General features: G+C 51.7%; 198 protein-coding genes, 1 tRNA gene, 3 rRNA genes and 4 pseudogenes (1 of these 206 only partly in view). 113 read left to right on the plus strand and 93 right to left on the minus strand.

Annotated features, from left to right (window positions below; translation table 11 throughout):
• The 5 genes from AC07P6_RS29680 to nagE form a co-directional block, all read left to right on the plus strand.
• Positions 1-1,297 carry the 3' portion of a glycyl radical protein gene (locus AC07P6_RS29680; RefSeq protein WP_478315299.1) on the plus strand. Its footprint begins 1,127 nt before the window's first position, so only the last 1,297 of its 2,424 coding nucleotides appear in the window; the start codon falls outside the window, past its left edge; its stop codon occupies positions 1,295-1,297.
• A gap of 12 nt (positions 1,298-1,309) precedes the next feature.
• Positions 1,310-2,224, plus strand: coding sequence for a glycyl-radical enzyme activating protein (locus AC07P6_RS29685; protein ID WP_478315300.1), 915 nt, complete (start codon positions 1,310-1,312; stop codon positions 2,222-2,224).
• A gap of 9 nt (positions 2,225-2,233) precedes the next feature.
• Positions 2,234-2,971 carry a glucosamine-6-phosphate deaminase gene (gene nagB, locus AC07P6_RS29690; protein ID WP_478315301.1) on the plus strand — a complete coding sequence of 246 codons (738 nt, stop codon included), beginning with the start codon at positions 2,234-2,236 and terminating at the stop codon, positions 2,969-2,971.
• Positions 2,972-2,980: 9 nt separating this feature from the next.
• Positions 2,981-4,123 carry an N-acetylglucosamine-6-phosphate deacetylase gene (gene nagA, locus AC07P6_RS29695; protein WP_478315302.1) on the plus strand — a complete coding sequence of 381 codons (1,143 nt, stop codon included), beginning with the start codon at positions 2,981-2,983 and terminating at the stop codon, positions 4,121-4,123.
• A 272-nt stretch (positions 4,124-4,395) separates the two neighbouring features.
• Positions 4,396-6,411 carry an N-acetylglucosamine-specific PTS transporter subunit IIBC gene (nagE, locus tag AC07P6_RS29700; RefSeq protein WP_478315303.1) on the plus strand — a complete coding sequence of 672 codons (2,016 nt, stop codon included), beginning with the start codon at positions 4,396-4,398 and terminating at the stop codon, positions 6,409-6,411.
• A 163-nt stretch (positions 6,412-6,574) separates the two neighbouring features.
• Here the strand turns inward: nagE and AC07P6_RS29705 are convergent, their stop codons facing one another.
• Complete coding sequence (locus tag AC07P6_RS29705) at positions 6,575-7,480, minus strand: DMT family transporter (protein WP_478315305.1); 906 nt, start codon at positions 7,478-7,480, stop codon at positions 6,575-6,577.
• Between the two features lie 190 nt (positions 7,481-7,670).
• On the opposite strand from AC07P6_RS29705, the gene AC07P6_RS29710 reads away from it, so the two are divergent.
• Entirely contained in the window at positions 7,671-7,937 is a 267-nt protein-coding gene (locus AC07P6_RS29710) for a type II toxin-antitoxin system ParD family antitoxin (RefSeq protein ID WP_478315306.1), read from the plus strand.
• Complete coding sequence (locus AC07P6_RS29715) at positions 7,924-8,220, plus strand: type II toxin-antitoxin system RelE/ParE family toxin (protein WP_478315307.1); 297 nt, start codon at positions 7,924-7,926, stop codon at positions 8,218-8,220. The genes AC07P6_RS29710 and AC07P6_RS29715 overlap by 14 nt, the downstream gene beginning before the upstream one ends.
• 26 nt (positions 8,221-8,246) lie before the next feature.
• On the opposite strand, the gene metF is transcribed toward AC07P6_RS29715, so the two are convergent.
• Positions 8,247-9,134 carry a methylenetetrahydrofolate reductase gene (gene metF, locus AC07P6_RS29720; RefSeq protein ID WP_181484205.1) on the minus strand — a complete coding sequence of 296 codons (888 nt, stop codon included), beginning with the start codon at positions 9,132-9,134 and terminating at the stop codon, positions 8,247-8,249.
• Positions 9,135-9,530: 396 nt separating this feature from the next.
• On the opposite strand from metF, the gene AC07P6_RS29725 reads away from it, so the two are divergent.
• Together AC07P6_RS29725 and malI are read left to right on the plus strand one after the other, a co-directional pair.
• Positions 9,531-11,030, plus strand: coding sequence for a PTS transporter subunit EIIC (locus tag AC07P6_RS29725; RefSeq protein ID WP_112216352.1), 1,500 nt, complete (start codon positions 9,531-9,533; stop codon positions 11,028-11,030).
• Positions 11,031-11,121: 91 nt separating this feature from the next.
• The gene (gene malI / locus AC07P6_RS29730) at positions 11,122-12,132 is read left to right on the plus strand and encodes a Mal regulon transcriptional regulator MalI (protein WP_110276161.1); all 1,011 of its coding nucleotides are present in this window, start codon (positions 11,122-11,124) and stop codon (positions 12,130-12,132) included.
• 4 nt (positions 12,133-12,136) lie between these two features.
• Here the strand turns inward: malI and AC07P6_RS29735 are convergent, their stop codons facing one another.
• The gene (locus tag AC07P6_RS29735; RefSeq protein ID WP_478315308.1) at positions 12,137-13,045 is read right to left on the minus strand and encodes a LysR family transcriptional regulator; all 909 of its coding nucleotides are present in this window, start codon (positions 13,043-13,045) and stop codon (positions 12,137-12,139) included.
• Positions 13,046-13,136: 91 nt separating this feature from the next.
• On the opposite strand from AC07P6_RS29735, the gene AC07P6_RS29740 reads away from it, so the two are divergent.
• Positions 13,137-13,508, plus strand: a complete 372-nt coding sequence (locus AC07P6_RS29740; protein ID WP_434660888.1) for a carboxymuconolactone decarboxylase family protein — start codon at positions 13,137-13,139, stop codon at positions 13,506-13,508.
• Between the two features lie 37 nt (positions 13,509-13,545).
• On the opposite strand, the gene AC07P6_RS29745 is transcribed toward AC07P6_RS29740, so the two are convergent.
• Positions 13,546-15,102 (minus strand): bifunctional metallophosphatase/5'-nucleotidase, encoded by a 1,557-nt coding sequence (locus AC07P6_RS29745; RefSeq protein WP_478315309.1) that lies wholly within the window; start codon positions 15,100-15,102, stop codon positions 13,546-13,548.
• A gap of 136 nt (positions 15,103-15,238) precedes the next feature.
• Between AC07P6_RS29745 and AC07P6_RS29750 the strand changes: the two genes are divergently transcribed.
• Entirely contained in the window at positions 15,239-16,375 is a 1,137-nt protein-coding gene (locus AC07P6_RS29750) for a cytoplasmic protein (protein WP_478315310.1), read from the plus strand.
• On the opposite strand, the gene AC07P6_RS29755 is transcribed toward AC07P6_RS29750, so the two are convergent.
• Both AC07P6_RS29755 and metB read right to left on the minus strand, forming a co-directional pair.
• Positions 16,350-18,782: a bifunctional aspartate kinase/homoserine dehydrogenase II gene (locus tag AC07P6_RS29755; protein ID WP_182235504.1), complete on the minus strand. Its 2,433-nt coding sequence runs from the start codon at positions 18,780-18,782 to the stop codon at positions 16,350-16,352. The two genes, AC07P6_RS29750 and AC07P6_RS29755, sit on opposite strands and share 26 nt — an antisense overlap.
• Before the next feature lie 2 nt (positions 18,783-18,784).
• Positions 18,785-19,945 (minus strand): cystathionine gamma-synthase, encoded by a 1,161-nt coding sequence (gene metB / locus AC07P6_RS29760; protein WP_110276157.1) that lies wholly within the window; start codon positions 19,943-19,945, stop codon positions 18,785-18,787.
• 266 nt (positions 19,946-20,211) lie between these two features.
• Here metB and metJ point away from each other — a divergent pair, with 266 nt between their 5' ends.
• The 3 genes from metJ to AC07P6_RS29775 all read left to right on the plus strand — a co-directional run bounded on the left by metJ (position 20,212) and on the right by AC07P6_RS29775 (position 21,998).
• A complete protein-coding gene (gene metJ, locus AC07P6_RS29765) occupies positions 20,212-20,529 on the plus strand; it encodes a met regulon transcriptional regulator MetJ (protein WP_004869405.1) in 318 nt (105 codons plus the stop codon).
• 188 nt (positions 20,530-20,717) lie between these two features.
• Entirely contained in the window at positions 20,718-21,326 is a 609-nt protein-coding gene (locus AC07P6_RS29770; RefSeq protein WP_434660893.1) for a YiiX family permuted papain-like enzyme, read from the plus strand.
• Between the two features lie 6 nt (positions 21,327-21,332).
• On the plus strand, positions 21,333-21,998 hold the full coding sequence (locus AC07P6_RS29775; protein WP_434660894.1) for a TIGR02117 family protein: 666 nt from the start codon (positions 21,333-21,335) through the stop codon (positions 21,996-21,998).
• Positions 21,999-22,044: 46 nt separating this feature from the next.
• On the opposite strand, the gene rpmE is transcribed toward AC07P6_RS29775, so the two are convergent.
• Entirely contained in the window at positions 22,045-22,260 is a 216-nt protein-coding gene (gene rpmE / locus AC07P6_RS29780; RefSeq protein ID WP_110276155.1) for a 50S ribosomal protein L31, read from the minus strand.
• A 241-nt stretch (positions 22,261-22,501) separates the two neighbouring features.
• Between rpmE and priA the strand changes: the two genes are divergently transcribed.
• From priA to rraA, 7 genes are all read left to right on the plus strand, one after another.
• Complete coding sequence (gene priA, locus AC07P6_RS29785) at positions 22,502-24,697, plus strand: primosomal protein N' (RefSeq protein WP_181484212.1); 2,196 nt, start codon at positions 22,502-22,504, stop codon at positions 24,695-24,697.
• 150 nt (positions 24,698-24,847) lie between these two features.
• Positions 24,848-25,876 (plus strand): DNA-binding transcriptional regulator CytR, encoded by a 1,029-nt coding sequence (cytR, locus tag AC07P6_RS29790; RefSeq protein WP_110276153.1) that lies wholly within the window; start codon positions 24,848-24,850, stop codon positions 25,874-25,876.
• Between the two features lie 91 nt (positions 25,877-25,967).
• On the plus strand, positions 25,968-26,939 hold the full coding sequence (ftsN, locus tag AC07P6_RS29795; RefSeq protein ID WP_182235501.1) for a cell division protein FtsN: 972 nt from the start codon (positions 25,968-25,970) through the stop codon (positions 26,937-26,939).
• 90 nt (positions 26,940-27,029) lie between these two features.
• The gene (hslV, locus tag AC07P6_RS29800) at positions 27,030-27,560 is read left to right on the plus strand and encodes an ATP-dependent protease subunit HslV (RefSeq protein WP_110276151.1); all 531 of its coding nucleotides are present in this window, start codon (positions 27,030-27,032) and stop codon (positions 27,558-27,560) included.
• Positions 27,561-27,569: 9 nt separating this feature from the next.
• Positions 27,570-28,904, plus strand: coding sequence for an HslU--HslV peptidase ATPase subunit (hslU, locus tag AC07P6_RS29805; protein WP_110276150.1), 1,335 nt, complete (start codon positions 27,570-27,572; stop codon positions 28,902-28,904).
• 192 nt (positions 28,905-29,096) lie between these two features.
• Positions 29,097-30,023 (plus strand): 1,4-dihydroxy-2-naphthoate polyprenyltransferase, encoded by a 927-nt coding sequence (gene menA / locus AC07P6_RS29810; RefSeq protein WP_182235500.1) that lies wholly within the window; start codon positions 29,097-29,099, stop codon positions 30,021-30,023.
• 92 nt (positions 30,024-30,115) lie between these two features.
• Positions 30,116-30,601, plus strand: a complete 486-nt coding sequence (gene rraA / locus AC07P6_RS29815) for a ribonuclease E activity regulator RraA (protein ID WP_181484216.1) — start codon at positions 30,116-30,118, stop codon at positions 30,599-30,601.
• 60 nt (positions 30,602-30,661) lie between these two features.
• On the opposite strand, the gene pfkA is transcribed toward rraA, so the two are convergent.
• The 3 genes from pfkA to cpxP form a co-directional block, all read right to left on the minus strand.
• Positions 30,662-31,624: a 6-phosphofructokinase gene (pfkA, locus tag AC07P6_RS29820; RefSeq protein WP_182235499.1), complete on the minus strand. Its 963-nt coding sequence runs from the start codon at positions 31,622-31,624 to the stop codon at positions 30,662-30,664.
• Positions 31,625-31,827: 203 nt separating this feature from the next.
• A complete protein-coding gene (gene fieF, locus AC07P6_RS29825) occupies positions 31,828-32,724 on the minus strand; it encodes a CDF family cation-efflux transporter FieF (protein ID WP_112216337.1) in 897 nt (298 codons plus the stop codon).
• 158 nt (positions 32,725-32,882) lie between these two features.
• A complete protein-coding gene (cpxP, locus tag AC07P6_RS29830; RefSeq protein WP_181484219.1) occupies positions 32,883-33,386 on the minus strand; it encodes a cell-envelope stress modulator CpxP in 504 nt (167 codons plus the stop codon).
• A 149-nt stretch (positions 33,387-33,535) separates the two neighbouring features.
• Here cpxP and cpxR point away from each other — a divergent pair, with 149 nt between their 5' ends.
• Together cpxR and cpxA are read left to right on the plus strand one after the other, a co-directional pair.
• The gene (gene cpxR / locus AC07P6_RS29835; RefSeq protein ID WP_110276144.1) at positions 33,536-34,234 is read left to right on the plus strand and encodes an envelope stress response regulator transcription factor CpxR; all 699 of its coding nucleotides are present in this window, start codon (positions 33,536-33,538) and stop codon (positions 34,232-34,234) included.
• Positions 34,231-35,604: an envelope stress sensor histidine kinase CpxA gene (cpxA, locus tag AC07P6_RS29840; protein WP_110276143.1), complete on the plus strand. Its 1,374-nt coding sequence runs from the start codon at positions 34,231-34,233 to the stop codon at positions 35,602-35,604. The genes cpxR and cpxA overlap by 4 nt, the downstream gene beginning before the upstream one ends.
• Positions 35,605-35,644: 40 nt before the next feature.
• On the opposite strand, the gene AC07P6_RS29845 is transcribed toward cpxA, so the two are convergent.
• The 5 genes from AC07P6_RS29845 to sodA all read right to left on the minus strand — a co-directional run bounded on the left by AC07P6_RS29845 (position 35,645) and on the right by sodA (position 40,285).
• A complete protein-coding gene (locus AC07P6_RS29845; protein ID WP_434664309.1) occupies positions 35,645-36,895 on the minus strand; it encodes an MFS transporter in 1,251 nt (416 codons plus the stop codon).
• A 125-nt stretch (positions 36,896-37,020) separates the two neighbouring features.
• Positions 37,021-37,977, minus strand: coding sequence for a sugar phosphate isomerase/epimerase family protein (locus tag AC07P6_RS29850; protein WP_478315311.1), 957 nt, complete (start codon positions 37,975-37,977; stop codon positions 37,021-37,023).
• An 8-nt stretch (positions 37,978-37,985) separates the two neighbouring features.
• Positions 37,986-38,690 (minus strand): UTRA domain-containing protein, encoded by a 705-nt coding sequence (locus tag AC07P6_RS29855; RefSeq protein WP_434660900.1) that lies wholly within the window; start codon positions 38,688-38,690, stop codon positions 37,986-37,988.
• A 228-nt stretch (positions 38,691-38,918) separates the two neighbouring features.
• Positions 38,919-39,593 carry a 6-hydroxyaminopurine reductase gene (gene yiiM, locus AC07P6_RS29860; RefSeq protein ID WP_478317112.1) on the minus strand — a complete coding sequence of 225 codons (675 nt, stop codon included), beginning with the start codon at positions 39,591-39,593 and terminating at the stop codon, positions 38,919-38,921.
• 71 nt (positions 39,594-39,664) lie between these two features.
• Positions 39,665-40,285, minus strand: a complete 621-nt coding sequence (gene sodA, locus AC07P6_RS29865; RefSeq protein ID WP_110276139.1) for a superoxide dismutase [Mn] — start codon at positions 40,283-40,285, stop codon at positions 39,665-39,667.
• A gap of 292 nt (positions 40,286-40,577) precedes the next feature.
• Here sodA and rhaT point away from each other — a divergent pair, with 292 nt between their 5' ends.
• Positions 40,578-41,612 (plus strand): L-rhamnose/proton symporter RhaT, encoded by a 1,035-nt coding sequence (gene rhaT, locus AC07P6_RS29870; protein WP_478315312.1) that lies wholly within the window; start codon positions 40,578-40,580, stop codon positions 41,610-41,612.
• Positions 41,613-41,646: 34 nt separating this feature from the next.
• Here rhaT and AC07P6_RS29875 read toward each other — a convergent pair whose 3' ends face one another.
• The 6 genes from AC07P6_RS29875 to AC07P6_RS29900 all read right to left on the minus strand — a co-directional run bounded on the left by AC07P6_RS29875 (position 41,647) and on the right by AC07P6_RS29900 (position 51,262).
• Complete coding sequence (locus AC07P6_RS29875) at positions 41,647-43,734, minus strand: metallophosphoesterase (protein WP_478315313.1); 2,088 nt, start codon at positions 43,732-43,734, stop codon at positions 41,647-41,649.
• Positions 43,735-43,763: 29 nt separating this feature from the next.
• Positions 43,764-44,471 carry an oligogalacturonate-specific porin KdgM family protein gene (locus AC07P6_RS29880; RefSeq protein WP_434660903.1) on the minus strand — a complete coding sequence of 236 codons (708 nt, stop codon included), beginning with the start codon at positions 44,469-44,471 and terminating at the stop codon, positions 43,764-43,766.
• Positions 44,472-44,643: 172 nt separating this feature from the next.
• The gene (gene ptsP / locus AC07P6_RS29885) at positions 44,644-47,130 is read right to left on the minus strand and encodes a phosphoenolpyruvate--protein phosphotransferase (protein ID WP_478315315.1); all 2,487 of its coding nucleotides are present in this window, start codon (positions 47,128-47,130) and stop codon (positions 44,644-44,646) included.
• Between the two features lie 4 nt (positions 47,131-47,134).
• Positions 47,135-49,732: a glycoside hydrolase family 38 N-terminal domain-containing protein gene (locus tag AC07P6_RS29890; protein WP_478315316.1), complete on the minus strand. Its 2,598-nt coding sequence runs from the start codon at positions 49,730-49,732 to the stop codon at positions 47,135-47,137.
• Between the two features lie 95 nt (positions 49,733-49,827).
• Complete coding sequence (locus AC07P6_RS29895) at positions 49,828-50,955, minus strand: PTS fructose transporter subunit IIC (RefSeq protein ID WP_110276133.1); 1,128 nt, start codon at positions 50,953-50,955, stop codon at positions 49,828-49,830.
• Positions 50,948-51,262: a PTS fructose transporter subunit IIB gene (locus tag AC07P6_RS29900; RefSeq protein ID WP_110276132.1), complete on the minus strand. Its 315-nt coding sequence runs from the start codon at positions 51,260-51,262 to the stop codon at positions 50,948-50,950. The genes AC07P6_RS29895 and AC07P6_RS29900 overlap by 8 nt, the downstream gene beginning before the upstream one ends.
• Positions 51,263-51,326: 64 nt before the next feature.
• Between AC07P6_RS29900 and AC07P6_RS29905 the strand changes: the two genes are divergently transcribed.
• Complete coding sequence (locus AC07P6_RS29905) at positions 51,327-51,461, plus strand: hypothetical protein (protein WP_478315317.1); 135 nt, start codon at positions 51,327-51,329, stop codon at positions 51,459-51,461.
• A gap of 418 nt (positions 51,462-51,879) precedes the next feature.
• Here AC07P6_RS29905 and rhaR read toward each other — a convergent pair whose 3' ends face one another.
• Together rhaR and rhaS (AC07P6_RS29915) are read right to left on the minus strand one after the other, a co-directional pair.
• On the minus strand, positions 51,880-52,728 hold the full coding sequence (gene rhaR / locus AC07P6_RS29910) for an HTH-type transcriptional activator RhaR (protein WP_110276130.1): 849 nt from the start codon (positions 52,726-52,728) through the stop codon (positions 51,880-51,882).
• A gap of 73 nt (positions 52,729-52,801) precedes the next feature.
• Positions 52,802-53,638: an HTH-type transcriptional activator RhaS gene (gene rhaS, locus AC07P6_RS29915; RefSeq protein ID WP_478315318.1), complete on the minus strand. Its 837-nt coding sequence runs from the start codon at positions 53,636-53,638 to the stop codon at positions 52,802-52,804.
• Positions 53,639-53,949: 311 nt separating this feature from the next.
• On the opposite strand from rhaS (AC07P6_RS29915), the gene rhaB reads away from it, so the two are divergent.
• From rhaB to rhaM, 9 genes are all read left to right on the plus strand, one after another.
• Entirely contained in the window at positions 53,950-55,416 is a 1,467-nt protein-coding gene (gene rhaB, locus AC07P6_RS29920) for a rhamnulokinase (protein ID WP_478315319.1), read from the plus strand.
• Positions 55,413-56,672, plus strand: coding sequence for an L-rhamnose isomerase (gene rhaA, locus AC07P6_RS29925; protein ID WP_478315320.1), 1,260 nt, complete (start codon positions 55,413-55,415; stop codon positions 56,670-56,672). The genes rhaB and rhaA overlap by 4 nt, the downstream gene beginning before the upstream one ends.
• A 227-nt stretch (positions 56,673-56,899) precedes the next feature.
• Positions 56,900-57,730, plus strand: a complete 831-nt coding sequence (gene rhaD / locus AC07P6_RS29930; RefSeq protein ID WP_181484227.1) for a rhamnulose-1-phosphate aldolase — start codon at positions 56,900-56,902, stop codon at positions 57,728-57,730.
• 81 nt (positions 57,731-57,811) lie between these two features.
• Entirely contained in the window at positions 57,812-58,798 is a 987-nt protein-coding gene (gene rhaS / locus AC07P6_RS29935) for a rhamnose ABC transporter substrate-binding protein (protein ID WP_110276125.1), read from the plus strand.
• 145 nt (positions 58,799-58,943) lie between these two features.
• Entirely contained in the window at positions 58,944-60,455 is a 1,512-nt protein-coding gene (locus AC07P6_RS29940; RefSeq protein WP_478315322.1) for a sugar ABC transporter ATP-binding protein, read from the plus strand.
• Positions 60,455-61,459: an ABC transporter permease gene (locus tag AC07P6_RS29945; protein ID WP_478315323.1), complete on the plus strand. Its 1,005-nt coding sequence runs from the start codon at positions 60,455-60,457 to the stop codon at positions 61,457-61,459. Before AC07P6_RS29940 ends, AC07P6_RS29945 begins: the two co-directional genes overlap by 1 nt.
• Positions 61,456-62,460: an ABC transporter permease gene (locus AC07P6_RS29950; RefSeq protein WP_478315324.1), complete on the plus strand. Its 1,005-nt coding sequence runs from the start codon at positions 61,456-61,458 to the stop codon at positions 62,458-62,460. The genes AC07P6_RS29945 and AC07P6_RS29950 overlap by 4 nt, the downstream gene beginning before the upstream one ends.
• A 184-nt stretch (positions 62,461-62,644) precedes the next feature.
• Complete coding sequence (gene fucO / locus AC07P6_RS29955) at positions 62,645-63,793, plus strand: lactaldehyde reductase (protein ID WP_478315325.1); 1,149 nt, start codon at positions 62,645-62,647, stop codon at positions 63,791-63,793.
• Positions 63,790-64,104 carry an L-rhamnose mutarotase gene (rhaM, locus tag AC07P6_RS29960; RefSeq protein ID WP_304254682.1) on the plus strand — a complete coding sequence of 105 codons (315 nt, stop codon included), beginning with the start codon at positions 63,790-63,792 and terminating at the stop codon, positions 64,102-64,104. Before fucO ends, rhaM begins: the two co-directional genes overlap by 4 nt.
• A 46-nt stretch (positions 64,105-64,150) precedes the next feature.
• Here the strand turns inward: rhaM and AC07P6_RS29965 are convergent, their stop codons facing one another.
• From AC07P6_RS29965 to AC07P6_RS29990, 6 genes are all read right to left on the minus strand, one after another.
• The gene (locus tag AC07P6_RS29965; protein ID WP_478315326.1) at positions 64,151-65,530 is read right to left on the minus strand and encodes a carbohydrate porin; all 1,380 of its coding nucleotides are present in this window, start codon (positions 65,528-65,530) and stop codon (positions 64,151-64,153) included.
• A 106-nt stretch (positions 65,531-65,636) separates the two neighbouring features.
• Positions 65,637-66,227 (minus strand): maltose acetyltransferase domain-containing protein, encoded by a 591-nt coding sequence (locus AC07P6_RS29970; protein ID WP_478315327.1) that lies wholly within the window; start codon positions 66,225-66,227, stop codon positions 65,637-65,639.
• Positions 66,228-66,287: 60 nt separating this feature from the next.
• Positions 66,288-67,553, minus strand: a complete 1,266-nt coding sequence (locus AC07P6_RS29975; protein ID WP_478315328.1) for an oligosaccharide MFS transporter — start codon at positions 67,551-67,553, stop codon at positions 66,288-66,290.
• Positions 67,554-67,594: 41 nt separating this feature from the next.
• Positions 67,595-69,718, minus strand: a complete 2,124-nt coding sequence (locus AC07P6_RS29980) for an alpha-galactosidase (protein WP_478315329.1) — start codon at positions 69,716-69,718, stop codon at positions 67,595-67,597.
• A 114-nt stretch (positions 69,719-69,832) separates the two neighbouring features.
• The gene (locus AC07P6_RS29985; protein ID WP_478315330.1) at positions 69,833-70,828 is read right to left on the minus strand and encodes a substrate-binding domain-containing protein; all 996 of its coding nucleotides are present in this window, start codon (positions 70,826-70,828) and stop codon (positions 69,833-69,835) included.
• 75 nt (positions 70,829-70,903) lie between these two features.
• A complete protein-coding gene (locus AC07P6_RS29990) occupies positions 70,904-71,452 on the minus strand; it encodes a helix-turn-helix domain-containing protein (RefSeq protein ID WP_478315331.1) in 549 nt (182 codons plus the stop codon).
• A gap of 100 nt (positions 71,453-71,552) precedes the next feature.
• Between AC07P6_RS29990 and AC07P6_RS29995 the strand changes: the two genes are divergently transcribed.
• Together AC07P6_RS29995 and AC07P6_RS30000 are read left to right on the plus strand one after the other, a co-directional pair.
• Positions 71,553-72,212, plus strand: coding sequence for an AzlC family ABC transporter permease (locus AC07P6_RS29995; protein ID WP_304254667.1), 660 nt, complete (start codon positions 71,553-71,555; stop codon positions 72,210-72,212).
• Positions 72,212-72,535 (plus strand): AzlD domain-containing protein, encoded by a 324-nt coding sequence (locus tag AC07P6_RS30000; RefSeq protein ID WP_304254665.1) that lies wholly within the window; start codon positions 72,212-72,214, stop codon positions 72,533-72,535. The genes AC07P6_RS29995 and AC07P6_RS30000 overlap by 1 nt, the downstream gene beginning before the upstream one ends.
• Before the next feature lie 101 nt (positions 72,536-72,636).
• On the opposite strand, the gene AC07P6_RS30005 is transcribed toward AC07P6_RS30000, so the two are convergent.
• From AC07P6_RS30005 to AC07P6_RS30035, 7 genes are all read right to left on the minus strand, one after another.
• Positions 72,637-73,191: a P-loop nucleotide/nucleoside kinase family protein gene (locus AC07P6_RS30005; RefSeq protein ID WP_478315332.1), complete on the minus strand. Its 555-nt coding sequence runs from the start codon at positions 73,189-73,191 to the stop codon at positions 72,637-72,639.
• Positions 73,188-73,625 carry a PTS sugar transporter subunit IIA gene (locus AC07P6_RS30010; RefSeq protein ID WP_304254662.1) on the minus strand — a complete coding sequence of 146 codons (438 nt, stop codon included), beginning with the start codon at positions 73,623-73,625 and terminating at the stop codon, positions 73,188-73,190. The genes AC07P6_RS30005 and AC07P6_RS30010 overlap by 4 nt, the downstream gene beginning before the upstream one ends.
• 155 nt (positions 73,626-73,780) lie before the next feature.
• The gene (locus tag AC07P6_RS30015; protein ID WP_304254660.1) at positions 73,781-74,050 is read right to left on the minus strand and encodes a hypothetical protein; all 270 of its coding nucleotides are present in this window, start codon (positions 74,048-74,050) and stop codon (positions 73,781-73,783) included.
• 58 nt (positions 74,051-74,108) lie between these two features.
• The gene (locus tag AC07P6_RS30020) at positions 74,109-74,951 is read right to left on the minus strand and encodes a class II fructose-bisphosphate aldolase (protein WP_304254659.1); all 843 of its coding nucleotides are present in this window, start codon (positions 74,949-74,951) and stop codon (positions 74,109-74,111) included.
• Complete coding sequence (locus AC07P6_RS30025; RefSeq protein ID WP_478315333.1) at positions 74,938-76,305, minus strand: PTS sugar transporter subunit IIC; 1,368 nt, start codon at positions 76,303-76,305, stop codon at positions 74,938-74,940. The genes AC07P6_RS30020 and AC07P6_RS30025 overlap by 14 nt, the downstream gene beginning before the upstream one ends.
• Entirely contained in the window at positions 76,298-76,612 is a 315-nt protein-coding gene (locus AC07P6_RS30030) for a PTS sugar transporter subunit IIB (protein ID WP_110276106.1), read from the minus strand. Before AC07P6_RS30030 ends, AC07P6_RS30025 begins: the two co-directional genes overlap by 8 nt.
• A gap of 11 nt (positions 76,613-76,623) precedes the next feature.
• The gene (locus AC07P6_RS30035) at positions 76,624-77,604 is read right to left on the minus strand and encodes a 6-phosphofructokinase (protein WP_142512746.1); all 981 of its coding nucleotides are present in this window, start codon (positions 77,602-77,604) and stop codon (positions 76,624-76,626) included.
• A 484-nt stretch (positions 77,605-78,088) separates the two neighbouring features.
• On the opposite strand from AC07P6_RS30035, the gene AC07P6_RS30040 reads away from it, so the two are divergent.
• The 11 genes from AC07P6_RS30040 to AC07P6_RS30090 all read left to right on the plus strand — a co-directional run bounded on the left by AC07P6_RS30040 (position 78,089) and on the right by AC07P6_RS30090 (position 90,713).
• Positions 78,089-78,535, plus strand: coding sequence for a PTS fructose transporter subunit IIA (locus AC07P6_RS30040; RefSeq protein ID WP_142512745.1), 447 nt, complete (start codon positions 78,089-78,091; stop codon positions 78,533-78,535).
• Positions 78,536-78,545: 10 nt separating this feature from the next.
• Positions 78,546-79,991, plus strand: coding sequence for a PTS fructose-like transporter subunit IIBC (locus AC07P6_RS30045; RefSeq protein WP_478315334.1), 1,446 nt, complete (start codon positions 78,546-78,548; stop codon positions 79,989-79,991).
• A complete protein-coding gene (locus AC07P6_RS30050) occupies positions 79,981-81,051 on the plus strand; it encodes an aminopeptidase (RefSeq protein WP_478315335.1) in 1,071 nt (356 codons plus the stop codon). Before AC07P6_RS30045 ends, AC07P6_RS30050 begins: the two co-directional genes overlap by 11 nt.
• A complete protein-coding gene (locus AC07P6_RS30055; RefSeq protein ID WP_478315336.1) occupies positions 81,051-82,796 on the plus strand; it encodes a putative frv operon regulatory protein in 1,746 nt (581 codons plus the stop codon). Before AC07P6_RS30050 ends, AC07P6_RS30055 begins: the two co-directional genes overlap by 1 nt.
• Positions 82,797-83,158: 362 nt before the next feature.
• Positions 83,159-85,759 carry a sigma 54-interacting transcriptional regulator gene (locus tag AC07P6_RS30060; RefSeq protein ID WP_478315337.1) on the plus strand — a complete coding sequence of 867 codons (2,601 nt, stop codon included), beginning with the start codon at positions 83,159-83,161 and terminating at the stop codon, positions 85,757-85,759.
• A gap of 171 nt (positions 85,760-85,930) precedes the next feature.
• On the plus strand, positions 85,931-86,413 hold the full coding sequence (locus tag AC07P6_RS30065) for a PTS sugar transporter subunit IIA (RefSeq protein ID WP_304254640.1): 483 nt from the start codon (positions 85,931-85,933) through the stop codon (positions 86,411-86,413).
• Positions 86,410-87,588 carry a glycoside hydrolase family 88 protein gene (locus tag AC07P6_RS30070; protein WP_478315338.1) on the plus strand — a complete coding sequence of 393 codons (1,179 nt, stop codon included), beginning with the start codon at positions 86,410-86,412 and terminating at the stop codon, positions 87,586-87,588. The genes AC07P6_RS30065 and AC07P6_RS30070 overlap by 4 nt, the downstream gene beginning before the upstream one ends.
• A gap of 12 nt (positions 87,589-87,600) precedes the next feature.
• Positions 87,601-88,098: a PTS sugar transporter subunit IIB gene (locus tag AC07P6_RS30075; RefSeq protein WP_142514950.1), complete on the plus strand. Its 498-nt coding sequence runs from the start codon at positions 87,601-87,603 to the stop codon at positions 88,096-88,098.
• A gap of 11 nt (positions 88,099-88,109) precedes the next feature.
• The gene (locus tag AC07P6_RS30080) at positions 88,110-88,910 is read left to right on the plus strand and encodes a PTS mannose/fructose/sorbose/N-acetylgalactosamine transporter subunit IIC (protein ID WP_142512737.1); all 801 of its coding nucleotides are present in this window, start codon (positions 88,110-88,112) and stop codon (positions 88,908-88,910) included.
• Entirely contained in the window at positions 88,903-89,745 is an 843-nt protein-coding gene (locus AC07P6_RS30085) for a PTS system mannose/fructose/sorbose family transporter subunit IID (protein WP_478315339.1), read from the plus strand. Before AC07P6_RS30080 ends, AC07P6_RS30085 begins: the two co-directional genes overlap by 8 nt.
• A 269-nt stretch (positions 89,746-90,014) precedes the next feature.
• Positions 90,015-90,713 (plus strand): oligogalacturonate-specific porin KdgM family protein, encoded by a 699-nt coding sequence (locus AC07P6_RS30090; RefSeq protein ID WP_478315340.1) that lies wholly within the window; start codon positions 90,015-90,017, stop codon positions 90,711-90,713.
• Positions 90,714-90,867: 154 nt separating this feature from the next.
• On the opposite strand, the gene AC07P6_RS30095 is transcribed toward AC07P6_RS30090, so the two are convergent.
• Complete coding sequence (locus AC07P6_RS30095) at positions 90,868-91,080, minus strand: YdgH/BhsA/McbA-like domain containing protein (protein WP_112216880.1); 213 nt, start codon at positions 91,078-91,080, stop codon at positions 90,868-90,870.
• 128 nt (positions 91,081-91,208) lie between these two features.
• On the minus strand, positions 91,209-92,045 hold the full coding sequence (fdhD, locus tag AC07P6_RS30100; protein ID WP_478315341.1) for a formate dehydrogenase accessory sulfurtransferase FdhD: 837 nt from the start codon (positions 92,043-92,045) through the stop codon (positions 91,209-91,211).
• Positions 92,046-92,200: 155 nt separating this feature from the next.
• On the opposite strand from fdhD, the gene fdnG reads away from it, so the two are divergent.
• The 3 genes from fdnG to fdoI are packed head-to-tail and all read left to right on the plus strand — an operon-like array spanning position 92,201 to position 96,798.
• The gene (fdnG, locus tag AC07P6_RS30105; RefSeq protein WP_478315342.1) at positions 92,201-95,251 is read left to right on the plus strand and encodes a formate dehydrogenase-N subunit alpha; all 3,051 of its coding nucleotides are present in this window, start codon (positions 92,201-92,203) and stop codon (positions 95,249-95,251) included.
• A gap of 12 nt (positions 95,252-95,263) precedes the next feature.
• Complete coding sequence (fdxH, locus tag AC07P6_RS30110; protein ID WP_478315343.1) at positions 95,264-96,166, plus strand: formate dehydrogenase subunit beta; 903 nt, start codon at positions 95,264-95,266, stop codon at positions 96,164-96,166.
• Positions 96,163-96,798, plus strand: a complete 636-nt coding sequence (gene fdoI / locus AC07P6_RS30115) for a formate dehydrogenase cytochrome b556 subunit (protein WP_110276095.1) — start codon at positions 96,163-96,165, stop codon at positions 96,796-96,798. The genes fdxH and fdoI overlap by 4 nt, the downstream gene beginning before the upstream one ends.
• 364 nt (positions 96,799-97,162) lie before the next feature.
• On the opposite strand, the gene AC07P6_RS30120 is transcribed toward fdoI, so the two are convergent.
• On the minus strand, positions 97,163-98,311 hold the full coding sequence (locus AC07P6_RS30120) for an RNA-guided endonuclease TnpB family protein (protein WP_478315344.1): 1,149 nt from the start codon (positions 98,309-98,311) through the stop codon (positions 97,163-97,165).
• A gap of 123 nt (positions 98,312-98,434) precedes the next feature.
• Here AC07P6_RS30120 and AC07P6_RS30125 point away from each other — a divergent pair.
• Together AC07P6_RS30125 and fdhE are read left to right on the plus strand one after the other, a co-directional pair.
• A pseudogene (locus tag AC07P6_RS30125) lies at positions 98,435-98,884 on the plus strand (response regulator transcription factor); the annotation flags it as partial.
• A gap of 146 nt (positions 98,885-99,030) precedes the next feature.
• Positions 99,031-99,960: a formate dehydrogenase accessory protein FdhE gene (gene fdhE / locus AC07P6_RS30130; protein ID WP_478315345.1), complete on the plus strand. Its 930-nt coding sequence runs from the start codon at positions 99,031-99,033 to the stop codon at positions 99,958-99,960.
• A gap of 36 nt (positions 99,961-99,996) precedes the next feature.
• On the opposite strand, the gene AC07P6_RS30135 is transcribed toward fdhE, so the two are convergent.
• The 5 genes from AC07P6_RS30135 to AC07P6_RS30155 all read right to left on the minus strand — a co-directional run bounded on the left by AC07P6_RS30135 (position 99,997) and on the right by AC07P6_RS30155 (position 102,065).
• Positions 99,997-100,371: a type II toxin-antitoxin system VapC family toxin gene (locus AC07P6_RS30135; RefSeq protein WP_434660954.1), complete on the minus strand. Its 375-nt coding sequence runs from the start codon at positions 100,369-100,371 to the stop codon at positions 99,997-99,999.
• Complete coding sequence (locus AC07P6_RS30140; protein WP_434664313.1) at positions 100,368-100,613, minus strand: ribbon-helix-helix domain-containing protein; 246 nt, start codon at positions 100,611-100,613, stop codon at positions 100,368-100,370. Before AC07P6_RS30140 ends, AC07P6_RS30135 begins: the two co-directional genes overlap by 4 nt.
• Before the next feature lie 201 nt (positions 100,614-100,814).
• Positions 100,815-101,102: a hypothetical protein gene (locus AC07P6_RS30145; protein ID WP_434660955.1), complete on the minus strand. Its 288-nt coding sequence runs from the start codon at positions 101,100-101,102 to the stop codon at positions 100,815-100,817.
• A 363-nt stretch (positions 101,103-101,465) separates the two neighbouring features.
• Positions 101,466-101,753 (minus strand): NadS family protein, encoded by a 288-nt coding sequence (gene nadS, locus AC07P6_RS30150; RefSeq protein WP_139537238.1) that lies wholly within the window; start codon positions 101,751-101,753, stop codon positions 101,466-101,468.
• Positions 101,754-102,065, minus strand: a complete 312-nt coding sequence (locus AC07P6_RS30155; protein WP_434660956.1) for a type II toxin-antitoxin system RelE/ParE family toxin — start codon at positions 102,063-102,065, stop codon at positions 101,754-101,756.
• 230 nt (positions 102,066-102,295) lie between these two features.
• Here AC07P6_RS30155 and AC07P6_RS30160 point away from each other — a divergent pair, with 230 nt between their 5' ends.
• On the plus strand, positions 102,296-103,213 hold the full coding sequence (locus AC07P6_RS30160) for an alpha/beta hydrolase (RefSeq protein ID WP_434660958.1): 918 nt from the start codon (positions 102,296-102,298) through the stop codon (positions 103,211-103,213).
• Between the two features lie 17 nt (positions 103,214-103,230).
• Here the strand turns inward: AC07P6_RS30160 and fabY are convergent, their stop codons facing one another.
• The 6 genes from fabY to AC07P6_RS30190 all read right to left on the minus strand — a co-directional run bounded on the left by fabY (position 103,231) and on the right by AC07P6_RS30190 (position 107,933).
• Positions 103,231-104,172 (minus strand): fatty acid biosynthesis protein FabY, encoded by a 942-nt coding sequence (gene fabY, locus AC07P6_RS30165; RefSeq protein WP_181484270.1) that lies wholly within the window; start codon positions 104,170-104,172, stop codon positions 103,231-103,233.
• A gap of 44 nt (positions 104,173-104,216) precedes the next feature.
• A complete protein-coding gene (dtd, locus tag AC07P6_RS30170) occupies positions 104,217-104,654 on the minus strand; it encodes a D-aminoacyl-tRNA deacylase (RefSeq protein ID WP_110276088.1) in 438 nt (145 codons plus the stop codon).
• On the minus strand, positions 104,651-105,511 hold the full coding sequence (locus AC07P6_RS30175) for a virulence factor BrkB family protein (protein WP_112216894.1): 861 nt from the start codon (positions 105,509-105,511) through the stop codon (positions 104,651-104,653). Before AC07P6_RS30175 ends, dtd begins: the two co-directional genes overlap by 4 nt.
• Complete coding sequence (yihX, locus tag AC07P6_RS30180) at positions 105,505-106,104, minus strand: glucose-1-phosphatase (RefSeq protein WP_478315346.1); 600 nt, start codon at positions 106,102-106,104, stop codon at positions 105,505-105,507. The genes AC07P6_RS30175 and yihX overlap by 7 nt, the downstream gene beginning before the upstream one ends.
• Positions 106,105-106,217: 113 nt before the next feature.
• Complete coding sequence (locus AC07P6_RS30185; RefSeq protein WP_110276085.1) at positions 106,218-107,003, minus strand: DeoR/GlpR family DNA-binding transcription regulator; 786 nt, start codon at positions 107,001-107,003, stop codon at positions 106,218-106,220.
• A 33-nt stretch (positions 107,004-107,036) separates the two neighbouring features.
• Complete coding sequence (locus AC07P6_RS30190; RefSeq protein ID WP_478315347.1) at positions 107,037-107,933, minus strand: sugar kinase; 897 nt, start codon at positions 107,931-107,933, stop codon at positions 107,037-107,039.
• A 165-nt stretch (positions 107,934-108,098) separates the two neighbouring features.
• On the opposite strand from AC07P6_RS30190, the gene yihU reads away from it, so the two are divergent.
• The 8 genes from yihU (at position 108,099) to ompL (ending at position 117,770) form a co-directional block, all read left to right on the plus strand.
• Positions 108,099-108,989: a sulfolactaldehyde 3-reductase gene (yihU, locus tag AC07P6_RS30195; protein WP_478315348.1), complete on the plus strand. Its 891-nt coding sequence runs from the start codon at positions 108,099-108,101 to the stop codon at positions 108,987-108,989.
• A gap of 26 nt (positions 108,990-109,015) precedes the next feature.
• Complete coding sequence (yihT, locus tag AC07P6_RS30200; RefSeq protein WP_478315349.1) at positions 109,016-109,894, plus strand: sulfofructosephosphate aldolase; 879 nt, start codon at positions 109,016-109,018, stop codon at positions 109,892-109,894.
• 15 nt (positions 109,895-109,909) lie between these two features.
• The gene (yihS, locus tag AC07P6_RS30205) at positions 109,910-111,151 is read left to right on the plus strand and encodes a sulfoquinovose isomerase (protein WP_478315350.1); all 1,242 of its coding nucleotides are present in this window, start codon (positions 109,910-109,912) and stop codon (positions 111,149-111,151) included.
• A gap of 3 nt (positions 111,152-111,154) precedes the next feature.
• On the plus strand, positions 111,155-112,045 hold the full coding sequence (locus AC07P6_RS30210; protein ID WP_478317114.1) for an aldose-1-epimerase: 891 nt from the start codon (positions 111,155-111,157) through the stop codon (positions 112,043-112,045).
• Positions 112,046-112,097: 52 nt separating this feature from the next.
• Entirely contained in the window at positions 112,098-114,134 is a 2,037-nt protein-coding gene (locus tag AC07P6_RS30215; protein ID WP_434660969.1) for an alpha-glucosidase, read from the plus strand.
• Positions 114,135-114,179: 45 nt separating this feature from the next.
• Complete coding sequence (locus tag AC07P6_RS30220; protein ID WP_139537227.1) at positions 114,180-115,562, plus strand: MFS transporter; 1,383 nt, start codon at positions 114,180-114,182, stop codon at positions 115,560-115,562.
• A gap of 46 nt (positions 115,563-115,608) precedes the next feature.
• On the plus strand, positions 115,609-116,991 hold the full coding sequence (locus AC07P6_RS30225; RefSeq protein WP_139537226.1) for an MFS transporter: 1,383 nt from the start codon (positions 115,609-115,611) through the stop codon (positions 116,989-116,991).
• An 86-nt stretch (positions 116,992-117,077) separates the two neighbouring features.
• Entirely contained in the window at positions 117,078-117,770 is a 693-nt protein-coding gene (ompL, locus tag AC07P6_RS30230) for a porin OmpL (RefSeq protein ID WP_110276076.1), read from the plus strand.
• Positions 117,771-117,831: 61 nt separating this feature from the next.
• Here the strand turns inward: ompL and typA are convergent, their stop codons facing one another.
• Positions 117,832-119,655, minus strand: a complete 1,824-nt coding sequence (gene typA / locus AC07P6_RS30235) for a ribosome-dependent GTPase TypA (RefSeq protein ID WP_110276075.1) — start codon at positions 119,653-119,655, stop codon at positions 117,832-117,834.
• A 379-nt stretch (positions 119,656-120,034) separates the two neighbouring features.
• Between typA and glnA the strand changes: the two genes are divergently transcribed.
• The 4 genes from glnA (at position 120,035) to AC07P6_RS30255 (ending at position 124,321) form a co-directional block, all read left to right on the plus strand.
• Positions 120,035-121,444 carry a glutamate--ammonia ligase gene (gene glnA / locus AC07P6_RS30240; protein WP_112216906.1) on the plus strand — a complete coding sequence of 470 codons (1,410 nt, stop codon included), beginning with the start codon at positions 120,035-120,037 and terminating at the stop codon, positions 121,442-121,444.
• Positions 121,445-121,632: 188 nt separating this feature from the next.
• On the plus strand, positions 121,633-122,682 hold the full coding sequence (gene glnL / locus AC07P6_RS30245) for a nitrogen regulation protein NR(II) (RefSeq protein WP_181484283.1): 1,050 nt from the start codon (positions 121,633-121,635) through the stop codon (positions 122,680-122,682).
• A gap of 8 nt (positions 122,683-122,690) precedes the next feature.
• Entirely contained in the window at positions 122,691-124,100 is a 1,410-nt protein-coding gene (glnG, locus tag AC07P6_RS30250) for a nitrogen regulation protein NR(I) (protein WP_110276072.1), read from the plus strand.
• A gap of 110 nt (positions 124,101-124,210) precedes the next feature.
• The gene (locus AC07P6_RS30255) at positions 124,211-124,321 is read left to right on the plus strand and encodes a YshB family small membrane protein (protein WP_110276071.1); all 111 of its coding nucleotides are present in this window, start codon (positions 124,211-124,213) and stop codon (positions 124,319-124,321) included.
• A gap of 37 nt (positions 124,322-124,358) precedes the next feature.
• On the opposite strand, the gene hemN is transcribed toward AC07P6_RS30255, so the two are convergent.
• Together hemN and yihI are read right to left on the minus strand one after the other, a co-directional pair.
• On the minus strand, positions 124,359-125,732 hold the full coding sequence (hemN, locus tag AC07P6_RS30260; protein WP_434660973.1) for an oxygen-independent coproporphyrinogen III oxidase: 1,374 nt from the start codon (positions 125,730-125,732) through the stop codon (positions 124,359-124,361).
• A 188-nt stretch (positions 125,733-125,920) separates the two neighbouring features.
• Positions 125,921-126,427: a Der GTPase-activating protein YihI gene (yihI, locus tag AC07P6_RS30265; RefSeq protein ID WP_110276068.1), complete on the minus strand. Its 507-nt coding sequence runs from the start codon at positions 126,425-126,427 to the stop codon at positions 125,921-125,923.
• Between the two features lie 583 nt (positions 126,428-127,010).
• On the opposite strand from yihI, the gene yihA reads away from it, so the two are divergent.
• Positions 127,011-127,643, plus strand: coding sequence for a ribosome biogenesis GTP-binding protein YihA/YsxC (gene yihA / locus AC07P6_RS30270; RefSeq protein ID WP_110276067.1), 633 nt, complete (start codon positions 127,011-127,013; stop codon positions 127,641-127,643).
• A 137-nt stretch (positions 127,644-127,780) separates the two neighbouring features.
• Here yihA and spfP read toward each other — a convergent pair whose 3' ends face one another.
• Together spfP and polA are read right to left on the minus strand one after the other, a co-directional pair.
• Positions 127,781-127,828 carry a small protein SpfP gene (gene spfP, locus AC07P6_RS30275; protein WP_071892919.1) on the minus strand — a complete coding sequence of 16 codons (48 nt, stop codon included), beginning with the start codon at positions 127,826-127,828 and terminating at the stop codon, positions 127,781-127,783.
• Positions 127,829-127,992: 164 nt separating this feature from the next.
• On the minus strand, positions 127,993-130,782 hold the full coding sequence (gene polA, locus AC07P6_RS30280) for a DNA polymerase I (protein WP_478315351.1): 2,790 nt from the start codon (positions 130,780-130,782) through the stop codon (positions 127,993-127,995).
• A gap of 396 nt (positions 130,783-131,178) precedes the next feature.
• Between polA and AC07P6_RS30285 the strand changes: the two genes are divergently transcribed.
• Entirely contained in the window at positions 131,179-132,075 is an 897-nt protein-coding gene (locus AC07P6_RS30285) for an acyltransferase (RefSeq protein WP_478315352.1), read from the plus strand.
• A 50-nt stretch (positions 132,076-132,125) separates the two neighbouring features.
• On the opposite strand, the gene dsbA is transcribed toward AC07P6_RS30285, so the two are convergent.
• The 3 genes from dsbA to AC07P6_RS30300 form a co-directional block, all read right to left on the minus strand.
• Entirely contained in the window at positions 132,126-132,749 is a 624-nt protein-coding gene (gene dsbA / locus AC07P6_RS30290) for a thiol:disulfide interchange protein DsbA (RefSeq protein WP_110276064.1), read from the minus strand.
• Between the two features lie 27 nt (positions 132,750-132,776).
• Positions 132,777-133,763, minus strand: a complete 987-nt coding sequence (locus AC07P6_RS30295) for a serine/threonine protein kinase (protein ID WP_434660978.1) — start codon at positions 133,761-133,763, stop codon at positions 132,777-132,779.
• 75 nt (positions 133,764-133,838) lie between these two features.
• Positions 133,839-134,108, minus strand: a complete 270-nt coding sequence (locus AC07P6_RS30300) for a YihD family protein (RefSeq protein ID WP_110276062.1) — start codon at positions 134,106-134,108, stop codon at positions 133,839-133,841.
• 71 nt (positions 134,109-134,179) lie between these two features.
• On the opposite strand from AC07P6_RS30300, the gene mobA reads away from it, so the two are divergent.
• Together mobA and mobB are read left to right on the plus strand one after the other, a co-directional pair.
• A complete protein-coding gene (gene mobA / locus AC07P6_RS30305) occupies positions 134,180-134,761 on the plus strand; it encodes a molybdenum cofactor guanylyltransferase MobA (RefSeq protein ID WP_434660979.1) in 582 nt (193 codons plus the stop codon).
• Positions 134,758-135,264, plus strand: coding sequence for a molybdopterin-guanine dinucleotide biosynthesis protein MobB (gene mobB, locus AC07P6_RS30310; RefSeq protein ID WP_478315353.1), 507 nt, complete (start codon positions 134,758-134,760; stop codon positions 135,262-135,264). The genes mobA and mobB overlap by 4 nt, the downstream gene beginning before the upstream one ends.
• 142 nt (positions 135,265-135,406) lie before the next feature.
• On the opposite strand, the gene rrf is transcribed toward mobB, so the two are convergent.
• The 4 genes from rrf to AC07P6_RS30330 all read right to left on the minus strand — a co-directional run bounded on the left by rrf (position 135,407) and on the right by AC07P6_RS30330 (position 140,416).
• Positions 135,407-135,522, minus strand: a 5S ribosomal RNA gene (rrf, locus tag AC07P6_RS30315).
• Between the two features lie 66 nt (positions 135,523-135,588).
• A 23S ribosomal RNA gene (locus AC07P6_RS30320) occupies positions 135,589-138,496 on the minus strand.
• Between the two features lie 218 nt (positions 138,497-138,714).
• A tRNA-Glu gene (locus AC07P6_RS30325) sits at positions 138,715-138,789 on the minus strand.
• A gap of 87 nt (positions 138,790-138,876) precedes the next feature.
• Positions 138,877-140,416 (minus strand): 16S ribosomal RNA (locus AC07P6_RS30330).
• Together the 16S, 23S and 5S rRNA genes with 1 tRNA gene alongside form the textbook arrangement of a ribosomal RNA operon.
• A gap of 480 nt (positions 140,417-140,896) precedes the next feature.
• On the opposite strand from AC07P6_RS30330, the gene AC07P6_RS30335 reads away from it, so the two are divergent.
• Both AC07P6_RS30335 and mdtD read left to right on the plus strand, forming a co-directional pair.
• On the plus strand, positions 140,897-141,604 hold the full coding sequence (locus tag AC07P6_RS30335; RefSeq protein WP_434660983.1) for a FadR/GntR family transcriptional regulator: 708 nt from the start codon (positions 140,897-140,899) through the stop codon (positions 141,602-141,604).
• Positions 141,601-142,998 carry a multidrug transporter subunit MdtD gene (gene mdtD, locus AC07P6_RS30340; RefSeq protein WP_304254548.1) on the plus strand — a complete coding sequence of 466 codons (1,398 nt, stop codon included), beginning with the start codon at positions 141,601-141,603 and terminating at the stop codon, positions 142,996-142,998. The genes AC07P6_RS30335 and mdtD overlap by 4 nt, the downstream gene beginning before the upstream one ends.
• Here mdtD and rbsR read toward each other — a convergent pair.
• From rbsR to kup, 7 genes are all read right to left on the minus strand, one after another.
• Entirely contained in the window at positions 142,995-143,987 is a 993-nt protein-coding gene (gene rbsR / locus AC07P6_RS30345; protein WP_110276052.1) for a ribose operon transcriptional repressor RbsR, read from the minus strand. The two genes, mdtD and rbsR, sit on opposite strands and share 4 nt — an antisense overlap.
• A 3-nt stretch (positions 143,988-143,990) precedes the next feature.
• Positions 143,991-144,923 (minus strand): ribokinase, encoded by a 933-nt coding sequence (gene rbsK, locus AC07P6_RS30350; RefSeq protein ID WP_182240582.1) that lies wholly within the window; start codon positions 144,921-144,923, stop codon positions 143,991-143,993.
• 98 nt (positions 144,924-145,021) lie between these two features.
• Positions 145,022-145,912, minus strand: a complete 891-nt coding sequence (rbsB, locus tag AC07P6_RS30355; protein ID WP_110276051.1) for a ribose ABC transporter substrate-binding protein RbsB — start codon at positions 145,910-145,912, stop codon at positions 145,022-145,024.
• A 27-nt stretch (positions 145,913-145,939) separates the two neighbouring features.
• The gene (rbsC, locus tag AC07P6_RS30360; RefSeq protein WP_112215583.1) at positions 145,940-146,905 is read right to left on the minus strand and encodes a ribose ABC transporter permease; all 966 of its coding nucleotides are present in this window, start codon (positions 146,903-146,905) and stop codon (positions 145,940-145,942) included.
• 5 nt (positions 146,906-146,910) lie between these two features.
• A complete protein-coding gene (rbsA, locus tag AC07P6_RS30365; RefSeq protein WP_182235436.1) occupies positions 146,911-148,416 on the minus strand; it encodes a ribose ABC transporter ATP-binding protein RbsA in 1,506 nt (501 codons plus the stop codon).
• A gap of 7 nt (positions 148,417-148,423) precedes the next feature.
• Complete coding sequence (rbsD, locus tag AC07P6_RS30370) at positions 148,424-148,843, minus strand: D-ribose pyranase (RefSeq protein WP_304254543.1); 420 nt, start codon at positions 148,841-148,843, stop codon at positions 148,424-148,426.
• 184 nt (positions 148,844-149,027) lie between these two features.
• Entirely contained in the window at positions 149,028-150,896 is a 1,869-nt protein-coding gene (gene kup, locus AC07P6_RS30375) for a low affinity potassium transporter Kup (protein WP_181484293.1), read from the minus strand.
• Between the two features lie 217 nt (positions 150,897-151,113).
• On the opposite strand from kup, the gene ravA reads away from it, so the two are divergent.
• Positions 151,114-152,613, plus strand: a complete 1,500-nt coding sequence (gene ravA / locus AC07P6_RS30380; protein WP_182235435.1) for an ATPase RavA — start codon at positions 151,114-151,116, stop codon at positions 152,611-152,613.
• On the plus strand, positions 152,610-154,058 hold the full coding sequence (viaA, locus tag AC07P6_RS30385; protein WP_304254538.1) for an ATPase RavA stimulator ViaA: 1,449 nt from the start codon (positions 152,610-152,612) through the stop codon (positions 154,056-154,058). Before ravA ends, viaA begins: the two co-directional genes overlap by 4 nt.
• A gap of 8 nt (positions 154,059-154,066) precedes the next feature.
• Here the strand turns inward: viaA and asnA are convergent, their stop codons facing one another.
• On the minus strand, positions 154,067-155,059 hold the full coding sequence (gene asnA, locus AC07P6_RS30390; protein ID WP_181484296.1) for an aspartate--ammonia ligase: 993 nt from the start codon (positions 155,057-155,059) through the stop codon (positions 154,067-154,069).
• Positions 155,060-155,210: 151 nt separating this feature from the next.
• Between asnA and asnC the strand changes: the two genes are divergently transcribed.
• The 13 genes from asnC (at position 155,211) to AC07P6_RS30455 (ending at position 166,710) form a co-directional block, all read left to right on the plus strand.
• Complete coding sequence (asnC, locus tag AC07P6_RS30395; protein ID WP_004107306.1) at positions 155,211-155,669, plus strand: transcriptional regulator AsnC; 459 nt, start codon at positions 155,211-155,213, stop codon at positions 155,667-155,669.
• 91 nt (positions 155,670-155,760) lie between these two features.
• Positions 155,761-156,201 carry an FMN-binding protein MioC gene (gene mioC / locus AC07P6_RS30400; RefSeq protein WP_478315354.1) on the plus strand — a complete coding sequence of 147 codons (441 nt, stop codon included), beginning with the start codon at positions 155,761-155,763 and terminating at the stop codon, positions 156,199-156,201.
• A 381-nt stretch (positions 156,202-156,582) separates the two neighbouring features.
• Positions 156,583-158,472, plus strand: a complete 1,890-nt coding sequence (gene mnmG, locus AC07P6_RS30405) for a tRNA uridine-5-carboxymethylaminomethyl(34) synthesis enzyme MnmG (protein WP_478315355.1) — start codon at positions 156,583-156,585, stop codon at positions 158,470-158,472.
• Between the two features lie 114 nt (positions 158,473-158,586).
• A complete protein-coding gene (rsmG, locus tag AC07P6_RS30410) occupies positions 158,587-159,210 on the plus strand; it encodes a 16S rRNA (guanine(527)-N(7))-methyltransferase RsmG (RefSeq protein ID WP_478315356.1) in 624 nt (207 codons plus the stop codon).
• Between the two features lie 616 nt (positions 159,211-159,826).
• Positions 159,827-160,207, plus strand: a complete 381-nt coding sequence (gene atpI / locus AC07P6_RS30415) for a F0F1 ATP synthase subunit I (protein WP_182235431.1) — start codon at positions 159,827-159,829, stop codon at positions 160,205-160,207.
• An 8-nt stretch (positions 160,208-160,215) separates the two neighbouring features.
• Entirely contained in the window at positions 160,216-161,031 is an 816-nt protein-coding gene (gene atpB / locus AC07P6_RS30420; RefSeq protein WP_110276039.1) for a F0F1 ATP synthase subunit A, read from the plus strand.
• 47 nt (positions 161,032-161,078) lie between these two features.
• Positions 161,079-161,318: a F0F1 ATP synthase subunit C gene (gene atpE, locus AC07P6_RS30425; RefSeq protein WP_000429386.1), complete on the plus strand. Its 240-nt coding sequence runs from the start codon at positions 161,079-161,081 to the stop codon at positions 161,316-161,318.
• A 56-nt stretch (positions 161,319-161,374) separates the two neighbouring features.
• Entirely contained in the window at positions 161,375-161,845 is a 471-nt protein-coding gene (gene atpF, locus AC07P6_RS30430; RefSeq protein WP_110276038.1) for a F0F1 ATP synthase subunit B, read from the plus strand.
• A gap of 14 nt (positions 161,846-161,859) precedes the next feature.
• Positions 161,860-162,393: a F0F1 ATP synthase subunit delta gene (gene atpH / locus AC07P6_RS30435; protein ID WP_110276037.1), complete on the plus strand. Its 534-nt coding sequence runs from the start codon at positions 161,860-161,862 to the stop codon at positions 162,391-162,393.
• Positions 162,394-162,405: 12 nt separating this feature from the next.
• On the plus strand, positions 162,406-163,947 hold the full coding sequence (atpA, locus tag AC07P6_RS30440) for a F0F1 ATP synthase subunit alpha (protein ID WP_110276036.1): 1,542 nt from the start codon (positions 162,406-162,408) through the stop codon (positions 163,945-163,947).
• A gap of 50 nt (positions 163,948-163,997) precedes the next feature.
• Positions 163,998-164,861 carry a F0F1 ATP synthase subunit gamma gene (gene atpG / locus AC07P6_RS30445; protein WP_110276035.1) on the plus strand — a complete coding sequence of 288 codons (864 nt, stop codon included), beginning with the start codon at positions 163,998-164,000 and terminating at the stop codon, positions 164,859-164,861.
• A 26-nt stretch (positions 164,862-164,887) separates the two neighbouring features.
• On the plus strand, positions 164,888-166,270 hold the full coding sequence (atpD, locus tag AC07P6_RS30450) for a F0F1 ATP synthase subunit beta (RefSeq protein ID WP_181484301.1): 1,383 nt from the start codon (positions 164,888-164,890) through the stop codon (positions 166,268-166,270).
• Between the two features lie 20 nt (positions 166,271-166,290).
• Positions 166,291-166,710 carry a F0F1 ATP synthase subunit epsilon gene (locus AC07P6_RS30455; RefSeq protein ID WP_110276033.1) on the plus strand — a complete coding sequence of 140 codons (420 nt, stop codon included), beginning with the start codon at positions 166,291-166,293 and terminating at the stop codon, positions 166,708-166,710.
• A gap of 409 nt (positions 166,711-167,119) precedes the next feature.
• Here the strand turns inward: AC07P6_RS30455 and AC07P6_RS30460 are convergent, their stop codons facing one another.
• On the minus strand, positions 167,120-169,291 hold the full coding sequence (locus tag AC07P6_RS30460) for a right-handed parallel beta-helix repeat-containing protein (RefSeq protein ID WP_478315358.1): 2,172 nt from the start codon (positions 169,289-169,291) through the stop codon (positions 167,120-167,122).
• A 345-nt stretch (positions 169,292-169,636) separates the two neighbouring features.
• On the opposite strand from AC07P6_RS30460, the gene glmU reads away from it, so the two are divergent.
• From glmU to AC07P6_RS30500, 8 genes are all read left to right on the plus strand, one after another.
• Positions 169,637-171,007, plus strand: coding sequence for a bifunctional UDP-N-acetylglucosamine diphosphorylase/glucosamine-1-phosphate N-acetyltransferase GlmU (gene glmU / locus AC07P6_RS30465; RefSeq protein ID WP_478315359.1), 1,371 nt, complete (start codon positions 169,637-169,639; stop codon positions 171,005-171,007).
• Positions 171,008-171,190: 183 nt separating this feature from the next.
• Complete coding sequence (gene glmS / locus AC07P6_RS30470) at positions 171,191-173,020, plus strand: glutamine--fructose-6-phosphate transaminase (isomerizing) (protein ID WP_478315360.1); 1,830 nt, start codon at positions 171,191-171,193, stop codon at positions 173,018-173,020.
• Between the two features lie 160 nt (positions 173,021-173,180).
• Positions 173,181-174,002 (plus strand): TnsA endonuclease N-terminal domain-containing protein, encoded by an 822-nt coding sequence (locus tag AC07P6_RS30475; RefSeq protein WP_001029679.1) that lies wholly within the window; start codon positions 173,181-173,183, stop codon positions 174,000-174,002.
• Positions 173,989-176,097, plus strand: a complete 2,109-nt coding sequence (locus AC07P6_RS30480; RefSeq protein ID WP_000267723.1) for a DDE-type integrase/transposase/recombinase — start codon at positions 173,989-173,991, stop codon at positions 176,095-176,097. The genes AC07P6_RS30475 and AC07P6_RS30480 overlap by 14 nt, the downstream gene beginning before the upstream one ends.
• Positions 176,094-177,761 carry an AAA family ATPase gene (locus tag AC07P6_RS30485; protein WP_001276994.1) on the plus strand — a complete coding sequence of 556 codons (1,668 nt, stop codon included), beginning with the start codon at positions 176,094-176,096 and terminating at the stop codon, positions 177,759-177,761. Before AC07P6_RS30480 ends, AC07P6_RS30485 begins: the two co-directional genes overlap by 4 nt.
• A 2-nt stretch (positions 177,762-177,763) precedes the next feature.
• Positions 177,764-179,290: a TnsD family Tn7-like transposition protein gene (locus tag AC07P6_RS30490; RefSeq protein ID WP_001243518.1), complete on the plus strand. Its 1,527-nt coding sequence runs from the start codon at positions 177,764-177,766 to the stop codon at positions 179,288-179,290.
• On the plus strand, positions 179,291-180,907 hold the full coding sequence (locus tag AC07P6_RS30495; protein ID WP_000251879.1) for a Tn7-like element transposition protein TnsE: 1,617 nt from the start codon (positions 179,291-179,293) through the stop codon (positions 180,905-180,907).
• An 84-nt stretch (positions 180,908-180,991) separates the two neighbouring features.
• A complete protein-coding gene (locus tag AC07P6_RS30500; RefSeq protein WP_169392014.1) occupies positions 180,992-182,206 on the plus strand; it encodes an IS256 family transposase in 1,215 nt (404 codons plus the stop codon).
• A gap of 50 nt (positions 182,207-182,256) precedes the next feature.
• Here AC07P6_RS30500 and tetR(H) read toward each other — a convergent pair whose 3' ends face one another.
• Entirely contained in the window at positions 182,257-182,880 is a 624-nt protein-coding gene (gene tetR(H) / locus AC07P6_RS30505; RefSeq protein ID WP_006248868.1) for a tetracycline resistance transcriptional repressor TetR(H), read from the minus strand.
• Positions 182,881-182,971: 91 nt separating this feature from the next.
• Between tetR(H) and tet(H) the strand changes: the two genes are divergently transcribed.
• From tet(H) to AC07P6_RS30520, 3 genes and pseudogenes are all read left to right on the plus strand, one after another.
• A complete protein-coding gene (gene tet(H) / locus AC07P6_RS30510) occupies positions 182,972-184,174 on the plus strand; it encodes a tetracycline efflux MFS transporter Tet(H) (RefSeq protein WP_006248867.1) in 1,203 nt (400 codons plus the stop codon).
• A gap of 1,030 nt (positions 184,175-185,204) precedes the next feature.
• Positions 185,205-185,606, plus strand: a pseudogene (locus AC07P6_RS30515) (common pilus major fimbrillin subunit EcpA); the annotation flags it as partial.
• Positions 185,607-185,655: 49 nt separating this feature from the next.
• Positions 185,656-186,870, plus strand: coding sequence for an IS256 family transposase (locus AC07P6_RS30520; RefSeq protein ID WP_169392014.1), 1,215 nt, complete (start codon positions 185,656-185,658; stop codon positions 186,868-186,870).
• A gap of 66 nt (positions 186,871-186,936) precedes the next feature.
• Here AC07P6_RS30520 and AC07P6_RS30525 read toward each other — a convergent pair.
• From AC07P6_RS30525 to dfrA1, 7 genes and pseudogenes are all read right to left on the minus strand, one after another.
• Positions 186,937-187,089, minus strand: a pseudogene (locus tag AC07P6_RS30525) (IS256 family transposase); the annotation flags it as partial.
• 22 nt (positions 187,090-187,111) lie between these two features.
• A complete protein-coding gene (locus AC07P6_RS30530) occupies positions 187,112-187,489 on the minus strand; it encodes a hypothetical protein (protein ID WP_001271300.1) in 378 nt (125 codons plus the stop codon).
• An 841-nt stretch (positions 187,490-188,330) separates the two neighbouring features.
• The gene (locus AC07P6_RS30535) at positions 188,331-188,828 is read right to left on the minus strand and encodes a hypothetical protein (RefSeq protein WP_001444089.1); all 498 of its coding nucleotides are present in this window, start codon (positions 188,826-188,828) and stop codon (positions 188,331-188,333) included.
• A gap of 75 nt (positions 188,829-188,903) precedes the next feature.
• Positions 188,904-189,692 carry an ANT(3'')-Ia family aminoglycoside nucleotidyltransferase AadA1 gene (gene aadA1, locus AC07P6_RS30540; protein WP_001206315.1) on the minus strand — a complete coding sequence of 263 codons (789 nt, stop codon included), beginning with the start codon at positions 189,690-189,692 and terminating at the stop codon, positions 188,904-188,906.
• 57 nt (positions 189,693-189,749) lie between these two features.
• Positions 189,750-190,274: a streptothricin N-acetyltransferase Sat2 gene (gene sat2, locus AC07P6_RS30545; protein ID WP_000704156.1), complete on the minus strand. Its 525-nt coding sequence runs from the start codon at positions 190,272-190,274 to the stop codon at positions 189,750-189,752.
• Between the two features lie 272 nt (positions 190,275-190,546).
• Positions 190,547-191,662: an IS91 family transposase gene (locus AC07P6_RS30550; protein ID WP_478315361.1), complete on the minus strand. Its 1,116-nt coding sequence runs from the start codon at positions 191,660-191,662 to the stop codon at positions 190,547-190,549.
• 168 nt (positions 191,663-191,830) lie between these two features.
• On the minus strand, positions 191,831-192,304 hold the full coding sequence (gene dfrA1 / locus AC07P6_RS30555) for a trimethoprim-resistant dihydrofolate reductase DfrA1 (RefSeq protein ID WP_000777554.1): 474 nt from the start codon (positions 192,302-192,304) through the stop codon (positions 191,831-191,833).
• 331 nt (positions 192,305-192,635) lie between these two features.
• On the opposite strand from dfrA1, the pseudogene intI2 reads away from it, so the two are divergent.
• A pseudogene (intI2, locus tag AC07P6_RS30560) lies at positions 192,636-193,613 on the plus strand (class 2 integron integrase IntI2).
• 187 nt (positions 193,614-193,800) lie between these two features.
• Here the strand turns inward: intI2 and AC07P6_RS30565 are convergent.
• On the minus strand, positions 193,801-194,040 hold the full coding sequence (locus tag AC07P6_RS30565) for a BrxA family protein (protein ID WP_001353740.1): 240 nt from the start codon (positions 194,038-194,040) through the stop codon (positions 193,801-193,803).
• Between the two features lie 981 nt (positions 194,041-195,021).
• Between AC07P6_RS30565 and AC07P6_RS30570 the strand changes: the two genes are divergently transcribed.
• The 13 genes from AC07P6_RS30570 (at position 195,022) to AC07P6_RS30630 (ending at position 210,859) form a co-directional block, all read left to right on the plus strand.
• Positions 195,022-195,597 (plus strand): chaperone-usher fimbrial major subunit, encoded by a 576-nt coding sequence (locus AC07P6_RS30570; RefSeq protein ID WP_478315362.1) that lies wholly within the window; start codon positions 195,022-195,024, stop codon positions 195,595-195,597.
• 109 nt (positions 195,598-195,706) lie between these two features.
• Positions 195,707-196,393: a fimbrial chaperone gene (locus tag AC07P6_RS30575; RefSeq protein ID WP_478315363.1), complete on the plus strand. Its 687-nt coding sequence runs from the start codon at positions 195,707-195,709 to the stop codon at positions 196,391-196,393.
• A gap of 21 nt (positions 196,394-196,414) precedes the next feature.
• Positions 196,415-198,943, plus strand: coding sequence for a fimbria/pilus outer membrane usher protein (locus tag AC07P6_RS30580; RefSeq protein ID WP_478315364.1), 2,529 nt, complete (start codon positions 196,415-196,417; stop codon positions 198,941-198,943).
• 15 nt (positions 198,944-198,958) lie between these two features.
• Entirely contained in the window at positions 198,959-199,996 is a 1,038-nt protein-coding gene (locus tag AC07P6_RS30585) for a fimbrial protein (protein ID WP_478315365.1), read from the plus strand.
• Between the two features lie 165 nt (positions 199,997-200,161).
• On the plus strand, positions 200,162-201,202 hold the full coding sequence (pstS, locus tag AC07P6_RS30590; RefSeq protein ID WP_434661005.1) for a phosphate ABC transporter substrate-binding protein PstS: 1,041 nt from the start codon (positions 200,162-200,164) through the stop codon (positions 201,200-201,202).
• A gap of 125 nt (positions 201,203-201,327) precedes the next feature.
• Entirely contained in the window at positions 201,328-202,287 is a 960-nt protein-coding gene (gene pstC / locus AC07P6_RS30595) for a phosphate ABC transporter permease PstC (RefSeq protein ID WP_110276028.1), read from the plus strand.
• Positions 202,287-203,177, plus strand: coding sequence for a phosphate ABC transporter permease PstA (gene pstA / locus AC07P6_RS30600; RefSeq protein WP_110276027.1), 891 nt, complete (start codon positions 202,287-202,289; stop codon positions 203,175-203,177). Before pstC ends, pstA begins: the two co-directional genes overlap by 1 nt.
• 47 nt (positions 203,178-203,224) lie before the next feature.
• Entirely contained in the window at positions 203,225-203,998 is a 774-nt protein-coding gene (pstB, locus tag AC07P6_RS30605; RefSeq protein ID WP_110276026.1) for a phosphate ABC transporter ATP-binding protein PstB, read from the plus strand.
• A 49-nt stretch (positions 203,999-204,047) separates the two neighbouring features.
• Positions 204,048-204,773 carry a phosphate signaling complex protein PhoU gene (gene phoU, locus AC07P6_RS30610; protein WP_110276025.1) on the plus strand — a complete coding sequence of 242 codons (726 nt, stop codon included), beginning with the start codon at positions 204,048-204,050 and terminating at the stop codon, positions 204,771-204,773.
• 408 nt (positions 204,774-205,181) lie between these two features.
• Complete coding sequence (bglF, locus tag AC07P6_RS30615; RefSeq protein ID WP_478315366.1) at positions 205,182-207,059, plus strand: PTS beta-glucoside transporter subunit IIABC; 1,878 nt, start codon at positions 205,182-205,184, stop codon at positions 207,057-207,059.
• Between the two features lie 171 nt (positions 207,060-207,230).
• Positions 207,231-208,877, plus strand: a complete 1,647-nt coding sequence (locus tag AC07P6_RS30620; RefSeq protein WP_478315368.1) for a carbohydrate porin — start codon at positions 207,231-207,233, stop codon at positions 208,875-208,877.
• Between the two features lie 41 nt (positions 208,878-208,918).
• Entirely contained in the window at positions 208,919-210,085 is a 1,167-nt protein-coding gene (locus tag AC07P6_RS30625; RefSeq protein ID WP_478315369.1) for an alpha/beta hydrolase-fold protein, read from the plus strand.
• A gap of 54 nt (positions 210,086-210,139) precedes the next feature.
• Entirely contained in the window at positions 210,140-210,859 is a 720-nt protein-coding gene (locus tag AC07P6_RS30630) for a glucosamine-6-phosphate deaminase (protein ID WP_478315371.1), read from the plus strand.
• 272 nt (positions 210,860-211,131) lie between these two features.
• Here the strand turns inward: AC07P6_RS30630 and cbrC are convergent, their stop codons facing one another.
• Together cbrC and yieH are read right to left on the minus strand one after the other, a co-directional pair.
• The gene (cbrC, locus tag AC07P6_RS30635) at positions 211,132-211,719 is read right to left on the minus strand and encodes a PF03691 family colicin E2 tolerance protein CbrC (RefSeq protein ID WP_182235422.1); all 588 of its coding nucleotides are present in this window, start codon (positions 211,717-211,719) and stop codon (positions 211,132-211,134) included.
• 11 nt (positions 211,720-211,730) lie between these two features.
• Positions 211,731-212,396 carry a 6-phosphogluconate phosphatase gene (gene yieH / locus AC07P6_RS30640; RefSeq protein WP_478315372.1) on the minus strand — a complete coding sequence of 222 codons (666 nt, stop codon included), beginning with the start codon at positions 212,394-212,396 and terminating at the stop codon, positions 211,731-211,733.
• Between the two features lie 167 nt (positions 212,397-212,563).
• Here yieH and adeP point away from each other — a divergent pair, with 167 nt between their 5' ends.
• Positions 212,564-213,901, plus strand: a complete 1,338-nt coding sequence (gene adeP / locus AC07P6_RS30645) for an adenine permease AdeP (RefSeq protein WP_110276019.1) — start codon at positions 212,564-212,566, stop codon at positions 213,899-213,901.
• Positions 213,902-213,950: 49 nt separating this feature from the next.
• Here the strand turns inward: adeP and AC07P6_RS30650 are convergent, their stop codons facing one another.
• The 5 genes from AC07P6_RS30650 to AC07P6_RS30670 all read right to left on the minus strand — a co-directional run bounded on the left by AC07P6_RS30650 (position 213,951) and on the right by AC07P6_RS30670 (position 218,559).
• On the minus strand, positions 213,951-214,517 hold the full coding sequence (locus tag AC07P6_RS30650; RefSeq protein ID WP_182235420.1) for an NADPH-dependent FMN reductase: 567 nt from the start codon (positions 214,515-214,517) through the stop codon (positions 213,951-213,953).
• A gap of 37 nt (positions 214,518-214,554) precedes the next feature.
• Complete coding sequence (locus AC07P6_RS30655) at positions 214,555-215,292, minus strand: 4'-phosphopantetheinyl transferase family protein (RefSeq protein WP_478315373.1); 738 nt, start codon at positions 215,290-215,292, stop codon at positions 214,555-214,557.
• Positions 215,293-215,438: 146 nt separating this feature from the next.
• Positions 215,439-216,398, minus strand: coding sequence for an HTH-type transcriptional regulator YidZ (yidZ, locus tag AC07P6_RS30660; protein ID WP_434661016.1), 960 nt, complete (start codon positions 216,396-216,398; stop codon positions 215,439-215,441).
• Entirely contained in the window at positions 216,367-217,551 is a 1,185-nt protein-coding gene (locus AC07P6_RS30665) for an MdtL family multidrug efflux MFS transporter (protein ID WP_478315374.1), read from the minus strand. Before AC07P6_RS30665 ends, yidZ begins: the two co-directional genes overlap by 32 nt.
• A 120-nt stretch (positions 217,552-217,671) precedes the next feature.
• Entirely contained in the window at positions 217,672-218,559 is an 888-nt protein-coding gene (locus tag AC07P6_RS30670; RefSeq protein ID WP_478315375.1) for a LysR family transcriptional regulator, read from the minus strand.
• Positions 218,560-218,652: 93 nt separating this feature from the next.
• On the opposite strand from AC07P6_RS30670, the gene AC07P6_RS30675 reads away from it, so the two are divergent.
• Positions 218,653-219,372, plus strand: coding sequence for an HAD family hydrolase (locus AC07P6_RS30675; RefSeq protein ID WP_478315376.1), 720 nt, complete (start codon positions 218,653-218,655; stop codon positions 219,370-219,372).
• A gap of 58 nt (positions 219,373-219,430) precedes the next feature.
• Here AC07P6_RS30675 and mnmE read toward each other — a convergent pair whose 3' ends face one another.
• The 6 genes from mnmE to AC07P6_RS30705 all read right to left on the minus strand — a co-directional run bounded on the left by mnmE (position 219,431) and on the right by AC07P6_RS30705 (position 223,556).
• Positions 219,431-220,795 carry a tRNA uridine-5-carboxymethylaminomethyl(34) synthesis GTPase MnmE gene (gene mnmE, locus AC07P6_RS30680; RefSeq protein WP_182235414.1) on the minus strand — a complete coding sequence of 455 codons (1,365 nt, stop codon included), beginning with the start codon at positions 220,793-220,795 and terminating at the stop codon, positions 219,431-219,433.
• A gap of 76 nt (positions 220,796-220,871) precedes the next feature.
• Positions 220,872-222,518, minus strand: a complete 1,647-nt coding sequence (gene yidC / locus AC07P6_RS30685; RefSeq protein WP_110276013.1) for a membrane protein insertase YidC — start codon at positions 222,516-222,518, stop codon at positions 220,872-220,874.
• A 2-nt stretch (positions 222,519-222,520) separates the two neighbouring features.
• Positions 222,521-222,778, minus strand: coding sequence for a membrane protein insertion efficiency factor YidD (yidD, locus tag AC07P6_RS30690; RefSeq protein ID WP_004871831.1), 258 nt, complete (start codon positions 222,776-222,778; stop codon positions 222,521-222,523).
• The gene (gene rnpA / locus AC07P6_RS30695) at positions 222,742-223,101 is read right to left on the minus strand and encodes a ribonuclease P protein component (protein WP_004871829.1); all 360 of its coding nucleotides are present in this window, start codon (positions 223,099-223,101) and stop codon (positions 222,742-222,744) included. The genes yidD and rnpA overlap by 37 nt, the downstream gene beginning before the upstream one ends.
• 15 nt (positions 223,102-223,116) lie before the next feature.
• On the minus strand, positions 223,117-223,257 hold the full coding sequence (gene rpmH, locus AC07P6_RS30700; protein WP_002220736.1) for a 50S ribosomal protein L34: 141 nt from the start codon (positions 223,255-223,257) through the stop codon (positions 223,117-223,119).
• Between the two features lie 218 nt (positions 223,258-223,475).
• Positions 223,476-223,556 carry a hypothetical protein gene (locus AC07P6_RS30705; RefSeq protein ID WP_420915787.1) on the minus strand — a complete coding sequence of 27 codons (81 nt, stop codon included), beginning with the start codon at positions 223,554-223,556 and terminating at the stop codon, positions 223,476-223,478.
• Positions 223,557-223,878 lie beyond the last annotated feature (322 nt).

The raw sequence follows: 223,878 nt of genomic DNA on the forward strand, positions 1-223,878 counted from the left end.
CCTGCCGGAGCCAAACCTGAGCGTACGCTTCTCCAAAGATACTCCGCACTCACTGATGCAGGATTCAGCAAAACTGATCCGTAAAGGCTTCGGTATGCCATCCATCTTCTGTGACGAAGTAGTTATCCCGGCGATGATGACCCTCGGTCTGAGCGAAGAGGTCGCGCGTGAATATGCCTCAATGGGCTGCGTAGAAACCGCCATTCCGGGCCGCTGGGGCCACCGCGCCACCGGTATGACCTACGTCAACTTCGGCAAAATCCTTGAGCTGGTGATGAACAACGGCTGCGATCCAGCAACCGGCGTACAACTGGTTAAAGTAAACGGCAAAGAAGGTCGCGAGATTAACTATGAGTCATACGACGAAGTGTGGGCCGCGTGGAACCAACTGCTGGAGTTCTACTCCGACCTGGCAGTGGACTGTGACCTGGTCTGCGACCGCGCGCTGAAATATCACGATGCCGACGCCTTTGCCTCTGCGACTATCAACTGTTCGCTGGAGCGCGGTAAAACGTTGAAAAACGGCGGCGCAGAGTATGACTTCGTCAGCTCCTCCAACATCGGTCCTTCCGTGGTAGGCGACAGCCTGGCCGCCGTGAGAAAACTGGTCTTTGATGACAAAGTTCTGACGCTCAAACAACTGCGCGACGCCATGGACTGCAACTTTGAAGGCATCGAAGGAGCCCGCGTGCGTAAGCTGTGCCGCAACGCGCCGAAGTTTGGTAACGATATCGACTACGTTGACTACATCGTCGCTGACGTATTCGAGTCCTATCTGAAGCTGCTGCCAAAATACAAAACCGACCGTTATGGCAAAGGTCCGAAGGGCTGTGGATACACCATGTCCACCTCCAACATCACCTCTTACGTACCGAATGGTTTTGACGTTGGCGCGACCCCGGATGGCCGTCTGGCGACCCTGCCGCTAAACGAGGGCGCATCACCGTGCCTTGGTGCAGATAAAGAAGGCCCGACGGCGGTGATCAACTCCGTGGCGAAGCTGCCAAACCAGAAAATCGCTGGCGGCCAGTTGCTGAACATGAAATTCACGCCGAGCGCGCTGGAAGGTGACGACAACCTGGAGAAATTCACCCACTTCATGGAAGCCAGCCGCGAGAAGAATATCTTCCACAACCAGTTCAACATCATCGACTCGAATATTCTGCGCGCCGCCAAAGAGCACCCGGGAGATTATCCGAACCTGATGGTCCGCGTGGCTGGTTACTGCGCCCTGTTCTCGACGCTGATGCCGGAAGCGCAGGACGCGATTATTGCCCGTACAGAACTGGCATGGTAAGTGTGAGGTAACATGAAGACTGGCCTGATTTCCCGTATTCAACGCTACTCGACCAAGGATGGTCCGGGGATACGAACGACCGTGTTTATGCAGCAATGTAATTTACGCTGCCAGTGGTGTGCGAATCCGGAAACCATCAGGCCAGGTTTGAACGTTTTCTGGTTTAAAGAGCGATGCCGCCAGTGCGGCACCTGCACTCAGGCCGCAGTCAATAACACCATCACCATGGCGAAGCCGGGTAATGGCGTGAATATCGACCGGAAAAACTGCACCAACCTGCTGGATATGGTCGATATGTGCCCCTATGACGGTTACGAAAAGGTGGGAAAAGAGATGACTTCCCGCGAGCTGGCCGATCTGCTGCTGCGCGATAAGTCGTTTTACGATTCCAGCCACGGCGGCGTGACCTTTTCCGGCGGCGAACCGGCGCTACAAGCTGAGTTCGTCAGGGAAACCGCCCTGCTGTTAAAAGAAGCTGGCGTACATGTTTGCCTTGATACCGCAGGGCATATCCGTTGGGAGAAATTACGCCCGCTGATTGAAACGGTCGATTTGGTCTCTTACGACTTTAAAGCCTTTAATCCCGAAACCCATCTTGCCTGCACCGGCGTAGATAATCGCCTGATCCTTGAAAATGCCAAAGCAATCGCGGCAATGGGCACACCGATGCTTGCCCGTATGGTCATTGTTCCAACGCGCAATGATGACCCGGAAGATATTCGTAAACGCCTCGATTTTATCCGCAAGCTTGGCAGTGCCGTGCTGCAGGTCGATATTCTGGAATATCACATCTACGGAGTCGGAAAGTATCAAAAACTTGGCATGCCTTATCTTCTTAACAATATTCCGGCCTGCCAGCGAGAAATGACGGAACAAATAAAACATTACGCCGAAGAGATTGGCCTGAAAGCCACCATAGGCGGATAAAGGATGAACATGTTGAAATTTATTATTACCGAAACCTACAAAGAAATGAGTGAACTGACGGCTGAACGGATTGCGAATGCGCTAACCAAAAAGCCGGATTTAGTTATGGCGCTGCCTACCGGAGGAACCCCCGTTGGTCTTCTGGAAGAGATGAGTCGAATGGCAAAAAGCGGCGAGGCTGATTTTTCCAGCGCCAAATCATTTAATATTGATGAATATATTCCGCTGAAAAAAGATGACCCGCAGAGCTATTATTGGTTTCTCAATCACTATTTTTATCAGCATGCGAATATTTCCATTGAAAACACCTTTGTCCCGGATATTCTGGCCGATGATTTAACCGCCGAATGCGCGCGTTACGAACAAACCATCCAGGCGCACGGCGATTTTGATATCACCATCCTCGGTATTGGTCATGACGGGCATATTGGTTTTAACGAACCACACGCCACCCACAGTCCTGTCTGCCACATTATTGATCTTAATGAAGAAACTATCGAAGCCAACGCGCGTTTTTTCTCACGTAAAGAAGATGTTCCACAACAGGCGATCACCCTCGGGATGGGGACTATCCTGAGAAGTAAAGAGATTGTCCTGATTGCTAACGGAAAATCAAAAGCAGCGGTGATGAAACAGCTTCACGACTGCACTCGTATTGACCCATTATTCCCTGCATCATTCTTACTGATGCATCCTGACGTCACCATTATTTGCGACCGCGAGGCGGCGTCGCTTATCAACGCGTAAGGTGGGCATATGAAAATCCAGAGTAAACGCGTCTGGCTGGCCGGCGGATTCTATCCGGCGCAGTTAACGCTGGAAAATGGCCTGATCAGCGACATTACGCTGGGGCTGAGCGCAAATGCCGATCGCGACTACGGTTCCCTACGCATCATACCGGGCCTTATCGATACCCACGCCCACGGAGCCTGGAACTACGATACTAACGAAAACGACCCCGAAGGGCTGCGCCGCTGGACATCGCGTCTGCCGGAAGAGGGCGTTACCGCATTTTGCCCCACTACGGTCACCGATGAAGACACAACCTTACTGGCCGCGCTGGAAAATATCGCCCGCGTGATGGATGAAGGTTACCAGGGCGCGGAAATTCTTGGCATCCACCTGGAAGGGCCGTTTCTTAGCCAGCTATATCGCGGCGCGCAGCCGGAAAAACAGATTCGCCCGGCCAGCGTCAGCGAGTTTCAGGCTTTTGAACGTGCCGCCCACGGGCGCATTATCGCCATCAGCCTCGCGCCGGAAGAAGATGCCGGATTTGCCCTAACGCGCTACTGCGCGCAAAAAGGGATCGTGGTCAATATGGGCCATTCGGATGCCTCCTTCGAGCAGGCGGTGGAAGCCGTTGCCAATGGTGCAAAAAATGTGACCCACGTGTTTAACGGAATGGCGAAATATGTCAACCGCGAGCCCGGTCTGTTAGGCGCCGCGTTACGCCTTGACGGCCTGTACGGAGAAGTGATTGCTGACGGCATTTTCGTCAATCTGGTCTCCGCGTCCCATCTGTATCGCATAAAAAATGATGATGACGTCATTATGATCAGCGATTCAATGAAAGCAAAAGGTTGTCCACCCGGTCGCTATATGTTCGGCGGAGAGCCGATGATTTTATGTGAAGATGGTGCAACGCGACGTGAAAACGGCGTGCTGGTCGGCAGCACGTTAAAACTTAATCACGGCCTTTATAATATGGTCGAAGGCGCAATGGTACCTTTTGGCGCGGCATTAAAATCCTGCACGCTTAATCCAGCCCGACTTTTAGGGTTAGATAATCATAAAGGTAAATTACAGCGCGGTTTTGATGCCGACATCGTCGTATTAGAAGATGATTACCAGGTCAATGCAACTTATTGCAAAGGAGTCATCGCCTATTCCGTAAATTAAGAATAGTTTTATCGACCTGGCATCACATAATTAAGCGGTTATTGAAAAATAACCGCCGATTTCTTATTGCCAAAATTAAATTCAAAATGAGTCTTTTAAAGTATTTAATAAAATGCGACAGAGCTAACATTAAGCCTTGATAAATTCCCTTAAAAATAAAACCACAATAATAATGCGGTTATTAATACCGTAATACCCATCGCCGGGTCAGTCAGTATACATGTCCTATTGGTCATACTGGCTTCAGGATTTTTATTTCTAAGGGAACGACTATGAATATATTGGGTTATCTCCAGAAGGTTGGCCGCGCGCTAATGGTGCCGGTCGCTACATTGCCCGCCGCAGCGATTTTAATGGGTATCGGGTATTGGATTGATCCCAATGGTTGGGGAAGTTCTAACGCCCTTGCGGCGTTATGCATTCAATCCGGGGCCGCCATTATCGATAATATGGGCGTACTTTTTGCGGTAGGTGTCGCTTATGGTATGTCAAAAGATAAAGACGGTGCGGCTGCGCTGGCGGGTTTCGTTGGTTTTCTCGTCTTAACCACGCTGTGTTCACCGGCCGCCGTCGCCATGATCCAGAAGATTCCAGCAGATCAGGTCCCTGCGGCCTTCGGTAAGATTAAAAACCAGTTTATCGGCATTATGGTTGGTATCATCGCCGCCGAACTTTATAACCGCTTCAGCAGCGTCGAACTGCCCAAAGCGCTCTCCTTCTTCAGCGGTCGCCGTCTGGTGCCCATCGTCACCTCCTTCGCCATGATCGTCGTAGCCTTTGCTCTGATGTTTATCTGGCCGGTGGTATTTAGCGGTCTGGTGAGCTTTGGCGAGCATATCCAGAAACTTGGATCGGTCGGTGCCGGGCTCTATGCCTTCTTCAACCGCCTGCTGATTCCGGTCGGTTTACACCACGCGCTCAACTCGGTGTTTTGGTTTGATGTCGCTGGAATTAACGATATTCCCAACTTCCTCGGCGGCGCGCAGTCGCTTGCATCAGGCAAAGCGGTACTCGGTATCACTGGCCGATACCAGGCAGGTTTCTTCCCCATTATGATGTTCGGCCTGCCGGGCGCGGCGCTGGCGATTTATCAGTGCGCACGGGCGGAAAACAAAGCCAAAGTGCTGGGTATTATGATGGCAGGTGCCTTTGCCGCCTTCTTTACCGGCATCACCGAACCGCTGGAATTTTCCTTCATGTTCGTTGCGCCGGTGCTGTACCTTATCCACGCGGTCCTGACCGGACTCTCAGTGTTTATCGCTGCCAGCATGCACTGGATTGCCGGTTTTGGCTTTAGCGCTGGTTTGGTCGATATGGTGCTCGCCTCCCGCAACCCGCTGGCCACGCAATGGTATCTGCTGATCCCAATGGGCCTGGTGTTCTTTGTTATCTACTACCTGGTCTTCCGCTTCACCATCATCAAATTTAACCTGATGACGCCGGGCCGCGAACTGGCTGTAGACGGGAGTTGCGCCGATGGCGAAGACCTGAATATTAGCGCAAATAAAGAGCAAAGCGCCGCAGCGCTAGCCCGCCAGTATATTGCGGCTATCGGCGGGTCCGATAACCTGACCAACATTGATGCCTGCATCACACGCCTGCGTTTAGGCGTTAAAGATGCTGCTCTGGTGAACGACGCGCTGGCAAGACGTTTAGGTGCTAGCGGCGTAATTCGTCTGAACAACACCAATGTGCAGATTATCGTCGGATTTGTGGCAGAGAAAATCGCCAATGAGATGAAAACCACCGGTCACGTCGACGCAGCAGAAGCTCTGCCGGTCGCCGCGGCACCTACCGCGTCCAAACCACGTACGACAACCGCCACCACGGTTATCGCCGAACTGCTCTCCCCGGTCAGCGGCGAAGTTGTCGCCTTAGAACAGGTGCCAGACGAAGCTTTTGCCAGCAAAGCGGTCGGTGACGGTATCGCCATCAGACCGACCAGCCCTATCGTCGTCTCTCCTGCAGCGGGTACGATCGTCAAAATCTTCAATACCAATCACGCGTTCTGCCTTGAAACCGAAAAGGGTGCGGAGATTGTGGTTCACATGGGACTGGATACCGTCGCGCTGGATGGTCAGGGGTTTAAGCGGTTAATTGAAGAAGGCGCAGAAGTCGTCGCAGGACAGCCCATCCTTGAGATGGTTCTCGAGTTTCTCAATGCGAATGTGCGTTCGATGATAAGCCCGGTGGTGTGTAGCAACGTTGAAGACTTCGCCTGTCTGGAAATCAAGGCGCAAGGCCAGGTTATTGCCGGGCAAACGTTGCTCTATGAGATTAAGGGATAAACTTACAGACAAACTTGGTTTAGATAGGGTGTCGTATTCTTGCTGGGTGGCGGCTGACGCCTTGCCAGACCTACAAAGCCATTAATATCATAAGGTTATGCACACCCCGTAGGCCCGGTAAGGCGTCAGCCGCCACCGGGCAATTTCTGAGACGCACACTTTGTTAGCAATCTGAGACACTCTGTACCTGAGCTTCGCGTTTTTTCAGGCTAATAATGGTCAGCGCCAGCACGATAAGCACGATACCTGCGCCCTCCACCAGACCCGGGTTTTCCCCTAACAGCCACCAGGAAAAAAGTACACCGCAGACCGGCACCGCCAGGGTGCTCAACCCTGCGACGCTGGCGGGCAAATTACGCAATACAAACAGCCATAGACACCAGGCCAGCGCTGTCGCCAGAACGGCGCTATATCCCAACGCCCAAAACACGCCGGGTTGCCAGTCAATGCTGCGCTGCGGCACCAGCCACGCCACCGCGCTCATCACCAGCGCGCCATACAACATCTGCCAGGTCGTCAACGCCAGCAAATCAACATGCGGATAGCGGACATACATCCGCTTTACCACAATCGCACTGGCTCCCCAGCTCATCCCGGAGAGGATCGCCAGCAGCGCGCTTTTCATCGATGAAAAATCAAGTTGCCACGGTTGCAGCACCAGCAATAAACCGCATGCCGCCACCCCAATCGCAGCATACTGCAACCGCCGCATGCGCTCGCCTAAAAACAGCGCCGCCATAATCACCACCCAAAACGGCATGGTATAGCTCAGAATTGCGACCTTCCCGGCCCCACCGCTGACCAGCGCCCACTGCGCCAGCCCCACCATACCGCAGGTCTGCAACAGGGCAATCGCCAGCGTATAGCCAAACGGTGTTGGCCGCATCCCACGCCCGCGCAGGAACAAAACGATAAGCAGCAAAGCGGCACCCAAAATACAGCGTAGCGCGGTGAAATCGAACGCGCCGATATAGAGCGTCACCTGCTTCATCGCAATCCAGCTGTAGCTCCAGATAAGCGTCAGAATAATCAGGCCGCCGAAGGCCCGCAGGCTGCTGTTCCCTGCCATAGTTATCATCTATCCGTTATGAAGATTTTGCGGGCACTATACTCGCTTTACTGACGGGGCGATAAACCAAAAGCGGCGACGAAGGGTGTTTTCGTCGCCGCAGAGCAGACCATGTTAGCGGTACAGTAGAAACCAGAGCACATCATACGTATACTGAATGTAAGATTTTATCTTACATCCAGGAGGCGCTATGGCTCGGACAATGACGGTTGATGTGGGTGATGAACTTCGCGAATTTATTGATTCGCTGGTCCAATCGGGAGATTACCGCACCCAAAGTGAAGTCCTGCGCGACGCACTGCGATTGCTACGTGAGAAACAAGCAGAATCTCGTCTTCAGACACTCCGGGATCTTCTGGCTGAAGGAATAAGCAGCGGAGAACCTGAGCGGTGGGATAAAGATGCCTTCTTGCAACGAATGAGGACCCGCGTTCGGAGAACTCATGAAAGCGATTGAGCTAACGCCAAAAGCAACCGAAGACCTTGAGGAGATCTGGCTTTACAGTTACGAACAGTTCGGAGTGGTGAAAGCTGATGAATACGTTGGTCAATTTTCTGATATTTTTGAGATGCTGGCCACACATCAAATTGGGACATCACGCCCGGACTTAGGTGACCAGATTTATTCGCTACCAGCAGAGCAGCATGTCATTTATTTTGTGCCCGCAGAAGCTACGGTAACAGTAATACGCATTCTTAATCACTCTCGCGATGCTGCCCGACACGTGATGTGGGGATAGCAGGCCGGTTTCCCGGCCACCGTTACTTACGCCGGGCGCACGCCCAGGGTGTGGCAAATCGCGTAGCTCATTTCCGCGCGGTTCAGCGTATAGAAGTGGAAATCCTTGACCCCTTCGCGGCTTAAAATCTTCACCATGTCCATGGCGATGTTCGCGCCCACCAGCTGACGGGTTTCGGCGTCATTGTCCAGACCTTCGAACATTTTCGACATCCACGTCGGGATCCGCACGTTGGTCATATCGGCAAACTTTTTCGCCTGTTTAAAGTTCGAGACCGGCAGAATGCCCGGGATAATTTCCACGTCAATTCCCGCAGAGACGCAGCGGTCGCGAAAACGCAGATAGCTTTCGACATCAAAGAAGAACTGGGTGATCGCGCGGTTTGCACCCGCATCCACTTTACGTTTCAGGTTGAGCAGGTCAGCCTGGGCGCTTTTGGCTTCCGGGTGGACTTCCGGATAGGCCGCAACGGAAATATCAAAGTCACCCACCTCTTTTAGCAAAGTGACCAGATCGGCTGCGTACATATCCGGCTTACCGCTGCCCGGCGGCAGGTCGCCACGCAGAGCAACGATATGGCGGATTCCGCTATCCCAGTAATCCTGGGCAATGGCGCGCAGCTCATCGCGGCTGGCATCAATACAGGTCAGATGCGGCGCGGCTTCCAGACCGGTACGATCCTTAATGCCTTTGATAATACTATGGGTACGGTCACGTTCACCGGAATTGGCGCCGTAGGTAACGGAGACAAACTTCGGCTTCAGGCTGCTCAGGCGATCGATGGATTTCCACAGGGTTTGCTCCATTTCACTGGTGCGCGGCGGAAAGAATTCAAAGGACACATTAATCTGACCCTGCACTTCCGCCAGGCTCTGATTCAGGGCTTCCCGCTGATTGGCGTGAAAAAAGCTCATACCTTACCTCATCAATCGCATTTTATTGTTTGTTGTGTTCGCGAACTTCTATACGTTTAGACGTCCAGATGTAAAAATGACGGAAAAGAGCGCAGGCGTCAATAGAAAAATCTGCGTAAAGAGTGAGGAATATTCAGGCAAGTTGAAAAAAGCTCATCTGTTTTCGAGCCGCTTTACCTACTCCTGTCAACCGGCAGCAGCAAACTCTCAGCAAATTAGGATTTTTTTATCCGCACAATTTTGAAGCACTTCAAATAATCACAATTTCCCCCGATCCGATGATGAAAATGAGGTTGCGATGTAATCTGCCTTGTCCCACGATAGGTAGAACGTTCTACTACAACGTTCTACTTAATAAAAATAACGCAACATTGCGTCTTCATCGGGGGAATCAGCATGGGTCTGATATCAGGGTTCATAAAGTCATTATCAAAATTGTCGATGATTGGCCGGGCATTAATGCTGCCAATTTCACTTCTGCCCGCGGCGGGCTTACTGCTGGCTTTCGGCGATAAATTCCATTTACCGCTGATGATGAACGCAGGCGGGGTCATCTTTGATAACCTGCCGATGCTGTTCGCTATCGGTTCTGCGGTTGGTCTGGCATCGGAATCCGGTATCGCCGCGCTTTCCGCCGCCGTTTCCGTTTTCGTCACCAATATCACCATCGGCACCGTGCTGAGCATTACGCCGGAGATGGCGTCCCAGGGCGGAAAATATGCCATGGTCGTCGGCATCCCCACGCTGCAAATGGGGGTCTTTGGCGGGTTAATTTGCGGCATCCTTGCCGCCTGGTGCTACAACCGCTTCCACTCATTGCAGCTGCCTGAGTTCCTGGGTTTCTTTTCCGGCAAACGTTTTGTGGCAATCGCCACCGCCTTCCTGTCATTTATCCTCGGCCTGCTGCTGCCGTATATCTGGGAGCATATCCAGTCGGGCATCGATGCATTATCGGTAGTCATCAACGGCGATAACCAGGCGGCGTCGACCTTTATTTTTGGTCTTGTTGAACGTGCGCTCATCCCGCTCGGCCTGCACCATATCTGGTATCCCTCTTTCTGGTACTCTTTCGGCGACTTTACGACCCAGAGCGGCCAAATGATCCACGGCGACCAGACCATCTGGTTCAAAATGCTGGAAGAAGGCGTGAAATCGTTCAGTTCCGATAGCTATCAAAACGCGGGTAAATTCATGCAGGGCGAATTCCCGCTGATGCTGTTCGCGCTGCCGGCAGCCTGCCTGGCGATGTACCATGAAGCGCATACCAAAAATAAGAAAATCGCGGCCGGTATTCTCTTTTCCGCCGCCCTGACCTGCTTCCTGACAGGTATTACCGAACCGGTCGAATTCACCTTTATTTTCGTCGCACCGATTTTGTATGTGTTCAACGCCATCATGGCGGGTCTGTCCTATATGGCCATGTACCTGCTGCACGCACATATCGCCAAATCTTTTTCTGCCGGGCTTATCGACTACATCTCCTTTGGCATCCTGCCATCGTTGAATGGCTACCAGACCAACTTCCTGAGCGCAGTGTTTGTTGGCGTGCCGATGGCGCTGATTTATTATTTCACCTTCCGTTTCGTCATCCGTCGTTTTGATGTTAAAACACCGGGCAGAACTGAAGTGACCGTGACCGCTGATGACAAAACCGATGCCGAACTTGCAACAGAGATCATCAACCTGCTCGGCGGCGCGAAAAATATTGATTCTGTCGGTTCCTGTATCACCCGACTTCGCCTGGAAGTTGCCCAGCGAGACGCTGTCGATAAAGATGGCTTGAATGGAATTGGCGCACGCGGGGTGGTATTTGTCGGCGATAATGGCATCCAGGTTATTTTTGGTGCCAGAGCGCAATTTATCGCACAAACCATGTCGGGGATGATTGGCAAATAATCAGAAGGTGTTATGGTGTGGAAGATCGCCCGTCCCTGGCAGGCGATCTTCTTCTATCTGACTGTCATAAAAGAGTTTTCAGGGAGAGATTTTGAAGAAAGTCAGCATCATTGATGTCGCTAAAATGGCGGGGGTTTCCGTTTCGACGGTATCGTTAGTACTGCGTCAGAAAGGGAAAATCTCCGAAGCCACCATTGAAAAAGTCAATGCTGTTATCAACGAACTGGGCTACGTCCATAACGTTGCCGCTGCGAACCTGCGCTCGAATACCTCCAACCTTATCGGCCTGATATTGCGCGATTTCAGCGACAGCTTTTCTATCAAAGTCATGGCCAGCATCGTGCAGGAGCTGGAAACTCAGGGTTATATGGTTTTCCTCGGCCAGCCGCGCGACGATAGTGAATATCTCGAACGTTGCTTACTCTCTTTCAAACAGCAGGGCGTCGCAGGGGTGATTTATCTGGCCTCCGACTCCGCCACCTTGCCCACCCCGCTGCTTCAGTACCCGCTTCCCCTGGTTATCGTGTCACAGACGCCGCTGGCAGAAAGTTGCAATCAGGTTGTTCGCGATAACCGCCAGGCGGCGAGCCTTGCCACGCGCTATTTGATCGAACGCGGGCACCGTTACATTGCCTATATTGGCGGTCAGGAAAACGATCTCATCCGCCAGCAGCGCCTGTTGGGTTTTCGCTCCGTGCTGGACAAGTACGACATGACGATGCGCGACGAATTCATGCCGGCATGCAGTAACGATACCCAGGCCGCCAGCGTGGCCACGCGCCAACTGCTCGAGAAAAACAACGCCATCACCGCGTTGCTCTGCCACTCCCCGGACGCCATGATCGGCTGCCTCAGCGGGATTAACCAGGTGGGGCGAACCGTCGGTAAAGATGTATTCCTTACCCAACAGGTTGCGCTGGTCGGCTTTGAAGACATGATGCACGTGAATTTGACCTCACCCTCCTTTACTTACGTCTCTTCGGCTAGCGAAGAAACCGGGCGTCAGGCGGCAACCCTGATAACGCGGAAGATCAAAGAGCCAACGCTGCAAACGCAGAGCATCACGCTTTCCGGGCAACTGGTGGCGAGAGAATCCGCCTGACGCGCTAGCGAGCCGCCAGGCAGTTATCCAGCAGAGGAAGCCATTTTTGAACGGATTCATGATTGTGCGGGGCGTAAATGACGCCGAGACCCAGCGGCATCCGCTCTCCTTCATGCAGTTGGCAAAAAACCACGCCCTGACGCTGAATAGCAGAAAATGACGCCGGCAGCAGGATCATCCCCTCCCCACGCGCAATACGCGCCAGCAGGACATCATGCTCTGCCGGTTCCTCCACGTAGCCCGGCGTATAGCCTGCGCGGTCAAAAATGCGCCGCGTATAGTCAAAAAAGTCAGGATTACGCTCACGCTTAAACCAAAACAGCGGTCGATGATTAAGCATGCTTAACATGAGATTTGCTCGTTCGGACTCTGGCCAGGATGCAGGCAACGCCGCAATGAGCGGTTCGCGATACGGAAAAGGATGCAGACTCAGCCCCTCGGTATTCAGCGGCAGCGCCACCAGCGCCGCATCAAGCTTACCTTTTCGCACCAGTTGGGCCAGGGCCGGTGATGGTTGCCGGGTGATATGCAAAGCGCTCGAATAATCACTCAGTGCGGACTCTACTGCGGCAAAAATACCTTGCTCAAAGGCCGTCGTTAGCCCCAGACGCAGGGGCTGATGCGAATATTCAGAGAGCTGGCCCAGCGCGGCCAGAGTGCGATCCTGAAGATCCAGCAGCGGCTGAATAATGTCCAGCACCCGCCGCCCCTCATCGGTAAGAATCAGGCCTTTGGTGTGACGCAAAAACAACGCCACCCCCAGCTGCGTTTCCAGATGGCGGATATGACGGCTTAGCGGCGGCTGCGAAATAAATAGCCGCTGCGCCGCCCGACTGATGTTGTTCTCCTGTGCGACGACGGCAAAGTAGCGCAGCAGGCGAATATCCAGAGTGTATAAACGTGAATTTGTCATACTGAAAAGGTATCACGAAAAGGGTATTACTCAAGCCCGGCAAACTCCCCTAACCTTCCTCACAACGCATAATCACCATGAGGAAAAAGTTATGACCAGCGTTCGTTTTACCACCGGACTTGAGATGCTGCAGCGCGTGGATGGCAAAGGCGGCGATGCCGTCGTCAACAGCCTGAAAGATATCGCCCCCGATTTTGCCCGCTATCTGATCGAGTTTCCCTTCGGCGACATTTACGCCAGGCCGGGGCTTGATTTACGTAGCCGGGAAATCGCCACCATCGCCGCACTAACGGCCCTAGGCAATGCCGCACCGCAGCTAAAAGTGCATATCGCTGCCGGATTAAATGTCGGCCTGACGCAAGAAGAAATCACGGAAGTCATTATGCAGATGGCAGTCTATGCCGGGTTCCCGGCAGCCCTGAATGGCCTGTTTGCCGCCAAAGAGGTTTTCGCGACGCACTGATCGTTTCAGGCCGGGCTAACCGCCCGGCCTGAGGTTCTTATTTCTTCACATCGACGATGCGCATACCGTTAAGCTGTTCATCTGTTATCTTATTTCCGGCGTTGAAGTAATCCACGACCGCATTCGAAACGTAGTAGCCGCCGAAAGTGTTACGCACCTGCCCTTGGGTAAACGCAGCAAACCCATCTCCACCATCGGCAAGGAAGCTATTGGTAGCAATATGATAAACCGCCGCATCCTCAACCGGTTTGCCGTTTAACATGAATGATACAACGCGCTGACCCACTGGTTTGCTGCTGTCGTAGTGCATTTCCAGACCTTTAGAGACCTGCAGTACGCCGTTGCTCAGCCCTGCACCGTGCTCCATCAGGCTACGCAGTTGCTTCCCGGTCAGATTCATTGTCACCAGTTCATTAGGGAATGGGAAGGTGCTGATAACGGCCCCCATACTTACCGCTCCGGCAGGAATTTCATTACGAATACCGCCCGAGTTAGTTAACGCCAACTGCGTCTCCTTACCTGCCGCCTGCATCAATGCATCTGCGGCAAGATTGCCCAGCGGCGAAGAGACGCCATAAGCACGGGTCAGTTCGACGGGCGACTGAGTAATAACTTGCTGCACCACCTGATCCAGTTTCTTATTCCAGCCATCAATGACTTGCTTCGTCTGCGGGTCGGGCTGCCACTCATCGGCATAAATGGTTTTCAGCTCGAAGCTCTTCACCGCAAACTGATGCGGCTTTTCCTGATAATCCAGCACCAGCTTACCGACGTCGATGCCGCCGCTATCGGTGGAGAGGATCAGCGTATTGCCAACCTTGATCGGCTCTGGCGTCCCCACATGAGCGTGGCCGGTAATCAAAACGTCCAGCCCTTTTACCTGACCTGCGGTCTGAATATCTTTATCCAGCGCACGACGCACATCGGTGCCACCCTGGCTCGACTGACGCGCCGGAACGCCTTCATGAATCAGCGCAACGGTCAGATCCACTTTTCCCTTAAGTTCATCGATATAGTGTTGCAACCATTTAATCTCATCGCGCGCTTCAATACCGACCCGCGTCGCGGCGGACACCGTATCATCAAAGGCAAAAACGCCGTGCAGGCCAATCACACCGATTTTCACGCCATCTTTTTCGATAATGGTATACGGTTTATCCCAGAACGATTTTTGACTGTTTTGATAAAAAATATTGCCCTGCACAATCGGGAATTTGGCCTGGCTAAGTTGTAAAAGCGTATTGTCCCAGCCGTGATCGAATTCATGATTACCGATGGTTGCCGCATCATAGGGCATGGTATTCATAATATCGATAATCGCTTTGCCTTTGGTCAGGCTGCTGATATAGGGGCCGGTAAAATAATCTCCAGCATCAAAAAACCAGGTCGCGCTATTTTTTGCTTTTTCTTGTTTCACCATCGTCGTGATATTCGCCCAACCGCCAATATCCCGTTTACCGTCTGCAATCCACGGCACTTTATAGGGTTCAACATGGGCATGAAGGTCGTTGGTATAAATAATGGTGACATCTTTGGCGCATGCCCAGAAAGGCAAAGTCAGCAGGATGGCGGCGCTAATTGTTTTTAATTTCATCGGAGTTCCTTTCAGAAGTAAAGAACCGCTAAGTTACGTTCTGAAAGACTTTTTTATGTGAGTGCTCTCACATCTCAATACCCCACGAGCACGGCAGAATTAACGACCTGTAAAAATCGTTGGTATTCGCCTGCAAATGGATCATCTTTTTACCATTAACGCCTGCAAAACGTTCGGCTGCCGCAACTTGGGTCTGGCGAATTCCGCCGACTACCATTATCCGGACTATCGGCTGGGCTATCCGGCACTCTGCTGCGAAGCCTGCGGCAGCTACCCGCCTTTATTTAATGATGCGGAATTCGGATTCTGGTTATCGGCTTATTTGACGGCGTATGCCCATGATCGCGGCCTTTTCTGTCCGGTTTGTTACCAGCGGGATATTATTCGCTACGGCTATAACCCGCGCGGGACGCAGCGCCTCCAATGTCGTTGCTGCGAAAAAGTCTGGACGCCGAAGCATCAAGCGTTGAGCCCAATAAAACCGCCAGAACAAATTTGCAGCACTCCTTTAGTGGTCCCTTTTCAGGGAAATCACGCTGGGGAAAATCTCTATATTCTTTTAAGTTTCGATGCGCGTCGCGGCAACGTTTTACATCTTTCCAGCAATTTCACCCCTCACCCGGTAGGCACATCGTTGCATTATCGGTGGCGGGGCATAAAAGAGCCTCATGATGTCGGCGGAGATATCGCTAACCGTATCACCATGAAAGAGAATATCTTTTTACGCCGCAGTCAGTTCGATGAAATACAGTATGGCAGCGCGTTATCCAAACGTAATTGCCGCGGCGCGATGCTACGCCCGGTCATCGCCGCGCACGGCCACTTTAAGCTGCTCAGCCGCCTGTTCCCCGAAGTCAAAACGCACATAATCGCGCATGAGTGTTTTCTTCGCGGTGCGGTCATTACCGCCTGGGCGCGGCAGTTTCGTCAGCAGCAAAGTGAGCTCTGGTATGTGGAGGAGGAGATAACAAGTGACGATGGCGTTGAGCCATGGCAGCTACAAGGAAAAACCTGGCATGGTTGGTGGCAAAATCAGTGGCAGCTTTGGCAGCAAGGGGAAAATCGAAAGATGGTTTGCTCTCTGGCTCATTCCCGGGGAGAAAAGCAAACGATACCCGCGCTGACAGCCAGCCGACGTTTCACGAAATGGCTGGAAAAGAGACCAGAATTCACGCAAAGCGCCCTGTTTTCCGCAGGGCGGGTGACGCAAATACTGGCCTCACTGGCTCAGGAGTATAACGCGGCGCTTACAGCAGCTGCGCCAGACGATTAATATCGGACTGAATCGCCCCAGCGGTCACATCACGACCGGCGCCTGGCCCACGGATCACCAGCGGGTTATCGCGATACCAGCGGCTCTCGATAGCAAAGACGTTATCGCACGGCAGCAGCGCCGCCAGCGGATGCTCTTCGCGCACCGCTTCAACGCCGACACGGGCTTTACCATTAGCGTCGAAACGCGCGACATAACGCAGCACCAGGCCCATTTCACGAGCCGCTTCCAGACGCTGTAGCATCTGCTCGTTCAGCTCTTCGCCATTCTCAAAGAAGTGATCGACGGAGCCCTCTTCGCAGTGGGCTGGTACCAGCGACTCCACGCGCACCTGATCCGGCTCGATGTTGTAACCGGCTTCACGCGCCAGGATCACCAGCTTACGCATCACGTCTTTCCCTGAAAGGTCCACGCGCGGATCGGGCTCGGTCAGCCCCTGCTGCCAGGCCTGATCGACAAGATCGGTGAACGGCACGGTGCCGTCAAATTGCAGGAACAACCACGAAAGCGTGCCGGAGAAAATGCCGCTCAGCGCCAGGATATTATCGCCGCTATCAATCAGATCGCGCACCGTGTGGTTGACCGGCAGCCCGGCACCGACGGTGGCGTTGTACAACCAATGACGCCCGGTTTTCTCGAACGCGTCATGAATCTGCCGATATTTACTGCTGCTACTGGCACCCGCCAGCTTATTGGCGCTAATAACGTGGAAGCCATGGCTGGCGAAATCGAGGTACTGATCGGCCAGTTGCTCGCTGGCGGTCACGTCCAGCACCACTAAATCATCGTACGGATGCGCACGCATCCACAGGAACAGCGACTCTTCATCCTGTTCAACGGCCTCATCATTAAAGAAAGCCAGCGCGCGACTGGCGTCCAGACCTTCATAATTGAGCAAGCTGCGGCGGCTATCCACTACCCCAGCGAGAATAAACTCGAAACCGGTGCGAGCGGAGAGCGTAGTTTGCTCGCGCGCGAACAGCTCCAGCCAGCGGGAACCGATATTACCTTTACCAAACAGCACCAGACCAATGCGTTTTTCCGCGCGGAACAGCGACTGATGTAAGCCCTGAATCAGGCTTTCGGTTGGTCCGGCACGCAGCACCGCGACCAGGCTGATGCCCTCTTCAGATTGCCAGGTAAACTCCACTGGCTGGCCTTTGAGCTGCTGCCAGAAACGGTGGCAGTGCAGCGGATTACGAGTCACGCCAGCACCAACCATCGCTACCAGCGCCAGCTTCTGGCGCAGGCGCAGTTCGCCCGGCAGCCCCGCTTCATCGAGCAGTTTCAGCGCGCTGTCGGCCACTTCAGAGGTGTAGCAGAACTGCAGCAGCTTACGGTCGGCGTGTACACCCACCGCCAGCGGGCGCAGCTGGGCGCGTTTTAAAATCGCATCCAGATCTTTATGCGCCAATTTGAAATCCTGGCCGCCGGGTACCTGGAATTCAATCAGGCAGACATCATCATGACTGGTGACAATCCGCGCCCCGGTGCCGGAAGCCAGCACGCGTTCGATACGCGTAGAGCCTTGATCCGGCGTATAGCTACAGCGTAATTGCAAATCGATATCGCTGCCGGATACCGGCTGTAATGTACGGGCATGCAGTACCGGGGCCGCCAGACGGGCCAGTTCGCTGGCCTCATCAAGGCGCAGCAGCGGCAGCAGGCAGGCATCTTTCACCTTACGCGGGTCAGCGCTGTAGACCCCGGCCACGTCGCTCCAGATAGTGACGCGAGTCGCCCCGGCCAGCGCGCCGATTTGGGTAGCGGAGTAGTCGGATCCGTTACGCCCCAGCAGCACGGTTTCCCCGGCGTTGTTACGCGAGATAAAGCCGGTCACCACCAGACGTTTGTTCGGATGCTGCGCCATCAGCTGCTGTAAAAGCGGATAAGATAAACCTTCATCCACCTGCGGCTGCGCGGAGCGTTCGGCGCGTAAGAAACTGCGCGCGTCCAGCCATGCGGCTTCCACGCCGAGATGATTCAGCACCGCCGCCATCAGGCGAGCCGACCAGACTTCGCCATGGCCGACGACTTCGGCATATACCGCGTCCGTCACGCCGCTATCAAGCAGCCCGGCCAGGCGCTCAAGATCGTGAATAAACGTGGCGATCAGCGCGTCGGCAGCGTCTGCCGACAGCAGCCCGGAAATCAGCTCCGTCTGGTAACGACGAAGCGACTGTTGCACTTGATGCGCAGAGAGACGATCGGTTTGGCTGAGCTTCAGCCAGCTGATCAACTGGTTGGTGGTACTGCCGGCGGCGGACACGACCATCATATCGCCCGCCTGCGAATACTCCGTCATGATCCCCGCGACGCGCAGGTAACATTTCGCATCCGCTAAACTACTCCCACCAAATTTGTGCAGTTGACGACCCTTCGCCCCTGCCTGCGCAATCACACTCATGTTTATTCCTCGTTTGCTGCCCGGAAGCCATTTTCCAGGTCGGCAATTAAATCTTCACCATCTTCAATACCGGTCGAAATACGCAGAAGCGTTTCTGAGATCCCCGCCGCCGCACGCGCCTCAGGCGCCATGCCCGCGTGGGTCATCGTCGCCGCATGGGAAATCAGACTTTCTACGCCACCCAGCGATTCCGCCAGTGTAAACAGCGATAATCCGCTCAGGAAACGACGCAGCGTCTGCTCATCGCCATCCAGCTCGAAGCTTAGCATCGCGCCAAAACCTTTTTGCTGACGCGCCGCAATCTCATGCCCCTGGTTTTCCGGCAAGGACGGATGGTACAGTTTTTTCACCAGCGGTTGGGTTTGCAGATAATCGACAATCGCCTGCGCATTGCGCTGCGCCACTTCCATACGCGGAGAGAGCGTACGTAAACCGCGCAGCAGCAGGTAGCTATCAAATGCGCCGCCGGTGACGCCGATATTATTCGCCCACCATGCCAGTTCGGTGACAATCGCCGGATCTTTAGCGATAACCACCCCGGCCACCACATCAGAGTGGCCGTTCAAATATTTGGTGCATGAATGCAACACCAGATCGGCACCCAGCGCCAGCGGATTCTGCAATGCCGGGCTCAGGAAGGTGTTATCCACTACGCTTACCGCGCCAGCCTCACGCGCCAGCCCGCAGATTTTCGCAATATCCACAACTCTCAGCAATGGATTACTTGGGCTTTCGACCAGAACCAGCTTGGGTTTTTCCGCCAGCGCGGCGCTCAACGCCTGCTCGTCATTCTGATCGACAAACAGCACGCGGTAACAACCCCGTTTCGCCAGGCTATCAAACAGACGATAGCTGCCGCCGTAGCAGTCGTGCGGCGCCACCAGCACATCGCCTGGTTTCAGGAATACCGTGGTGACCAGCAGAATCGCCGACATCCCGGTATTGGTGAGAACCGCCCCCGCGCCGCCCTCTAGTTCTGCCAGCGCACGCTGCACCACATCACGGGTCGGGTTACCGCGACGAGAATAGTCGTGAGCGCGAGGTTCGTTAAATCCGGTGAAGTTATAGGTGCTGGAGAGGTGAATCGGCGGGACAACGCAACCGTACTGCTCGTCGTCATTTAAACCGCTACGCACTGCGATGGTGGCCTGTTTACGCGTCATGTTGGGGAGTTCCTGGCTGAATCGGTGAAAAGTCAGGCTTCAGAGTAAACATAGTTATAATAGACGTCAATACATCTGGACATCTAAACTTCTTTGCGTATAGATTGAGCAAATAGGAAATAGCCGTTAAAATTATATGCATTAGCGCACATCCGTAGCGGCTTGTTTGGTGCCAGACGCGCCCCTCTACGGTAAACTACGCGCAATTATGGCCTGAACTCGCGTTCCTGGCCCTTAACTAATGAATAGAGGATTAAAGGTAACTCATGGCTGAATGGAGCGGCGAATATATCAGCCCATACGCTGAGCACGGTAAGAAGAGTGAACAAGTAAAGAAAATTACGGTTTCCATTCCTCTGAAGGTGTTAAAAATCCTCACCGATGAACGCACGCGTCGTCAGGTGAATAACCTGCGTCACGCCACCAACAGCGAACTGCTGTGTGAAGCGTTCCTGCATGCCTTTACCGGTCAGCCGCTGCCTAACGATGAAGACCTGCGTAAAGAGCGCAGCGATGAAATCCCGGAAGCGGCGAAACAGATTATGCGTGAAATGGGTATCGACCCGGATACGTGGGAATACTAAATCACTGAGAGCGGCCAGGGAAACCAGCCGCTCTTTTTAGTTGTATTTACCCTAAATAATTCGAGTTGCAAGAAGGCGGCGACGCAGGGAATCCCCTGGAGCTTACTGAAGTAAGTGACTGGGGTGAGCGAGGAAAGCCAACGCACATGCAACTTGAAGTATGACGGGTATAACAAGGATGTTATGCCATGAAGTATTGTGTTCTGGCGCTTAGCCTGGCGTTGACCTTCTCCGCGCATGCCTGGGAACCGCAGACTGGCGATATCGTTTTTCAAATCTCCCGGTCATCACAAAGCAAAGCTATCCAGCTGGCGACTCATTCCGATTACAGCCACACCGGCATGGTCGTGATTCGCAATAAAAAACCCTATGTCTTTGAAGCCGTTGGGCCGGTGGTTTACACGCCGCTGCAAAAGTGGGTCGCGCAGGGTGAGGACGGCAAATACGTCGTCCGACGCGTGCGCGGTGGGCTTACCGCTACGCAGCAAAAACAGCTGGCGCAAACGGCAAAGCACTACCTCGGTCAACCTTACGATCTCTTCTTCTCATGGAGCGACGAGCGTCAGTACTGCTCCGAGGTCGTGTGGAAGGTGTATCACCGCGCCCTGGCGCTACAGGTGGGTAAACTGCAAAAGCTGAGTGAGTTCGATCTCAGCTCCCCGGCCGTTCGCGCCAAACTCAAAGAGCGTTATGGTCAGCATATCCCGCTGAACGAAACCGTGATCTCGCCGCAGGCGGTATTTGACGCCCCGCAGCTGGAAACCGTAGAAAAAAACTGGCCGCTGTTCTCCTGGTAACCGATCATGAAAAACCTGTTCATCGCATGGATGTGCTTTCTACTGTATGGCTGCACCACCTACCCGCAGGCCATCAAACCCACGGCAGAAAAACCGTCGCTCGGGCCAGAAATCTATATCGTCAATCACGGCTGGCATACAGGGATTATCCTGTCTGCTGACGATGTAAACACGATTCTGCCGCAGCTTAAAACGCGTTTCCCCCAAGAGGTACAATGGTATGAAATCGGCTGGGGCGATAAGGGCTTTTACCAGTCTCAGGAGATAACCAGCCGGCTTACGCTCCAGGCGATGTTCTGGTCATCCGGTGCGGTGATGCACGTTGTCGCCTTTACCGGGACGCCCGGACGCTATTTTTCCGGCAGCACGGTGGCTGAATTAAGCCTGAGCACAAGCCAGAACAGCAGTCTACTGCGCTACATTGGCCGCAGCTTTGCCCGCGATGAAACAGGCAAGCTGATACCGTTAAAAAAAGGGATCTACGGCGACAGCCAGTTTTACGCGGCAAATGGCCGTTATGGGATACTCAATACCTGTAATAAATGGACGGCAAAGGGGCTGGAAAGCGCGGGGATGACGATTAATCCCTCGCTAAAACTGACGGCGGGAAGCGTGATGAAGGCAGTGGAGAAGAATAAGGCTTGTCTGAATTTATACTGCTATCCTCTGTAAAACAGAGACAAAAAAGCCGCCCTGAGGCGGCTTCTTCTTCAGCAAATTACTTGCTGGTACCCGGCACGCTGAAGCGCTTGTTGAAGCGGTCAACACGGCCACCGGTAGCAACATCACGCTGTTTGCCGGTGTAGAACGGGTGGCATTTACCGCACACGTCGAGGTTCAGGTCGTGACCAACGGTAGAGCGGATTTTAATGACGTTACCGCAAGAGCAGTTTGCAGTAACTTCGTCGTATTTCGGATGAATATCTTTTTTCATGGGAGAACCTCAGTTAAGGCCGCGTCGCTCTTCCAGCCCTAACGCCAGACACCACGCGATGTTAATAATTTCCCGTCGCTATTCCGCTATGCGAAATCCCCGGGTAATAGATTTTGATGCTGCACAAAGCACATCAAAGGCGGCGAATCATACAGAATTTGACCAGCATATGCAAACTGATCCGCGAGCCCTTATCACAATGTGTATACTAACCCGCCAGATTTCAAGTCAGGAAGATTAAATGCCCGTCGCTCACGTTGCCCTGCCCGTTCCGCTGCCCCGCACTTTTGACTATTTGCTGCCTGACGGTATGCCGGTCAAAGCGGGCTGTCGCGTGCGCGTTCCGTTCGGCAAGCAGGAGCGCATCGGCATCGTAACGGCGATCAGCGAGCGGAGCGAATTACCGCTCAATGAGCTCAAACCGGTTGCTGAAGTCCTCGACGCCGAGCCCGTCTTCTCCTCTTCCGTCTGGCGACTACTGCTGTGGGCAGTGGATTACTATCATCATCCGATTGGCGATGTGTTATTCCACGCGCTACCGATCATGTTGCGCCAGGGGAAACCCGCCAGCGCGACGCCGATGTGGTACTGGTTTGCCACCGAGCAAGGGCAAGCGGTTGATATCAATAGTCTTAAACGCTCACCAAAACAACAGCAGGCGCTGGCGGCACTGCGTCAGGGGAAAATCTGGCGTCATCAGGTTGCCGAGCTGGAATTTAACGACGCCGCGCTACAGGCGCTGCGGGGTAAAGGTCTTACTGAGCTGGCCAGCGAAGCGCCTGGTATCACCGACTGGCGAACAAGCTTCTCGGTACCCGGAGAACGCCTGCGTCTCAATACTGAACAAGCGACCGCCGTTGGCGCGATTCACAGCGCCTCAGACAGCTTTTCCGCCTGGCTGCTGGCCGGGATCACCGGGTCCGGGAAAACGGAAGTTTATCTGAGCGTTCTGGAAAACGTGCTGGCGCAGGGTCGCCAGGCGCTGGTGATGGTACCGGAAATCGGCCTGACGCCGCAGACTATCGCCCGTTTCCGCCACCGTTTTAACGCTCCGGTAGAAGTGCTGCACTCAGGTCTTAACGACAGCGAGCGTCTTTCGGCGTGGCTAAAAGCCAAAAACGGCGAAGCGGCGATTGTGATCGGCACCCGTTCGTCGCTGTTCACCCCATTCAAAGACCTTGGGGTGATCGTTATCGACGAAGAGCACGACAGTTCTTACAAACAACAGGAAGGCTGGCGCTACCACGCTCGCGATCTGGCGGTCTGGCGCGCACATAGCGAGCAGATTCCGATTATTCTTGGTTCGGCGACCCCAGCGCTGGAAACGCTTTATAACGTTCGTCAGGGCAAGTATCACCAGTTGAAGCTAACCAAACGTGCGGGCAATGCGCGCCCGGCCCAACAACATGTTCTGGATTTAAAAGGGCAGCAGCTCCAGGCCGGGCTTTCTCCGGCGCTGATCGGCCGCATGCGTCAGCATCTGCAGGCCGATAACCAGGTGATTCTATTTTTAAATCGCCGCGGCTTCGCGCCTGCGCTACTGTGTCACGACTGCGGCTGGATTGCGGAATGCCCACGCTGCGACAGCTACTACACGCTGCATCAGGCCCAGCATCATCTGCGCTGTCACCACTGCGACAGCCAAAGGCCGATTCCACGCCAGTGCCCCTCCTGCGGCTCAACGCACCTGGTACCGGTGGGGCTTGGAACCGAGCAGCTTGAGCAAGCGCTGGCACCGATGTTTCCCGATGTGCCGATTTCCCGTATCGACAGGGATACCACCAGCCGTAAAGGCGCGCTTGAACAATACCTTGCCGACGTTAATCGCGGCGGCGCGCGCATTCTTATCGGTACCCAAATGCTGGCGAAGGGCCATCATTTCCCGGATGTCACCCTGGTCTCTCTATTGGACGTTGACGGGGCGCTGTTTTCCGCTGATTTCCGCTCAGCGGAGCGTTTTGCTCAGCTCTATACGCAGGTTTCGGGACGCGCAGGCCGCGCTGGTAAGCAGGGTGAAGTGATCCTTCAAACTCATCACCCGGAGCACCCGCTGCTGCAAACGCTGCTCTATAAAGGATACGACGCGTTTGCCGAGCAGGCGCTAGCGGAGCGGCAGAGTATGCAACTGCCGCCGTGGACCAGCCACGTTCTGATTCGCGCGGAAGATCATAATAATCAGCAAGCTCCGCTATTTTTACAGCAGTTGCGTAACCTACTACAGGCCAGCCCGCTGGCTGACGATAAGCTCTGGGTGCTCGGCCCGGTACCGGCGCTGGCACCGAAGCGTGGAGGCCGCTGGCGCTGGCAGATTCTGCTCCAGCATCCGTCACGCATTCGTCTGCAGCACATCGTCAGCGGGACCTTGGCGTTGATTAATACCTTACCGGAAGCGCGCAAAGTGAAGTGGGTCCTGGATGTCGATCCTATTGAAGGTTAAAGCTTCTCTTGCGAGGCGGATCGAAAAATTCAACCGCCATCACGTTTTTCATGAAAATTCTGTAACTCTCTGGATGTACTATCTGTTAAAAATGTTGCTGATGTCAGAACGCAAGGGATGTGTCTGCGCCAGTCAGCGAGGAGAAAACAGGTGAAGCCCAAAAAACAGGTGGTTGCCGCCACGATGAAAGACGTTGCCGAGAAGGCAAACGTCTCTACGGCAACTGTATCCCGAGCGTTAATGAACCCCGATAAGGTTTCGCAGAGCACCCGTAACCGGGTAGAACAGGCGGCGCTTGAAGTCGGCTATTTACCACAATCGCTCGGGCGCAACATGAAGCGCAATGAGTCGCGCACTATCCTGGTGATTGTGCCGGATATTTGCGATCCCTTCTTTAGCGAGATTATTCGCGGCATCGAAGTCACCGCTGCGGAACAAGAGTATCTGGTGCTGATTGGCGATTGTGCTCATCAGAACCGTCAGGAAAAAACCTTTATCGATCTGATTATTACCAAGCAGATCGACGGTATGCTGCTGCTGGGTTCGCGCCTGCCCTTCGATGCGGGCGTAGAAGAACAGCGTAATCTGCCGCCGATGGTGATGGCTAATGAGTTCGCGCCCGAGCTGGAGCTGCCGACGGTGCATATCGATAACCTCACCGCCGCATTCAACGCCGTTAACTATCTGCAAGAGCTAGGTCATCGCCGCATTGGCTGTATCGCTGGTCCGGAAGAGATGCCGCTTTGCCATTATCGCCTGCAAGGCTACGTTCAGGCGCTGCGCCGCAGTGGAATGACCGTCGATCCACACTATATCGCTCGCGGTAATTTCACCTACGAAGCCGGAGCCAATGCGCTGGAACAGCTTCTGTCATTACCTGTACCGCCAACGGCTGTTTTCTGTCATAGCGACATTATGGCGCTGGGCGCACTCTCGCTGGCGAAACGTCGCGGGCTGAAAGTTCCTGAAGATCTGTCTATTATTGGCTTTGATAACATCTCTTTGTCTGAATTTTGCGATCCGCCATTGACGACCGTCGCGCAACCGCGTTTTGATATTGGCCGCGAAGCGATGCTGCTTTTGCTGGATCAGTTGCACGGGCACAACGTCAGCAGCGGCTCTCGATTACTCGACTGCGAGCTCATCGTTCGCGGCAGTACGCGCAAAATCCGAACATAACCATCAGGCTTTCGGGCCTGCTCTTCTGGTCAAAGGCCCGCCGCTTAAGTAACATGGCGGGCTGAAAAACGAATAAGACAGCGAAACGATAGTGGCACAACGAGATTATGTACGCCGCAGCCAACCGGCTTCTTCGCGGCGCAAAAAGAGCAATACCCGAAGCTCAAGGAACAAGCAAAGCGGCCTTTCAGCGGTTTCGCCCACTATGGTTGCGATCGCGGCGGCAGTGCTGGTGGCTTTTATCGGTGGACTGTACTTCATCACGCACCACAAAAAAGAAGAAGCTGAAGCGCTGCAAAACCGCCAGGCGGCAGGTAACGGCTTACCGCCGAAGCCGGAAGAACGCTGGCGCTATATTAAAGAGCTGGAAAGTCGCCAGCCTGGCGTTCGTGCGCCTACTGAGCCGACAGCCGGTGGTGAAGTCATGAAGCCGGAACAGCTGACTAACGAACAGCGCCAGCTGCTAGCGCAAATGCAGGCCGATATGCGTCAGCAGCCCACGCAGCTGACCGAAGTGCCGTGGAATGAACAAACCCCGGCGCAGCGCCAGCAAACCCTACAGCGCCAGCGTTTAGCTCAGCAGCAGGTGCAGCAACAGCAGTTAGCACAGACCCAACAGCAAACTCAGGTTCAGCAGCCGCGAACTCAACCACGAGTTGTGGAGCAGCCCAAACAGGTACAGCAGCCGAAGCAAACCGCTTCAACCCAGCAGCCGTATCAGGATCTGCTGCAAACGCCAGCGCATACCAGTACTGCGCAGCCTAAAACGCAGGCCGCCGCACCGGTGACCCGCGTCGAGGAAGCACCGAAAACCGCCGCGACGGAGAAAAAAGACGATCGCAGCTGGATGATTCAGTGCGGGTCCTTTAAAGGCGCCGAGCAGGCGGAAACCGTTCGCGCACAGCTGGCATTTGAAGGCTTTTCCTCGCACATCACCACCAACAACGGCTGGAACCGGGTAGTGATCGGGCCACTGAAAGGCAAAGACAACGCCAGCAACATGATTGAACGCCTGAAGATGGCCGGACACGCAAACTGCATTCGTCTCGCCGCCAGGGGTTGAAACCCTCAAAATCCCCCCCATTTATAATTGCATTCTGCCCCGCGTAAACGCGGGGCCTCTATTCCGCTTTTGCAACCAAGGGGTCTGCTCGTGACTACAATTGTAAGTGTTCGCCGTAACGGCCATGTCGTTATTGCCGGTGATGGCCAGGCTACACTGGGCAACACCGTAATGAAGGGCAACGTGAAGAAAGTTCGCCGTCTGTACAACGACAAAGTGATTGCAGGCTTTGCTGGCGGTACCGCTGACGCCTTCACCCTGTTCGAACTGTTTGAACGTAAGCTCGAAATGCATCAAGGCCACCTGGTGAAAGCCGCCGTTGAACTGGCGAAAGACTGGCGTACCGATCGCATGCTGCGCAAGCTGGAGGCGCTTCTGGCCGTGGCTGACGAAAACTCATCGCTTATCATCACCGGTAACGGTGACGTGGTGCAGCCAGAAAACGACCTGATTGCTATCGGCTCCGGCGGTCCTTACGCCCAAGCCGCAGCCCGCGCCCTGCTGGAAAATACCGAACTGGGCGCACGCGATATCGCAGAGAAAGCGTTGAATATTGCAGGTGATATCTGCATATATACCAACCACTTCCATACCATCGAAGAATTGACCTCCAAAGCGTAAGGATCTCCCATGTCTGAAATGACCCCACGCGAAATTGTCAGCGAACTGGACAAACACATTATCGGCCAGGACGCAGCCAAGCGCTCCGTCGCCATCGCTCTGCGTAACCGCTGGCGTCGTATGCAGCTTAACGAAGAGCTGCGCCACGAAGTCACGCCGAAAAACATTCTGATGATCGGCCCAACCGGCGTCGGTAAAACCGAAATCGCCCGTCGTCTGGCAAAATTGGCCAACGCGCCGTTTATCAAGGTTGAAGCAACTAAATTCACCGAAGTAGGCTATGTTGGTAAAGAAGTGGATTCGATTATCCGCGATCTGACCGATGCAGCGATCAAAATGGTCCGCATGCAGTCCATCGACAAAAACCGCTACCGTGCAGAAGAGCTGGCGGAAGAGCGCATCCTTGATGTGCTGATCCCTCCGGCAAAAAATAACTGGGGCCAGGCTGAACAGCCTCAGGAACCTTCTGCCGCGCGCCAGTCTTTCCGCAAAAAACTGCGCGAGGGGCAGCTCGACGACAAAGAGATTGAAATCGATCTCGCGGCTGCGCCGATGGGCGTTGAAATCATGTCCCCTCCGGGCATGGAAGAGATGACCAGCCAGCTGCAATCAATGTTCCAGAATCTGGGCGGCCAGAAGCAAAAACCGCGTAAGCTGAAAATCAAAGATGCGATGAAGCTGTTGATTGAAGAAGAAGCGGCGAAGCTGGTCAACCCGGAAGAGCTGAAGCAGGATGCTATCGATGCGGTTGAGCAGCACGGTATCGTGTTTATCGACGAAATCGACAAAATCTGTAAACGTGGCGGCAACTCTTCAGGCCCTGACGTTTCACGCGAAGGCGTACAGCGCGACCTGCTGCCGCTGGTTGAAGGCTGCACCGTCTCCACCAAGCACGGGATGGTGAAAACTGACCACATTCTGTTTATCGCCTCCGGCGCGTTCCAGGTGGCCAGTCCGTCTGACCTGATCCCAGAGTTGCAGGGGCGTCTGCCGATTCGCGTTGAGCTGAAAGCACTGACCACCCATGACTTCGAGCGCATCCTGACTGAGCCGAACGCCTCTATCACCGTGCAGTATAAAGCGCTGATGGCGACTGAAGGCGTTAATATCGAGTTCACGGAAGATGGCATCAAACGCATTGCTCAGGCCGCCTGGCAGGTCAACGAAACCACTGAGAACATCGGTGCGCGTCGCCTGCATACCGTACTGGAGCGTCTGATCGAAGATATCTCCTACGACGCCAGCGAAATGAACGGTCAAAGCGTGACTATCGATGCAGAATATGTCGGTAAACATCTGGATGTTCTGGTGGCAGATGAAGATCTGAGTCGTTTTATCCTATAATCCGGTTCAATATATTTTCATCACTATAGATGGGGCTATAGATACCCAAAATAATTCGAGTTGCAGGCAGGCGGCAAAGGAATGAATCCCCAGGAGCGTACATAAGTACGTGACTGGGGTGAATGATTATAGCCAACGTACCTGCAGCTTGAAGTATGAAGGGTAGAGCCCCATTTTTATTGGCCGGAACCTATGACTGAACAACCGATAAACAAAACCCAGGCCTGGCTGGAAAGCCTGCGCCCCAAAACGTTACCTCTGGCCTTTGCCGCCATCATTGTCGGCTCCGCTCTTGCCTGGCATCAGGGCAGTTTCGATCCCTGGGTTGCCCTGCTGGCAATCATTACCGCCGGTTTACTGCAAATACTCTCCAACCTCGCCAATGACTATGGCGATGCGGTCAAAGGCAGCGACAAACCCGATCGCATCGGCCCCCTGCGCGGTATGCAGAAAGGGGCAATTACTCAGGCACAAATGAAACGCGCGTTAATTCTGACCGTGGTGCTGATTTGCCTCTCTGGCCTGGCGCTGCTGTTCTCAGCCTGGCAAACCATGGCCGACTTTATCGGCTTTATGGTGCTTGGCGTGCTGGCAATTATCGCAGCCATTACCTACACCGTCGGCACCCGACCTTACGGATACATTGGTCTCGGCGATATTTCCGTGCTGGTTTTCTTCGGCTGGCTTAGCGTTGTCGGAAGCTGGTACCTTCAGGCGCACAGCATTGAAGCGGTCATTTTCTTACCCGCGACCGCCTGCGGCCTGCTGGCTGCTGCGGTATTAAATATTAATAACCTGCGTGATATCGACAGCGATCGTGATAACGGCAAAAACACCCTCGCCGTACGTCTGGGGCCCGTTAACGCTCGTCGTTACCATGCCTGTCTCCTCATTGGCGCTCCGCTGTGCCTGGCGCTGTTTAATCTCATCTCGCTGCATAATCCCTGGGGCTGGCTGTTCCTGCTGGCTACGCCGCTGCTGGTTAAGCAGGCGCGTTTTGTGATGCGCGAGCGCGAGCCTGTGGCCATGCGCCCGATGCTGGAAAGAACGGTAAAAGGCGCGCTGCTGACCAACCTGCTGTTTGTTATCGGAATTATTCTCAGCAAGCTGGCAGGTTAACTGACAAATATCAATTAACAATTGATGATTTTGCCAACAACACGATTCCCGAGATATACTGAAAATTCTCGCAGCAACTGAACGTTAAGCCTATGAAATACGATACTTCCGAGCTTTGTGACATCTACCAGGAGGATGTCAACGTCGTGGAACCTCTGTTCTCCAACTTTGGGGGACGGTCGTCGTTTGGTGGACAAATCATCACGGTGAAATGTTTCGAGGATAACGGGTTGCTCTACGATATGCTTGAGCAGAACGGCCGTGGTCATATCCTGTTAATCGATGGCGGTGGTTCCGTTCGACGCGCATTAATCGACGCCGACCTGGCGCGTCTGGCCGTACAAAACGAATGGGAAGGGTTAGTGGTCTATGGCGCAGTGCGCCAGGTTGACGATCTGGAGGAGATGGATATCGGCATCCAGGCGCTGGCCGCCATTCCCGTGGGAGCCGCAGGTGAAGGTATCGGCGAAAGCGACGTTCGCGTCAACTTCGGCGGCGTCACCTTCTTCTCTGGTGACCATCTGTACGCTGATAATACCGGGATAATTCTCTCAGAGGATGCTCTGGATATTGAGTAACGCCCTCGTTCATAAAAAAGGCCTTCTCTCTGAGAAGGCCTTTTTATTTCACACAAGAGCTTAGTACAGCTTCTTAGCGCAATCCAGCCAGTCACTTTTGAACGGACGCTTCATGCTTTCGATGGCGTCGATGATATCGTGATGAACCAGCTTCTCATTCTGAATACCAACACAGCGGCCGCCAAAGCCCTGCAGCAGCAGGTCGATAGCATATGCGCCCATACGGGATGCCAGAATACGGTCATAAGGAACCGGGGAGCCACCGCGCTGGATGTGGCCCAGTACGGTTGCACGGGTTTCACGACCAGTCTCTTTCTCAATGTACTCAGCCAGTTCGTGGATATCGCACATATGTTCAGTAATGGCCACGATAGCGTGTTTTTTCCCTTTGGCGATACCGGCTTTAATTTCTGTCACCAGATCATCACGGGTGTAGTCAACTTCAGGAACCATGACGAATTCACAGCCGCCGGAGATTGCTGCTGCCAGGGTCAGGTCGCCGCAGTAACGGCCCATCACTTCAACAACGGAAATACGTTGGTGAGAGGAAGAAGTATCACGCAGGCGGTCAATCGCCTCAACAACGGTGCTCAGCGCAGTAAAGAAACCGATAGTGTAGTCAGTACCTTTAATATCGTTGTCGATAGTGCCCGGCAAACCGATGCACGGGAAGCCCATTTCAGTCAGGCGCACAGCCCCCATATAAGAACCGTCACCACCGATAACGACCAGCGCATCCAGGCCGCGTTTTTTCATATTCTCAAGAGCAACTGCGCGAATGTGTTCTTCGCGGAATTCCGGGAAGCGCGCCGATCCCAGGAAGGTGCCGCCACGGTTGATCATGTCGGAAACGCTATAGCGGTCGAGCTGAACCATACGATCTTCATACAGGCCGAGGTAACCGTCATAGATTCCAAAAACTTCCAGACCTTCCGTTAATGCCGCGCGCACAACGCCACGAATTGCTGCGTTCATGCCCGGCGCATCACCGCCACTTGTCAACACACCGATTTTCTTAATCATGACTACCTCTGAACTTAGGAAGCAAAAAATAATCCTGTTGCCTGAAGCGCCCCCTCACCAGGAGTGCCCATCGATAATTGCAATAGTATATCAAACGCTTCTGGCTGAATTGATTCAGGTCAGACCAAATGGCGGTAATTTATACAAATAATGCCGATCCGCCCCACATTTTTACATCGAGTTTACAGACTATAACCGAAAGCTCATAAAACACCCTGCTGTGCTAACGGCACTACAGAGCACGGATCCTGATGAATAATCACATCAGAACCCGGAAAACGGTGCAGAATCGCCTGCTCCACCTGGTCGGCAATCACATGAGCCTGAACCAGCGGGAGATTATCTTCCATTTCCAAATGTATCTGAATAAAGCGAGTCGGCCCTGACTGCCGTGTTCGTAGATCGTGCGCCCCGCTGACTCCGGGCCATGCGGTCACGATATTGATAATATCCTGGCGTTCCTCATCAGGAAGCGCGCGGTCTAATAACGACTGGACGGCGTCATAAGCCATGCGCAGCGCGCTATATAAAATATAGACGCCAATGCCCAATGCAAACAGCGCATCGGCACGGTGCCAGCCATACCAGGAGAGGCCGAGCGCCACCAGAATTGCGCCGTTCATCATAACATCAGACTGATAATGAAGCATATCCGCCCGTACTGCCTGACTTTGGGTTTTTCTCACCACCCAGCGCTGGAACGTCACCAAGACCAGAGTGCTTATCAGCGCAATGAGCGTCACAATCATCCCGACCCCCGCCGCCTGCATCGGTTCAGGGCGCACCAGGTGCTGAATACCGGTCAGGAACAGAAATAATGCCGAGCCGGAAATAAACATACTTTGTGCCAGCGCGGCCAGCGACTCCGCCTTACCATGGCCAAAAGTATGTTCTTCATCGGCAGGTTGTAGCGAATAACGCACGACTAACAGATTGGTTAACGAGGCTGCAATATCGACTAACGAATCAACCAACGCCGCCAGAATACTCACTGAGCCGGTATACCACCACGCAAAAATTTTGATCAAAAGTAACGCAGAGGCCATCACCGTTGCCGCAATAGCCGCACGGCTCACCAGCTGCCCATAGGATTGATTCATAAACGCTCCTTACTTCGCGATGCGCTTAGTATAACCCGATCTTTTGCCGGGACGGGGAGCAAGGGAGAGGCCATTTGGCCGAATGACAGGCAAAAAAAACCCCCACATCATGTGGGGGAAGACAGGGATGGTGTCTATGGCAAGGAAAACAGGGTTTGTTACTGGGGTTGCAGGGTATTGCTACTACTGGAAAGCATCATCGCTGAGCCTTTTTGCATCCTTGCAACCTCACGCAACTGATCCATTCGTTGCTGGTGCTTAGCATTTAAAACCGCTTGCTGCTCTGGCGTTAACAGGTGGTACATCTGGTTGCGAACTTTTGCCATTTCAACCTGGCGGGCAACCTGTTCCTGCGCCATCTTATCTGCCTGAGCGCGTACAGCGTTTTCATCAAAATTTTCTGCGGTGACAAGGCTATGCATTGTCTCCATTTCGCTAACATTAACGGGTAACCTGTCGTGGCGTGCCCGGTGCATAAGATCACGTAACTGCTGTCGTTGGTGTTCGGTTAAACTTATGCCGTCAAACATATGGCTCTGGCCGCTGCGCTGTGCCCCGACATCTCCGGGTAGCCAGTTAACGCTGGTGACGACTTCAGCAGCCTGGCTATATGCACTTAGCACCAGCGTTGAGGCCATGACGGCAGCGATAACATTGCGCATCACATACTCCCAAAACGTTTGTGTCGCGATTCAACGAGAGACAGTTTACGATGCAGGCTGCAAACATGCGTCAGGGGGTGTAAAACAACGTAAAGTCATGGATTAGCGGGCCTTGATGACGTAATTTCTGCCTCGGAGGTATTTAAACAATGAATAAAATCCTGTTAGTAGATGATGACCGGGAGCTCACCTCCCTGTTAAAAGAGCTGCTCGATATGGAAGGTTTTAATGTGCTTGTCGCCCATGACGGGGAACAGGCGCTGGCCCTTCTTGACGACAGCGTCGATTTACTTTTGCTTGATGTGATGATGCCGAAGAAAAACGGTATCGATACGCTCAAAGAGTTGCGTCAGACACACCAGACCCCGGTTATCATGCTAACGGCCCGCGGCAGCGAGCTGGATCGCGTTCTTGGCCTTGAGCTGGGCGCGGACGATTATTTGCCTAAGCCGTTCAACGATCGCGAGCTGGTGGCGCGTATACGCGCTATTCTGCGCCGTTCCCACTGGAGCGAGCAGCAGCAAGTGACCGAAGCTGGTTCGCCGACGCTGGAAGTGGATGCCCTAAGCCTTAACCCGGGTCGCCAGGAAGCCAGCTTCGATGGACAGACTCTGGAGCTGACCGGCACCGAGTTCACCCTGCTCTACCTGCTGGCGCAGCATCTCGGCCAGGTCGTGTCGCGTGAACACTTGAGCCAGGAAGTGCTGGGCAAACGTCTAACGCCGTTTGACCGCGCTATCGATATGCACATCTCCAACTTGCGGCGTAAGCTGCCAGAGCGCAAAGACGGCCATCCGTGGTTTAAAACTCTGCGCGGACGCGGCTATCTGATGGTATCGGCTTCATGATTGGAAGTTTAACCGCACGCATCTTCGCTATTTTCTGGCTCACGCTGGCATTGGTGTTGATGCTGGTTCTGATGCTGCCCAAGCTGGACTCGCGCCAGATGACCGAGCTGCTGGAGAGCGAGCAACGTCAGGGCATCATGATTGAACAGCACGTCGAGGCCGAACTGGCGACCGATCCGCCAAACGACCTGATGTGGTGGCGTCGTCTGTTTCGTGCCATCGATAAGTGGGCTCCGCCGGGCCAGCGCTTGCTGCTGGTGACCAGCGAAGGACGCGTTATCGGTGCTGAACGCAACGAGATGCAGATTATCCGCAACTTTATCGGCCAGGCGGATAACGCCGACCATCCGCAGAAAAAGCGCTATGGTCGTCTGGAAATGGTCGGGCCCTTTTCCGTGCGGGATGGCGAAGATAACTACCAGCTCTATCTGATCCGCCCTGCCAACACGTCGCAATCAGACTTTATCAATCTGCTCTTTGACCGGCCGTTATTGCTGCTGATCGTCACGATGTTAGTCAGCGCCCCGCTGCTGCTATGGCTCGCATGGAGTCTGGCTAAGCCCGCGCGTAAGCTGAAAAACGCCGCCGATGAAGTCGCTCAGGGCAACCTGCGTCAACATCCGGAACTGGAAGCCGGCCCGCAGGAGTTTTTAGCCGCCGGGACCAGCTTTAACCAAATGGTGACCGCGCTGGAACGCATGATGACCAGCCAGCATCGTCTGCTGTCCGACATCTCCCACGAGCTGCGCACGCCGTTGACGCGCCTGCAGTTAGGCACCGCATTGCTGCGCCGCCGCAGTGGGGAGAGCAAAGAACTGGAGCGCATCGAAATGGAAGCGCACCGGCTGGACAGCATGATCAACGATTTGCTGGTGATGTCGCGTAATCAGGCTAACAACGCGTTGGTCAGCGAGACGGTAAAAGCTAATCAGCTTTGGGGTGAAGTGCTGGATAACGCCGCATTTGAAGCCGAGCAGGTAGGGAAATCGTTCACTGTGGAGTATCCGCCAGGGCCATGGCCGCTGTACGGTAACCCCAACGCGCTGGAAAGCGCGCTGGAGAATATCGTGCGTAACGCGCTGCGCTACTCGCATACGAAGATTTCAGTGAGCTTCTCGGTGGATAAAGACGGAATTACGGTGAACGTCGATGACGACGGTCCGGGCGTCAGTCCGGAAGATCGCGAGCAAATTTTCCGTCCGTTCTACCGGACCGACGAGGCGCGCGATCGCGAGTCTGGCGGTACCGGCCTGGGGCTGGCGATTGTTGAAGCCGCCATTCAGCAGCACCGCGGTTGGGTGAAAGCCGACGACAGCCCGCTGGGCGGTTTGCGCTTAACCATCTGGCTGCCGCTGTACAAACGTTCATAACGGACTTCCCCGGAATACCATTTCCGGGGAAGCTCAGATCTTATGCTGCCGCAGTTGTTGCCGTGAGTTTTTGCTTCTTAATCCGCTTAACCAGCAGCGTCGAGCAGACAAACCCCATTAAGCTGAACGCAACCATCACGCTAAAAACGTAGTTGTAGCCGGTGATGCCGCTGTGGGTGTCCAGCAGCCAGCCATACAGCGTATAGGCAAACATCGCTGGCATATAACCAATAATGCAGCCAAAGGCCATGGCAGAACCAGCATACTCACGCGGTGTACCAATCTCATCCATTGGTGCGAAGAAAATGGCGCGCTGCGAGAAAATAATCGCCCCAAATCCTAACGTTGCCGCCATTCCCACGTACACATTCATAGACTGATGGGGCAGCTGCATAAAGATAATCATGGCGATAGCAGAGATCAGGAACGTCCACTTCAGATAAACCGTGGGTGATTTGGCAACCTTATCAGCCAGCAATCCCCCAATCGGTCCACCGACCATTTTCAACGCATACTGGTTAATAATGCCGTACGCCCCAACCAACGCGACCGGCAGCATATAGATATCTTTCAGGAACGGGATAAAGTACGTCAGCCCGCAATAAGCGGCGTACACGAAGAAGATACCAAAAGCAGCCAGCCAGACATTCGGGCAGGATAAAATATGTTTAATGCCTTTTAACACTTCGATGTTGGCGCTGGCTTTTTCGCCGCCTTTTACTTTGTCATCATCGACAATAAAGTAAGTAATAACGCCCGCCGCCAGCGTGATTATCGTATAGAACAGCAGACCAGCCTGCATGCCCGCTTTTCCTTCGCCGAAATGGACAAAAACAAATAGCGCACCGGAGGCAACAATAACATCCACCACACCGCGTCCGGCCTCTAAAAAGCCAAACATACGTCCCTGCTCTTCTTGCGTACCGAGCAAGCGAACCGCTTTCAGCAAGACCGGCCAATAAACTACATCAGCAAAAAAGGCCATGGCGGCAAAACAGACCAGATACCCGGTGAAGGATGGCAAAGTCGATAAATACAGACCGCATAAACCAACACCGATTAAACCAAAGGGTAATAGTATCTTTTTAGAGTAACGATCTGCGATATATAGCGAGAGAAAAAGCCCTGCGGTCTGAACGATTGTATATACCGTAAAGCTTAGACCAATTTGCGTATTTGTTAATCCCCAGTCATTTTGCATTGGTACATAAAATACATCCTTCATGCTGGAGAGCTTGAATATTGTGCCTCCCCCCAAAATCAAAAAGCACAGCCGTGCCCATTTATTCATGAACATAATTCACACCCTCATTGCTGGTTGAGAGAAAAGCTCGATTAATCAAATGAATAACAAACCATACAGCTAACCATAAATAATGGCGCAGCCTGCATAATTCTTCACTACTTAATTACAAATTATTGGATATTTATAAATTCACCGCATAGATCACGAATGTATTTAATTTGCGCAAGGGCATGTTCTTTTTCCTGTGCCAGGCGAGCATCAACCAAATGAGTATCAGGCAAAGGGGTATAGCTCGCTTCTCGCCACGGGATCCAGGGATTATCACCTTCATCATCGAAACGAAATGCGGGCGCATAATATTCCACTTCTTCTTCAAGACCAAAGGAGAGGACTTGCGGTTTATCCTCGCCTAAAAGCAACAATGCCCTGAGCATCTCTTTCATTGGTAAATCGCCATACCCGGAACGACAAGCTTCATGCCCCCAGCCCTTTCCTTCTTTAATAATTCGGGCATCCTTGATATGTACCTGAGTAATTAATGGTGACATCACCTCTAATGCCGCAAGGGGTTGCTCATTGGCATTAATCATATTGCCAAAATCGAACAAAATGGAGAGGTTCTGCATACCGCTATTTCTCACCAGCGCCACCAGTTCATGGCCCTGCAAATCTTCATGCTGTTCAATCGTAAAGCTCAACCCACAATCATCAAACTGTGACAACCAGGCGATATCACTGGCAATTTTCTCCAGTACATCCTTTAGATAGCCTTCGTATCGAGGGTAGAAGCGCACCGAGGTTGCGCCGGTTGCCTGCGCGATGCGGATGGCGTCAGCCAATGTCTCCCGATCCGATGCGCTCGTTTCTATATGAACATCCAGACCATAGTTTGCCGCTTTTTCCTTAAAGCACTGCAATTGCTGGCTATTCATATTCTGTAGTGCTTGAGATTCACCATCTTCGACATGGACTTTTACCCCTTTTAATTCTTGTTGATGAGCAATATCCAACAAATCGCCAGGGAGAATACGTTCATAACGCATATTTAAATGAAAAGCATAAGCATGGAGATAGAGCCGTATATTTTTTGCTCGTTCAACAAGACATTCTCTATTCATATTTTCCATAATCTTTCTCATTCATCACGAATAACAAGTTCCACGGACTCAAGGCGCCAGTATTCAAAGTCAATCTGAACCACCTTTTTATCATGAGTCGCACGATGTTTTTCTACCAAAATACCGTAGGTATTAGGCGCAACCCCCAATTCCTTACAAGCCATTTCCGGCATATTGACCGGTTTAAAGACCATTTCTTTAATATTTAACACGTAACCAAACTCCTCCTCCCAGACTCTGGCAAAAGATTTATCTTCCAGTTTCTGGATAAAACCCGGAGCAATTTCAGCGTTAATATAAGACTCATGATAAAATACTTTGTGCTCGTCAAGGCCACACCACCCAGTAATAAGGTATTGTTTACCCGAAGCCTGAAAAACCTGATCAACATGGTGCGGAACGGTCTCAACGGCCTCTTTTGATAAATACCCCCAAAATGGATTGCGTCCCTGAGCTCGTGCTTCAGCATTAAAGCTTGAAAGTGATTTAGGGTTATAAATGAATCGCTTCGACGAAATAAACCAACCACTACGGTTTTTTCTAAAAATACGTGAGTCAACTTCAAGTTCAATAAGAACCTGACGTAAGGTCATACGCTTCGCATCCAACAACTCACAAAGTTCCCTCTCAGAAGGTAACTTTGCGCCAGCCGGTAAATTTTTCTCATTCAGCCAGCTTTCGAAGCGCTCTCTGAGGACATCAACATAGTTTTTCTCTTTCATATCGCCCAATCTGGTTTAAACCAATTTCCACATAAGATATTTGAGTGCAGGGAATACTCAAGTTTTTTTTCGTAACCGAGGCTTTTTTTGTGGACCAGGTAACAAGAATGGCTCTGAAGTACGTGGCCACAAACCTGTTGCCACGCTAAATAGATGAGGCAAAGCGTAGAGGAAAAGCAGGGGCGATCGGCCCCTATATGAGAAGAGAGAAACTAACGAGCGGGCGAGCTATTTCCCCCACAATCTCCGGGAATTGTCTTCGATCTGCCCGCTTAAACGCCGTTTCTGCATGGTACGGCTCCAGCTCACTGACAGCCCCGCAGCCGATAGCAGGCGATGGTACTGTTCATCATCAAACGGCATAGACCAGGCGATCGCGCCAGCCTCGTGCACGCTAACATCGCTTAGCCGGGAGACCAGCACCAGCGGCGTATCGCTGGATACCTTCCCGCCCGCCACCACCCGATACAACCAGCCGGTTTTGCCGCTGTTCTGCATCAGCTGCGCCATATCGCTGACGGCAAAGTGATAGTTGAGCTTAAAGCACGGCGAACGTGGCTGCGTCACCTGAATCAGCGCCTCTCCCCAGCGGAAGATATCGCCAATAAAGACGTTTTGCTCCGTCAGTCCCTCGGTCGAGAGATTCTCGCCAAACGCCGGGGCGCAGAACAGGTCCGCCTGCTGAGGCAGCTCGCGAGCCCAGTGGGCATAATGTTCACGCGGATAGTGGCACAGCGCGCGGTCCGGCCCGCCGTGAATTTTCTTCTCCGCCTGCTCATCGCCCTCAAGGCCGAGATCGCCGAGGGTTAATTCACCATCGACCTGAATTTTGCTTATTGCGCTCGGGCGGCTGCCGGGATAGTCGCGAATGCGCCCAATGTAGACATTTAGCGGATAGTGCATCTGCTGCTCCTTGCTGCGGACATAAAAAAAGCGAGTCATCAGACTCGCTTCTCACTCAGCACAATGCAACCTTATTTTTTGGCGGCAAAACGCGCTGCAGCTTCGTCCCAGTTAACCACGTCCCAGAACGCTTTGATGTAGTCCGGGCGACGGTTCTGGAATTTCAGGTAGTAAGCGTGTTCCCACACGTCCAGACCCACAATTGGGAAACCGGAAGCGCCGGAGATAGCTTCGCCCATCAGCGGGGAATCCTGGTTCGCTGTAGAAACTACAGCCAGCTTATCGCCTTTCAGCACCAGCCACGCCCAGCCGGAGCCGAAACGGGTAGCAGCCGCTTTTTCAAATTCCGCTTTGAAGTTATCAACGGAACCGAAATCGCGCTCGATAGCCGCTTTCAGGTCGCCCTGCAGCGTGGTACCGGTTTTCAGGCCTTTCCAGAACAGGCTGTGGTTAGCATGGCCGCCAGCGTTGTTACGCAGAACGGTTTTTTTGTCAGCCGGCAGCTGATCCAGTTTGGTGATCAGTTCTTCAGCAGACAGGCTAGCGAATTCCGGCAGGCTTTCCAGCGCAGCGTTGGCATTGTTAACGTAGGCCTGGTGGTGTTTAGTGTGATGGATTTCCATCGTCTGCTTGTCAAAGTGCGGTTCCAGGGCGTCATAAGCGTACGGCAGGGCTGGCAGTGTATAACTCATAATCATCTCCATTATTGTCGAGCGGCGGAAGGTGTTAATGCCGCGTAAGCAGTTGGTTCATTATAGTTAATTAAATGATATTGAAAACGCTTATCAATGCCGTATTTTTAATAAGGTTATAACAGACGGTTATACACGTGGTTTTGTGATGTAGAACAACGAATTAAGCTTCTGGTTGCCAAAGAAGGATGTTACGTGGCAACAGGCTGAAGGCAGTAAAACTGACCGATTTTTACACTCATCGGGTCGGAAAATGATTTATCCGATAAAAAAATAGATGAGGATAGAATCAATGAATCACGCGATTACGATGGGTATTTTTTGGCATTTGATAGGTGCGGCCAGTGCAGCCTGTTTCTATGCCCCGTTCAAAAAAGTTAAACATTGGTCCTGGGAAACCATGTGGTCTATCGGCGGGATTGTCTCCTGGCTGATACTCCCCTGGGCCATCAGCGCCATGCTGCTCCCTGATTTTTGGGCCTACTACGGCTCCTTTAATGCCTCCACGCACCTGCCGGTATTCCTGTTCGGCGCAATGTGGGGTATCGGCAATATCAACTATGGCCTGACCATGCGCTATCTCGGCATGTCGATGGGGATCGGTATCGCCATTGGCATTACGTTGATTGTCGGCACGCTAATGACCCCAATCCTCAACGGTCAATTCGATGTCTTAATTAACACCAAAGGCGGCCAAATGACGCTGCTCGGCGTGCTGGTTGCGGTGATTGGCGTGGGGATAGTCACTCGCGCAGGCCAGCTCAAAGAGCGCAAAATGGGCATCAAAGCCGAAGACTTCAACCTGAAAAAGGGGCTGGTACTGGCGGTAATGTGCGGCATTTTCTCGGCCGGTATGTCCTTTGCGATGAACGCCGCAAAACCGATGCATGAAGCCGCCGCCGCGCTCGGCGTTGACCCGCTCTACACCGCGCTGCCAAGCTACGTGGTGATTATGGGCGGCGGTGCGCTGGTCAACCTCGGTTTCTGCTTTATCCGCCTGGCAAAAGTGAAGAATCTGTCGATAAAAGCCGACTTCTCTCTGGCAAAACCACTGATCATCAGCAATATCCTGCTTTCCGCATTGGGCGGCCTGATGTGGTACCTCCAGTTCTTCTTCTACGCCTGGGGCCACGCCAGCATTCCGGCACAGTACGACTACATGAGCTGGATGCTGCATATGAGCTTCTATGTCTTGTGCGGCGGGCTGGTTGGCCTGGTGCTGAAAGAGTGGAAAAACGCAGGACGCCGTCCGGTTGGCGTACTGAGCCTCGGCTGCGTGGTGATTATCATCGCTGCAAACATCGTCGGCCTGGGAATGGCGAACTAATTCTTGCCCCTGCCGCATCGGCAGGGGCAAGGTTTTAACGCGCGGAGATTTCCCCCGTTTCGCTATTCAGGTGGAAATTTCGTGAAGGGTTTCCCCGCAGGTATTTATCGATAACGCTAAAAATACTGCCAAAACGCAGGCGGAAAATGGACTCGAAATCGCTATCCGCCATCACCGCTGAAGCCTCAGCAGGTAAGGACTGCGCCAGCGTGCGGGTTAGCAACTGATATTCGCGTAAGCGTTGCGCGGAAATATCGCGTAGCGCCAGCTCATCGGCATTGCGCAGGCGATAAAAATCCACCGCCAAATCAAAGCCGTTCCAGGATGCAAACTGATCCAGCGTCATGCCAGCATCCCGAGCCAAAGCTTGCGCTTTTTGCTGCGCCAACTGCCATGCTCCAGCATTTTTTTGCAGATAGATTTGCCCGATAGCCCTGACAGGAGGCTCATCTCCTTTAGCGCACACGGCACGATCGCTGCTCATCGGTACGGTCAGAACATCTTGCCAGGAGGTATGACTGCTCAACTGACTCAGCGTCAGCATTTCCGCGCCGTTCAGGCTAAAAAGCATCTGCCGAATTTCACACGGCCACTCTTCAGGAATAAAGCGCAGCCGGGTAAGCTCGGTGATGTGCCAGTTAGTAAAGTCATAATAATCCTTCGCCCCCAGCACCGCTTTGTTCCATAAATGCGCAGATCCTGTCGCTTTCAGATGCTCCCACTCTTGCTGATAATGTTCAAAAAGCTCATTAAAGCGCGGTACGCTGTCCAGGATAACGGTCTGAACATCAATTTCGCTACGGTTAGCGAAATTGAGGATTTTATACGCTGGAACATAGGCCGCCATGGAAGGTGCCTGAATGTTAAATAGCAGGCTGCCGTCAGGATATTTACGCACGCCGGTATCGTTAAAGTGCATATGTCCGCCAACGTGAACGCCAATACCCGTTTTCGCTAACGCATGGCTGGTATCCTCCTTCGGGGCTCGCTTCAACTGAAATTTGCCTTCGCCAAAGATGGACTCCAGATCGCTGGCAGCGCCGTTATCAAACTCCACCATCGGGAAATGGCTAAAGGTGATCAGCGTCTTGTTCTGCTCCTTTGCTCGCCTGGCAACGGACGTCATCCACGCCACGACCTGCTGCTTGTGAGTGAGCATTTTGTTGTAACCAGCATCACCTGAACCCGCGAAGTTTTTAGCGGACTGCGGATTCGCCATATCCGCATCCTCGCGCGGCACATAGACATTCGCATCAACGGCCAACAGCCATAGACCCGGTATCGGCTCAACAAGATAGCTGCTGTCAGCGACGGTAAAACAAGGGCCATAACCTGGTTGTCGATATGAACCTCCGGTTCCCTGGGCGCAAATCTCATATTGCCGCTGGCGGAAGTCGCTGGCCTGTTTTGCTTTGTCAAACGTGTAATCCTGCTGCCCGTAGGATGAATAAGGCGTTTCCCAGTAAATATCTTCAGGCAGCGGATCGATACCAAACGGAGCCATCATGTTCATGATGTACTCATAACCGCGGCTCACCATCTCCTCGCTGCAGATGGTTGGCAGTTCCGCACCTGTCGGGATAAGCGCGGTTTTCCCTTGATAGCCCGTACACTCTTTGGCGCCAAAACTAAAAATACGCTGCGTTTTTCCTCCCTGCCCTAAGAAATCCTCTTCTCCATCGGGTAAATCAAAGGGCCGGTTAGGATCATGATTGCCCGGTGTTGCAAAGAATCGCATGGCATATTTTTGCTCATACTCCTTCAGCAAGGTCACCAATCCACGGATATGCACAGACTGCCCGTCATCGCTAAAATCACCAGGAAGCGCGATCAGTTTGATCCCCTTTTTCCCGGCATCGTCCAGCGCCGCGCGCAGGGCAAAGTAGTTTTCATTGAATAATCGCGTTGACGTAAGCTGCGCATACATGGTGCGAATCATCGCATTCTGCCCACTTTTGCTATTCTTCAGCCCGCTAAATGCACCATCCTGAAATTCGCCGTACACATCATGAAAATGGATATCCGGCATAAATGCGACACGGTATTGATAATTTTCTGTAGCCGAAGCGACATGGCTACAGAGCATAAATGCCGCTATTCCGGCAATGGAAATTACTCTCATTACATCTCCTTATTTTTATCAAAAAATAATTAGAAGTTGTAGGTAATACCTACGCGATAACGCATCTCCCAGGCATCACGATAAGTTTTGCCATCTTTTTCATAGGAGCCATCATCATATGAAACATACCCTAATTCGACATACGGCACCCAGGTTTTGTTTCCTCTCCAGGCTACCGTCACATTATGCACATAGTCTTTTTCTTTACCGCGCAATGCCGGGTAGTCGGTATCGAATTTATATTCAAAATCGTAATCAAAAGAGACATCATAAATCCGATAACCAAGATATAAGTTTGCCTGCCAGTAGTGCTGGCTGGCTCTATCCGGGTCATACTCACGCTCATAGTCGCGGACAGCGTAGCGCAGCCGAAGCCCGCTGGAGAATGCGTCAGTCCAGTTATAGACGCTCTTCACACTAAACTTATAAGCCGTATCACGCTCCCCTGAATCCAGCGCGAAGGAGGGAGTGATGGAGAGATTGCCCAGAAGCTTATATTTGTAGCCAAGCTCAAATTCATTGCCTTTAGAAGAGAGATTATCCAGAAAACCGCCTTGTTTACTTTCCCACTTCCCCTCAACGCTAAAGTAAATACCGTTATTTAAAGAATGGCCCATTTTAATACGATCTTCTTGTTTATGCTGATCGCCCAACCACTCATGCCGATAATCAATATAGGTTGCGTGCGAGGAAAAACTTGCTGCTAAAAATAGTCCACAGAGGTATTGTTTTTTCATAAGAATTATCCATTTTATTAATTTATTAAAATAAGAAAACCAACTAAAAATGATCCTCCTCTTGGCTGCGAAAAAATATTATTAACAAATAAAGGCAGCACGATGCCGCTGCCCTGAGAGCAGATAAAAACCAGTACATAAATAAATTATCGTTCAGCAACGGACAAAATAATTACATCGCAATCTCCCGTTGCAGTAATTCAGCAACCGCCTGCGGGTTATTACCCTCCAGCAATTGCTGGCGAAAATCAGCATGCATTAGTTTTCTTGCCAGCCGCGAAAATATCTTCATGTGATCGCCTTTCTCCTGTTCGCTCACCGTCAGCATGATCACCAACGAGACGGAAACCTCCTCATTCCACGCTAGCGGCGAAGCGAGATGCATAACCGACACGCTGCTGCTGGTAACGGCGGGCGATTTGCAGTGGGGGAGCGCGATAGCAAAACCCAACGCGGTAGAAAAAATAGCCTCACGCTGCCAGATGGCCGCTTCTACTTCCGCCCCGCAGCAGGCGCGCTGCTCAATTTCAAGGTTATCGGTCAGGCGCTTAATCACTTCGGCCTTGGAGTCCACGGCCCGATCGAGCAAGATCAGACGGGGATCGAACACCGGGAAGGTGGTTGTCGACTGTTTTTTCACAAGGGCCGCCACCTCTTGCGCACTCTCGCCCGTCACGGCCAGCTGCAGCCTCTGCTGGCATTCAACGGCGGAAAGCGTAGCCAGCTGCGCTTTCGCGCTACCGATACGACTGGCGGACATACTGACATGGCGCAGCCCGGCTCCTAGCAGCAGCGGCAGCGCCTGCGGATCGCCACCCATTTCACCGCACAGGCTAATCTCCAGGCCCGCACGATGCGCCCGCGCCACCATCTCTTGCAGCAGTTGCAAAAATGCCGGATCGAAATAGTTGTAAAGATGCCGCACGCTGGCATTACCCCGGTCGCAGGCCAGAAAGTACTGCGCCAGGTCATTGCTGCCAATAGAGATAAAATCAATCCAGGCGGCCGCTTTATCCAGTAAGTAAAGCACTGAGGGGACTTCAGCCATAATGCCCAGCGACCAGGTTCCGGTCGCCACGCCCTGGGTCGTCAGCTCAGCCTGAGTCTGCTGGAACTGCGTATGTAACCACTTAACTTCCTCCAGCGTCGCCACCATCGGGGCCATAATATGCAACGGCCCGGCGGCGCTGACGCGCAATAGCGCCCGCATCTGGGAGGTGAAAAGCGCCATAAACGCGGGATAAAGACGAATGCCGCGCCAGCCGAGGAACGGGTTCTCTTCCTCGGGTAAATTCAGGTAGTCGCAGGGTTTATCGCCGCCAATATCCAGCGTACGGATCACCACTTTGCGGCCCTGAGCTTGCTCCAGGACATGGCGATAAGCCTGATACTGCTCTTCTTCGTCAGGCGGTGAGCTACGCTCGCAGAACAGCATTTCCGTGCGGAACAACCCAATCCCCTGCGCTCCGGCAGCAAACGCCGCATCGGCTTCCGCGGCCAGCGCAATATTCGCCATCAGCGCTACGCGCTCGCCATCCTGCGTGACTCCTGGCTGGTCGATAAACGGCTGCAGCCGGTTAGCAATACGCTGATGTTTTTCCGTTTCCAGCTGATACCAGCGCTGCGCCAGCGCGTCCGGGGAGAGAATGGCTACGCCATGGCGAGCATCAAGCAGCAGCGCTTCACCCCTGGGGATCTGCCCTGAATCCGCCGTTACCACGCTGAGCAGCGGGATACCAAACGAACGCGCCAGAATCACCGTATGCGACGTTTCGCCGCCATCGCCCATAACAATCCCCTTCAGCCTCGGGCCGCGCAGCGCCAGAAGCTGGCCGGGGGTCATCGGCGTCGGGCTTATCACAATCGTATCCTGCTGCAGAGGCGCAAGCGTGATGAGCGGTTGCGCTGTCAGATGAGCCGCCAGGCGCAGCCCGAGGTCCTGCAGATCCAGCACCCGCTGGCGTAAATAGGCGCTTCGGCTTTCACGCAGCGGAGCGCAGAGTTCATCCAACGCCTGAGCCAACGCCGCCACGGCATTTCTCTGCTGGCGCGGCGCAAGTAATGTGCTTTCCAATAGTGCGTCATCAAGCAGTTTACTGTGCGCCAGCAATACCGCCGCCGCGTCGCCTTGCGCATGATGATGCTCCTGGCGCAGCTGCTGGCGAACCTGAGCCAACGCATGTTGCATTGCTTTATGCTGAATTGCGGGTTCTTCAGACTCTTGCTGCTGCGCCAACGCCTGCAGATCAACCGCCCCCAGCAGCAGCGTCCTGCCCTGAGCCAGCCCCGGACTCACGCCGTTGCCGCGCACAAACGGCGATGTCGTCTGTGCAAGGAACACCGGTAAAGGCTGCTCAGAGCGATCGGCGACCGCCGCAACGGGCGTATCGCATCCGGCAAATTCATCATGAATAAACCGGCTCAGCGCCTGGTACGCCGCGTCTTCGTCATGACCGTTAATCAACAGTTCACACGGGTCCTGATAGACCACATCCGCGCCAATCATCGCCAGTACGCTGCGCGCGTCTGCCCGTCGTTGGTTACGCAAATTACACAGCTCAATTCGGGCATCAAATGCGCTGACGCGTTGCTCCAGTTCACTGGCCGGCCGGGCATGGAGCCCGTTTTCCAGCGGGCAGATAAAAGGAATTTTCAACACAACGTTATCCTCTGGAATTCGACGCAATGCGCCAGGTTACAGGTGCACAGGCAGACGCCAGCGTACGAGGGAGGGCGCCAGGCTGCTCGGCAAGCGTGACCTCACGTAGCTCATCAACCGTTTCAGGCATCGGGCTGCTAACCGGTTGAGAACCGGGGTTCCAGCCGCGCAAAATTAGCGCCTCTTCGTACTGTGCCTTTTTCAGGGTGCTGAAATGCAGCGGCGTATCCCAGCTCAGCAGGCTGTACGTCGACGGGAAGGTCAGGTCGACCGGATTGGTTTTGAATCGCGCCCAGCCGGAATCCAGCCAGCCGATGGCGGGCGTACGCCAGGCCTCCACTGCGCGCCAGAAGTCCGGGCTTTCGCCATCATGCAGAGGAATCAGTGAAAATCGCGCGGTAAATTCCCCCGGAATTTGCGAATCCGGCGAGGGGAGAGCCATGCCAGAAGCCCGGCCCGGCCGCCAGGGCATGCCGGCTTTACCCAGCCATCCCACGCTGCGCAGCAAGGTGATTGCCAGTACAGAAGGGCGCTGTTCGGGGATCTCATATTCGCGTAGTCCCTCCGTCACCACGCTCATGCCCTGCTGACCATCGTGCATCATGACCAGACTTTGCATTGGCCAGAGCGAGGTCGGCGCTTCGCTCCAGTTTTCCTGCTGCCAGACATCCAGCGTTGAAGGCCGATTATCGCGGCGAATCAGACCGAACGGCTGATCGGCGAAATGGACGCTTTGCGCGACATCGGTGGGAATTTCAACCTGCAGGCGATGATCGCGCAGGGTATTGTTGACGTTGACCTGCACATCGAGCGCGGGCCGCTGATGCTCCAGCGTAATCAACATGCTCACGTCGAGCCGCGCATTACGCTGACGACGCTGGCGATCCTCCAGCGTTAGCGGCGCGGCAATAGACCACGTCAGCTCCAGCGTATCGGCCAGCGCGCCCTGCTGCCAGTCGACGGACACCAGCGCCCCTTCAGCACTTATTCGCCAGTCAGTTTCCGGCGGTGAATAGTTATAGGTATCGCCCGCGTCGCCGCCATCAACTAGCTGAATTAAGTCCGCCCAGCGCTTGCCGCTGCGTTTATCCAGCAAAACAACGCGCCCCTGCTCAAGCGTCAGGCGCAGCCAGGAATTCTCCAGCGCGCTGTCTGCCGATGACGGAGCGGCAAAACCGCACGCCAGCCCTTCCTGCAGATAAAACGTCGTATAGCCGCAGGCAGGCAGAGCGGAAGCCTCCAGTAAGATCTCGCATTTACGATAAAAAACCGCTTCGCTACCGTTCGACAGCTCCTGGACAATTACCGACATATCCTGCGAGGTTTCGCGCATGATTTGCCAGCGGCAGGGCTGCCCGTCGCCATCCACGATGCGGAAATCAGCGCCGGGAAGGTACAACGTCAGCGCCACCAGGCCATCACGTGTATAGGGCAATGCGTTAAAAATCAGGATTTTCTTGCCCTGCTGCTGAGCGCTAATGCCCTTCGCCAACATCTGCATATTCAGCTCATAGAGCTGGTTTGCTTTCTCCTGGCCGGACAGCAGACGGGCTTTTACCATCGCATTAACCCGGTCAGAGTTGCAGCCGCCGATGCTATCGTGAGCATGGGATTTCATCATCTCGCGCCAGATGGTTTCCACCGCCTGCTGCGGATACGGTAGCCCCAAACGCCAGGCGACGCTGAGCAGCGGCTCAAGTTGGCGACTGAGGAAGTCCTCCAGCCGGGCATTCGCCTGCTTGATATCCATCCGCGTAGAGAAGATCCCCCGATGGATACGCATATATTTCGGGCTGAGCAGCTCGCCTTCGAAGGTGTCCAGCGGCGTATCAGACTGCGCAAGCGCGGCAAAATAGCGCTTAAAATCACTACGGATAAACCGATAATGCGTTTGCTGCGCGTTCAGCGCCTCCAGCATCGCGGGTACGCCATATTCAAAAGGCGACTGATCGTTGCCGTTGGGCAGCAATAGTTGCGAGCTCCGGCTAAAGAGGCCCTGCTTTTCCAGGATCGCGGACAACCGCGGCCAGGCCTGCTCCGGCTCAGTTGGCAGCCATTTCGCACAGCCATATCCCTGAGGTAATACCGCCGTTGTGACGCTGCTGCCGTCCTGGCTACGCCAGCAAAACTCGCTGTTTGCGCTATCGTATTCACTCCAGCCTCGCCAGATCACGGCATGCTCGATGGCGAACTGATTGAGAAACATCGGCAACTGCGCGCTCTGGCCGAAGGAGTCCGGGACATAGCCCACGGCCATACGCGGCCCCATTTTTTCGCAGTCCAGCGCTCCCAGCAGCAGGTTGCGGGTGATGGACTCCGCTCCGACCACCAGAAAATCCGTCTGGGTATACCACGGGCCAATGAGCAACCGCCCTGCCGCCACCAGCGCCTGCACCCGCTCGCGATTTTCCGGCGCCAACTGAAAGTAATCTTCGAGGACCACCGTTTGCCCATCAAGCATAAATGGACCTAATGTTTCATCCGCTTCCAGACGAGCCAGCAGATCGGCCATAAAATAATAGAGCAGAACCTGAGAATCATTCTCCGTAAAATACCATTCGCGATCCCAGTGCGTATGCTGAATTAAATGAACGGTTTTCATTATTTATATTCCTGTGTTCAGACATGCGTATCCCGTGCAAATATTTATCCACACTGAATAGAGAAAATGTAAATTCAGATGCGCACAGCGCGCATCTATCGGCTGGCTTTAAATTTCGGCGCCGGTGAGTTTTTTTTCACGCTGTCTTTCTCTGCATTCTCTGCAACGCCGCGAAAAATAAGCAACGATCCGACCGCGATAATCGCTGAGCCGCAGGCGATAGACAGGACGTAAACGGGCCAGCTCTCGACGGCCAGCCAGCCGTAGAATCCAGAGATCGGCGCGTGGTTTACCGAACCCAACCCTACCGCCATCGCCGCCCCAACGGCGGAGCCAATAACGTTAACGATAATGATGCGCGGGTTAGCCAGCGCAAAAGGTATTGCCCCCTCTGACACGCCAATCAGTCCCATGAGCGTCGAGGCTTTCCCCGCTTCACGCAGCGATTCAGGAAAACGCGATGACCAGATCAGCGTCGCCACCCCCAGACCAATCGGCGGCACAATTATCGCGACCTGCGCAGCGGTATTGGGATCGTATATACCGGAAGCCAGCAGCGCCATCGCCGTCGTGACCGCCGCCTTGTTGACCGGCCCGCCGAGGTCGAACCCCACCATCCCGCCAATCACCGCCGCCAGCAGAACCTTATTCGTCCCCGACATCGACAGCAGCCAGCTTTCCATGCCGTGATTCAATGCCGCCAGCGGCGCACCGATCACGAAGGCCATAATGATGCAGGTCAGCAGCGTCCCGCCCACCGGCAGAATAAAAATCGGCCCGGCCGACGCCAGCGCCTTGGGTAGTTTTACGTAGCGATTTAGCGCCCGCACGATATAGCCCGCGACAAATCCCGCCGCCAGCGCCCCCAGGAAGCCGGTTCCCAGATTGCTGGCCAGCAGTCCACCGACCATACCCGGTGCCAGCCCCGGCTTGTTTGCCAGCGCAAAGCTGATGTATCCCGCCACCACCGGCAGCATCAGGGACAGCGCCAGACCACCAAAACCATCGAACTTATGCAAGGCCTGCACCACAATGCTGGCGGCCTGCTCATGGCTGGCGTCCCAGATATTATCGATACCCCAGGCAGAAGCGCCAATGCGGGCGATCCCCATTAACACCGCTCCGGCAATGACAAACGGCAGCATCCAGGAAACGCCGGTCATAATCGCATTTTTCACTTCCGCACCTGCCGAAGCCTTTCCTCCCCCCTGAAATTTAGCCATTCGCTACCTCCTGCTCCACCGCTTCAAACACGGCATCGCCAAATTTAATCGGATCGGAAACCGCGCACTCCAGCTTAATCATGCCGTCAAAACGCTCTTTACCATCGATAGCAACATCGGCGGCAATAATCACGGCGTCCGCCCGCTCCAAGTCGTCATCGGTAATGACATTCTCCGCACCGAGACTCCCCTGAGTCTCTACCTTCACTTCATGACCGCGGTTTTTACCCGTCATTTCAAGCGCTTCCGCAGCCATATAGGTATGGGCTACGCCCGTTGGGCAAGCGGCTACACAAACAATGTACATAACGCATCCTTCTGGTCGATTCAGGCAATAAAAAAAGCACAATGGCGAAAACGCGCATTGTGCTTTGAGGAAGATAAATCAGGTTATTCGCGACGCTGTCGCTATCGGCACCGCTGGCGTGGCGGCACACCACAAGCTGATGCAGGCTGGAAATACGGAAGCTGAACGCCAGCTCATCACGCTTACGCGAGCACAGTAAACCCTGCGGCAGCAAGCGGCGGGAATGGCCCTCTTTCTGGCCCGACTGGCTAAAGCCGGAACACAGCGCCTGACCCGCGCAATCCCAAAGCTGGGACCAATTTTGGGTTATTTGGCTTTCGGCACAAAGCACGGGAGCAATATCACTTTCAGCCAGGTCGTTGACGGAATTAAACCAGCATGAATCAGCAAGCATAACTTTAATTTTGCTATCGATTGATAGCAAAATTAAAGTTATGCTTTTTAATACTCGCGATATAACTGAGGTTAACATAAGGCCTCCATAAAATAGTACGGCAAGTGTAAGGTAAAAAAAGGGCAATAACTGTGATTTATTGCACAGAGCATTAAATATTTGTTCTATTTTTCATTAAATACAGAATAAAAATTTCAGATATTACATTAGAAAAACTAACCAATCATACCGCTATACGACTGCGCTGCCGCCACTGCCCCGGCGTCATGCCAATCTCACGGTTAAACACCACCGAAAAGTAGTTACTGTCCTCAAACCCGCACTGCATCGCCACTTCGCCAATCAGGCGTTCCGTATGCTGTAACAGATACTGAGCGTGGCAAATCCGCAGCTGGCGCAGATAGTGGTTGATGGTCATTCCCGTCTGCTGGCGAAACTGCTGGCGTAGCGCGCGTTCGCTGCATCCTTCCCGCTCACAAAATTTATCCAGAAAGAAAGGCCGGTTCAGGCTACCCGCCAGTTCGGTAAGCAGCTTATCGAGCAGCGCCTCGCTCTGGGTTGCCGCCAGATTATCGGTGGCATAGCGATAGCGCTGGAGGATAAGCACCAGTTGAGCAAACAGCAGCTCGGCCATGTCATTGGCCTGCGCATCGCTACGGCTACTCTCGTGTTCCAGCTGGGTTATCACCTGACGGACCTGAGCCATACCGCTGCTGCCAATCCGCCAGTGCGGGACCCACGGCGTACCGAACAGGCCGGGAATATGCGCCGCCCAGTCAAAATTAAGCCGTAACCGGTCCGGGCAATAAATCACGTTTTGCAGGACGAGATCGTTCACCGAGGCGTAGGAGTGTTTATCTTCGGCGCGGATATAGAACAAATCGCCGCGGGTTATGCGCCACGGGCGATCGTTGAGGACGTGCAGACCGTTTCCCCGCCACACCAGCACCAGTTCACAAAATTCATGAGTGTGTTCGGCAAAGACATTTTGCGGATAGCGATCCGCCACCGCCACCGCCTGGGCGGGGGAAGCAAAAAATTCATTTTTGCGAAGAATCAGCTGACCTGCCACTCATCAACTCCAGACACGAACAAACGCATCATTATTCGCGTTTATACCTGTTAATACGTTGACTGCTCTCGCGTTACTGAAGAATCGCGTCGCGCCCCTGGCGAATATCGCGCGGAGACCAGTCAAACTCCCTGCGAAAAAGCGTCGAAAAGTGGTTACTATCGCCAAAACCACAGCGATACGCGATATCGGTCACGCTGTCATCACTATGGCGCAGCAGATGGCGTGCCTTTATCAGCCGCACCCGGTTCAGATAGCGCTGCGGCGTCAGGCCAGTTTGCTGTTTTAACTGGCGATGCAGAGTGCGCAGCGATAGCGAAAACTGCGCCGCCACCTCTTCCCAGCAGACATCTTCGGCAAAATGATCTTCCAGCCAGGCCATCAGGTGATTCAATCGCGCATCGTTATCGGCGCTTCCTTCAGCAAGGCTGCTTTTACGCAGTAGCACCAGCAACTGCATAAAGAAAATCTCGCGGCTGGCGATGGAATGCATGTCCGAATCCGCACCAACATTTTCCATCTGGCCGACAATCTGGCGAACCTGCTGCAACGCGCTTTGGTTAACCCGCCAGTGTGAGAGGTAATTCCCCTCCTGCTCCTGCGGCAGCAGTTCATTCAGGCCGGACAAAAAGCGAAACGCGTCCGGCGCGCGATAAAGCACATTGGTCAGACATAAATTATCCGTGTGCTCGTAGAGATGGCGATCGTGATCGCGAATAAAACAGACCGACCCGCCGCTGATGGTATAGGGCTGACCGTTGAAAACATGAATTCCCGTACCGTGTTCGACGATAACAATTTCATGAAAATCATGATGATGCTCAGGAAAGGCCGATTGTGGGAGCCGCGGTTCAATGGCAAAAGCAGAAACGCCGGACTTAAAGAAATCCACACTGTGCAACATGGTCATAGCCGCTCCTCGAAATGAGAAAAATTATCAATCAGTGGTGCAAATAGTAATTAAGGGTCGGCAATCCGGCCTTCAATTTTTGACTACAAAGTTCGTAAAGCCTGCCGCTTTTTCAAGAAATGGCGGGAAAGATCGGGAACTGCGGACAACATCACATCCCTCAGTGAGCCACTGATCAAACGAAACTGTGACCTTCCTCACGGTCACCTTTGCTTTCTTGCCAGCGGCGAATTTTCCCTGTCAGTAACAAGAAGGTGAGTCAGGCGCGACTTTTTTAGACTGCTTGCAATGATTTTCACAAGGATCTTCCCATGAGTTTTCGTCATTGTGTCGCGGTTGATTTAGGCGCCTCCAGCGGGCGGGTGATGCTCGCCAGTTATGAACCCGGGCAGCAAACGCTGGCGCTGCGCGAAATTCACCGCTTTACCAATAGCTTAAAAAAGGTGGATGGCTTCGACTGCTGGGATATCGATAGCCTGGAAGCTGAAATTCGCTGCGGGCTGGTGAAAGTATGCGAACAGGGCATCCTGATCGATAGCATCGGTATTGATACCTGGGGCGTGGATTATGTCCTGCTGGATAAACAGGGTCAGCGCGTTGGTCCGCCGGTCTCTTATCGCGACGCTCGCACCCAGGGCTTGATGCGCCATGCTGAAGAGCAAATGGGTCGGGCGGAAATCTATCGCCGCAGCGGCATTCAGTTTCTGCCGTTTAACACCCTTTATCAGCTGCGCGCGCTGGTTGAACAGCAGCCGGAACTGGTCAGCCAGGCCGCGCACGCGCTGCTGATCCCGGACTACCTTAGCTTTCGCCTGACCGGCCAAATGAACTGGGAATACACCAACGCCACCACCACACAGCTGGTCAATATTAATAGCGATAACTGGGATGAAGAGCTGCTGAACTGGACCGGCGCGCCGCGCGAGTGGTTCGGTACGCCAACGCATCCGGGCAACGTTATCGGCCACTGGATTTGCCCGCAGGGAAATCATATTCCGGTCGTTGCCGTCGCCAGCCACGATACCGCCAGCGCGGTTATCGCCTCGCCGCTGGCCAGCAAAAATGCCGCCTACCTCTCTTCCGGCACCTGGTCGCTAATGGGCTTTGAAAGCAAAACCCCCTGCACCAGCGACGAAGCGTTGAAGGCCAATATCACCAACGAAGGCGGGGCTGAAGGCCGCTATCGGGTACTGAAAAATATCATGGGCCTGTGGCTGCTCCAGCGGGTGCTGAAAGAGCAAAACGTCGGAGATCTGTCGGCGCTGATCGCCCGCACGGCAGCGCTTCCAGCCTGCCGTTTCGTTATTGATTGCAACGACGACCGCTTTATCAACCCGGACAACATGAGCGCTGAAATTCAGGCCGCCTGCCGCGAATCCGGGCAGCCGGTTCCTGCCAGCGACGCCGAACTGGCGCGCTGCATTTTCGACAGCTTAGCGCTGCTCTACGCCCGGGTGCTCAACGAACTGTCGGCGCTTCGCGACCAGCCGTTCAGTCAGTTGCATGTCGTCGGCGGCGGCTGCCAGAACGAACTGCTTAACCAGCTGTGCGCCGACGCCTGCGGCATCACCGTGGTCGCGGGCCCCATTGAGGCCTCTACGCTGGGCAATATCGGCATCCAGTTAATGACCCTCGACGAAATGCATAACGTCGATGAATTCCGTCAAGTGGTGCGGCAAAACTACGCCCTCACCACCTTTACCCCTAATCCTGAAAGTGAAATTGCCCGCTTCGTCGCGCAGTTTCAGCCACAACAGACCAAGGAGCTTTGCGCATGACCACTCAACTTGAACAAGCCTGGGAAATTGCCAAACAGCGCTACGCCAGCATCGGCGTGGACGTCGAGGAGGCCTTGCGCCAGCTGGACCGCCTGCCTGTTTCCATGCACTGCTGGCAGGGCGATGACGTCGTCGGTTTTGAAAACCCGGAAGGGAACCTGACCGGCGGTATTCAGGCCACCGGTAACTATCCGGGCAAAGCGCGTAACGCCACCGAGCTGCGCGCTGACCTTGAGCAGGCGCTGAGCCTGATCCCTGGGCCAAAACGCCTGAACCTGCACGCGCTCTATCTGGAATCCGAAACGCCGGTACCGCGTAATGAAATCAAGCCGGAACACTTTAAAAACTGGGTTGAGTGGGCGAAAGCCAACAAGCTGGGGCTGGATTTTAACCCCTCCTGCTTCTCGCATCCGCTAAGCGCCGACGGCTTTACGCTATCGCACGCTAACGATGAGATCCGCCAGTTCTGGATCGACCACTGCAAGGCCAGCCGCCGCGTTTCCGCCTGGTTCGGCGAGCAGCTGGGCACGCCGTCGGTGATGAATATCTGGATCCCTGACGGCATGAAAGATATCACCGTTGACCGTTTCGCTCCGCGACAGCGTCTGCTGAATGCGCTTGATGAAGTGATCAGCGAAAAATTCAACCCGGCGCATCACATCGACGCCGTGGAGAGCAAGCTGTTCGGGATCGGCGCAGAGAGCTACACCGTCGGCTCCAATGAGTTCTATATGGGTTACGCCACCAGCCGCCAGACCGCCCTGTGCCTGGATGCCGGCCACTTCCACCCGACGGAAGTGATCTCCGACAAAATCTCCGCCGCGATGCTCTATATCCCACGCTTGCTGCTGCACGTAAGCCGCCCGGTACGCTGGGACAGCGACCACGTGGTGCTGCTGGATGACGAAACTCAGGCCATTGCCAGCGAAATTATCCGTCACGATCTGTTCGACCGCGTGCATATCGGCCTCGATTTCTTCGATGCCTCGATCAACCGCATCGCGGCATGGGTCATTGGTACCCGCAATATGAAGAAAGCGCTGCTGCGCGCCCTGCTGGAGCCGACCGAACAATTGCGTCAGCTGGAAATTGACGGCGATTACACCGCCCGCCTGGCGCTGTTGGAAGAACAGAAGTGTCTGCCGTGGCAGGCCATCTGGGAGATGTATTGCCAGCGTAACGATACTCCGGCGGGGAGCCAGTGGCTGGATAGCGTGCGGGCTTATGAGAATGCAGTTCTGAGCCAGCGCGGGTAAACCCTCACCCCGGCCCTCTCCCTGGAAGGGAGAGGGCGAAAATCTGGCCCTCTGCGCGATGTTGCCAGAGCGTACCGGACAGTTCCCTCGCCCCTTTGGGGAGGGGGAGAAAACCAGGCCTTCTGCGCGATGCTGCCAGAGCGCACCGAACAGTTCCCTCGCCCCTTTGGGGAGAGGGTTAGGGTGAGGGGACAACCCCGCACCGAATTAACAGGAAACACAAGACTATGCAGACCATTATCGACTCCTGGTTCGTCCAGGGCATGATTAAAGCCACTTCCGACGCCTGGCTGAAAGGCTGGGACGAGCGCAACGGCGGCAACCTGACGCTGCGCCTCGATGAGGCTGATATCGAACCTTATGCAGCGGATTTCCACGCGAAACCGCGCTATATCGCCCTGAGCCAGCCGATGCCGACGCTGGCCAACCAGCCGTTTATCGTGACCGGTTCCGGCAAATTCTTCCGCAATGTCCAGCTCGACCCGGCCGCTAACCTCGGCGTAGTAAAAGTCGACAGCGACGGCGCGGGATACCATATTCTGTGGGGCCTGACTCACGACGCGGTACCGACTTCCGAACTGCCAGCGCACTTCCTGTCGCACAGCGAGCGCATCAAGCTGACCAACGGCAAAGACCGTGTGATCATGCACTGCCACGCCACCAACCTGATCGCCCTGACCTACGTGCTGGAGAACAATAGCGAGTTGTTCACCCGCAAACTGTGGGAAGGCAGCACCGAATGCCTGGTGGTATTCCCGGACGGCGTCGGCATTTTGCCGTGGATGGTGCCGGGTACCGACGAAATCGGCCAGGCTACCGCTGAGGCCATGCAGAAACACTCGCTGGTGCTGTGGCCGTTCCACGGCGTCTTCGGCAGCGGCCCAAATCTGGACGAAACTTTCGGCCTGATCGATACCGCCGAGAAATCCGCTGAGGTACTGGTGAAAGTCTATTCAATGGGTGGCATGAAACAAACCATCACCCGTGAAGAGCTGGTCGCCCTTGGCAAACGCTTCAATGTTCAACCCATGCAGTCCGCGTTAGACCTTTATCAATAACAACATCGCGCCCCGCTCACTGAGACGGGGCGAAAAATCACCTGCAAACCCTACAAAACTGACTCATGTGGAGTAAAAGCAATGAAAATAAAGACAAGCTTGATCCTCACCGTTGCCGCCATGGCGTTGTCCGGTTCCGCTTTAGCTGAAGTTAAAATTGCCCTCGTGGCAAAATCATTGGGAAATGGATTCTTCGAAGCAGCGAACGTTGGCGCGCAGGAGGCGGCCAAAGAGTTAGGCGATGTAAAAGTTATCTATACCGGCCCGACCACCACCACAGCCGAAGCGCAGATCGAAGTGCTGAATGGATTGATCGCCCAGGGGGTGGATGCGATCGCGATTTCCGCTAACGATCCCGACGCCGTGGTGCCGGTGCTGAAAAAAGCAATGCAGCGCGGCATTAAGGTGGTCTCCTGGGACTCCGGCGTCGCGCCTGCGGGCCGCCAGATCCATCTGAATCCATCCAACAACGCGCTGATTGGCGAAACCAACGTCAAGCTCGCCGCCGATGCGCTGAAAGCGCTCAATGTGGAAAAAGGCGATGTGGCGATTTTAAGCGCCACGCCAACTTCCACTAACCAGAACATCTGGATTGAGGAGATGAAAAAGGTGCTGCCGCAGTACCCGTCCGTCAATCTGGTCACCGTCGCCTACGGTGACGATCTGTCCGATAAAAGCTACCGCGAAGCGGTGGGCCTGCTGAAATCATACCCTGACCTGAAAGTGATTGTTTCCCCGTCATCGGTGGGCATTGTTGCCGCCGCGCAGGCGGTGAAGGATCAGGGCAAAATCGGCAAGGTGTACGTGACCGGGCTGGGGCTGCCGTCGGAAATGGCCGGAGCGATTAAGTCCGGCGCCAGCAAAAGCTTTGCCATCTGGAACCCGATTGACCTCGGTTACGCCGCCACTTACCTGGCCGACGATTTAGTCAAAGGCACGGCGACCAAAACCGAAGCCAATATGGGCAAGCTGGGCAAAGTGAAGCTGGATGCCGACGGTAACGGCGCGATGGCCGAGCCGTTCGTCTACGATGCCAGCAACATCGATAAGTTCTCGAAGATTTTCTAATCCCTGTTCCCTCACCCCGGCCCTCTCCCAAAGGGAGAGGGGGAAAGTCCGGCCCTCTGCGCAATGCTGTCAGGGAGCGCCGAACAGTCCCCTCTCCCCTTTGGGGAGAGGGTTAGGGTGAGGGGCGATTTTACGGAGAACTATCATGTCAGCATCCACCCCACTGCTGTCGCTGAAGGGCATCACCAAGATTTTTCCCGGTGTGCGTGCCCTTGAGAACGTGCAGCTCGATCTCTGGCCCGGCAAAGTGACTGCCTTAATCGGCGAAAACGGCGCAGGAAAATCCACGCTGGTCAAAGTGATGACCGGTATTTATCAGCCCGAAGAGGGCGAGATTCTCTATAAAGCGATCCCTATCCAGCTGCCGAACCCGGAGTCGGCGCACAAGGTGGGGATCACCGCCATCCATCAGGAAACCGTGCTATTTGATGAGCTGTCGGTCACTGAAAATATTTTCGTCGGTCAGTATCTGCATACCGGCCTGCTGAAAAAACTCGATTGGCCCACGATGCACCGCAAAGCCAGCGAGATCCTCAACCGCCTTGAGGTGCAGATTGACCCGCGCGCGACGCTGAAAACCCTCAGCATCGCCCAGCGCCATATGGTGGCCATTGCCCGGGCGCTCTCCTTTGAGGCTCAGGTGGTGATCCTCGATGAACCGACAGCGGCACTCTCCCAGCATGAAATTCTGGAGTTTTATCAAATCGTTGAGCGCCTGAAACAGGACGGAAAAGCGATTCTGTTTATCTCGCATAAGTTCGATGAGATTTTCGAGCTGGCGGACTACTACACCATTCTGCGCGATGGCGTGTACGTCAGCTCCGGGGCGATTAACGACATCACCGAAGAACGGATGGTGGCGATGATGGTCGGTCGCGCCATTACGCAAACCTACCCGAAAGTCGACTGTACCCCAGGGGAAACGGTGCTGGAGGTGAAAGACCTCTGCCACCTTACCGAATTCGCCCATATCAACTTCAGCCTGCGCAAAGGGGAAATTCTCGGCTTTTACGGCCTGGTCGGTGCCGGACGTACCGAGCTGATGCAGGCACTTTCCGGTGTATCGCACCCCTCTTCCGGCGAGATCGTGCTGAAGGGCAAAACGATGCGTTTTCGCCAGCCTGCCGACGCCATCAACGCCGGTATCGTCTGCGTCCCGGAAGAGCGGCAGAAACAGGGGGCGATCATCGCCTTGCCAATCGCCCAGAACATCAGCCTGCCGCAGCTCAGCAAACTCAACACTAACGGCGTGCTGAACGACGCCCGCGAATGGCGGCTGGCGGATGAGTACGCCTCGCGCCTGCAGGTCAAAGCCTTTAGCTGGCGACAGCCGGTAGAGACCCTCTCCGGCGGCAATCAGCAAAAAGTGGTGATCGGCAAATGGCTGGCGACCCATCCGGAGGTGATTATCCTCGACGAGCCGACCAAAGGCATCGATATCGGCTCCAAAGCGGCGGTGCACCAGTTTATGTCTGAGCTGGTCAGCCAGGGGCTGGCAGTGATCATGGTCTCTTCGGAGCTGCCGGAAGTGATGGGTATGGCTGACCGGATTATCGTGATGCACGAAGGGCTGATGGTCGCCGAGTATCAGGCCGGTGAGGCCACGGCGGAAACCATAGTCAGCGCCGCCAGCGGCGTCAGTCAGGAGGCCGCGTAATGGGCAAACAACTGCTTAAACACCGCGAAGCGCTGCTGGCGGCGGTCATCATTTTGATGATCGGCGCGATAGGCAGTCGGGTGCCGTCGTTTATCGCCCCAGGCAATCTGGTGGAGATGTTTAACGACACCGCCATTCTGATCATTCTCGCCCTCGGTCAGATGATGGTGCTGCTCACCAAGGGCATCGATCTGTCGATGGCCGCCAACCTGGCGCTCACCGGGATGATCGTCGCCCTGCTCAACGCCCACTATCCGGAGATTCCCGTGGTGGCGCTGTTGGCGCTGGCAACCCTGCTTGGGTTGCTGATGGGGGTGATTAACGGCCTGCTGGTCTGGCGGCTCGGCATCCCGGCCATCGTGGTGACGCTCGGCACCATGAGCATTTACCGGGGGATTATTTTCCTGCTCTCCGACGGCGGTTGGGTTAACTCGCACCAGATGAGCGCTGACTTTCTCGGCCTGCCGCGCGCCTCGCTGTTGGGCCTGCCGCTGCTGAGCTGGTGCGCCATCGCCGCACTCTTGCTTGTCGGCTATTTCTTACGCTTCAGCCGCACCGGACGAGCGCTGTACACCGCAGGCGGCAACGCCACGGCGGCGTACTACACCGGGATTAATGCCGGGAAAATGCAGTTCATCAGCTTCTGTCTTTCCGGCGCGCTGGCCGGGTTCTGCGGCTACCTGTGGATCTCACGCTTTGCCGTCGCCTACGTCGATGTCGCCAACGGTTTCGAATTGCAGGTGGTCGCCGCCTGCGTGATCGGCGGTATCAGCACCATGGGCGGAACCGGTCGGGTGCTCGGCTGCCTGTGCGGTGCCTTGTTCCTCGGGGTTATCAATAACGCGCTGCCGGTGATCGGCATTTCGCCGTTCTGGCAAATGGCGATTTCCGGCGCGGTTATCGTGATTGCGGTGCTGCTTAACGAGCGCGGCAATAAAGGTCACGGGCGGTTAATCCTACGCAACGCGGCGCTAGCCCGACAGAAACAGGCGGTGAAATCATGAGTAAAATGATGATGTCTGAAGAGATGAAAAGTCCGCCGGTCGCGCCGTCACCGCTGCGCCGCCTGCTGTGCTGGGAGGGATTTCTGCTGGCGGTCACTCTGGCGGTATTCGTGGTTAACGACCTGGCGTCGCCCTATTTCCTTAATATCTGGAACCTGTCGGACGCCACGTTTAACTTCACCGAAAAAGCGATCATCGTGCTGCCAATGGCAATGCTGATTATCGCCCGCGAAATTGACCTTTCGGTGGCGTCAACGATGGCGCTGAGTTCAACGGTGATGGGCTTCTGCGCGGCGGCGGGCATGGACACGCCGCTGCTGGTGGTGGTCGGATTGGGCGTCGGGCTGCTGTGCGGTCTGTTCAACGGCATTCTGGTGACGCGCTTTAACCTGTCATCGATTGTGATCACCATCGGCACCATGAGCTTGTATCGCGGGATGACCTACATCCTGCTGGGCGACAAAGCGCTCAATCACTACCCGGACAGCTTCGCCTGGTTCGGTCAGGGTTACGTGTGGGGGGCGCTCTCTTTCGAGTTCGCGCTGTTTATCCTCCTCGCCGCCGCCTTTACCTTCCTGCTGCATAAAACCAACTTTGGCCGCCGAACCTACGCCATCGGTAATAATCCGACTGGGGCCTGGTTCTCCGGGATCAACGTTAAACGCCACAACCTGGTGCTGTTCGCGCTGGTCGGGCTAATGGCCGGGCTGGCGGCGGTCCTGCTGACCTCAAGGCTCGGCAGCACCCGCCCGACGCTGGCGATGGGCTGGGAGCTGGCGGTGGTCACCATGGCGGTGCTCGGCGGCGTCAATATTCTCGGCGGCTCCGGCAGCATGGTGGGGGTGATTATCGCCGCCTTCCTGATGGGGCTGGTGACCTTCGGGCTGAGCCTGCTCAACGTGCCGGGCATCGTGATGTCGATCATCATCGGCGCGATGCTGATTGTGGTTATCTCGCTGCCGATTATTACGCGACGGATGATGCAGCGAAGACGAATTTAATTTCCCCCTCACCCTAACCCTCTCCCCACAGGGGAGAGGGGACGGTGCAGTGCGCTTTGGCAGCCTGAACGCAACCCAGGGAATACCCCGGAGGCTACGGACCCGCCTTTCCCCCTCTCCCTTTGGGAGAGGGCCGGGGTGAGGGGAAACGGATTTCACAAAATAGATATCAAGGAGAATTATCATGAGTTTTATGTTGGCACTTCCTAAAATCAGCCTTCACGGCGCGGGCGCAATCGGCGATATGATCAAGCTGGTGGCGGGCAAACAGTGGGGTAAAGCGCTGATCGTCACCGACGGTCATCTGGTCAAAATGGGCCTGCTCGATAGCCTGTTTGCCGCGCTGGACGCTCAGCAGATGTCATATCATCTGTTTGACGAAGTATTCCCCAACCCGACCGAAGCACTGGTGCAAAAAGGCTACGCGGCGTATCAGGAAGCAAACTGCGACTTTATTATCGCCTTTGGCGGCGGCAGCCCAATTGATACCGCCAAAGCGGTGAAAATCCTCACTGCCAATCCGGGACCGTCCACCGCCTACTCCGGCGTCGGCAAGGTGAAAAACGCCGGCGTGCCGCTGGTGGCGATCAACACCACCGCCGGAACGGCAGCGGAGATGACCAGCAACGCGGTGATCATCGACTCCGAACGTCAGGTTAAAGAAGTGATTATCGACCCGAACATCATCCCGGATATCGCCGTTGATGACGCCAGCGTGATGCTGGACATTCCGGCCTCCATCACCGCCGCCACCGGCATGGATGCGCTGACTCACGCCATTGAAGCCTTCGTTTCCGTGGGCGCGCACCCGCTGACCGACGCCAACGCCCTGGAAGCGATTCGCCTGATCAACCTGTGGTTGCCGAAAGCCGTGGACGACGGACATAACCTCGAAGCCCGTGAGCAGATGGCCTTTGGTCAATATCTCGCGGGCATGGCGTTTAACAGCGCCGGTCTCGGCCTGGTTCACGCGCTGGCTCACCAGCCGGGGGCGACCCATAACCTGCCGCACGGCGTGTGCAACGCCATCCTGCTGCCGATCATCGAAAACTTTAACCGCCCGAACGCCGTCGCGCGCTTTGCTCGCGTGGCGCAGGCAATGGGCGTCGAGACCCGCGGCATGAGCGATGAAGCTGCCAGCATGGAAGCGATCAATGCCATCCGCGCCCTGAGCAAGCGCGTCGGTATTCCGCAGGGCTTCAGCCAGCTTGGCGTCAGCAAAGAGGACATTGAAGGCTGGCTGGACAAGGCGCTGGCCGACCCGTGCGCACCATGCAACCCGCGCACCGCCAGCCGTGACGAAGTTCGCGCGCTGTATCTGGAGGCATTATGATCCGCAAAGCTTTCGTTATGCAGGTAAACCCTGACGCCCATGAAGAGTATCAGCGCCGCCACACGCCGATCTGGCCGGAGCTGGAAGCGGTGCTGAAGGCCCACGGCGCGCACCACTACGCAATTTACCTCGATAAAGAGCGCAACCTGCTGTTCGCCACGGTAGAGATTGAATCGGAAGAACGTTGGAACGCCGTCGCCAGTACCGAAGTGTGCCAGCGCTGGTGGAAATATATGTGCGATGTGATGCCAGCGAACCCGGACAACAGCCCGGTGAGCGCAGAGCTGAAAGAAGTGTTTTATCTGGATTAAAGCCATGACTGCCCTGCTGCGTTTAGCGGGGCAATCTTTCAGGACGTTAGAAGAAATACTTAAAGCGCAACCGCGCGCCGTAGCGGTCGTCGTCGTCACCCTGACTCAGCTTATTGTCATTATCCAAGATAGAGTAATAAGCACCGAGATAAATATTAAAGTTCTGCATATTCATCACGTTCGGGATTTGATACGAGGCGTGGAAAGTATGAATATTGTAGGTGCCTTCGTCTTTAATCCAACAGTCGTTATCGCAAATCACTCCGGCATAATCGCTGATTTTGTTATGCGCGTAGATATATCCCAGCTCAAAGCGTTGCCACAGCGCATTCACCCCGGCGGTAAAATCTTTTTCGTTACTGGCGTCCATATAAGCGGTGTTCAGGTTTACCACCACGCCGTTGTCCGGGTCGCTCTTCAGACCGTTCCATGTCATGGTCAAGCCGTAGCCGGTACGATCGGACTGATCGACAAAGTTGCCCTGCGCATCGTGATAACCGTAGGCATTCTGCACTACGTTGGCCTCCATTGCCGCCGCAACGGAGAATTCATCCTTCGCCCATGACACGACAGGGCGCAGGTACGCAACGTTCTTTTTCTGCTCCATATCGCGGCCGTGGTAGCCGCCGTCGTTGTACAGCGAAGTACCGTCCTCCAGCAGAGTGTTAAGCTCAAAATACCAATTATCTATCTGCTTACTCAGCAGGAAGTTGCCGCCTGCGTCAGAGCGACCGCGCCCCTCTTTCATCATATAGATGTAGCCATGGCCGTCGCTGTACAGGTCGTTGGCGGTATTCCCCGAGTGCTCAACGAAGGTGTCCTGATTCAGCGGGAACATATCGTAAGCTTCAAAGCGCCCCACTTTGACCTTCCAGTCGTTCTCCTGACCAAAGAAGAAAACGGCATCATCAAGATTCATCGATCCTGTCATATCCGCCAGCGGCTGAATGGAGAACCCGGCAAAATAGCCTTTGTCCATTTTGCGAATACCGTCAAAACCCAGCAGAATGCGGCCATTTAAATCCCAGTTGTCGTAGGTTGGGTCGCTGCCGACATCAGCGTTGGTCATCGCCAGCAGGCCATGTTTACTTTCCGCATCCATATTAAATTCAACATCACCATAAATTTTCAGGTCGCCATAGCCGGATAATTTAAGCTCAGGGGCCGAAATATTCTTTTTACTCTCAGCGACAGGGGTCTGGCTTTTTACCGGTACCGTATTCTGTGCGACCTGCATAGAGGCATTCTGTTTATCCTGTAATTCTCGCACCTGGCTTTCCGCGATGGTCGCCCGGCTTTCGGCGGCGGCAAGCCGCGCTTCAAGCTGCTCCATTCGTTGTTCCAGCGTCAGTGAATTATTTTTCGCCACCGCCGAACCTGCTATCAGACATAAACCAATGGCTATCGATAATGCTTTTTTATTCATTTTTATTTTCCGGAGGTAAAAGAGGGCCAGGTGAGTAGAAAACTCACCTGTGTTTATTTCTATTTTTATATGATAAGGAAAGTTTAAATTTTTATTTTATATATTATCACTCCACAAATAGCTGATATTTATTTTTATCCTCATCGGTGATTTCTCTTAATACCCGGCAAGGTATCCCGGCGGCGACCACGTTTGCCGGTATTGAGCGATTAACCACGCTGCCGGCACCAATCACCGAGTTTTTGCCGATAGTGACACCGGGGTTGATAATCACCCCCGTGCCCAGCCAGACGCCATCTTCAATAACCACCGGCTGCGAGAAGAACTGTTGCGTGTGGCGCAGCGTCGGATGGACCGGGTGTCCGGCGGTGGAAATAGTCACGTTTGGCGCAAACATCACGTCATTGCCAATAGTAATATCAGCGTCATCGACCAGCGTCATATTGAAATTAGCGTAGAAGTTATCGCCAATAGTCGTGTGAATACCGTAGGCAATATACACCGGCGGTTCGATCCAGCATTTTTTACCCACGCTGGCAAACATCCGTTGGATAATATCGTTTCTTAATTCCTGGTCAAAAGGGTGCGAGTGATTATATTCATAGGCCCGAGCTTTTCCCATTAACCGCTGTTCGGGTAATCCATGACCCGCATCAGAATAGAGTTCTCCGCTATTCATGATTTTTCTCATATCCATCGTTTAACTATTCCCCATTTATTTAACACATCCCTGTGAAGCCATTAATTCATCGTTTTATCAAACCGTCATGGCGTTATCGCTAATCTTTTCCGACTTGGCCTTACCCGATAAGGTAAAGGCGGATATTAGCGTGACGGCCAGGGCAATTCCGCCGAGGATCATATAGGTGTCCTGGAAGCCGATGCGGTCATACATATTGCCAGCAAAAGCGGAGAGGAAAATCGCCGCCACCTGTTTGGAAAACTGGAAACCGACCAGGTAAATCGTCGCCGACAGCCGGACATCAAATACACCGGTAATATATTTAAACGCGCCCACCAGCAGGAACGGCACTTCCAGCGCGTGGAGCATTTTCAGGGCCACCACTTCCGCAGCAGTCGTGGCGAATGAGGAACCAATCATCCTTGCCGCCATCACCATCCCGGCAATCAGCAGCGTGTTCTTCGCCCCGATGCGGTTAATAATCCACGGCGAGCTGAACATAATTATCGCGTTACAAATTTCCCCGGCGGTGGTCGCAAAACCAAAGGCGCGGGTACCCGATTCCGGCGTGGAAAAGAAGGATTTAAAGAAGGTGGCAAACTGCTGATCGAAGACGTCATACACACAGGCTACGCCAATCACGTAGAGGATAAACATCCACATTTTGCGCTGGCGGAACATGCTCACGGCGGTTTTTAAATCCACCGCCGGGCGATTCGCGCCCAAAGAATCCATCACCTGGGCGCTCTGGCTGGCCTGCGGTTTAGCGATAGCCACCAGCACAACCAGCACCAGCGCGGCAGCCGATCCCATCCAGAACACCCACTCCGGGTTTACGCTGAACAGCATCCCCGCGGTGGTCGCGCACAGCGCCCAGCCGAGGCAGCCAAAGGTACGCGCCTTGCCGTACTCGAACCCGCTATTGCGGCTCACGCGTTCGATATAGGCTTCCATCGCCCCGGCACCGGCGGAGAAAACAAAGCCAATATAAGCACCGCCGCTTAGCGCGCCGAGCCAGATATTGGTTTTCAACAGCGGCGCAAAAACGTAGAGGAAAAAGGGCGCGATCAGCACCAGCAGCACGGTCACTATCCACATCAGATGCTTTTTCAGCCCGAGCTTGTCGGAAATCACGCCCAGGATGGGCTGGAAGCAGATAGCGAACAGCGACAAGCTTGAGAAAACGATACCGGTCTCGGTTTTATTCAGGCCAATGACATCCGATAGCCAGATCGGCAAAAACGGAAAGCAGGTGGCCATAATGAAGAAGTAGAGAAAAAAGAACAGCCCGAAAATCCAGAAATTGGGGTTGTTTTTATGGGTACAGACGGTCGGGTTCATTGTGTATTCCTCAAAAAGGGCCGACTCGCGGCCCGTCACCATCAAACGCGTTGCAGGCCAATCAAAATGGCGCTTTCCGGGTCAAGGATTGGCAGCGCCAGTCCCGCCTGTTGTAACCACTCGCCGCTTACGGTCTGCGGCGTCGTCATCCATTCCGGCAGCTTACGCATCGTATGGCCGCCCTCTCCGGTAATTTGAATGTCTGGATCATCGAGCAGCGTCACCTGATAGCGCGCGCCTGCGTCCAGTCCCGCCACGCGCAGCGGCGCCATCAGGGTGTAGTCCGGCATCGCCAGCTGGCTGACGAGGAAAATCGCCTGGCTCTTATCTTCACTGACCACGCCGTGCGCGAGCGTCGTGGCATCCGGCATATCAGCCCGCCACTGCACGCCGTGATGGATTAAATCGCGCCACTGCTTGTGCAACGCCGCATATTTGCGGTAGCCCGCGCGTTCTTGTTCATCGGCGCTCACCGGGTCCAGCTCAAGGCCCATATGACCGAACAGCGCCGTCAGGCCGCGAAAAGCGATACTGTGCTGGCGGAAGGTGGCGTGGCAATGGCGGTTGCCGATGTGCGCGCCCATCACTTCAGGCGGGAAGAAGTAGCTCATGCCGCGCTGGATGGTATTGCGCTCCAGGGCATCGTTATTGTCGGAAGCCCAGAAGCGATGGCTGCGCTTCAGCACTTCATAGTCAATACGTCCGCCGCCGGAGGAGCAGGATTCAAATTCGATATGCGGGAAACGAGCCACCAGCGTATCCAGCAGGCGGTAGAACTGGCGGGTCTGCGCATCGGCAGCGGCTTTGCCATTATGCCCGGGCTGCACCAGCTCGCGGTTCATATCCCACTTCACATAGTCCACGGCGTGCTCGCCCAGCAGCCAGCTCATCCGCTCCAGCAGATAGTCAAAGGCTTCAGGAATATTCAGGTTCAGCACAAACTGATGACGCCCAGGGATCAGCGTATAACCCGGCAGCGCCAGCACCCAATCCGGATGTGCGCGATACAAATCCGAATTCGGGTTAATCATTTCCGGCTCAACCCAGATACCAAACTCCATTCCCAGCGACTTAACGTGGTCGATAACCGGGGCCAGGCCGTTAGGGTATTTTTTCTCGTCGAGATACCAGTCGCCGAGCGCCGCCCAGTCGTCGTTGCGCCCTTTAAACCAGCCGTCATCGATGATAAAGCGCTCGACGCCCAGCTCCGCCGCCTCATCCGCCATGCGCATGATGTACTGCGGGTCGTGGTCGAAATAGATCCCTTCCCAGGTATTGAGGTGCACCGGGCGTGGTTTGTTATCCGGGAAGCGAATAATCTGTTCGCGCAGGTAGCGGTGGAACTGCTGGCTCATGCCATTCAGCCCTTGCGCGGAGTAGCTGGCGTAGAGGTTCGGGGTCCACAGCGTTTCGCCTTCCGCCAGCGCCATTTCGCCCGGCAGGTAGAGGGCTTCCGCCTGCAGATAGCGGCGACCATCGGTTTTGGCCTCTGCCCGCAGACGGTGGTTGCCGCTCCAGCCCAGATGCACGCCCCACACTTCGCCCTGCATCTCGCTAAAGGCTTTGCTACCGGTAATCAGCGCCGGAAAATGTTCATGAGAGGTGCGCCCACGGCGGTTTTCCAGCACGAAGCTGTCATGCTCCAGAATCAGACGATGGAGCTGGAATTCGCGGATCCAGCGGCCATGAAAGGCCATCACTTCGCGGGCACGCTCGGCGACTGGCAGCGTGACTGCCAGACGGTCCACCTGCCAGGGCTGCGCGCGCAGGTTGGTTAAACCATGACGAACGCTCAGTACGCCGCTGCTGTCGAGCTGGATTTCACTGCATAACCGCAGGCCTGCCTGCGAGTCTTCGCTGGTAATCGTTAAATTTTGCCCATCCTGCACCACATCGGTGGTGGTAAAAATCGGCGAGGCGTCCAGACCCTGGCGATGACCTTCAATACCCGGCGCGCCGAACAGACCGTGACCCAGCTCGGCCATTAAGGTCAGCGGTGAATCAACATCCACGCGGCTATTGGCGACCGGACGAGCCAGACTGACCGCATCCTGCGGCGAAAAGTGACTTAAATGCGGCCCCCAGTAGATAATTTCGGCGAACGGATGGGTTTTTATCACCACATCGGCGGCTGCGCTTTGCAGGCGTAAAATCGAATCAGACATCAGACATCTCCACAACAAGGAATGCCTTACTGTTGATCCGAAACGTTTCGGACGCCAACCAAAACGTTTCGGATCCGTGATCGAGTTCAGGAAATTAATCTGATGGGAAGGGAATCAGGCGGTTTCACCGGGGATAAATTCAGGCTGCCAGAGCACCTGGAGAGAGGCGAGATCGTCACCGGCAATCAGGCGACGAACCATGCTGGCTATCTGGCGCCCAACGCCCTGCCGGGTGGATTGAATCACCGCGCCAACCGGGGTTTCAATGATGCTGTCCTGCGGCAAGCCATCGTAAACGACTAACGCGACACGATTTTCGCCGATAAGACGTCCCAACTGAGCGAGGGCCATCGCCGCGCCATCGCCATGGCTATTACAATCGGTGACAATCGCCGTGGGCGGTTCAGGCAAACGCAACAACTCCATAGTTGCCTGAAACCCGCTACGCCGGGTTGGCGACACGCTGCGCAGCCAGTCCTCGGCTAATCCGGCTTCGCGTAGCGCTTGCAGGTAGCCGTTGCGACGCTGAGTGATAAACGCCTGATTATTATTTTCGCTCAATAACGCGATGCGCCGGTGCCCCTGGCTAATCAGGTGGCGAGTGGCGCGATAGGTTCCGGCCTGGTTGTCGAAATCAAACCAGGCGTAAGGCTGCGGCAGGCGGCTGCGGCCCAGGGCCAGAAAAGGAAAACCTGATGAGAGCAACTGCGCCAGACGCGGATCGTCATCGAGGGTATGCGCGACAATCAACGCATCGACGCGACGACTCTGCACCATACGCATATACCCGTGCTTGTCGGCTTGTTCATCATCGGCAATCAGCAGTAAATCAATCTCATAGCGCGCCAGCTCGTGGCTGATTTCACCGACCATATCGAGAAAAACGTTGTTATTCAGCGGCGCAGGACGCACGGGAAACACGAGGCCAACCGCGTCAATTTTGCCCATCTTCAGGCGACGGGCGAAGGTATTCGGGCGATATCCGCGACGCTGTGCTTCCGCTTCCACGCGAGCGCGCGTCTCCTGCGACACGTCGTCATAGCCGTTTAACGCACGACTGACGGTGGTCACCGAGATCCCAAGTTCTTTAGCAATGGCTTTCAACGACATAAGTATCCCTGTCCTCGCGGGAGAATGCAGCTAGTGTCCCGCAATACGGCCATGGCGTCCAGCCTGCCGCCGTGACTAGTTCTGCTCGGCTACCAGCAGCGCCTGGGTGTCCGGCTCCAGCGCCTGGAAAACGTGCTCCCGGTCTGCGGGATAGCAGATGTAATCCCCTTCGCCCAGTTCTTCCGGCGCTTCCGTCAGGCCAACCCGCGCGCGTCCCTGAGTGATAATAATATGCTCCACCGAACCCGGCGGATGCGGCTGTGAAATACGGTCCGCTCCCGGCTGGGTCAACAAGAGATAGATATCGCGCCGTGCGCCCGGCGGGCATGCAGCCAGGAGGATCGCCTGATAGTGTGCCTGCTCGGCGATAACTTTCGTCCCCTCGCCACGACGGATCACCTGGGTCGTATTGACCTGCGGCTCCAGCAGACGAGCGAAGGGAATATCGAGAGCCACGCAAAGCGCCCACAGGGTCTCCAGGCTCGGGTTGCCGTTGCCGGACTCCAACTGCGATAACGTCGATTTGGCAATTCCCGCCCGCCGCGCAACTTCGGCGAGGGAAAGCCCGGTGCGCGCACGTTCACGTACCAGACTTTTGGCAATCAGGCTGATTGGCTGGGTCATACACGGCTCCGTGTTTTTTATAACGAACGATTCGTTCGTCTTGAAATGCAATTCTGTTGCGTTCATTATAATGGAAATTCGTTCGATATGGCTAAAGAGTATGAAGCAGCACTTCGCCAGCCTCAAAGGCGACACCATCAAAGCAATTGTTTTAGTCTGCCTGGCGGTCGGCATCGTCGGCATGTCCTACGGCTCGCTGGCAATCGCCTATGGTTTTCCCATTTGGGTGCCTTTTGTCCTCTCGGTTTGCGTGCTGGCGGGTGCCTCTGAGTTTATGTTTATTGGGATTGTCGCCAGCGGCGGCAACCCGTTGGCAGCGGCAGCGGCCGGTTTACTGGTTAACGCCCGCCATATTCCTTTCGGCGTCACGGTACGCGATCTGGTCGGCCAGCGCGCCGCCAGCCTCCTCGGTTGCCACATCATGAACGACGAAAGCGTGGTGTTTGGTCTGTCGCAGAAAACACCCGAACAGCGCCGGGCTGCCTACTGGCTATGCGGTCTGGGCGTAGCGCTGATTTGGCCGCTGGGAGCACTCTTAGGTGCGGGCGTCGGCAAGCTGCTCCCGGCACCGGAGACCATCGGCCTCGATGCGGTATTCCCCGCGATTCTGCTGGCGCTGGTGGTTCCGGCATTTAAAAACCTCACTACGCTTATCCGCGCCTGCAGCGGAGCGGCGCTATCGCTGGCCGCGGTACCCTTTGCGCCGGTTGGCCTGCCGGTCCTGCTGTCGCTGTTTGGCCTGCTGACGAGGAAAAAATAATGGGCAATATGACGCTATTTATTGCCGGTATTGCCGTGCTATCTCTGGGAACCTATTTAATGCGTTTAGGTGGGGCAAAGCTCGGCAGCCGTTTAGCCTTTTCCGAACGTTCTCAGGCGCTGCTTTCCGATGCGGCGACGGTGCTGCTCTTTTCCGTCGCGCTGGCGACCACCTTTTATGAAGGCGAACATTTTGCCGGCATGGCGCGGGTGCTGGGCGTGGGCTTCGCGGTGTTTCTCGCCTGGCGCAAGATGCCGCTGATTGTGGTGATTATTGCCGCCGCCGTGGTAACGGCGCTGCTGCGGATGGCGGGGATACATTAAAAAGCGATTTTGCATTTAGATGATGCGCGTGCATTTCTGCCGGGTGGCGGCTAGCGCCTTACCCGGCCTAAAAAACCCGATATATCAACAAATTATACGTCTTACTGTATTTGCGCTTCGATCCAACAGGTAACGGATGTAATCTCCAGAGGCTGCTGCTGATCTATCGTGAACACCGGCCCCAGGCGCATCGGTTGCGCTCGTTCGGCAAGCGCGTGAAGCTCCGGGAGATACTCTTCACCCGGATGTCCCGGTTTGCGATCCTGCAACCGCGTGGCGTAGCGCGATACCGCAAGTTCTGGCGAGATGTGATTCCAGACCTCAAGGACCTTTTCAACACCAGCCTGCTGGAGCAGTTGCTGCAATGTTTCACGCGGCTGAAAACCAAACCAGGCGTCTACCAGCCAGACGCAGCCCGCCGGAGACTGACCGACAATCGACCAGATAACCTCATAGGCGGCGCAGCCCAGCTGCCGGTTGAAGGGTCGATCAATATCAGTAAAACGCGCCATAAAGGGCTCTTTAATACCGTCAATGGTCAGCAGCGGCAGATTAAATGTTGCCGAGAGCTGCCGGGTGACGGTGCTTTTACCCGATGCGGGAATGCCGTTAATTAAAATCACCGTTTTGCCGCCTGGAGTGAGATGTCTGTTCATAACAGCGCGACGACCTCCTCCCGGCTGCTGGCGGCCCGCAGCTTAGTCATCGTTTCGTTATTATCGAGCAACGCGATAATCGCGCGGATCCCCTCCTCGATATGAGCATTGCTGTCCTGGGCACCAAACATAATGACAATGTCAGCCTTCTCGCTGTCGGCAAACTGAATCGGTTTGTTCAGCACCACCAGACTAAAACAGTTACGCTTTACGCCGCATTCCGGTCTGGCGTGAGGGATTGCCACCCCTTCATCAAAAACGTAATACGCACCATGATGCAGAGTATTATCAATGACCGCCTGGCCGTAATCCGCCGAAATGTACCCTTTTGCTACCAGCGGACTGGCGGCCAGATGAATCACCTTCTGCCAGTCGGACTCCGTGACGCCGACCTGAATGGCATCGGCCTCAATAAGTAACTCTTTTATTGTCATTACGACTCCTTAAGAGCCTATATCAGTAGGCGTTATCGGTGCAGGCGGTTTGGACACGGACAGCGCGGAAAAACCGGAGCGTACACGTAGTACGTGAGGATTTTGAGCACTGCCCTGGTTCAAACTGGCAAACAAGATAGCCTAATGAACAGGTTCTAAATATTACGGCGAATAGTGTTACGCAACTCATCAATGCGAATAAAAAGCGCATCTATCTCTTGCCGATGTGTTTTGCTTTTGGCATACACCGACAGCGCACGGTTATAAATCAGCATTAATGCTTTCTGTACTTCGCCATTTCCGGGGTTGCCCTGTAATTCGCCTTCCAGCCGGGTTATTTCCTCCGCCAGCTGGCTGGCCTGTTGGTCATAATCCTGCGGCGGGTTATTTTCTTTTTTCCACAGCGTTTTTAAAGATTCAAACATAGCGAGCTCCTCCCTGACGGACTACAGGGCAACGGAATACCATTAAATAACGAAGGTTTTATTTAAACAGGGCGATTTTTTCCATTAATACATGCGTGACTGCATTATTCGCTGGAATTAAAAACTTGCGCACGCTGTCATTCACTTTGCCTTTTTCAAAGGTGGTTTTGCATTGATCGACCCACTGGACGTTCATTTCCGTGCCAACATTCACTTTATTGATGCCCTCAGTGACGGCCAGACGCATATCCTCATCGCTGACGCCGGTACCGCCATGGAGTACTAACGGCACGCCGGTAGCGGCGCTAATTTCTTGCAGCCGCTGATGCTGGATCTGCGCCTTGCCGGTATACAGGCCGTGTACCGTCCCCACGGAGACCGCCAGCATATCGACCTGCGTTTCATCCACAAAACGTTTCGCGTCTTCCACCGTGGTAAAGCAGATATCTTCCGCAGCAACGGCTTTACCATCTTCCGAGCCGCCGATAGCGCCAAGTTCGCCTTCAACGGTGATATTTCGCGGACGAGCCATCTCCACCACTATCCGCGTATTGCCGATGTTTTCTTCCAGCCCAAGGTGCGAGCCGTCATACATCACCGATGAAAAACCGGCGTCCATTGCCGTTTCAATCGCGCTAATATCGGAGCAGTGATCCAGATGCAGGCAGGTCGGCACATTTTCACTTTCCGCTAATGAACAAACGGCATCCACCAGTAAACGATAGCCAAGATATTCCGCCGTCCCGGTCGAGATTTGAATCATTAATGGGCTATTGCTTTTTTGCGCCGCTTTAAAAAAAGCGGGCAGCATTTCAATACAGTGCAAATTAAACGATCCAATCGCTTTAAATTTTCTTTCCTGCGCAATTTTCAGAATATCGTTGAAATTATACAGACTCATGAGCATTTTCCCCTTTCGGCTTCGCTGATTTACCGTTTACGAACCATGCCAGTGCGGCAACAAAAACAATGAATAAGGCGACAAACAACCAGTTATTCTGGAAAGCGTGGCCCAATACCAGACCGGAACTGATCACGTCAGAATCGCTGAAGGTGACGCCGGTAAAGCCGTAGCTTTCGAGCATCGGCACCAGAATCGCAGGCAGGAAGGTGATAAACAGGCCGTGAACCACGCCGCCAATCATCGCCCCACGGCGGCCGCCCAGCGCGTTACCAAACACGCCCGCCGTACCGCCAGCAAAGAAGTTGGTCAACAGACCGGGCAGAATCATCGCCAGGCCGAACATCGGGAACACCAGCATGCCGATGATGGAGCCGACGGTGGTCGCCAGGAACCCGACGATCACTGCGTTAGGCGCATAGGGAAACAGAACCGGGCAATCCAGCGCGGGCTTAGCGTCCGGGACAATGCGCATCGCGATACCGCGAAATGCCGGAACCAGTTCATTAAGCAGTAAGCGAACGCCGCTGTAGAGCACGAAGACACCCACCACAAACTGAATGGACTGCATAAAGGCGTACATCAGGTAATTAATACCGTTGGAGAACTGAGCAATATATTCCGGGCCCGCCGCGACCGCCGGGATGAGGTACATCGGCACCATCACCACCGCCATCGCGAGATAGGTATCCTGGAGGAACTTAAAGTTATCCGGCAGTTCAAGGTCTTCCGTGGAGCGAGAACCTTTACCCACCACTTTCGCCACGGCGGCTTGCACCAGGTAGCCGATGGTACAGAAGTGCCCCAGCGCTACGTCATCAGAACCGGTAATACGCCTGACTACCGGCTGCGCCAGCGCGGGCATCAGTACCGCCATAATGCCGCCAAAGATGCCGCCGGTCAGGATCAGCGGGAACCCGGTCAGTCCGGCTTTATAGCCAATCACCGCCCCGATGGTCGCCATCCACAGCAATGCCTGACCGGTCAGGAAGATATATTTCAGCGGCGTCAGGCGGGCGATAATAATATTGACGGCAAAGATCACCAGCAGCGTCAGCGCCACCTCAGAGCCTAATTCACGGTTGGCTAACCCGGCGATAGCAGCAACGTCGGTAATATAGCCTTTCATACCGAATCCCTGAGTGAAAATATCGTTCAGAAACGTGAGCGTGGCGACAATAATATTAATCCCGGCCATCATGATTAAAAAACCGAGCAGGGTTTTAAATGTCCCTTCCGCCGTTTTGCCCGGTGATTTTTTTTGCAGGATCAGGCCCAGCATCGCAATAAACGCGATTAATATCGATGCCTGACCGAGCAAATCTTTGACGATAAACTCTACAAAGCTATTCATAGTCCGCTACCTTCAGGTTACGTTCTTTTAAGAATGCGACGATCTTGGCCTCAACTTCGTCTTTATCCGTCAGTTTATGCAATACTACCACCCGTTTAATTTCCTCCTCACTGGCATCTGCCGTTAATATATCGGCAAAGGTTTTTTGCGTGAGTATCATATCGGATTTAAACGCGCCGGCTTCAGAAACGGTGGTATGTTCAATATGCGCCGGAATTTCCAGTTTCTTTAAAACTGCTTTCGCCGTCATTTCAATGGCAAAGCTTGAACCGAGGCCGCAGCCACATACGCAAAGAATTTTCAGCATGTAGGGTCTCCTCAAATTATATTGAGTTGTTTGGCAAGTTTATAATGGTGTCCTTCGGTATCTACCAGACGTTTTTTCATACTGACTAAGTCAATCGGAATAGGTTTGTTACTTGAATTAATAATAATGGCTTTATTTTTCATCCCTGACTGAATGCAGCGAACGACTTCACTGGCCATAATCGTACCCTGATAAATCTCTTCACAGGTCGGGTCACCGTTACGTAAACCGTAGCCCACAATGGTTTTACGAATACGCACGCCAATTTGCGGTTCAAGCTGCTTAATCATGGTATCAATAGCCCCCTGGAATCCGGGGGAATACTCCCTGGTGTAGCCTTCGGAGCACAGGATCACGACGCTGTTCTGCTTTGCCAGCTTCTGCTTCACGCGCTCGGCAAGCGCAGCCAGCGGCATCTGCGATTCCGGGATCAGGGCGATATCCGCGTTACATTTAATCGCCGATTGCAACGTTAACTCTCCACAATAACCTCCTAATATTTCGACCATAAATACCCGACCAGGCAATGCTCTGCCGGTATTTCTTAAGCGGGAAACTTCTTTAATAATCTGCTCACAGGCGGTAGAGAAACCAATGGTATAATCGCTGCCGTATACATCATTATCAATCGTCATCCCGACGCCAAAACAGTTAATATCAAACTCACTTAACGTATTGAGAAACTGCAGGCTACCGTCGCCGCCGGCCATAATCAGCACATCAACGCGCAGTGACTTAATTTTTTTAGCGATCGTTTCATATTCACTGCGCAGCAATTTACGACTGGTGCGTCCGGAGGTAATAATCGGAATAGCCGCAATCGAAAAATCAACCAGATCGCGCCAGGCAACTTCTTGATAATTTTTATCCAACAGCCCAGGTATTCCGCCATTAAAAATGGTGATCTCAGCATTCGCCATTTTGGCAATCTGGAATATAAAATTATTAATTCCAGAAACATCTCCACCACTGATAACAATGCCAATTTTCATTACCTGCCCCCGCTGTTTTCTCTGCCAACATTTTTCCCTGACTTCAAGGCTGCTATTTGCAATAGAGATCACAATATGCCGATAATTTTGCTCCAGCCTAATATTGACAACCGCTTTATCACGCTGTTTTTTGTGATCAATATCTCTTTTATAAAGTGAGATCGGCTTAACAGTTAACTTTTTATTTTGTTTAAGATCATTAAGTTACTTAGCCCGATAATTCCCTGCATGGGTTGCGTGTGTTTACCCGGTAATCCCACTTTTGCGGAAAGAGAGAAATGTGATAAATAGCGCATTTTTTTACGTCAGGAAGGTTCACAGCGCGTTTTTCCGCTAACACGCACGAACTAGAATTGTGTGCCTGCGCACAAAGCTCACTCGCGCTTACTGAGCAAAATGTCACTGCGCGCTGACATATTGCCGCTCATCTCTTCGCCGTCCCGACGTTAAAATCATATTAATTAGGTTTTAACGGAGTCTCATCATGGCAGCCCTTACAGCGAACTGTATTGACCTGAATATTCAGGGCAATAGCGTTTATTCCATCCTCAAGCAGCTGGCGGATATGGCCTTTCATAACGGCTACGTCAGCGACCGTAATCAGTTTTTGCAAACGCTGTTGCTGCGCGAAAAGCTGCACTCCACTGGTTTTGGTTCGGGCATCGCCGTTCCTCACGGCAAAAACGCCTGCGTGAAGCAGCCCTTCGTCCTGTTCGCGCGTAAATCCGCCAACGTCGACTGGAAAGCCAGCGACGGCGAAGACGTCAACTGCTGGATCTGCCTCGGCGTGCCGCAGGCCGGCGAGGACGACCAGGTCAAAATCATCGGCACCCTGTGCCGCAAAATTATCCATCAGGATTTTATCAACCAGCTGAAACAGGGCGACGCCGACCAGGTGCTGGCGCTGTTAAATCAGACCTTAACCTCATAAGGAAGCGGCTATGGAGTCATCCTTGCGTTTAGTGGCGGTCACCAACTGTCCCGCCGGTATCGCCCACACTTACATGGTGGCGGAAGCGCTGGAGCAAAAAGCGCGTTCGCTCGGCCATACGATAAAAGTTGAAACCCAGGGCTCAAGCGGCGTCGAAAACCGCCTGACCAATGAAGAGATTGCCGCTGCGGATTACGTGATTCTGGCGACAGGACGCGGCTTAAGCGCGGATGATCGCGCGCGCTTTGCCGGGAAAAAGGTTTATGAGATCGCCATTTCCCAGGCGTTGAAAAATATCGATCAGATCTTTACCCAGTTGCCCTCTCATTCGCAGCTTTTTGCCGCCGATAGCGGCGTCAAGCTGGGCAAACAGGATGTGCAGCAGGGTAGCGTGATGAGCCACCTGATGGCGGGGGTTTCTGCCGCGCTGCCGTTTGTTATCGGCGGTGGTATTCTGGTTGCCATTGCCAACATGCTGGTGCAGTTTGGTTTGCCCTATACCGACATGTCGAAAGGCGCGCCGTCGTTTACCTGGGTCGTCGAATCCATCGGCTATCTCGGCTTCACCTTTATGATCCCGATTATGGGCGCGTACATCGCCTGGTCGATTGGTGATAAACCCGCGTTCGCCCCGGCGTTTCTGGTGTGCTATCTGGCGAACGATAAAGGGCTGCTGGGTACGCAATCCGGCGCGGGATTTCTCGGCGCGGTAGTGCTGGGACTGGCAATCGGCTACTTCGTGTTATGGTTTCGCAAGGTACGTCTCGGCAAGGCGCTTCAGCCGCTGCTCGGCTCAATGCTGATCCCGTTCGTCACTCTGCTTGTATTTGGCGTGCTGACGTACTACGTCGTCGGCCCGGTGATGTCCGACATCATGGGTGGCCTGCTGCACTTCCTGAACACTATTCCGCCATCCATGAAAATGGGCGCAGCTTTCCTTGTTGGCGCGATGCTGGCGTTCGACATGGGCGGACCGATCAACAAAACCGCGTGGTTCTTCTGCTTCTCGCTGCTGGAAAAACATATCTATGACTGGTACGCCATCGTTGGCGTGGTGGCGCTGATGCCGCCCGTCGCCGCAGGTATCGCCACCTATATCGCACCGAAGCTGTTTACGCAGCAGGAGAAGGCCGCCGCCAGCAGCGCGATTGTGGTCGGTGCAACCGTCGCTACCGAACCGGCAATTCCTTACGCGCTGGCCGCGCCGCTGCCGATGATTACCGCCAATACGCTCTCCGGCGGCATTACCGGGATGCTGGTGATCGCCTTCGGAATCAAACGTCTGGCGCCGGGTTTAGGTATCTTTGACCCGCTGATCGGCCTGATGTCGCCTGTAGGGTCATTTTATCTGGTGCTGGCGATAGGCCTAGCACTAAACATTTCGCTAATCATCATTCTGAAAGGATTGTGGCTCAAACGTAAAGCCGCGCAGCAGGAGCTTGTCCATGAACATTGAGTTACTACAGCAGTTATGCGAAGCCAGCGCCGTCAGCGGTGATGAACAGGAAGTTCGCTCGATTTTGATCAATACGCTGGAACCGTGCGTGGATGAAATCACCTTTGACGGCCTCGGCAGCTTTGTCGCCCGCAAAGGAACGCGCGGGCCGAAAGTCGCCATCGTCGGGCATATGGATGAAGTGGGCTTTATGGTGACGCATATTGACGAGAGCGGTTTTATCCGTTTCACCACCATTGGCGGGTGGTGGAGTCAGTCGATGCTCAATCACCGGGTGACCGTGCGTAGCCGCGCGGGGGTAAAAATCCCCGGCGTGATTGGCTCCGTGGCACCGCACGCCCTGACGGAAAAGCAGAAACAGCAGCCGCTGTCGTTTGATGAGATGTTCATCGATATTGGCGCGAGCAGCCGCGAAGAGGTGGAAAAACGCGGCATTGCGATCGGCGATTTCATCAGTCCGGAAGCGAACTTTGCCCGCTGGGGCGACGATAAAGTCGTCGGCAAAGCGCTGGATAACCGCGTGGGTTGCGCCCTGATGGCAGAACTTTTACAGGCGGTAGATAACCCCGAAATCACCCTGTACGGCGTCGGCAGCGTTGAAGAAGAAGTGGGGCTGCGCGGGGCGCAAACCTCAGCGGAGCATATCAAACCCGACGTGGTTATCGTGCTGGATACTGCGGTGGCGGGCGACGTGCCCGGCATCGACAGCATCAAATATCCGTTGAAGCTCGGCGACGGGCCGGGGCTGATGCTGTTTGATAAGCGCTATTTCCCCAACCAGCAGCTGGTCGCCGCCTTAAAACAGAGCGCCGGAGACAGCGGAGCCCCATTGCAGTTCTGCACCATGAAAACCGGGGCAACGGACGGTGGACGCTACAATGTGATGGGCGGCGGTCGTCCGGTGGCGGCGCTGTGCCTGCCGACCCGCTATCTGCACGCCAACAGCGGCATGGTTTCGGCAAAAGATTATGACGCACTGTTTACCCTGGTGCGCGAGCTGCTGGCCTCGCTGACGGCGGATAAGGTCAAAGCCTTCACTGACTTTCGCCAGGTGAGATAATGCTATCGGAACGCCAGTTAAAGGTCGCGGAGATTCTCGAACAGCAGCCCTGCTTGCTGGGCGAACTGGCGCGACAAACTGGCGTGTCGAGCCGCACGATCCTGCGCGATATTGATTACCTCAACTTTACCTTCAGCGGTAAGGCCCGCATTCACCCCGGCGGCGGTGCGGGCTACCAGTTGGATATTGTCGACCGGCGCGGCTATTTCCAGCTTTTACAACGTCATGATAATGATGACCGGTTGCTGGCGATATTACTGCTTAACCCATTTACCACCCGCGTGCAGCTCGCCGCGACGCTGAATTTACCGGAGACCTGGGTCGCCGACAGGTTGCCGCGCCTGAAGCAGCGCTACGAACGCGCCTTCTGCATCGCAAGCCGTCCCGGCGTCGGGCACTTTATTGATGAGCCTGAAGATAAGCGCCTTATCCTGCTGGCGAATCTGCTAAAAAAAGATCCGCTGTTGATTCCCCTGCCGGGCATGACGCGCGAGAACATCGCTCAGCTTCAGCAGGCCTGTGAAAATCTGCATGCTTTTACGCTGGTTTCCGGAGAGTATCTCGCAAGCGTGGTGCTTGCCGTTTATGCCCTGCGCAACCAGCTCGCCACCGCCTGGCCTGAGTGTCAGCATAGTGCGCTTAATAATGCGGTGGAGCAGGCAGGAATTTATCTCGGCGACAAGGCGTTCAGCACGCTGGTTGGGCTGCTGGAAATGCAGCAACAGCATACCGCTGCGATTTCCGAAGAGGGCGTCGTGTCGCTGCTAAAATCGCTACCCGGCGTCACCCCGCTGAATATTATCGACGAACAGCTAGTCGAAAATATTACCGGTCACCTCCTGCGCTGCGTCGCCGCCCCGGTATGGATCCCGGAACATCGACAGGGCAGCATGAACAACCTGAAGGCCGCCTGGCCCGCCGCCTTCGACATGAGCCTGCGCTTTATCGCCCGGCTTCGCGAACAGTTGGATATTCCTCTGTTCGACAGCGACCTGATTGGGCTCTATTTTGCCTGTGCTCTGGAACGGCATCAGAACGAGCGCCAGCCGATTATTTTGCTCTCCGATCAGAACGCCATCGCCACTATTAATCAGCAGGCGATTGAGCGGGATGTGCTGAATTGCCGGGTGATTATTGCGCGCAGCGCGGGCGAATTAAGCGCCATCAGCGAAGAGGTCACTCCGCTATTAATCATCAACAATAGCCACTATCTGCTTGATGATGCTTTAAAAAATGTTCTTACCATCAAAAACATTATCACCGCAGCCGGTACCGAGCAGATTAAAAATTTCCTCGCCACGGCCTTTATCCGCCAGCAGCCTGAGCGTTTCTTTTCACAGCAGGGCAGCTTCCATTACGCCAATGCGGCGGGCGAAAGCTGGCAGGAGATTATCGGCCGAATTTGCGGACAGCTTGTCGCACAGGGTCATATCACCGAAGACGAGGCGCTGCGCATCTGCGCCAGGGAGCATGAGGGCGAAAACCTGATTGTGAATCGCCTGGCGATCCCCCACTGCTGGAGCGAGCAGGAGCGCCGCTTTCGCGGGTTCTTTATCACCCTCGCGCGCCCCATGCAGGTCAATAACGAGCCGGTCAGCCATGTGCTCATCGCCTGTGCCGCCGCCGACGCGCGCCACGAGTTAAAAATCTTTAGCTATTTATCCAGCGTGCTGTGCCGTCATCCGGCGGACACTATTGCGGGACTGGCGGGGTATGAAGCATTTATTGCGCTGCTCCGGGAGTAAAGCTCTTCAGAACTTTCAGATTGCTGACAAAGTGCGATTCTCTGGAATTGCCCGGCGGCGCTTCGCTTGCGCGGGCCTACGGAGTATGGGTTTGTAGGCCGGGTAAGGCGCTAGCCGCCACCCGGCAAAAAATGCGGGCACCCTATTGTCATCAATCTCAAAAGCTCTTCAAACCTTAACTATCGCCGCCCCCTGTTTTACCCCCCTGCAAAATGTGTGGCGATCTCCATCACATTCCAATCAAAACGTAGTTTCATTTTTAATTCGTGGCGTGGAAAGTATTCAGTGTCTAATGAAAACAGTAGTGTCTAGTGTCTAAATTAATTCGACGCTATTTTCTACTCTATGCGGAACACTGAAAAATGGCGCTGTCGGCGAAAGAAAAGTTATTTCACAAAATACTCACCCATTATGCGCAGAAACCCGCAGGTTTCACGGCTCAGGACTGCGCTGACTTTATGCAGGTTAACCGCAGCGTCATCAGTCATTACCTCAACAGGCTGTGCGATGACGGCCATCTGAGTAAAGAAAATACCCGCCCGGTTCGCTTCTTTGTGCAGCAAAATGGCGTAAAAAACGCGCAGGCGTCTCGCATAGTGTCGAAAAAGCACGACGCCTTTCAGCAGTTGATCGGCGTACAGGGGAGCCTGGCGGAAGCAATCGCGCTTTGCCGCTCGGCGGTGGATTATCCCGGCGACGGTCTGCCTGTCCTGCTCTCCGGGGAAAGCGGCGTCGGTAAGAGCCATCTGGCGGCGCTGATTTATCAATATGCCGTGGAGCGCAACGTCATTGCGGCGGATAAGCCGTTCGTTGAACTGAACTGTGCCGACTACGCCAATAACCCGGAGCTGCTTTCGGCAACGCTTTTCGGCTATACGCGCGGTGCGTTCACCGGGGCCGACCGCGAAAAGCGCGGAGCCTTTGATGATGCAGATGGCGGGTTTCTGTTTCTCGATGAGGTCCATCGGCTGTCGGCTGAGAACCAGGAGAAGCTGTTTCTGTTTATGGACAAAGGCTATTTCTATCGTCTCGGCGATAACCGCACGCGCCATCCGGCGTCGCTGCGCTTTATTTTCGCCACCACGGAGAATATCGACACCGTCCTGCTCAACACTTTTCGCCGCCGAATCCCGGTGCGCGTGACGCTGCCCAACTATATTTCGCGCCCGCTCACCGAGCGCGTCGCTCAGGTTAGCCATTTTTTGCATCAGGAAGCGCTCAGCCTGCGCCGGGATATTCATCTCGATAATCCGCTCATGCATCAACTGGTAACCTCGCCGGTGCGCGGCAATATCGGCGAGCTAAAAAATCAGATCAAAGTCATGTGCGCCAGCGCCTGGAGCGATAATCGCGAGGCCGCAGTGATTACGCTAGGCGGCCCCTCGTCCGGCGGCGAAATAATCAGAATTACCGCTAACCCTGATGATGCGCTTAATGTCAGCCAGCTGCTGCCAAAAGCGATGCACGATGCGGTTATTTTTCGCGACTTTTGCCATAGCGGTAACGTGCTGTTGCTGAATCGCAAAATGGAACAGCTGCTGACCACGGTCAGCGGCGCGGTTGCCGCCGAGTCGCTGTATAGCGGCTATATCTGGCAGAACACCGCTCATGCGTTGAACGAGCTGGAGAGCCTGACCGGCATCAGCTGTAGCCAGGAGATCCGCAAAGCCGTCTGGCTCTGCGTCAGCTATGCGCTGCATACTCCTCAGGAGGCGGTCAACGCGAGCGAGCTACAGACGATTTCCGACTATGTTTCCGCGAAGGCGCGCCTGCTGGCGGAAGAGTGCCTCGCCTTGCTGAACAAACACGTCACCCACCAGCCGCTGCCCCTCATGCTGCCGCTGTTAAGCTGCGCTTTTCATACCCTGGCCGGTGAAGACGACCCCATTCAGGGCATTATCGTTTCCCACGGTCGCGCCACCGCATCGAGCATTGCCGGTATCGCCAATCAGTTGACCGGCGGCTACTACTTTAAAGCCTTCGATATGGCCAACGCGACCTCCACCAGGGAAATCATCGACCTGCTGATTGCCCACGTCTCGCGCCTCAAACAAGGGGGCGGGCTGATTATCCTGGTGGATATGGGGTCGCTAAAAGAGATCTACGAAGAAATTAAGCTTCACCTGCATGGTGAACTGTTGGTTATCAACAACGTCAGCACCGCCATGGCGCTGGATATTGCCGCCAAAATTCAGGACAAACTGTCGATGGAGGCAATTATTGAGAGCGCCAAAGGGGCGTATGAGGTTGAAACTCGCTACTACGCCGGGATCTTGCCGGGGAATAAAATCATTATCTCCTGCATCTCCGGCGAAGGGATCTCCCGCAAGCTGAAAGATATCGTCCAGCGATTTCTGGCGCAGGAGGAGATCGACATCATTACGATGGAGTATGACGATCTGAAGTGGAAAATCGCCCACGCCGACCCGGCGCTAAACGGCACCCGGCTTATCATCACGACCACCGATCTGGAAGCGGGCTATATTCCGCTGCTAAGCGTAGAGCAGTTGATTAAAGAAAAGACGCTGGTGTTAAAGCGCGACTACTTCAACGGGCTGCTGATGGAAGGCGGTCTGGAGCCGATGATTGATGAAGTCGTGAAGCTGTTTACCGTCGAAGGCGTCGCCAGCCGTCTCAACTTCCTTAATCCGGTGGTGATTATTGATGAAGTCGAAGCGGTGATTAAACAGTATGAATCCTTCTACAAAATCCATTTTGAAAGCTACCTGCGCATCAATCTGTTTATGCATATCGCGCTGATGATTGAGCGGGTAATGGTCAATAACGGCGTGCGCCATCGAGAAGAGGCGGAGCTGACGCTGGATCAGCAGGCGTTTGTCGCCGTACACGACACCTTTTTCCAGGCGCTGAATCGTAAATACAATATCACCCTGCCGCTCACCGAAGTGCTGATGATCTATGAAATCATGGAGCCATGGATCGCCTTTGACCCCATCAATTAACCTCCCGCCGCCAGCTTCGGCTGGCCCCGTCGACACTGGTTACCCGCCCATTTCAACACTGAAATTAGCGTCCAAAAATTAATTTTTCACCTTTAAAAACAAACAAATATAAACATGGCACGCTGATTGCAAAATCCCTGGCAGATACCTGAAAAGATTAAGGAACGCGAAATGCGAGAGATGTACATCGCAACTCATGGCCGCTATGCCGAAGGGATTGTCTCAGCGTTAAATCTGCTGATTGGTGACGACCACGGCGTCACGCCCGTTTGCGCCTACTGCGGCGAAATTGGCTCAACGGCAGAGCTGGCAGCCCGCTTTGACGCCATCGCTCAACAGGCCGCCGGTCGTGGCAATGAACTGGTGCTGTTTACCGATATGCCCGGCGGCAGCGTCAACAATACCGCCGTGCAGATGATGGTCAAATACCCTCACGCCCACGTTATCAGCGGCGCCAACCTGATTATGTTGATGGAGTTTTGCATGTCGGAACACCCTGATACCGCGCAGCGGCTTCAGGAGGCAGTTGCCGCCGCCAGCGGGGCGATGCAGTACATGAACCGGTTGCCGGAAATCATCTCGGCGCGCCAGGCAACGCAGCAGCAGACCCAGGACGATATTGACGATTTTTTTGCCGGGGAGGAAAACCTGTGACTATCGCACTCGAAGCGCTTGATACCCGCTACTTCTCACCGCAGCCGGGGCTGGATAAGAGATGGCTCGACGAAGCCATCGCTGAAGTGCTGGGCCAACTCGATGCCATGCTGCCGCGCTTTACGGCAACGTTTCCCGCCGCCAGCGCTACCCATGGCTGTTACGCAAGCGTGGAGAAAGTCGACTGGACCGAGGGATTCTGGACCGGGATGCTATGGCTCGCCTGGGAGGTGACCGGCGATGAAAAATACCGCGCGGTGGCGGAAAGCCTGCTCGACAGCTTTGAAGAGCGGCTCGATAAGCAGATCAAAGTGGATACCCACGACCTCGGCTTTCTCTATCTGCTCTCCTGCGTTAATGCCTGGAAGCTCACCGGCAACCTGCGCGCCCGCGAACTCGCCCTGCGCGCCGCCGAGCAGCTGTATCGCCGCTTTAACGCCACGGCGGGCGTGATTCAGGCATGGGGGGATTTAAACGACCCGGCGCGTCAGGGGCGGATGATTATTGACTGCAACCTCAATGTCCCACTGCTGTTTTGGGCCGCCGACGAGACCGGTAACGCACAGTGGCGGGAAGCCGCCAGTCGCCATCTGGCGCAGGCTGCGCGCTATCTGGTGCGTGAAGACGCATCGACCTTTCATACGTTTTATATGGATGTGAATAGCGGCCAGCCGCTGCGCGGCGATACGCATCAGGGATTCAGCGACAGCTCCTGCTGGTCACGCGGTCAGGCGTGGGGAATTTACGGTTTCGCGCTGGGATATGCCCATACCGGCGATGCCTGGCAACCCGAGCTCTCTCGCCGCCTGGTGCACTATTTTCTTAACCGCTTACCGGACGATTTTGTCTGCTACTGGGATCTGATTTTTACCGCTGAAGATAACCAGTACCGGGACACGTCTGCGGCGGCGATCGCCGCCTGCGGTCTGGCGGAATTGCTGAAGCTGCTGCCGCTAACCGACCCGCTGCGTCCGGCCTACGCCAACGCTATCGACTTGATGATGCGCAATTTACGCGAGCATTACTTTGCCCACGCGCAGGACGGCCTGCTGCGCGAAGGCGTTTACAACTTTGGCCGCAATATGGGTATTAACGAACCAAACCTCTGGGGCGATTATTTTTATTTCGAAGCCCTGGTTCGCCTTTCCCGCGTCTGGACCCCCTACTTTTGCTAACTGGAGCTACACATGATTTCTTTAGTACGTATTGATGATCGTTTGATCCACGGACAGGTTGCCGTGGTCTGGACCAAGCATCTGGGCGTGAACCGCATTCTGGTCGCCAATGACCAGATCGTGAATAACGAAGTGCAAAAAATGTCGCTGCGCATGGCGGCTCCCGATACCGCCAAGTGCGCCATTATGGCGGTGAAAGACGCGGGCGATGTGCTTAACGACCCACGTTCGGAAGCGATGAAAATTATGGTGATCGTAAACAATGCTGCCGATGCCCGCCGTCTGGTCGAGCAGGTGTCGGGGATAAAAACTCTGAACGTCGCCAACTTCGGACGCATTACCGACAATCTGGCGGCGAAAAAGCGCATAAGTGACACCGTCTACGTGACGCCGGAAGATGTGGCGGATTTCCACGCCATCGCCGACCGCGGCGTGGCCGTTGAATATCAGGTCCTGCCTTCTCACCCGGTGAAAAACCTGATTGAGATGCTGGATAACGCCGCCAACTAAGCGAGGTCGCTATGTTAACGTCTGCATTACTTGTCGCGTTGGTGATGTATATCGCCAAGTTCGCCGACCATACCCTGGGCCAACCGTTAATCGAACGACCGCTGATCTGCGGCGCGATGGTCGGTTTGGTGCTGGGTGATGTCCAGCAGGGCATTATTATCGGCGCCACGCTGGAGCTGATTTTCCTTGGCACCATCACCATCGGCGGCTCCGTTCCCGCAGATCTGGCGGTGGGTTCGGTGCTGGCTACCGCGTTTACCATCCTTACCCACGCGGAACCGGCGGTGGCCGTTGCGCTGGCGCTGCCCATCAGCCTGCTGGCGGTGTTTGTCTACCAGGTGCTGAAGCTGGTTTATACCGCCCTGGTCGAGAAATATGACGCATTGCTTGAAGAGGGGCGCGACCGTGCCGCGCTCGGCATCACGTTCGGTATGACGATGTTTTACGGCGTGCCGTTCGCGGTGCTGGCGTTCTTCGGTATTTTGTTCGGCACCGATGTTATCCGCAGCCTGGTCGAGAGCATCCCGGATACCGTCATGCGCGGAATGACTGCGGTAGGCGGCATTTTGCCAGCGCTGGGATTCGCCATTCTGCTCAAGGCGCTATGGAACCGGAACATCGCGGCGTTCTTCTTTATCGGCTTTGCCATGGCGGCCTATCTGCAGTTGCCGATCATGGGCATTGCGATTATTGCCGCGTCCGTTGCCGTTTATCTGTGCTTTAACGAGTTCAACCAGCTTAAAGCGAACAAACAAGCGGCGACCGCCGCGACCCCGTCAGTTGACGATAAGGATGGGTTCTTCAATGACTGATATCCATAACAACGCAGTGAGCGCGTACAGCGACAGCAAGAGTGAGAAAAAGATGTTCCGCCAGCTGTTCTTCCGTCAGTTCCAGTTGCTGGGTTCGATGAACTTCACCCGCATGGAGGGATTGAGCTACGGCTGGGCCATCGCGCCGATGCTGAAAAAAATCTATGCTGGCGACCCGCATCGCTATACTGAGTCGCTCAAACGTAACAGCCAGTTCTTCAATACCAACCAGCATTTAGCGCCGTTTATTATGGGCCTGACGCTGTCGATGGAGAAAGAGAACGCAGCCAATCCGAACTTTGATACTTCCAGTATTAACGGCATCAAAGTGGCGCTAATGGGACCATTCGCAGGAGTCGGGGATTCCTTCTTCTACGGCGTGCTGCGCATTATCGCCACCGGGATCGCCATTGGTCTGGCGTCGCAGGGTAACCCGCTGGGGCCGCTGCTGTTCCTGCTGATTTACAATATTCCCAGCTATCTGCTGCGCTATTACGGCGGGGTAATGGGCTACCGTCTGGGATCAAAATACATTGCCGAAGCAACGCAGTCTAGGCTGCTGGGCTGTATAACGAAAGCCTCGGCGATGATGGGCTTGATGATGGTGGGGGCAATGAGCGCCAGCATGGTGAAGTTTACTACCACCTTCAAAACGACCATCGCCGGGCAGCCCTTTGTGCTGCAGGAGATCCTCGACAAAATTTGCGTCGGGCTGATACCTCTGCTTTTAGTTCTGGGCTGCCTGAAGCTGCTGAATAAAAAGGTTAGCCCAAATAAGGTATTAATTATGTTAATTGTCTTTGGCTTTGCGGCGGCTGGCGTTGGGATAATTTAATTTGTCATCAAGCTCCCTGCAATAAAGGGATAGAACAGGTAGCCCGGACAGAAGCACGCTGCTGGTTATTTCCCGGAGGCGGCGCGTTGCGCCTATCCGGGCTACAAAAGCCCTATAAATGATTAATGTTTAAGTAGAAAAATCGTCAGCATCGAATAACAACCAGAAATATTACAATCAATATATTTATTTAAGGATTTTATATTCTGACGCAGTAATTGTATTTATTCGAAAAATAATGACACTCAATAAATCCCACAGGAATAAAAATGAAAATATTACGCACGCTGTTGATAGGCATACCGCTGTCCTGCTTTACGCTAAACGTATTTGCCGCAGCCACCTGGGTTGATAATCGCTACGCACATACCACGGCCGCTGAGAAAAATCAGTACAAAATAGGTCTGGGCCATATATTTGATAACGGCGCAGGAGTACTGGCTTCTGCTATGTACGATCTCGGGCAAGACTTTAATCAAATGAAAAGCTCTTTTCAGGAGTTTGAAGGTTGGTATCCCATTCCGCTTAATGAAAAATGGACGCTGACGCCGGGGGGATTAACCGATATTGATAGTAATGGGACGAAGCTAGCTCCTTATATCAGCCTCGATTATAAAATCAGTAAAACATTAAGTTTTAGCAGCCGCTATCGCTATAACCATATGACCCATAAAGAGCGCGATTATAATGGCGAGATGGATTATAACGACAGCCATCAGTTCGACCTGTTCCTGAATTACCAGGCGACAGAGAAGCTGTGGCTCCAGCTCAACCCGGAATTTTTCGTTAACACTAACGACTTCAATGCTTCTAACGGGCAGAAAACCCACTGGGAACCGAGCATCGTGGCACGCTACCGTGTTGATAAGCACTGGCTTCCTTATGCGGAAGTCGCCTGGCTGGATCAAGACCAGAATCATGACAATCAAGTGCGATTCCGCCTCGGAATTCGCTATTACTTCGATTAAATGCAACCAGGACACAAGCTATTGTGCCCGCATTTCTGCCGGGCGGAGGCTAACGCCTTGCCCGGCCTACAATACCCATAATATCAACATATTATCTATTTCATAAAAACAAAAAAAAGCGCCCTGAGGCGCTCTTTCGACAGTAGCTTTAAGCTTATTTGTTCAGTTCCGCTGTCATGTGCACGCGGTTACCGGTAAATGCTTCGGTAATTTTGTAAGACGACGCGCCAGCAGCCTGGGCCTGAGCGGCGATTTGCGCTTCTGCGCCGTCGATAGTCATAGCGGTAGCGGTCACGGTTTCAGCAGCGAAGGAACCAAAAGAAGCGGCCAGAGCGATAACTGCGACAAAAGTTTTGATGCTTTTCATGATATAAACCCTTTACGTTAGTTGTTTAGATAAGGCGCTGTGCCTTGATGTGATAAATAATAGCCCTCACATCAGCAAACAAAAAGCGGAAGGATTTGTTGTCATCATTCAAAAAATTTGACTTAAATTTAACCCGCAATTAACCGCTGTGGATGAGTATAAATAGTCGCCCTGCCCGGCTTGCAGAATCCCACCAGCGTCAGGTTGCAGCGCTCGGCAACTTCTACTGCCAGCATCGTAGCGGCAGAAACCGCAAACAGGATTTCCACTCCGCACATAGCCGCCTTCTGCACCATTTCATAACTGGCGCGACTGGAGACTAACGCGGCGCCATTGTGCCAGGCATCCCCCAGTTCCGCGCGGCGTCCGAGGAGTTTATCCAGCGCCACATGACGACCCACGTCTTCATAGCCGCCCAAGAGATCGCCGGAAGGACGAACCCAGGCCGCGGCATGCGTACAGCCGGTCAGGCGACCTATCGGCTGGAAATCGTTCAGATGCGCCAGTGCGCGATCGAGATTCGCCAGGTCGAACGTCTGGGTAAACGGCAGCGGCTGCACCGGCTTATCGATATCGTTGAGCTGCTCAACGCCGCATACGCCACAGCCAGTGCGCCCGGCCAGCGCGCGACGGCGCTCTTTCAATCCCATAAAACGGCGGCTGGACAGCTCAATTTGTACTTCCAGGCCATTGCAAGCCTGTACGACATCCATCGCATAAATTTCACGTCGATTTTCTATAATCCCTTCGGATAAGGAAAATCCCACGGCGAATTGCTGCAGATCCTTCGGCGTCGCCATCATCACGACGTGCGAGATGCCGTTATAAACCAGAGCAACAGGTACTTCTTCAGCTAACTCGTCTGGATGAGGATGTTGCAGATCTTCGCGTTTCCAGAGCATAACCTGACGATAACCTGTGACATCTGTCACACTTTTGACTTGTTCGAGAGGGTTCTTATTCACTTTGTCTTAACCGTATTGGAACAGGCATACACACAATGTGGTATTCTGTTTATATCCCTCCAGGAACGAGGGAAATTACCCTAATTCTGAACCTTTGCGGCCCTTACCGCAAAGCAAATAACTATATGTGACAATGTCGAAACAAGGAGCGAACCATGCAGGTCAGCAGAAGGCAGTTCTTTAAGATCTGCGCTGGCGGTATGGCAGGAACCACGGCGGCTGCGCTGGGCTTTGCGCCCGGTTTAGCGCTCGCGGAAACACGGCAGTACAAGTTGCTGCGTACCCGCGAAACCCGTAACACCTGCACTTACTGTTCCGTCGGCTGCGGGCTGTTAATGTACAGTCTCGGCGACGGCGCAAAAAACGCCAAAGCGTCTATCTTCCATATCGAAGGTGACTCGGACCACCCAGTCAACCGTGGTGCGCTCTGTCCGAAAGGGGCCGGTCTGGTGGACTTTATCCACTCTGAAAGCCGCCTGAAATTCCCGGAATATCGCGCACCAGGCTCAGATAAATGGCAGCAAATCAGCTGGGATGATGCGTTCGATCGCATCGCTAAGCTGATGAAAGAAGACCGCGATGCCAACTATGTTGCACAAAACGCCGAAGGCGTCACCGTAAACCGCTGGCTTTCCACCGGGATGCTGTGCGCTTCCGCTTCAAGTAATGAAACCGGCTATTTAACCCAGAAATTCTCCCGCGCGCTCGGTATGCTCGCGGTCGACAACCAGGCGCGTGTCTGACACGGACCAACGGTAGCAAGTCTTGCTCCAACATTTGGTCGCGGTGCGATGACCAACCACTGGGTCGACATCAAGAACGCCAACCTTATCGTGGTGATGGGCGGCAACGCCGCTGAAGCACACCCGGTAGGATTCCGCTGGGCGATGGAAGCTAAAATTCACAACGGCGCCAAGCTGATTGTGATCGATCCGCGCTTTACGCGTACCGCGTCGGTGGCTGATTTCTATACCCCAATTCGTTCCGGTACTGACATTACCTTCTTGTCAGGCGTCATCCTGTACCTGTTGAACAATGAAAAAATCAACCGTGAATATACCGAAGCCTATACCAACGCCAGCCTGATCGTGCGTGAGGATTATAGCTTTGAAGACGGTCTGTTCAGCGGCTACGACGCCGAAGCCCGCAAGTACGATAAAACATCCTGGAACTATGAGCTGGATGAAAACGGCTTTGCCAAACGTGATACCACGCTGCAACACCCGCGCTGTGTCTGGAACCTGCTGAAGCAGCACGTTTCCCGCTATACGCCGGACGTTGTCGAAAATATCTGTGGGACACCGAAAGCCGACTTCCTGAAAGTCTGCGAGTACATCGCGGAAACCAGCGCCCATGATAAAACCGCGTCGTTCCTCTACGCGCTTGGCTGGACACAGCACTCCATTGGTTCGCAGAACATCCGCACCATGGCGATGATCCAGCTACTGCTCGGTAATATGGGGATGGCGGGTGGCGGCGTGAACGCCCTGCGCGGTCACTCCAACATCCAGGGACTGACCGACCTCGGCTTGCTGTCACAAAGCCTGCCAGGCTATCTGACGCTGCCGAACGAAAAACAGGCTGACCTGCAAACTTATCTGACCGCCAACACGCCAAAACCGCTGTTGAAGGATCAGGTCAACTACTGGGGCAACTACCCGAAATTCTTCGTTTCGTTGATGAAGTCCTTCTATGGCGATAAGGCAACAGCGGAAAACAGCTGGGGCTTTGACTGGCTGCCTAAGTGGGACAAAGGGTACGACGTTCTTCAGTACTTCGAGATGATGAAAGAGGGCAAAGTCAATGGTTACATCTGCCAGGGCTTCAACCCCGTCGCCTCATTCCCGAACAAAAACAAGACGATTGCTTCACTGTCTAAACTGAAGTTCCTGGTGACGATTGACCCGCTCAACACCGAAACGTCCACCTTCTGGCAAAACCACGGTGAGTCGAATGATGTTGATCCGTCGAAAATCCAGACCGAAGTATTCCGCCTGCCATCCACCTGCTTTGCCGAAGAGAACGGTTCGATCGTTAACTCCGGGCGCTGGCTGCAGTGGCACTGGAAGGGCGCGGATGCCCCAGGGATTGCCGTAACCGATGGCGAGATCCTGGCAGGTATCTTCCTGCGTCTGCGCAAGATGTATGCCGAACAAAGCGGTGCCAACCCGGAACAGGTGCTGAGCATGACCTGGAACTACTCCACACCACATGAACCCGCTTCGGAAGAAGTGGCAATGGAGAATAACGGGAAGGCGCTGGCGGACATTACCGACCCGGCTACCGGCGCGGTTATCGTCAAGAAAGGCCAGCAGCTCAGTTCGTTTGCACAGCTACGTGATGACGGCACCACCGCCAGCGGCTGTTGGATTTTCGCCGGTAGCTGGACGCCGGAAGGCAACCAGATGGCACGACGCGATAACGCCGACCCGTCAGGTCTCGGTAATACGCTGGGCTGGGCATGGGCGTGGCCACTTAACCGTCGCATCCTCTACAACCGTGCTTCTGCTGACCCACAGGGTAATCCGTGGGATCCGAAACGCCAGATCCTGAAATGGGACGGCGCGAAGTGGGGTGGGATGGATATTCCGGACTACAGCGCCGCGGCGCCGGGCAGCGATGTCGGGCCGTTTATCATGCAGCCGGAAGGGATGGGACGTCTGTTTGCCCTCGATAAGATGGCGGAAGGCCCGTTCCCGGAACACTACGAGCCGTTTGAAACGCCGTTAGGCACCAACCCGCTGCACCCGAACGTAATCTCTAACCCAGCCGCCCGCATCTTTAAGGGCGACAAAGAGGCTCTGGGTAAAGCAGATAAGTTCCCGTACGTCGGAACCACCTACCGCCTGACCGAGCACTTCCACTACTGGACCAAGCACGCGCTGCTTAACGCCATCGCGCAACCGGAACAGTTTGTGGAGATCGGCGAGAAGCTTGCAAATAAGCTCGGTATTGCTCACGGCGATACCGTTAAGGTCTCCTCTAACCGCGGTTTTATCAAAGCCAAAGCGGTGGTGACCAAGCGTATTCGCACGCTGAAAGCAGACGGTAAGGATATCGATACCATCGGTATTCCGATCCACTGGGGCTACGAAGGCGTGGCGAAGAAAGGGTTTATTGCTAATACCCTGACACCGTCCGTCGGCGATGCGAACTCACAGACACCGGAATTTAAATCCTTCCTCGTGAATGTGGAAAAGGTGTAACGGAGACGACTTATGGCTTATCAATCGCAAGATATTATTCGTCGTTCCGCCACTAACGGTTTCACTCCCGCGCCGCAGGCGCGGAATCATCAGGAAGAGGTGGCGAAGCTTATCGACGTCACCACCTGCATCGGCTGTAAAGCCTGTCAGGTGGCCTGTTCCGAGTGGAACGATATCCGCGACGAAATCGGTAGCAACGTCGGGGTGTACGACAACCCCGCCGACCTGACCGCCAAATCCTGGACGGTGATGCGCTTCTCGGAAGTGGAGCAAAACGACAAACTGGAATGGCTGATCCGCAAGGATGGCTGTATGCACTGCGCCGACCCGGGCTGCCTGAAGGCGTGTCCGGCGGAAGGGGCAATCATTCAGTACGCCAACGGTATCGTCGACTTCCAGTCTGAGCAGTGCATTGGCTGCGGCTACTGTATCGCCGGCTGTCCGTTCAACGTGCCGCGCCTGAACCCGGAAGATAACCGCGTTTACAAATGTACGCTGTGCGTCGACCGCGTAACCGTAGGCCAGGAACCGGCCTGCGTGAAAACCTGCCCGACCGGCGCTATCCACTTTGGCTCCAAAGAGGATATGAAGGTACTGGCAGGCGAGCGCGTGGCGGAGCTGAAAACCCGTGGTTACGACAACGCAGGACTGTACGATCCGGCCGGAGTTGGCGGCACGCACGTGATGTACGTGCTGCATCACGCCGACAAGCCGAATCTGTACCACGGCCTGCCGGAGAACCCGGAAATCAGCGCCACTGTGAAGTTCTGGAAAGGTATCTGGAAACCGCTGGCCGCCGTTGGTTTTGCGGCCACCTTTGCCGCCAGCATCTTCCACTACGTCGGTGTCGGTCCGAACCGTGCGCAAGAGGAAGAGGATAATCTGGATGAAGAGAAAGACGAGGTGCGCAAATGAAAAGACGTGACACCATCGTGCGCTACACGGCGCCGGAGCGAATCAACCACTGGGTCACCGCCTTCTGCTTCATTCTGGCGGCGGTGAGCGGGCTGGGGTTCTTTTTCCCATCCTTCAACTGGCTGATGCAAATCATGGGTACTCCGCAGCTGGCGCGTATTCTGCACCCGTTTGTCGGCGTTATCATGTTTGCTTCGTTCATCATTATGTTCTTCCGCTACTGGCACCATAACCTGATCAATCGGGACGATATTTTCTGGGCGAAGAATATTCGCAAGATCGTCGTCAACGAGGAGGTGGGGGATACCGGGCGCTATAACTTCGGCCAGAAATGCGTGTTCTGGGCGGCGATTATCTTCCTGGTATTGCTGCTGGTGAGCGGCGTCATCATCTGGCGTCCGTACTTTGCGCCAGCGTTCTCTATCCCGGTGATCCGGTTCGCGTTAATGCTGCACTCGTTTGCCGCCGTAGCGTTGATTGTGGTTATCATGGTGCATATTTACGCCGCTCTATGGGTGAAAGGCACCATTACCGCGATGGTGGAAGGCTGGGTCACGAAGACGTGGGCGAAGAAGCATCACCCGCGCTGGTACCGTGAAGTCCGCGAAAAGCAGGATAAGAGCCAGCCGTAAGCGGAAGTGCTTTGTGGTTTCAGATTGCTGACAAAGTGCGTTTTCCTGAGTTGCACGGGCCTACGGAAAACTCATAGCCTGATGATATTATAGGTTTTTTAGGCCGGGTAAGGCGTTAGCCGCCACCCGGCAAAAATGCCAGCACTGTGTCTAAAACGAGTTTCTCATCAGTCTCAAATGGCGTCGTATATCGACGCCATTTTTTTAGCGGTTCTTGTTCAGTTTTGACAACTTTTTGACATCTTTATACAGATAACAGACCAACCGAGGTTCAGGTTCCACAAGAATGGATTCGATTCTTTCACAAGGAGACGTATCGTGAATGTGACTGCTCCCCACCGTAAACGGCGAGGTTTCCCACGTCTCAGGCTGCAACTGGCATAACGCCAGACTGACGCAAGCCTCGATGGGCTTTGACGACAAGTCCTGCCGCCATTAATTCTGTTATGCCCTTGCGCTGGATGTTGATCGCCGCATTGATATCACGGTCATGGTCAGCATGACAGCCGGGGCAAATCCATTCGCGTACTTTCAGCGGCATTTCTGACATCCTGTGACCGCAACAATGGCACGTTTTCGAGCTGGCGAACCACTGATCCAGTCTGACCAGGTGAACCCCTGCCGACTCCGCTTTGTAGGCGAGTTTTGCCACAAACCCGGACCAGGCCGCATCCCCGATATGACGGGCAAACCGACGGTTTTTCATCATGTTTGCTGATTTCAGCGTTTCCACAATCACCGCTTGGTTTTCGTCGATAATTCGTCTGGAAAGTTTGTGCTGGAAATCCGCGCCCCGCTCATGCTGCGCGGCAAGGCGTAAGCGCGCCTTACGGCGGTTTGCGCTCCCCAATTTCTTACGGGATAGTGCCTTGCTGTCGCGGCGTAAACGGCGGTATGCGTTGACCAGGTGGCGAGGATTAGCCACCTTGCCGCCGTCATTGCCAATTAAATAGTGCGACAGCCCCAAATCATAGCCCACCACGGTGGTGATATAAGTCGGCTTTACTGCCGCTTCCTGCCCGTCGTCTGCGAGTATTGAGGCGTAGTATTTGCCCGCTGCGTTGCGGGTGATGGTGATGCTGGAAACCTTGCCAACAATCTCACGGTGAACCTTCGCCCGGACTGGTGAGATTTTCGGCAACTGGATAGCGTCAGTGAGTACCTTTCCGTTGGGATGGTAGCTGGATTGTTTGCCGTGCTTGCGTTTGAAGGCGGGGAATTTAGCCCGCTTCTGAAAGAAGTTAGAAAATGCCCTGTCCAGATTGATCACCGCTTGCTGTAGCGCCAGGGAGTCGTAATCTTTGAGCCAGCCATAGCGGCGGGATTTTTTCGCCACGGCCAGCAACGGCTTTATATCGCGCGTTGGTTTGAGAGAAATGCCGTGACGCTGGTACATGTGGCGGCATACATGCAGGGCTTTATTGTACGCGAACCGAACCGCGCCGAACTGCGCATTTAAGAATGCGGCCTGTTCGTCGGTCGGGTAAATACGTACTTTGGTCGCTCGCTTCATCTCAATACCGTCAGAAATGGAGTGGTTATTTATACAGTGTTTTTGTGGATGAATTTTGATGCAAAACAACGTTAGCGCCCCTTATATCCCCGCCCGCATTGGGCTAGGGTTTACGGGGCATTTGCTAAAGATGAGGAAATCGACCGCGTTGTGGGGCTGGAACTGGGAGCGGATGATTACATCAGCAAACCATTTGGCATTCACGAACTGCGGGCGCGAATCAAAACGATCGCCCGCCGCTGCTTAAGCCATAACGATTCACCGCCCAATCTCAGCTTTTCCTTTGGGGATTTAGCGGTTTTTCCCAACGAACTGTGCGCATGGCGTGGCGAGCAACGATTAGAACTTTCTCTGCGCGAAGTGCGAATTTTAAGCTGTCTGGAACGCCACAAAAATCAGGTGGTGACTCGAGATATGCTGTTTGACGCTGCATGGGGCTACGATTACATGCCCAACAGCCGCACTCTTGATCAGCATATTTCCCGGTTACGTAAGGTGATTGAGCAGGATGCTAATCACCCTCAGCTAATCCGAACGGTGCATGGTCTGGGGTATAGATATCAGGTATCGTAACGCACACATTGCGATTTCTTAGCTATATCCCGTATGCCGATTGCGGTTATCATTAATGACATTCACCAGAGCGGGCGCGTGATGCCCGCCAAATCACAGAGCGGACGCGACCATAGCCGAATCTGCTGAAACCAGGAAGTGACTAAATGAGCATTCGTATCATCCCGCAAGATGAGCTGGAAAAGAGCGAGAAACGCTCGACGGATATGATCCCACCGTTATTATTTCCTCGGCTCAAAAATCTGTATAACCGCCGCGCCGAACGCCTGCGCGAGCTGGCTGAAAATAACCCGCTGGGCGACTACCTGCGCTTCGCCGCACTGATCGCCCACGCGCAGGAAGTGGTGCTGTACGACCATCCGTTACAGATGGATCTCACCACGCGCATTAAAGAAGCAAACGACCAGGGCAAACCGCCGCTGGATATTCACGTGCTGCCGCGCGATAAGCACTGGCACAAGCTGCTGCATTCGCTGATTGCCGAGCTGAAGCCCGAGATGAGCGGCCCGGCGCTGGCAGTTATCGAGAATCTGGAAAAATCATCAGAGCAGGAGCTGGAACTGATGGCAAGCGCGCTGTTTGCCTCTGATTTCGCATCAGTCAGCAGTGATAAAGCCCCGTTTATCTGGGCTGCGCTATCTCTCTATTGGGCGCAAATGGCCAGCTTGATCCCCGGTAAAGCCCGCGCGGAATACGGCGAACAGCGCCAGTTCTGCCCGGTGTGCGGTTCAATGCCGGTCTCCAGCATGGTGCAAATTGGTACTACCCAAGGTCTGCGCTATCTGCACTGCAATCTGTGCGAAACCGAGTGGCACGTCGTGCGTGTGAAGTGCAGCAACTGCGAACAGACACGCGATCTGCATTACTGGTCGCTGGATAACGAGCAGTCGGCCATTAAAGCCGAGAGCTGTGGCGACTGCGGGACTTACCTGAAGATTTTGTATCAGGAAAAAGATCCGAAAGTGGAAGCCGTCGCCGACGACCTCGCCTCACTGGTGCTGGACGCGCGCATGGAACAAGAGGGCTTCGCCCGCAGTTCCATCAACCCGTTCCTGTTCCCTGGTGAAGGGGAGTAAATTTAGCATTATGTCGGGTAGCATTTGCTGCCCGGCTTACAAATGATAAGGCGTAATCACGCCTGGAATCCTGGCAAAATCTTTAGTGTTGCGCGTGACTAGCTCATAACGATGCATTTGTGCCGTCGCCAGAATAATGGCATCCGGCAACTTCATTCCATACTCCTGCCTGAGGTTGACGCTTCGTTCTGCAATATCCTGTGAGACACCAATGATATTAAAAGCGCTCAGTGCAATGCGCGTACGATGTTCCTGGTGATACTTTTTTGCTCCCACCATCACTTCGATCCAGGAGATTAGGCTAATCGCATTTTGTGGTGGATAAGCCTCCAGTGCCTGTTTCGCTTCAACGCGGCCGCTGAACAGATCAATGAGAATATTGGTATCAAACAGCGCCGGGCCTTTACTCATTGCCACTCCTCACGAAGCTTCCTTTCATATTCAACACCATCTTCCTCGCAGCCTTGCCAAAGCCCCAGCGCATCGGCGATAGTAGTTTCAGCCAGGCCTTGCCTTTCCAGGTACTGTTCTACCGCTTCACGTAACAGTTCTGCTCGCGGAAGATTGCGCTGCTGCTTGAGGTCTTCAAGACGTTTGATAACGTCATCTGATAAGTCGAGTAATATTCTGCCCATATCCATTCCTGCCATCATGCTCACATATACCTCCAGTATATCATTGGCGACTAATTTTCAAACAACATACACCTATGGCAGACAGGGGAAAAGTGTCGTCTGAAACGATTTTCACTTTTGCGAGCCGCTTTCCAGAAGATAGCAATCCGTCTGCTCGTTACAATCAACAGCGACAAAAAAACCCAGCCAACATCCAGAGTTGGCCGGGTAATATTTATATTAGTAGTAGTATTCGTCTGGGTAGTTATCCGGGCACCAGTTCATCCCTTCGGGATCGGTCCCTGATAATATAGCTCGCAGGTTTTGGTGATCGTTTGCACGACGATAAAGAGTGGTATACAGCCGTTTCCAGTCATGCGGACCCGGTGTGTTCCAGTTCATACGCGGCCAACTATCCCCCTCTGCTGGGTGATGCCATTTGCCGTTAAGACTGGCGCATTTAGTATGTTTATGCGGTTTCGCTTTACCATCGCGAGTTCTGTCTCTGCGGGTATTAAACGTCGACATTTTTAGTCTCCTGTTAAGGTTTCTAAAAATGCGCCTCCTTGAAATAGTTCATCTTCACTCCTTAATCCGTATATCGCGCTCTGGCACGTATTTCCTGCACCCGTGGACCATGATGAGCACGCTGATGACCACACATCCAGCAGGAACAACCACATGGCGAGTGAAAACAAATACCAATCTGCCTCCCGCTTCCATAACCCGCATTACGATATTTACTGCGGATTTTCTTTAGCCTCACACTATGATGCCGACGCTCGGCACGCGTTCTGGCCATTTCATCACTCCTGAGTTGGCGGCACTATGCCGCGTTCACATGAGTTCTGAGTACTGAAACTTCCGATTCATCATTATGTCTATCTTCCCTTAGCTAAGCGCCGGAATGACATGCAATGGATCATTGGCAATCGCCCGTAGCAGCGCTTTAGCTGGCCCCGTGGGGGAACGCCTTCCCTGCTCCCAGTTACGTAACGTATCTACACTTACCGATATTAACTCTGCAAATTTAGATTGTGATAATCCAGAGGACTGACGGATTTCTTTGATTTTCATAGCATCAATATGAAAGGTTCGCGAAGGCTGGCGATCTCCTTCGACTATCTCACCCATTTGGCTCATGCTTTTGGTCAATCGCTCAAACAGCGCCTTATCCATCTACCACCTCTCATTTAACATACGGAGTACCGCCTTTTCCTGCGGAGTCAGGTCATCCTTGATGCCTTTCTGATAGATCAGTAATAACCGAATCTCAGATTTCCGGCTTTGATAAAAATAGATAACTCGTGCACCACCTCGTTTCCCCTTTCCTCGAGCACCCCATCGAATTTTTCTCAGACCACCGGTTTCTGATATCAAATCGCCTCCCTCAGGTTGTATCGCGAGGAACACTTGAAATCGGTGGTATTCATCGTCATCGAGTAATTTTTTGACGTCTTCAGTAAAGATTTCCGTTTCGATAAATAGCATTTTCCCTACGCCATTGGCTTATAGTAATCGAAATCAACTATACGTCAATGGCGTATAGCTCATATCACTTAACATTACGACCCAGAATCAGGCAAAGCCACCAGTGCTCAATGAACATTTCACTTTTGCGAGCCGCTTTCCATAATCCTTCGGCAACCCAAATCCTCCATTTTCTTTTGCTAAGAACCAGGCTATAACGCTGTATATCCAAACAGTTAAAGGGAATGAAAATGGCGCTTGAAAAAGGTATTGCAGAGCTGGTTCGGGAGTTTATCGCTGCGGGTCGCCCCTCTTCGCGCGAACAGAATATTGATGACCGGAGAAACGGTTACGTCGCCAGCACCGTGTTAGCCGGGGAACAAGAAGAGCGCGTACAGGTAGAAGATATCGAGCTTGAAGGCATGATTTTTCGCGTCGTCTCACCCCTGAATGCTACTGGCGCACTGCCAGCCGTTATCTATTTTCACGGCGGCTGCTTTATCAGCGGTGGCTTCGCTACTCACGACAATCAGCTTCGCCAGCTGGCTTATCGCAGCGGTTGTCGGGTTATCGCCGTGCAATACCGACTGGCACCAGAACATACTTTTCCTGCCGCACATGACGATGCAGAAAAGGGAGCGCTGATTATTCATCGCCATGCAGAGCCGCTGGGCATTGACGCTTCGCGTATTACGCTTGCTGGCGACAGCGCCGGGGGACATCTGGCATTAGTGACCGCTCTGCGCCTGAAGACAGCACAGGTCTGGCAACCCGCACAGCTCATTTTGATTTACCCGATGCTGGATGCCACCGCCAGCATGAAGAGCTATCTCGATAACGGTAAAGATTACATCATCACCGAAGATACGCTGCTCAGCGGCTACGAAATGTACCTTTTATCGACGGAACTCCACCATCCGGAAGCCAGCCCGCTCTGGCGTAAAGACTTTAGCGGCCTGCCGCCGGTGCATATTCTGACGGCGGAATATGACCCTTTGCGTGATGAAGGCGAAACGCTATATCAGCGCATGGTTGAACAGGGCGTTGACTGTACCTGCCAGCGCTATCTTGGGGTGATTCACGGTTTCTTTCAGTTAGGTGGGGTGAGCCCAGCGGCGCGAAACGCCATGGGGGATATCGCCTGGCGGGTTAAATCACCAGGCCAATAGATAAGCACGAGGGAAATCTACTCTTCCTCGTTACCGCCCTCTTCATACGAGCCAAAAGGTTTCGCGGGCAGAACAATGTAGATACCTTCGAAGACAGCGCCCAGTTGATCATCGCCAAACAGTTCAACCTGCAGTTGAACGCGTGCTTTGCGCCCCCGCGCCAGGCGGTCAAGATCGCCGCTTAACGAGCCAAGATCGGCAACTGCGCTCGGGCGTCCGCTAATTGGCTGGCTGTAACGGATATGGGCATCGGCAAGAATAATCGTCCCGCCGAGATGCCGCTCGCGCAGCATCAGCCAGATAAGCCCCCAACCGGTTAACGTTGCCTGTGAAAACAGGCTACCGGCAAACAGCGTGTGGTGCGGATTCTGGTTACCGGCCTCCGGCATGGTAGTGATAAATTTTTGCCCGGTGTACTGCTGAATGCGCACACCCATTTTTTCGCTGAGCGGAATATGCTGATACCAGGCCTGTTGCAGCTGAGCGCACCAGTCGCCGCGATGCAAAATATCGTCCAACGAGGCTATCGGCTTAATCATCAAAAAATGGCGAATCGGCGTGGTGGTCGGCGTGGTGATTTCACCCTGGTTCACAAAACCAAGCTTGGCAAAGAAGTCCATCGCGTCTTCACGAGCGCTACAGGTCACGCGCTTGACGCCCTCCTGACGGGCAACCGACTCCAGCGTCATCGCCATCAGGGTACCCAGACCTTTATCCTGCACCGAGGGATGCACAGCCATAAAGCGAATTGAAGCTTCGTTCTCCGCATTCACATACAGCCGTCCGACAGCAACCAGATTACCCTCTTCATCAACAACCATCTGGTGGTGCGCCATCGCATCCCACGCGTCTCGTTCGGACCCTTTCGGCTGATGCAGCGGCTTACGCAGCATCTCCCAGCGAAACTGATAGTAGCTCTCTAACTCTTCTTCTGTTTGCGGTACACGAAGGTGATACATAGCTGTACTCTCTTTTGTTACCCGCAGCCTGCCCGGAAGCTGGCTCATACCTGCAACCAAAAGGTCACGGGGCCATCATTCACCAGAGAGACCTGCATATCGGCAGCGAATCTTCCGGTCTGTGTATTCATTTCCTGCTGTCGACAGCGCTCGACAAAATACTCATATAGCGCTTCTGCTCTGTCCGGCGCGGCCCCTTTAGAAAAACCTGGACGCATCCCGCGCTCGGTATCCGCCGCCAGCGTGAACTGTGAGACCACCAACACGCTGCCGCCAGCCTGCTGTACGTTAAGATTCATCTTTCCTTCAGCATCGCTGAAAATACGGTATCCCAGCACGCGCTCGCACAGGCGGTTCGCTTTTTGCTCATCGTCGTCTCTCTCGACGCCTAACAGCACCAAAAGTCCCGGGCCGATTTCGCCCGTCACTTCATCCTCCACGGTAACGCTAGCTCGGGATACGCGTTGAATTAATGCAATCATGATTGTTCTGTTTCTTCTTTTTTCAGTTTGCGGTATTCACCGAGAGTGACAGTAATTTCAGCGCCAAGCAAGACGATACACCACGTCCAGTACACCCAAACGAACAAAATGGGTACGACGGCGATCACACCGTAAATCAGCTGATACGACGGAAAAGCGGTGATATATAACGCAAAAGCCTTCTTCCCCGCTTCAAACAATAATGCGGCTACCAGCGAGCCAATCACCGCATCGCGATTGCGCACCTCCGCCGTTGGCACAATGCTGTAGAGCAGCCAAAATGCCACCCAGGAAAGAATTAACGGAAAAATGCGCAGTACATCGTCAATCACGCTATTCAGTTCGCTGGCCCAGCGTAATGACAGCAAGTAAGAGCTGATCGCCAGGCTCGCCCCCGCCAGAAGCGGCCCCAGTGTGAGGATCATCCAGTAGACCGCGAAGGAGTAGGTCTTTGGCCGCGTACGGGTACTGCGCCAGATCGTGTTCAACGCGCTATCAATGGAGTACATCAGCAGCAGCGATGTCACAATCAGGCCGAAAGCGCCCACGGCGGTCATCCGGCTGGAGTTAGCGACAAATTGCTCAATGTAACCCTGAATAACATCTCCGGTAGCCGGGATAAAATTCGCAAAGATAAAGTGGCGAATCTGGATGCTGACATCAGAAAACATCGGAAATGCCGCGAACAGCGCGAAAACAACGGCGATAAGCGGCACAAGGGAGAGTAACGACACGTAAGCAAGGTTGCCCGCCAGAGTCGTCATGTTATCTTCATCAATACGCCGCCAGAGCAACTTAAGCCAGGAAACCAGCGGCCGCGTACGGCGCGTTGTTTTTTGATGAAGATTTTTTAGCATAGCTGTTTCGCAAAGTAGTCGGGAATGGTCTTCTTCCCGGTCACCTGAATACTGGTAATCCCTAACCGCTCAGCGCCCGCGATATTTTCGGCGTTATCATCAAAAAAGACCGTATCCTCAGCAGAAAAACCTTCGGATTCGAGGACGCTCTGATAGATCCGCGCCTCAGGTTTGCGCATCCCCATCTCTTGCGAAAGATAAATATGGTCAGCGACGGCGCGTATCTCTGGATATTCATCCGGCCAAAAGGTGGTATGCAGACGGTTAGTATTCGACAGGACCACCACGCGATGCCCCTGCTCACGCAGCTTTTGCATAATGGAGGTGACTTCCGGGCGCAGGGCAACAAAAACAGCCTGCCAGCCATGGGCGAACTGTTCGTAGCTAAGCGGCATGCTCATTTCATGGCACATTGCCGCCGCAAAATCTTCATCGCTGATTTCACCGCGTTCATGCTGATGAAACGCCTCGCCCATAGCGAAATGCTGCTTCAGCGTCGCAAGCGGGATACGCGTTAAATCACTCCACGTCCCGAGCACACGGTTGAAGTCAATATCGACAATCACATTACCTAAATCAAAGATATAGAGCATGGTCCTCTCCTTTTGTACCGTGGAAAATTAACTGTAGCGGGAAAGGAGAGGTTTTACTATTCATGAGTAAAGGTTGAAGATCCCCAGCACATCAGGAACTGAGGAATAGCTAGCTAGCCCTCTTCCTGGGCAAGAATAATTTCTGTCTGATTTTCATCCAGCCACGACTTTAACCCGCCTGACGGATACTCATCGGTAAACAGCGCCGTCACCTGCGCGACGTTACCAATCTCCACGGCAGCAGAAGCGTGATATTTAGTATGATCGGCGGCGAGAAGAATTTGCCTCGAGTGCGCCATCATCGTTTTCACCACGCTGGCTTCGTTGACATCAAACTCCAGCAGTGCGCCATCGCTTTCAATGGCCCCGACGCTTGTCACCAGATAATCAGCCCGAAAGTCAGCCACAAACGCCGTCGCGGAAGGGCCGATGATTCCGCTATTGTGCGGACGCAGCGTACCGCCTGGCACCATGACTTCGAAGCGTGGGTTGTTATAAAGAATATGCGCCACCCGCAGGCTGTTGGTGATGATGCGCAAATGGTTATGGTTTAACAACGCCCGCGCCACCTGCTCAACGGTGGTGCCGATGGTAATAAACACCGTTGAACCATCCGGAATATAGTCAGCCACCGCTTCCGCGATGGCTTTTTTCTCTTCCGTCCAGGAGACTTCACGCTGTTCGAACGCCGTATTGACCACGCTCGACGCTCTGCCAGCCCCGCCGTGGTGACGCGTAATCAATCCCTGTTCGCTTAGTTTACGAATATCACGGCGCACGGTCTGCGTGGAAACATCCAGCAGGCTGGCCAGCTCGTCAATATTCATATAACCGCGCTCGCTAATCAGCATAAGCAGCTGATCGTGCCGCGGGTTACCGGTCAGTTCGGTAAGACTCATGAAATTTCCTCGAAAAACCATTGCCCTGGCATTTTATACAAAAAGTGACAGAAAAGATCGGGTTTGATCACAGTCAGGGATACCCGCACGCCCTCCCGGGCGCGTACACTTCAGTGCCGCAACCCCACTGGCAAACTTGACGGCATCTTCCTGGGCGCAGCCAGAAGCCAGACTGAAGGCCAGCGCACCATGGAAAACATCTCCTGCGCCGGTAGTATCAACCACATCCACGGCGAAGCCAGGTTGATGCTGTAACACATTATTTTTTATCCAGTCACAGCCTTCCCCGCCTCTTGTCACATAAACATGTCCATTTGTGAGCGCTTGTGCTTTTTTCAGACCAGCCTCCGATTCTTCTGTCCCGGTCAGACGCGCCAGACCCGGTTCAGAGAAAGCAGCATGATCGCTTAACGCCACCAGCTCGCTAATGTCCTGCGGCGTAACATCACCATCCAGCACGGTTATCACTCCAGCCCGATGCGCGAGGGTAAATGCCTGCTTTGCCCCTTCGTGCCAGCGAACATCTGCCAGCACCACGTCCCACTGGGAAAAATCAATCGCATTCAACCAGTCGGCATCCGGCAGTAAATCCGGACTAGGGTAGTTGACGATAATCCGCTCCCCTTTCGCATCAACCATTATTGCCGATTGTGAAGAGTTCGCTCCCGTATAGCGCCGGGTGTAGCGGGTATTTACCCCCAGGGACTCCAGCTCCGCCAGCAAGCTGTTTCCGGTGTCGTCATCACCAACCCGGCCAATAAAGTCCACCTGAGCGCCCAGTTTTGCCGCCGCCACAGCCGCCGTTGCGGCAGGCCCGCCGCCCACTTCCGTATAGCGCTTCGCCACATATTTCCCTCCTTCAAACGGTAAACCTTCTACGTAATAGATGCGATCCATCACGGTAATACCCACACAAGCAACGCGAATCATGGTCATTCCTTAAACGTTTCGAGATGGGATCATTTTAATTTCACAAAATGTTTAAAAAGTGACGGCTGTCAATTTTTTGACTATAAATTACAAATACGATCAAAAACAGACAATAAACACCCATTTTAAATGACAAAAAATGACACCACGTCTCAGGAGAACGTTATGGCAGCTATAGCATTTATCGGATTAGGTCAGATGGGTTCCCCCATGGCGAGCAACCTGTTGAAGCAGGGCCATCAGCTCAGCGTCTTTGACGTTAACCCGAATGCCATGCAGCAGCTGGTGGAAAAAGGGGCGCGTCCTGCCACCAGTCCAGCAGAGGCAGCGAAAGAGGCAGAGTTTGTCATCACGATGCTGCCAAACGGCGATCTGGTACGCGGCGTTTTATTCGGTGAATCAGGCGTCTGCGAAACCCTTTCGCCACAAGCGCTGGTGATTGATATGTCGACTATTCACCCGCTGCAAACCGACAAACTGATTACCGATATGCGCGCCAAAGGCTTCGACATGATGGATTGCCCGGTCGGGCGCACTTCAGAGCACGCCGTCGCGGGGACATTGCTGCTGCTGGCGGGTGGCACGGCAGAGCAGGTCGAACGCGCAACGCCGGTACTGATGGCGATGGGTAACGAACAGGTCAACGCAGGCGGTCCGGGTATGGGTATCCGCGTGAAGCTTATCAACAACTATATGAGCATTGCGCTGAATGCGCTGTCCGCCGAAGCCGCCGTGCTGTGCGAAGCGCTCGGCCTCTCCTTCGATGTGGCCTTAAAAGTGATGAGCGGAACGCCTGCCGGAAAAGGTCACTTCACCACCTCCTGGCCAAACAAAGTGCTGAAAGGCGATCTCTCTCCGGCCTTCATGATCGATCTGGCCCACAAAGATCTTGGCATCGCGCTGGATGTTGCCAATCAGCTGCATGTGCCGATGCCGCTCGGGGCCGCCTCCCGTGAAGTTTATAACCAGGCGCGCGCTGCAGGTCGTGGTCGGGAAGACTGGAGCGCCATTCTTGAGCAGGTTCGCGCATCTGCCGGACTGAACAATCAACATTGATAAGTAAAAGGACTGAGGACTGAACAATGACGAAGTACACCCTGAAAGATATCACCCGAGCTTCCGGCGGTTTTGCCATGCTGGCCGTCGATCAACGCGAAGCCATGCGCTTAATGTTTGCCGCAGCGGGGGCGAAATCCCCGGTCAGCGACAGCGTGCTGACCGATTTCAAAGTGAATGCGGCGAAGATTCTTTCTCCTTATGCCTCGGCCATTCTGGTCGATCAGCAATTCTGTTACCGCCAGGTGGTGGAGCAAAACGTGGTAGCCAAAAGCTGCGCCATGATTGTCGCCGCCGACGAGTTTATTCCCGGCAACGGCATCCCCGTTGATAGCGTGGTGATTGATAAAAATATCGATCCGCAGACAGTGAAACAGGACGGTGCCAAAGCATTAAAACTGTTGGTGCTGTGGCGCAGCGATGAAGATGCCCAGCAGCGCCTGGATATGGTGAAAGAGTTCAATAAGCTATGCCACTCCAGCGGCCTGCTGAGCATTATCGAACCGGTCGTTCGCCCGCCGCGTCGTGGCGATAAGTTCGATCGCGAGCAGGCCATTATCGATGCCGCTAAAGAGCTGGGCGACAGCGGTGCCGATCTCTACAAAGTCGAAATGCCGCTGTACGGCAAAGGCTCTGCGCAAGAGCTACTCACCGCCTCCCAACGCCTGAATGAAAACATCAACATGCCGTGGGTCATTCTCTCCTCAGGTGTCGATGAAAAACTGTTTCCTCGCGCGGTCAGCGTTGCAATGACCGCTGGCGCATCAGGCTTCCTGGCCGGGCGTGCGGTCTGGTCATCGGTTGTGGGGCTGCCGGATACCGAGCTAATGCTGCGCGATGTTTCTGCACCGAAGTTGCAGCGTCTGGGCGATATCGTCGATGAAATGATGGCTCGCCGCCGTTAATACGAGGATCGAAGAATGAAATGGTTTAACACCTTGAGCCACAACCGCTGGCTGGAGCAGGAAACCGACCGCATCTTTAACTTTGGCAAGAACGCGGCGGTACCGACCGGATTTGGCTGGCTGGGAAATAGTGGTCAGGTCAGAACGGATATGGGAACGCATCTGTGGATCACTGCCCGAATGCTGCACGTCTATTCCGTTGCCGCATCCATGGGTCGCCCCGGTGCGTATCAGTTAGTCAGTCACGGGATCAATGCTCTGAACGGCGCATTGCGCGACAAACGCTACGGCGGCTGGTACGCCTGCGTCAATGACGAAGGCGTGATGGATGCCTCCAAGCAGGGCTATCAGCATTTCTTTGTGTTGCTTGGCGCGGCAAGCGCGGTCACGACCGGTCATCCACAGGCCAGGCAACTGCTCGATGACGCCATCGAAGTGATTGAAAAATACTTCTGGAGTGAAGATGAGCAGATGTGCCTGGAGTCCTGGGACGAAGCCTTCAGCCAGACGGAAGATTATCGCGGCGGCAACGCCAACATGCACGCAGTTGAAGCCTTCCTGATCGTTTACGACGTCACTCATGATCGTAAATGGCTGGATCGGGCGCTACGCATCGCGTCGGTGATTATTCACGACGTGGCCCGCAGCGGTGAGTATCGCGTTAACGAGCACTTCGATTCGCAGTGGAACCCTATTCGCGATTACAACAAAGACAACCCAGCGCATCGCTTCCGTGCCTACGGCGGCACCCCGGGTCACTGGATCGAGTGGGGCAGATTGATGCTGCATCTGCACGCCGCGCTGGAAGCTCGCTTCGAAACGCCACCAGCCTGGCTGCTGGAAGATGCTAAAGGTCTGTTCCACGCCACCATCCGCGATGCCTGGGCACCGGACGGCGCGGACGGCTTTGTCTACTCGGTGGACTGGGACGGTAAACCGATCGTTCGCGAAAGAGTGCGCTGGCCGATCGTCGAAGCGATGGGCACCGCCTACGCCCTGCACACCCTCACCGGCGACAGCCAGTACGAAGCCTGGTACCAGACGTGGTGGGATTACTGCATCACTTATCTGATGGACTACGAGACCGGTTCATGGTGGCAGGAGCTGGATACCGATAACAAGGTGACCACCAAAGTCTGGGACGGCAAGCAGGATATTTACCACCTGCTGCACTGCCTGGTGATCCCGCGCCTGCCCCTGGCACCTGGGCTGGCTCCGGCGGTTGCTGCTGGTCTTCTGGATATCAACGCAAAATAGGTCATAAGGATAGCAGCCATGCACAGCGGCGGAAAAACCGTTCAACTTCAGGCCGGACACTATCAGGCAAAAATCGTCACGGTTGGCGCGGGACTGGCGGAACTGACGCACCATGGGCGTCACGTCGTTATTCCACACAAACCTGAAGAGATGCCGCTGGCACATTTGGGGAAAATATTGGTTCCCTGGCCAAATCGCATAGCAAACGGCTGCTATCAGCATAACGGCAAGGCATTTCAGCTTGCCGTTAATGACCTTGCTTCGCAGAGCGCGATTCATGGTCTTTTAGCCTGGGGGGATTGGCAGATTAACCAGCAGTCGGTATCGGAAGCGTCGCTGATGATTTTTCTGCCACCTTCTTACGGCTATCCCTTTTCGCTGCTTGTCGAAGTCATATACCGCCTGGACGCCATAGGCGGTCTGCATGTTTCTATCAGCACGCTCAATATCGGCGATCAACCAGCCCCTTACGGTTCCGGCGCGCATCCCTATTTAACCTGCGATCTTGAGAAAATAGATAGCTGTACGCTAACCCTTCCGGCAGACGAGGTATTGAGCATTGATACCCAGGAATTGCATCGCGTTGAGCACACAGAGCTAAATTTCACCACACCACGCCCTATCGCGGCGACGCAGATCGATCACACCTTTAAAACGACAGCGCCGGACGATGAGTGGGAAGTCAGGATGTTCAGCGCAGCAAAAAATATGACGACATTTCTGCGCTGCGACCAGCCCTGGCTGCAGGTTTACAGCGGCGAGAAGTTACATCGACAAGGACTCGCCGTCGAGCCCATGACCTGTCCGCCTGATGCCTTTAATTCCGGAATTGGCCTTATTTCTCTTGCCCCAGGCGAGATGCACCGGATGCGCTTTTTGATCGGCGCTGAATAGCCCCATTCCGACGCAAAAATTACCGAATTACCCTATATCTACGGAGACGAAAATGAATTCGTTACAACAACGGTCAAGCGCATTAGAACTCACAACCCTACAGGATGGCTTTGCGCTAACGTATCAACAGCGCCTGATTCTGCGCCATACCTCGCAAACCCCTTGCCTGTGGATTGGCGCCGGCGTCGCGGATATTGATATGTTTCGCGGCAACTTCAGTATTAAAGACAAACTGAATGAAAAAATTGCTCTCACGAGTGCCACGGTCAGTGAATCGTCTGACGGCTGGCGGGTCGATTTCAGCCGCGGCACCACCATCAACGCGACCCTGAAAATCTCCACTGATGAACAGGGCCGCCTGAAGCTGGATCTGCAAAACGACGATCTGAGCCACAATCGTATCTGGCTGCGGCTGGCCGCTAACCCGGCCGATCATATCTACGGCTGCGGCGAACAGTTCTCTTACTTTGATTTACGCGGCAAGCCGTTCCCACTGTGGACCAGCGAACAGGGCGTGGGTCGTAATAAAAATAGTTATGTCACCTGGCAGGCGGACTGCAAAGAGAACGCGGGCGGCGACTATTACTGGACCTTCTTCCCGCAACCAACCTTTGTCAGCACGCAAAAATACTACTGCCACGTTGATAACAGCTGCTACATGAATTTCGACTTTAGCGCACCGGAGTATCACGAACTGGCGCTGTGGGAAGACAAAACCACCCTGCGCTTTGAGTGCGCCGACACCTATATTTCCCTGCTGGAAAAACTGACCGCGCTGTTAGGCCGCCAGTCAGAGCTGCCGGACTGGATTTACGACGGCGTCACGCTGGGTATTCAGGGCGGCACCGAGGTTTGCCAGAACAAACTGGACACCATGCGCAACGCGGGCGTGAAGGTGAACGGCATCTGGGCGCAGGACTGGTCCGGGATCCGTATGACCTCCTTTGGCAAGCGCGTGATGTGGAACTGGAAGTGGAACAGCGACAACTACCCACAGCTGGATAGCCGTATTAAGCAGTGGAAAGAAGAAGGCGTGCAGTTCCTCTCGTATATCAACCCGTACGTTGCCAGCGATAAAGATCTCTGCGCCGAAGCGGCAGAACGCGGCTATCTGGCAAAAGATGCCGCTGGCGGTGACTACCTGGTTGAGTTCGGCGAGTTTTACGGCGGCGTGGTCGATCTGACTAACCCGGAAGCCTACGACTGGTTCAAAGAAGTCATCAAAAAGAACATGATTGAGCTCGGTTGCGGCGGCTGGATGGCAGATTTTGGCGAATACCTGCCGACCGATACGTATCTGCACAACGGCGTCAGCGCCGAGATCATGCACAACGCCTGGCCTGCGCTGTGGGCGAAATGTAACTACGAGGCGCTACAGGAGACCGGCAAGCTCGGCGAGATCCTGTTCTTTATGCGTGCGGGTTACACCGGCAGCCAGAAGTACTCCACCATGATGTGGGCGGGCGACCAAAACGTGGACTGGAGTCTCGACGATGGCCTGGCTTCGGTCGTCCCTGCGGCGCTGTCGCTGGCGATGACCGGCCACGGCCTGCACCACAGCGATATCGGCGGCTACACGACCCTGTTTGACATGAAACGCACGAAAGAGCTGCTGCTGCGCTGGTGTGACTTCAGCGCCTTCACCCCGATGATGCGCACCCACGAAGGTAACCGCCCAGGCGATAACTGGCAGTTTGATGGCGATGAAGAGACTATCGCCCACTTTGCCCGTATGACCACCGTCTTCACCACCCTGAAACCGTATCTCAAACAGGCCGTTGCGCAGAACGCCGCCTCCGGCCTGCCGGTGATGCGCCCGCTGTTCCTGCATTACGAAGACGATGCAGCCACCTATACCCTGAAATATCAGTATCTGCTGGGTCAGGATCTGTTGGTTGCGCCGGTTCACGAACAGGATAAATGCGACTGGACGCTGTATCTGCCAGAAGACAGCTGGGTCAACGTCTGGACCGGTGAAACTCACCAGGGCGGCGAAATTACCGTCGATGCGCCAATTGGCCAGCCACCCGTCTTCTATCGCGCGAAGAGTGAGTGGGCATCGCTGTTTGCCACTTTACGCCACATCTAATACGGCTCGCCCGCGGGGAGACTCGCGGGCAAACGGAGAATAACAATGAGTCAAAATTCAGCTAATCCGGCAACCCTACGCTTGCCTTTTAAAGAAAAACTCGCCTATGGGCTGGGTGATTTAGGTTCCAATATCCTGCTGGACATTGGCACGCTCTATTTACTCAAATTTTATACCGATGTCCTTGGTTTACCGGGAACTTACGGCGGTATTATTTTCCTTATCGCCAAGTTTTTTACCGCATTTACCGATATGGGCACCGGGATTATGCTCGATTCGCGGCGTAAAATCGGTCCAAAAGGTAAATTCCGTCCATTCCTGATTTACGCAGCTTTCCCGGTTACGCTTCTGGCTATCGCTAACTTTGTCGGCACGCCGTTTGAAATCACCGGCAAAACGGTGATGGCGACGGTGCTGTTTATGCTGTACGGACTGTTCTTCAGCATGATGAACTGCTCTTATGGCGCGATGGTACCCGCGATAACGAAAAACCCGGATGAGCGCGCTTCGCTTGCCGCCTGGCGTCAGGGCGGCGCGACGCTCGGCCTGCTGCTGTGCACCGTCGGCTTTGTGCCAGTGATGAACCTGATCGAAGGCAACTCGCAACTGGGTTATATCTTCGCCGCCACGCTGTTCTCCCTGTTCGGCCTGCTGTTTATGTGGCTATGCTATGCGGGAGTTAAAGAGCGCTACGTCGAAGTTAAGCCCGTTGATGCGGCGCAAAAGCCGGGGTTACTGCAATCCTTCCGCGCCATCGCTGGCAACCGCCCGCTGTTTATTCTGTGCATTGCCAACCTCTGTACGCTCGGCGCGTTTAACGTCAAGCTAGCGATTCAGGTCTATTACACCCAGTACGTACTGAATGACCCCATCCTCCTCTCCTGGATGGGATTTTTCAGCATGGGCTGTATCTTTATTGGCGTCTTTTTAATGCCCATGATGGTCAGACGCTTTGGTAAGAAGAAGGTTTATATCGGCGGCCTGCTGATTTGGATTGCGGGCGATCTGCTCAACTACTTCTTTGGCGGCGGGTCGGTCAGTTTTGTTGCTTTCTCCTGTCTGGCCTTCTTTGGTTCGGCGTTCGTCAACAGCCTGAACTGGGCGCTGGTCTCCGACACGGTGGAATATGGCGAATGGCGCACCGGCGTGCGTTCTGAAGGTACGGTGTACACCGGATTTACCTTCTTCCGTAAAGTGTCGCAGGCGCTGGCTGGCTTCTTCCCCGGCTGGATGCTGACCCAGATTGGCTACGTGCCCAACGTGGTGCAATCGGCGGGTACCGTCGAAGGCTTACGCCAGCTGATTTTTATTTATCCGTGCGCGCTAGCGGTGATCACCATCGTGGCGATGGGCTGTTTCTACAACCTTAACGAGAAGATGTATGTCCGCATCGTTGAAGAGATAGAAGCCCGTAAACAACCTGTCTGATAATAATAATGAATAGCGCCCTACGGGGCGTTATTGAGGAGCGATTATGTCTGACCATGATCCGCTAACGCTAAAACTGAGCCTACGGGAAAAATGCGCCTATGGCGTGGGTGACTTCGGCTCAAATTTGATGCTGTGTATCGGCACGCTGTATCTGCTTAAATTTTATACCGATGAACTAGGGATGCCTGCATATTACGGCGGGATCATCTTTCTGGTAGCGAAGTTCTTCACCGCCTTCACCGATATGCTGACCGGCGTATTACTGGACTCGCGGCGTAATATCGGCGCAAAGGGGAAATTCAGGCCTTTTATTCTGTATGCCTCATTCCCCGTCGCGCTGGTCGCCACAGCGCAGTTTTTAGCGACAGATTTTACGCTAACGGTGAAAACGGGGCTGGCGACGGTGCTGTTTATGTTGTTCGGTCTGTTCTATAGCCTGATGAACTGCTCTTACGGGGCGATGGTTCCCGCCATCACTAAAAACCCGCACCAGCGCGCAGAACTCGCCGCGTGGCGACAGGGCGGCGCAACCCTGGGCCTGTTGCTGTGTACCGTTGGCTTTATGCCCATTCAGGCGCTTTTTACAAGTTCACCTTCACTTGGCTATCTGATTGCTGCGCTGATCTTCTCCGTTTGCGGGTTATTCAGCATGTGGTGGTGCTTTAGCGGGGTGAAAGAGCGCTATATTGAAATCGTACCGGATCATCATAAACCCAGTATTCTCAAGTCGTTCTGCGCGATTTTCCGTAACCCCCCTCTGCTGGTGCTGTGTATTGCTAACCTGTGTACGCTGGCGGCATTTAACATCAAGCTGGCGATTCAGGTCTATTACACCCAGTACGTACTGAACGATATCCATCTGCTGTCATGGATGGGCTTTTTCAGTATGGGTTGTATCCTGGTGGGCGTTTTTCTTGTCCCCACAACGGTGAAGCGCTTCGGTAAAAAGCAGGTTTACCTGGGTGGGCTGGCATTGTGGGCCATAGGCGATGTGCTGAACTTTTTCTGGGGAAGTACATCATTTTTATTTGTGACGTTCTCCTGCATGGCCTTCTTTGGCACCGCCTTCGTTAACAGTCTGAACTGGGCGCTGGTTCCGGATACGGTTGATTATGGTGAGTGGAAAACGGGTATTCGTGCGGAAGGGTCGGTTTATACCGGTTATACCTTTTCACGAAAAATTTCCGCAGCGCTTGCTGGGTTCTTGCCAGGAATTATGCTGACGCAAATTGGTTATATCCCCAATGTTGCGCAAAGTGAAACTACGCTACTCGGTTTACGCCAGCTTATTTTCCTCTGGCCCTGCAGTCTGGCGATTATCGCGGCATTCACTATGGGCTTATTTTATAAGCTCAATGAAAGCCGTTTTGCTTTTATTATCGAGGAAATTGGCCAACGAAAAAAACAACACAACCCGGTATTGTGAATAACTAAAAGACCTCTTTTTTAATTATTGCCGCTCTATCCATTTTAATGGATAGCGGCTCCCCTACGTTAAAAAATGGATTTATTATGAAAAAAATAAACGCGATACTTCTGTTAACCTCTGTTATCTCTACCTCTGCGTTTGCTGGTGCTTATGTGGAAAATCGCGAGGCGTATAACCTTGCATCCGATCAGATGGAGGTCATGCTGCGCGTTGGCTATAACTTTGATATGGGCGCTGGCCTGATGCTCACCAACACCTATACTCTGCAACGCAAGGATGAGTTAAAGCATGGCTATAACGAAATCGAAGGCTGGTATCCGCTATTCAGACCAACGGATAAATTAACGATTCAGCCGGGAGGGTTAATTACCGACAAGAGCATTGGCTCCAGCGGTGCGGTTTATCTGGATGTGAATTACAAATTTACCCCGTGGTTTAATCTGACCGTGCGTAACCGCTATAATCACAATAACTACAGCTCAACTGACTTAAACGGTGAGCAAGATAATAATGATACCTACGAAGTAGGTACCTATTGGAATTTTATTATCACCGATAAATTCTCTTATACTTTTGAACCACACTATTTTACGCGGGTGAATGACTTTAATAGTAGCAACGGTAAAGACCATCACTGGGAAATTACCAATACCTTCAGGTATCGGATCAATCAAAACTGGCTGCCTTACTTTGAACTACGCTGGCTGGATCGCAATGTGGAGCCGTACCACCGGGAGCAAAACCAGATTCGCGCTGGGGTGAAGTATTTCTTTTAAGTTTTTTAGGCAAAAAAAAGCCGCTGATAATCAGCGGCTTTTTCATAGCAAGAAGCGTTAATTAATCTTCTTTAGAACCACGCATCGCGCGTTTACGATCGTTCTCGGTCAGATGACGCTTACGGATACGGACAGAAGTCGGAGTGACTTCTACCAGTTCGTCGTCATCGATGAACTCAAGAGCTTGCTCCAGCGTCATTTTCAGTGCCGGAACCAGGGTCGTCGCTTCGTCAGTACCGGAAGCACGCATGTTGGTCAGTTTCTTACCGGTCAGGCAGTTTACAGTCAGGTCGTTAGAACGACTGTGAATACCGATGATCTGGCCTTCGTAAACTTCTGCACCGTGACCCAGGAACAGCTTACCGCGGTCCTGCAGGCTGAACAGTGCGAACGCAACCGCTTTACCCTGGCCGTTGGAGATCAGAACGCCGTTCTGACGCTGACCCACATCACCCGCACGAACGTCGTCGTAATGGCTGAAGGTGGAGTACAGCAGACCGGTACCGGAGGTCATGGTCATGAATTCTGAACGGAAGCCGATCAGGCCACGGCTTGGGATCACGTAGTCAAGACGTACGCGGCCTTTGCCATCTGGATTCATGTTTTTCAGATCGCCTTTACGCTCACCCAGTGCCTGCATCACAGAACCCTGGTGCTGCTCTTCGACGTCCAGCGTGACGTTTTCGAATGGCTCTTGTTTACGGCCATCGATTTCGCGGAAGATTACTTTCGGACGGGAAACCGCCATCTCGAAACCTTCACGACGCATGTTCTCAATAAGAACAGACAGGTGCAGTTCACCACGGCCAGAAACGCGGAATGCGTCTGCATCCGGAGTTTCTTCAACGCGCAGCGCCACGTTGTGCACCAGCTCTTTGTTCAGGCGGTCAAGGATCTGACGAGAGGTAACGTACTTACCTTCTTTGCCACAGAACGGAGAGGTGTTAACGCAGAAGAACATGGTTACGGTCGGCTCATCAACAGACAGCGCCGGCAGCGCTTCAACATTCTGCGTATCGCAGATGGTGTCAGAGATGTTCAGCTCGCCCAGACCGGTGATTGCAATGATATCGCCAGCTTCTGCAACGTCGCTCTCGATACGCTCAAGACCCAGATGGGTCAGAACTTTACCGACTTTACCGTTACGGGTTTTGCCTTCGCTATCAACGATAGTAACCTGCTGGTTCGGCTTCACTTTACCGCGTTTGATGCGGCCGATGCCGATGACGCCAACGTAGTTGTTGTAGTCCAACTGGGAGATTTGCATCTGCAGCGGGCCATCAAGGTCAACGTTCGGAGCCGGTACGCGATCGACGATAGTCTGATACAGCGGAGTCATATCGTCAGCCATATCTTCGTGATCCAGACCCGCGATACCGTTCAGCGCAGAAGCGTAAACGATAGGGAAGTCCAGCTGTTCGTCGGTAGCGTCGAGGTTTACGAACAGGTCGAATACCTGATCGACAACCCAGTCAGGGCGTGCGCCCGGACGGTCAACTTTGTTGATAACAACAATTGGCTTCAGGCCATGAGCAAAGGCTTTTTTGGTCACGAAGCGCGTCTGCGGCATCGGACCATCCATTGCATCAACGACCAGCAGAACGGAATCGACCATGGACATGACACGTTCAACTTCACCACCGAAGTCGGCGTGCCCCGGGGTATCAACGATGTTGATACGGTAATCATTCCATTTGATAGCGGTGTTTTTAGCCAGGATGGTAATCCCACGCTCTTTCTCCAAATCGTTGGAGTCCATCACACGCTCTTGAGTTTCGGCACGCGCATCGAACGTACCGGATTGCTGCAGCAGCTTATCAACCAGGGTAGTTTTACCATGGTCAACGTGCGCGATGATGGCGATGTTACGCAAATTTTCGATCACAACTTTGCCTCAGGCATTTAGAAATAGCGCGTTATTGTACACGGATTAATCGCACTACAAAACAGGATCACAAACATCCCCCGCAAACAAGTATTGCAGAGTTTCTTTGTGACCGCTTTCACGGAGCGTTAAAAGGGTTATTAAAGGTCAATTGCACCAAATAAGTGCCCAATGTTCACACAATTGCACTATTATAGTGCAATGCATTCATAATGGTGCAGCCCTTTTGCACGATGGTGTGCATGATAACGCCTTTTGGGGGCAATTTAAAAGTTGGCACAGATTTCGCTTTATATTTTTTAAGGCAACAACGCCACCTTAAGCAGTTAGAAAGTTTTCGTTACCACGACGACAATGACCAATCCGGGAGAGTTTAAGTATGTCCGCTGAACACGTTTTGACGATGCTGAACGAGCACGAAGTGAAGTTTGTCGATCTGCGCTTCACCGATACCAAAGGTAAAGAACAGCACGTTACTATTCCTTCTCATCAGGTAAATGCCGAATTCTTCGAAGAAGGCAAAATGTTTGATGGCTCCTCGATTGGCGGTTGGAAAGGTATTAACGAATCCGACATGGTTCTGATGCCGGACGCAACTACCGCGCTGATCGACCCGTTCTACGAAGAACCGACGCTGATCATCCGTTGCGATATCCTGGAACCAGGCACCCTGCAGGGCTATGACCGTGACCCGCGCTCCATCGCCAAACGTGCGGAAGAATACCTGCGCGCAACCGGCATTGCGGATACCGTGCTGTTCGGGCCAGAACCTGAATTCTTCCTGTTCGATGACATCCGTTTTGGTGCGTCTATCTCCGGTTCTCACGTTGCTATCGATGATATCGAAGGCGCATGGAACTCTTCCACCAAATATGAAGGCGGCAACAAAGGCCACCGTCCGGGCGTGAAAGGCGGTTATTTCCCGGTTCCGCCGGTAGACTCTTCTCAGGATATCCGTTCTACCATGTGTATGATCATGGAAGAGATGGGTCTGGTTGTGGAAGCTCACCACCACGAAGTGGCGACTGCCGGTCAGAACGAAATCGCTACCCGCTTTAACACCATGACCAAAAAAGCGGACGAAATTCAGATCTACAAATACGTCGTGCACAACGTCGCACACCGCTTCGGTAAAACGGCGACCTTTATGCCAAAACCGATGTTCGGCGATAACGGTTCCGGTATGCACTGCCACATGTCCCTGTCCAAGAACGGCGTAAATCTGTTCTCTGGCGACAAATACGCAGGCCTGTCTGAACAAGCGCTGTTCTACATCGGCGGCGTAATCAAGCACGCTAAAGCCATTAACGCCCTGGCGAACCCGACCACCAACTCTTATAAGCGTCTGGTCCCGGGTTACGAAGCACCGGTCATGCTGGCTTACTCTGCCCGTAACCGCTCCGCTTCCATCCGTATTCCGGTAGTGACCTCTCCGAAAGCGCGTCGTATCGAAGTCCGCTTCCCGGATCCGGCTGCTAACCCGTACCTGTGCTTTGCTGCACTGCTGATGGCTGGCCTTGACGGTATCAAGAACAAAATCCATCCGGGCGAAGCGATGGACAAAAACCTGTACGATCTGCCGCCGGAAGAAGCGAAAGAGATCCCACAGGTTGCAGGTTCTCTGGAAGAAGCATTGAACGAACTGGATGCTGACCGTGAATTCCTGACCGCTGGTGGCGTATTCACCAACGACGCAATCGATGCTTACATCGCCCTGCGTATTGAAGAGAACGACCGTGTACGCATGACTCCGCACCCGGTTGAGTTCGAGCTGTACTACAGCGTTTAATTTTGCTGTAAATCCGCGGTATTCCGTGTTGTGGCGTGGGGTACCGAGGATGTTTTGTTGCCGTGGAAACTTTCAGCCCATCTCAGGATGGGCTTTTTTCTCCACCAACGCGCTGATCTCATGAACTTTTTACTCATAAAAAGCTATACTGCACTAAAATGGTGCACTCTAATTCAGGAGACTGTCAGATGGCAACAGGCACACTGCCCGATGCTGGGCAGATCCTTAACTCTTTAATCAACAGTATCTTACTGGTCGATGACGACCTGGCGGTGCATTACGCGAACCCGGCTGCACAGCAGTTGCTGGCGCAAAGCTCACGTAAGCTATTTGGTACCCCACTCCCGGAGCTGTTGAGCTATTTCTCGCTGAATATTGGTCTTATGCAGGAGAGCCTGCAGGCGGGCCAGGGCTTTACCGATAACGAAGTGACGCTGGTCATCGATGGTCGGTCACATATCCTGTCTCTGACGGCACAGCGCCTTCCTGAGGGCTACATTTTGCTGGAAATGGCACCGATGGATAATCAGCGTCGTCTGAGCCAGGAACAGCTTCAGCACGCACAGCAGATTGCCGCGCGTGACTTAGTGCGCGGTTTGGCCCACGAGATTAAAAACCCGTTGGGTGGCCTGCGCGGTGCAGCGCAGTTGCTGAGCAAAGCGCTGCCCGATCCTTCGTTGACGGAATACACCAAAGTCATCATTGAACAGGCCGATCGGTTAAGAAATCTGGTCGACCGCCTGCTGGGACCGCAGCATCCTGGAATGCACGTCACAGAGAGCATTCACAAGGTTGCAGAGCGAGTGGTGAAGCTGGTGTCTATGGAGTTGCCGGATAACGTCAAACTGGTTCGTGATTACGACCCAAGCCTGCCGGAACTCCCACACGACCCGGATCAAATTGAACAAGTGCTGCTGAATATCGTCCGCAATGCGCTGCAAGCGCTGGGGCCTGATGGCGGAGAGATAGTCCTGCGTACCCGTACGGCGTTCCAGCTGACCCTACACGGGGTTCGCTACCGCCTTGCAGCACGTATTGACGTTGAAGATAACGGCCCGGGGATACCGTCTCACTTACAGGATACGCTGTTTTATCCGATGGTGAGCGGGCGCGAAGGCGGTACTGGCCTCGGGCTGTCTATCGCCCGCAGCCTTATCGATCAGCACTCCGGCAAAATTGAATTTACCAGTTGGCCAGGGCATACCGAATTCTCGGTGTACCTGCCTATTCGGAAGTAGAGGTGTTTATGCAACGAGGGATAGCATGGATCGTTGATGACGATAGCTCCATCCGTTGGGTGCTTGAACGCGCGCTCACCGGGGCTGGCTTGAGTTGTACAACGTTTGAGAGCGGCAGCGAGGTGCTTGATGCCCTCACCACCAAAACCCCGGATGTCCTGCTGTCTGATATCCGTATGCCGGGAATGGATGGGCTGGCGCTGCTGAAACAAATTAAACAGCGTCACCCGATGCTCCCGGTCATCATAATGACGGCGCATTCAGATCTGGACGCGGCGGTCAGCGCTTATCAGCAAGGTGCCTTTGATTATCTACCAAAACCGTTTGATATTGATGAAGCGGTGGCGCTGGTCGACCGCGCAATCAGCCATTATCAGGAACAGCAGCAGCCGCGAAATGCGCCAATAAATAGCCCAGCGGCCGATATTATCGGCGAAGCGCCAGCAATGCAGGACGTTTTTCGCATTATAGGCCGCCTGTCGCGTTCCTCCATCAGCGTGCTGATCAACGGCGAGTCCGGTACCGGTAAAGAGCTAGTTGCCCATGCTCTGCACCGCCATAGCCCGCGAGCTAAGGCACCGTTTATCGCGCTGAATATGGCGGCAATCCCCAAAGACTTGATTGAATCAGAACTGTTCGGCCACGAGAAAGGGGCCTTTACGGGCGCGAATACCGTACGCCAGGGGCGTTTTGAACAGGCAGACGGCGGCACGTTGTTCCTCGATGAAATCGGCGATATGCCGCTGGACGTACAAACTCGGTTGCTGCGCGTGCTGGCTGATGGCCAGTTTTATCGCGTAGGCGGCTATGCTCCGGTGAAAGTGGATGTGCGCATTATCGCCGCCACCCACCAGAATCTTGAGCTGCGCGTACAGGAAGGAAAATTCCGCGAGGACTTATTCCACCGCCTGAACGTGATTCGCGTCCATCTCCCGCCGCTACGCGAGCGTCGGGAAGATATTCCGCGGCTGGCGCGCCACTTCCTGCAAGTTGCTGCTCGTGAACTCGGCGTTGAAGCCAAGCTGCTGCACCCGGAAACGGAGATGGCGCTAACCCGGCTGGCCTGGCCGGGTAACGTGCGTCAACTGGAGAACACCTGTCGTTGGCTGACGGTGATGGCGGCAGGCCAGGAGGTTCTGACCCAGGATCTTCCCAGTGAGCTGTTTGAAACCGCGATACCGGATAATCCGACGCAAATGCTGCCGGATAGCTGGGCCACGCTGTTGGGGCAATGGGCCGACCGCGCTTTACGTTCCGGTCATCAAAACCTGCTGTCAGAAGCACAGCCGGAGATGGAGCGCACGCTATTGACCACCGCGCTACGCCACACTCAGGGGCATAAACAAGAAGCAGCACGCCTGCTGGGATGGGGCCGTAATACGTTGACACGTAAGCTAAAAGAACTGGGAATGGAGTAGTAGAATAGTGTCGTGTAAAAAATAGTCTGCCAGCGCAAACTGCTGCTATTTTGTACTTTACTGTTCAAATGCGTTGAGTATGATCGTGCCCGGAAAGACAGGGGGAAATCATGCTTGAATCACTCATAAATATTATATCGAGCGGTGTCGCAGCCGGTCATACCCCGCAGACGGCAATAGCTGCTGTTTTGTGTGCGGCGATGGTTGGATTGTTTAGCTGATAATTCACCCTCTCCCGGCAAGGAGAGGGTGAATAGATTAAATCACGCGTGAAAACTGCTGCATCCGTGCTTTCTGGCGCAAATATGCGTCAAAGCACATGCATATGTTGCGAATCAGCAACCGGCCTTTCGGCGTCACCTGAATCCCTTTCTCATCCACATCCACCAGCCCGTCTTTGGCCAGCGGCGCCAGCAGTTTCATATCTTCAGTGAAGTAGTCATTGAAGTCTAAGTCCCACTGCGTTTCTACAGCGGAGAAATCGAGACGGAAATTGCAGATCAGCGCTTTAATGACATCGCGACGAATACAGTCATCGCGAGTCAACGCAATGCCACGCCATAAGGCCGTTCCGGTTTCATCAATCTGCTGATAATACTGCTTCAGCTCTTTTTGGTTCTGCGCATAGCAGTCGCCAATCATACTGATCGCCGAAACACCCAGCCCCAGCAGATCGGAATCCCCTTGGGTGGTATAGCCCTGGAAGTTGCGATGCAAAATACCTTCACGTTGGGCTATCGCCAGTTCATCGTCCGGACGAGCAAAGTGGTCCATACCGATAAACTGATATCCCGCAGCGGTCAGCGAATCAATCGTTTCCTGCAGGATATCCAGCTTCTGCTCTGCTGAAGGTAAATCGGCATCTTTGATTTTGCGCTGTGCGGCGAAGAGCGTCGGCAAATGCGCATAGTTAAATACGCTCAGACGATCGGGATTTAGCTCAGCCACGCGCTGGAGCGTAAAAGCGAAGCTCTCTGGCGTTTGCTTCGGCAGTCCGTAAATCAGATCGATATTGGTAGAAGTAAAGCCAATCTCTCGGGCATGGTTGAGCAGGGCGAAGATAAACTCTTCATCCTGCTCGCGGTTCACCAGGCGCTGCACCTCTTTGTTGAAGTCCTGCACGCCCATGCTCAAGCGGTTGAATCCTTCAGCGCGTAAATGATCCAGTACATCAAGCTCAATTTCACGCGGATCGACTTCAATGGAAATCTCAGCCTCGGCATTAAAATTGAAATGCGTACGCAGCAGGCTCATCAGGCGGCTAATTTGCGCCTTATTTAAATATGTCGGCGTACCGCCGCCCCAATGCAGTTGGTTAACCAGGCGACCCGCAAAAAGCGGCGCGCGATGGATAATCTCCTGCTCAAGGACGTCCAGATACTGATCGGCTTTATGCTGCTGGCGGGTGACAATTTTATTGCAGCCACAAAAATAGCAGAGCTTATGGCAAAACGGGATATGCACATACAGCGATAGAGGTCGCTGCGGATAACGGGCTACCGCTGCGTCAAATTCAGCAGCGCCAAATTCCGGAGAAAACTCCAGCGCGGTAGGGTACGAAGTATAACGCGGCCCGGAATAGTTATATTTTTGGATCAGGGCCAGATCCCAGTCGATTAACTGCACAGACATGCTCACTCCTTCCGATGGTGCCGTCGGCGGGTACGCCGCTCCGGCCCAACCACACCTGGGGTAATGAGCCGGTTGCGCAGCCATTTCTGACGCCGCGACAACCGTCGTAGTTTAACGAATAACCACAGCAGATAACATATAACCAAAAGGGTTATAAGCAGGACCGGGAATCCGATGGGGTGCAAATGTTAGTTTCCGCCCTTCAGCAAACGCATCATATCTTCTTTGCGTTCTTCCTCTTCCTCATCTTCGTCATCATCGTAGGAGAGGCCGAGCTGTTGCATCAGTTCATCAATACGGTCCAGTTTGGCATCAACCCAGGTCTGCTCTTCAGCATTCAAGGTTCCGCCCTCTTCCAGACGTTCCAGCAGCGCGTCCAGGCGCTCATCGTTCTCCAGCAAATCCAGCTCAGCCTGCGGTGAAAGCATAGGTTTCTCGCTCTTCGGTTTGTGCTGCTTAATCACTGGGGCATTCTCTGTCACACCCAGCGGGATCGGTTTTTTGCTGCCAATGCGCGGATCTTGCTGTTGGCCTTGTTTTTTACCCGCAGAGGCGGCATCACCACCGGTCGCACGACTTCCTGCCGCATGACCGCGATGTTTCTTCTGCTGCTTACGATCGCGAGCTTCCTGGTTCAATTCTTCACGCGTTTTGCGACTTTTTTTGCCACGAGGTACAGATGTCGGTTTTTTCATGGTGTTAATCTTCAGGCCGTTTTCTTCAGTATAGAATTGAGGCGGAATCTAGCAGAAAGCAAGCAAAGAAAAAAGGCGACAGATTACTCTGTCGCCTTTTTCCGCACTGACAACCCTTAATGGGTTTCTACTTTCCATGTTATCTAACGACAACCCCTGTCTTTCCTTTAGCTACCAACAGTCCCTGTTACATCCATTTCCTTTTAAAACGTCTCCAGACGCCTGTCATCCTGACAATCCGTAGTCCTCGCCTCCTGGCGCTTCCTGACACCTCGTCCTGAGTCTTAATCCTGTTAGCTTCCTTCGCCCTTGCCCGCTACTTTACTGGTTTAAGAAAAACCTACAACCAGCAACGGTATAAAAAATGCTAATTTCAGAATCTTCTCTTCATTTAATTGTATGATTTATAGAGTGTTAGTGATTTTTTAATCAGGCTTTTCTCACAAATGTCTTATATCAACAATGGCCAATATCTCACAAAGCATGTGGCTTTTACTCACACCTGTGGATTGCGGTAAAAACAGCCTTTTTCTATTGTTCAGGTATAATCCCCGTCATAGCCTGATTAACGGAGACGACCGTCTTGACCAACTGGAATTATCAACTGACGCATTTTGTCACTAGCGCACCAGATATCCGCCATCTTCCTTCTGATACCGGTATCGAAGTGGCATTCGCTGGCCGCTCTAACGCAGGGAAATCCAGCGCCCTGAATACGCTGACTAACCAGAAAAGCCTTGCTCGTACATCAAAGACGCCTGGTCGTACGCAGCTCATTAACCTGTTTGAAGTTGCTGAGGGAAAACGTCTGGTCGACCTGCCAGGCTATGGTTACGCTCAAGTTCCTGAAGAGATGAAAATCAAATGGCAGCGGGCGCTGGGTGAATACCTGGAAAAACGCCTGTGTCTGAAAGGACTGGTCATACTGATGGATATCCGGCATCCGCTTAAAGATCTCGATCAGCAGATGATCCTATGGGCCGTTGAAAGCGATATCCCGGTTCTGGTGCTGCTGACTAAAGCCGATAAGCTGGCCAGTGGCGCGCGCAAAGCCCAGCTCAACCAGGTCCGTGAAGCAGTAATCGCATTTAATGGTGATGTGCAAGTGGAAGCATTTTCTTCCCTGAAGAAGCAGGGCGTAGATAAACTGCGTCAGAAGCTGGATAGCTGGTATAACGACATTCCTCCTCAGGAAGAGCCTGAAGACGGCGAGTAATTATCGTCAATTTTCCCGGGTATAGGCATACAGAGCCTTATCCGGGCAGCCTGCCTTGCCGATATCAATACGCAAAAAATTTTCTTTCACGCAATAAAAAACGCCCCGGTCATAAATGACCGGGGCGGCTAAAATATTCAGCCAAATCCGATTACGTGAAGTAAAAGGTCTGAAAGATAGAACATCTTACCTCTGTACCCTACGTCTTTAACTCTACTCTTGTTTCCGTTATGGATAAAGCATTTTTGTAGTTTATTTTCAGTCTTTACATAGCAAATTCAAATGATCATCACAAAAAGGTATAAGTTATGTTACTCACTTACAAAAAATGGCCTTATGTACTGAACACTTAGTGCGCTTGATCCCAATTTTCCCCACTACCCACTTCTACCAGCAGCGGAACAGCCAGCGTCGTGCTGCTTTCCATCAGTTCGTGGATCTTTTTCGCGACCGTATCTAAATCGTCTTTATGAACTTCGAAGACTAATTCATCGTGTACCTGCATGATCATACGCACTCGCGGTTTTTCACTTAACAACCAATCATCTACAGCGATCATTGCACGTTTAATGATATCCGCAGCAGTTCCCTGCATCGGCGCGTTGATTGCCGCACGCTCAGCGCCAGCGCGACGTGCTCCGTTGCTGGATTTAATGTCCGGCAAATAGAGTCGGCGGCCATCGAGCGTTTCAACATACCCCTGCTCTTTTGCCTGCGCACGGGTACGCTCCATATAGTCCAGCACACCTGGATAGCGCTCAAAGTAGAGGTCCATATATTTCTGCGCTTCTTTACGCGGAATATTGAGCTGTCGTGCAAGGCCAAATGCGCTCATCCCGTAAATCAGGCCAAAGTTGATAGCCTTTGCGCTGCGTCGCTGTTCGCTGCTCACGCTTTCAAGCGGCAAACCAAAAACCTCTGCCGCAGTAGCACGGTGGATATCTTTCCCCTCCGCAAACGCGGTTAGCAGACCGTTATCGCGCGACAGATGCGCCATAATGCGCAATTCAATTTGCGAGTAGTCGGCAGAGACAATGAGGTAATCTTCCGGAGCAATAAACGCCTGACGAATACGACGTCCTTCTTCGTTACGTACCGGAATATTCTGCAGGTTCGGATCGGTAGATGACAGGCGTCCCGTTGCAGTGACCGCCTGGTGATAAGATGTATGCACGCGACCCGTTTTCGCGCTGATCATCAGCGGCAGCTTATCGGTATAAGTAGATTTGAGTTTTGCCAGGCCACGATATTCAAGGATAACTTTTGGCAGCGGATAATCCAGAGCCAGCTCTTCCAGCACCTCCTCCGACGTAGACGGAGCGCCGCCCGGCGTCTTCTTCAGTGGTTTAATCCCTTGTTTTTCAAACAGGATGGTTTGCAGCTGCTTAGGCGAAGAGAGGTTAAACTCTTCACCTGCAATATCATATGCCTTCTTCTCCAGCTCAATCAGGCGCTTGGCGATTTCCTGAGAATGCGCATGCAGCACGGCTGGGTCAATTTTCACGCCGTTGCGCTCAACGCGGGATAACACTGGCACTAACGGCATTTCTATATTTTTAAAGATGTTCAGCGGGCCTTCATTCTGCTGAAGCTTTGGCCACATTTTCAAATGCAGTTGCAGAGTCACGTCAGCATCTTCCGCCGCGTAACGACCAGCTTCTTCCAGTGCGATTTGATTAAAGGTGAGCTGATTTTTACCCTTGCCGGCAATCTCTTCAAAGGTAATGGTTTTGTGCTTCAACCAGCGATCGGAAAGGCTATCCATATCATGGCGGCCCGCTACGCTGTCAAGAATGTAGGACTCCAGCATGGTATCAAAGGCAATACCGCGCAGCTCAATGTCATAGTTAGCCAGAATACCGCGATCATACTTGAGGTTCTGTCCAACCTTCAGAGCCTTATCATCTTCCAGTAAGGGCTTCAGCAGTTCCAGCACGCGGTCGCGTGGGATCTGATCCGGCGCATCCAGATAGTCATGAGCAACCGGTACATAAGCTGCGATGCCTGGCTCAACGGCGAATGACAGGCCGACCATATTGGCGGATACATTATCAAGGCTGTCAGTTTCTGTATCAAAAGCAAAAAGCGGCGCTTTCTTCAGTTTTTCGATCCACGCCGTCAGCGTTTCTTCATCAAGAATCGTGACATAGTTTTCAGAGGAGAGCATTGCCGCCGTCTCTTCTTCAGCATCTGCAGCATCTGCCGCCACTTCGACTGGTTTCGCGGTAGGTTTAGCGCCTTTCGCCTGCATCCATTTACCGGACTCAACATCGGTTATCCAGCGTTTGAATTCATACTTTTTAAACAGCGTCAGCAGTTCATCCGCTGCAGGTTGCTCAACGAGCAGTTCTTCACAGCTCAAATCCAGTTCAACATCCGTTTTAATCGTTGCCAGCTGATAAGAGAGATACGCGACCTCTTTATTCTGCTCTAGCTTCGCTGCCATCGTTTTAGATCCGCGGAAGCTCAGGCCGGCGATTTTCTCAGACTCCGCATACAGCGTATCAAGCCCACCCAACCCCTGTAGCAACGCCTGTGCGGTCTTCTCGCCGACCCCAGGGACGCCAGGAATGTTGTCCGACGAGTCACCCATGAGAGCAAGGAAATCAATGATCAGTTCAGGTGGAACGCCGTATTTTGTGACGACTTCATCCGGACCAAGAATAGTGTTAGTCATCGTGTTAATCAGGGTAATACCCGGCGTAACTAACTGAGCCATATCTTTATCACCCGTGCTAATCAGCACTGGACGACCTGCCTTTTCAGCTTCACGCGCTAGTGTACCGATCACATCATCAGCTTCAACGCCCGGAACAGCCATCAGAGGTAAGCCCATCGCCTTAACCATGGTATGCAGCGGCTCGATCTGCGCACGCAGATCGTCCGGCATCGGTGGACGATGAGATTTATAGTGCTCAAACAATTCATCACGGAAAGTCTTCCCTTTGGCATCAAAAACCACGACTGCATGAGTCGGTTGATACTGTAGGATCAGGCTTCGCAGCATATTCAGTACGCCGTACATTGCGCCAGTCGGTTCACCGGCGCTGTTAGTCAGCGGGGGAAAAGCGTGATATGCCCGGTAAAGGTAAGAGGAGCCGTCAACGAGGATGAGAGGGTTTTCTGGGATCTGAACCATAATTTCCGTGCCTGTTTATCAGATTATGGGTAAAGGATGCCACAGACGGGCATTAAATCCTGAATTTTTCCCCTATTTCATCGAAAAGATTCATTGATCTCCACGATCATTGTACAACTTCATCTGTGGATAACTTTGTGTATAGTTTTAAAATGATAGCTGGCTAACTCTTAATAAAATAGCTCTTCAAATAATTAATTCATATTTATCATTTAGTTAACGTTATATTTTTTATCGTAATGTCGTTTTGATGACTCAATGCTCCATGTGGATATAAGATCCGGAAATTTTTCTGCTCTGGTAAGACCCGTTATTTGCTGTATTTTCTGATAAAATCAGTCCCTTGCGCTGTTTAAATGCGTTTTTTGTCAGCCTAACTTTCTGAATAAACTAACTATGTCGAGATTACTCGCTGCGATAATCCTTCCGCTGAGTATCGCCCTTACTATCTTAGTCACTATAATCTGCTCGGTGCCGATAATCATCGCCGGACTGATTAAACTTCTTGTGCCGATTCCTGCGGTCTGGCGCTCGATATCTGTTTTCTGCAACTTCATGATGTATTGCTGGTGTGAAGGGTTGGCACTACTGCTACATCTTAATCCGTGGTTAAAATGGGATGTTCAAGGTATTGAAGGCCTGAACAAGAGAAACTGGTATTTACTTATCAGCAACCATCACAGTTGGGCTGATATCGTGGTGCTCTGTGTGCTGTTTCGCAAACATATCCCAATGAATAAATACTTTCTCAAACAGCAGCTAGCTTGGGTACCGTTCATTGGTCTTGCTTGCTGGGCCCTGGACATGCCGTTTATGCGCCGTTACTCACGTGGTTATTTAATTCGTCATCCAGAACGTCGCGGTAAAGATGTTGAAACCACCCGTCGTTCCTGCGAGAAATTCCGCGTCCACCCAACGACTATCGTTAACTTTGTTGAAGGCTCACGTTTTACTGAAGAAAAACAGCGTCAGACTCGCTCACCTTACAATAACTTATTACCCCCAAAAGCTGCGGGTATTACTATGGCATTGGGCGTGCTGGGATCGCAGTTTGATAAGCTGCTCAACGTGACGTTATGTTACCCAGAGAACAACCACAGGCCATTTTACGACATGCTAAGTGGTCGATTGACGCGGATTGTGGTGCGAATAAATCTGGAGCCTGTAGCTGAAGATCTACATGGCGACTATGTGAATGATAAAAACTTTAAGCGCCACTTCCAGCGTTGGTTAAATATGCTGTGGGAAGAAAAGGATCGTCAACTGACGGAAATAATGCGGCAGAAAAAATGATTTTAGTCGCTGAAAAGAACAACGCCGGTCAATGACCGGCGTTTGTTTTTTTATTTCTTCTCAACTAACTGCTTAACAGTATCGGCATACTGAGCAACAAATGCGTCCATGTTGCTGGTATCCATCCCTTGCGGGTTAATCTGATATTTTCCGTTAACGTACATCGCGGGTACGCCCTGCAGTTGGAAATCAGCAGCGGCTTTTTCTTGCTGAGCAACCAGAGATTTCACCACGAAGCTGTTCCACGCCGCATCGTACTCTTCGCCTTTCACACCGGAATCAACAAAGATTTTACGGATATCGGCCACGGTCTGGACGGACTGAGTTTTCTGTACCGCTTCAAACATTGGAACAGTAATCTTGTCTTCCACGCCCAGCGCCATCGCCACAGCCCACGCCTGAGTCAGATCCTTGCCCAATGGGCCCAGGAACTCAACGTGGTATTTAGTCATCTTGACGCCTTCAGGCAGCTTTTTCTTCACGTTATCTGACACATGAAGTACTTCTTCAAACTGATAGCAATGGGGGCAGTAGAACGAGAAGAACTCGAGCACCTGAGGCTCGCCAGCAACTGGCTTGTCGAGGGTGATGTACTGCTTACCGTCGGTGATCTGGGCAGCGGATGCACTAAAAGCCAGAATCATACCAGCCAGCGCCAGCCAAATTTTGTTCATGATTAATTCTCTCCTGGATATTTCACATTAATACATTGGCGTTAACTGAAGAGGGGGTTCCTGCAGAACCTTCACCTGCTCAAGAAAAGTTGTTGTCTGCCCGCGCCAGTAATCTTCCCCGGTTAACCATGGGAAATTTATAGGGAAAGCAGGATCATTCCAGCGTCTGAGCAACCACGCCAGATAATAAACTAACCGCATCGCACGTAAAGGTTCGATGAGAGCGATTTCATCCGTATTAAAAGAGCTGAACTCTTCATAGGCTTCAATGATCATCTCAAGCTGCATCCGCTGCTCGGCTTTATCTCCATTTAACAGCATCCAGAGATCCTGGATAGCAGGACCATTACGCGCATCGTCTAAATCAACAAACAAAGGGCCATCACGCCAGAGGATATTTCCGGCATGGCAGTCACCGTGCAAACGTAAGATATTAGCGTTCCCGTGCCATTGTGCCATTACAGCATCAATCAGTTTATCGGTAGCGCTGAGAAAGGCCTCTTTCAAACCAGCAGGAATCAACGGGGAGAGCTCGAAGACCTGGCGTGGCTCAAGGAGATATTCATTAGTACCAATCTCCGGGCGAGCGACAAAACGCTGCTTGCGACCTGTCTGGTGCATACGGCCAAGATAGCGCCCAACCCATTCCATCTGATCGAGGTTATCCGCCTCAAACTGACGTCCACCCAAGCTTGGGAAAACGGCAAAGAAGAATCCCTGATGCTGGTGAAGCGTACTTTCATGGAAAGATAATGGCGCCGCAACGGGAACATCATCCTGCACGAGTTGAAGGGTAAACTGATGTTCTTCGAGGATTTGTTCTGCAGACCAGCGTTCAGGACGATAGAACTTCACCACATAGCGGTGGCGATCTTCGTCCTGAAACTGGTAAACGCGGTTCTCATAGCTGTTAAGCGGGGTGAGCCCAGAGTCCAGCCGCATACCCAGATCAAACAAACCATCAATGATGGTATCCGGGTGAAGCGTCTGAAAATTAAAAGCCTTATCGTGCATCCTGACATCCGATAATCGTGCGAATGATTCAGGATATCATCTCATTGCCTGTTCCGTGGCAGCGCTTACAACCTTTTACTCTTTAATGACTCCGCGAGCGCGAAGCAATGCGGTTTTGAAGTCTTCTTCATAATCTTTCTGAATACCGGGAATAACGGCCTCTTTTGTCGAGTCGCGCATTTTCAGATGATAAATCAGAATATCGTCGGAAAGATCGCTTAATTCCCCCGTATAACCGGCCTCTTTGGCCAGTTTTTGCAAGAATTGAATCAAATTTAGTTCAGGTTCTTTCTGCCAGGCTGGCTGGAGGAGTTCAATGACTTCATTCAGACGTTTACATTTCATAGTAATGCTCCTTACTCTAGATAAAGACACGTTAGCAGGGACAATCCCACAATGAAAGAGGCGATATTGATATGCAACGCGAGGTAATAACCGGTGTCGTGTTGGCTGGAGGAAGGGCGACGCGCATGGGGGGAGTGGATAAAGGATTGCAGACGTTAAAGGGTAAGCCATTGTGGTGCTACGTCGCCGATACGCTGGAACCACAGGTGGATAAAATGGTTATTAGCGCCAATCGGAACCTTGATAGCTGGCAAACCAGCGGTTATCCGATTATTACCGATAGTATGAATGATTTTCCAGGCCCTCTGGCCGGGATGCTATCTGTTATGCAGCATGTTGAAAGCGAGTGGTTCCTGTTTTGTCCATGTGATACTCCTTTTATCCCCGCCTTTCTGGTCGAGCGCTTAATAAAGAATAAGAAATTATCTCCAGTAGTTTGGGTACATGATGGTGAACGCGATCATCCGGCTATCGCTTTGGTGAATCATAAGGTCACAGCAGAACTTGAAACCTATTTGGCCGCAGGTGAACGGCGAGTCATGGTATTTATGCGCAAAGTTGGTGGGCATAATGTTGATTTTAGCGATGTGAAATCAGCATTCATGAACGTAAATACCCTCGATGACTTACAGAATATGCAGGTGTCATCATGATTCCCCTTCTGGCTATCGCGGCCTGGAGCGGTACGGGTAAAACAACATTACTGAAGGAACTGATCCCGGAATTATGTGCGAAAGGCTTACGACCTGGGCTTATCAAACATACTCATCATGACATGGACGTGGATAAACCAGGTAAAGATAGCTATGAGCTACGCAAAGCCGGAGCTGCACAGACTATTGTCGCCAGTTCACAGCGCTGGGCCTTAATCACAGAAACACCAAATAAAAACGAACTGGATCTTAGCTGGCTAGTAAGCAGAATGGACCCTTCAACGTTGGATTTAGTGTTAGTCGAAGGTTTTAAGCATGAGCCAGTACCAAAGATCCTACTTTACAGGCACAACAGTGGGCACCATGTAGATGAACTGGTATTTGATGAATACGTCATTGCCGTGGCTAGCGATATTCCTGTCGAGACTTCACTTCCGCAGTTAGATTTAAATAACATCCCGCAAATCGTGGATTTTATTTTACAGTGGTTACACAAGCCCTAATCAGATCTCAATAGAAAAGAAAATTTTTGCTGTATGAGAAATGCATGCTCGGATAAAGCTTCATCGCGCTTTGTCTGATTTTTTATGATGTACAAAAACGCAAAAAGCCCATCCGTCAGGATGGGCTCTTCACTTAATTGATGCCTGGCAGTTCCCTACTCTCACATGGGGAGACCCCACACTACCATCGGCGCTACGGCGTTTCACTTCTGAGTTCGGCATGGGGTCAGGTGGGACCACCGCGCTGTCGCCGCCAGGCAAATTCTGTTTAATCTGTATCAAGCTGAATCTCTCTCAAATCCGCCAAAACATCTTCGGCGTTGTAAGGTTAAGCCTCACGGTTCATTAGTACCGGTTAGCTCAACGTATCGCTACGCTTACACACCCGGCCTATCAACGTCGTCGTCTTCAACGTTCCTTCAGGACTCTCAAGGAGTCAGGGAGAACTCATCTCGGGGCAAGTTTCGTGCTTAGATGCTTTCAGCACTTATCTCTTCCGCATTTAGCTACCGGGCAATGCCATTGGCATGACAACCCGAACACCAGTGATGCGTCCACTCCGGTCCTCTCGTACTAGGAGCAGCCCCCCTCAATTCTCCAGCGCCCACGGCAGATAGGGACCGAACTGTCTCACGACGTTCTAAACCCAGCTCGCGTACCACTTTAAATGGCGAACAGCCATACCCTTGGGACCTACTTCAGCCCCAGGATGTGATGAGCCGACATCGAGGTGCCAAACACCGCCGTCGATATGAACTCTTGGGCGGTATCAGCCTGTTATCCCCGGAGTACCTTTTATCCGTTGAGCGATGGCCCTTCCATTCAGAACCACCGGATCACTATGACCTGCTTTCGCACCTGCTCGCGCCGTCACGCTCGCAGTCAAGCTAGCTTATGCCATTGCACTAACCTCCTGATGTCCGACCAGGATTAGCTAACCTTCGTGCTCCTCCGTTACTCTTTAGGAGGAGACCGCCCCAGTCAAACTACCCACCAGACACTGTCCGCAACCCGGATTACGGGTCCACGTTAGAACACCAGCCATTAAAGGGTGGTATTTCAAGGATGGCTCCATGCAGACTGGCGTCCACACTTCAAAGCCTCCCACCTATCCTACACATCAAGGACCAGTGTTCAGTGTCAAGCTATAGTAAAGGTTCACGGGGTCTTTCCGTCTTGCCGCGGGTACACTGCATCTTCACAGCGAGTTCAATTTCACTGAGTCTCGGGTGGAGACAGCCTGGCCATCATTACGCCATTCGTGCAGGTCGGAACTTACCCGACAAGGAATTTCGCTACCTTAGGACCGTTATAGTTACGGCCGCCGTTTACCGGGGCTTCGATCAAGAGCTTCTCCTTACGGATAACCCCATCAATTAACCTTCCGGCACCGGGCAGGCGTCACACCGTATACGTCCACTTTCGTGTTTGCACAGTGCTGTGTTTTTAATAAACAGTTGCAGCCAGCTGGTATCTTCGACTGATTTCAGCTCCGTGAGCAAGTCACTTCACCTACCATCAGCGTGCCTTCTCCCGAAGTTACGGCACCATTTTGCCTAGTTCCTTCACCCGAGTTCTCTCAAGCGCCTTGGTATTCTCTACCTGACCACCTGTGTCGGTTTGGGGTACGATTTGATGTTACCTGATGCTTAGAGGCTTTTCCTGGAAGCAGGGCATTTGTTACTTCAGCACCGTAGTGCCTCGTCATCACACCTCAGCGTTGAATGACGTTCCGGATTTACCTGGAACATCCGCCTACATGCTTAAACCGGGACAACCGTCGCCCGGCTAACATAGCCTTCTCCGTCCCCCCTTCGCAGTAACACCGAGTACAGGAATATTAACCTGTTTCCCATCGACTACGCCTTTCGGCCTCGCCTTAGGGGTCGACTCACCCTGCCCCGATTAACGTTGGACAGGAACCCTTGGTCTTCCGGCGAGCGGGCTTTTCACCCGCTTTATCGTTACTTATGTCAGCATTCGCACTTCTGATACCTCCAGCAACCCTCACAGGCCACCTTCAACGGCTTACAGAACGCTCCCCTACCCAACAACGCATAAGCGTCGCTGCCGCAGCTTCGGTGCATGGTTTAGCCCCGTTACATCTTCCGCGCAGGCCGACTCGACCAGTGAGCTATTACGCTTTCTTTAAATGATGGCTGCTTCTAAGCCAACATCCTGGCTGTCTGTGCCTTCCCACATCGTTTCCCACTTAACCATGACTTTGGGACCTTAGCTGGCGGTCTGGGTTGTTTCCCTCTTCACGACGGACGTTAGCACCCGCCGTGTGTCTCCCGTGATAACATTCTTCGGTATTCGTAGTTTGCATCGGGTTGGTAAGTCGGGATGACCCCCTAGCCGAAACAGTGCTCTACCCCCGAAGATGAGTTCACGAGGCGCTACCTAAATAGCTTTCGGGGAGAACCAGCTATCTCCCGGTTTGATTGGCCTTTCACCCCCAGCCACAAGTCATCCGCTAATTTTTCAACATTAGTCGGTTCGGTCCTCCAGTTAGTGTTACCCAACCTTCAACCTGCCCATGGCTAGATCACCGGGTTTCGGGTCTATACCCTGCAACTTAACGCCCAGTTAAGACTCGGTTTCCCTGCGGCTCCCCTATACGGTTAACCTTGCTACAGAATATAAGTCGCTGACCCATTATACAAAAGGTACGCAGTCACCCAACAAGTGGGCTCCTACTGCTTGTACGTACACGGTTTCAGGTTCTGTTTCACTCCCCTCGCCGGGGTTCTTTTCGCCTTTCCCTCACGGTACTGGTTCACTATCGGTCAGTCAGGAGTATTTAGCCTTGGAGGATGGTCCCCCCATATTCAGACAGGATACCACGTGTCCCGCCCTACTCTTCGAGTTCACAGCCTGTGCGTTTTTGTGTACGGGAGTATCACCCTGTACCCTGCGTCTTTCCAGACGCTTCCACTAACACACAAACTGATTCAGACTCTGGGCTCCTCCCCGTTCGCTCGCCGCTACTGGGGGAATCTCGGTTGATTTCTTTTCCTCGGGGTACTTAGATGTTTCAGTTCCCCCGGTTCGCTTCGTTAAGCTATGTATTCACTTAACGATAGTGTGACGGATCACACTGGGTTTCCCCATTCGGAAATCGTCGGTTATAACGGTTCATATCACCTTACCGACGCTTATCGCAGATTAGCACGTCCTTCATCGCCTCTGACTGCCAGGGCATCCACCGTGTACGCTTAGTCGCTTAACCTCACAACCCGAAGATGTTTCGTAAAACACTTCGTGCTGCAAAAATTTGAGAGACTCGAACACACCGTCATGCTGTTCTTATTTACGGAGAACAGACGCAGCGTGTCGTTTCAATTTTCAGCTTGATCCAGATTTTTAAAGAGCAAATATCTCAAACATAACTCACTGAGTTAGTTTTGAGATATCGGTGGGTTGTGTCTTTCACTCACAGCCAGCAAGTGGCGTCCCCTAGGGGATTCGAACCCCTGTTGCCGCCGTGAAAGGGCGGAGTCCTAACCGCTAGACGAAGGGGACACGAGGTGTCGCGACTTCGCAGCCGTCTTGCTTCTTTACATTCATCAGACAATCTGTGTGGACACTACAAAGGCAGGTTCTTTAAGGTAAGGAGGTGATCCAACCGCAGGTTCCCCTACGGTTACCTTGTTACGACTTCACCCCAGTCATGAATCACAAAGTGGTAAGCGCCCTCCCGAAGGTTAAGCTACCTACTTCTTTTGCAACCCACTCCCATGGTGTGACGGGCGGTGTGTACAAGGCCCGGGAACGTATTCACCGTGGCATTCTGATCCACGATTACTAGCGATTCCGACTTCACGGAGTCGAGTTGCAGACTCCGATCCGGACTACGACATACTTTATGAGGTCCGCTTGCTCTCGCGAGGTCGCTTCTCTTTGTATATGCCATTGTAGCACGTGTGTAGCCCTACTCGTAAGGGCCATGATGACTTGACGTCATCCCCACCTTCCTCCAGTTTATCACTGGCAGTCTCCTTTGAGTTCCCGGCCGGACCGCTGGCAACAAAGGATAAGGGTTGCGCTCGTTGCGGGACTTAACCCAACATTTCACAACACGAGCTGACGACAGCCATGCAGCACCTGTCTCAGAGTTCCCGAAGGCACCAAAGCATCTCTGCTAAGTTCTCTGGATGTCAAGAGTAGGTAAGGTTCTTCGCGTTGCATCGAATTAAACCACATGCTCCACCGCTTGTGCGGGCCCCCGTCAATTCATTTGAGTTTTAACCTTGCGGCCGTACTCCCCAGGCGGTCGACTTAACGCGTTAGCTCCGGAAGCCACTCCTCAAGGGAACAACCTCCAAGTCGACATCGTTTACAGCGTGGACTACCAGGGTATCTAATCCTGTTTGCTCCCCACGCTTTCGCACCTGAGCGTCAGTCTTTGTCCAGGGGGCCGCCTTCGCCACCGGTATTCCTCCAGATCTCTACGCATTTCACCGCTACACCTGGAATTCTACCCCCCTCTACAAGACTCTAGCCTGCCAGTTTCGAATGCAGTTCCCAGGTTGAGCCCGGGGATTTCACATCCGACTTGACAAACCGCCTGCGTGCGCTTTACGCCCAGTAATTCCGATTAACGCTTGCACCCTCCGTATTACCGCGGCTGCTGGCACGGAGTTAGCCGGTGCTTCTTCTGCGAGTAACGTCAATCACTAAGGTTATTAACCTCAATGCCTTCCTCCTCGCTGAAAGTACTTTACAACCCGAAGGCCTTCTTCATACACGCGGCATGGCTGCATCAGGCTTGCGCCCATTGTGCAATATTCCCCACTGCTGCCTCCCGTAGGAGTCTGGACCGTGTCTCAGTTCCAGTGTGGCTGGTCATCCTCTCAGACCAGCTAGGGATCGTCGCCTTGGTGAGCCGTTACCTCACCAACAAGCTAATCCCATCTGGGCACATCTGATGGCATGAGGCCCGAAGGTCCCCCACTTTGGTCTCGCGACGTTATGCGGTATTAGCTACCGTTTCCAGTAGTTATCCCCCTCCATCAGGCAGTTTCCCAGACATTACTCACCCGTCCGCCGCTCGTCACCCGAGAGCAAGCTCTCTGTGCTACCGCTCGACTTGCATGTGTTAGGCCTGCCGCCAGCGTTCAATCTGAGCCATGATCAAACTCTTCAATTTAAGTTTGATGCTCGTGAATTAAACTTCGTAATGAATTACGTATGTTCACTCAGAGACTTGGTATTCATTTTTCGTCTTGCGACGTTAAGAATCCATGTCACTTTGAGTGCCCACACAGATTGTCTGATAAATTGTTAAAGAGCAGTGCAACGCGGCTTTCGCTCACCGTTGCGAGGTCCCGTATAATACGTTTTCCTCATTCAGAGTCAAGCGTTTAATTTCGCTTTTCTCTGCCGGCGTTCATCGCTGAACCCCGCTAACCCGGCGGCCTGTAAGCCGTTGTTCCGTGTCAGTGGTGGCGCATTATAGGGAGTTATTCCGACGTGACAAGAGGAAACTTCAAAAAACTTTTCAACCGTCTCTTTTTTCACCACAACAACGTGTAATGTGGCAAAAAACCGGCGTTTTGCCGTTTTAACAAACGAAGTAAGTCGCCTGATGGCATACTGATAGAGTAAAAAAGAGAAAGGAACGGCATTTATGTCTTTAAGCACACAGCAGCTGGCGGCACAAAAGAATATCTCTTGGGTATTAGCGGAGAAACTGGCGCAAAAAATTCTGACCGGCGAATATCAGCCAGAAAGCATTCTTCCTGGAGAGATAGAGCTGGGTGAGCAATTCGGCGTAAGCCGCACGGCGGTTCGTGAGGCAGTCAAAACGTTGACAGCAAAAGGGATGCTTTTGCCTCGCCCACGCATCGGCACCCGCGTTATGCCACGCAGTAGCTGGAACTTTCTCGACAAAGAGCTGCTAGCCTGGTGGTTAACGGAAGATAACTTTGAAGAGGTTGTTAGCCATTTCCTCGTGATGCGCAGCAGTCTTGAACCGCAAGCCTGTTTTCTGGCGGCGAATTCAGGTAGCTCAGAACAAAGAGCACAACTCAATGCTCTAATGGCGGAGATGATTGAGTTGAAGAGAAACTTTCAGCGCGAGCGCTGGATTGAAGTCGATATGGCCTGGCATGAACATATATATGAGATGAGTGGAAATCCCTTTCTGATCTCTTTCGCTTCTCTATTCCATTCGGTCTACCACACCTATTTCACTTCTATAACCCAGAATGAAGTGATGAAGCTGGATCTCCATCAGGCAATAGTTGATGCCATCCTCGATAATGACGGTTCACGAGCGCTGAACGCCTGTCAGGCTTTGTTGAGTGCTCCAAATCATTCAAAGGGCACCGAATGAGCGAGAAGAAAGGGCGTAGTATGGCCGGGCTGCCGTGGATTGCTGCGATGGCCTTTTTTATGCAGGCGCTGGATGCCACCATTCTGAATACCGCCCTTCCTGCTATAGCACAGAGTCTCAACCGTTCACCGCTGGCCATGCAATCCGCTATCATCAGCTATACGCTTACCGTGGCCATGTTAATTCCAGTCAGCGGTTGGCTGGCTGACCGTTTCGGCACACGGAAAGTGTTTATCATCGCCGTTAGTCTATTCACCCTGGGTTCTCTCGCCTGCGCCCTCTCAGGTTCTCTAACAGAGCTGGTTACCTTCCGCGTTATTCAAGGTATAGGTGGGGCGATGATGATGCCGGTGGCGAGGCTGGCATTACTACGCGCCTATCCGCGCAGTGAATTACTACCAGTGCTAAATTTCGTCACGATGCCCGGGCTGGTCGGCCCCATTCTCGGACCCGTACTCGGCGGTGTACTGGTCACCTGGGCCAGCTGGCACTGGATTTTTCTGATTAATATTCCCATCGGCATTATCGGGATTGTGTACGCCCGTAAATATATGCCGGACTTCACTACGCCCCGGCGCCGTTTTGACGCGCTCGGCTTTCTGCTGTTCGGATTAAGTCTGGTACTGTTTTCCAGCGGAATCGAACTGTTTGGTGAGAAGATCGTCGCGACATGGATTGCTCTATCCATCATTGCTCTGAGCGTTGTTATGCTGTTGGCGTATATTCGCCACGCTCGCCGCCATCCTACGCCGCTCATTTCGCTTTCTTTATTTAAGACGCATACTTTTTCAGTGGGGATCGCGGGAAATCTGGCAACTCGCCTGGGCACCGGCTGCGTCCCGTTCCTGATGCCTCTGATGCTACAAGTGGGCTTTGGTTATCCGGCGATTATCGCAGGCTGCATAATTGCACCAACAGCTATCGGTTCGATTATTGCCAAATCGACCGTTACCCAAATTCTACGCTGGTTTGGCTATCGAAAAACGCTGGTTGGGGTCACGATATTTATCGGTCTGATGATCGCCCAATTTTCACTGCAGTCCCCGGATATGTCGATTTGGGTACTGCTGTTGCCACTATTTGTATTGGGGATGGCGATGTCCACCCAGTTCACATCAATGAACACCATCACGCTCGCAGATTTGACCGATGAAAATGCCAGTAGCGGCAACAGCATGCTGGCCGTCACCCAGCAGCTATCTATCAGCCTCGGGGTCGCCATTAGTGCGGCAGTGCTGCGCTTTTATGAAGGGTTCGATAGTGTAAATACCATCGAGCAGTTCCACTACACCTTTATAACCATGGGAGCAATCACCGTGGTATCAGCGCTAGTATTTGCTTTATTGAAAGCGAAAGATGGCCGCAACCTGATTAAGGAGCGGCACAAGCATTAAGCAGAGCCACGCACGACCAGTTCTGGAGTCAGCTGAACGCGTTGTTGTTTTTGTCCTGGGTCAGCCATTCGGTGGATGAGTACATCGATAGCCAGCTCGCCCAGTTCATCTTTCGGCTGATGGATGGTCGTCAGCGGCGGCGTCATATAGCGAGCCAGCTCAATGTCGTCATAACCCACCAGCGCCATATCCTGCGGAATGCGCAATCCACTCTGATAAAGCGCCTGATAAGCACCAACCGCCATCGCGTCGTTACCGACAAACACCGCCTGCGGCAGCTTGGGGAGTACTAACAGCTTTTCCATTGCGCTAAATCCGCCGCCAAACTCAAAATCGCTGCTAATAACGTATCCTTCAGGTACTGCCAGCCCGGCACGAGCCATTGCAGCATGATATCCCTCAAGACGCAGTCGCGAAGGGGTTTTATCCAGCGGGCCTGCGATGCAGGCAATCCGCGTATGGCCTTGATCGATGAGGTACTGCGTCGCTATATCGCCACCCAGCAAAGAGTTATCCTGGATCAGGTCACTATCGCCATCGAACGGTGCCCAGTCCATCATCACCGTCGGTACGGAAGGGTAGCGCTGCATGATCTCCGGCGAAGGCTGGTGAGTTTCAGTACACAGCAGCAGCAAACCGTCGACGCGCTTTTGCATCAGCGTCTCCAGATTACGGTTCATTCGCTGTTCATCGCCTTCGGTGTTACAAAGCACCAGGCTATAGCCGCGTTCAAAACAGCTACGCTCCACGCCGCGTACCAGCTCCGAGTAAAACGGATTGGTACTGGCGGTAATGAGCATGCCAATAGTACGGGTTTGGTTTAATTTAAGGCTACGCGCCAGTGCAGATGGCGCGTAATTCAGGCTCTTAATCGCGGCGTCGACTTTAGCGGTAATGGCTTCGCTAACGAAGCGATCCTTGTTGATGACATGAGAAACCGTCGAAGTGGAAACGCCCGCTATGCGGGCTACATCCTTCATGGTGGCCAAGCGTTACCCCTGTTGACGTAAAAATTCGTCTATTTCTTTTCGCCATGGCACGGAGGGCTGGGCACCTTTACGCGTAACGGCAATAGCCGCGGCGGCATGGGCAAAACGAATAGCCTCAGCCAGTACCATACCTTCAAGGAGCGCAGTCACCAGCGCACCATTAAAGGTATCGCCAGCGGCAATGGTGTCAACAGCCTGGACTTTAAAGCCGGGAACACGATGACCGTTGCCTTTGAGACTAGCCCATACACCACGGCTACCGAGGGTAATAATCACCGCATCAATACCTTTATCATGGAGCACGTTAGCTGCTTTTGCCGCATCATCGTCATTTTCCACTCGAACGCCGGTCAGTTTTTCCGCTTCGGTTTCGTTCGGAGTAATGATATCCACCAGCGCTAACAGTTCATCTGGCAACTCTCGTGCTGGAGCAGGATTGAGTATCACTGCAGTTTGACTCTGGTGAGCAATTTTCGCCGCCGCCAGTACGCTTTCCAACGGCGATTCCAGCTGCATTAGTAGCGCCTGCGCGCTGGCGATACGCTCTTTTTCAGCTTCAACCTGCGTAACGGAAAGGGCGGCGTTAGCTCCAGCATGAATACCAATAGTATTCTCACCTTCAGCGTTCACAAAAATCAGCGCCACGCCGGTTGATTCCCCGGCAACAGCCCTTACCGGCGCAACGTCGATATTATCGCTTTCCAACTGGCGACGAACCCGTTCACCAATATCGTCATCACCGGTACAGGCGATAAAAGAGATATTTGCCCCGCTGCGCCCGGCAGCAACGGCCTGATTTGCGCCCTTACCGCCGAAAGCGACCTGATAGTGATGACCGGTGACGGTTTCACCAGGCGTAGGGAAGGAGTCGAGGTTAAGGATGTGATCGGCATTGATACTACCAAGGACGACAAGTTTGCCTGCGGTTTTCATAATCAATATTCCCGGAAAGCGCGCCACCGGCACCCGGTGGCGCATGCCCTGCTTTTCTTTATTATGTTGTCCCTCGGACCGTTACCAGCCCGAATCACACATTATTGCTTAATGACCAGTTTCAACTCAACCGGATAGCTGGTATCCACTTTTTCGCCCTTCAGCACTTTATCAGCGGTCTCAACGCCTTTCACACCGATCTGCTCCGGAAGCTGGGCGACGGTCGCAGCCAGTTTGCCACTGTTTACTGCTTTTTCGCCATCCGGAGTGCCGTCAAATCCAACCACCATCACATCAGATTTACCAGCAGTTTGCAGAGCGCGCAGCGCACCCAGCGCCATTTCATCGTTCTGGGCAAATACAGCCTGTACATCAGGATGCGCCGTCAGCAGGTTCTGCATGACGTTCAAGCCCTTAGTGCGGTCGAAATCTGCCGGCTGGCTAGCCAGTACGTTAAATTTATGCGCCGTAACGGCTTGTTGAAAACCTTCGCCACGCTCACGTGCCGCGGACGTCCCTGCAATTCCCTGTAGTTCAATAATCTTCGCGCTTTCGCCGACTTTCTTGGCAATATAGTCACCGGCCATCTTGCCGCCCAGAACGTTATCAGAAGCAATATGGCTTACCACTTCGCCTTTTGAGGCCTGGCGGTCAAGGGTAATAACCGGAATTTTCGCCTGATTCGCCAGCTTCACAGCATTACCTACTGCGTCAGAGTCGGTTGGGTTGATCAGCAGCAGTTTGGCTCCGCGAACGGTTAAGTCCTGAACGTTAGCCAGTTCTTTCGCCGGATTGTTCTGTGAATCCAGCACCACCAGGTTATAGCCGAGTTTGTCCGCTTCTTTTTGTGCCCCATCCTTCAGAGAGACAAAGAACGGGTTGTTAAGCGTAGAGATAACCAAGGCGATAGTATCTTTTGCCATCGCGTTTGCGCTTACGGTTGCGCTTAAAGCTACAGCAGAGATCAGGGTCGCCAGTTTTTTCATATTCATAGTTAAGATGTCCTGTAGAGTTCTCAGTTACTGCTTCTTGTTATCTACCAGTACCGCCAGCAAAATAACCACCGCTTTAACGATCATCTGGTAATAGGATGAAACACCTAATAAATTCAAACCGTTGTTCAGGAAGCCAAGGATTAAAGCACCAATCAACGTACCGACAATACGACCTTTACCACCTGCCAGGCTGGTGCCACCAAGCACTACCGCAGCAATCGCATCCAGTTCATAACCGGTGCCCGCTGTCGGTTGCGCGGAAGAGAGACGCGCGACCTCAATAATCCCGGCCAGCGAAGCCAGCATGCCGCACAAAGAATAGACGATGATTTTAACTTTATTGACGCTGATGCCGGATAGACGCGTTGCCGCTTCATTTCCCCCCAGCGCATAGATATAACGACCCAGACGGGTATGATGCAGCATGTACCAGGCCGCCAGAAAAACGATCGCCATAATCCATACCGGCGTTGGGATCCCGAGAGGGCGACCAATCCCAAACCAACCAAACAGATCGGCATTGTCGGTAAAGCCAGTATTTACCGGGCTACCGTTGGTATAAACCATGGTCACACCGCGTAGCAGCAGCATCATTACCAGGGTAGCGATAAATGCCTGCACGCGCCCTTTCGCCACAATTACGCCTGTAACAGCGCCGATTGCCGCACCTAATGCCAGCGCAGCGGCAACGGCCACCAGCGCGTTAACCTCAATTCCGACAATTGAAGCGGCGACCGCGCCAGTCAGCGCCAGAAGGGAACCTACGGACAGGTCGATACCCGACGTTAGGATAACCAGCGTCATCCCTACCGCCATGATGGCGTTAACTGAAGTCTGTTGCAGAATATTGAACAGGTTATTCACGGTAAAAAAGTTGGGGCTCATGGTAGAGACAACCGCAATCAGCACTAGTAGGGCAATCAGCGATTTTTGCTCCATCAACCACGCTTTGGTGAAGTAGCGGCGACCAGAAACAGTCGGGTTATTCATCTTTTTTACTCCTGATTCACGCGGTTAAGCTTGCCCACAGCGGCAGCCATCAATACTTCCTGGGTGGCCTGCTCGCGTGTGAATTCACCGCCGAGATGCCCTTCATGCATCACCATGATGCGATCGCTCATGCCCAACACTTCTGGCATCTCAGAAGAGACCAGAATGATGCTCAGACCATCGGCTTTAAATTGGTTGATCAGTTGGTAGATTTCTTTCTTCGCCCCAACGTCCACGCCGCGGGTTGGTTCATCAAGGATCAGCACTTTTGGCCGAGTCATCAGCCCGCGGGCAATCGCCACCTTCTGTTGGTTACCGCCGGAAAGTAGCCCAATGGCCTGCTCCATAGACGGCGTCTTCACATTAAACAGGCGGATAAAATCGCTGACCGCCTGCTGTTCATCTTTATGCTTGAGGCTACCGCCGCTGCGGCTGAAATAGCGCAGCGCAGTCAGCGACATATTTTCTTTGACCGACATACCGAGCACTAAACCATCACGTTTACGGTCTTCAGAGATATAAACGATGCCGTTTGCCAGGCCATCCTGCGGAGAACGCGTCACCACTTCATGGCCATCAAGGGTGACGTAGCCGCTGGTGCGCGGCAGCGCACCGTATAGCACTTTCATGAGTTCCGTACGCCCTGCGCCCATCAGCCCAGCGACGCCAAGAATTTCGCCTTTACGCAGGGTAAAAGAGACGTTCTCCACGCCCGGCCCACACAGCGCATCCACTTTCAGACGGATATCGCCCGGCGCTTTATCAATGCGCGGGTACTGATCTTCGAGCTTACGTCCCACCATCATTTCAATCAGCAGATCTTCATCAAGGCTGGCGACTTCACGCTCGGCAATGAACTGACCGTCACGGAAGACCGTCACGTCATCGCAAATTTCGAAGATCTCTTTCATACGGTGGGAGATATAAACAATGCCGCGCCCTTGCGATTTCAGCTCGCGGATGACGCGGAACAGGGATTCGGTTTCGGTATCGGTCAGCGCATCGGTCGGTTCGTCCATAATGATGACTTTCGACTCGAAGCTCAGCACTTTGGCGATTTCCACCATCTGCTGATCGCCGATAGACAGATCGCCTACCAGACGATCGCTCTTAAAGCGCAGATTCAGCTTCGCCAGCAAAACATCGGCTTCTGCATACATCTTCTTCCAGTCGATTTTGCCAAAGCGATTCACAAACTCACGGCCGAGAAAGATGTTCTCTGCAATCGTCAGCTGCGGGATCAGGTTCAGCTCCTGGTGAATGATGCCGATACCCGCTTCCTGGGAGGATTTCGGGCCGGTGAAGGTGGTTTCTTTACCCAGCCATAATAGCGAACCAGCGTCACGGGCATAAATCCCGGTCAGCACCTTCATCATGGTGGATTTGCCTGCGCCGTTTTCGCCCACCAGCGCCATGACGCGCCCAGAGTAGACATTTAACGCAGCACCGGAGAGCGCCTTCACGCCCGGGAACGATTTATCGATCCCTTTGAGTTGTAAGAGTGCGTCCATGACCGCCTCAGAACGTGACGCCAGCACAGAGAATAATGTTCGCATACGGGGAACACTCCCCGCTGCGAATCACCGCCTGACTATCTGCAGTTTCTTTTTTGAACTGCTCATGATTGGTATAACGAATTTCAATGGTGTTTCCCTGGTGTTGCTGCAGCAGCTCAAGATGTCTGAGCAACGTCGCGTGGAGCTGCGGGTTAAGGGTTTTAATCTCTTGCGCGAGGATGGCCGCTTCAACCTGCATTTCGCTCGTCACCACCTCCAGAACCTGCATAAAGGAGGGAACTCCGTGGGTTAACGCCATGTCGATACGCGTGCTGTTGCGAGGTACTGGTAATCCAGCATCGCAAACTACCAGCGTATCGGTATGACCCAGGCGGGAGATGACCGACGAAATATCAGCGTTAAGTACGGTACCTTTTTTCATTTTCTCTTTTGCTCCACTAGCGAAACGTTTCGCTGACATAAGTATTATAAATACTCGAGCAAAAAACCATCATCAGAAGTGAGAATTGTGATCGCTATCGAAACGTTTCGCAAAACTGAGGTAAAGGAAGGAAGTCAGAATAACAAACAGCAAAAAGCCCTTCACGAGGAAGGGCTTTAGAGGATCAAATTTCGACCTGAGTGCCGAGTTCAATAACCCGGTTTGGCGGGATTTCGAACTGGTCCGGCGCTCGCAGGGCATTGCGCTGCAGCAGAAGATACAGCTTACCGCGCAGGCGCAGATACCATGGCCGCTTGCCGATGATTAACGACTCATGCGACATAAAGAAGGAGGTCTCCATCATCCGGCAGCTCAGGCCTTCCAGCCCGCAGCGGTGGAAGACTTCTTCAACATTCGGCGTTTCACGCCAGCCGTAGCTGGCAACCACGCGCCAGAACGACGGTGAAATCTGCTCAATCTGCACGCGACGAACATTATGCACGTATGGCGCATCTTCTGTACGCAGCGTTAGCAAGATCACCCGCTCATGCAGCACCTTGTTGTGCTTCAGGTTATGTAACAGAGCGAAAGGAATCACATTCAGCGCTCGGGACATATATACGGCGGTCCCAGGAACGCGAACCGGCGGCGATTTTTCAAGGGAAGAGATCATCGCTTCCAAAGAATTACCGTGTTCATGCATCCGACGTAGCAAGCGGAAACGCTCGCTTTTCCAGGTGGTCATGATGGTAAACATCACCAAACCCAGCGTCAGCGGCAGCCAGCCACCGGAGACGATTTTGTCGAGGTTAGCTGAGAACAGCGGAATGTCGATGCACATAAAGGCCACCAGCAGCAGTGCCACAACAAACTTATTCCAGTGCCAGTTTTTACGCGCTACCGTCGAGAACAAAATGGTGGTCAGCACCATGGTTCCCGTCACCGCAATCCCATATGCCGCCGCCAGGTTCGAGGAGTGCTCAAAGCTGACAATCACAATGACCACCGAGATATAGAGCAGCCAGTTAATGAACGGGATATAAATCTGGCCGGACTCCATTTCCGAGGTATGGATAATGCGCATCGGCGAAAGATATCCCAGACGCACCGCCTGGCGGGTCAACGAGAAGACACCGGAAATCACCGCCTGAGAGGCGATAACCGTCGCCAGGGCGGCGATAATCAGCATCGGAATCAATGCCCACTCGGGCGCCAGCAGGAAGAACGGGTTCTTAATCGCTTCTGGATGTTTTAGCAGTAGCGCTCCCTGACCAAAGTAGTTCAGCACCAGAGAAGGCAGAACCACCGAGAACCAGGCCAGACGAATAGGCAATTTACCGAAGTGCCCCATGTCGGCATACAGCGCTTCCACGCCGGTAATCGACAGTACCACCGCGCCCAGAGCGACAAAAGAAACGGTTTTATATTCAAGGAAAAAGTGAACCGCCCAGTATGGGTTCAACGCCTGCAACACTTCCGGGTTAGCAAAAATGCTACGCGCCCCTAGCACTGCCAGCAGCAGGAACCAGATCAGCATAATTGGCGCGAACAGCTTGCCCACCATACTGGTACCGTGCTTTTGGATAGCAAACAGCAGCGTCAGAACAATAATGGATATGGGGACAACCCAAGTATCCAGGTCAGGAGCGATAATTTCCAGCCCCTCGATTGCTGACATGACCGAGATTGCCGGCGTAATGACCACCTCTCCGTAGAAGAAGCTACCGCCGATAAGGCCAAGGATCACCAGTACGGATGTTGCTCGCGCGGACGTGTTACGTCCTGCCAGCGACATCAGCGTCAGGATCCCACCTTCACCGGCATTATCCGCCCGCATAACGAAGGTAATATATTTGAGTGATACGGTAAAAATCAGCAGCCAAAAAATGAGCGACAGGAAGCCAAAAACAGCATCACGCTCAACGCCAAAGCCAAACTGGCCAGACAGGCATTCACGAAGTGTATATAGCGGGCTGGTACCGATATCGCCGTATACCACACCGATTGCCGCCAGCGTTATTGCTGGCAACGATTGCTTATTATCAGAGCTCATAGACTAGTCTTTTCGTTTATAAAACAAATGTGTGCCTAGTCCCTTGGCCCACAAAAAGCGCACAGTATGCACGATTATTTGCTAAATCGTACCCCTAACTGACATCATCTTAACCTGACTCAAAGAAAATAAATCGATTCTTCAGGCTATTACCACCCCTAATCAAACATCTATACTCGACTTAACAACGACATCCTAAAAAGCACGCAACTCAATTATGGCTCAATCACATTTACTGGCAGAAAGAATTTCCCGGCTCAGCGCAGCACTGGAAAAAGGACTCTTTGAACGCAGCCACGCAATACGCCTTTGTCTACTTGCGGCACTCAGCGGCGAGAGCGTTTTTTTGCTGGGCCCACCGGGTATCGCCAAAAGCTTAATTGCCCGCCGTCTCAAGTTCGCCTTCCAGCGAGCCCGCGCATTTGAATATCTGATGACCCGCTTTTCAACGCCGGAAGAAGTCTTTGGCCCACTTTCCATCCAGGCACTGAAAGACGAAGGTCGTTACGAACGCCTGACAGCCGGCTACCTTCCGGAAGCCGAAATTGTTTTTCTCGATGAAATCTGGAAAGCAGGTCCGGCGATCCTCAATACGCTGCTGACGGCGATAAACGAGCGCCATTTTCGCAACGGGGCAACCGAAGAGAAAATCCCTATGCGCCTGCTGGTGGCAGCATCGAACGAATTGCCTGAAGCGGATAACAGCCTGGAAGCCTTATACGATCGCATGCTCATCCGTTTATGGCTGGATAAGGTACAAGATAAAACCAATTTCCGCTCAATGTTGATAAGCCAGCAGGATGAGAACAGCAACCCAGTTCCAACTAATTTGCAGGTCAGCGACGAGGAATTCATACAATGGCAGCAAGATATCGGTGCCGTTAAGCTGCCGGACAGCGTGTTTGAACTGATTTTCCAGTTGCGCCAGCAACTGGATGCTCTACCCAACGCGCCCTACGTTTCAGATCGTCGCTGGAAAAAAGCCATCCGCCTGTTGCAAGCCAGCGCCTTCTTCAGCGGTCGAGATACCATTGCCCCTATCGACCTGATCCTGCTGAAAGATTGCCTGTGGCACAACATTGAGACCATGAACCTGATGTCCGTGCAGTTGGAAACCTTAATGACCAGCCACGCCTGGCAGCAACAGGCAATGCTCACCCGCCTGGGGACGATTATCCAGAGGCGCATTCAGCTTCAGCAACAGCAAAGCGATAAGACCGCGCTGAAAGTGACGCGCCTGGGCGGTATGTTTAGCCGGAAACCTCATTATGAATTGCCTGCTGAAGTGCAGGCACCCACGCTAACTCTGCTACTCCAGCAGCCGCTCAAACTGCACGATCTGGAAGTCATTCATATTACGTTTGTCCGTGAAGAGCTAGCGCATTGGCTGGAAAAAGGCGGTGAGATCCGCGGTAAACTCAACGGTATAGGCTTTGCCCAGCAGTTGAATATGGATGTCGATACCAGCCAGCACCTGGTTGTGCGCGATGTCAGTCTGCAGGGGTCGCGTCTCTCCCTACCCGGCAGTGAATCGCAGGAAAATATGCCGGCCGAAATCAGGCAACAGCTGGAAGCGCTGGACGACGAATGGCATCAACAACACAACCGCTTCAGCGAACAGCAAAAATGCCTGTTTATTCCCGGAGAGTGGCTGGGACGCATCGAAGCCAGCCTGCAGGACGTTGGGACGCAGATTAAACAGGCCCGACAGTCATGACTCTGGATATGCTGAATGTCATGCTGGCAGTCGGCGAAGAGGGAATGATCGACGAGATGCTGTTAGCACTTCTGGCCGCACCTCAGTTAGCCATTTTCTTTGAAAAATTTCCGCGGCTAAAAAACATCATCGCCGCAGACATTCCTCGCTGGCGTGAGGCGGTCAGATCGCGGCTAAAAGAGACCCATGTTCCTCCCGAGCTGGATGCGGAAGTTCAGTGCTATCAACAGTCACAGCGGCTTTCCACTTCGCAGTTTATCGTCCAGCTCCCGCAAATCCTGAGTCAGCTACACAAGCTTCACTCCCCTTTTGCCGCCCAGGCACAGCAGTTAGTGGATAACAATCATACTTTTACCCCCGCTCTGCATACGCTATTTCTCCAGCGCTGGCGTTTGAGTCTGGTGGTGCAGGCAACGTCCCTCAATCAGCAACTGCTGGATGAGGAGCGTGATCAGTTGCTTAGCGAAGTCCAGGAACGAATGACTCTCAGCGGCCAATTGGAGCCGGTGCTGGTGGAAAATGATAACGCAGCAGGGCACCTGTGGGATATGAGCGCAGGAGAGCTGAGGCGCGGTGATTATCAGTTGATCGTTCGCTACGGGGATTTTTTGACTCAGCAGCCTGAACTTATGCAGCTTGCTGAGCAGTTGGGTCGTTCCAGAGAGGCGAAGGCGGTACCAAAAAAGGATGCGCCGATGGAAACCTTCCGCAGCCTGGTGCGAGAACCGGCAACCGTGCCGGAGCAGGTCGATGGGCTACAGCAGAGCGACGATATTCTGCGCCTGCTGCCGCCGGAGCTGGCCACACTCGGCATCACCGAGCTGGAGTTTGAGTTCTATCGTAAGCTGGTAGAGAAACAGCTGCTGACCTACCGACTTCACGGTGATGCCTGGAAGGAAAAGGTAACCGAGCGTCCAGTCACCCGCCAGGATTTTGATGAACAGCCGCGAGGGCCGTTTATCGTCTGCGTCGATACGTCGGGATCAATGGGCGGATTTAATGAGCAGTGCGCCAAGGCTTTTTGTCTGGCGCTGATGCGGGTCGCACTGGCAGATAATCGCCGCTGCTTCATTATGCTGTTTTCCAGCGAGGTGGTGCATTACGAACTCACCGGACCACAGGGGCTTGAACAGGCAATCCGTTTCTTAAGCCAGCGCTTTCGCGGCGGTACGGATTTGGCCAGCTGCTTCCGGGCTGTTATTGAGCGAATGCAGAACCCTCAGTGGGTAGATGCTGATGCGGTGGTGATTTCCGATTTTATCGCCCAGCGCCTGCCAGATGAGGTGATCAATAAGGTGGGGGAGCTACAGCATAAACATCAGCACCGTTTTCATGCGGTGGCAATGTCGGTACACGGTAAGCCCGGCATCATGCGCATTTTCGATCATATCTGGCGCTTTGATACCGGGTTACGTAGCCGCCTGCTGCGTCGCTGGCGGCGTTAGTTGATCTATTAAAGAAGGGCAGCGACGCTTTCACGAACCTGCGTTGGCCATACGCCGCACTGAACCTGCCCGATATGGTCAAGCTGCAGAAGTAGCATCGTCAGACGAGACTGGCCGATACCGCCGCCGATAGTCTGCGGCATTTCCCCACGCAGCAGCGCCTGGTGCCATTCTAGCTTCAGGCGATCTTCATCACCAGTGATCGCGAGCTGGCGTTTCAGCGCCTCTGAATCCACGCGGATGCCCATCGAAGAGAGCTCAAAAGCATCTTCCAGGATCGGGTTCCACACAAGGATATCGCCGTTCAGACCGGCAAAACCTTCAGCTGCTGGCGTGCTCCAGTCATCATAATCCGGGGCTCGAACATCGTGACGCTGACCATCAGATAATTTGCCGCCGATACCAATCAGGAATACCGCGCCCAGATCTTTGGCTATCGCCCGCTCGCGGCCTTTAGCATCAAGATCCGGATAACGACTTAATAATTCCTGACTATGAACAAACTGGATCGTCTCCGGCAAGAACGGCGTCAGGCCAAATTCTTTGCTCACCGCAGCTTCGGTCGCTTTGATCCCGGCATAAATTGCTTCAACAGTCGATTTCAGCGTCCCACAATGGCGTTCTGCGTCACCCATTACGCGCTCCCAGTCCCACTGGTCAACGTAAACGGAATGGATGGCGGTTAATCTGTCTTCATCGGGGCGAAGGGCCTTCATGTGCGTGTACAGCCCTTCGCCCGCGCTGAAGTCGTGTTGTCCCAGGGTTTGACGCTTCCACTTCGCCAGTGAATGAACCACTTCGAATTGGGCGTCAGGCAGTGTTTTCACTTTCACCTGAACCGCTTTTTCGCAACCAGACAGGTTATCCTGCGTCCCATCTCCCACGCGGCTTAAGATGGGGGCCTGGACTTCAATCAGACCAAGCTTCTCTTCAAGCTGGCGGGAAAAGTGAGACTTAACGAAACTAATCTGGCGTTGTTTTGCGATGTATGCGGTTTTCATTTTTATGACTCCTGCGTCCTGTTGCCATTGATTAAGCAACAAAACCGCGATGCAATTCAATAATCCAACAACAAAAAGCCTGCTTCGGTTTTAATTCATCAAAATATGACGCTAAAATAGAGCGATTCATCAAACTTCATAAGAAAAACCTATGGAAAATTATCAGATCGACAATCTGGATCGCGGCATCCTTGAAGCTCTCATGGCTAATGCACGTACCGCCTATGCCGAACTGGCGAAACAATTTGGCGTCAGCCCCGGGACAATTCACGTTCGCGTCGAGAAAATGAAGCAAGCGGGAATTATTACCGGCGCGCGCATTGACGTCAGTCCAAAACAGCTGGGTTACGATGTGGGCTGTTTTATCGGCATCATTCTGAAGAGCGCAAAGGATTACCCTTCCGCACTGGCCAGATTAAACAGTCTGGATGAAGTTACCGAAGCGTATTACACCACCGGCCACTACAGCATCTTTATAAAAGTGATGTGCCGATCGATTGATGCCCTTCAACATGTACTTATCAACAAGATCCAAACAATCGATGAAATTCAGTCCACTGAAACATTGATCGTCCTGCAGAACCCGATTATGCGTACCATTCGCCCGTGATCGGACTTTTTAATCCCACATTTTTCCACAGGTAGATCCCAACTCGCTCACAGCGTACAATACGCTACTCTAAATAGTGGGGCGGGCGATCATGGCAGACATAACTCTTATCAGCGGCAGTACTCTGGGTAGCGCAGAATATGTATCAGAACATCTGGCGGAAAAGCTGGAAGAAGCTGGTCACGGCACCACTATCCAGCACGGTCCGTTGATTGAGGATCTGCAGGCCGAAGGAATCTGGCTGGTTATCTCTTCTACTCATGGTGCTGGCGATATTCCCGATAACTTACTGCCTTTCTATGAAGCGCTTCAGGGGAAGCAAGTCGATCTTTCTGCTGTCCACTTTGGCGCAATCGGCATCGGTAGTCGTGAATATGACACCTTCTGTGGAGCTATTGATAAAATCGAGGCGGCGCTCATAGCATGTGGGGCAAAACAGATTGGCGAAACGCTGAAGATTAATGTCCTCGAACATGAGATTCCTGAAGATCCAGCAGAGATTTGGCTTGGATCCTGGAAAAATTTGCTCTGAGAATTGTAAAGATCCTCGTTTCTTCTGTGGGTAACTATGCTTAAAAGCTTGGATCAACCGGTAGTTATCCAAAGTATAACCCTTGACTGATTTTTGTGCTGTGTATAACCCTTCATTTTGATCCCAGCTTATACTGAACAGGATCACCGATCATTCACAGATAGTGATCCTTCTTAAGCTTTTGATCTTAAATCGTGGATCTGACTTATCCACAGATATCGTCGATCCTAATAAGAGATCACAATAAAACAGATCTCTAAATAAAAGATCTTCTTTTTAATACTCAAGATCCCGGTGCTTTCTCGAAAGCCGAAAGTTGAGTAGAATCCACGGCCCGGGCTTCAATCCATTTTCAAACCGCTTTACGCGAGGCAAACCACCATGTTTTATCAGGATCCTTTTGACGTCATCATCATTGGCGGGGGTCATGCAGGCACTGAGGCCGCGATGGCCGCAGCGCGAATGGGTCAACAGACTCTGCTTTTGACACACAATATCGACACGTTGGGGCAGATGAGTTGCAACCCGGCGATTGGCGGCATTGGGAAAGGACACCTGGTAAAAGAAGTGGATGCCCTTGGCGGCCTGATGGCAACGGCGATCGATCATGCTGGTATCCAGTTTAGGATACTAAACGCCAGTAAGGGGCCGGCGGTCCGCGCCACCCGAGCTCAGGCAGACCGCGTGCTCTATCGACAGGCAGTTCGCACAGCGCTGGAAAATCAGCCGAACTTGATGATCTTCCAGCAGGCCGTTGAAGATCTGATTGTTGAGAACGATCGTGTCGTCGGTGCCGTGACCCAGATGGGTCTCAAATTCCGCGCGAAGGCGGTTGTTCTGACCGTTGGTACGTTCCTGGATGGCAAGATCCATATCGGTCTGGATAACTACAGCGGTGGCCGTGCTGGCGATCCGCCATCGATCCCCCTGTCTCGCCGCCTACGCGAGCTTCCGTTGCGCGTAAGCCGCCTGAAAACCGGTACTCCACCGCGTATTGACGCAAGAACCATTGATTTCAGCGTGTTGGCGCAGCAGCACGGCGATGATCCAATGCCGGTCTTCTCGTTTATGGGCAATGCTTCCCAGCACCCACGTCAGGTACCGTGCTATGTCACTCATACCAATGAGAAAACCCACGATGTTATCCGCAATAACCTCGATCGCAGCCCTATGTATGCTGGGGTGATTGAAGGGATCGGCCCGCGTTACTGTCCGTCGATCGAAGACAAAGTCATGCGCTTTGCCGATCGCAATCAGCACCAGATCTTCCTGGAGCCGGAAGGACTGACGTCCAATGAAATTTATCCAAACGGCATCTCTACCAGCCTGCCGTTTGATGTCCAGATGCAAATCGTTCGCTCAATGCAGGGGATGGAAAATGCAAAAATCGTCCGTCCTGGCTACGCTATTGAGTACGATTTCTTCGACCCGCGCGATCTTAAGCCGACGCTGGAAAGTAAATTTATCCATGGCTTGTTCTTCGCTGGGCAGATTAACGGCACCACCGGCTACGAAGAAGCCGCAGCGCAGGGCCTGCTCGCTGGCCTGAACGCCGCCCGTTTCTCTGCTGAGAAAGAGGGCTGGGCGCCGGGCCGCTCTCAGGCCTATCTCGGCGTGCTGGTGGACGACCTGTGCACTCTTGGGACCAAAGAACCGTACCGTATGTTTACCTCGCGGGCGGAATATCGTCTGATGCTGCGTGAAGACAATGCCGACCTGCGTCTGACCGAACAGGGTCGTGTGCTGGGTCTGGTGGATGACGAACGCTGGGCGCGTTTCAACGAGAAGCTGGAAAGCATTGAGCGTGAACGCCAGCGTCTAAAATCCAGCTGGGTTAATCCGCTGGCAGAAAGCGCTGCGGAAGTGAACACTCATCTGACTGCGCCACTTTCTCGTGAAGCAAGCGGGGAAGACTTACTTCGTCGTCCTGAAATGACCTACGAGCAGTTGGTGCAGATGTCACCATTCTCACCAGGTCTTGCAGATAAGCAAGCAGCTGAGCAGGTGGAGATTCAGGTTAAGTATGAAGGCTACATCGCTCGTCAGCAGGATGAGATCGAAAAGCAGCAGCGCAATGAAAATACCTTGCTGCCTGCGACACTCGATTACCGGCTGGTGAATGGATTGTCGAACGAGGTGATTGCTAAGCTCAACGATCACAAACCGTCCTCAATAGGACAGGCATCGCGTATTTCTGGTATTACGCCGGCGGCAATCTCTATTCTGCTGGTGTGGCTGAAAAAACAGGGAATGCTGCGTCGTAGCGCCTGATCTTTCCCTGATAGAGATATTTGGCGGATAACGCATTCGTATCCGCCCTTTTAATTCATCAGCCCGGTAAGCGTTATCGCCTCCGGGCTCATTGTTTTTAGACAGGTATTGACCGTGCTTAACAAACTTTCTCGTCTGCTGGCTGAAGCAGGGATTTCGCTCACCGATCACCAGAAAAATCAGCTGGTAGCCTATGTGGGTATGCTGGATAAGTGGAATAAGGCTTATAACCTGACCTCCGTTCGCGATCCGAACGAGATGCTGGTACGCCACATTCTCGATAGCATTATTGTTGCGCCGCACCTTAAAGGAACTCGTTTTATTGATGTGGGCACCGGTCCTGGGCTACCGGGTATTCCGCTGGCGATAGTGCGCCCTGAGTCCAATTTCATCTTGTTGGACAGCCTTGGTAAGCGTATTCGGTTCCTTCGTCAGGTTCAGCATGAGTTAAAACTGGACAATGTGACGCCGGTACAAAGTCGCGTAGAGGCGTTTTCTGGTGAGCCGCTGTTTGATGGCGTCATTAGCCGCGCCTTTGCTTCGTTAAGCGACATGGTGAGCTGGTGCCACCACTTGCCTGCGAAGAACGGTCATTTCTATGCGCTCAAAGGTTTAGTCCAGGAAGATGAAATGGCAAATCTTCCGCAAGGGTATGTGGTTAATGAGATTATTGAGCTGCATGTACCTCAGTTGGAAGGGGAGCGTCACCTGGTGGTGATTCAACCAAAAATGATTTAATTTTTATCAAAAAATGTGAAAAAAAGATGGCTCAAGCATGTTACAAAAATAAAAGTCACTGCAGGGTATTATCGGGTCATTGTTAACCTTGTTTTTACCATGGATTTTCTTTCAGTTAACTTTGACTTGTTGCTTTCTCCGATGAATAGTCAACGTTGAAAATATCAGTGTGCTAAAAATCGAGCTGCTGATGCTTCATACTGATGTTAAATATTTATTATAAATGTCAATAAAAGGTTTTCATTGTATATAGGGTTGTTTTAGAAAGAATGCCCATTTTTTATGTTGGATATCAAAAGGATGAAAACTTACGTTTTATGTACAGAATTAATTCAATTACGGTAAAAATGTCTATTATGTGATCTAATGCACGCTTTAATTGCCGTGTTTTCTCGCTATTTGCAGTTTTGCATGACCGCTCACAGATTGGTGAAAAGCATGAAAAGTTGTCACTTTGAAAATAATTAAACATTTATTCACTATTTTGCTACTTATTGTTTGAAATCACGGGGCGTCACCGTATAATTTGTCCGCTTTTTGATGCTTGACTCTTCGTCTTAAAGGACGTTTTATACGACACGCGACATACCTCAAAGGGAGCAGGAGTTAAAACGTGATGTCTGTGTCGCTCTTGAGTCGAAACGTTGCTCGTAAGCTTCTGTTTATTCAGTTACTGGCAGTAATAGCAAGTGGACTGCTGTTCAGCCTCAAAGACCCCTTCTGGGGCATCTCTGCCGTTTGCGGAGGTTTGGCGGTTGTGTTGCCAAACATGATATTTATGATTTTTGCCTGGCGTCATCAGGCGCATACACCAGCTAAAGGCCGAGTGGCCTGGACCTTCGCCTTCGGTGAAGCCTTCAAGGTGTTGCTGACCTTCGCTCTTCTGGCGGTGGCGCTAGCGGTTTTAAAGGTGGTGTTTTTGCCGCTGATAGTGACGTGGGTTTTGGTGCTGGTGGTACAAATTCTGGCGCCAGCTGTAATTAACAACAAAGGGTAAAAGGCATCATGGCTTCAGAAAATATGACGCCGCAGGAATACATAGGACACCATCTGAACAACCTTCAGTTGGACCTGCGTACTTTCTCGCTGGTGGATCCGCACAACCCCCCAGCCACCTTCTGGACGCTCAATATTGACTCCATGTTTTTCTCGGTGGTTCTCGGTCTGCTGTTCCTTACCATTTTCCGTAGCGTTGCTAAGAAAGCGACCAGCGGTGTGCCAGGGAAACTCCAGACTGCTATCGAAATGACCATCGGCTTCGTCCATGGCAGCGTCAAAGACATGTATCACGGCAAGAGCAAGCTGATTGCTCCGCTGGCCCTGACCGTGTTCGTCTGGGTATTCCTGATGAACCTGATGGACCTGCTGCCAATCGACCTGATTCCTTACATCGGCGAACACATTTTCGGCCTGCCTGCACTGCGCGTGGTTCCGTCTGCTGACGTGAACATCACCCTGTCGATGGCGCTTGGCGTGTTTATCCTGATTCTTTTCTACAGCATCAAAATGAAAGGCGTGGGCGGGTTCGTTAAAGAACTGACCCTGCAGCCGTTCAATCACTGGGCGTTCATTCCTGTCAACTTAATCCTTGAAGGGGTAAGCCTGCTGTCCAAACCGGTATCACTCGGTCTGCGACTGTTCGGCAACATGTATGCCGGTGAGCTGATTTTCATTCTGATTGCTGGTCTGTTGCCGTGGTGGTCACAGTGGATTCTGAATGTGCCATGGGCCATTTTCCACATCCTGATTATTACGCTGCAAGCCTTCATCTTCATGGTTCTGACGATTGTCTATCTGTCGATGGCATCCGAAGAGCATTGATTTTTACCAACATACTACGTTTTAACTGAAACAAACTGGAGACTGTCATGGAAAACCTGAATATGGATCTGCTGTACATGGCTGCCGCTGTGATGATGGGTCTGGCGGCAATCGGTGCTGCGATCGGTATCGGCATCCTCGGGGGTAAATTCCTGGAAGGCGCAGCGCGTCAACCGGATCTGATTCCTCTGCTGCGTACTCAGTTCTTTATCGTTATGGGTCTGGTGGATGCTATCCCGATGATCGCTGTAGGTCTGGGTCTGTACGTGATGTTCGCCGTCGCGTAGTAAGTTGTTCGAAAGAAACCTAAGCCACAGAGTTAATTTTTAAGAGGTATTGTGCTGTGAACATGAACGCAACAATCCTCGGCCAGGCCATCGCGTTTGTTCTCTTCGTATGGTTCTGCATGAAGTACGTATGGCCGCCTTTAATGGCTGCCATCGAAAAGCGCCAGAAAGAAATTTCTGACGGTTTAGCTTCTGCAGAACGCGCTAAGAAAGATTTGGACCTTGCACAGGCCAACGCGACCGACCAGCTGAAAAAAGCGAAAGCGGAAGCCCAGGTAATCATCGAGCAAGCGAACAAGCGTCGCTCTCAGATTCTGGATGAAGCTAAAGCGGAAGCAGAACAGGAACGCACCAAAATCGTCGCACAGGCGCAGGCTGAAATCGATGCCGAACGTAAACGTGCTCGTGAGGAGCTGCGTAAGCAGGTCGCTATCCTGGCTGTTGCTGGCGCCGAGAAGATCATCGAACGTTCCGTGGATGAAGCTGCTAACAGCGACATCGTGGATAAACTTGTCGCTGAACTGTAAGGAGGGAGGGGCTGATGTCTGAATTTGTAACGGTAGCTCGCCCCTACGCCAAAGCAGCTTTTGACTTTGCCGTCGAGCACAACAGTGTTGAACGCTGGCAGGATATGCTGGCGTTTGTCGCTGAAGTGACCAAGAACGAACAAATGGCAGAGCTACTCTCCGGTGCATTGGCTCCGGAAACGCTCTCAGATGCGTTTATCGCGGTATGTGGTGAGCAACTGGACGAAAATGGCCAAAACCTGATTCGGGTAATGGCTGAGAATAGTCGTCTGAAGGCGCTCCCTGATGTTCTCGAGCAGTTCATTCACCTGCGCGCTGCCAGTGAGGCAACCGCAGAGGTAGAAGTTATTTCTGCCACCCAGATGAGTGACGTACAGCTTGCGAAGATTAGCACTGCGATGGAAAAACGTCTGTCACGCAAAGTTAAGCTGAATTGCAAAATCGATAAGTCTGTAATGGCAGGTGTTATCATCCGTGCGGGTGATATGGTCATTGATGGTAGCGTACGCGGCCGTCTTGATCGCCTTGCAGACGTCTTGCAGTCTTAAGGGGACTGGAGCATGCAACTGAATTCCACCGAAATCAGCGAACTGATCAAGCAGCGCATTGCTCAGTTCAATGTTGTGAGCGAGGCTCATAACGAAGGTACTATCGTTTCTGTCAGTGACGGTGTTATCCGCATTCACGGCCTTGCCGATTGTATGCAGGGTGAGATGATCGCTCTGCCGGGTAACCGTTACGCTATCGCACTGAACCTGGAGCGCGACTCCGTAGGTGCCGTTGTGATGGGTCCGTACGCTGACCTTGCCGAAGGCATGAAGGTTAAATGTACTGGCCGTATCCTGGAAGTTCCGGTTGGCCGTGGCCTGCTGGGCCGCGTGGTTAACACCCTGGGTGCGCCAATCGACGGTAAAGGTCCGCTGGAGCACGACGGCTTCTCCGCTGTTGAAGCTATCGCTCCGGGCGTAATCGAACGTCAATCCGTCGATCAGCCGGTTCAAACCGGTTATAAGTCCGTCGATGCCATGATCCCAATCGGTCGTGGTCAGCGTGAACTGATCATCGGCGACCGTCAGACCGGTAAAACCGCTCTGGCAATCGACGCCATTATCAACCAGCGTGACTCCGGCATTAAGTGCGTCTATGTTGCTATCGGCCAGAAAGCGTCCACCATTTCTAACGTGGTACGTAAACTGGAAGAGCACGGCGCGCTGGCCAACACCATCGTTGTGGTTGCAACCGCATCTGAATCCGCTGCACTGCAATACCTGGCTCCGTATGCCGGTTGCGCAATGGGCGAATACTTCCGCGACCGCGGTGAAGACGCGCTGATCATTTATGATGACCTGTCTAAACAGGCCGTTGCTTACCGTCAGATCTCCCTGCTGCTCCGCCGTCCGCCAGGACGTGAAGCGTTCCCGGGCGACGTATTCTACCTCCACTCTCGTCTGCTGGAGCGTGCTGCACGTGTTAACGTTGAATACGTTGAAGCTTTCACCAAAGGTGAAGTGAAAGGTCAAACCGGTTCTCTGACTGCGCTGCCGATTATCGAAACCCAGGCGGGTGACGTTTCTGCGTTCGTTCCGACCAACGTAATTTCCATTACCGATGGTCAGATCTTCCTGGAAACCAACCTGTTTAACTCCGGTATTCGTCCTGCGGTTAACCCGGGTATCTCCGTATCCCGTGTTGGTGGTGCTGCTCAGACCAAGATCATGAAGAAACTGTCCGGTGGTATTCGTACCGCGCTGGCGCAGTATCGCGAACTGGCGGCGTTCTCCCAGTTTGCCTCTGACCTTGATGATGCAACCCGTAAGCAGCTGGACCACGGTCAGAAAGTAACTGAACTGCTGAAACAGAAACAGTATGCGCCGATGTCCGTTGCGCAGCAGTCTCTGGTTCTGTACGCAGCAGAACGTGGTTATCTGGCAGATGTAGAGCTGGCGAAAATCGGTAGTTTCGAAGCTGCTCTGCTGGCTTACGTCGACCGTGATCACGCTCCGTTGATGCAAGAGATCAACCAGTCCGGTGGCTATAACGACGAAATCGAAGGCAAGCTGAAAGGCATCCTCGATTCCTTCAAAGCAACCCAGTCCTGGTAAAGTCTGGCGGCTTGCTTTAGGGCAGGCCGCAAGGCATTGAGGAGAAGCTCATGGCCGGCGCAAAAGAGATACGTAGTAAGATCGCAAGCGTCCAGAACACGCAAAAGATCACTAAAGCGATGGAAATGGTCGCCGCTTCCAAAATGCGTAAATCGCAGGAGCGCATGGCGGCCAGCCGTCCTTACGCAGATACCATGCGCAAAGTGATTGGTCACCTTGCGAACGGTAATCTGGAATATAAGCACCCGTACCTGGAAGAACGCGACGTTAAGCGCGTGGGCTACCTGGTGGTGTCTACCGACCGTGGTCTGTGTGGTGGCTTGAACATTAACCTGTTCAAAAAACTGCTGGCGGATATGAAAGCATGGTCCGATAAAGGCGTTCAGAGCGAACTCGCAATGATCGGCTCGAAGGGCGTGTCGTTCTTTAATTCCGTAAGCGGCAATGTTGTCGCTCAGGTGACCGGCATGGGTGACAACCCATCCCTGTCCGAACTGATCGGTCCGGTAAAAGTGATGTTGCAGGCCTACGATGAAGGTCGTCTGGACAAGCTGTACGTTGTCAGCAACAAATTTATTAACACCATGTCTCAGGTTCCAACCATCACCCAACTGCTGCCGTTACCGGCGTCAGAAGATGATGACTTGAAGCGTAAATCCTGGGATTACCTGTATGAACCCGATCCGAAAGCGCTGCTGGATACCCTGCTGCGCCGCTATGTGGAATCTCAGGTTTATCAGGGCGTGGTAGAAAACCTGGCCAGCGAGCAGGCCGCACGTATGGTGGCGATGAAAGCCGCGACCGACAATGGCGGCAGCCTGATTAAAGAGCTGCAGTTGGTATACAACAAAGCTCGTCAGGCCAGCATTACTCAGGAACTCACCGAGATCGTCGGTGGAGCATCCGCGGTATAACCAGGTTAATTCGTAGAGGATTCAAGATGGCTACTGGAAAAATTGTCCAGGTAATCGGCGCCGTGGTCGACGTCGAATTCCCTCAGGATGCCGTACCGCGCGTGTACGAGGCTCTTGAGGTACAAAATGGTAATGAGCAACTGGTGCTGGAAGTTCAGCAGCAGCTCGGCGGCGGTATTGTACGTACCATCGCCATGGGTTCTTCCGACGGCCTGCGTCGTGGTCTGGATGTTAAAGACCTTGAGCACCCGATCGAAGTCCCGGTAGGTAAAGCAACACTGGGTCGTATCATGAATGTACTGGGTCAGCCAGTTGACATGAAAGGCGACATCGGTGAAGAAGAGCGTTGGGCTATCCATCGTGCAGCACCGTCCTATGAAGAGTTGTCAAACTCTCAGGAACTGCTGGAAACCGGCATCAAAGTTATCGACCTGATGTGTCCGTTTGCGAAGGGCGGTAAAGTTGGTCTGTTCGGTGGTGCGGGTGTAGGTAAAACCGTAAACATGATGGAGCTTATTCGTAACATCGCGATTGAGCACTCCGGTTACTCCGTGTTTGCGGGCGTAGGTGAACGTACTCGTGAGGGTAACGACTTCTACCACGAAATGACCGACTCCAACGTTATCGATAAAGTATCCCTGGTGTATGGCCAGATGAACGAGCCGCCGGGAAACCGTCTGCGCGTTGCTCTGACCGGTCTGACCATGGCTGAGAAGTTCCGTGACGAAGGTCGCGACGTACTGCTGTTCGTCGATAACATCTATCGTTACACCCTGGCCGGTACTGAAGTATCAGCACTGCTGGGTCGTATGCCTTCAGCGGTAGGTTACCAGCCGACTCTGGCGGAAGAGATGGGCGTTCTGCAGGAACGTATCACCTCCACCAAAACCGGTTCTATCACCTCCGTACAGGCGGTATACGTACCTGCGGATGACTTGACTGACCCATCCCCAGCAACCACCTTTGCTCACTTAGATGCAACCGTGGTACTGAGCCGTCAGATCGCATCCCTGGGTATCTACCCGGCCGTTGACCCGCTGGACTCCACCAGCCGTCAGTTGGATCCGCTGGTTGTTGGTCAGGAACACTACGACACCGCGCGTGGCGTTCAGTCTATCCTGCAGCGTTATCAGGAACTGAAAGACATCATCGCCATCCTGGGTATGGATGAACTGTCTGAAGAAGACAAACTGGTGGTAGCACGCGCTCGTAAGATCCAGCGCTTCCTGTCCCAGCCGTTCTTCGTGGCGGAAGTATTTACCGGTTCTCCGGGCAAATACGTCTCCCTGAAAGACACCATCCGTGGCTTTAAAGGCATCATGGACGGCGAATACGATCACCTGCCAGAGCAGGCGTTCTACATGGTCGGTTCCATCGACGAAGCCGTGGAAAAAGCCAAAAAACTTTAACGCCTTAATCGGAGGGTGATATGGCAATGACTTACCACCTGGACGTCGTCAGCGCAGAGAAACAAATGTTCTCTGGTCTGGTCGAGAAAATCCAGGTAACGGGTAGTGAAGGTGAGCTGGGTATTTACCCGGGTCACGCACCGCTGCTCACCGCCATTAAGCCTGGTATGATTCGCATCGTTAAGCAGCACGGTCATGAAGAGTTTATCTACCTGTCAGGCGGCATTCTTGAAGTGCAGCCTGGTAGCACGACCGTTCTGGCTGATACGGCAATTCGTGGCCAGGATCTCGACGAAGCGCGAGCTCTGGAAGCGAAACGTAAGGCTGAAGAGCATATCAAAAGCTCTCACGGCGACGTGGATTACGCTCAGGCGTCCGCAGAACTGGCCAAAGCGATCGCTCAGCTTCGCGTTATCGAGTTGACCAAAAAAGCGATGTAACACCGGCTTGAAAGTTAAAAAGCCAGTCTGGTTTCCAGGCTGGCTTTTTTTATTGTTTCGTTTCATAAATAGTAAAACTAAAAAGCGAGTTCAATATTTTTGTGATGAATGTCTCATTTTTATTGATCGATCAAAAAATGAAGTGTAGACTTGTTTTTGTGATGTAAATCACAAAATAATCCATCAAAACATAATCGCTATCCAGGAAGTTATCATGAAACTGATCAACAAAATCGTCGCTTTCTTCAGTGCTATGAACGTTACCTTTGGTACTTTCAACAACTAAGAATCAAACTATCCGAACTGCATTTGCGCTGTACCGCTAACTAAAACGACAACACATGCGGTGTGAAGCAGGAAAGAAAGTTAGAGGGTCGCCCGAGGGCGACCTTTGTGTTTTTATAGGGTCTTAATTTCGACTGAGGAAGTTACCGGTATTGAAACTCCCATCCTCATTACGCAGCAGAGGGTCCGGTAACGCCAGCGTTTGGTAATCGTTACTACTAATGCTCTTTCCCTGCGCGTTGATGCTTCGACCGCCGTGAATGAAGTAGTTGCTATCGTCGATGTTGCCGACCACGGCGTCGTCATATTCCCCTGCTTGAGTGCGCAAGGATATATTATCGCTGAAAGCGCCTTGCGTTTCCGGTGCGCCGTATGGGCTTGGGCGGAAGATATAGTTAAATCGCTGATTGTCTACCGCAACGTTATTGACCACCACCAGCTTACCGGGGTTGAAGTTGTCGGTAAAACCGTCCAGGTGATTGCCAATAGCGATGCTGTTACGTACCTCATGTGCGACCGGCTGCCCTTCCCCACCGAGCTTAAAGCCGTTGCTGGTATTATTGCGGGCAATTGAATTCTCGATCACCACAACACCATTCGCCCCGTCCTCAATCTTGTTAAACAGATCGAATCCGTCATCGATATTATCGTGCGAGTAGCAACCTTCCAGCCGGTTACCCTCCCCTACGCGCATTTTCACCGCGAAGCCATCGGCGTTAATTTTCCCCGGATCTTCATTACTAAAGGATTCAGAATTCACCACCCGGTTATAGCTGGCCCACAGCGGGCGTCCAACATCTGCCGGAGAGGAAATTTGAATCCCGGTATCATCGTTGCGATAAGCGATAACGTTTTCAATCAGGTTATAGCTACCCTGCACGCGCAGGCTTTTATCCGTAACTTCAATGCCGTTGATATGCCAGTAGCTGGCGTCCAGTAGCAATCCGTGAATGATCGCTTTGCCGTCGGCTTGCAGGGTTTTGGTTTTGCCTTTCAGGCCGCTTGCGCTCAGAGGAATTGCCGTTTGCGGATAATCTCCAGCGGCTAATACTATTTTTCCGCCTGCCGGGACGAATTCAATGGCGGAGGATAAATCGAGCGGTGAATCAGCGGTCCCTTTAGCCTGCGGTAGCCCATCTGGTGCGGCATAGAGCGTATTGCCTGTCACGCTGGCGCTGTGCTCAACTGTCAGCGTTTGGCTAACCGGTTTTGCGCTGGTGGCTGGGGTAAAGCTGATTTCAAAAGTGTCTTTATCTTTCAGGACGGCAGGCTGGGTAAACATCTCTCCGGCTTTTACTTCTTTATCCTGCCCGATCACCACTTCATCCTGACGAACGGTTATGCGCCCGTCGCTATTAGTGCGCGCCTGCAATATGTAATCTTTGCTTTGGCTTTTTGCGCTTGAGCTAATTTGCATCACAGGAGGCCAGCCTTTGGCGACGTACGGTGCTGAGGGGGCCGTATTTGCTGCTGAAGTAGTGAGTGAAGCATTGCTGACGGTGATTTTTGCGTTACGTGAGGCGAAGAAACCGACGTAGTAATGCTCTTTATCCTGCTGCGTAATCAGGTCAGCGTGAGGAACCTGCTGGCTAACCCATTCATTGCTGCCCGTTGCTGCCCATGAGGTAATAAACCTGTCGTTGGTACGCTCCAGCTTGAGCTGGAAAGTCGGGGTTTGCTCCAGGTTTATCTTCTCTTTATAGCTCTGGCGCTTTATTGATGCGCCCGCATTACCCCACGGCTGAGTTATCCCTTCCCGGCTGATAGCCTGTAGCTTGATATGCGAGTGATCTTTTTTATCCTGAGTCATAATGGCGTTCATCACCATATTGGATGCCGCCGGGAACTCTTCGTAACCGACTTTCAGCGGCTGCTGACGCGCATTACCAATTATATCGCGGACCAGCAAACCAGCGCCTTCCTGCGCGGCCGGACGAGCGCCATTTTCCGGGCCAAACTGATTGACGGTCACCGTTGCCTGCAGGATAAAATTCTGGTTAGTCGGCAGTTCGGTATAAAAGAAGGTCAGCCCGTCATGGGAGTTGGCAATTTTGCCGCCGCGACTCTCAATAGTAATGGGCTGGCTGAGATCGGCCGGGTCTTGCGGCGTAAGTTTTTTGCCGGCGATCGTGACATTGTTAACGCCAATCTTTTCCGGCAGGACGTTAGAGGAAAAATTGCTATCTGTGGATTGTCCAAAGGCGATAGCCCGCCACTGATGGGCTTCATTAGCCTGCAGCGGTAGCGCGATCATCGAACTGCAAAGGGTTAATGCCAAAGGTATTTTGTTATTCATTCTTTTCTCCTGGGTAATTATTAAGCGGCATTATCAGGAAAATGAAATGCTGTTTCTATTTATCGCGTCACAATTAATGAATATTAAAACTGTGTTTTATTTTGTTGTTTTTCTTTATTTAGGTGTCAAAAAAACAGTAAAAGCAGAGGGATAGCCGGTTTAGCCGTTAGCTAAAATGATTTTTTTGTACTAAACGGGTTTGCGCTGGTTAAAAATAGCGCCCTAAAATGGTGTATAGCGTTGAGCCTGAACGTTTTATCTTCGACTCGTTTCATGATGAAAAATATGTAGATATTTCAACGTGAAAGGCTTTTACTTTTCGTTCCAACAGCAGTCAGGATGCGTATGTCAAACAGTCCTATGAGCGTGGTTATTCTTGCCGCAGGCAAAGGTACCCGCATGTATTCCGATCTTCCCAAGGTGTTGCATTCGCTGGCTGGAAAGCCAATGGTGCAGCATGTCATTGATGCAGCTAAAGAATTAGGTGCATCAGCCGTGCATCTGGTTTACGGGCACGGCGGCGACCTGCTGCGCCAGACGCTGCATGAAGATAATCTTAACTGGGTCTTACAGGCCGAACAGCTTGGTACCGGTCATGCCATGCAGCAGGCAGCGCCGTTCTTCAGCGATGATGAAGATATCCTGATGCTGTACGGCGATGTGCCATTGATTTCCGTTGAAACATTAAAACGCCTGCGAGAAGCGAAACCGCAAGGCGGTATCGGTCTGTTGACGGTTAAGCTCGACGATCCGACCGGCTATGGCCGCATTACACGTGATAACGGTGAGGTGACGGGGATTGTTGAGCACAAAGATGCCAGCGAAGAGCAGCGACAGATTAAGGAAATTAATACCGGGATCCTGGTCGCTAACGGCGCGGACCTGAAACGCTGGTTGGCGAAGCTGACCAATAATAACGTTCAGGGCGAATACTACATCACCGATATCATTGCTATGGCCTACGAAGAAGGCCATGAAATTGCGGCTGTTCACCCTCAGCGTTTAAGCGAGGTAGAAGGCGTGAATAACCGTCTACAATTATCCCGCCTTGAACGCGTTTTTCAGTCTGAACAGGCAGAAAAACTGCTGCTGGCGGGCGTCATGCTGCTTGATCCGGCGCGTTTTGATTTACGCGGCACGCTGAAACACGGGCGCGATGTTGAAATTGATACTAACGTTATTCTCGAGGGTAACGTGGTGCTGGGCGATCGCGTGAAGATTGGTACCGGCTGCGTTATCAAGAACAGCACCATTGGCGATGATTGCGAGATCAGTCCCTATACGGTGGTGGAAGATGCTCATCTGGAAGCTGCCTGTACTATCGGGCCGTTCGCACGTCTGCGCCCGGGCGCAGAGTTGCTGGAAGGCGCGCACGTCGGCAACTTTGTCGAAATTAAAAAGGCGCGTCTGGGTAAAGGCTCTAAGGCCGGTCATCTGTCCTACCTTGGCGATGCTGAGATTGGCGATAACGTTAATATCGGCGCGGGCACCATCACCTGTAACTATGATGGCGCGAATAAGCACAAAACGGTGATTGGCGATGACGTGTTCGTTGGCTCTGATAGCCAACTAGTGGCTCCGGTGACCGTAGGTAAGGGCGTGACCATTGCTGCAGGAACAACGGTAACGCGAAACGTTGCCGATAACGAACTCGTTTTAAGCCGCGTGCCGCAGGTCCATAAACAGGGCTGGCAGCGTCCGGTGAAGAAAAAATAACACTATTTCTCTTTCGCCCTTATTGGGGGTGAAGGAACGGGGTGAGGGGATAATATAATCCTCCCCCCACGGCAGTACCCATAAAAATAACCCCACTCTCTACAAGGCTCGGGGCGCCCGAAATACGGGCAAACAGGTTGACCGACAACGCATGGCATACAGCCAAAATCGGAATTAAAAACTATGTGTGGAATTGTTGGCGCAGTCGCGCAGCGTGATATTGCTGAAATCCTTCTTGAAGGTTTACGTCGTCTGGAATACCGCGGTTATGACTCCGCCGGTCTGGCGGTCGTTGACAACGAAGGTCATATGAACCGCGTTCGCCGCCTCGGTAAAGTACAGATGCTGGCTCAGGCGTTAGATGAACGTCCCTTACACGGTGGTACCGGGATTGCTCATACCCGCTGGGCGACTCATGGCGAACCGTCTGAGGGTAATGCGCATCCGCATGTTTCTGACCATATTGTGGTGGTGCATAACGGGATCATCGAAAACCATGAACCGCTGCGCGAGCTGCTGCAGTCCCGGGGCTATGTTTTTGCCTCCGAGACGGACACTGAAGTGATTGCGCACCTGGTGCATTGGGAGCTGGAGCAAGGCGGTACCCTACGCGATGCCGTACTGCGTACCATTCCTCAACTGCGTGGCGCTTACGGCACCGTGATTATGGATACCCGCGATCCGGGTACGCTGCTGGCCGCCCGTTCAGGCAGCCCGCTGGTCATCGGTCTGGGGATGGGGGAAAACTTCATTGCTTCCGACCAGCTGGCGCTGCTGCCGGTTACCCGCCGTTTTATTTTCCTTGAAGAGGGCGATATTGCGGAAGTGACCCGCCGCTCGGTCACTGTTTTTGATAAATCTGGCGTGGAGGTTCAGCGCCCGGATATTGAATCCAATCTGCAATATGACGCGGGTGATAAAGGTATCTATCGCCACTACATGCAGAAAGAGATCTACGAGCAGCCGAATGCTATCAAAAACACACTTTCCGGGCGTATCAGCCACGGTGAGGTTGATTTGAGCGAGCTGGGTCCGCAGGCCAACGAACTGCTGTCTCAGGTTGAGCATATTCAGATTATCGCCTGTGGAACCTCCTATAACTCAGGGATGGTATCCCGCTACTGGTTTGAATCACTGGCAGGGGTTCCGTGCGACGTCGAAATCGCCTCTGAGTTCCGCTATCGCAAATCTGCCGTACGTCGTAACAGCCTGATGATCACCCTCTCCCAGTCCGGCGAGACTGCGGATACGCTGGCTGGCCTGCGCCTGTCGAAAGAGCTGGGTTATCTGGGTTCTCTGGCGATTTGTAACGTTCCTGGCTCATCTCTGGTGCGCGAATCCGATCTGGCGATGATGACCAATGCCGGAACGGAAATCGGCGTTGCCTCGACTAAAGCATTTACTACGCAATTGACCGTTCTGCTGATGCTGGTGGCTAAACTGGCTCGCCTGAAAGGTCAGGATGCCGCTATCGAACACGATATCGTTCATGGCCTGCAGACACTGCCGAGCCGCATTGAGCAGGTGCTTTCACAGGATAAACGCATTGAAGCTCTGGCCGAGAATTTCTCTGACAAGCATCACGCGTTGTTCCTTGGTCGTGGCGATCAGTATCCGATTGCCCTGGAAGGGGCGCTGAAGCTGAAAGAGATCTCCTACATTCACGCTGAAGCCTACGCCGCTGGAGAGCTGAAGCACGGCCCGCTGGCGTTGATTGATGCTGAAATGCCAGTAGTGGTGGTGGCACCGAACAACGAGCTGCTGGAGAAGCTAAAATCCAATATTGAAGAGGTTCGTGCCCGAGGCGGCCAGCTATATGTCTTCGCAGACGGCGATGCGGGTTTTAACAGTAGCGACAATATGCACATCATCGAGATGCCGCATGTCGAAGAGGTGATTGCGCCTATCTTCTACACCGTACCGCTGCAGCTGCTGGCGTATCACGTCGCACTGATCAAAGGGACTGACGTCGACCAGCCGCGTAACCTGGCGAAATCAGTTACCGTGGAATAATTTTTTGAGTGTAGGAAGGCTGCTGTTGTGGGCGGACAATAAAGTCTTAAACTGAACAAAATAGATCTAAACTATGACAATAAAGTCTTAAACTAGACAGAATAGTTGTAAACTGAAATCAGTCCAGTTATGCTGTGAAAAAGCATACTGGACTTTTGTTATGGCTAAAGCAAACTCTTCATTTTCTGAAGTGCAAATTGCCCGTCGTATTAAAGAGGGGCGTGGCCAAGGGCATGGTAAAGACTATATTCCATGGCTAACAGTACAAGAAGTTCCTTCTTCAGGTCGTTCCCACCGTATTTATTCTCATAAGACGGGACGAGTCCATCATTTGCTATCTGACTTAGAGCTTGCTGTTTTTCTCAGTCTTGAGTGGGAGAGCAGCGTGCTAGATATACGCGAGCAGTTCCCCTTATTACCTAGTGATACCAGGCAGATTGCAATAGATAGTGGTATTAAGCATCCTGTTATTCGTGGTGTAGATCAGGTTATGTCTACTGATTTTTTAGTGGACTGCAAAGATGGTCCTTTTGAGCAGTTTGCTATTCAAGTCAAACCTGCAGCAGCCTTACAAGACGAGCGTACCTTAGAAAAACTAGAACTAGAGCGTCGCTATTGGCAGCAAAAGCAAATTCCTTGGTTCATTTTTACTGATAAAGAAATAAATCCCGTAGTAAAAGAAAATATTGAATGGCTTTATTCAGTGAAAACAGAAGAAGTTTCTGCGGAGCTTTTAGCACAACTATCCCCATTGGCCCATATCCTGCAAGAAAAAGGAGATGAAAACATTATCAATGTCTGTAAGCAGGTTGATATTGCTTATGATTTGGAGTTAGGCAAAACATTGAGTGAGATACGAGCCTTAACCGCAAATGGTTTTATTAAGTTCAATATTTATAAGTCTTTCAGGGCAAATAAGTGTGCAGATCTCTGTATTAGCCAAGTAGTGAATATGGAGGAGTTGCGCTATGTGGCAAATTAATGAGGTTGTGCTATTTGATAATGATCCGTATCGCATTTTGGCTATAGAGGATGGCCAAGTTGTCTGGATGCAAATAAGCGCTGATAAAGGAGTTCCACAAGCTAGGGCTGAGTTGTTGCTAATGCAGTATTTAGATGAAGGCCGCTTAGTTAGAACTGATGACCCTTATGTACATCTTGATTTAGAAGAGCCGTCTGTAGATTCTGTCAGCTTCCAGAAGCGCGAGGAGGATTATCGAAAAATTCTTCCTATTATTAATAGTAAGGATCGTTTCGACCCTAAAGTCAGAAGCGAACTCGTTGAGCATGTGGTCCAAGAACATAAGGTTACTAAGGCTACAGTTTATAAGTTGTTACGCCGTTACTGGCAGCGTGGTCAAACGCCTAATGCATTAATTCCTGACTACAAAAACAGCGGTGCACCAGGGGAAAGACGTTCAGCGACAGGAACAGCAAAGATTGGCCGAGCCAGAGAATATGGTAAGGGTGAAGGAACCAAGGTAACGCCCGAGATTGAACGCCTTTTTAGGTTGACCATAGAAAAGCACCTGTTAAATCAAAAAGGTACAAAGACCACCGTTGCCTATAGACGATTTGTGGACTTGTTTGCTCAGTATTTTCCTCGCATTCCCCAAGAGGATTACCCAACACTACGTCAGTTTCGTTATTTTTATGATCGAGAATACCCTAAAGCTCAGCGCTTAAAGTCTAGAGTTAAAGCAGGGGTATATAAAAAAGACGTACGACCCTTAAGTAGTACAGCCACTTCTCAGGCGTTAGGCCCTGGGAGTCGTTATGAGATTGATGCCACGATTGCTGATATTTATTTAGTGGATCATCATGATCGCCAAAAAATCATAGGAAGACCAACGCTTTACATTGTGATTGATGTGTTTAGTCGGATGATCACGGGCTTTTATATCGGCTTTGAAAATCCGTCTTATGTGGTGGCGATGCAGGCTTTTGTAAATGCTTGCTCTGACAAAACGGCCATTTGTGCCCAGCATGATATTGAGATTAGTAGCTCAGACTGGCCGTGTGTAGGTTTGCCAGATGTGTTGCTAGCGGACCGTGGCGAATTAATGAGTCATCAGGTCGAAGCCTTAGTTTCTAGTTTTAATGTGCGAGTGGAAAGTGCTCCACCTAGACGTGGCGATGCTAAAGGCATAGTGGAAAGCACTTTTAGAACACTACAAGCCGAGTTTAAGTCCTTTGCACCTGGCATTGTAGAGGGCAGTCGGATCAAAAGCCATGGTGAAACAGACTATAGGTTAGATGCATCTCTGTCGGTATTTGAGTTCACACAAATTATTTTGCGTACGATCTTATTCAGAAATAACCATCTGGTGATGGATAAATACGATCGAGATGCTGATTTTCCTACAGATTTACCGTCTATTCCTGTCCAGCTATGGCAATGGGGTATGCAGCATCGTACAGGTAGTTTAAGGGCTGTGGAGCAAGAGCAGTTGCGAGTAGCGTTACTGCCTCGCCGAAAGGTCTCTATTTCTTCATTTGGCGTTAATTTGTGGGGTTTGTATTACTCGGGGTCAGAGATTCTGCGTGAGGGTTGGTTGCAGCGGAGCACTGATATAGCTAGACCTCAACATTTAGAAGCGGCTTATGACCCAGTGCTGGTTGATACGATTTATTTGTTTCCGCAAGTTGGCAGCCGTGTATTTTGGCGCTGTAATCTGACGGAACGTAGTCGGCAGTTTAAAGGTCTCTCATTTTGGGAGGTTTGGGATATACAAGCACAAGAAAAACACAATAAAGCCAATGCGAAGCAGGATGAGTTAACTAAACGCAGGGAGCTTGAGGCGTTTATTCAGCAAACCATTCAGAAAGCGAATAAGTTAACGCCCAGTACTACTGAGCCCAAATCAACACGCATTAAGCAGATTAAAACTAATAAAAAAGAAGCCGTGACCTCGGAGCGTAAAAAACGTGCGGAGCATTTGAAGCCAAGCTCTTCAGGTGATGAGGCTAAAGTTATTCCTTTCAACGCAGTGGAAGCGGATGATCAAGAAGATTACAGCCTACCCACATACGTGCCTGAATTATTTCAGGATCCACCAGAAAAGGATGAGTCATGAGTGCTACCCGGATTCAAGCAGTTTATCGTGATACGGGGGTAGAGGCTTATCGTGATAATCCTTTTATCGAGGCCTTACCACCATTACAAGAGTCAGTGAATAGTGCTGCATCACTGAAATCCTCTTTACAGCTTACTTCCTCTGACTTGCAAAAGTCCCGTGTTATCAGAGCTCATACCATTTGTCGTATTCCAGATGACTATTTTCAGCCATTAGGTACGCATTTGCTACTAAGTGAGCGTATTTCGGTCATGATTCGAGGTGGCTACGTAGGCAGAAATCCTAAAACAGGAGATTTACAAAAGCATTTACAAAATGGTTATGAGCGTGTTCAAACGGGAGAGTTGGAGACATTTCGCTTTGAGGAGGCACGATCTACGGCACAAAGCTTATTGTTAATTGGTTGTTCTGGTAGTGGGAAGACGACCTCTCTTCATCGTATTCTAGCCACGTATCCTCAGGTGATTTACCATCGTGAACTCAATGTAGAGCAGGTGGTGTATTTGAAAATAGACTGCTCGCATAATGGTTCGCTAAAAGAAATCTGCTTGAATTTTTTCAGAGCGTTGGATCGAGCCTTGGGCTCGAACTATGAGCGTCGTTATGGCTTAAAACGTCATGGTATAGAAACCATGTTGGCTTTGATGTCGCAAATAGCCAATGCACATGCTTTAGGGTTGTTGGTTATTGATGAAATTCAGCATTTAAGCCGCTCTCGTTCGGGTGGATCTCAAGAGATGCTGAACTTTTTTGTGACGATGGTGAATATTATTGGCGTACCAGTGATGTTGATTGGTACCCCTAAAGCACGAGAGATTTTTGAGGCTGATTTGCGGTCTGCACGTAGAGGGGCAGGGTTTGGAGCTATATTCTGGGATCCTATACAACAAACGCAACGTGGAAAGCCCAATCAAGAGTGGATCGCTTTTACGGATAATCTTTGGCAATTACAGCTTTTACAACGCAAAGATGCGCTGTTATCGGATGAGGTCCGTGATGTGTGGTATGAGCTAAGCCAAGGAGTGATGGACATTGTAGTAAAACTTTTTGTACTCGCTCAGCTCCGTGCGCTAGCTTTAGGCAATGAGCGTATTACCGCTGGTTTATTGCGGCAAGTGTATCAAGATGAGTTAAAGCCTGTGCACCCCATGCTAGAGGCATTACGCTCGGGTATCCCAGAACGCATTGCTCGTTATTCTGATCTAGTCGTTCCCGAGATTGATAAACGGTTAATCCAACTTCAGCTAGATATCGCAGCGATACAAGAACAAACACCAGAAGAAAAAGCCCTTCAAGAGTTAGATACCGAAGATCAGCGTCATTTATATCTGATGCTGAAAGAGGATTACGATTCAAGCCTGTTAATTCCCACTATTAAAAAAGCGTTTAGCCAGAATCCAACGATGACAAGACAAAAGTTACTGCCTCTTGTTTTGCAGTGGTTGATGGAAGGCGAAACGGTAGTGTCAGAACTAGAAAAGCCCTCCAAGAGTAAAAAGGTTTCGGCTATAAAGGTAGTCAAGCCCAGCGACTGGGATAGCTTGCCTGATACGGATTTACGTTATATCTATTCACAACGCCAACCTGAAAAAACCATGCATGAACGGTTAAAAGGGAAAGGGGTAATAGTGGATATGGCGAGCTTATTTAAACAAGCAGGTTAGCCATGAGAAACTTTCCTGTTCCGTACTCGAATGAGCTGATTTATAGCACTATTGCACGGGCAGGCGTTTATCAAGGGATTGTTAGTCCTAAGCAGCTGTTGGATGAGGTGTATGGCAACCGCAAGGTGGTCGCTACCTTAGGTCTGCCCTCGCATTTAGGTGTGATAGCAAGACATCTACATCAAACAGGACGTTACGCTGTTCAGCAGCTTATTTATGAGCATACCTTATTCCCTTTATATGCTCCGTTTGTAGGCAAGGAGCGCCGAGACGAAGCTATTCGGTTAATGGAGTACCAAGCGCAAGGTGCGGTGCATTTAATGCTAGGAGTCGCTGCTTCTAGAGTTAAGAGCGATAACCGCTTTAGATACTGCCCTGATTGCGTTGCTCTTCAGCTAAATAGGTATGGGGAAGCCTTTTGGCAACGAGATTGGTATTTGCCCGCTTTGCCATATTGTCCAAAACACGGTGCTTTAGTCTTCTTTGATAGAGCTGTAGATGATCACCGACATCAATTTTGGGCTTTGGGTCATACTGAGCTGCTTTCAGACTACCCCAAAGACTCCCTATCTCAATTAACAGCACTAGCTGCTTATATAGCCCCTCTGTTAGATGCTCCACGAGCGCAAGAGCTTTCCCCAAGCCTTGAGCAGTGGACGCTGTTTTATCAGCGCTTAGCGCAGGATCTAGGGCTAACCAAAAGCAAGCACATTCGTCATGACTTGGTGGCGGAGAGAGTGAGGCAGACTTTTAGTGATGAGGCACTAGAGAAACTGGATTTAAAGTTGGCAGAGAACAAGGACACGTGTTGGCTGAAAAGTATATTCCGTAAGCATAGAAAAGCCTTTAGTTATTTACAGCATAGTATTGTGTGGCAAGCCTTATTGCCAAAACTAACGGTTATAGAAGCGCTACAGCAGGCAAGTGCTCTTACTGAGCACTCTATAACGACAAGACCTGTTAGCCAGTCTGTGCAACCTAACTCTGAAGATTTATCTGTTAAGCATAAAGACTGGCAGCAACTAGTGCATAAATACCAAGGAATTAAGGCGGCAAGACAGTCTTTAGAGGGTGGGGTGCTATACGCTTGGCTTTACCGACATGACAGGGATTGGCTAGTTCACTGGAATCAACAGCATCAACAAGAGCGTCTGGCACCCGCCCCTAGAGTTGATTGGAACCAAAGAGATCGAATTGCTGTACGACAACTATTAAGAATCATAAAGCGTCTAGATAGTAGCCTTGATCACCCAAGAGCGACATCGAGCTGGCTGTTAAAGCAAACTCCTAACGGAACCTCTCTTGCAAAAAATCTACAGAAACTGCCTTTGGTAGCGCTTTGCTTAAAGCGTTACTCAGAGAGTGTGGAAGATTATCAAATTAGACGGATTAGCCAAGCTTTTATTAAGCTTAAACAGGAAGATGTTGAGCTTAGGCGCTGGCGATTATTAAGAAGTGCAACGTTATCTAAAGAGCGGATAACTGAGGAAGCACAAAGATTCTTGGAAATGGTTTATGGGGAAGAGTGAGTGGTTAGGCTAGCTACATTTAATGACAATGTGCAGGTTGTACATATTGGTCATTTATTCCGTAACTCGGGTCATAAGGAGTGGCGTATTTTTGTTTGGTTTAATCCAATGCAAGAACGGAAATGGACTCGATTTACTCATTTGCCTTTATTAAGTCGAGCTAAGGTGGTTAACAGTACAACAAAGCAAATAAATAAGGCGGATCGTGTGATTGAGTTTGAAGCATCGGATCTTCAACGAGCCAAAATAATCGATTTTCCTAATCTCTCGTCCTTTGCTTCCGTACGCAACAAGGATGGAGCGCAGAGTTCATTTATTTACGAAGCTGAAACACCATATAGCAAGACTCGTTATCACATCCCACAGTTAGAGCTAGCTCGGTCATTATTTTTAATTAACTCCTATTTCTGTCGAAGCTGTTTGAGCAGTACCGCTTTACAGCAAGAGTTCGACGTTCAGTATGAGGTTGAGCGAGATCATTTAGAGATAAGGATCTTACCCAGTTCATCGTTTCCTAAAGGGGCGTTAGAGCAGTCGGCCGTAGTGCAGCTTTTGGTTTGGTTGTTTTCGGATCAAGATGTTATGGATTCGTATGAAAGTATTTTTAGGCACTATCAACAAAATAGAGAAATTAAGAACGGCGTTGAAAGCTGGTGCTTTAGCTTTGACCCTCCGCCCATGCAGGGTTGGAAATTACATGTAAAAGGACGTTCTTCTAACGAGGATAAGGATTATTTAGTTGAGGAAATAGTAGGTTTAGAAATCAACGCTATGCTTCCTAGCACAACAGCTATTAGCCATGCCTCTTTTCAGGAAAAGGAGGCAGGTGATGGTAGTACGCAGCACATAGCGGTTTCAACAGAGTCAGTTGTTGATGATGAGCATCTACAGTTGGACGATGAGGAAACAGCCAATATAGACACAGACACACGAGTCATAGAGGCTGAGCCGACATGGATAAGTTTTAGTAGACCTAGTCGAATTGAAAAATCTCGCAGGGCAAGAAAAAGTAGCCAAACTATTTTAGAAAAAGAAGAAGCAACAACAAGTGAAAATAGTAATTTGGTTAGTACTGATGAGCCACACTTAGGTGGTGTCCTAGCAGCGGCAGATGTGGGTGGGAAGCAGGATGCAACCAATTACAACTCTATTTTTGCTAATCGATTTGCTGCTTTTGATGAGCTACTTTCAATTCTAAAAACTAAATTTGCATGTCGGGTGCTTTTTGAAGAAACCTTGGTTTTGCCAAAAGTTGGGCGTAGCCGATTACATCTGTGTAAAGATGGCTCACCAAGAGTGATTAAAGCCGTTGGGGTGCAACGTAATGGCAGTGAATTTGTATTGCTAGAGGTGGATGCATCGGATGGGGTGAAAATGCTTTCTACCAAAGTGTTGAGTGGCGTTGATAGCGAAACATGGCGGAATGATTTTGAAAAGATACGGCGTGGAGTGGTGAAGAGCTCATTGAATTGGCCAAATAGTTTGTTTGATCAATTATATGGACAAGACGGGCATAGAGGGGTGAATCATCCAAAGGGGTTGGGGGAGCTGCAAGTATCGAGAGAGGATATGGAAGGGTGGGCTGAGAGAGTGGTTAGAGAGCAATTTACGCATTAAAGGAATGACTGAAAGAGCCTGTAAACCCGAGCCTTTCCTAAAAAGTGTGTAACTGCTTATAATCCCCTAACAGGAGAATAAGCAATGACTAAGCAAACTGACATTAAGAAACTAGCCGAGCAAATGGCTGGTAGTATGAAAAGCTTCGATGACATCAAAGACTTTCAGAAGCAGCTCATGCAATCCTTTATCGATACTGCCCTAGAAGCTGAGATGGAAGAGCATCTTGGCTATCCTAAGCATGAGAAAGCAGACAAGCCTAATAAGCGCAATGGACACACTAAAAAGACTGTCCGCAGTGATAGCGGCGATCTTGAGATCTCTACCCCAAGAGACCGTGATAGCAGCTTTGAGCCTGTACTCGTCAGTAAGCATCAAACCCGTATTAGTGGCCTTGATGATAAAATCATATTCTTTTATGCCAAAGGTCAAACCACCACCGAGATTGTAGAGAGCATTAAAGAGCTCTACGACGTAGATATCTCAAGCTCTCTTGTCTCAAGAGTCACTGACAATATCTTAGACGACATCACCGCTTGGCAGAACCGGCCGTTAAGCAGTGTTTATCCTATTGTCTATCTAGACTGCATTGTCGTCAAAGTACGCCAAGACAAGCAGATTATCAACAAAGCTATCTATCTGGCGCTAGGTGTGGGACTTGATGGTAAAAAAGAGCTGCTGGGTATGTGGTTATCAGAGAATGAAGGCGCTAAGTTCTGGCTAGGCGTTCTCACTGAACTACAAAACCGCGGGGTACAAGACATCCTCATTGCCTGTGTTGATGGCTTAAAGGGCTTTCCTGATGCCATCAATACGGTTTATCCCAATGCTCAGGTTCAGCTGTGTATCGTACACATGGTGCGCTACTCGATGAAATTTGTACCCTGGACGGATAAAAAAGCAGTAGCCGCCGATTTAAAGGCCATCTACGGCGCTGATACGCTTGAGATAGCAGAGGCTAACCTTGAGCACTTTGATGAGACTTGGGGCAAAGAGTACCCACATGTGGTCAAGTCTTGGCGTAATAACTGGGAGGGCTTAACGGTATTCTTCGAGTACCCTAAAGACATCAGAAAAGTCATATATACCACCAATGCTATTGAGTCGCTAAACAGTGTGATTCGGACAGCGGTGAATAAGCGTAAGGTGTTCCCGTCTGATCAGGCTGCATTTAAAGTGGTGTACTTAGCCACCCAGCAGGCATCCAAAAAATGGTCGATGCCAATCCGTAACTGGACGTCTGCTTTGAATCGCTTTATGATTATGTTTGATGACCGTATTAGTAAGCATTTAATCTAAATGGCAGTTACACAGAATTCGGGATGGGCTCGGCGTCAGCGAATTTAGATTTATTTAGCGCTCTTTAATACTGTTTCAAGTCCAGAGATCATCACATCAAGGACAAACAAAAATGCAGCATCACCATTATCACTATCCATAATTGCAACGGCTTGGGTTAATAATGGCGGATAGGCAACAGTATCCGTCTCTACTTTTTCACGCTCTTTTTGGCTTTCTTGATGCTCTTGAGTTTCCAGTACGGAGCCTAATGTAAAATGCGCAATAGAGCTTAATGCATACACGGCTTGAGATAGACTAAACCCAGCATCACACAAAAACTGTAGTTGCTGTTCTGATGTCTCAAATTGACTTTCAGAGGGGCGTGTTCCCGCATGAATTTTGCCACCATCACGATACATTAATAAGGCTTGGCGGAAGCTTTTCGCGTTATTTCGCAAAAAGTCCTGCCATGTTTCATTCGGCAATGGCAAAACATGATGATGGTGCTTTTGCAAAATAGTTTCTGCTAATGCATCTAACAAAGCGCGTTTATTTTTTACATGCCAATACAATGTGGGTTGTTCCACACCTATTTTTTGCGCCAGCTTACGCGTTGTTAATCCTTCAATACCAACTTCATTAAGTAAAATCAACGCATTATCAATAACTTGTTCTTTATCTAGCTTTGCCATTACCTACCTCAAAATAAAATAGCCTTGACAATCTATCACTGATAGAGATATTTTACACCCACTCTATCACTGATAGATTTTTAGGATCTCAATGAATAAATCAATTATTATTATACTGCTGATCACCGTATTAGATGCCATTGGTATCGGGCTTATCATGCCAGTACTCCCTACTCTATTAAATGAATTTGTCAGTGAAAATTCACTGGCAACCCATTACGGTGTGCTATTAGCGCTCTATGCTACCATGCAGGTTATTTTTGCTCCTATTCTAGGACGACTGTCTGATAAATACGGCAGAAAACCCATCTTGCTGTTTTCCCTTTTAGGCGCGGCACTCGACTATCTTTTAATGGCATTCTCAACCACACTTTGGATGCTCTATATTGGGCGCATCATTGCGGGGATCACAGGCGCAACAGGTGCCGTATGTGCATCAGCGATGAGTGATGTGACTCCCGCTAAAAATCGAACTCGCTATTTTGGTTTCTTAGGTGGTGCTTTTGGTGTTGGCCTTATTATCGGCCCAATGCTAGGGGGATTATTAGGTGATATCAGTGCTCATATGCCATTTATTTTTGCCGCTATTTCACACTCGATATTATTAATACTCTCTTTGCTCTTTTTCCGAGAAACACAAAAAAGAGAAGCGCTTGTTGCCAATAGGACACCTGAAAACCAAACTGCCTCAAATACAGTCACTGTTTTTTTTAAGAAAAGCCTCTACTTTTGGTTAGCAACCTATTTTATTATCCAGCTTATCGGGCAAATTCCTGCCACCATCTGGGTGCTGTTTACACAATATCGTTTTGATTGGAACACAACTTCTATCGGTATGTCTTTGGCGGTTCTGGGTGTATTACATATTTTCTTTCAGGCGATTGTCGCTGGGAAATTGGCACAAAAATGGGGCGAAAAAACCACCATTATGATCAGTATGTCTATTGATATGATGGGCTGTTTATTATTAGCGTGGATAGGCCACGTTTGGGTCATCTTACCAGCATTAATTTGCTTAGCGGCAGGAGGTATGGGGCAACCCGCATTACAAGGTTATTTATCAAAATCTGTCGATGATAATGCGCAAGGGAAATTACAAGGTACTCTGGTGAGCCTAACCAATATTACCGGGATCATTGGTCCCCTTTTATTTGCCTTTATTTATAGTTATAGCGTCGCTTATTGGGATGGTCTGTTATGGCTGATGGGGGCAATACTTTATGCTATGTTGCTTATTACCGCTTATTTTCACCAAAGAAAAACCACACCTAAAGCTGTTATTTCAACCCCTTAATACTAGAAATTATAAAGATCATAAAAGTCCTGTCCGCTCTTAATAACGTTGATAGGACTTTATTTTTATCGCAATTAATAAGCCTCTTTTACCCAAGGCTTACTGGCTGCAATCATAAACATCGGCGTTGAACGATAAAGCAGGTAAGGGAGTCGTTTAGTTACATAGTTATTTTATGATAGTTATTTTCAATCATATTCACCCTGAGTAAAAAAAACAAATATTTCATTATTAATTTACTTTTTATTTACATTGTGAAATTATTATCCAACTAAAAATAAAAATAGAATTTCTATTAGTTTTAGCTCTATTTAATTAAGAATTATTTGTAGTAATAGCCATATATTAATTTAGATCAATACTCACTAATCATTTTTAGATACTCCCAATAATAAAGTTTATCTGTTAATTCTAAATCCATCACAAAACAAATAAAACACCAAGGTAAGTCCAAAAAAGACCAAGTTATTGAACTTATATTTCTAAAAATTACCTTACAAAATAAAAAAAAACAAAAAGAGAGTAAATAAAAATTTTTATATAGTGATAACTAATCATAAATACTTAAGTTATCTTTATTTAATAACGATAAAAACTCGATTTACGCGTATGAAAATCAATACAAAGTTTAAAAACACTAATATTTTTACTTTCCAGCATAAAATCCTATGGGATTAATCCTATCCACATAAAAAATTTAAATTGTAGAATTGACCTCATGACAAATTAGTAAATAAAACCAATAATCCAAAAAAGAATAAATGCACTTATTTTAGCTTTATTACTTTTTTTGCGCATTTGAATATATTGATTTAAATCATAAAGAGAATCGACACTCACAAATTCAAAAAATCAGTTTTCTATTTCAAAAATATATTTTATTTAAAATGAATCTATTTAAAAGTTCATTTTAAATAAGTATTTTTACTAAAACCTAAATAACTGAATAACTGAATAACTGATTATTTTTAAATAATATCTGTTATTTAAAAACATTATGTAATAAGAATTAATCTACGAAGGATATTTTATGAAAAAGCTGACATTAGCCGTTCTTGCAGTTGCTATTATGGGTACAACAACTCTTGCTCAAGCTGATACTCGTACAGCAAGTGCTGTTGCTTCATGGGATGCGAAAGCATACAAAGATACTAAAAGTATGTTAGTTGTTACACCATTAAAATCTTTAACTTTCAATTATGCGGAAGGTATTAAAGCATTTAATTCTCAAGATGGTGCGTTCGATATCACTATCCAAGGTCAAGAAAAAGCGACTGATTTTAAACTGACTTCAAAAATCATCACCGATAAATTAGTACGTGCTTCTGATAACAGTGAATTAACTGTTGGTGTTAAATGGAATGGTACAGACTTAACTAGCTCAACAGAAACTACCATGGTTGACGTTGCTGCAGGTACAACGGCGAGCCTTTCCTAAAAAGTGTGTAACTGCTTATAATCCCCTAACAGGAGAATAAGCAATGACTAAGCAAACTGACATTAAGAAACTAGCCGAGCAAATGGCTGGTAGTATGAAAAGCTTCGATGACATCAAAGACTTTCAGAAGCAGCTCATGCAATCCTTTATCGATACTGCCCTAGAAGCTGAGATGGAAGAGCATCTTGGCTATCCTAAGCATGAGAAAGCAGACAAGCCTAATAAGCGCAATGGACACACTAAAAAGACTGTCCGCAGTGATAGCGGCGATCTTGAGATCTCTACCCCAAGAGACCGTGATAGCAGCTTTGAGCCTGTACTCGTCAGTAAGCATCAAACCCGTATTAGTGGCCTTGATGATAAAATCATATTCTTTTATGCCAAAGGTCAAACCACCACCGAGATTGTAGAGAGCATTAAAGAGCTCTACGACGTAGATATCTCAAGCTCTCTTGTCTCAAGAGTCACTGACAATATCTTAGACGACATCACCGCTTGGCAGAACCGGCCGTTAAGCAGTGTTTATCCTATTGTCTATCTAGACTGCATTGTCGTCAAAGTACGCCAAGACAAGCAGATTATCAACAAAGCTATCTATCTGGCGCTAGGTGTGGGACTTGATGGTAAAAAAGAGCTGCTGGGTATGTGGTTATCAGAGAATGAAGGCGCTAAGTTCTGGCTAGGCGTTCTCACTGAACTACAAAACCGCGGGGTACAAGACATCCTCATTGCCTGTGTTGATGGCTTAAAGGGCTTTCCTGATGCCATCAATACGGTTTATCCCAATGCTCAGGTTCAGCTGTGTATCGTACACATGGTGCGCTACTCGATGAAATTTGTACCCTGGACGGATAAAAAAGCAGTAGCCGCCGATTTAAAGGCCATCTACGGCGCTGATACGCTTGAGATAGCAGAGGCTAACCTTGAGCACTTTGATGAGACTTGGGGCAAAGAGTACCCACATGTGGTCAAGTCTTGGCGTAATAACTGGGAGGGCTTAACGGTATTCTTCGAGTACCCTAAAGACATCAGAAAAGTCATATATACCACCAATGCTATTGAGTCGCTAAACAGTGTGATTCGGACAGCGGTGAATAAGCGTAAGGTGTTCCCGTCTGATCAGGCTGCATTTAAAGTGGTGTACTTAGCCACCCAGCAGGCATCCAAAAAATGGTCGATGCCAATCCGTAACTGGACGTCTGCTTTGAATCGCTTTATGATTATGTTTGATGACCGTATTAGTAAGCATTTAATCTAAATGGCAGTTACACAGAATTCGGGATGGGCTCGTAAACCCTTTTGTGTAAGTGCTTTTGCCGGTCAGTTAAAGGTGGCCATTTAAACGGTCACCAAATTCGATCATAAAACGGTTCATGGCCGGCTTCCAGTTGCGGATCGGCATCGTCCATTTCTTGGTCGCCGCCTGGATAGCCAGGTACACCACCTTCATCGCTGATTCGTCCGTAGGGAACACCTTGAGTTCATATTAATGGAATTTTCTACAAATAGCCTCCGTGGTTTTGAGGGGGGATTACAGACGATCCATAGTAGTAATCCAATGAGTTCTTGAGCGCGGCGACATGTTTGGACGCCTTGGCAAAAATTAGAGCCTGCTTGAAGTGCAGGCGAGCACGTGCTTGGACGATTGATCCATTCGCGGTCAAAAACTCAATCTTGGATGACAGCGTGTCAGGAAATCCAATATCGAAGTCCCGCCCCGTGTCAAAGTAGGGCATTTCATGATCAAAGGACGAAGCTTCCCAGGCCACTTCCCTAATATTCCAGCCGCTAGAAACAAGATTTCGTACGACTTCATCAACTTTTTTGCTTTCCAACTTGTCACAAAGTGCATAGGCAAGAGCTTTGGCGGCAGACACGTGCGTTTCCTCTTAAACATAGGTCGAACGGATACCCGAGGCAAAGCGGAGCATTAGTCCCAAAGCATCTCCGGTAGATCCGGAGGCTCCATACTGAAGGCATGGCATCTTGGGCATTGATATTTGAAACTTCTCTCTAGATAGCAGGGATTTCTTGGCCTTGCCTCATGCTGATAGCTTGTAAATATCACACGATCCTTAGCCCCACAAAGTGAGCATACTCCGTAGCTTTCATTTATAGAAATCGTCGTTAGATTGTCGCAGCATGTGCACGTTCCGACTATTTGCTCAGGAAGCATCGCCATACCTTGGCCTAGGTAAAGAAGATCAGACTCGTAGCCACATCGGTGGCAACTGAGCTTGTACGCAATGCCCATCTGGTTGTCTCACCTGAATCGTAACGTCAGAGCTATTCATCCATCCATTCGGCATCAATGTATGCCACTAAGCCGACCAGCTGACCGTTTGGACTGAAGTATGTTGCCTGCACCCCACTTGACATCTCATCAATACCACCGCACTGCGCTAGGCGCCGGTCCCACTTGCCCACAGAAGCGTCAGGATCGGCTGAGTTCCCCAAGACCCTTGTGAGCCATGCCTCCTTTAACTCAACCTCTCGAATGATTGCGTCGGCCAGCTCCTCCGCGTTATCTAGTTCGACATAGTCTGGAATTCGGACGTACGTTCTGAACACAGCTGGATACTTACTTGGGCGATTGTCATACATGACATCAACAATGTACCCGTTTGTGTAACCGTCTCTTGGAGGTTCGTATGACACTAGTGGTTCCCCTCAGCTTGCGACTAGATGTTGAGGCCTAACATTTTATTAGAGAGCAGGCTAGTTGCTTAGATACATGATCTTCAGGCCGTTATCTGTCAGGGCAAGCGAAAATTGGCCATTTATGACGACCAATGCCCCGCAGAAGCTCCCATCTTTGCCGCCATAGACGCCGCGCCCCCCTTTTGGGGTGTAGAACATCCTTTTGCCAGATGTGGAAAAGAAGTTCGTTGTCCCATTGTTGGCAATGACGTAGTAGCCGGCGAAAGTGCGAGACCCATTTGCGCTATATATAAGCCTACGATTTCCGTTGCGACTATTGTCGTAATTGGATGAACTATTATCGTAGTTGCTCTCAGAGTTGTCGTAATTTGATGGACTATTGTCGTAATTGCTTATGGAGTTGTCGTAGTTGCTTGGAGAAATGTCGTAGTTGGATGGGGAGTAGTCATAGGGAAGACGAGCTTCATCCACTAAAACAATTGGCAGGTCAGCAAGTGCCTGCCCCGATGCCATCGCAAGTACGAGGCTTAGAACCACCTTCAACAGATCGCGCATAGTCTTCCCCAGCTCTCTAACGCTTGAGTTAAGCCGCGCCGCGAAGCGGCGTCGGCTTGAACGAATTGTTAGACATTATTTGCCGACTACCTTGGTGATCTCGCCTTTCACGTAGTGAACAAATTCTTCCAACTGATCTGCGCGCGAGGCCAAGCGATCTTCTTGTCCAAGATAAGCCTGCCTAGCTTCAAGTATGACGGGCTGATACTGGGCCGGCAGGCGCTCCATTGCCCAGTCGGCAGCGACATCCTTCGGCGCGATTTTGCCGGTTACTGCGCTGTACCAAATGCGGGACAACGTAAGCACTACATTTCGCTCATCGCCAGCCCAGTCGGGCGGCGAGTTCCATAGCGTTAAGGTTTCATTTAGCGCCTCAAATAGATCCTGTTCAGGAACCGGATCAAAGAGTTCCTCCGCCGCTGGACCTACCAAGGCAACGCTATGTTCTCTTGCTTTTGTCAGCAAGATAGCCAGATCAATGTCGATCGTGGCTGGCTCGAAGATACCTGCAAGAATGTCATTGCGCTGCCATTCTCCAAATTGCAGTTCGCGCTTAGCTGGATAACGCCACGGAATGATGTCGTCGTGCACAACAATGGTGACTTCTACAGCGCGGAGAATCTCGCTCTCTCCAGGGGAAGCCGAAGTTTCCAAAAGGTCGTTGATCAAAGCTCGCCGCGTTGTTTCATCAAGCCTTACGGTCACCGTAACCAGCAAATCAATATCACTGTGTGGCTTCAGGCCGCCATCCACTGCGGAGCCGTACAAATGTACGGCCAGCAACGTCGGTTCGAGATGGCGCTCGATGACGCCAACTACCTCTGATAGTTGAGTCGATACTTCGGCGATCACCGCTTCCCTCATGATGTTTAACTCCTGAATTAAGCCGCGCCGCGAAGCGGTGTCGGCTTGAATGAATTGTTAGGCGTCATCCTGTGCTCCCGAGAACCAGTACCAGTACATCGCTGTTTCGTTCGAGACTTGAGGTCTAGTTTTATACGTGAACAGGTCAATGCCGCCGAGAGTAAAGCCACATTTTGCGTACAAATTGCAGGCAGGTACATTGTTCGTTTGTGTCTCTAATCGTATGCCAAGGAGCTGTCTGCTTAGTGCCCACTTTTTCGCAAATTCGATGAGACTGTGCGCGACTCCTTTGCCTCGGTGCGTGTGCGACACAACAATGTGTTCGATAGAGGCTAGATCGTTCCATGTTGAGTTGAGTTCAATCTTCCCGACAAGCTCTTGGTCGATGAATGCGCCATAGCAAGCAGAGTCTTCATCAGAGTCATCATCCGAGATGTAATCCTTCCGGTAGGGGCTCACACTTCTGGTAGATAGTTCAAAGCCTTGGTCGGATAGGTGCACATCGAACACTTCACGAACAATGAAATGGTTCTCAGCATCCAATGTTTCCGCCACCTGCTCAGGGATCACCGAAATCTTCATATGACGCCTAACGCTTAGATAATCAGCGAAGGTCCACTCAGCATTTTCTACTCTTCGTCGAGTGTGGAGACCTTTGACTGATTCATCGTATTGTTGAACTTCCGGACCCACTGGGGAAAAGCCTCGTGATTATCAGTCGCCAAACTCATGATTTATAATCGGATAGTAACAACCACTCACTATTATCACCACGCTTATTGTCATGAGTTGAGTCCTTTACCCACACTATATTGCTCCGCGTCGAGTACGGATTTTAAGTACCAGCCCAGTTATCATTTAAGCGGGGCCGCCGCTATTCGTTCTGTGACACCACATATTGGGCAAATTAATCTTATGCCTAGCTTATTTAGCATTGCTTGCCATGTTGGCAACTGGGCTGTAATAAACTGCGCTTGTTTACATTGTGCTCTTGCCACATTTAACTTTTCAACCACAGTTGGATGATATATCCCGTAGTAGCGAATAGTGGGTTTGCCTTTTAAGGGCAAGTGCTTCAATACCATACGCGTAAAATTTGGCAGGCTAACTTGCTGTCGTTCAGTCTTTTTGGTTTGGTGTGATTTATATTTAAACGTGATCATATTATTTTTCACGGCAATGAGCTGTTTGTTATTGATCGCACCGCCGCGCATATACCGAGCTAAATATTTAGCGACGCCCACACCGTGAGCATAAGGAGCACAGGCATAAACCTGCCAGTCTATTCGTCCTAGCTTATTGCTCAAGTTCATCAGTTCCGTTGTTTGCTGATCTGGTGGGAACGTCAGTGCGTTATTGGCTAACGCTTGTTTTGTAGCAGCCAAAAATTTGCCCCGGAATAGACGCCGCATGACTTTTACCGGAAACATTATCGCTCGCTTAGGACTGAGCCATTTTCCCGAATCGCTCACACCACCGTGGGTGATCAGGCAGTGAATATGCGGGTGTTCACTCAGATTTCTGCCCCATGTATGCAGGGCTAATAAGTAGCCAGGTTGGGCTCCTAAATGACCACCAGCACGACTGAGCTGCTTAAGCGTCTTCGACACCGCAAGATACATTTGATCCTGAAACCATTCACGATTATATCGCCATAAACCCAGCAGTTCGTGCGGTACGGTGAAGATCCAATGGTGATGCTGCACATTCAATAGTCGCGCTGACCACTGCGCTAACCACCGCTCTTTCGCCGTATATTGGCACTGCGGACAGCCCCGATGCCGGCAGGAGTTATAAAAGACTCCGCAGAGATGACCGTTACTACAATATTGCCCATGGCTACCCATCGCTTCGGTACGACAACCGCTGATCGCCTGTGCCGCCTTGAGTTGATACAAGGGGATGTTAAGTGCGGGGGCTGCCTCAGCCAATTGCGCTCGAAACAGCTTTTGTAGTGTCAGTTTGTCCATCTAAAAAATATAGAACACCACTGTATATTTATCCAGCTACACTTGATGGTGAATTCACTTCCCCGAGCCTGCGAGGCAAGTTCAACGCCTGGCACAGCGGATCGCAAACCTGGCGCGGCTTTTGGTACAAAAGGCGTGACAGGTTTGCGAATCCGTTGCTGCCACTTGTTAACCCTTTTGCCAGATTTGGTAACTATAATTTATGTTAGAGGCGAAGTCTTGGGTAAAAACTGGCCTAAAATTGCTGGGGATTTCAGGAAAGTAAACATCACCTTCCGGCTCGATGTCTATTGTAGATATATGTAGTGTATCTACTTGATCGATCAGGCTTTTGTATATCTCCCCACCACCTGAAACAATGACATGATCCGTTATTTTCTTTAGGTTGGTTAAAGCATCTTTAATTGATGGAAAGATCAATACGTTCTCATTGTCAGATGTAAAACTTGAACGTGTTACGACCGCATACTTTCGGTTGGGTAATGCTCCCATTGATTCAAAAGTCTTGCGTCCAACCAACAGCCATTGGTTATAGGTAATAGCTTTAAACAGGAGCTGTTCACCTTTGGCACTCCATGGAATATCAGGGCCATTCCCGATAACTCCATTCTTCGATATAGCTACCATTAGTGATAGTTTCACAATTCTTCCTCAGAGGTTAACATTTTATTAGTAAGCATGCTCGTTTTGTCACCCGCTGATGCTTACCGTTAATTAATATAATCACTTGTATTAAATAGACTTTCTTTAAAAATACAAGACACTCTGTTATTACAAATCGTGCATGCCGTCTATCCTGCTTGCACGATGCACATTATCTCACCCAAAGAACTCATAACATTTTAATTTATTTAGCATTAAATTAAAACTCTACCGGTAAACAAGCATCTCTAGGCGTAAAAAACAGGCACTTTTTTAAATCCCAGCTAGAATAGGCTGTATAGGCAGACAGTTGCAAGACAAGGAGCGTTTTATGTCTAACAGTCCATTTTTAAATTCTATACGCACGGATATGCGACAAAAAGGTTATGCGCTGAAAACTGAAAAAACTTACCTGCACTGGATTAAGCGTTTTATTCTGTTTCACAAAAAACGTCATCCTCAGACCATGGGCAGTGAAGAGGTCAGGCTGTTTTTATCCAGCTTAGCAAACAGCAGACATGTAGCCATAAACACGCAGAAAATCGCTTTAAATGCCCTAGCTTTTTTGTACAACAGGTTTTTACAACAGCCGTTGGGCGATATTGATTATATCCCTGCAAGCAAGCCTAGACGGCTACCCTCTGTTATCTCTGCAAATGAAGTGCAACGCATTTTGCAGGTTATGGATACTCGCAACCAAGTTATTTTTACGCTGCTGTATGGTGCAGGTTTGCGCATTAATGAATGCTTGCGTTTGCGGGTTAAAGATTTTGATTTTGATAATGGCTGCATCACTGTGCATGACGGTAAGGGTGGGAAAAGCAGAAACAGCCTACTGCCCACGCGCCTAATCCCAGCAATAAAATAACTCATTGAGCAAGCGCGGCTTATTCAGCAAGACGACAACTTACAAGGCGTAGGGCCATCGCTGCCTTTTGCTTTAGATCACAAATACCCTTCTGCTTATCGACAAGCGGCGTGGATGTTTGTCTTTCCCTCCAGCACGCTCTGCAACCACCCGTATAACGGCAAATTATGCCGCCATCATCTGCATGACTCCGTTGCGCGAAAGGCATTGAAGGCAGCCGTACAAAAAGCAGGCATCGTTAGCAAGCGTGTCACTTGTCATACATTTCGTCACTCGTTTGCTACGCATCTATTACAAGCGGGGCGTGATATTCGCACTGTGCAAGAACTCTTAGGGCATAACGATGTTAAGACCACGCAAATCTATACGCATGTGTTGGGTCAGCATTTTGCCGGCACCACCAGTCCTGCGGATGGACTGATGCTACTTATCAATCAGTAAAAGTAGATAAATATCTTTATGTAGCCCTGAGTAGCCCCTGATACTTTTTATGGTGAAAAAGATAAACAATCATAGAGGGGATAAATATGAGCCAGTTCTACCATTGTTCAGATAAGTTTAAGCAAGATACTGTCAATCACAGTGACCATTCATGGTCATTACACTTCCTCCAGTTGCCAGACAATGCCTAACATAAAAACGCAAAAGCCCAAAAGTCAGAGCTTAGGTGTTCTAGGCGTTTTCTAAGCGCTGAAGAAATACGTCTTACCGTAGATTGCGTGCGTTTCTGAAGCACATTTTCCTTATACATGGCTTTATCCCAGGCAGCTTCATCAAGCTCTTGGAGTAACAAGCCAGTAATAATGCGACACTCTCGGGTTTGTAGCGAGCCGCTGGTGAGATCGGAGTTATAGCGGAAAGGGGTCATTTGTAATTATTTGTGGGTGGAGGATAGTTAACTTATTATTGTAGTTGGAAGAGGCTGCTTTCCAAACATTAGCACCTCGTAATGCTTGTTACTGTATATTAATTTATGCTCTTAGCGCATGTTAATGGGCTATTACAATGCATAATGTCCACATCAAGATAACTGTGGCTTAACACCTGTACAAGCGAAAAAAATCAATCACCTGTCCGGAAATACGGGATCACTGTAAAGTGTTGGTGAGGCAGTCTAGGAGGGGGATTTAATTTGGGATACTGATGAAAGGATTATGATCAGTTGGATATAGGATCGTACTAAGCTGAGCGGCAGGTTAGCTAGATTAGTTAACCAGATAAGTGAAATCTAGTTCCAAACTATTTTGTCATTTTTAATTTTCGTATTAGCTTACGACGCTACACCCAGTTCCCATCTATTTTGTCACTCTTCCCTAAATAATCCTTAAAAACTCCATTTCCACCCCTCCCAGTTCCCAACTATTTTGTCCGCCCACAGCTGTTAATCTGGCAGCCTTCTTTTTTTCTATTTTCTTCTTCACTCCTCCTTAATTCCTCCATCTTTTTTCAACTTTGAAATAAAATGTTACACAATATGCGGTTTTTAGCGTGATTGATATATTTATGCGATTAAACATATATCTAAACACATTTATCATAGCAATGAGTAAAATGTTTTTTTTGATTAAAAAATACGCTCTTTTTAATATTGTTGAATAATAATATTGATGTATTCCTAAAAATAAATGAATAGCATTCAAGATGGCTTTTTTTGTCTATAATGAAAAATAATATATTAAAGAGGTTGTATTTCTTTCTGTCATTTATTTATATTTAGTTAATTCGAATTAAAGTTTTAATTATTGTCTGTTCGTTAATTCAGAGTAGTATTTCGCTGTCTTAAGGATGGTGTGTTTTATTATTTATTTATACGTAAAACACGGGAATATAATATATTAATGGAGTCATAATGAAACTGAAAATTATTGCTAGCGCATTGGTTTTATCTTCTACAGTGCTGGCTGGTCATGCTCTGGCATCTGATGGTACTGTTCACTTCCGTGGTGAAGTTATTGATAGTACCTGTGAGGTGACTGCGGATACTGCCGATCAAAACGTTGATCTGGGCAAAGTTAACCGTACAACATTTACTGGTGTTGGTAGTACTGCTGCACCAGCTAATTTCGAGATTGATCTGGAAAAATGCCCTGCAACATACAGTAAAGCAGCTGTTCGTTTTGACGGTGTTGAAGCCTCCGATGGCAACGGTGACCTGGCTGTTGGCGACCCGGCAACAACGAGTGCCCCCGGTGATTATACCGGTGACGGCTCAGCAACAACGGCAACCGGTGTAGCGATTCGTATTTATAACCGTGCTGACAGCTCCCAGGTAAAACTGCGTGATGATTCCGCTTACAGTGATATTGATACGGTGGGTGGTACGGCGACGATGCAGTTTATTGCTCGTTATATTGCAACCAGCGCTACAGTCACCCCAGGTACTGCTAACGCAGATTCACAGTTCACCATCGAATACGTTAAATAATATAAATATCAATTCTATTGATTCTTTTTATTAATTATATGACGTCGGTCATTAAGGCTTTGTGCCGATCGAACGGCGTCATTTTTAATTTTACAGGGATAGTAAATATATGATTACACGGCTAGCTAAATTCATTTTTACTATGATGGTGTTTTTTTATACCATGTCATCTTTTGCCGGGATTGTGGTGGGTGGTACTCGTGTCATTTTCCCAGGCAATGCTCCGGACACAACTATCTCTGTTTATAATAAAGAAACTACACTTCCTTATCTCATCCAGGTCTGGGTTGACCCTTTTAATAAAGATGATAAAAGTAAGCCGCCTTTTACGGCTATCCCCCCAGTCTCTCGCCTTGAACCCGGGCAGGAAAAAATATTACGCATTGTCAAGGTTGCTGGTGAACTCCCAAAAGATCGGGAGTCTGTTTTTTGGCTGAATGTGAAAAACATTCCGCCATCAAGTAATAAAAAAGATGTTAGTACGCTGGAAATAGCCATTAAAACAAGAATTAAAATGTTCTGGCGTCCAGCCTCTATCAAGCTTACGCCGGAAAAAGCCGTGGCGAAGGTAAAGTGGCATAAAAAAGGGAATCAGTTAGTTGTAGAAAACTCAAACCCTATCCATATGAATATTATGGACGTTACTATTGATGGGAAAGATGTTCCTCTTAATATGATTCGACCTTTTGAAACATTAACACTGGCATTGCCTGCTGGTGTTTCGGGTCATTCGCTTGTCTGGCGTTTTATCAATGATTATGGTGCGATTAGTGAACCTGTAAAGCAGGCACTTTAATTCCCCGATAAGGATATCTCAATGATTCGCTTGCATCTTTATCTCGCGATGGCGTCAGGCGCTTGTCTGGGAATGACTACTCACGCCATAGCCAGAGATAGCCTGTTTAACCCCAATTTATTGGAAATTGATCATCCTGTTGATGTTGATATCCATCAATTCAACCGCTCGAATGCGCTGCCGCCCGGTGACTATAAGGTAGATGTGTTGATTAACGGTAAACTATTTGAGCGGCGGGATGTTAAATTTATTCAGGATAAACCGGACGCCGATCTACATCCCTGCTTTGTTGCTGTTAAGGAGATATTGTCCTCCTATGGCGTGAAGGTTGATGCCGTAAAGTCATTACAAAATGTTGACGATAAAACCTGTGTAAACCCCGTACCGTTAATTGATGGTTCGACCTGGTTGCTTGATGCCAATAAACTGGCGTTAAATATTACCATCCCGCAGATTTATTTGAATACCGCCGCCTACGATTATATCAGCCCGTCCCGTTGGGATGAGGGCATAAATGCGATAATGGTCAACTATGACTTTTCTGGATCGCATACAGTTAAATCAAACTACGATTCAGGAAATGACGATACTTATTACCTTAACCTACGAAACGGTATTAACCTTGGGGCGTGGCGGCTACGTAACTATAGCACGTTGAACGCAACGGGCAGCGATGCGGAATATCACTCAATCAGCAGCTATGTTCAACGGGATATAGCTGCATTGCGTAGCCAGATTATGGTCGGAGATACCTGGACTGCGAGCGATGTGTTTGATAGCTCTCAAATCCGCGGAGTCAGGCTGTATACCGATAATGACATGCTGCCGTCGAGTCAGAATGGGTTTGCACCCGTAGTTCGTGGGGTGGCAAAAAGTAACGCGACGGTCACTATTAGGCAAAATAGATATGTGATTTATCAGTCTGCCGTACCGCAGGGCGCTTTTGAGATCACTGATCTGAATACTGCCAGCGGCGGCGGTGATCTTGATGTCACCATTAAAGAAGAAGACGGCAGCGAACAGCACTTTACCCAACCTTATGCGTCGCTGGCTATATTGAAACGCGAAGGCCAGACCGATTTTGATATCAGCGTTGGGGAGATGCGTGATGAAAGTGGCTTTACTCCCAATGTCATCCAGGCGCAGGCTCTACATGGTTTACCTTGGGGTTTAACATTATACGGTGGGACGCAGATTGCTGAAGATTATGCTGCTGCTGCCTTTGGGATGGGGAAAGATATGGGCGCGATCGGCGCCATATCGTTTGACGTCACCCATGCGCGCTCACATTTCGATGATGGCGAAGACGAAAGCGGTCAGTCCTACCGTTTTCTCTATTCCAAACGCTTCGATGAGACAGATACCAATTTCCGCCTGGTGGGCTACCGCTATTCAACCAAGGGTTACTATACCCTCGATGAGTGGGCGTCACGACAAGATGATGGTGCCGATTTTTGGGTTATGGGTAACCGCCGCAGTCGTGTTGAGGGTAGCTGGTCTCAATCGTTTGGTCGAGGTCGGGGAAATATTTACCTGACGCTCAGTCGCCAGGAATATTGGCAGACAGATGAAGTGGAGCGTCTGGTGCAACTGGGCTATAGCAATAACTGGCGGCAAATATCATGGAACGTGTCGTGGAACTATACCGATTCCATCAATCGTTATACGGGCAACCAGCATTATAGCGATGATAATAATAACGATGACAATGGACATGAACAAATCTTCATGTTCTCGGTTTCCATTCCGCTTTCTGGCTGGTTGAATAGCAGCTACGTCAACTATTCAATGACGCAGAATAACCAAAATGACAGCACCATGCAGGCTGGGATTGGCGGGACGCTGTTGGAAGGGCATAACCTTTCCTATAACGTCCAGGAATCGTGGACCAGTACGCCGGAAGATACCTACAGCAGCAACGCAAGCCTTAACTATAGCGGAACCTATGGTGCGGTGAACGGTAGCTATGCTTATAGCCGCGATTCGCAGACGCTTAACTACGGTGCCCGCGGTGGAATTCTGCTTCATGGCGGCGGCGTCACATTCTCTCAGGAACTGGGGGAAACGGTCGCGTTGGTAGAAGCGCCTGGCGCGGATGGACTATCGGTTGAAAACGCCACTGGTGTAGCGACGGACTGGCGCGGCTATACGGTGAAAACTCAGCTCAATCCGTATGATGAGAACCGGGTAGCGATTAATAGTGATTATTTCGCTAAAGCGAACGTTGAACTGGATAATACCGTTGTAAACCTGGTTCCAACACGAGGGGCGGTAGTAAAAGCCGCATTTGTCACCCATGTTGGATATCGAGTGCTGTTTAGCGTGACGCAGATTGATAGAAAACCTGCGCCATTCGGTGCAATGGCGACTGCAGACCTCGAATCAGGGACCGTGACAGGTATCGTTGGGGATAATGGTGAACTTTATCTATCAGGCATGCCATTGGAAGGGCATTTCAGCGTTATGGGACAAAAAACATGTTCAGTGGATTATCATATCGCGGAGCCGAGGGATAATGCGCTTATACAAATACCCGTGATTTGTAAATGAGATAGGGATGCTAAATTGAAAATCATAAAATACTTACCTTTGTTGCTAGTTTGTCTTTGTACTCATACAATTGCTGCGGATACGTACTGTGAAGCCGATGGTGGCACTCATCATAGTGTATTGGTTTTTTCCGGGACAAAAATTAGTGCGGCACAAAACAAAACTGGGCAAACTGTTAACAAAAATGTCAATAATGGTGAGCAATATAGCGGTGTTTGCCATTGCAACAGAAACTATAATTATGCTTACTACACTGCTGAGAGTAACCCAGCCTTAGAAAAAATGTCATCTCGAAATAATGTTCAATACTATAATTTGAATGAGTATCTTGATGTCGGGCTATCCATTGAAATTTTTGGTCGTGGGTATATTAATGTACCATTCGCTGATCAGCCTAATAACCCAGATGGTTCTTATACTTGCACCAATAACAAAAAGATAACGACTTTTACAAGCGGATCGGATGCCATTATTTATTTTTATATAAAAGAGCCTTTTATTGGTACAGTGACAATACCAGCAACCTTACTAGCATCTTTATATGCAACAACATCATCTATAAGCTCGGGGAATACCCACATACTTTCTGATGTGTATATTCAAGGTGATATCACAGCGCCTCAGGAGTGTATTGTTAACGGTGGACAAACTATCGAAGTTAATTTCGGTAAGATCCCTGCATCGGAGTTTTCGGCGACGCCAGGTACTGCAATAACCGACAGAAAAATACCGATAAGTGCATCGGTAAAATGTACGGGAATGTCTGCGGGCCAGGATGTTGAAGTATCGTTGCATGCCACGCAAGCGGGATCGCTGCCAACGGTGATTGAGACGACAAACGCAGATGTCGGCATCAAGATGTACGATGAGTACAATAATGAAGTGGACGTGAACGGCGGGCGTATGGAAACCGATATGGGGACTCGTTCTCGTCTGGGCGAGGAGAATGGCGAGTTTAATTTTTCTGCTGCGCCTGCCAGCGCGACGGGAACCCGTCCGCAGCCGAGCACGTTTGATGCGAATGTTACTATTACTATGGAAATTAAAAACTAATACTGTTGTGGCCGTATTCGCGGCCACTAAAATTTCACTTCTATTACACCTGATTATTCTGTGTCATCAAACTGTCATAAACCTTACATATAACTGTCACCTGTTTGTCCTATTTTGCTCACCATAGCTTCGAAACAATGATTTACGAATCCAGCAGGAGACATTATGAAAGTTATGCGTACCACCGTCGCAACAGTTGTCGCCGCGACCTTATCGATGAGCGCTTTCTCTGTTTTTGCAGCAGCAAGCCTGACTGGCGCAGGTGCAACTTTCCCCGCGCCGGTGTATGCCAAATGGGCAGATACCTATAACAAAGAAACTGGTAACAAAGTTAACTACCAGGGTATCGGCTCCTCTGGCGGCGTAAAACAAATCACTGCCAACACCGTAGATTTCGGTGCTTCTGATGCTCCTCTGGCTGACGACAAACTGGCTCAGGAAGGCCTGTTCCAGTTCCCGACCGTTATCGGCGGCGTGGTGCTGGCGGTGAACATCCCGGGTCTCAAATCAGGTGAACTGGTGCTTGACGGTAAAACGCTGGGTGACATCTACCTGGGTAAAATCAAGAAGTGGGATGATGAAGCCATCACCAAACTGAACCCTGGTTTGAAGCTGCCTTCTCAGAACATCGCCGTTGTGCGTCGTGCTGATGGTTCCGGTACTTCCTTCGTCTTCACCAGCTACCTGGCGAAAGTGAACGAAGAGTGGAAATCTAAAATTGGCGCAGGTTCTACCGTAAACTGGCCGACCGGTCTGGGTGGTAAAGGCAACGACGGCATCGCCGCTTTCGTTCAGCGTCTGCCGGGTTCTATCGGCTACGTCGAATATGCTTACGCTAAACAGAACAATCTGGCTTATACCAAGCTGCTGTCAGCAGACGGTAAGCCGGTTAGCCCGACTGAAGATAACTTCGCTAACGCAGCGAAAGGTATCGACTGGAGCAAATCCTTCGCACAGGATTTGACTAACCAGAAAGGTGAAAATGCATGGCCGATCACCTCTACAACCTTCATCTTGGTTCACAAGGCTTCCACTAAGCCAGAGCAGACTGCTGAAGTGCTGAAGTTCTTCGACTGGGCGTATAAAAACGGCGGTAAAGAAGCAAACGCACTGGACTACGCATCCCTGCCGGATAGCGTGGTTGAGCAGGTTCGCGCTGCATGGAAGACCAACGTGAAAGACAGCAGCGGTAAAGCGCTGTACTAATACCCGCGGAATATCGAGCTGCCGGCCATGTTCCAGCAGCTCGAATTATTTAGGGTATGGTATTACCTTTGCCAGAAAGATCAGTAAACTACGGTTTTTTCTGGCCCGAAACTGAAGAGTAATTTATGGCTGCAACCAAGCCGGCATTCAACCCTCCGGGGAAAAAGGGTGACATAATTTTCAGCGTGCTGGTAAAACTGGCGGCGCTGATTGTGCTATTGATGCTGGGCGGCATCATCGTCTCCCTCATTATCTCTTCCTGGCCAAGCATTGAAAAATTCGGCTTTGCCTTCTTATGGACCAAAGAGTGGGATGCGCCGAACCAGATTTTCGGTGCTCTGGTGCCGATTTACGGCACGCTGGTCACCTCATTTATCGCGCTGCTGATCGCCGTACCGGTGAGCTTTGGTATCGCACTGTTCCTGACGGAACTGTCGCCAGCCTGGCTGAAGCGTCCTCTGGGCATCGCCATTGAGCTGCTGGCGGCAATTCCCAGTATTGTATACGGCATGTGGGGCCTGTTCATTTTTGCCCCGCTGTTTGCGACTTACTTCCAGGAACCCGTTGGCAACGTCTTGTCCAACATTCCTTTCGTCGGCGCTTTGTTCGCTGGCCCGGCATTTGGTATCGGTATTCTCGCCGCAGGCGTCATCCTGGCGATCATGATCATTCCTTATATCGCTGCCGTTATGCGTGACGTTTTTGAACAGACGCCGGTGATGATGAAAGAGTCCGCTTACGGTATCGGCTGTACGACGTGGGAAGTTATCTGGCGTATCGTTCTGCCCTTTACCAAAAACGGTGTTATCGGTGGGGTAATGCTCGGGTTGGGACGTGCGCTGGGGGAAACCATGGCGGTGACCTTTATTATCGGCAACACCTACCAGCTCGATAGCGCCTCGCTGTTTATGCCGGGCAACAGTATCACCTCTGCGTTGGCTAATGAGTTTGCCGAAGCGGAAACCGGCCTGCACGTTGCAGCATTGATGGAGCTGGGTCTGATTCTGTTTGTGATCACCTTTATTGTACTGGCTGCCTCGAAGTTCATGATTATGCGCCTGGCTAAGAATGAGGGGGCTCGCTAATGGCGACGATCGAATTGCAAACCACTGCAGAACTGGCGGAATCTCGCCGTAAAATGCAGGCAAAACGCCGCATGAAAAACCGCCTCGCCCTGACGCTATCGATGGCGACCATGGCGTTTGGTCTGTTCTGGCTTGTCTGGATCCTGATGTCTACCGTAACCCGCGGTATTGATGGCATGAGCCTGGCGCTGTTTACCGAAATGACACCGCCGCCAAATACGGCGGGTGGTGGTCTGGCAAACGCCCTGGCGGGCAGCGGCCTGTTGATCCTGTGGTCGACGGTTATCGGCACACCTCTGGGCATTATGGCGGGGATTTATCTGGCGGAATATGGACGTAAATCCTGGCTGGCCGAAGTTATCCGCTTTATTAACGATATCCTGCTTTCTGCACCTTCGATTGTTGTCGGCCTGTTTGTCTATACCATCGTGGTGGCGCAAATGCAGCACTTCTCCGGCTGGGCAGGCGTGATTGCGCTGGCTCTACTGCAGGTGCCTATCGTTATTCGTACCACGGAAAACATGCTGAAACTGGTGCCAGACAGCCTGCGAGAAGCGGCTTATGCGCTGGGAACGCCGAAGTGGCGCATGATTTCTGCTATCACCCTGAAAGCATCGGTATCCGGCATCATGACCGGTATCCTGCTGGCTATCGCCCGTATCGCCGGGGAAACGGCACCGCTGCTGTTTACCGCGCTCTCCAACCAGTTCTGGAGCACCGATATGATGCAGCCGATTGCTAACCTGCCGGTGACCATTTTCAAATTTGCCATGAGTCCGTTTGCGGAGTGGCAGCAACTGGCATGGGCCGGGGTATTGATTATCACCCTGTGCGTATTGCTGCTGAACATTCTGGCGCGCGTTATTTTCGCGAAGAATAAACACGGTTAATTTTTACGGCGCGGCGAAATGCGGCGTCGAATGAGGAAGAGAACGAGATGAGTATGGTGAATGCAACCCCGGGTAAGCTTTCAGTTCGTAACCTGAACTTCTACTACGGAAAATTCCATGCCCTGAAAAACATCAACCTGGATATCACCAAAAACCAGGTTACGGCGTTTATCGGTCCGTCAGGCTGCGGTAAATCCACGCTGTTGCGTACGTTCAACAAGATGTTTGAGCTGTACCCGGAGCAGCGCGCGGAAGGCGAAATTCTGCTGGATGGCGATAATATTCTGACCAACACCCAGGATATCGCTCTGCTGCGTGCGAAAGTGGGCATGGTATTCCAGAAGCCGACGCCGTTCCCGATGTCTATCTATGACAACATCGCTTTTGGCGTGCGTCTATTTGAGAAACTTTCCCGAGCGGATATGGACGAGCGCGTCCAGTGGGCTTTGACCAAGGCCGCATTGTGGAATGAAACCAAAGATAAATTGCATCAGAGCGGATACTCTCTCTCCGGTGGTCAGCAGCAGCGTCTGTGTATTGCGCGCGGTATCGCGATTCGTCCGGAAGTCCTGCTGCTGGATGAGCCTTGCTCAGCGCTGGACCCGATATCTACCGGGCGCATTGAAGAGCTGATCACCGAACTGAAACAGGATTACACCGTCGTTATCGTGACCCACAACATGCAGCAGGCTGCGCGTTGCTCCGACCATACGGCATTTATGTATCTTGGCGAGCTGATTGAATTCAGCAACACGGACGACCTGTTTACCAAGCCCGCTAAGAAGCAAACTGAAGATTATATTACTGGCCGCTACGGTTGATTGCCCTTCTGCTTTCAGGCTCTAACCCATTGGGCAATCAGGAGATACTATGGACAACCTAAATCTTAACAAACATATTTCCGGCCAGTTCAATGCTGAGCTGGAGTACATCCGCACTCAGGTCATGACCATGGGTGGGCTGGTGGAGCAGCAGCTTTCTGATGCGATCACCGCGATGCACAACCAGGACAGCGAACTGGCGAAGCGCGTTATCGATGGCGATAAACAGGTCAATATGATGGAAGTGGCGATCGATGAAGCCTGCGTGCGCATCATTGCCAAACGTCAGCCGACCGCCAGCGACCTGCGTCTGGTGATGGCGATCATCAAAACCATCGCAGAGCTGGAGCGTATCGGCGACGTGGCGGATAAAATCTGTAGCACTGCGCTGGAGAAATTCTCTCATCAGCACCAACCGCTGCTGGTGAGCCTGGAATCGCTGGGGCGGCATACCGTGCAGATGCTGCATGATGTGCTGGACGCCTTCGCGCGTATGGATCTGGACGAAGCGGTGCGTATCTACCGTGAAGACAAGAAAGTCGACCAGGAATATGAAGGCATTGTGCGTCAGCTAATGACCTATATGATGGAAGACCCGCGTACTATTCCAAGCGTGTTGACCGCGTTGTTCTGTGCTCGTTCGATTGAGCGTATCGGTGACCGTTGCCAGAACATCTGTGAGTATATTTTCTACTTCGTTAAAGGTCAGGATTTCCGTCATGTTGGCGGCGATGAACTGGATAAGCTGCTGGCGGGGAAAGACCCTAAAGAGTGATAAATCACAAAAACTAATCTTGATAAATGGAATTATCAGGTTAACTTATGATTTGTGATTCTCTTGTTTTAATGAAGTAAAATCGGTGAGATTTTCGTCACAAATAATAATTTCATTAATTGTGATCTGATTTTTATAGCGCAACAATACGGACCATTAATCGGGTAACTTGTCATTACAAGGCTCGAATTAAAAACTCTGGATTGTTACTGCGTAAGCAGGCAAAACCTGATGTCGCCATTCACATGGTGATGTCAGGTTTTTTTTTGCCAAATAATCCACTATCAGCAAGATACTGGGGTTGTTACCGCGGTGCGGGCAAAACCTGAAGCAAATTACCTCTGTTTTAGACAGGTGATTTGCTTCAGGTTTTTTTTGATTCTAAGCAAGGATGTTTGAGGGTAAACCATGAAGGCATTAGCCGAAAAAATAATCGCTGGCGTCGGCGGGCGAGAGAACATCATTAGTCTGATGCACTGTGCGACACGTTTACGCTTTAAGCTTCACGATCGGAGTAAAGCTCAGGCTGAGAGACTTAAAAATACCACCGGCATTATTATGGTTGTCGAAAGCGGCGGCCAGTTTCAGGTTGTTATTGGCAATCACGTTGCTGATATGTTCAATACTATTAATGGGTTGATTGGGGTAATAAATAACGCTGATAGTGTAAAAAAAGAAGAGGATAAGGATAATATATTCAATAAGCTTATCTATATCATCTCCGGGATATTTACGCCTTTTATAGGGTTGATGGCAGCTACCGGTATTTTAAAAGGTGTTCTGGCATTATCGCTCGTTTGCGGATGGACAACCGAGCAGAGCGGTACTTATTTACTGATGTTCAGCGTCAGTGATTCCCTGTTTTATTTCTTCCCCATTATTCTGGGCTACACGGCGGGGCAACGATTTGGTTGTAACCCGTTTACTACGATGGTGATTGGTGGGGCGCTAACTCACCCATTGATTTTGCAGGCATTTGAAAAAGCGCAAAACCCGGATAACCCGATCCTGCATTTTCTGGGTATGCCGATTACCTTTATCAATTATACCTCTTCCGTGATCCCGATTATTTTTTCTGCCTGGCTCTGTAGCCTGTTGGAGAAAAGATTGAACCGCTGGCTGCCTTCAGCCATCAAAAACTTCTTTTCTCCTCTGATTTGCCTGGTCGTTATTACGCCGCTCACCTTTTTAGCGGTAGGTCCGGTGTCTACATGGCTGAGTGAAATGCTGGCGCTGGCCTATCAGTTTCTCTATCAAACAGCGCCCTGGTTAGCTGGTGCAGTGATGGGCGGATTGTGGCAGGTGTTCGTAATGTTTGGCCTGCATTGGGGGTTGGTGCCGTTATGTATCAATAACTTTACCGTGCTCGGTTATGACACGATGCTGCCGCTAATGACGCCAGCCATTCTGGCTCAGGTGGGCGCTGCGCTGGCTATTTTTATCAGCGAACGCGATGCACAGAAAAAAGTGGTGGCGGGGTCAGCTTCGTTAACCGGACTTTTTGGTATCACTGAACCTGCTGTTTATGGTGTTAACTTACCGCGTCGTTATCCGTTTATTGTGGCCTGCGTGAGCGGCGGTATTGGTGCTGCAATAGTGGGTTTCGCGCAGACGAAAGTTTACTCTTTTGGTGTTCCGAGTATTTTTACCTTTATGCAAACCATTCCACCGACGGGGGTTGATTACACGGTTTGGGCCTGCATTATCGGTAGCTTCCTGGCAATGGGATTCGCTTTCCTTGGTACCCTGTTGTTCGGCATTTTTGGCAAGAAAAATAGTCAACCGCAACCAGAAGAATCCACCGTTGAACTGAGCAATCAACCGTTGCAGAAATTTGAAACGATCGCCTCTCCCATGAACGGAACTATCGTTCCCCTGGAGCTGGTACCTGATAACACTTTCGCCAGCGGTTTATTAGGTAAAGGCATCGCGATTCTACCTAATAGCGGTACGGTCTATTCTCCCGTTTCGGGCGAGGTTATCTCTTTATTTGAGTCATTACACGCCATTGGTATTAAGTCTAATGATGGCGCGGAGATCCTTATTCATGTTGGCCTTGATACCGTTAAATTGAAGGGACAGCATTTTACTTCTCATATTGATGTCGGTGATAAAATTTCTACGGGCGATCTCTTATTATCTTTTGACCTCCCCGCGATATCTGCCGCTGGTTTTAATCTCGTGACGCCAATACTAATAACCAATAGTGATGATTATATGGATGTTCTGGTTTTAGGGAAGGAGCAGGTTCTTTCCGGGAGTGAGCTTCTGTCAATCATTAAATAAGCATAAATGACAGGTTTTTCTTTCCTGTAACCATGAGTTTAAAGGAGGCATCTTTAATCTTTGCGTTTGAATGATAACGTTTTTATATAGCGTCAGAGCCGGAGTGTTATCTGGCGCATTTATTTTCTAACGGTATTCCGTTTTATGCCAATACTTAGATAAAGGGATATTATGTTTAAAAGAAATCTGATTACATCTGCAATGATTCTTATGGCCCCGCTTGCTTATACCGCTAATGCCATGGCGGAATCGCTGACGGTTGAGCAACGTCTTGAACTTCTGGAACAGGCGCTTAAGGATACGCAGAAAGAGCTTAAAAAATACAAAGATGAAGAAAAGACCCGGAATCAGATATGGGTCTCAAATACTCAGTCTGGCGGTAATAAAGGAAATGCAGTTCAACAGGTAGTGAGCGCTCCGGCACCTGCGGGCAGTGCGCAAAAACCGGCCGCCGTACTGGTAAGAAATGATCAAACCGCGGCTAATGGAGAATCTATTTATAGCTCCATGACGATGAAAGATTTCAGTAAGTTTGTGAAGGATGAAATCGGCTTTAGCTACAACGGTTACTACCGCTCTGGCTGGGGAACCGCATCGCATGGATCGCCAAAGTCCTGGGCAATCGGTTCGCTTGGCCGCTTTGGTAACGAATATTCCGGCTGGTTTGATTTGCAGCTCAAGCAGCGGGTTTATCAGGAAGGCAATAAGCGTGTTGATGCGATAGTTATGCTTGACGGTAACGTTGGCCAGCAATATTCCACTGGCTGGTTCGGCGATAACGCTGGTGGTGAGAACTATATGCAGTTCTCTGATATGTACGTGAATACCAAAGGTTTCCTGCCGTTCGCGCCGGAAGAGGATTTCTGGGTCGGTAAGCACGGTGCGCCGAAAATTGAAATCCAGATGCTGGACTGGAAAACCCAGAGAACGGATGCAGCGGCCGGTGTTGGCCTTGAAAACTGGAAGGTGGGCGCGGGTAAATTTGATATCGCTCTGGTACGCGAAGACGTTGATGATTACAACCGCTCGTTGACCAAAAGCCAGCAAATTAACACCAATACCATTGATATTCGTTATAAAGAAATTCCTCTCTGGGATAAAGCTTCGCTGATGGTTTCAGGGCGTTATGTGGCGGCGAATCAGAGCTCATCAGAGAAATATAATGAAGGAAATAATGGATATTATGAGTGGAAAGATACCTGGATGGCAGGAACGTCGTTAACGCAGAAATTTGATAACGGCGGGTTTAACGAATTTTCATTCCTGTTGGCAAATAACTCGATTGCCAGCAGCTTCTCACGCTATGCGGGGTCCAGTCCGTACACAACCTTTAACGGCAGATACTATGGCGATCATACCAACGGTACCGCCGTCCGTTTAACCTCGCAGGGTGAAACCTACCTGCGTGATGACGTGATTCTGGCCAACGCGATTGTTTACTCCTTCGGTAATGACGTTTATAGCTATGAAACGGGCGCACATTCAGACTTTGAATCCATTCGCGCCGTCGTCCGCCCTGCCTATATCTGGGATAAATACAACCAGACCGGCGTTGAGCTGGGGTACTTCAAGCAGCAGAACAAAGATCTAACTGGCAAGAAATATAACGAGTCTGGCTATAAGACCACGCTGTTCCATACCTTCAAAGTGAATACCAGTATGCTGACCTCCCGCCCGGAAATCCGTTTCTATGCGACTTATATTAAAGCGAAGGACATCGACCTGGATAAGGCAGCGAACAGCAATACCAGCAGCATTTTTGAAGATGGTAAAAACGATCAATTTGCCGTTGGCGCCCAGGCTGAAATCTGGTGGTAAAGCTGGCAACGGTCAGGACAAAATTTTCAAGAGGAATCACGATGAAACGACATGCTATTTATTTCGCTCTGGCGCTGGCGGGTGCCGCGTTTACCGCCCATGCCGCGCCGTTTCCGGCAACGCCAAACGGGTCGATCCCAGTCAGCCAGTATATTACGCAGGTTAACGCTGATAAGAGCATAACCTTCCGCCTGTTTGCGCCGGGCGCAAAACGCGTCTCCGTGGTGACGGGCGCAACGCCGGATACCTTTTTTTCTCACGATATGACTAAAGACGAGCAGGGGATCTGGACGTGGAAAGGCGAAGCTCTGGCCCCTAACCTCTACGAATACTATTTTGATGTTGATGGATTCCGCTCTGTTGATACCGGCAGCCGCTATCAGAAGCCGCAGCGCCAGGTGAATACCAGCCTGATTCTGGTGCCGGGCAGCATTCTTGACGATCGGGCGGTTGCTCACGGTGAGTTACGGACGTTGACCTATCACTCAAAGGCGCTGAATTCTGAACGTCGTGCCTATGTCTGGACGCCGCCGGGTTATACCGGTACCGGCGAACCGCTGCCGGTACTCTATTTCTATCACGGTTTTGGCGACAGCGGCTTGTCGGCCATCGATCAGGGACGCATCCCGCAAATCATGGATAACCTGTTGGCTGAAGGCAAAATTAAGCCGATGTTAGTTGTGGTACCGGATACTGAGACCGATGTTCCTGAAGCGATCGCAGAGAACTTCCCGCCGCAGGAGCGGCGCAAAACGTTCTATCCGTTAAATGCCAAAGCGGCCGATAAAGAGTTGATGAACGACATCATTCCGCTGATTGATGAGCGCTTCAATGTGCGTAAAGACGCGGATGGCCGGGCGCTCGCCGGGCTGTCGCAGGGCGGCTATCAGGCGCTGGTTTCAGGAATGAACCACCTTGAAAGCTTTGGTTGGCTGGCAACGTTTAGTGGCGTAACGACAACAACGGTGCCGGATGCAGGCGTGGAAGCACAACTAAACCAGCCGCAGGCGATCAATAAGCAACTGCGTAACTTTACCGTGGTTGTCGGTGAGAAAGATGTTGTCACCGGGAAGGATATTGCGGGTCTGAAAACTGAGCTGGAAAAGCAGAAAATCAAGTTTGATTACCATGAATATCCCGGTCTGAACCATGAAATGGATGTCTGGCGTCCGGCTTACGCTGAGTTTGTGCAGAAGCTATTTAAGTAAAAATAAGGGGCCAGGATTCAGGCCCCTTATCTTCAATATTTACAGGGAGATAAAATGAAATTAATCGTGACGGAAGATTATGAAGAGATGAGTCTGGTCGCCAGCCATCATGTTCTGGGCTACATCACCGCACCGCGGAGGATGAATTTGGCGGTGACGGCAGGCAGCACGCCGAAGAAAATGTATGAACATTTGACTGCTGCCATCAAAGGGAAATCCTTTTATTCTCAGGTTCATTATTACAATTTTGATGAGATTCCTTTCCGCGGCCAGGATCGTGAGGGCATCACCATCAGTAATCTGCGTAATCTGTTTTTCACTCCCGCGCAGATTCAGGAACAGAACATCCACAAGCTCAGCCATGAAAACTTTATGCACCATGACCGTCAGTTGCAGGAAGACGGTGGCCTTGACCTGATCGTCATGGGGCTGGGTGCTGACGGCCATTTTTGCGGTAACTTGCCGAATACCACGCGTTTCCATGATGCGACTGTTGAATTTCCTATTACCGGGGATATGGTTGGTATCGTTGCCCATGGCGAAATGGGCGGGGATTTCTCAGTGGTGCCGGATAGCTACGTTACCATGGGGCCGAAAAGCGTGATGGCGGCGAAAAATCTGCTGCTTATCGTCAGCGGTGCGGCGAAAGCTCAGGCGCTGAAACAGGTAATTGAGGGTGAAGTGAGCGAGCAGGTTCCGGCCTCGGTGCTGAAACTGCATCCTTCATTGGTGATTATTGCCGATAAAGCTGCGGTTGCTGAGCTGAGCCGTTGATATCGCTCACCTGAAGCCATGTGTTTGGGTTTGCTTGGTATTACCTCCCAAAATTCCCGGTGGCGCTGCGCTGACCGGGCTACAGGTTCACCATCGTCTGCGGACCGGTAGCCCGGACAGATGCACAGCATCGCCTCCGGGGATTTCCTGCAATTCTGGTCTCCAATCAGCATTAGCATTCAGACTTTGCCAGCAGTTTCTGCGTTAGCCCAGTAATCGCAGCGGTGGTATCTGCATCATCACCAAGGCTAGCCGGGATCAGAATATCCTTCCTATGAGAAATCTGCCCATAAGCGTAATTTACCGCAGCTCAGGCAGCGGAACAGGTAGCCCTGACAATCGCCGTTATTGCGAAGATATCTGGAGAGATCGTCTGAATCGATGCCAAAGTCGGCACAGTCACCGGCGAGATCGGCAAATTCATCTAAACGATCTTTAATTTCATCCCATCCGACGTAGCCGATAAAGGCGCAGAAATCGCCGCAGTGAGCAAGCCAGAACTCCTGTTGCCAGCCCCGATATCCCGGCGTTCGAGTTACCAGTTCAAGTTCCTGTTCTTTGCTATATGGACTGATGAAATGGCCGTCAAATTCACCTTCTTCATCAAATTGCCCCTGCAGTCCTTCCACGCTGCATTCGTCCTGAAAGCTGCCGTTGAATTTTTCCGCAGCGGAGCCATCGGCGATACACCACGGGCAGAGCTGCTCGACGTCATCAACGCAGTAGAACGGGGAAGTATAGTAAACCGATGTCTGCTGTTCACAGCATTGGCAGACAACGGTTTTATCATCGACAAATGCCCCTGTTGCCAGGGGATCGGGATGATATTTAAAGGCGGGTAACGGTTTTGTCTGGCGCATTAAAATCCCTCTTATGATGTTATATCCCACCCGCGCGCTTTCCACAGTTTCGGCAGTTCGTCCAGGTGGGTAAACGTCGTCACTTTCGGATGCACGATCGGCTTGTTGTGCGGATCGGCGCAGAAGTAGAACACCTCCATTCCGGCAGCGATCCCTGACTGCGCACCTGCGCTGGAATCATCGACCAGTATGCAGTTCTCGACGTTCACGTTCATCGCTTTTGCGGCATGGAGCATCAGGGCCGGATCGGGCTTCCAGCGCTGGATGTCGTACCCGCTGTAAAGACGCTCAGGAAAATGGTGCAGCATTCCGGTTTTGCCGAGAGAGTGCTGCATTTTGCTCACCGGGCCGTTGGAGACCACGCACATCGGCACCTTGACCGCATCCAGCAGCGCCTGTGCGCCAGGGATGACTTCCAGTTCAGTATCAAACAGACGTGCAACTTCATCGCGGTAAACCGGCTCAAGAGTCGCTTTTTGCAGGTCAACGCCGTACTCCGCGTTAATGGTGTCGATAATCTCGTAAAGTTTGACGCCCTTGAAGCGCTTAAAAATTTCTTCTAAATCCAGCGTAATGCCAAATTCCCTGAACATATGGACGTAGGCGCGGGAGCAGATCACCTCGCTGTCGACCAGCGTGCCGTCACAGTCGAAAAATACTGATTCTGGTTGGGTCATGTCGTTTCCATTTTAGTAAGTTAACGTTTTCGTCATGCTGATTCGTGAGACGCAATCGTTGCCGTATAAGTAAAATCAATGAAAAAAAGTATCTCACAACTGCCCTTATTGTCGCATTTTGGTATAGGATAGCGACGAATTTTCCCTCCTTTGTTCGGAAACCGATAATGAGTCAACAACAAACCAGCCAGTCTTCTGGCCAGGGTCTGCTGGAGCGCGTGTTCAAACTCCGCGAACATGGCACGACGGCACGTACCGAAGCGATTGCAGGTTTCACCACCTTCCTGACGATGGTGTACATCGTTTTCGTTAACCCACAGATTCTCGGCGTGGCGGGTATGGATACCAGCGCCGTTTTCGTCACCACCTGTCTGATCGCTGCATTCGGCAGCATCATGATGGGGCTGTTTGCTAACCTGCCGGTGGCGCTGGCGCCAGCAATGGGCCTTAACGCCTTCTTTGCGTTTGTCGTGGTCCAGGCGATGGGGCTGCCGTGGCAGGTCGGGATGGGCGCGATTTTCTGGGGCGCTGTTGGCCTGCTGCTGTTGACGATTTTCCGCGTACGTTACTGGATGATTGCTAATATCCCGGTTAGCCTGCGCGTCGGTATCACCAGCGGTATCGGTCTGTTTATCGGGATGATGGGCCTGAAAAACGCAGGTGTGATTGTCGCAAACAAAGACACCCTGGTGAGTATTGGCAACCTGACGTCCCACAGCGTACTGCTGGGTATTCTCGGCTTCTTTATTATCGCGATTCTGGCTTCCCGCAATATTCACGCGGCGGTACTGGTTTCAATCGTGGTCACCACGCTGCTGGGCTGGATGTTGGGTGATGTTCACTATACCGGCATCGTTTCTGCGCCGCCGAGCGTCACCACGGTGATTGGTCATGTTGATCTGGCGGGTTCGCTGAATCTCGGTCTGGCGGGAGTTATCTTCTCGTTTATGCTGGTGAACCTGTTCGACTCTTCCGGTACCTTGATCGGCGTGACTGATAAAGCCGGTCTGGCCGATGAGAAGGGTAAGTTCCCGCGCATGAAGCAGGCGCTGTTTGTCGATAGCGTTTCGTCCGTTGCGGGTTCCTTTATTGGCACCTCTTCCGTGACTGCCTATATCGAATCGTCTTCAGGGGTTTCCGTTGGCGGCCGCACTGGCTTAACCGCCGTAGTGGTTGGTCTTCTGTTCCTGCTGGTTATCTTCCTGTCGCCGCTGGCAGGCATGGTTCCGGCCTATGCCGCAGCCGGTGCGCTGATTTACGTTGGCGTCCTGATGACGTCCAGCCTGGCGCGCGTGAAGTGGGATGATCTGACCGAATCGGTTCCGGCGTTTATTACTGCCGTGATGATGCCGTTTAGCTTCTCCATCACCGAAGGTATTGCCTTAGGCTTTATCTCTTACTGCGTGATGAAGATTGGTACCGGCCGTCTGCGTGACCTCAGCCCATGCGTGATTGTGGTTTCGCTGCTGTTCGTGCTGAAGATTGTGTTTATCGACGCTCATTAATGCGCGTTCCCCTCACACTCGGCATGCTGGCGAGTGTGAGGGAACAATACTACGCTTTAACCCGCTGAATATACTCAGCAAAGGCGCTTAGCTGCCCGCTGAGATGATCGAGCGTACTCTGATCGACCACCTTCCCCTCCTGCGGATCGACCTTATTCTGAATCACACCGCCCATAAACTCTGGCTTGTTCATCACCATCGCATCGAGGAAGACCAGAATCTGGCGCAGATGATACTGGCAGCGCGCGCCGCCAATCGCGCCCATTGAGCTGGTTTGAATCAATACTGGTTTGCCGGATAGGGGCTGTTCTGGCAGACGAGACAGCCAGTCGATGGCATTTTTCAGGCCACCAGGAACCGAGTAGTTATATTCTGGAGTTACGATAACCACACCATCCGCTTCGCGAATTTGCTGAGCAATATCCTGCACGCTTTGCGGGAATCCCTCTTCCTGTTGGGCGTCGGCATCGTACAGCGGAATCGCGCCAATGGATGGTAACGCGGAGATTTCCATTCCCGCAGGCGCAATGCCGGGCAGGGTGCGCGCTACCATGGCATTAAAAGAGCCCTTGCGCAGGCTTCCGAGTAACGTAACAACTTTCAACGTATCAGACATGATTGCTCCTTTGCATCATGATGGCCGGACGGGCCGGTCAGTTGAGGGAGAAGGCTTTTTCGGTTGGTAAGCTGGTAAAGCGCATGAGTCGAGTGGATAACTCTTTTGCACGAACTTGCGCGTCAGGCAGGCTGTGCCACCCCGCTTTGCCGCCATATTCCCAGATTTTTAGTTGGCCAATATCCGGGCTTGCGGCGATGGACCAGACCAGCACTGTTTCGGCGTCACAGACGGCTTCTATTGGCTGCATTCTGCCCGTTCGTAATCGGCCCGATCCCGGGAGAAGCTGTAGGTGAACTGGGGATTCCCCGGTCAGTTTCAGGGTACTTTTTCGTAGTGCAGCCAGTTGAGCGCGTGCTTCATCGGGGTCGTGCTGGTTGCTAATCCATAAACGCTCATTGCTATTAAAAGTGTAGCGGTCAGCATCATGTAATGAATGTAAAACCTGGGAGGTGTGCCGTAGCTCCATATCCAGACCGCAATCCCCTTCGGTGGTGAGTGCTACGCCAACGATATTACCAGCATAGGAGATGGAGAAACGCGGGAGATGTTCGTCGCGAAAAGCCGGTTTTCCATTCTCTTCGTCAATAATTTCTGGAAGTTCGCTAATGCCATACAACATAAAGAGTAGTTCTGCGAGTAGCGATCGTGATGCACGATAGCGGCTTTGTCGGTACTCGGGCAGGCGTCTTGCTGATTGATGACAGGCCGCCGACAGGCGTGTTGATTGTGGTTCTCTGGTGTTGAGTATCCCTCTTGCAAAATGCGTTGCCATTCGTCGCTCCGTGATTAATGGTCAATGATAAAAACTGCGAATAATATTATCGCTCAGAATAGTCAGGTTTTAATGCGGAAATGACCTCTTGAAAAGGGAAATTGTGTGAATTTTACAATTTATTGCGCAAACGAGGCAAACCAGGGCTATAACGGGTCGATATAGAGCTGTCTTAGGGTTTCTCGCAGCCAGACGATCTTCGGGTTGTAGCTATTGCGCTTATGCCACAACAGCGTGAAGGGTACGCGCACTTTCTCCAGAAGCGATGGCTCAAGCGGTAGTGGAAGCGAGACCAGCGGTAGATGATGCTGCTGATTATAACGTTGACAATAGCGTGGCGCAGTTGCCAGCATCGTATGATTCGGCTGTGCGGCCATAAACAGCGACTGCTCAAAACCTGGCACAGTCAACGCCACGGTGCGTTTATGCCCCAAATCGTGCAGCACGTCATCCAGCGCCCAGGTATCGCTCTGTTCCCAGCATATATTGATGTGCGGATAACGTAAGAAGGTGTCAAGATTCCATTCCTCGCTGAGCGCGGGGTGATCGGCGCGTAGCCACACCTGCGGCAGGTCGGTAAACAGAACCTCAAAATCAATATACCAGGGCAGCATACTTAGCTGTTCCCGGGATCGCGGATGGGTTTCACGCCCGCAAAAACCGATATCAACTTCGCCACGAATAATGGCATCCAGTGAATCGTAATCCCAATTACGCAGGCGGATCAGCGCCTGAGGATAGTGCTGGTAGATCCGCTGAGAAAGCGAATTTAGCAGGATCATCAGCAGCGGCGACTCCGCTGCCAGCTCAAACTTCAGACCGCTTGGCATCGTGTGATGAGGCTTATCGAGGATCTGATTGCCCATCTGCATCCAGTCCGCTAAATCCTGCTCCATGCTGCTCATCAGCGGCGTGGGCGACAGTCCCAGAGGGGTTTTAACAAACAAGGGATCGTCAAACCAGGCGCGCAGCTTGGCCAGCGACTTACTCACCGCTGACGGCGAGACGTTCATTCGTTTCGCCGTGCGGGTGACGCTGAGCTCCTGTGTTAAAAGCTGCAGGCACAAGAGTAAGTTAAGATCGAGACTCGACAGGGGTTTCTTCATAGCGCTGCGCGGCCCGCGACGGGGAAGCGACCATAATCAGAACAATGCTTACTATGCTACAGGCAATGAGTATCCCGATCAGCATATTCATTGCGCTGAGGCCGACGATCGCCGCCAGCCAAATCCACAGCGAAGAGCCGCAGACCTGAGCAATCCCTAAAACTGAGCTTGCGACGCCCGCGCGCAGGGTAAATGGCCCTAAAGCCTGACTCATCGCCACGCCAAAGCCGACGGAGAATCCGGCGCAAATAAGCCCCAGTCCCAGCATCGTCATGGTCTGGCTGGTGGAGAGGCAAAGTAGCAGGCCAGCGATAAAGAACAGAACCTGCGAGGTCAACATCAGCGTGCGCGGCTTAAACAGCGTCAGGGCAAACGGCGTCGAGAACGAAACCACCATACTGACCAGCGCCATCAGCGCCATCGCCATGGAATAGGTACCGCGATCGAAGCCCATCTCTTCCATCATCAGCACCGGGGAGACGTTAACGTAGGTCAGGATAGTCGTCACGCTCAGGGTGGTAATGACAATTCGGCTGAGGAAAAAGCGGTTAAGTAGCGACTCGGGGGCGATGTTTTGCTGCGTTTCCGTGTGCGGCACGGAGGTTGGGCGCGTTTCCCGCAAAGCAAAAATCGAAAGCAGGCCTACCAGAACGCCCATACCGGTCATGGTATAGAACAGGCTCTGCCAGGGGTATTTCAGCATAATCAGATGGCCCAGTACCGGAGCCAGTACCGGAATAATGCAGGTGATACCGTTTAGCAACGACAGGACTTTGGCACGGCGGCGATCGTCGAGGGTATCGCGCAGCACCGCAAAGGCGACGACGTAGCAGCTGCCCGCGCCAATCCCCTGAATAAAACGCCCAACCAGGAAGTGGATACTGACCTGCGCTTGAGAACAGAGCAGGGACGCCAGAACAAAGACTATGGCTCCGAATATGGCAACCGGCTTACGTCCTGATTTATCCGCTATACGGCCAGCAAACAGCATCGCGGCGGCCATTCCCGCGAGATAAACCGAGAAGGCGATGTGCAGCTGCGCTTCGCTGGCCCCCAGGTCCTGCGCGATGCGCGGCAGGCCGACCAGATACATATCGATGCCGGATGGATAAAGCAAAACCAGCGCAAAACTACAGATAAGAAAGCGTGCCATAGAACCCCTCACAGATGAATGTCGTACAGGATAGTGGGGTTCGTACGGTAGTACGAGTTGCCATTTGGACAACAATGATTTCCTGGAAGGAAAAACACTTCGAAGATAGATGGTTACAGATTAATCGTTTGATTTTATGCTGTTTTTTACTGTCTCGATAAATTGATCGCGTAAATGATTCTTTATCTGCGAATTCCAGACGAGACCAATATCCCAGCCAGCCTGGTTTCCTTCAAGATTGTGCAGACTCACTCCGGCAGGGAGGAAGTTACGCACGCTTTCTGGTAGCAACGCGACGCCGTTTCCCCCGGCGATCAGGGCCAATAAAGCATGTATATCATCCGTAACGGACGCGGGTTCGGCTATGATGTCGCTTTGCAGAAGATATTGTCTTGTTTGTTCCGCCAGGCAGGGGCTTTGATCCGGATTAATTTGTAATATTATGCTCGACATTAAAATATCCCGCTCGCTTTTTTGCTGCCAGGTTTTAGCTGATGGCACCACCAGAATAAGCTTTTCATGTTTAATGAATATTGAACTTAGCGGTTCGGTCATCGGAAGGCGAACAAAACCGACATGCAGAGATCCATCCATTAATAATTTGCATTGCACGCTTGATGGAATATGACTCACGGATATGTCTATGCCTGGATGCATATTTTGAAATGTGTTAATCCATGCCGGAACGGTATTGAATGATGAAATGCCAAACCCAATTAATAAGATATCGCTATTCTTTTTCTGTATTTCTCGTGTGTAGCTTAAAAAACTATGGTGTTGTTTAACCAGATCGTGAGCTTTCGAAAACAACTGCTGCCCAAGCTCAGTGAGTATCGCACCGTGGCGTCCGCGCTGGAAAAGTGCGCCACCGACCTGCTGCTCTAATGCCTGGATTTGTTTGGATAAGGCTGGCTGCGTGAGGTGCAGGGCCATAGCGGCCTTGTGGTAGCTACCCTGTTCTGCAACGGTAACAAATGCGCGTATGAGTCTTATATCCATTCCTGACATTTATCGAACTCTGAAAAAATGGAATTATACACTCTATCATAAGTCAGAGCATACTTGCTAAGAGGTCTTTCATTATAAATAAGGACGATATTAATGTATCAAAATAAGTCGACAAAGTTAGCGGTTCTTTTCGATATGGACGGTGTATTAATTGATTCTAATGCTGTTATCGAGCGTGCATGGTGTGAAGCCGCGAAAATGTACGGCCGTGAAATTGGCGACGAAGATATTATTAAACATATTCATGGTCAGCCGGGACCACACACGATTCGCGCGCTATTTAATGACCTGCCTCTTTTCGATCGGCAGAAAGTTCAGGAACATATTATTTATGTCGAAAACACAGCCAGTTATGAGGCTATCCCTGGCGTGGCGGAACTTATTACTTCCCTTACGGAAGTGGGGATCACCGTCGGTATTGTTACCAGCGGCTGGCGTGAGAAAATCGATCGGGTGATTGAAATGCTTGATGTTCAGTCCTGCATTTCAGTTATCGTTGAGCGTGATGATGTCGCCAGAGGTAAGCCTCATCCTGACCCCTATCTATTGGCGGCGGCGCGGCTAGGGATCCCAGCGAATCAGACTGTGGTTTTTGAGGATTCCCGCAGCGGAGTCACTTCCGCCGTTGCTGCTGGAGCATACTGTGTTGGGATCGGCGGTGATGATTTACTGCCTTACGGTGCAATGCTTACTATCCCTGACTTTCGTGGGGTTCGCGTTGTGGCAGAAGGCGATAGCGCTCGGGTGCTTTTATTCACACCTGAACATTGTGTACAGATGGAAATGTACCGTGACGGTGATAAAGAAAAATAATAAAAAACCCGCTTTAACAGAAAGTTAATGCGGGTTAGTCAATGCTCACAAACGAAACTTATTTACCGATACAGAAACTCGAGAAAATCCGTCCCAGCAGGTCGTCAGAAGTAAACTCGCCGGTAATCTCGCTTAAACATTGCTGAGAGAGCCTCAGCTCTTCCGCCAGCAGCTCACCTGCCCATGCACCCAATAGCTGCGCTTTACCCTGTTGCAGATGCTCTGCAGCGTCTGACAGCGCCTGCAGGTGACGACGGCGTGCGAGGAAGCCGCCTTCCATGTTAGTTTCAAAACCCATACTCTGCTTGAGATGGTCGCGCAATACATCTATGCCTTCGCCAGTACGCGCAGAGAGGCGCACAAGTGAGTGGCCGTTCACTTCACTCAGGCCCAGCGTTTCGCCGGTAATATCCGCTTTGTTGCGCACCACGGTAATCGGTAATTTTGCCGGTAAACGTTCAATAAAGTCCGGCCAGATATCGGCGGGATCAACGGCGTCCGTGGTGGTGCCATCGACCATAAACAGCACGCGGTCGGCCTGTTCAATCTCCTGCCAGGCGCGTTCGATACCGATACGTTCAACTTCATCGTTGGCATCGCGCAGACCGGCGGTATCGATGATATGCAGCGGCATACCGTCGATATGGATATGCTCGCGCAGCACGTCGCGAGTGGTTCCGGCGATATCGGTAACAATCGCCGCCTCACGGCCTGCCAGAGCGTTAAGCAGGCTTGATTTCCCGGCGTTCGGGCGTCCGGCTATCACCACTTTCATCCCTTCGCGCAGCAGGCTGCCCTGGCGCGCTTCGGCGCGTACGGCGTCGAGGTCGGCAATCACCTCGTTAAGCTGGGCTTCGATTTTGCCATCGGAGAGGAAGTCGATCTCCTCGTCCGGGAAGTCGATGGCCGCTTCCACGTAGATTCGCAGGTGAGTAAGTGCTTCCACAAGGTGGTTAACGCGGGTGGAGAAGGCACCTTGCAGAGAGTTCAATGCAGAACGCGCTGCCTGCTCGGAGCTGGCGTCGATCAGATCGGCAATCGCTTCGGCCTGAGCCAAATCGAGCTTATCGTTCAAAAACGCACGCTCGGAAAATTCGCCGGGTTTGGCGATACGCAGGCCCGGCAGCGTCAGAATACGTTTGAGCAGTAAATCGAGAATCACCGGGCCGCCGTGCCCTTGAAGCTCTAACACGTCTTCACCGGTAAAGGAGTTCGGGCCAGGGAACCACAGCGCAATCCCCTGATCCAGCGCGCTGCCGTCGCTGTCTTTAAACGGCAGGTAGTCCGCATAGCGCGGCTTCGGTAGCTTGCCTAATATCGCCTGTGCGACGTCGCGCGCCTTCAGGCCAGAGATACGCAAAATGCCCACGCCACCGCGTCCCGGTGGGGTTGCCTGGGCGACGATAGTGTCGTTATGGCTCATGGTTAGTCTCAACTTTATGGCAATAAAAAAGGCGGTCATTCGACCGCCTTTCATTTTAGCGCTTAACGATACCGAATCAGGATTTTTTCTTCTCGCGGCTATGTAGGCCACGCTTCTCCAGACCACGGTAAATCAGCTGCTGCTGAATGATGGTTACCAGGTTGCTGACGATGTAGTACACCACCAGACCAGACGGGAACCACAGGAAGAACACCGTGAAGATGACCGGCATAAAGGTCATGATCTTCTGCTGCATCGGGTCGGTCACGGTTGTCGGAGACATCTTCTGAATGAAGAACATCGTCGCGCCCATGATGATCGGCAGGATGTAGTACGGGTCTTGTGCTGACAGGTCGTGGATCCACAGGATAAACGGCGCATGACGCAGTTCAACCGAAGCGCTCAGCATGTAATACAGCGCAAGGAAGATTGGCATCTGGATAATCAGCGGGAAGCAGCCACCCAGCGGGTTAACCTTCTCAGCTTTATACAGAGCCATCATTTCCTGGCTTTGACGCTGTTTGTCATCGCCCAGACGCTCACGCATTGCCTGAATCTTCGGCTGCAGCATACGCATCTTCGCCATGGAGGTGTACTGCGCTTTGGTCAGCGGGTACATGATGCCACGAACGATAAAGGTGATAACGATGATGGAGAAGCCCCAGTTACCCAGGAAGCTATGGATCCATTTCAGCAGTTTGAACAACGGCTGAGAGATAAACCACAGCCAACCGTAGTCAACGGTCAGGTCAAGATGCGGCGCAACGGCAGCCATTTTGTCCTGAATTGCCGGGCCGACCCACAGGGTGCTTTCCAGCTTATCGGTTTGACCAGGCTGCACCAGAACCGGCTGAGACTTGTAGCCGATAGCTACAATACCGTTACCAAGATTCGCGGTGTAGAAGTTGTTAGTGCCGTTGTTCTGCGGAACCCATGCGGTAGTAAAGTACTGCTGCAGCATGGCAACCCAACCGTTTTTGGTGCTGACGTTCAGGTTTTCGTTATCAACGATAGTGTCGAATTTATACTTTTCGTACTTCGTTTCGGATGTTGAATACGCTGCACCACGGAAAGTGTGCATTGTCGTCAGACCACCTGTCTGGGTATCGCGATGCGTCGGCAGATTGGCAGACTGCTTCAACTGGCCAAAGGTCGACACTTCCAGTGGTTTTTCGCTGGCGTTCTGTACGCTATAGGCGACATTTACCGCATACTCACCGCGTTTCAGGGTGAAAGTTTTGGTGAAAACGTTGCCTGCTTTATCGGTGTATGCCAGCGGAATGACGATTTCGTTCTGGCCATCAGCCAGCACAAACGCATCTTTATCGACGTTATACAGCGGACGCGGGCCATTAGCCGGGTTATCCGGACCATCGCGACCGGTTAAACCGCTCTGCGCCTGATAGGTAAATTGCGGCGTAGTTTCCAGTAACTGGAACGGTTCAGTCGACTTCAGCTCTTTCGGGTAAGCCAAAAGCAGCGCTTGCTCAACATCACCACCACTGGTGTTGATGGTCAGGTCAAGCACATCGGTTTTTACCGTAATCAGTTTTCCCTGGCCACTGGCCGGTACGCCCTGGTCGGCGGCGCTACCCGCTGCTGTGGTCGTTGTCTGCGTGGTCTGCTGCTGAGGCTGAGGATTGTTATCCTGCTCCCAGGCTTGCCAGATCATGAAAGACACGAACAACAAAGCGATGATAAGAAGATTGCGTTGCGAATCCATCGTTAGTGTTCTCTGGTATCAAATGGTCCAGGCGGGACGGGATCGTCACCACCAGGGTGTAAAGGGTGGCATTTTAATACGCGTTTCACCGTCAACCAACTGCCTTTTATCAGTCCAAACCTGCGCAATGCCTCAATTCCGTATTGAGAGCAGGTTGGTGTGAAACGACAGTGCGGCCCGAGTAGCGGACTAATCAGGCGTTGATAGACCCGAATCAGGCCTATCAGGACCCGCGAGCCAGGCGACAGTGGCGGCGCCATAATTTTTCCAACGCTTCCGAGAGAGCACGGTTATCGAGGTCGGCAACCCCCTTCTTCGCCACCACCACGAAATCCATTGGCGGGAGTTCATGTTGACGTAAACGGAAGCTTTCACGCGTCAGACGTTTAATCCGATTGCGTTCATGTGCGCGTTTAACGTTTTTCTTGGCGACAGTAAGACCGATGCGGGGATGCCCCAGCGAATTTTGGCGGCCGAGGATGGTGATTTGCGGCGTGCCAGCCCGTAATGGCTGCTGGAAGACGAAAGTGAAATGACTGGGAGTTAACAAACGTAACTCCCTGGGAAATGCGAGCTTAACCACTCAGGGTTAGCTTTATTACTTGGAAACGGTCAGACGAGAACGGCTTTTAGCACGACGACGTGCCAGAACCTGACGACCATTTTTAGTAGCCATACGAGCACGGAAGCCGTGAGAACGGTTGCGCTTCAGTACAGACGGTTGAAAAGTGCGTTTCATGGCGGTTTCTACCTAAACTTGAATAATTTCACTGACTTTCGCGTATACCCGAACGAATTTCGAACGGCCTACGCCTCAGCGTGGGTGATTAAAGAGGCCGGATTGTAATAATTGTACACTCCGGAGTCAATTCTCTTTCCTTATTTCTCGCACCTTGCCGCACAAAAAATAAGCGATGGCACGTTGCGGAAAACGGGCATTACGCGCCGGGTGGGGGATTATACGACCTGGTGGATAAAGCGCAAGGATCGCAAAGGATCTTTGTTAGATCGATTAAGCCCAAAACCAGCATAGCTCATTAATTTTTCCAATATGCGGCTGAAATCGTGCTTCACTCTCCCCGGGATCGTTTACACTTACCCGGCTTCGATCCTTCCTGTGGATAAATCGGGAAGAATCTGTTGAGAAATACAAGATCTCTTTCTCACTTTAGGCTATGATCCGCGGTCCCGATCGTGATCCAATGATCCACATCGGGTAATAACCGCAGATAGCGGTTCGCACGTCACCCCTTTTGTGCAGGGGCTTTTCGGCTAATGCAGGGTCTTGTCGACGTGTGCCAACAATCACGATTGTTTCAGTTTCTCTTTTATATCGATTTTTGTTCGAGTGGAGTCCGCC

This window comes from Klebsiella sp. GFKo11 (assembly GCF_056490265.1).

Bases quoted from the DNA above. Each gene is read 5' to 3' on its own strand.
- AC07P6_RS29685 (WP_478315300.1), top strand. From the start codon at position 1,310: ATGAAGACTGGCCTGATTTCCCGTATTCAACGCTACTCGACCAAGGAT.
- nagB (WP_478315301.1), top strand. From the start codon at position 2,234: ATGTTGAAATTTATTATTACCGAAACCTACAAAGAAATGAGTGAACTG.
- nagA (WP_478315302.1), top strand. From the start codon at position 2,981: ATGAAAATCCAGAGTAAACGCGTCTGGCTGGCCGGCGGATTCTATCCG.
- nagE (WP_478315303.1), top strand. From the start codon at position 4,396: ATGAATATATTGGGTTATCTCCAGAAGGTTGGCCGCGCGCTAATGGTG.
- AC07P6_RS29705 (WP_478315305.1), bottom strand. From the start codon at position 7,480: ATGGCAGGGAACAGCAGCCTGCGGGCCTTCGGCGGCCTGATTATTCTG.
- AC07P6_RS29710 (WP_478315306.1), top strand. From the start codon at position 7,671: ATGGCTCGGACAATGACGGTTGATGTGGGTGATGAACTTCGCGAATTT.
- AC07P6_RS29715 (WP_478315307.1), top strand. From the start codon at position 7,924: ATGAAAGCGATTGAGCTAACGCCAAAAGCAACCGAAGACCTTGAGGAG.
- metF (WP_181484205.1), bottom strand. From the start codon at position 9,134: ATGAGCTTTTTTCACGCCAATCAGCGGGAAGCCCTGAATCAGAGCCTG.
- AC07P6_RS29725 (WP_112216352.1), top strand. From the start codon at position 9,531: ATGGGTCTGATATCAGGGTTCATAAAGTCATTATCAAAATTGTCGATG.
- AC07P6_RS29735 (WP_478315308.1), bottom strand. From the start codon at position 13,045: ATGACAAATTCACGTTTATACACTCTGGATATTCGCCTGCTGCGCTAC.
- AC07P6_RS29740 (WP_434660888.1), top strand. From the start codon at position 13,137: ATGACCAGCGTTCGTTTTACCACCGGACTTGAGATGCTGCAGCGCGTG.
- AC07P6_RS29745 (WP_478315309.1), bottom strand. From the start codon at position 15,102: ATGAAATTAAAAACAATTAGCGCCGCCATCCTGCTGACTTTGCCTTTC.
- AC07P6_RS29750 (WP_478315310.1), top strand. From the start codon at position 15,239: ATGGATCATCTTTTTACCATTAACGCCTGCAAAACGTTCGGCTGCCGC.
- AC07P6_RS29755 (WP_182235504.1), bottom strand. From the start codon at position 18,782: ATGAGTGTGATTGCGCAGGCAGGGGCGAAGGGTCGTCAACTGCACAAA.
- metB (WP_110276157.1), bottom strand. From the start codon at position 19,945: ATGACGCGTAAACAGGCCACCATCGCAGTGCGTAGCGGTTTAAATGAC.
- metJ (WP_004869405.1), top strand. From the start codon at position 20,212: ATGGCTGAATGGAGCGGCGAATATATCAGCCCATACGCTGAGCACGGT.
- AC07P6_RS29770 (WP_434660893.1), top strand. From the start codon at position 20,718: ATGAAGTATTGTGTTCTGGCGCTTAGCCTGGCGTTGACCTTCTCCGCG.
- AC07P6_RS29775 (WP_434660894.1), top strand. From the start codon at position 21,333: ATGAAAAACCTGTTCATCGCATGGATGTGCTTTCTACTGTATGGCTGC.
- rpmE (WP_110276155.1), bottom strand. From the start codon at position 22,260: ATGAAAAAAGATATTCATCCGAAATACGACGAAGTTACTGCAAACTGC.
- priA (WP_181484212.1), top strand. From the start codon at position 22,502: ATGCCCGTCGCTCACGTTGCCCTGCCCGTTCCGCTGCCCCGCACTTTT.
- hslU (WP_110276150.1), top strand. From the start codon at position 27,570: ATGTCTGAAATGACCCCACGCGAAATTGTCAGCGAACTGGACAAACAC.
- menA (WP_182235500.1), top strand. From the start codon at position 29,097: ATGACTGAACAACCGATAAACAAAACCCAGGCCTGGCTGGAAAGCCTG.
- rraA (WP_181484216.1), top strand. From the start codon at position 30,116: ATGAAATACGATACTTCCGAGCTTTGTGACATCTACCAGGAGGATGTC.
- pfkA (WP_182235499.1), bottom strand. From the start codon at position 31,624: ATGATTAAGAAAATCGGTGTGTTGACAAGTGGCGGTGATGCGCCGGGC.
- fieF (WP_112216337.1), bottom strand. From the start codon at position 32,724: ATGAATCAATCCTATGGGCAGCTGGTGAGCCGTGCGGCTATTGCGGCA.
- cpxP (WP_181484219.1), bottom strand. From the start codon at position 33,386: ATGCGCAATGTTATCGCTGCCGTCATGGCCTCAACGCTGGTGCTAAGT.
- cpxR (WP_110276144.1), top strand. From the start codon at position 33,536: ATGAATAAAATCCTGTTAGTAGATGATGACCGGGAGCTCACCTCCCTG.
- cpxA (WP_110276143.1), top strand. From the start codon at position 34,231: ATGATTGGAAGTTTAACCGCACGCATCTTCGCTATTTTCTGGCTCACG.
- AC07P6_RS29845 (WP_434664309.1), bottom strand. From the start codon at position 36,895: ATGAATAAATGGGCACGGCTGTGCTTTTTGATTTTGGGGGGAGGCACA.
- AC07P6_RS29850 (WP_478315311.1), bottom strand. From the start codon at position 37,977: ATGGAAAATATGAATAGAGAATGTCTTGTTGAACGAGCAAAAAATATA.
- AC07P6_RS29855 (WP_434660900.1), bottom strand. From the start codon at position 38,690: ATGAAAGAGAAAAACTATGTTGATGTCCTCAGAGAGCGCTTCGAAAGC.
- yiiM (WP_478317112.1), bottom strand. From the start codon at position 39,593: ATGCACTATCCGCTAAATGTCTACATTGGGCGCATTCGCGACTATCCC.
- sodA (WP_110276139.1), bottom strand. From the start codon at position 40,285: ATGAGTTATACACTGCCAGCCCTGCCGTACGCTTATGACGCCCTGGAA.
- rhaT (WP_478315312.1), top strand. From the start codon at position 40,578: ATGAATCACGCGATTACGATGGGTATTTTTTGGCATTTGATAGGTGCG.
- AC07P6_RS29875 (WP_478315313.1), bottom strand. From the start codon at position 43,734: ATGAGAGTAATTTCCATTGCCGGAATAGCGGCATTTATGCTCTGTAGC.
- AC07P6_RS29880 (WP_434660903.1), bottom strand. From the start codon at position 44,471: ATGAAAAAACAATACCTCTGTGGACTATTTTTAGCAGCAAGTTTTTCC.
- AC07P6_RS29890 (WP_478315316.1), bottom strand. From the start codon at position 49,732: ATGAAAACCGTTCATTTAATTCAGCATACGCACTGGGATCGCGAATGG.
- AC07P6_RS29895 (WP_110276133.1), bottom strand. From the start codon at position 50,955: ATGGCTAAATTTCAGGGGGGAGGAAAGGCTTCGGCAGGTGCGGAAGTG.
- AC07P6_RS29900 (WP_110276132.1), bottom strand. From the start codon at position 51,262: ATGTACATTGTTTGTGTAGCCGCTTGCCCAACGGGCGTAGCCCATACC.
- rhaS (WP_478315318.1), bottom strand. From the start codon at position 53,638: ATGACCATGTTGCACAGTGTGGATTTCTTTAAGTCCGGCGTTTCTGCT.
- rhaB (WP_478315319.1), top strand. From the start codon at position 53,950: ATGAGTTTTCGTCATTGTGTCGCGGTTGATTTAGGCGCCTCCAGCGGG.
- rhaA (WP_478315320.1), top strand. From the start codon at position 55,413: ATGACCACTCAACTTGAACAAGCCTGGGAAATTGCCAAACAGCGCTAC.
- rhaD (WP_181484227.1), top strand. From the start codon at position 56,900: ATGCAGACCATTATCGACTCCTGGTTCGTCCAGGGCATGATTAAAGCC.
- rhaS (WP_110276125.1), top strand. From the start codon at position 57,812: ATGAAAATAAAGACAAGCTTGATCCTCACCGTTGCCGCCATGGCGTTG.
- AC07P6_RS29940 (WP_478315322.1), top strand. From the start codon at position 58,944: ATGTCAGCATCCACCCCACTGCTGTCGCTGAAGGGCATCACCAAGATT.
- AC07P6_RS29945 (WP_478315323.1), top strand. From the start codon at position 60,455: ATGGGCAAACAACTGCTTAAACACCGCGAAGCGCTGCTGGCGGCGGTC.
- AC07P6_RS29950 (WP_478315324.1), top strand. From the start codon at position 61,456: ATGAGTAAAATGATGATGTCTGAAGAGATGAAAAGTCCGCCGGTCGCG.
- fucO (WP_478315325.1), top strand. From the start codon at position 62,645: ATGAGTTTTATGTTGGCACTTCCTAAAATCAGCCTTCACGGCGCGGGC.
- rhaM (WP_304254682.1), top strand. From the start codon at position 63,790: ATGATCCGCAAAGCTTTCGTTATGCAGGTAAACCCTGACGCCCATGAA.
- AC07P6_RS29965 (WP_478315326.1), bottom strand. From the start codon at position 65,530: ATGAATAAAAAAGCATTATCGATAGCCATTGGTTTATGTCTGATAGCA.
- AC07P6_RS29970 (WP_478315327.1), bottom strand. From the start codon at position 66,227: ATGGATATGAGAAAAATCATGAATAGCGGAGAACTCTATTCTGATGCG.
- AC07P6_RS29975 (WP_478315328.1), bottom strand. From the start codon at position 67,553: ATGAACCCGACCGTCTGTACCCATAAAAACAACCCCAATTTCTGGATT.
- AC07P6_RS29980 (WP_478315329.1), bottom strand. From the start codon at position 69,718: ATGTCTGATTCGATTTTACGCCTGCAAAGCGCAGCCGCCGATGTGGTG.
- AC07P6_RS29985 (WP_478315330.1), bottom strand. From the start codon at position 70,828: ATGTCGTTGAAAGCCATTGCTAAAGAACTTGGGATCTCGGTGACCACC.
- AC07P6_RS29990 (WP_478315331.1), bottom strand. From the start codon at position 71,452: ATGACCCAGCCAATCAGCCTGATTGCCAAAAGTCTGGTACGTGAACGT.
- AC07P6_RS29995 (WP_304254667.1), top strand. From the start codon at position 71,553: ATGAAGCAGCACTTCGCCAGCCTCAAAGGCGACACCATCAAAGCAATT.
- AC07P6_RS30000 (WP_304254665.1), top strand. From the start codon at position 72,212: ATGGGCAATATGACGCTATTTATTGCCGGTATTGCCGTGCTATCTCTG.
- AC07P6_RS30005 (WP_478315332.1), bottom strand. From the start codon at position 73,191: ATGAACAGACATCTCACTCCAGGCGGCAAAACGGTGATTTTAATTAAC.
- AC07P6_RS30010 (WP_304254662.1), bottom strand. From the start codon at position 73,625: ATGACAATAAAAGAGTTACTTATTGAGGCCGATGCCATTCAGGTCGGC.
- AC07P6_RS30015 (WP_304254660.1), bottom strand. From the start codon at position 74,050: ATGTTTGAATCTTTAAAAACGCTGTGGAAAAAAGAAAATAACCCGCCG.
- AC07P6_RS30020 (WP_304254659.1), bottom strand. From the start codon at position 74,951: ATGAGTCTGTATAATTTCAACGATATTCTGAAAATTGCGCAGGAAAGA.
- AC07P6_RS30025 (WP_478315333.1), bottom strand. From the start codon at position 76,305: ATGAATAGCTTTGTAGAGTTTATCGTCAAAGATTTGCTCGGTCAGGCA.
- AC07P6_RS30030 (WP_110276106.1), bottom strand. From the start codon at position 76,612: ATGCTGAAAATTCTTTGCGTATGTGGCTGCGGCCTCGGTTCAAGCTTT.
- AC07P6_RS30035 (WP_142512746.1), bottom strand. From the start codon at position 77,604: ATGAAAATTGGCATTGTTATCAGTGGTGGAGATGTTTCTGGAATTAAT.
- AC07P6_RS30040 (WP_142512745.1), top strand. From the start codon at position 78,089: ATGGCAGCCCTTACAGCGAACTGTATTGACCTGAATATTCAGGGCAAT.
- AC07P6_RS30045 (WP_478315334.1), top strand. From the start codon at position 78,546: ATGGAGTCATCCTTGCGTTTAGTGGCGGTCACCAACTGTCCCGCCGGT.
- AC07P6_RS30050 (WP_478315335.1), top strand. From the start codon at position 79,981: ATGAACATTGAGTTACTACAGCAGTTATGCGAAGCCAGCGCCGTCAGC.
- AC07P6_RS30055 (WP_478315336.1), top strand. From the start codon at position 81,051: ATGCTATCGGAACGCCAGTTAAAGGTCGCGGAGATTCTCGAACAGCAG.
- AC07P6_RS30060 (WP_478315337.1), top strand. From the start codon at position 83,159: ATGGCGCTGTCGGCGAAAGAAAAGTTATTTCACAAAATACTCACCCAT.
- AC07P6_RS30065 (WP_304254640.1), top strand. From the start codon at position 85,931: ATGCGAGAGATGTACATCGCAACTCATGGCCGCTATGCCGAAGGGATT.
- AC07P6_RS30075 (WP_142514950.1), top strand. From the start codon at position 87,601: ATGATTTCTTTAGTACGTATTGATGATCGTTTGATCCACGGACAGGTT.
- AC07P6_RS30080 (WP_142512737.1), top strand. From the start codon at position 88,110: ATGTTAACGTCTGCATTACTTGTCGCGTTGGTGATGTATATCGCCAAG.
- AC07P6_RS30085 (WP_478315339.1), top strand. From the start codon at position 88,903: ATGACTGATATCCATAACAACGCAGTGAGCGCGTACAGCGACAGCAAG.
- AC07P6_RS30090 (WP_478315340.1), top strand. From the start codon at position 90,015: ATGAAAATATTACGCACGCTGTTGATAGGCATACCGCTGTCCTGCTTT.
- AC07P6_RS30095 (WP_112216880.1), bottom strand. From the start codon at position 91,080: ATGAAAAGCATCAAAACTTTTGTCGCAGTTATCGCTCTGGCCGCTTCT.
- fdxH (WP_478315343.1), top strand. From the start codon at position 95,264: ATGGCTTATCAATCGCAAGATATTATTCGTCGTTCCGCCACTAACGGT.
- fdoI (WP_110276095.1), top strand. From the start codon at position 96,163: ATGAAAAGACGTGACACCATCGTGCGCTACACGGCGCCGGAGCGAATC.
- AC07P6_RS30120 (WP_478315344.1), bottom strand. From the start codon at position 98,311: ATGAAGCGAGCGACCAAAGTACGTATTTACCCGACCGACGAACAGGCC.
- fdhE (WP_478315345.1), top strand. From the start codon at position 99,031: ATGAGCATTCGTATCATCCCGCAAGATGAGCTGGAAAAGAGCGAGAAA.
- AC07P6_RS30135 (WP_434660954.1), bottom strand. From the start codon at position 100,371: ATGAGTAAAGGCCCGGCGCTGTTTGATACCAATATTCTCATTGATCTG.
- AC07P6_RS30140 (WP_434664313.1), bottom strand. From the start codon at position 100,613: ATGATGGCAGGAATGGATATGGGCAGAATATTACTCGACTTATCAGAT.
- AC07P6_RS30145 (WP_434660955.1), bottom strand. From the start codon at position 101,102: ATGTCGACGTTTAATACCCGCAGAGACAGAACTCGCGATGGTAAAGCG.
- nadS (WP_139537238.1), bottom strand. From the start codon at position 101,753: ATGGATAAGGCGCTGTTTGAGCGATTGACCAAAAGCATGAGCCAAATG.
- AC07P6_RS30155 (WP_434660956.1), bottom strand. From the start codon at position 102,065: ATGCTATTTATCGAAACGGAAATCTTTACTGAAGACGTCAAAAAATTA.
- AC07P6_RS30160 (WP_434660958.1), top strand. From the start codon at position 102,296: ATGGCGCTTGAAAAAGGTATTGCAGAGCTGGTTCGGGAGTTTATCGCT.
- fabY (WP_181484270.1), bottom strand. From the start codon at position 104,172: ATGTATCACCTTCGTGTACCGCAAACAGAAGAAGAGTTAGAGAGCTAC.
- dtd (WP_110276088.1), bottom strand. From the start codon at position 104,654: ATGATTGCATTAATTCAACGCGTATCCCGAGCTAGCGTTACCGTGGAG.
- AC07P6_RS30175 (WP_112216894.1), bottom strand. From the start codon at position 105,511: ATGCTAAAAAATCTTCATCAAAAAACAACGCGCCGTACGCGGCCGCTG.
- yihX (WP_478315346.1), bottom strand. From the start codon at position 106,104: ATGCTCTATATCTTTGATTTAGGTAATGTGATTGTCGATATTGACTTC.
- AC07P6_RS30185 (WP_110276085.1), bottom strand. From the start codon at position 107,003: ATGAGTCTTACCGAACTGACCGGTAACCCGCGGCACGATCAGCTGCTT.
- AC07P6_RS30190 (WP_478315347.1), bottom strand. From the start codon at position 107,933: ATGATTCGCGTTGCTTGTGTGGGTATTACCGTGATGGATCGCATCTAT.
- yihU (WP_478315348.1), top strand. From the start codon at position 108,099: ATGGCAGCTATAGCATTTATCGGATTAGGTCAGATGGGTTCCCCCATG.
- yihT (WP_478315349.1), top strand. From the start codon at position 109,016: ATGACGAAGTACACCCTGAAAGATATCACCCGAGCTTCCGGCGGTTTT.
- yihS (WP_478315350.1), top strand. From the start codon at position 109,910: ATGAAATGGTTTAACACCTTGAGCCACAACCGCTGGCTGGAGCAGGAA.
- AC07P6_RS30215 (WP_434660969.1), top strand. From the start codon at position 112,098: ATGAATTCGTTACAACAACGGTCAAGCGCATTAGAACTCACAACCCTA.
- AC07P6_RS30220 (WP_139537227.1), top strand. From the start codon at position 114,180: ATGAGTCAAAATTCAGCTAATCCGGCAACCCTACGCTTGCCTTTTAAA.
- AC07P6_RS30225 (WP_139537226.1), top strand. From the start codon at position 115,609: ATGTCTGACCATGATCCGCTAACGCTAAAACTGAGCCTACGGGAAAAA.
- ompL (WP_110276076.1), top strand. From the start codon at position 117,078: ATGAAAAAAATAAACGCGATACTTCTGTTAACCTCTGTTATCTCTACC.
- glnA (WP_112216906.1), top strand. From the start codon at position 120,035: ATGTCCGCTGAACACGTTTTGACGATGCTGAACGAGCACGAAGTGAAG.
- glnL (WP_181484283.1), top strand. From the start codon at position 121,633: ATGGCAACAGGCACACTGCCCGATGCTGGGCAGATCCTTAACTCTTTA.
- glnG (WP_110276072.1), top strand. From the start codon at position 122,691: ATGCAACGAGGGATAGCATGGATCGTTGATGACGATAGCTCCATCCGT.
- AC07P6_RS30255 (WP_110276071.1), top strand. From the start codon at position 124,211: ATGCTTGAATCACTCATAAATATTATATCGAGCGGTGTCGCAGCCGGT.
- hemN (WP_434660973.1), bottom strand. From the start codon at position 125,732: ATGTCTGTGCAGTTAATCGACTGGGATCTGGCCCTGATCCAAAAATAT.
- yihI (WP_110276068.1), bottom strand. From the start codon at position 126,427: ATGAAAAAACCGACATCTGTACCTCGTGGCAAAAAAAGTCGCAAAACG.
- polA (WP_478315351.1), bottom strand. From the start codon at position 130,782: ATGGTTCAGATCCCAGAAAACCCTCTCATCCTCGTTGACGGCTCCTCT.
- AC07P6_RS30285 (WP_478315352.1), top strand. From the start codon at position 131,179: ATGTCGAGATTACTCGCTGCGATAATCCTTCCGCTGAGTATCGCCCTT.
- dsbA (WP_110276064.1), bottom strand. From the start codon at position 132,749: ATGAACAAAATTTGGCTGGCGCTGGCTGGTATGATTCTGGCTTTTAGT.
- AC07P6_RS30295 (WP_434660978.1), bottom strand. From the start codon at position 133,763: ATGCACGATAAGGCTTTTAATTTTCAGACGCTTCACCCGGATACCATC.
- AC07P6_RS30300 (WP_110276062.1), bottom strand. From the start codon at position 134,108: ATGAAATGTAAACGTCTGAATGAAGTCATTGAACTCCTCCAGCCAGCC.
- mobA (WP_434660979.1), top strand. From the start codon at position 134,180: ATGCAACGCGAGGTAATAACCGGTGTCGTGTTGGCTGGAGGAAGGGCG.
- mobB (WP_478315353.1), top strand. From the start codon at position 134,758: ATGATTCCCCTTCTGGCTATCGCGGCCTGGAGCGGTACGGGTAAAACA.
- AC07P6_RS30335 (WP_434660983.1), top strand. From the start codon at position 140,897: ATGTCTTTAAGCACACAGCAGCTGGCGGCACAAAAGAATATCTCTTGG.
- mdtD (WP_304254548.1), top strand. From the start codon at position 141,601: ATGAGCGAGAAGAAAGGGCGTAGTATGGCCGGGCTGCCGTGGATTGCT.
- rbsB (WP_110276051.1), bottom strand. From the start codon at position 145,912: ATGAATATGAAAAAACTGGCGACCCTGATCTCTGCTGTAGCTTTAAGC.
- rbsC (WP_112215583.1), bottom strand. From the start codon at position 146,905: ATGAATAACCCGACTGTTTCTGGTCGCCGCTACTTCACCAAAGCGTGG.
- rbsA (WP_182235436.1), bottom strand. From the start codon at position 148,416: ATGGACGCACTCTTACAACTCAAAGGGATCGATAAATCGTTCCCGGGC.
- rbsD (WP_304254543.1), bottom strand. From the start codon at position 148,843: ATGAAAAAAGGTACCGTACTTAACGCTGATATTTCGTCGGTCATCTCC.
- kup (WP_181484293.1), bottom strand. From the start codon at position 150,896: ATGAGCTCTGATAATAAGCAATCGTTGCCAGCAATAACGCTGGCGGCA.
- ravA (WP_182235435.1), top strand. From the start codon at position 151,114: ATGGCTCAATCACATTTACTGGCAGAAAGAATTTCCCGGCTCAGCGCA.
- viaA (WP_304254538.1), top strand. From the start codon at position 152,610: ATGACTCTGGATATGCTGAATGTCATGCTGGCAGTCGGCGAAGAGGGA.
- asnA (WP_181484296.1), bottom strand. From the start codon at position 155,059: ATGAAAACCGCATACATCGCAAAACAACGCCAGATTAGTTTCGTTAAG.
- asnC (WP_004107306.1), top strand. From the start codon at position 155,211: ATGGAAAATTATCAGATCGACAATCTGGATCGCGGCATCCTTGAAGCT.
- mioC (WP_478315354.1), top strand. From the start codon at position 155,761: ATGGCAGACATAACTCTTATCAGCGGCAGTACTCTGGGTAGCGCAGAA.
- mnmG (WP_478315355.1), top strand. From the start codon at position 156,583: ATGTTTTATCAGGATCCTTTTGACGTCATCATCATTGGCGGGGGTCAT.
- atpI (WP_182235431.1), top strand. From the start codon at position 159,827: ATGTCTGTGTCGCTCTTGAGTCGAAACGTTGCTCGTAAGCTTCTGTTT.
- atpB (WP_110276039.1), top strand. From the start codon at position 160,216: ATGGCTTCAGAAAATATGACGCCGCAGGAATACATAGGACACCATCTG.
- atpE (WP_000429386.1), top strand. From the start codon at position 161,079: ATGGAAAACCTGAATATGGATCTGCTGTACATGGCTGCCGCTGTGATG.
- atpH (WP_110276037.1), top strand. From the start codon at position 161,860: ATGTCTGAATTTGTAACGGTAGCTCGCCCCTACGCCAAAGCAGCTTTT.
- atpA (WP_110276036.1), top strand. From the start codon at position 162,406: ATGCAACTGAATTCCACCGAAATCAGCGAACTGATCAAGCAGCGCATT.
- atpG (WP_110276035.1), top strand. From the start codon at position 163,998: ATGGCCGGCGCAAAAGAGATACGTAGTAAGATCGCAAGCGTCCAGAAC.
- atpD (WP_181484301.1), top strand. From the start codon at position 164,888: ATGGCTACTGGAAAAATTGTCCAGGTAATCGGCGCCGTGGTCGACGTC.
- AC07P6_RS30455 (WP_110276033.1), top strand. From the start codon at position 166,291: ATGGCAATGACTTACCACCTGGACGTCGTCAGCGCAGAGAAACAAATG.
- AC07P6_RS30460 (WP_478315358.1), bottom strand. From the start codon at position 169,291: ATGAATAACAAAATACCTTTGGCATTAACCCTTTGCAGTTCGATGATC.
- glmU (WP_478315359.1), top strand. From the start codon at position 169,637: ATGTCAAACAGTCCTATGAGCGTGGTTATTCTTGCCGCAGGCAAAGGT.
- glmS (WP_478315360.1), top strand. From the start codon at position 171,191: ATGTGTGGAATTGTTGGCGCAGTCGCGCAGCGTGATATTGCTGAAATC.
- AC07P6_RS30475 (WP_001029679.1), top strand. From the start codon at position 173,181: ATGGCTAAAGCAAACTCTTCATTTTCTGAAGTGCAAATTGCCCGTCGT.
- AC07P6_RS30480 (WP_000267723.1), top strand. From the start codon at position 173,989: ATGTGGCAAATTAATGAGGTTGTGCTATTTGATAATGATCCGTATCGC.
- AC07P6_RS30485 (WP_001276994.1), top strand. From the start codon at position 176,094: ATGAGTGCTACCCGGATTCAAGCAGTTTATCGTGATACGGGGGTAGAG.
- AC07P6_RS30490 (WP_001243518.1), top strand. From the start codon at position 177,764: ATGAGAAACTTTCCTGTTCCGTACTCGAATGAGCTGATTTATAGCACT.
- AC07P6_RS30500 (WP_169392014.1), top strand. From the start codon at position 180,992: ATGACTAAGCAAACTGACATTAAGAAACTAGCCGAGCAAATGGCTGGT.
- AC07P6_RS30520 (WP_169392014.1), top strand. From the start codon at position 185,656: ATGACTAAGCAAACTGACATTAAGAAACTAGCCGAGCAAATGGCTGGT.
- AC07P6_RS30535 (WP_001444089.1), bottom strand. From the start codon at position 188,828: ATGCGCGATCTGTTGAAGGTGGTTCTAAGCCTCGTACTTGCGATGGCA.
- aadA1 (WP_001206315.1), bottom strand. From the start codon at position 189,692: ATGAGGGAAGCGGTGATCGCCGAAGTATCGACTCAACTATCAGAGGTA.
- sat2 (WP_000704156.1), bottom strand. From the start codon at position 190,274: ATGAAGATTTCGGTGATCCCTGAGCAGGTGGCGGAAACATTGGATGCT.
- AC07P6_RS30550 (WP_478315361.1), bottom strand. From the start codon at position 191,662: ATGGACAAACTGACACTACAAAAGCTGTTTCGAGCGCAATTGGCTGAG.
- AC07P6_RS30565 (WP_001353740.1), bottom strand. From the start codon at position 194,040: ATGACCCCTTTCCGCTATAACTCCGATCTCACCAGCGGCTCGCTACAA.
- AC07P6_RS30570 (WP_478315362.1), top strand. From the start codon at position 195,022: ATGAAACTGAAAATTATTGCTAGCGCATTGGTTTTATCTTCTACAGTG.
- AC07P6_RS30575 (WP_478315363.1), top strand. From the start codon at position 195,707: ATGATTACACGGCTAGCTAAATTCATTTTTACTATGATGGTGTTTTTT.
- AC07P6_RS30580 (WP_478315364.1), top strand. From the start codon at position 196,415: ATGATTCGCTTGCATCTTTATCTCGCGATGGCGTCAGGCGCTTGTCTG.
- pstS (WP_434661005.1), top strand. From the start codon at position 200,162: ATGAAAGTTATGCGTACCACCGTCGCAACAGTTGTCGCCGCGACCTTA.
- pstC (WP_110276028.1), top strand. From the start codon at position 201,328: ATGGCTGCAACCAAGCCGGCATTCAACCCTCCGGGGAAAAAGGGTGAC.
- pstA (WP_110276027.1), top strand. From the start codon at position 202,287: ATGGCGACGATCGAATTGCAAACCACTGCAGAACTGGCGGAATCTCGC.
- pstB (WP_110276026.1), top strand. From the start codon at position 203,225: ATGAGTATGGTGAATGCAACCCCGGGTAAGCTTTCAGTTCGTAACCTG.
- phoU (WP_110276025.1), top strand. From the start codon at position 204,048: ATGGACAACCTAAATCTTAACAAACATATTTCCGGCCAGTTCAATGCT.
- bglF (WP_478315366.1), top strand. From the start codon at position 205,182: ATGAAGGCATTAGCCGAAAAAATAATCGCTGGCGTCGGCGGGCGAGAG.
- AC07P6_RS30620 (WP_478315368.1), top strand. From the start codon at position 207,231: ATGTTTAAAAGAAATCTGATTACATCTGCAATGATTCTTATGGCCCCG.
- AC07P6_RS30625 (WP_478315369.1), top strand. From the start codon at position 208,919: ATGAAACGACATGCTATTTATTTCGCTCTGGCGCTGGCGGGTGCCGCG.
- AC07P6_RS30630 (WP_478315371.1), top strand. From the start codon at position 210,140: ATGAAATTAATCGTGACGGAAGATTATGAAGAGATGAGTCTGGTCGCC.
- cbrC (WP_182235422.1), bottom strand. From the start codon at position 211,719: ATGCGCCAGACAAAACCGTTACCCGCCTTTAAATATCATCCCGATCCC.
- yieH (WP_478315372.1), bottom strand. From the start codon at position 212,396: ATGACCCAACCAGAATCAGTATTTTTCGACTGTGACGGCACGCTGGTC.
- adeP (WP_110276019.1), top strand. From the start codon at position 212,564: ATGAGTCAACAACAAACCAGCCAGTCTTCTGGCCAGGGTCTGCTGGAG.
- AC07P6_RS30650 (WP_182235420.1), bottom strand. From the start codon at position 214,517: ATGTCTGATACGTTGAAAGTTGTTACGTTACTCGGAAGCCTGCGCAAG.
- AC07P6_RS30655 (WP_478315373.1), bottom strand. From the start codon at position 215,292: ATGGCAACGCATTTTGCAAGAGGGATACTCAACACCAGAGAACCACAA.
- yidZ (WP_434661016.1), bottom strand. From the start codon at position 216,398: ATGAAGAAACCCCTGTCGAGTCTCGATCTTAACTTACTCTTGTGCCTG.
- AC07P6_RS30665 (WP_478315374.1), bottom strand. From the start codon at position 217,551: ATGGCACGCTTTCTTATCTGTAGTTTTGCGCTGGTTTTGCTTTATCCA.
- AC07P6_RS30670 (WP_478315375.1), bottom strand. From the start codon at position 218,559: ATGTCAGGAATGGATATAAGACTCATACGCGCATTTGTTACCGTTGCA.
- AC07P6_RS30675 (WP_478315376.1), top strand. From the start codon at position 218,653: ATGTATCAAAATAAGTCGACAAAGTTAGCGGTTCTTTTCGATATGGAC.
- mnmE (WP_182235414.1), bottom strand. From the start codon at position 220,795: ATGAGCCATAACGACACTATCGTCGCCCAGGCAACCCCACCGGGACGC.
- yidC (WP_110276013.1), bottom strand. From the start codon at position 222,518: ATGGATTCGCAACGCAATCTTCTTATCATCGCTTTGTTGTTCGTGTCT.
- yidD (WP_004871831.1), bottom strand. From the start codon at position 222,778: ATGGCGCCGCCACTGTCGCCTGGCTCGCGGGTCCTGATAGGCCTGATT.
- rpmH (WP_002220736.1), bottom strand. From the start codon at position 223,257: ATGAAACGCACTTTTCAACCGTCTGTACTGAAGCGCAACCGTTCTCAC.
- AC07P6_RS30705 (WP_420915787.1), bottom strand. From the start codon at position 223,556: ATGAGCTATGCTGGTTTTGGGCTTAATCGATCTAACAAAGATCCTTTG.